This is a genomic window from Kitasatospora sp. NPDC088134, assembly GCF_044741705.1.
Taxonomy (GTDB): Bacteria; Actinomycetota; Actinomycetes; order Streptomycetales; family Streptomycetaceae; genus Kitasatospora.
Genome location: NZ_JBIUTD010000005.1, coordinates 1 through 223,716 on the forward strand (window position 1 = coordinate 1; position 223,716 = coordinate 223,716).

A 223,716-nucleotide genomic window follows, 5' to 3' on the forward strand; every position below is an offset into this window, starting at 1 on the left:
AGCGGACGAAGCCGCTCCCACTGACCATCAGTCAGATCACCCCTACTCCCCATAGCCGCATCAACGACTCAACTGATCGGCAGGACACGGCCTAGGACGTTTCGTTCGGATCATCGGAAGGAACGGGCCAGGGATTGTCCGGGCAGTGATGCGGCCGCGTCGTGCGCGGGTCGTCGGTCGAGGGATTGTCCGGAGGCTTCCGGGAGAAGCGCTGGCGGATCAATTCCAGGACTCCTCCGACGAGGACAACTGCGGCGAGCACCGCCCACAGGCCCTGCCCGACCGCGGCGGCCGGGAGGCCGAGGTGGAGCAGTCCGATCCCGGCGCCACCGGTCAACCCACGGTCACCAGCACAAGCGCGAGCAGCAGGTCCAGCACCCGGAGCACCATCCGGCCATCGTCCTGAAAGCCCCGCCCCCGCATCATGAGTACGAGTACTCACTGCCGCTCCCGTGAACACGACCGGCACGGCGGCAGCCGAGCAGCGCCCGTCCCGCCGATGCCCGTCCGCGGTACCCCGCTCCCGGAGCCTCGCGGACACCCCGGCCCCCGACCCGACCCGGTGGTCCGAAAGACCGGCCCCGGAAGGCTGATGAAGATCCTGCCCAGGCCGATCCCTGGAAAACCCCTCCCTCCGCTGACCTGCGCCTATAGCGTGATCGGCAACGACCGCGCGCCTTCCGCGCGACGATCCCACTCACCAGGAGCGACACCACCATGAGCAGCGTCACGGGCAAGTTCGAGATGGCCAGTAGCGATGCCTACTACGACGCCTACCTCAAGGCGATCGGTGTGGGCATGATCCAGCGCAACCTCGCGGTCAAGGCCAACCCGACCGAGGAGATCACCGAGGCCTACGGCCGCTACACCTTGAAGACCCTCACCGCACTGAAGAACACGGAGATCAACTTCGTTCTCGGGGAGGAGTTCGACGAGGAGACGTTCGACGGCCGCAAGGCCCGCAGCACGGTCACCCAGGACGGGGCGAAGCTCGTCCAGGTGCAGAAGTACGGCGACGTCGAGGCCACGATCGTGCGGACGTTCTCCGACACGAGCATGGAGGTCACCTACTCGGGCAAGGACGTGACCTCCGTCCGGACTTTCCGCCGTCTCTGAAAGGCCCGTGGTCGGGGATCTCCTGATTCACCGGGTCAAGGTCCGTGCCACGCCGAACACGGCCTACAGTTGACGGACGACTGCGCGCCCCGGGGCGATACGGCGGCGTTCGACGCCCGCCTCGACCGCCTCGGCGTCGTCGGCGTCGTCGGTGCTCACGTTGCGGGCCGTCAGGCGGTCTTGGAACTGCGTCTTGCCGATGGCGCCTCCACACTGCCCTCACTCACCCCCAGCGCACGCGGACCCTCGCGCGCTCACGCCCGGCCGACCCGGCCGAGCCCGCGACCTGGAAGATTCGTGGAGATCTTTGGCTCTGGTCCCGTCGTACGGGCGGCGGGGCCGGACTCCTGCCGGTGGTGAGGGGGCATGGGCCGGGGAGACGGTTGGGCCGGATGTGCGGGAGACCTGCCGGGAGTTGGTCCCGGTGGGGAGCGTGTTCGCGTTCCTGGCCGAGCACCAGGGTGAACTGTTCCCGGCGGCGACGTTCGCGGACCTGTACCCGTCGTCGCCCGGCTCGTCCAGCAAGGCAACCGCAGACTCAGCTGCCGCGGCACCCTCGAGAACGACACCTGGCACCTCGCCCCCACCACCTGACCAAGGGGGCCCACCCGGCCCGCCCCGACAATCCCTCTGCCAATCCCTCGGCAAGACCTTCATCGGCCCGCTAGCCGCCCTCGTACGGCCACACGTCGTCGGGGAACACCCGGGCGAACCAGTGCGGCTGGACGTCCCGCAGGCGCAGCGTGCGCCATTGCGTCGGGTCCTCGGGCAGCGGCACCCCGACCTCGACGTCGGGGCCGTACGCGAACAGCCGCTCCTGGCAGACCCCGCAGGGGGCGAGCACCCAGAATCCGCGCCCGTCGTCGGCGGCCGTCACGCAGACCGAGGCGACCACCCGCCGCCCCCGCTTGTACGCCTCGCAGATCGCACCGGTCTCGTGGCAGAGCCGCACCGCGTTGTTGGGCGGCTCGGGCGCGGTACTGGTGAGCACCGTCCCGTCGTCCAACCGCAGCGCGGCGGCCCCGGCCCAGTCCTGCCCGGGGAAGCGACGGCGGGTCAGTTCGATCGCGGCGTCCACGAGTTCCCGGTCAACGGCCATGCGGGGCACCCTACCGGCCCGGGAAACCGCTTGCCCACGAACGGGCCCGCCGTCCCCAATGCACGGATCACGGATCACGGATCACCGCACCGGCGAGCCGCTCGGCGCGGGCACCTGACGGTCCTTCACCTGCCACGGCCGGTGCCGTCAGCCCTGCCGGTTCCGGTCCTCGGTGCTGCGCAGGACGCAGAACTCGTTGCCCTCGGGGTCGGCGAGGACGGCCCAGCCGCTGCCGTCGGGGGCGCGGCGGTCGGCGACCAGGGTGGCGCCGAGGGCGAGCAGGCGGTCGACCTCCCGGTCGCGGGTGGTGTCGGGGCGCAGGCAGAGGTGCACCCGGTTCTTGACGGTCTTCGGTTCGGGCACCCGGTTGAAGTACAGCACCGGCCCGCCCGGCAGCTCGATCGCCGTCTCCGCCGCTCCGGGCCGGTCCGCCGGATCGGTCGGGGCCCCCGTCACCAGGCTCCAGAACCGGGCCAGTCCGTAGGGGTCCGCACAGTCGATCGCCACGTTCTGCACCATCGAGACCATGCGGACGATCCTCCCCCATCCCGGTCCGTCCGGCCGCCGCCGACCCGCCCGGCCCCGGTCAGAGCGCGATCGGGCGGTACCGGAGCGCCTCCTCGACGATCCGTTCGGCGGGGGCGTCGAGCAGGTGGGCGGGCGGGTGGAAGATCAGGTCGGCGGCCCGGGGGTGGGTGACGTTGGCCTGGAACAGGCGGAGGCAGTGGTCGGCCTCCGGGTCGCCGTCGAGTATCCGGCGGACGAGCTCGACCAGTTCCGCCCGCCGCTCCGTGCTCGGGATCGTGCCACCCGCCCCGGGCGTCTCCGGCCTCTCCGGCGTCTCCGGCCTCACCGTTCGTCGGCCGGTTCGCGGACCTCGGCGAGCGAGTCGGCCATCGCGGCCCGGGCCCGGGTGAACCAGTCGGCGAGGACGGCGACTTCGTCGGGGGTGTAGTCGGCGAACAGGGCGCCGAGCCGGGCGTAGAAGGGGCCGTAGACCCGGAGGATGCGGTCCTGGGCGTCGGGCGCCATGGTGACGCGGACCCGGCGGCGGTCGCCGGGGTCGGGCTCGCGGCGGGCGTAGCCGGCCTTCTCCAGGCGGTTGAGGACGCCGGTGACGGCGCCGGTGGTGAGTTGGGCGCGTTCGGCGAGGTCGCCGGCGGCGAGGGGCTGTCCCTGCTGGGCGGCCTCGATCACGAAGCCGAGGCAGGTCAGGTCGGTGACGTTGAGGCCGAGCCGGGCGGCGATGTCCTGCTGCCCGAACTGGGCGAGGGCGATCATCCGGTCCATCGCCTGCAGGGCCTGGTCGGCGGACGCCGGGGGGCGCGGCTTGCCCTTCACCCGAGATCTCCTTAGCATCTAAGTTACTTAGCTCGTGAGATAAGCCTTCTCGGCCGCCCCGAGCCCCTTCCCGTATCCGTATCCGCCCCATCACACCAAACGAGGACGCATGAGCGCACACGGCGATCACGACATGGGCCACACCGTGGCGGGCTGGACGGGCACCGCGCTCGGCCTGCTCTCCTCGCTCGTCGCGGGCGCGGGCCTGGTCCTGGCCTCCGCGCCCGTGCTGTGGACGGGGGTCGCGCTGGCCCCGGCGGCCGCCCTCACCACCTGGGTGCTGCACCTGTCCGGCCGGGGCAAGCCCACCGGCCCGCGCCCGCCGCACCTGCGGCACTGGCGCACCCGCGACCCGCACGCCCGCCACGGCCATCCGGACTGCCTGGGCTGCCGCCTCGCCGGGCGCCCCCGCCCGGCCCCGGCCGCCACCGGTACCACCACCCACCCCGCCGCCGGGTCCGTCCCCGTCCGGCTGGGATGATCATCGGCATCCGACCGTCCCGCGAAAGGACCGGCCCGTGCCGAACGCCCTGCCCGACCTCACCGACGTGCTGGCCGCCCACCCGTACCCGGGGCGCGGCGTCCTGCGCTGCCGCACCGCCGACGGGGCGTCACTCGCCGGGTACTTCCTGACCGGCCGCAGTCCGGCCTCCCGGGCCCGGGCCCTGCGGTCCACCCCGGACGGCGCGCTGACCGTGGTGCCGACCGATGTCCGGGCGCACGACGACCTGCGGCACTACCAGGCGGTACGGCGGGCCGCCGGCCTGGTGGTGTACGGCAACGGCGAGCAGGTGGCCGCGGTCGCCGACCGGCTGGCGGCGGGGCTCTCCCCCGCCGAGGCGCTCGACGGGCTGGACTACGAGCCCGACCCGCCGATCTTCACGCCCCGCCTGACGGTGGTCGCCGACCCGCGCGAGGACGGCCCGACCTGGTGCGGCGCGGCCCGCCACAGCGCCGCCGCCCGTTCCGGCACCGACCGCCTCCAGCTGCGCCTGCCCGCCCTGCTCCCGGGCGAGGGCGTGCTGCTGACCACCTATCAGGGGGCCCTCGCCGCCCCCGCCACCGGCGCCCCGTACCTGGAGGCCGCGACCCCGTACGCCGACGCCGCCCACCTCCTCGACGCCCTGTGGTCCGCCCTCCCGCCCGGCCTGCGCGTCGCCGCGGCCGTCTTCGCCCCGGCCGCCTTCCCGGAGGTCCTGCTCCGCCACGCCACCGACTGACGCCCGGCCGGTGGCGGCCGGCATCAGGGTCGGGCGTCAAGGTCGGGCGTCCGGAGTCAGGGGGCCGGAGTCAGGGGGCCGGGGCTCGGGGTCAGAGGGTGAATCGGGGTCAGAGGGTGAACATGCCGGTGTAGGGCTGGACGATGCGCTCCTGCCGTGCTCCGAAGTCGACCAGCACGGCGTCCTCGCTCTCGACCACGATGACCCGGCCGAGGCCGTAGGCGTCGTGGGTGACGCGGTCGCCGAGGGCGAAATGCTTGCGCGGTGCCACGGCCCGGGGCTTGAAGGGGCTGCTGGGGAGGTGTCGGGGGACTGCTTCAGATTTTTTCATCCTGCCCAGTATGCGCCGTCGGAGGGGGCCGTGGGGACTCCCCGGACGGCAAAATCCGGCGCGACCCGAAGTTCCGGGCGCGCCGGACCGGATTTTTCTCCTCCGGCTGCCGCCCGGGCCAACTTTCCCGCCGGGCAAGGGTGTTGCGCCGGGCTGCCGGCCGCAGCCGGACCGCCCGGGGGCCGCTCGGCGAAATCCGGGGCGAAATGTCCGCCCGCGGCGACTCCCGGGCTGCTACAGTCGATGGAAGTTGCAGTAGTGGTTCCCATGAACTTTGTGTGCGCCTGCTGATGTTTCGCGGGCGCATTTCTGTTTCCGGATCTTTTTCCGGGCGGGCGCTCATCGCCTGTGACTCGGCGCCCGCATCATGCGGGCACCGGACAGTCCACCTAGAAGGAGATCTCCAACATGGCCAACGGCACTGTGAAGTGGTTCAACGCGGAAAAGGGCTTCGGCTTCATCGAGCAGGAGGGTGGCGGCCCGGACGTGTTCGCCCACTACTCGAACATCAACGCCAGCGGTTTCCGCGAGCTGCTCGAGGGCCAGAAGGTCGAGTTCGACGTCACGCAGGGCCAGAAGGGCCCGCAGGCCGAGAACATTCGCCCGCTGTAATTCCACTGGCCGGCGCCAGCCGGACAGCGAGGGCCCGCACCGCGTGCACGATCACCCGGTGCGGGCCCTCGGCGTTCCGCCACCACGCCTTGCCCCGCGTGCCGCCCGCCCCGAGGAAGGCCCTCGCATGAACCGTTCCGGTCCCCCGCCGCACCGGCACCCCGCCGCCGAGCCCGCCGGGTCCTTCGAGCCCGCCGAGCCCTTCGAGCCCGCCGCGCCCGTCGAGTCCTTCGACGCCCTGGAGCTGCCGGCCGAGCTGCTGCGGGTCCTGGCCCGGCGGGGCGTCACCACGCCCTTCCCGATCCAGGCGGCCACCCTGCCGAGCTCGCTGGCCGGGCGCGACGTGCTGGGGCGGGGCCGGACCGGCTCGGGCAAGACGCTCGCGTTCGGCCTCGCCCTGCTGGCGCGCACCGCCGGGCGGCAGGCCGAGCCGCGGTCCCCGCTGGCCCTGGTCCTGGTCCCGACCCGGGAGCTGGCCCAGCAGGTCACCGAGGCGCTCACCCCCTACGCCCAGGCGCTGTCCCTCCGGCTGGCCACCGTGGTCGGCGGGGTGCCGGTCCGTCGGCAGGCCCAGACGCTGAACCGCGGGGCGGAGGTCGTGGTCGCCACCCCGGGCCGGCTCGCGGACCTGATCGAGCGCCGGCTCTGCCGACTGGACGCCGTCGGCGTCACCGTCCTCGACGAGGCCGACCGGATGGCCGACATGGGCTTCCTGCCCGCGGTCACCGCCTTCCTGGAGCAGGTCCCCGGCGGCGGCCAGACGCTGCTGTTCTCCGCGACCCTGGACCGGCACGTCGACCAGCTGGTGCGGCGCTTCCTGACCGACCCGGTCTCGCACGCGGTGGACCCGGCCGCGGCGGCGGTCGGCACCATGGAGCACCACGTCCTGCACGTGCAGAGCGCCGACAAGAGCGCCGCCATCGCCCACATCGCCTCCCGCGACGGCCGGGTGATCATGTTCACCGACACCAGGCGCGGCGCGGACCACCTGGTCGAGGCGCTGCTCTCGAAGGGCGTGAAGGCGGCGGCCCTGCACAGCGGCAAGTCCCAGCCGCAGCGCACCCGCACCCTGGAGCAGTTCCGCACCGGCCAGGTCGCCGCCCTGGTCGCGACGGACGTCGCCGCCCGCGGCATCCACGTCGACGGCCTCGACCTGGTCGTCAACCTGGAGCCGCCGGTCGACCACAAGGACTACCTGCACCGCGGCGGCCGCACCGCCCGGGCCGGCGAGTCCGGCACCGTGGTCACCCTGGTGCTGCCCAACCAGCGGCGCGGGACCACCCGCATGATGAGCGCGGCCGGCATCACCCCCATCACCACCAAGGTCCGCGCGGGCGACCCGGAACTCACCCGGATCACCGGCGCCCGGGTCCCCACCGGCGTCCCCGTCACGATCCCCGACCCCATCGTCGAACGCCCCCGCCGCGACCGGGCGACCGCCCGGACCCGCTACGCCCGCCCCGCCGCCGGAACCCGCAGCTCCACCCCCCGGCCGCCCCGCGGCTGACCGCCGACGCGGCACGCCGCCGGGGTCAGGGCCGCCAGGTAGTCGGCGTACAGCTGCCGCCGCTGCTCGGCCCACCGCTCCCGGCGGCCGCGCCGGGCCCGCGCGGTGTCCGCGACGAAAGTCGCCCCGAGGCCGATTCCCGCCCCCAGCAAGGTACTTGCGGCTGTCCCCCACTCCATGCCGTCGACTGTACGCCGCGCCGGACCGCCGAACCGCGGGAACGCCGGCGGCCGCCCGCGGGGGAACAGGTGCGGGCGGCCGGGGCGGGTGGTGACGGGGTGTCAGCTGTCGAAGCCGAGGCCCAGCTTGTCCATGGTCTTGAGCCAGAGGTTGCGGCGGCCGGCGTTGCGGTCGGCGCGGTCCAGCGACCACTTGGTGAGGCCGATGCCGGCCCAGCGGACGGGCTCGGGCGGGAACGGGAGGGGCTTGCGGCGGACCATGTCGAGCGCGGTGCGCTCGGTGGGCTTCCCGGCGAGCAGGTCGAGCATGACCTCCGCGCCGAAGCGGGTCGCGCCGACGCCGAGCCCGGTGTAGCCCGCGGCGAGCGCCACCTTGCCGTGGTAGGCGGTGTCGAAGAAGGCCGAGAACCGGGTGCAGGTGTCGATCGCGCCGCCCCAGGCGTGGGTGAAGCGCAGGCCGTCGAGCTGCGGGAAGGTCCGGAAGAAGTGCCGGGCCAGGGTCCGGTAGGTCTCCGGGCGCTGGTCGTACTCGGCGCGGACCTTGGCGCCGTAGTGGTAGATCGCGTCGTAGCCGCCCCACAGGATCCGGTTGTCGGCGGAGATCCGGTAGTAGTGGAACTGGTTGGCGCTGTCGCCGATGCCCTGCCGGCCCTGCCAGCCGACCGAGGCGAGCTGGGCGTCCGTCAGGGGCTCGGTCATCAGCGCGTAGTCGTAGACCGGCACCGTGTAGGGGCGGATGCGCTTGACCAGCGACGGGAAGACGTTGGTGCCGAGGGCGACCCGGCGGGCGGCGACCCGGCCGTAGGGGGTGCGGACGGCCATGCCGCCGCCGGTCTCGGCGAGGTCGAGGGCCGGGGTGTGCTCGTGGATCCGGACGCCGAGGTCCGCGCAGGCCCGCTTGAGGCCCCAGGCGAGCTTGGCGGGGTGGACCATGGCCACGCCGTCCTTGTCCCAGAGCGCGCCGAGGTAGGTCGGCGAGTCGACCTGGGCGCGCACCGCGTCGGCGTCCAGGAACTCGTAGTCGCCGTACTGGCGGGCGGTCTCGTAGAACTCGTGCAGCTCCTCGACCTGGTAGGGCTCGGTGGCGACGTCGAGTTCGCCGGTGCGCTCCCAGTCGCAGTCGATGCCGTACGTGGTGACGGCGTCCTCGATGGACTGCAGGTTGCGGGCGCCGAGCTGCTCCAGCGCGGCCATCTCGTCGGGCCAGCGCTCCAGGCCGTTGCCGAGGCCGTGGGTGAGGCTGGCGGCGCAGAAGCCGCCGTTGCGGCCGGAGGCGGCCCAGCCGATCTCCTTGGCCTCGATCAGGACGACGTCGCGGGAGGGGTCGCGCTCCTTGGCGATCAGCGCGGTCCACAGGCCGCTGTAGCCGCCGCCGACCACCAGCAGGTCGCAGCGGGTGTCCCCGACGAGGGCCGAGTCGGCGTCCGGACGGCCGGGGTCCTCCAGCCAGAACGGGGTGGGCCTGGCATCCCGCAGGGCGTGTACGGGGTCCATGTTCTCGGTTCCTTGCCTAGGGTTCGGCCCGGCCGCGAGGGGAGGGGCGGCCGGGCCGTTCGGTGCTTCAGCTGTCTGCGGTCACAGGTCCTCGGCCGCGTCCGGGCCGAGGTTGATGGTGTAGACCTTGCGGAGCGTCTCGTGGACCGTCCAGGTGGTCCGGTCGCCCTCGCGGAGCACGGCCAGGTCGCCGGGGCCGAGCTCCAGGACGGGGCCGTCCTCGAAGGCGACGGTGGCCCGGCCGCTGAGGACGACGAACATCTCGTCGGCCTCGGTGTCGGTGACCACCCCGGGGGTGATCTGCCAGATCCCGCAGATCTGGCGGCCGTCGGCGGACTCCCGGACCACCTTGCCGGTGACCTCGGGCGTGCCGGAGACGATCTGCCCGGGGTCGAGCGGCTCGGGCTCCAGTTCGGCGTCCGGGACGTGCAGGACGAAGCTGTCGATCATGCCTCGACGCTATCCGCCGCGGGGCCGTCGACGGCCCTGTCAGTGTGCGTCGAGTCCGGGTGTGCGCCTGACACCTCGTAGACGGTCCGCGTGTCGCCGGCACCGACGACGGCTGCCGTCCCGGGGCTGAGGCCGGCCTTGTCGGCGGCGGCGGAGGCGCGGGCGGCCTTGCGCAGCGAGAGCAGCGGGTAGAGCAGCAGCGAGCCGGCGACGATGTACAGGCAGTACCGGACGGACTTGGCGCCCTCCTCGTCGTACTGCGAGATCGCGGCCCAGACGCTGACGGCGGTCAGGCAGACGGTGATCAGGCCGATGCTCCACCAGCCGCCGGGGATCTTGTAGGGGCGCTCCAGTTCGGGTTCGCGGATGCGCAGCACGATGAGGGCGGCGACCTCCAGCAGGATGCCGATGTTGGTGAGGAAGACGTCGAAGATCACCAGGTCGGAGAAGCTGGAGAAGCAGAACAGCGCGTAGATGACCGAGGAGCCGATGATCGAGGCGATCGGCATCTTGTAGCGCTTGCTCTCCTTGGAGACCCACTTGGGCAGGTAGCCGTCGTGCGAGAGCGCGGAGGGCAGCCGGGAGTAGGAGGCGAGCAGCGCGGAGAACATCGCCACCGAGGCGAACAGGCCGCCGATGGTGACGACGTACTGCAGCCAGGTCCCGCCGAGTTCGGCGGCGATGTCGGGGAACGCGCCTTCCTTCCAGCTCTTCCACCCGGCGTCGCCGTCGGCGCCGACGGCGAGCGCGGCCAGCGAGGGCAGCAGGTAGCCGACGACGATCAGCAGGACGGCCCAGAGCAGCGCCCGGGGCAGGTGCTTCTTCGGGTTCTCCATCTCGCCGGCCACGGTGGAGACGGAGTCCCAGCCGGAGTAGTTCCACATCACGATGAACAGGCCGGAGCCGAAGGCGTCCCAGGTGGACTGGCCCTGTTCGGCGGTGAACGAGGAGACCGGGTTGGTGCCTTCGGTGATCAGCTGGTAGGCGCCGACGGCGGTGAGGACCACCATCGGGGTGAGGCAGATCAGTGCGAAGGCCACCGAGGAGTCGCCGACCCAGCCCGCGCCCATCATGTTCAGCAGGGTGAAGATCAGGATGACCCCGGCGCAGATCACCCAGTTCAGGTCGACCTGGATGTCCCGCCAGAGGTGGAACTCGAAGAACACGTGCTTGCCGGGGGCGACCGCCCCGATCAGGCTGGACAGGTACGAGGTGAACATGACCGGGTAGAGCGCCATGTCGACGAAGCTGCACACCCACTGGAGCAGGCCCTGCTGGAACGCCCAGAACCGGCCGAGGCCGCGCTTGACCCAGTGGTAGTAGCCGCCCTCGACGGGGATCGCGGTGCCGAGCTCGGCGCAGACCAGGGCGTGCGGGATGCTGTAGATCAGCGGGGCGATCAGGATGAGCAGCATGCCCATGCCCGGGCCGGACGTCGAGAACAGCGGTTCGATGCCGTAGGCGCCGCCGGAGACGCTGAAGAAGATCAGGGCGACCAGGGGGACCAGGCTCACGCGCTTGGGCGTTGCCCACCGGGTCTCCGGCGGGGTCATGGGGATGGCGGTCATTTTCACCTTGGCAATCGAATATCGGCGCGGATCTTGCGGGCACGAGTCTTGTCGCCCGTGTGACCTGGGACAATCTTCCAAGCTGTCAGACGTCTTGTTGCACCTCTGACAGAGTGGACCCGCCGGGTCCGTTCCGGGGCCGATCGCCCGTCCCGGACCAGAGCGAGGACGCGGAACGGGCGCGGCGAGGACACGAAACGGACGCGATGACCGGTCTGACGGGGTGTCAGGGGGTGCAGCCGCCGTCGGCGAGGACGTAGTACCCGGCCGAGGTCTCCTTCAGGGTGTGGGTGACGAACAGGTTCCACAGGCCCATGTTCTGGTTCGAGCCGTTGGCGTAGGCGTAGCCGCCGCTCTGGTGGGCCCGTCCGGCGGCGACCTGCTGGTAGTTGTTGTCGGTCCAGCAGGTGGCGGGGTACGTGCTGCCGCCGGTGGTGGTGGCGGTGACGGCGGCGGACGCGGCCCCGGTGGTGCCGGAGGCGTCGACGGCGGCGACGGTGTAGGCGTAGCCGGTGCCGGCGGTCAGGCCGGTGTCGGTGTACGCGGTGCCGGTGGCGCTGCCGGCCCGGGTGCCGTTCCGGTACACGGTGTAGGAGGCGGCGCCGGGCACGGCGTTCCAGGCGAGCGCGGCGGTGCTGTCGGTGGTGGCGGTGACGGCCAGTCCGGCGGGGGCGGGCAGGGTGCCGGGGGTGCCGCCGGTGCCGCCGTCGAGGCCCCAGAACAGGCCGGTCCAGTAGGAGGAGCAGAGGGTGTTGAGGAAGTAGGCGCCGGTCTGCCCGCAGTTCGCGGTGCCGCTGCCGGGGGCGACGGGCAGGCCGTGGCCCATGCCGGAGACGCTGTAGAGCTGGACGGCGGGACGGCCGGTGCTGTCGTTGTAGACGCTGAGGGTGGTGCCGCCGGGGAGCGACTGCGTCGCGGACGCGGTCTGGCCGATGCCCCAGACGTCGGTCCACTGGTCGCGCAGTTCGGTGGCGTTGACGGGGGCGACGGTGGTGTCGGCGGTGCCGTGCCAGATCGCCACCCGCGGCCAGGGGCCGGTCCGGCCGGGGTCGGCGGCGCGCACCTTGTCACCCCACTGGGCGGGCGTCAGGTTCCGGCTGCCGTTCTGGCAGCCGGCGGCGGCGGACTGGGTGGTGGCGCACTGGGCGGGCAGGCCGGAGGCGATCGAGCCGCCCGCGAACACGTCGGGGTAGTCGGCGAGCAGGTCGGCGGCCATCCCGGCGCCCGCCGACAGGCCGGTGACGTAGATCCGGGACGGGTCGGAGCCGTAGGCGGCGACGGCCTTGTCGACCATCTGCTTGACCGACAGCGCCTCGCCGCCGCCCCGGCTGTCCTTGCTGCTGTCGAACCAGGAGAAGCAGGACAGCGCGTTGTTGGCGGCGCCGGTCTGCGGGAGGACCAGGGCGAAGCCCCAGCGGTCGGCGAGCTGCGCCCAACCGGAGTTGTTGTAGTAGTCGGCGGCGGTCTGGGTGCAGCCGTGCAGCGCCACCACCAGCGGCTTGCCGGCCGGCAGCCCGGCGGGGACGTAGCTGTACATGGTGAGGTTGCCGGGGTTGCTGCCGAAGCCGGTGACCTGGACGAGGCCGGCGGCGGAGGCGGGCGGCGCCCCGGCGAGCAGCCCGGCCGCGAGCACGGCAGCGGCCAGGAACGCCTGCACCGCCCTCAGCGCCCTGGCCGCCTTCGTCGTCCTCCTGCTCTTCATGCGGTGTCCGGTCGGTCCCGCCGTGCTGCTGCCTGCGCGTCCTGACATGTGGGGGCTCCGCTCTCTGCGAGGTGCTTCCGGGCCGGCCGGGTGGGGGTGGCCGGGCACGGTTCGCGGTGAATCATCGGCGCGGGCCGGGCGGCGGCCCATGGGGCGGTGCACCACGGGCGGGCCGGGCGGCATGGCGGCGGCGGACATTGAGGCGCCGTCAGATCCTTGATCACCGGCCTGCCGCACCCTCGTGATCACCGGCCTGCCGCGCCTCCCGCACCGGGCCGGGCGCCGGGGGTAGCGTTCGACGGGTCATGCCGACCATCACCGACGAACCGGACCGGCCCGGCGCCCGCCCGTTCCTGACCTCCCTGGTGCGGTTCTCGCCGTTCCTGCTGATCGCCCTGTCGGCGGCGGCGGACGCCGAGACCCCGGCCGGGCAGCGCTACGACCGCTTCGTGGTGGCGGCGCCCGCGCTCGCCGCCGCGACCTGGGGCGCGCTCGGGACGCTGGTGATCGGCGCGCTGGCGGTGGTCGCGGAGATCCTGCTGGCGCTGCTGCGGGACGGCCGGATCGGCGCCTCGGGCACCTCGGTGATCGCGGCGACGGTGACGGTCAGCCTGGCCGCCGCGTACACCGCGGGCATGCGGGTGCGCCGCGAACGGGACCTGGCGCTGGTGCGCTCGGTGGCGCGGACGGCGCAGCAGGTGGTGCTGCGTCCGCTGCCGGACCGGATCGACGGCGTCGACCTGGCGCTGTACTACCGGGCGGCGGCCGCGCAGGCGCAGATCGGCGGCGACCTGTACGAGGCGGTGCGGACGCCGTACGGGGTGCGGATCATCCTGGGCGACGTGCAGGGCAAGGGGCTCCCGGCGGTGGAGACGGCGGCGGCGCTGCTGGGCTCGTTCCGGGAGGCCGCGTACGACGCGCCGGACCTGCCGAAGCTGGCGGGGCGGCTGGAGACCGGGTTGCGGCGCTACGCGGAGCGGGCGTCCTCGCCGGACGCGGCGGAACGGTTCGCCACCGCGGTGCTGCTGGAGATCCCGGTCGACCGGCCGGAGGCGCGGGTGCTGAACTGCGGGCACCCGCCGCCGCTGCTGGTCCGGGCGGACGGGGTGCGGCCGATCGAGCCAGCGGTGCCGCTGCCGCCGCTGAACCTGTCGGCGCTGGTGTCCTCCGACTACCACCCGCAGACGGTGCCGTTCGGGCCCGGCGACCGGGTGCTGCTCTACACCGACGGCGTCAGCGAGACCCGGGACGGGCGTGGCGAGTTCTACCCGCTGGCCGAGCGACTGGCCCGCTGGACGGCGGAGCCCTCCCCCGTGCTGCTCGACCGCCTCCGCCGCGATCTGCACCGCTACGCGGGCGGCCCGGCCGACGACGACGTGGCCGCGCTGGTCGCCGAACGGCACGTGCCCGCGGCGGGCTGACGACCCCTCGGACCGGTGGGACCGGTGCCCGGACTCCCCGCTCCGCCGACCGGACGGTAGCCTCTGGGCCGTGCCGATGTCGAAGGAGCCGCCGGTGTCCGAGGAACGTCCCCTGCCGTTGCGGATCGCCGTGTTCGGCGCGGGCAGCATCGGCTGCCGGCTGGGCGGGGCGCTGGCCGCGAACGCCGACGTGACGCTGGTCGGGCGGGCGGCCGCGATGGCCGAACTCGACCGGGAGGGCCTGACCGTGACCGGGCCGGGCGACCGGCGGCTGCACGCCCGGCCGCGCACCGCGGTGGACGCCTCGGCGGTGGCGGGCGCCGACTACGTACTGGTGACGGTGAAGTCGCCGGGCACGGCGGAGGCGGCCCGGCTGCTGGCCCCGCACCTGTCGCCGGGCGCGGTGGTGCTGAGCTTCCAGAACGGGCTGCACAACGCGGAGGTGCTGCGCGCGGGCCTGCCGGGGCACCGGGTGCTGGCCGGCATGGTGCCGTACAACGTGGTGCGCACCGGCCCGGCCTCGTTCCACCAGGGCACCGAGGGCCGGCTGATGCTCGAACGGGCGGACGCCGCGGCCCGGTTCGGGCGGGTGGCGCGGGCCGCGGGGGTGCCGGTGGAGGCGCGCGCGGACATGCCGCAGGTGCAGGCGGCGAAGCTGCTGCTGAACCTGAACAACGCCGTCAACGCGCTGTCCGGCCTGCCGCTGCGCGAGCAGCTCGGCAGCCGCCCGTACCGGCTGGTGCTGGCCCGCTGCCAGCGCGAGGCGCTGGCGGCGTTCCGGGCGGCGGGCCTGCTGCCGGCCCGGCTGGGGCCGGTGCCCGCGCCGTGGACACCGGCCGTGCTGGGGCTGCCGGACGGGGTGTTCCGCCGGGTCGCGGCGGCGAGCCTGCGGGTGGACGCGCAGGCCAGGTCCTCGATGTGGGAGGACCTGCGGCGCGGCCGCCCGACCGAGATCGACGAACTGCAGGGCGAGGTGGTGGCCCTGGCGGAGCGGCACGGCCTGCCGGCCCCGGCCAACCGCCGCCTGCACGCCCTGGTCCGGGCCGCCGAGGCGGCGCAGGAGCCGCCGCGCTGGTCGGGCCCGGACCTGCTGGCCGCCCTCGACCGGGAGGACTGAGGGCTCAGCCCCGGCCCGGGTCCGTGATGTCGCCGGTCCGGTTGTTCAGGTTGTCGACCTTGCCGACCAGGAGGGTGAGGCCGTGGGTGCTGCCGGAGATCTGGTTGTGGATGTTGGTGACCTCGACCCGGGTGCCGGGCCCGGGCCGCAGGGTCTCCAGCAGGTCGCGCAGCTCGACGGCGGCGTCGGGGTGCGTGGTGAGGACGGTCAGCAGCCGCTGCTCCCAGTCGCGTTCGACCCGGGCCCGCACCTCGGGCTGCTCCAACTCCTCGGCGTCCAGCAGCTCCGCGTAGTCGACCTCCAGCCGGGCCGCCTCGACCCGGCCCTCCCGCCCCCTGGTCAGCAGTCGGCCGACCCGGTCGCGGACCTGCGCCCACAGGTCGGTCGCCACGGCGCCCGCCATCGCGGTCGCGCCCGCCGCCGCCAGTTCGGCCAGTTCGGTACCCACCATCGCCGTTCCCCCTTCGTCCGTCACAGGTATCTTCCACCTTAGTGATCCGCGCGCCCGTCCGGGGGGCGGGTCCCCCGACCGGGCCGGTTTCCCGGCCCTCGCCCTCCGGGAGCTGACGGACCGCCATGACCTCGCACTGGAGCACCCACGCGGTCGACCTCGGGCCGGACACCGTCCGCAAGCGCTTCCGGCCGGGGGCCGACGGCGAGGCGGCCCGGGAGTGGCGGGCGCTGACCTTGCTGGACCGGTACGCGCCGGGGCTGGCGCCGCGCCCGCTGGCGCGTGCGGACGGCGAGCTGACGATGTCCCGGCTGCCGGGGGTGCCGCTGCGCGGCGGCGCGCTGCCGCCGGAGCGGCTGGACGCGCTGGCCGGGGCGGTGGACCGGCTGCTGCGGGCCGTCCCGCCGGAGGTCGCGGGCCGGCTGCCGGCCCGGCGCTGGGACGTGCCGCACACCGTGGCGGCGATCCGGGCCCGGGCCGGGGCCGCCCCGCCGCCCGCGGACCCGGAGCAGCGCCGCGCCCTCGCCGAGGGCCTGCGCTGGCTGGCGGTCGCCGAACCCGACCTGCGGGCCTACGGGTTGGCGACCCGGCCGGTGCTGGGACAGGCGGACGGCAACCTGGCGAACTTCCTCTGGGACGGGGCGGCCGTCCGGCTGGTCGACTTCGAGGACTCCGGGCGCAGCGACCGCCCGTACGAGCTGGCGGAGTTGCTGGAGCACGTGTCGGCGTGGGTCCACCCGGGGGCGGTGCTGGACGGGGCGGCGCTGGTGGCGCGGTTCGGGCTGTCGGCGGCGGAGTCGCGCCGCCTGCTGGTGTGCCGGCGGCTGTTCGCGCTGCTGTGGCTGGTGCTGCTGGGCGCGGGCCCGGCGGGGTTTCGGGGCAACCCGCCGGACACGGTGTCCCGGCAGGCGGCGCGGCTGCGGGCGCTGCTGGGCTGACGCCCGGTCAGTTCGCGGTGAGGTCCTTGCCGACGACACTGGTGGTGCGGCGCACCGTCATGCCGATCTTCAGGTAGAGGTCGAGCGCGCCGGTGCCGGAGTGCGTCCAGAGCGTGCCGTGGGTGAGTCCGGCGCGCCGGCAGGCGGCGAAGCTGTACCGGAGCAGGTGGCGGGCGATGCCGCGGTGGCGGAACTCGCGGTCGACGGCGAGGGTCTGCACGTAGCCGTCGGTGCGGCCGGGGCGTTCCAGCGCGAGCAGCAGGCCGGCCAGGCGGCCGTCGACGAAGGCGAGCGGGGAGCGCTCGGGGGCGAAGGTGGCGCGGTGCAGGTGGAAGGCCGCCCACTCCTCGAAGGGCTTGGGGCGCTCCTGCCAGTCCGCGAACGCCGCCTCGCCCAGCCGGTGGGCGGCCCGCTCGTCGGCCGGGTCGCCGGCCCGGATCGGGCGGACCGTCACCCCGTCGGGCGGGGGCGGGAGTTCCACGTCGTCGAGCGGGATCTCCAGCAGCCAGTTGGTGACCTTCGGCCGGTAGCCGTGGGCGTGCAGCAGCGCGGTGGCGGCCGGGTCGAGGTCCTCGACGGTCTGGGTGAGGGCGGTGTCGCCGCGTTCCCGGGCCCGCCGTTCGGTCCAGTCGAGCAGCGCGCTGCCCAGGCCCCGGCCCCGGTGGGCGGGGTGCACCTCGACGCCGGTGCGGCGGTCGGTCCAGGCCCAGGCGGCGAGCTCCCCGTCGGGGGCCCGGACCAGCAGCACGTCGGCGGCCGGGTCGAGGCCGTCCCGCTTCAGGACGATGTCGAGCGCGCCGGGGTCGACGGCCTCGGTGAGACCGAGCGCGGCCCGGCCGGCGGTGACCAGGTCGTGCAGCCGGGGCCGGTCGGCCGGCGGGTCGATCGGGTGTGCGGTGTAGCCGGCGGGCAGGTGCGGTGCGGCCATGCGGTGTTCCCCCTCGGTGGTGTCGACGGTGCTTCCGACGGCGGGCCGGGCAGCCGGTGGGGCGGCGCTCCCGACGAGGCGTCAGGCGGTGGATCAGGCGGTGGGTCGGGCGGCGACGGCGCGCAGCAGGGCGGGCAGGCGGCGCAGGTCGTCGAGCAGGACGGCGCCGGTGCCGGTGCCGGCGGCGGTCAGCGCGGCGCCGGTCGGGCCGCCGGTGTAGCCGTAGCAGCGCATGCCGGCGGCCAGGCCGGCCCGGAGGCCGTTCGGGCTGTCCTCGACCACGGCGCACGCCGCGGGGGCGTGGCCCGTCCGGGCGGCGGCGTGCAGGAAGACGTCGGGGAAGGGCTTGCCCCGGGCGACCTCGCTCGCGCTGAAGATCCGGCCCTCGAACAGCTCGTACAGGCCGGTCCGGCCGAGGGTGTGCCGCATCTTCTCGTGGCTGCCGCTGGAGGCGACGCAGTACGGCAGGTCGAGCCCGGCCAGTGCCTCCACGATGCCGTCGACGGGGGTGAGTTCGGTGTCCACCAGCTCCCGGTGCCGCTGCTCGAAGCGCCGCTCCCATTCGGCGGCGGCCTCGGCGCCGAGCCGGTCGCCGATCTGCTGCCAGATCACGGCGTGCGTCCGCCCGATGAACCGGGCCACCACCTCGTCGGTGGAGATCGGCCAGCCGAGCTGGGCGCCGATCTCCACCTGGAGCCGGACCGCGATCCGCTCGCTGTCCACCAGCACGCCGTCGCAGTCGAAGATCACCAGCTCCACGGGCGCGAGCAGCGGTTCGTCCACGGTCTCCTGAAGGTCTGTCACCGGGGCAGCATAGGCACGGACGGCCCCGCGATCACCCGGTTATTCCCCCGGGGCACGCTCTCCCTGGTGCAGGGGCCGCCTCCCCCGCGTCGGTACGGCTGCACGACCCGGACACCGGCCCGCTGCGCGCCCTGCCCGCCCCGCCGACGCCGCTACGGTCCGACGTAGCGCCACATGTCGCGCGGTTCGCCGCCGACCTGCTGGTGGGCGGGCCGCAGTTCGGCCCGGCGGTAGCCGGACCGTTCGGCGGTGCGCAGCGAGGCGGTGTTCCACGGCTCCACGTGCAACTCCAGCCGGGCGATGCCGAGTTCCTCCCGTGCCCAGCGGGTGACGGCGCGCAGCCCGATCCCGGCGGCGCCCCGGCCGCGGGCCGAGGGGGCCAGCCAGTAGCCGGTGGAGGCGTACCCGCGCAGCGCGAGGTCGGCGACCCACAGCCCGACGTGCCCGACCGGCCGCCCCTCGGGGTCGACCAGCACGAAGGGGTAGCCCGTCCCGATCTCCGTCCGCCGCCACTGCCGCTCCAGGAACACGGCGGCCGCCGCCTCCCCGTACGGCGCGGGCACCGTGGTGATCAGCGGGATGTACGGGTCCGCCGCGGCCTCCCGCAGCAGCTCGGTGTCCGCCTCCCGCCACCCGCGCAGCCGGTACCCGCGCTCGGCCGTCAACTCGGGCATCTCCCTGGGCAGTTCCATGCCGCCCATTCTCCCCCGGCCCGGTGGGCCGTCAGCCGGCCTCGGCCCCGAGGGCCCGGCGGAAGTCCGCCGGGGCGGGGGTGAACTCCCCGGTGGCGGCGTGCAGGGTCGCGCGGTCGATCAGGGGCGGTGGCGAGGGCCGCGGTCTCCTCCGCCAACCGGGCCGGCCCGTCGAGGTAGCGTCGCCTGACGTCGGGGGACCACTCCGCGCCCTCCGCCCCGACCGGCGGGCGCCGGGTCCCGCCCCGACACCGGGCGGCAGCGGCGCGAGGTCCCGGGCCACCCTTCCGTCCCGGCTGTGATTCACGTCACTACCGGCGGCTCGGTGCAGCACTCGGCCCCGTTGCGCCGTCACAGGGGCAGTGATCGGGACGGAACGAGGAGAGGAGGTCGGCAGGTGAGGTTTCGCAGGAGCGGTCCGGGCAACGGATTCACGGAGTTCGTCGCACAGCGGTCGGGAGCGTTGTTCCGCACCGCGTATGCGCTGACCGGTGACGTGCACGTGGCCGAGGATCTGGTGCAGGAGGCGCTGGAGCGGGCGTGCCGACACTGGCGGAAGGTCGCGGTGGCGGACTCGCCGGAGGCGTACGTGCGCAAAGTGCTGGTCAACCTGGCCAACGACCGCTGGCGGCGGCTGTCGCGCCTGGGCGAGCGCCCCGGGCTGTCGGGGGTGCCCGAGACGGCCGACCCCCGGGACCGGGTCGGGCAGGTGGATCTGCGCGCGGAACTGATCGAGGCACTGCTCGGGCTGCCGATGGGCATGCGCAGCGTGGTGGTCCTGTACTACCTGCACGATCTGGACGCCCGGCAGGTCGCCGACGTCCTGGACATCTCTTCGAGTGCGGTGAGGTCCCAGCTCGCCCGCGGCCTGGCCAAGCTGCGCGATTCCGTCTCGGGCGCCCAGGCGTCGCCCACCCCGTCGGCCGCTTTCGGAGGTACGAAGTGAGGAACACGCCGTCCGGACCCGCCCCGTTCGAGCCGGGCCTCGAAGCCGAGCTGCGTGCCGCGGTGGCCTCCTTCGCCGACGGGCCGACGGCGCCGGTCGTCGACGCGGCCGCGATCGAGCGAGTCGTCGGCCGCAGCCGCACCCGACGGACGGTCCTCGGCACCGCTGCGGTGTGCTGCGTGCTGGCGTGCGCCACGGCGGGGTTCTTCGCGCTGAAGCAGCCCAGCGCCTCCCCGTTCCTGCCCGCAGCGGGGAACGGGGCGTGCACCCCGCTCGCCACCGGCGCCCCCCGGAGCGGAGGCGCCAGTCCGACCCCGGCGCAGAAGCAGGAGCAGACCCCGGGAGCGGGCATCGCACTGCCGAACCTGGCCGGCATGCCGGTCGAACAGGCCGGAAGCCTGCTGCGCGGACTCGGACTGAACTGCACGATCATGCAGCACACGGACTGGAACGCCCCCGCCGGGCAGGTGATCAGCAGCGACCCCCGGGGCGGCGCACAATCGGTGGCACCGGGCTCGTCCGTCCTCCTGCTGGTCTCGACCGGCAAACCCGGCAAATCCTGAGCCACCGGGCCCTTCGGCCCGCGCACCGGCAGGACGGCACCCCGTCCTATCCGGGCAGGGGAGCCGCCCGGAGCGGGGGAACGGCTGCGGGAGAACGGCCGCGAGTGGCGGGCTCCGATGCCGTCAGCCGCACAGCTCGTACCGGACGCCGGTCGACCGGCGTCCGGTGGTGCTGACGCCCTGTAGAAAGCAGCGGGTAAAAGAACCCGCTCTCCCTCCCGGAGCGGGAAGGGAGGGCGGGTGGGGGCGTTGCCCCGAGGAGACCTGTCACCAGCAGCCGGGTACCGGCAGCGGCCGAAGACGGGCCGGGGCCCGATGCGTCATTTCGCCTGCCCGTAGATCGCGATCTTGCCTGTCCCCCATGATGGTGCTCATGTCCGGTGAGCCCTTGCACGTGTCCCTTGTTGAGCTGCGCAGGTCGTTCGACCTGCTGCTGAGCCATGTTGAAGCCGCCACGGGGGGTGATTTCGTCGCCCTGGACAAGGACTACTTCTGGTCTGTCCCGTCGAGCGAGCTGTACGACGTTGCGCAGGAGCCGAGCGACCTGACGATCGGGCAGCTCTCCGAGTCCTGGCAGCACCTGACGAATGTGGTCGCTGATCGAGATCGCGCTGTGGGACATCACCTGGTCTGGCTCGCTGACGTCCTGCGGGCGATCGGCCAGAGCCTTCCCCGGTAGGCGCCTCCCCGACCCCGGTCATGATCTTCACGGCCGCAGGGCCGATTGTCGTCGGTAGTGGGAGGCGCGGGCGCGGGCCTGGTGTCTGCGTCGCCGCTGTGACCGGTGAAATCGGTGTCCGAGGGCGTGAACCGGGCCGCCGGGCCGGACCGACAAGGTCGAGCTGGGCCCAGTCGTAGTACCGCTCGCCCTTCGCGCCCGCACCAGCCGACCGCCACTGCCAGGTGCGCTTCGGGATCCGCGCGACCAACGCCTTCGCCTGGAACCTGCCAGCACCCGTGACCACTTGGTGAGTGCTGGAGACCGCCGGCACATAGCCGATCGGGCGAGCTTCCAGCGCGGCCCGCAGGTGGGGGTTGTCACCATAGACGTCGCCGCCCGTCCTCGGGGTCGCGGCGGCGCTCCACCAGCCCTGGTCGGCACTGTCCAGCAGCCGTCCCACGGCGGCGGCCTGAGTGAGCGTGAAGTCCCCGATGCCGGTGGCCGCGCGGATGCGGCGGCGCAGCTTGCCGATCACCGAGCGCACCTGCTGGGAGGCGCGCAGCGCGGAGTCGGGCTCTTCGCTCATGGGGCCGGCGTAGGTATCCCCCGGTGGAATGTACAGTTTTACTGTAGATGTACAGCCGCGCCCGCCCCCGGGCCGTACCCGGCTCAGGCCCCCCGACCCGGCTCAGGTCAGCGGGAGGCCGTACTCCGCGAGCCACTTCCGCAGCTGCTCCCGTTCGGTGCGGACCAGCGAGCCGCCGGTGAAACGCGGGTCGTCGGTGAGCTCGGCGAGGCAGCCGGGCGGCGGAACGAACGTTTCTGCAGCCTCGGCGGAGTCGAACTCGGCTTCGGCGAGCACCAGTCCGCGCAGCGGGCCCTCGAAGGCGTCCACCCCGAGCGGGCCGACGCTCAGCCGGGTCTTCACCAGCTCGGGGCCGTCCAGCGTGGCCAGCAGCAGTTCGTACTCCTCGGGCGAGAGGTACAGGTTGGTGATCAGTCCCTGCACCGCGCCGGTGCTCGCGGCGGACGGTGCCGGGAGCTTCTGGGTCAGCTTGTACGCGCACTCGCCGGTGTCCAGCCGCTCCATCCGGCGCAGCCGCAGCCGGGTACCGGACACGTACCGGTCGGTGATCCGGCGGGCGAGGGTGACGGTGGCCGGCGACGGCGCCCCGGCCAGCAGGAACCGGCGCTCCCGTTCGACCCGCGCGTACTTCCCGGCGGCCGACCCGGGCCACCCGGGCCCGGCCGGAGCCGACTGCCCCGCGCCCTCCGCCGTCCGCTCCTCCGACGACCCGTCCACCGGCTGTTCCTCCGCCCGGACTTCCGTCCGGTTCTCCGCCCGGCTCTCCGGGCGATCCCCCGTGCACTCCCCCATGCGGTACTTCATTCCCCTCTGCGCTCCCCGTGCTCTCCCCGTGCCGCGCCCCTGCCGCCGAGGCGGCGGCCACCCGCGCGGGCTCCCCGTCGGCCGCCGGACCGGAACCCGGGAGCCCCCGCTCCCGCCGGGCCGGGCGACCGTCTTCCAGCCTAGACCGCGAACCGCCTCCGTACGGCCGACCCACCCGGATGCCCCCGCACGAGTGTCCTCGAACGGGCGTCTGGCCCAGGCCGCCCGAGCGGACGGCCCGCACGTTCCGCCGGATGCCACCGGACGGTCCGTGCGGGCCGGCTCGTCGCCACGGAGCGGGGGCTCAGCCGCCGAGTGACGGGAACAGGCTGAGGAAGGGCTCCGTGGTGACGGAGATGCCGCGGCCGAACGGGTCGTCGAAGTCCCAGATCAGGAACAGCAGGAACCCGATCAGCGCGGCGAAGGTACCGGCCAGGATCAGTTCGCGCGCCGTGCGACGGATCTGCAGGGCGAACACCATGCCCACCGTGATGACCGCGCCGATGATCAGGCCGAACCAGACCACGCCGGGCATGGTCGGGCCGACGTTTCCGCCCCGGGAGGTGCGGGCCTCGTCGGCGGTGGCGATCCGCTCCATCATCGCCTGGTAGGCCTGGGCCTGGTTGTCGTTCTCCGGGGCGTGGGTGGCGACGTCGGTGCGCAGCTTGCCGAGCAGGTCGTCGCCCTCGGGCGAGATCTCCCCGTCGGTGCGCATGTGCTGCCACTCGGTGTTCACCACGAAGCTGACGTAGGCGTCGACGTCCTTGTTCACCACCGCGCGGAAGTCGGCGGGGAACACCTCCGCACGGGCACTGACCTCGTGCAGGGCCTGGGCCTCGCGCTGTACGTCGTCCTGCGCGGACGCCCGGGACTCCCAGACGCCGGCGATCGCCAGGCCGAGCACGATGGCATAGACCACGCCGATCATCATGGTCATGTACTCGATGACGTCGGGCGTCTCCGAGGTGTCCTCGTCCTCATCGGCCCTGCGACTTCTCACCAGCACGACCACGACGACGACCAGGCAGGTGCCGGCCATCACGAGGGCGAGTGCCAGCCATTCGGGCATGACGGGTCCTCTCCTGAATTGTTCGAATCGTTCGACATGAAGAACGGGAAGAAGGTGGTGCTGCGGCGCGCGGCCGACGCTCCGTCAGGAGCCGCCGCGGCGGGCGCCACCGGTGCCACCGGTCTTGCCGCGCGGACGCAGCGCCGCGGCGGCGAGCACGGCCGGCACGGTGACCACGAGCATCGTGGTGGTGGTCGGTGTGGCCTTGTGCCGGGGCGCGGCCGCGGCCAGGGGCGGCGGCGGCAGGTGCACGGACGGCTTCGGCGTGGGCCGCACGGGCGCTGGGCTCGCGGGCGCGGGGCTCGCGGGCGGCGGCGAGGACGGCTCCGGGCTGGGCGCGGGCGGCAGCACTGGGGTGCGGACCGGCGGCAGCGCGGGCGCGGGCACGGGTTTCGGCGGCGCGGGCGGCGCCGGCGGGACGGGCGACGGCGGCCGGGGCGCGGGCGTCGGGGTGGGCTTCGGACTTGGCGTGGGCGTCGGCTTCGGCGTGGGGGTGGGCTTCGGCGTGGGGGTGGGCGTGGGTGTCGGCTTCGGGGTGGGCGTCGGCTTGGGGGGATGGCAGTGGTGCCCGCCCTGGTCGTCGCCGTCCTCGTCGTCACCGTCGCCGCCGTGACCGCCCTGGTTGCCCTGGTTGTTCTGATTGCCCTGGGCCCCCTGGCCCCCCGGGCCGCCGCCCCGCGGCCGGAGCGGGACGCTCACCCCGGCCCCGGCCTTCACCTCGACGTGCACGCCGCCGGCGGTGACCGAGGTGTGCACCTTGACGCAGATGTCGAGCCGGTGGTCGTCCCGGTCGTGGGCGACGGCCGCGGCCCGGACGGACGCGGCCTGGGCGGCGCCGGTCAGCACGGCGCAGACCACCGCAACCCCGGCCAGCGCGGCCGCGGCCCGGGCGCCGCGCCGGGCACCGGACCGGCCCGGTGCGGGGGCTGACGGGCCGTCGGATCTGGCGGGTGGTAAGGCCCGGGGGGCCGTCCCGGCACCGGCGGGCGGCCGGTCGTTGCGCTGCATGGGGCGTGGTCCAACCTTCCGATGGCTGTGGGCGACTGGCTGCGGGCGACCGGCCGGGACGGGCCGGTACGGAGTACGCGGAACACGGAGCGGTGAACGGGACAGCGGGGCGCGCACCGCTTCGAGTACGGCCGGGGCGGCCGGAGCGCAGTCGAGGGCGCGCCGGACGACCCGCCGCCTTTCCGCCCGGTGGGCAGAAACGGATCGGCATGATCAATCCGACGCACCCTCAACGTGGTGTGCCGCCTTTTGGTTACGGCCGGCGGCGGGCCGTCACTACACGCTGCGGAGCGGGACTCAGCGGTGCGCGATCTCCACGTTCTCCAGCACGCCGAGGGCGTCCGGCACCAGGATGGCCGCCGAGTAGTAGGCGGTCACCAGGTAGTTGATGACGGCCTTCTCGTCGATGCCCATGAAGCGGACCGACAGGCTGGGCTGGTACTCGTCCGGGATGCCGGTCTGGTGCAGGCCGATGACGCCCTGGTTGTCCTCACCGGTCCGGACCACCAGGATCGAGGTGGTGTTCTCCTTGGTGATCGGGATCTTGTTGCAGGGCAGGATCGGGACGCCGCGCCAGGCCGGGACCTTGTGGCCCTGCATGTCGACGGTGTCCGGGTAGATGCCGCGGGCGTTGAACTCCCGGCCGAGGGCGGCGATCGCCTTCGGGTGCGCCAGGAAGAACTCGGAGTCGCGGCGGCGGCTCAGCAGCTCGTCCAGGTCGTCGGGGGTGGCCGGGCCCGAGTGGGTCTGGATGCGCTGGTCGAAGGAGCAGTTCGAGAGCAGGCCGAAGTCGCGGTTGTTGATCAGCTCGTGCTCCTGACGCTCGCGGAGCGCCTCGACGGTGAGCTTCAGCTGCTGCTCGATCTGGTTCATCGGCTGGTTGTACAGGTCCGCGACCCGGGAGTGCACCCGGAGCACGGTCTGCGCGATGGACAGCTCGTACTCGCGCGGCTTGAGCTCGTAGTCGACGAAGGCGGTGGGCAGCAGGTGCTCGCCCTCGTGGCCGGCCGACAGCGCGATCTCGGCCTCGCCGAGCTCGTTCTGCCGCTGCAGCGGGAGGCTGGCGAAGTCCCGGATGTGGGCCTGCAGGCTCTCGGAGAGCGCCAGCACGGTCTCGAAGTCGGCCCGGCTCAGGGTGAGCAGGGTGCCGTTGGTCTTGGCGGTGGCGGTGTAGTCCCAGGTCGCGTCGGCGTCCAGCAGGGCGTTCTCGCCGAACCGGTCGCCGTCGCCGAGGACGCCGATCACCGCGTCGTCGCCGTACTTGCCGGTGGAGACCTGGTTGATCTTGCCGTGCGCGATCAGGTGGATCTTGTCGGACGGGGTGCCGCGCTCGACCAGCACCTCACCGGCCCGGAACTCCCGCTGCTGGCAGCGGTCGGCGAGGGTGGTCAGCACCTCCTCGTCCTCGAAGCCGCGCAGCAGGGCGAGTTCGCCGAGCTCCTGCGGGATGACCCGGACGTCGCCGCCGGTCTGGATGAACTCGATCCGGCCGTCGCCGACCGTGTAGGTAAGGCGCCGGTTGACCCGGTAGGTACCGCCGGAGGTCTGCACCCAGGGCAGCATCCGCAGCAGCCAGCGGGAGGTGATCTCCTGCATCTGGGGCGCGGACTTGGTCGTGGTGGCCAGGTTGCGGGCCGCGGCGGTGGTGAGGCTGGTCTGCTGGCGCTGCGCCTGCTGAGTCTCCGGGCTGCTGTCCACGGACATCGGGCCGGGCTCTCCTTTGTCTCGCACGGCACCTGACGAAGCGTCAGATCCGTGATCGTGATGGGGCGTTGGCAAAGAAAGCGGAATGTGCCGACGGGGGTCTGCCGTGCTGCTCGCGCCGCGTTCCCGACCGCCTCCGGAACACTAGATCGTTCCGGACCCCGCAGGGCCGTTGGAACGCGCGCTGCACCCAATCAGGTGAACCTTGCCCTCGGGAGGATTGGCGGCGCGATGAGCGCTTCAGCTGCCCCCGAACCGCATGCACCCACCCTGACCTGCGCGTTCGTCGATCCGCCGCCGGGAAAGGCCGAACGCCCCCGCAGGGCGGGGGCGTTCGGGGTGGCGCGGGCACACGGGGGGCGCACTCCGGCGGACGGCCGGGGCGGCGGGGACGGGCGGGGCGGCGGGGCCCTACAGGGGGACGGCCGGGGCGGCGGGGCCCTACAGCAGCGGGCCGGTGACGGGCAGCACCACCTGGCACGGGATCGGCCGCGGGTGCGCCGGGTCGAGCGCGTTGAGCACGTCGGTCAGCGCCACCGGGTCGTAGCCGATCTCCAGGTGGTCGGTGGCGTCCAGCGCGCACTGGTCCTGCACCAGCAGGTTCGTGACGTGCGGGCCGGGCGGCAGGAAGGAGTTGGTGTACGGGGTGACCACCTCGTCGTACTTGGTGGCGATCACGGTGTACTCCACGCCGGGGACGGTCGCGCCGCCCGCGTTCAGCGCGGTCAGGAACGGCGAGCCGATCTCCTGCTCCACGCAGGCCTGGCAGGGGCCGGCCAGGAAGTCGTTGGCGGGCTCCAGGATCCGCAGCTGGCGGCCGAGTTCGGTGATGCCGTCGAGGGTGGTGCCGTAGTTGCTCGGGGCCAGGCCGACCAGCTTGCCGACCTTGGCGGCGCCGCCCAGGTTCTTCAGGTAGTAGCGCGGCAGCATCCCGCCCTGCGAGTGGCCGACCAGGTCGGCCTCGGCCGCGCCGGTCGCACCGAGCACCCGGTCCACGAAGGCGGCCAGCGTGCGGGCGCCGTCGGCGATCGAGCCGGTCCCCTGGACCGGCGAACCGGCGGACGGGCCGCCGTAGTTGAAGGCGTAGACGCAGTAGCCCTGGTTGGCCAGCAGCGGGGCCGCGCCGCCCCAGTTGTCGTTCTGGTTCTCCAGGGTGCCGTGCACCAGCACCACCGGGTTCGGGTGGGCCGCGCTCGGGCGGCAGGACCAGTCGTTGGCCCCGGCCGGGCTGCCGCCGGGGAAGAAGAAGCCCTTGACGAAGCCGGCCGAGAAGTGGGTCTCCACCGGCCGGCTCCCGGTGGCGGCCGCGGGCTGCGCCCCGGCAGCCAGCACGCCCGTCGCGGCGAGGGCCGCGAGCACCGTTGCCCGTACGCTGTTTCTCCGCATTCCGCTCACCTTCCGTGGGGGTCCGTCGGTTCCCGGAATTCCCCGGGGCGGCGGTTCGGCTCGAAGCTAGGATCGGTCCGACGGGTCGTCAACACACCGCGTGCCGCCCGGCGGAAAATCCATCTGCGGGTGCCAGGAATTCCGTCCCCCCTCCGGCGGAACTGTCATCGGCGCGAGCGTTTCGGCCCGGAGCACCGGCCGCCCGGGGGCACAAGCTTGTGCCGAACCTATTGACCGGCGGGTAACCCCGCCGCATACTCCCGGTGGCCCGGGCTGCTTCCGCAGGCCCGGCGCATTCCGGACGATCGGATTATCGCTACCCGGAGGAGCGGAATTGGGAGGGCCCTGGGAAGGACTTCCACGTGATTTGCCGAGCGGGCTGAGAGCGGAGCAGCAATCCCTCGCGACCGAGATCATCCATGAGATCAGATCGGCCGTCCCGGAATTCTCCCGGCCGCTCTCCGGTCAATTCGGCACGGGTATCCAGCAGGGGGTGGAGACGGCGCTCGCCGAGTTCGTCGACCGGATCGCCGGGCTGCCCGCGCCCGGTCCGCGCCAGCTGCGGATCTACCGCTCGCTCGGCCGCGGCGAGCTCGCCGAGGGCCGCAGCCTGGACGCGCTCCAGGCGGCGTTCCGGCTCGGCGCCCGGATCGCCTGGCGCCGGTACGCCCGGGTGGCCCGCCGCCGCGGCCTCGGGCCGGAGCACCTGGTGGCGCTGGCCGAGGCGGTGTTCGCGCACATCGACGAGGTCGCGGCCGCCAGTGTCCAGGGCTACATGGACGCCCGCACCGACCGGGCGGGCGCGCTCGGCCGGGCCCGCCACCGCCTGCTGGACCTGCTCCTCGCGGGCGCCGACCCGGCCGACCTGGCCGCCGCCGCCCGGGCCGCGGACTGGCCCCTCCCCACCCTGGTGGCCGGCGTCTCCCTCGACCCCCGCTCCGCGACCGCCCCCCGCTCCGCGACCGCCCCCGGCACCGCCCCCGCCCCCGGCGCCGTCGCCGCCGCCGAGCGGACGCCCCCGCGTCCGACGCACCGTCAGCCCGTCGGCCCCGCCCTCGCCCTGTCGACGCCGCCCGCCCGGCTGCCGGACCACGCGCTGGCGGGGCTCGACGACCCGCGGCCGCACCTGTTGCTGCCCGACCCGGGGCCGCTGTCCGCCGACCCGCAGCTGGCGGCCGCGCTGCACGGGCGGGGCGCGGTGATCGGTCCGGCGGTGCCGCCCGCGCAGGCCGCGCAGTCGCTGCGCTGGGCCCGCCTGGTCCGGGCCTCGCTGCCGGAGGCCCCGCAGCGGCCGGTGGACTGCCGCGAGCGCCTCGGCGACCTGCTGCTGCTCACCGATCCGGCGCTGGTCCGGCTGATCGCCGAACGCCGGCTGGCCCCGCTGGCCCCGCTCACCCCCAAGCAGCGCGAACGCCTGGCCGGCACCCTGCTCGCCTGGCTGCAGACCGGCCGCGGCACCGCCCCCGAGGTCGCCGCCCGGCTCGGCATCCACCCCCAGACCGCCCGCCAGCGCCTGCACCGCGTCCACCAGCTCTTCGGCCCGGCCCTCGCCTCCCCGCACACCCGCTTCGAACTCGAAGTGGCCCTCCGCGCCGACGCCGCCGCCACCCACCTCCGCTGAGCCCGCGGCCGGGCGCCGAACCGGGTCAGGCCGTCGGGCGGGTGCCGCCGACCGGTACCGGGAGCGGGATCTCGAAGTGGACGGTGGCGACTCCGGGCCCGTGCTCGCCGGTGGGCCGGGCGTCGAAGACCTCGTCGGCGAGGGCGCGCCAGAACGGTTCGGCGCCGGGGATGTCGGTGTTGGTGTGCAGGTAGAGGCGGTCGTAGCCGCCGTCGGCGGCGGCGAACGCGCGGGCGAGGTCGACCATCCGGCGGGCCAGCCCGTGCCGGCGGTGCCCGGCCCGGACGTACACCCGCAGCAACTGCGCGGTCCGGCCGGACGGGTAGCGCTCGGCGAGGTGCCGGGGGTGCGGCGGGTGGGCCGGTCCGGTGGAGTTGAGGGCCGTGGTGCCGACCACCTCGCCCTCGTGGACGGCGACCACCAGGGCGTGCCGGGGGTGGTCGAGGTAGCAGCCCTGCAGGTCGATCACGTCGGCGTGCCAGCGGGGTACGAAGCCGTAGCCGAACTCGCGGTAGAAGGTGTCCAGGATCAGCGAGCGCGCGCCGGGCAGGTCGTCCGGTGTCGCGTGTCGTACCTGGTAGCGGCCGTGGTGACGGTTCATCAGCCCTCCGGGCGGACGTCGGGGTCGGGGCGGTCGGTCGCACCATACATGAAAACGGTTTCCATCTGACGCTTATTGAAAATGACAACGCTTGCAGATAAGTTCTCCCCGAACGGCCGCTCCAGGCCGCCCGGAGAGGGGATCACGTGGCGCATCTGCTGGTTATCGAGAGCTGGGTCGGCTCCATGAGCCGCCTGCTGCCGAGGGCGATCGAGGAAGGGGGCCACCGCTTCACCTTCCTGACCCGCGACCTGGACCACTACCTGCGCGCGGCGCCCCCGGACGGGCGGCATCCGCTGCTCGCGGCCGAGAACGTCCTCACCGCCGAGACCAACGACCCCGGGTCCCTGCTGCCCCGGGTCGAGCGCCTGCACTCCGTGCTCGGCTTCGACGGCGTGGTCTCCTCCTGCGACTACTACCTGCCGACCGTCGCCGCCCTGGCCGACCGCCTGGGCCTGCCGGGGCCGGACCCGGCCGCCGTGCGGGCGGCCTGCCGCAAGGACCTCACCCGCCGCCGCCTGGCGGAGGCCGGCGTCCCCGGTCCGCGCTTCGCGCTGTGCCGGGACGCCGGGGAGGCCGCCGACGCCGCGCGGGAGATCGGGTACCCGCTGGTGGTCAAGCCGGTCGACCTGTGCGCCGGGATGTACGTCCGGATGGTCGCCGACGAGCGCGAACTGGCTGCCGCGCAGCGGGAGCTGGCCGCCTTCCCGGTGAACGCCCGCGGCCAGCTCCGGGAGCCGGCCGTCCTGCTGGAGGAGCTGCTGACCGGGCCGGAGGTGAGCGTCGAGACCGTCACCCACGACGGCGGGACGCACGTGGTCGGCGTGACCGGCAAGACGATCGGCGGCACCCCGGCCTTCGTCGAGACCGGCCACCTCTTCCCCGCCGACCTCGGTCCGGCCCTCGCGGAGGCGGCCGCCGCGACCGCGGTCGCCGCCGTCCGGGCGCTCGGGCTCGACCAGGTCGTCGCCCACACCGAGCTCAAGCTGACGCCGGACGGCCCGCGGGTCGTCGAGGTCAACCCGCGCCCGGCGGGCAACCGGATCACCGAGCTGGTCCGCCGCGTCACCGGCGTGGACCTGGCGGCCGCGTGCGTGGACGTCGCCCTGGGGCGCCGGCCCGAGCTGACCCCGGGCGGGGCCGGTGCCGCCAGCGCCGCCATCGCCTTCCTGCTGCCCGACCGGGACGGCGTGCTCGCGGCCGTCGACGGCGCCGACGACGTTCGCGCCGAGCCCGCCGTGGTGGAGCTGGTGCTGGCCGAACCCGGCCGCGAGGTCCGACGGGCCGTCAGCAACAATGAGTACCTGGGCCACGTGATGACCGTCGACCCGGACGGCGACGGCGCGGGGCGGACCGCCGAGCGGCTCCTCGCCCGGCTGACGCCCCGTTACCGGGCGGATGCGGCGGTCCTCGCGTGAACGCCCTGAACGCCCTGAACTCCCCGACCTCTTCTCACGCCGTGGCCTCCCTGGACGCCATGGTCGAGCGGGCGCTGGCCGGCGGGTACGGCCCCGACCCTGCGCGGCGGCGGATCGCCGTCGCCTTCACCACCACCCAGGCGGTCCGGCACGACGGCAGGTCCTCCGGCTACCGCAACGAGGTGCTCAGCCTGCGCCTCGGCGAGGCCGTCGGCTCCTGCGCCGTCGAGCCGGGCACGCTGCCCGCCGCCGCGCTGGCCGACTGCGCGGGCGCCACCGTCGCCGAGCTCCTCGGGCACCCGCTCGCCCCGGTCCGGGTGGCGGCCCTGGACGCCCTGCTGATGACGGCCCGCCCGCACACCCCCGCCAACGGCGCCCGCCCGTACCCGCTGGCGGCCGGCGGTTCGCTCGCCAAGTCCCGGGCCCGGGCCCGCGCGGTGGTCGAACTGCTGCCGCTGGAGCACGTCCGGCGGGTGCTGGTGGTCGGCGTGGTCAACTCCCTGCTGGAGCGGCTGCGCGAGCGCGGCGTCGACCACCTGCCGTGCGACCTCAAGGGCGGCACCACCGAGTGGGGCGAACCCGTCCGCACCGACGCCGCCCCGCTGTTGGCCCGCTGCGACGCGCTGCTGGTCTCCGGCATGACGCTCGGCAACGGCACCTTCGCCGGTTTCCTGGAGCACGCCCGGGCGACCGGCAAGCCGCTGGTGGTGTTCGCCCAGACCGGCAGCGCCGTCCTGCCGCACTTCCTGGGGCACGGGGTGAGCGGGGTGTCCGCCGAGCCGTACCCGTTCTTCTGGCTGGACGGCGGCCCGGGCGTCATCCACCGCTACGGCGGTGCCCGGTGACCGTGCCCACCCTGGCGCACCCCGCCAACCCCGACCTGCTGCCGCTGCTCGGCCGCACTCCCCTGGCCCGCATCCGCACCCCGCTGCCCGCACCGCACCCGGGCTTCTGGGCCAAGCTGGAGTGCCTGGGCGCGGGCGGGATGAAGGCCCGCTCGGCGGTGGCGATGCTGCGCGGCGCCCACGCCCGCAGCGAACTGCGGCCCGGCGCGACGGTGGTGGAGTCCACCTCCGGCACCCTCGGCGTCGGTCTCGCCTTCGCCGGGCAGGCGCTGGGCCACCCCGTCGTCCTGGTGGGCGACGCCGAACTGGAGCCTTCCATGCGGCAGTTGCTGCGCTCGTACGGGGCGGAGCTGGAGATCGTCGACCGGCCCGCCGAGACCGGCGGCTGGCAGGCGGCCCGGCTGGCCAGGCTCCGCGAGGTGCTCGACCGGCTGCCCGGCGCGTACTGGCCGGACCAGTACAACAACCCCGACAACGCGGCCGGCTACCACGCGATGGCCCGGGAACTCATCGGCGAACTGCCCGAGTTGGACGTCCTGGTGTGCAGCGTCGGCACCGGCGGCCACAGCGCGGGCCTGGTCGAACCGCTGCGCCGCCGCTGGCCGCGGCTGCGGGTGATCGGCGTGGACTCGGTCGGCTCGGCGATCTTCGGCCAGCCCGCCCGCACCCGCCTGATGCGCGGGCTGGGCAGCAGCATCCATCCGCGCAACGTCGCCTACGACGCCTTCGACGAGGTGCACTGGGTCGGCCCGGCGGAGGCGGTCGACGCCTGCCGCCGGCTCGCCAGGAGCTGCTTCGTCAGCGGCGGTTGGAGCACCGGCGCGGTCGCCCTGGTCGCCGCCTGGGCGGCCCGCGCCCCGGGCGGCGCGGCCGTGGCCACCGTCTTCCCGGACGGGCCGCACCGCTACCTCGGCACCATCTACGACGACGCCTACTGCCGCGCCCACGGCCTCGACCCCGACCGGGCGCACACGGCCGCCGACCCGGCCGAGATACCGCACCCCGGGGCGGTCGAGGCCACCGGCTGGACCCGCTGCCGCACCGTGGCCGACCCGCTGGCGGTGCGGACGTGATCGTCGAGACCCGGACCGCACGGCTGCGCCTCACCGAGCCGCTGCGGATCTCCCGCTCGGTGATGGCGGCGCGCGACGCCGTCGTCCTCACCGTCCGGCACGGCGGGCTCAGCGGCTCGGGCGAGGCCGTCAGCAGCGAGCACCTCGGCCTGCCCGTCGAACTGATCCACCGTCAGTTCTTTTCCGTTCAACGGAAGTTGGAGTCGGCAGCGAACCCGGAGGACGCGTTCGACCGACTCCGGTCCGGTTCCTCCGACAGCCTTGTCCCCGGCCTGGCACCCGGTGTGGTGGCGGCCGTGGAGGCCGCCCTGCTCGACCTGGTCGGCAAGCGGGCCGGTCTTCCGGCGCACCAGTTGCTCGGTGCCCCGGCGGTGCCGGCCGCCACCACCGCCCGCACCATCGGCATCACGCCGCCGGCCGGGGCCGCCGCGCTGGCCGCCCGCCTGGCCGCGGCCGGGTTCACCGTGCTGAAGGTCAAGGCGGGCTCCGCCGACCCGGCCGAGGACCTGGCCCGGGTCGAGGCCGTCCGGATCGGCGCCCCCGGCGCCCGGCTGCTGCTCGACCCGAACGGGGCCTGGACGGTGGAGGCCGCGCGGACGCTGATACCCAGGTTCGCGGACCTCGGGGTCGAGGCGGTCGAGCAGCCGATCCCGCCCGGCACCCCCGACGCGCTGGCCGACCTCGCCCAGTCCTCCCCGCTGCCGGTGATCGCGGACGAGGACGCCGTCTCCTTCCGCGACGCGGTCCGGCTGGCCGGCCGGGTGCACGGGGTGAACGTCAAGCTGGCCAAGTGCGGCGGCCCGTCCGTCGCCCTGCGGATCTGCGCGGCGCTGCGCGGCACCGGCACGGACGTCATGCTCGGCTGCCTGACGGCCAGTTCGCTCGGCATCGCGCCCGCCGTCCACCTGGTCGACCGGGCCCGCTGGGTCGACCTCGACGGCCACCTGCTGCTCGCCCACGACCCCTGGCAGGGCATCGGCGGCGCGGACGGCACGGTCCGCCCGTCCGACCGGGCCGGACTCGGCGTCCACCGCGTGCCCGACCCGACGCCCGATCCGGGGACCGACCCGGCGACCGACCCGGCGACCGACGCGAGGCCCGGCGCGAGGCCCGACGCGGGGTCCAGGGCATGAGGACGCTGCGCGCCGTGCGGTCCTTCCCGCTCTCCGTCCAGCTGCTGCTGGTCAACCAACTGGGCGTCAACACCGGCTTCTACCTGCTGGTTCCGTACCTGGCCGGCCACCTCGGGCAGGACCTCGGCCTGTCGGCGGTGGCCGTCGGCGTGGTCCTCGGGGTGCGCAACCTCAGCCAGCAGGGCCTGTTCGTGATCGGCGGTTCGGCCGCCGACCGGCTCGGCGCGCGCGGCGTCATCATCGCCGGCTGCGCCCTGCGCACCGTCGGGTTCGCGCTGTTCGCGCTGGGCGACGGCCTCGCCGTGCTGATCGCCGCCTCGGTGCTCAGCGGGCTCGCCGGGGCGCTGTTCAACCCGGCCGTCCGGGCGTACCTCGCCCGGGAGGCGGCGGACCGCAGGGCGGAGGCGTTCGCCCTGTTCGGCGTCTTCGCCACCACCGGCGCGCTGCTCGGTCCGCTGCTCGGCGGCGCGCTGCTGCCGGTCGGCTTCCGGGCCACCGCGCTCGTGGCGGCCGGTGTCTTCGCGCTGCTGACGGCGGCCCAGGCGCTGGCGCTGCCCGCCCGTCCCGTGCCGCGGGTCCGCAGCGCGGTCCTCGGCGACTGGCGGGAGGTGGTGACGGACCGCCGGTTCGTGCTGTTCGCCCTCGCCCTGGTCGGCCCGTACGTGCTGGAGAGCCAGCTCTACCTGCTGCTGCCGGACGCGGCCCGCCGCGCGACCGGCCGGGACGGGGCGGCGAGCCTGCTGTTCCTCACCAGCACCCTCGCCAACCTGGCCCTGCAGCTGCGGATCACCCGCGGGCTGGCGGTGCGCGGCGACCCGGGCCGCTGGATCGCCGTCGGCGTGCTGGTGGCCGGGCTGGCGTTCCTGCCGCCGCTCGCCGTCGACGGCCTGCCCGGGCTCCTGCTCACGGCGCTGCTGCTGCAGGTCGGCCTGATGGTGTGCCAGCCATTCGTGCTGGAGCTGGTTCCCGCCTTCGGCCGGGCCGGACTGACCGGCACCTACTACGGCGTGTTCTACCTGGCCTCGGGCCTGGCCGCGGCCGTCGGCAACGCGGCGGTGGGCTGGGCGATGGGGGCCGGGGGCCGGACGCCGTGGCTGCTGTGCGGCGCGCTCGGCCTGCTGTCCGCGGGGGCCGTCGCACTGCTCCGGCGCTCCCGGCTGCTCCCCGGACCGGCCGCCCCCGAACCCGCCGCACCTGCTGCCCCTGCTGCCCCTGCTGCCCCTGCCACCCCTGCCCGCACCGAACCCAGAGAACCGAGTGGAACGCGATGAACGAGGCGACGAACGGCGGCAACCTGCTGACCGACACCCCCGAACTGTACGAACTGCGCTTCCCCGACCCCGACCGGCTGGCCGCCCGCTGGGCCGAGTCCGTGCTGCGCGCCCACGGCGCCGGGCCGCGCGTCCTCGACGTCGGCTGCGGCACCGGGCGGGACGCCGCCTGGCTGCACACCGCGGCCGGGCGCCGGGTGACCGGCATCGACAGCTCCGCGGCGATGGTCGCCCACGCCGCCGCGCGCCATCCCGGACCGGAGTACCTGCGCGCGGACATGCGGGACTTCGACCTCGGCCGCCGCTTCGACGCGGCGATCTGCCTGGACAGCGCCCTGCTGTACTGCCACACCAACGACGACCTGGACGCCTTCCTGGCCCGCTGCCGCCGCCACCTCGTCCCCGGCGGCCTGCTGGTCGCCGAGCTGCGCAACGGCGCGTACTTCCTCGGCCGCACCGACCTGCTGGACGCCCCGCGCACCGACACCGTCACCCGGGGCGGCGTCACCCACACCTCCCGCACCGTGCTGCGGATCGACCGCGGCGCCCAACTGCTGCGCCGGACCCGGACCTGGAGCGCCGACGACGGCTCGCCGCCGGTCGAGCAGCACTCCGCCTGGCGGCTGCTGTTCCCGCAGGAGCTGCGCCACTTCCTCGCCGCCCACGGCTTCGAGGTCCTCGCCCTGTACGACCGGCCCGGCCCGCGCACCGAGCCCGCCTGGTCGGAGGGCGACCCGCCGGCCGGAAGCGTCGACGCCGACCGCCTCCACCTGATCGCCCGACTCACCGAAACGAGCACCCCGTGAACCCGTTCCCGCGCCGGCGGTTCCTGCTGGCCACCGGCGGCACCGCCCTCGCCCTGACCGCCGCCGGCTGCTCCGGCGGCCGGACGGACCCGGCCCCGGGCTCCGCCGATGACGCCGCCCCGGTCCGGGGCGGCCGGCTGCGCGCCGTCTTCGCCGGCGGCGGCGCCAACGAGACCCTCGACCCGCACCTGGTCAACCTGTTCGTCGACGCGGCCCGCGCCAAGGCCCTGTTCGACAAGCTCGCCGACTTCGGCCCGGACCTGGCCGCCGTCCCCCGGCTGGCGGAGAGCTGGGAGCCCAACGCCGCCCTCGACACCTGGACGGTCCGGCTCCGCGCGGCCGCCTTCCACGACGGCCGTCCGGTCACCGCGGCGGACGTCCTGTTCAGCTACCGCCGGATCGCCGACCCCAAGCGGGCCTTCCGCGCCCGGGCCTCGCTGGAACCGATCGACCTGGCCGCCAGCCGCGCCGTGGACCCGGCCACCGTGGAGTTCCGGCTCAAGCGCCCGTACGCCGAGTTCCCGAACGTGCTGGCCGCGTTCGGCGCCTACGTCGTCCCCGACGGCACCGAGGAGTTCGCCGCGCCGGTCGGCTCCGGGCCGTTCCGCTTCGTCTCCTTCCGGCCCGGCCGCTCGCTGCTGCTGGCGCGGCACCCCGGCCACTGGGACGGCGCACCGCACCTGGACGAGCTGGAGTTCCTGGTCGCCGACGAGGAGTCGGCCCGGGTGAGCGCGCTGCTCGGCGGACAGGCCGAGTACGCCCACGAGTTGAGCCCTGCCACCGCCCGCGCCCACGAGGGTCGGGGAAGGATCGCGGTGGTCCGGCTCCGCCACAGCGCCATGCAGGGCTTCGTGATGAAGACCGACCGGCCGCCGTTCGACGACAGCCGGGTGCGCCGGGCGTTCTTCCTGATCGCCGACCGCCGGGAGCTGGTCGACGGGGCGCTCTCCGGCGCGGGCGAGATCGGCAACGACCTGTTCGGCAAGGGCTGCCAGTACTACCCGGCGGACCTGCCGCAGCGCACCCAGGACCTGGACCGGGCGCGGGCGCTGCTGCGCGAGGCGGGCGCCGAGAACCTCCGGGTCACCCTGAACACCTCCCCCGTCGCCGCCGGGTTCGTCGAGGCCGCCGGCATCTTCAAGGAGCAGGCCGCCAAGGCGGGTGTCACGGTCGAGGTCGAGGTCGGCAACAAGGACACCTACTGGAAGGACATCCTGGACGGCGGCACCTTCGCCTCCTACCGCTCCGGCGCGATGCCGATCGAGTCGCACCTCTCGCAGCGGCTGCTGACCGGGTCCACCACCAACGCGTCGCACTGGCGGCGGCCCGACTTCGACGAGCTGTACGCGCAGGCCCAGGCGACCCGCGACCCGGCCGCCCGCACCGCGCTGTACGGGCGGATGCAGCGCCGCCTGTACGACGAGGGCGGCTTCCTGGTCTGGGGTTTCGCCGACTGGATCGTCGCCACCGCGCCCCGGGTGCGCGGGGTGGCCCGGGACGCCCCGGCGAACACCCTGGACTGGGCCAGGTTCGACCGGCTGTGGCTGGCGTGAGCGCGCCGCTGCGGTCCTGGGCGGGCCGCCGACTGCTGCTGGGGGTGGGGCAGTTGGCGGCGGTGCCCGCGCTGGTCTTCGTCCTCACCGAGGCGCTGCCGGGCGACGCCGCGGACGCGCGCGCGGGCGACGACCCCGATCCGCGGCGGATCGCCGTGCTCCGGGCGGCCATGCACCTGGACCGGCCCGCCGGGCAGCGGTTCCTGGGCTGGTTCGGCGGTCTGCTGCGCGGCGACCTCGGGGTGTCCTCGGTCAGCGGCCGCCCGGTGGCGGCCCAGCTGGCCGACGGCCTCGCGCCGACGCTGCTGCTCGCCGGGCTCACCCTCACCCTCCTGGTACCGCTGTCGCTGCTGCTCGGCGTGCTGGCCGCCGGCCGGGAGGGCGGGCCGCTGGACCGGCTGATCGGCTCCGCCACCCTCGCGGTGCACGCGGTCCCGGAGTTCGCCCTCGGCGTGCTGCTGGTCGGCGTGTTCGCGCTGCGGCTCGGCTGGCTGCCGCCGACCGCCCTCGGCGGGGTGGGGCGGCAACCGGCTGTCCTGGTGCTGCCGGTCCTCGTGCTGGTGGCCCGCCCGGTCTGCTCGATCAGCCGACTGGTCCGGGCGGGCATGCTGGCGGCGCTGGCGGCGCCGTACGTGGCGCAGGCCCGCCGGTACGGGGTCTCCGAGCGGCGGATCCGCTGGGCGCACGCGCTGCCGAACGCGCTCGCCCCCGCCGCCCAGCAACTCGCCCGCACCTGCGACTGGTTGCTGTGCGGGGTGGTCGTGGTGGAGGCGCTGTTCGTGCTCCCGGGGCTGGGCACCGTCCTGCTGGACGCCGTCGCCGCCCGGGACGTGCCGGTGGTGCAGGGGCTGGCCGTGGTCTTCGGTGTCGCCACCGTCGGGCTGAACCTCGCCGCCGACCTCGCCACCCGCCGCCTGGCGCCGCGTGCGGAGGCCGCGGCGTGAGGGGGCGCTTCCTGCTGGGCGGCGTGCTGGTCGCCGTCCCGCTGCTGCTGGCGCTGGCCGGGCCGTGGTGGGCGGGTGCGGCCGGGCCGCGCGGGGTGTCGTTCCTGCCGGGCCAGGGCCACCTGCTGGGGACCGACTTCACCGGCCGGGACGTCTGGCGGCAGGTGCTGCTGGGCGGGCGCCCGGTGGTCCTGGTCGCACTGGCGGCGACCGCGCTGACCTATGCCGTCGCCCTGCCGCTCGGGCTGGCCGCCGCGCTGACCCGCCGGGGTTGGCTGGAGGAGCTGCTGATGCGGCCGCTGGACGTGCTGATCGCGGTGCCCTCGCTCGTCCTGGTGCTGATCTGCGCCACCGTGCTGTCGCCCGGCCCGGCCGGGCTGGGCGCGGTCGTGGCGCTGGCCGCCGTCCCGGACGCCGCCCGGGTGGTGCACGCGGGCGCCGTCGGGATCGCCGCCGGGCCGGCCGTCGAGGCGCTGCGGATGAGCGGCGAGTCCTGGGTCCGGATCGCCCTCGGCCACACCGTGCGCGCGATGCGCCGGACGCTGGCCGCCGACGCGGGCACCCGCCTGGTCGGTGCGCTGTACCTGGTCAGCACGGCCGCCTTCCTCGGGGTCGGCGTGCGGCCCGACGCGGCCGACTGGGCGGTGATGGTGGACCGCAACCGGCCCGGCCTGGACCTCCAGCCGCTGGCCGTCCTGGTGCCCGCCCTGCTGATCGCCGCCCTCGCCACGGGCACCAACCTGCTGCTGGACGCCGCCCTGCAACGGGGCGGGAGAGGAGGACCGCGATGAACCGCTCCCTGGTCGAGGTGGAGGACCTGCGGGTCGAGGTCGCGGGCCGCGCCCTGCTGGACGGGGTAGGCCTGCGCGTGCACCCGGGCCGGGTGACGGCCCTGCTGGGCGCCTCGGGCAGCGGGAAGACCACCACCGCCCGCGCGCTGCTCGGCGAGTACCCGGACGGGGCCCGCGTCACCGGCCGGGTGACGGTGCCCGCCGGGGCGGTCGGCTTCGTCCCGCAGCAGCCGGCCGCCGTACTGAACCCCGCCCGCCGGGTGGGCGCCCTGCTGCGCGACCTCGCCCGTCTGCGTGGCGGCGGCCTGCCCGAGGTGCGCCGGGCGCTGGCCCGCGCCCAGCTCGACGACCCGGACGAGGTCCTGCGCAGGTTCCCGCACCAGCTGTCGGGCGGCCAGCAGCAGCGCGTCGTACTGGCCCAGGCCCTGCTGCTCGGCGCCCGGGTGCTGGTCGCCGACGAGCCGACGACCGGTCAGGACGCGCTGACGAAGCGTCGCCTGGTGGCCGAGCTCGCCGCCCTGGTCCGGCAGGGCCTCGGCCTGCTGCTGCTCAGTCACGACCTGGAGGTGGTGCGGGAGTTGGCCGACGAGGTGGTGCTGCTGCGGGACGGCGGGGTGGTCGCGGCCGGACCGGCCGAACAGGTCCTGGCCGCGCTGGACGACGGCCCGCCCCGCGTCCCGGCCGCCGCGCCGCCGCGCCCGGTCCCCGCCCGGGTGCCCCCTGCCCTCCCCGTCCTCACCGTCCGGGCGCTGGATGCCGTCCACCCGGGCGGGGTCCGGGCGCTGCACGGGGTCGGCCTGGAGGTCGGGCCCGGGGAGTGCCTGGCCCTGCTGGGCCGCTCGGGCAGCGGGAAGACCACGCTGGGCCGCTGCGTCGCGGGCCTGCACGACCGCTACCGGGGTTCGGTCGCGCTCGACGGCCGGCCGCTGGCCCGCAGCCTCCGCGACCGCTCGCGGGACGAACTCGCCGCCGTGCAGTACGTGTTCCAGGACGCCCGGGCTTCCTTCGACGAGCACCGGCCGGTCCTCGACCAGGTCGCCCGCCCCGCCGTCCGCCTGCGCGGGGCCGGCCGCGCCGAGGCCGCGCACACCGCCCGGCGACTGCTGGCGGAGCTCGGCCTCCCCTCCTCCGCGGCCGCCCGCCGGCCCGCCGAGCTGTCCGGCGGGGAGCTCCAACGCGCCGCCCTGGCACGGGCGTTGGCGGCCTCGCCGCAGGTACTGGTGTGCGACGAGACCACCTCGGGCCTGGACGCGCGGACGCGCCACGAGGTCCTGGAGGTCCTCGTGGCGCTGCGCGAACGGGCCGGTCTGGCGCTGCTCCTGATCACCCACGACCTGGATGCGGCCCGTGCCCTGGCGGATCGTGCCGCGGTGCTGGACGGCGGCCGGGTCGTCGGGGCGGGGAGCGCCGCGCGGGTGCTCCGCCGGGGCGCGGTCGGCGCAGCAGGGTAGCGGCGTAGCAGGCCGCGGCGACCGCCATGACGGCGAAGCTGGGCGGGAGCCGGGGTGCGGCGACGCTGAGCGCGAGTCCGGCCCAGGTCTCCAGCACGGCGAGGGCGGCGGACAGCGCGAGCGCCCGGTGCGGCCGGTCGGTGAGCCGGGCCGCCGTTCCGGCGGGGGCGGCGAGCAGGCCGAGCAGCAGCAGCGAGCCGACGGCCTGGGTGGCCTCGGCGGCGCAGGCGCCGACCAGGGCGAGGAAGCCGAGTCCGAGCGCGCCGGTGGGCACGCCCCGGGCCGCGGCGACGGCTTCGTCCAGGGTGGCGAACAGCAGCGGGCGGGCGATCAGCAGCACGGCGGCGGCCACCGCGGCGGCGATCAGGACGGCCAGGGCGGTCTGCCGGGTGTTCAGCCCGTAGATCGATCCGAACAGCACGCCGACGCCGGTGTTGCCCCCGGTGCTCGGGCGGTGGGTGGTGGCGAGGGTGAGGAAGAAGGTGCCGAGGCCGAGGATCCAGGAGAACAGGGTGCCGATCACCACGTCGTCGGGCCTGCCGCGCCGCCCGAGCGCGCCCAGCAGCAGGGCGACCGCGACGGTGGCGGCGAACAGCCCGAGCCGCAGGTCGTAGCCGCCGGCCAGGGCGGCCATCGCGCCGGTGAAGGCGACGTGGCCGAGGGTGTCGCCGGTGAAGGTCTGGGCGCGCAGCACGAGGAAGTGGCCGACCAGTCCGGAGGCGAGGGCGATCGCCGTCCCGGCCAGCAGGGCGTGCTGGAAGAAGACCTGGTGGAACGCGGTGGTCATGCCGGTGCTCCGGGGGGCGGTGGGACGCGCACCCGTCCGAGGACGGCGCGGGCGAGGTGGGCGAGCAGGTAGCCGGCGAAGGCGAAGCTGGTCACGAAGAAGCCGAGCGGGTAGGGCCGGTAGTAGGCGGCGACCAGTCCGAGCCAGCAGGCGGCGAGGCCGATCGCCACGCCGAGCAGCAGTCCGAGGGCGGGCCGGGCGGTGAGCTGCCGGGCGGTGGCGGCGGGCATCACCAGCAGGGCGAAGACCAGCAGGCTGCCGGTGATCTGGCTCGCCTCGGCGGCCGCCGCCCCGAGCAGGAGCAGGAATCCGGCGCCCAGCAGCCGTACCGGCACGCCGCGGGCCGCCGCCACCTCGGGGTCGAGCGAGGCGAACAGCAGCGGCCGGCCGACGGCAGCGAGCACCGCCAGGACGGCGGTGCCGACGGCGGCGAGAACGGCGACCTGCCCGTCCGTGATGCCGAGGAAGGTGCCGAACAGCAGGGCCTGGGGGCCGCCGAGCAGTCCCTTGTACAGCGTCACGAACAGGAAGCCGCAGGCGAGGGCAAAAGCCTGCACGGTGCCGGTCGCGGCGGACTCCTCGGCGGCTGCGGACCCGGTGGCGCCGGAGCGGTCCCGGTCGCGCAGGACGGCGATCACCAGCGCGCCGGCCAGGCAGGCGCCGAGGTAGCCGGCGGCGGTGGAGACGCCGAGCAGGGTGGCGAGGGCGGCGCCGGGGAAGGCGACGACCGACAGGGTGTGGCCGGCGAAGGTCTGCCGGCGCAGCACCATGAACCAGCCGACCGCGCCCGCGACGACGGGGACGACGGTGCCGGCCCGGAACGCGTTGACCATGAACGGGTAGGACCACATCTCCCGGAGGTCGGCGAGCAGGTTCCAGGAGAAGACGGGCTGGGCGGTGTCGGCTAGCAGCACGGGTCACCGTTCCCGTCGTCCGCGGGCGCGCCGACCACGGGCGCGCCGACCACGACGGGGCGCCCGTCGGTGGTGGTCAGCACCTCGACGGGGGCGCCGTAGAGGCGGCTGAGGGTGGCGGAGGTGATCACCTCGGCGGGCGGCCCGGCGACGGCCCGGCCCGCGGCGAGGTACACCACCCGGTCGAGGTGGTGCAGGATCGGGTTGACGTCGTGGGCGACCATGACGACGGCGACGCCGTCGGTGCGGCAGATCCGGCCGAGCAGCGCGGCGACGGCGCCCTGGTTGGGCAGGTCGAGGCTGTCGAGCGGCTCGTCCAGCAGCAGCAGCCGGGGGCGGGTGGCCAGCGCCTGGGCGAGCAGCAGGCGTTGCTGCTCGCCGCCGGAGCACTGCCCGATCGGCCGGTGGGCGTAGGCGGTGGCGCCGACCTGTTCGATCACCTCCGCGACGCGTTCGCGCTCGGCGCGGCGGCGGGCCCGGCCCAGCCCGGGCAACGGGACGCCCCAGCGGTGCCCGTCCAGCCCGAGCCGGACGACGTCGAGGCCGCGGACCCGGACGCCGGGGTCGAAGCTGCGGCGCTGCGGCAGGTAGCCGATCTGCCGGCGGGGCGGGACGCGGATCTCGCCCGCGGTGGCGGGGACCGCGCCGAGCAGGGTCTTGACCAGGGTGGACTTGCCGACCCCGTTGGGGCCGAGGATCGCGGTGAACTCCCCGGCCCCGACGGTGAGATCGACGTCCGACCAGAGCGTGCGGCCGCCCACCCGGACGGCCGCGCCGCGCAGTTCCAGGACCGGAGCGGGGGCGGGCGCCGGCGGGGTCGCCGCGGGGTGCTCGGTCGGTGCGGTGCGCTCGGTCGGTGCGGTGCGCTCGGTCGCTGCGGGGTGCTCGGTCGGCGCGGGGTGCTCGATCACCGGAGTGGGCCCGATCGGTGCGGGGGTCACTTGCCGGTCGCCTGCTGCAACGCGGCGGCGATGCCCCGGAGTTCGGCGAGCTGCCAGTCCTGGAAGGCGGCGTCCGCCGGGTCGGGGGTCTCGGTGACGGTGGCGACCGGGATGCCCTGGGCCTTGGCGGCCTCGACCTGGGCCTTGATGTCCGGGGTGTCGTTCTGGCTGTTGTAGACGTAGATCTTGATCTGCTTGGACCTGATCTGCTCGTCGGCGCCCGCCTTGTCGGCGGCGGTCGGGTCGGTGCCCTCGCTGACCGCGTCGAGCAGGCCCTCGGGGGTGAGCAGCTTGAGGCCGAGTCCTTCGGCGAGCGGGGTGACGATCGACTCGGAGGCGCCGATCGGGGTCCCGGCGTAGCTGGCCTTGATCCGGGCGACCAGTTGGTCGTACGGGGCGAGGGCGGTGCCCAGGAAGGCTGCCTTCCGCTGCTCGAAGTAGGCGGCGTCGGCCGGGTCGAGCTGCTGGTAGTCGGCGGTGATCCGGTCGACCACCCGGTGGACGCTGTCCGGGGAGTACCACTGGTGCGGGTTGCCGCCCTCCTTGACGCCGACCAGGTCCCCGACCTTGAGCGCCGTGCGGCCGGGGGCCGGGTTGGCGGCTATCAGCTTGTCGGACCAGGCGTCGTAGCCGATCCCGTTGGTGATGACGTACTGGGCGCCGGCGACGGTGCGGCCGTCGGCGGCGGTCGGCTCGTAGTCGTGCGGGTCGGCGTCCGGGTTGCTGATGATGTTCGTCACCTTGGCGTGCTCGCCGCCGAGTTGGGTGGCGATCGAGCCCCAGAAGCTCTCCGCGGCGGCGACCCGGACGACCTTCCCGGAGCCGAGGCCGGGGCCGGCGGCGGCGCCGCTCGCCCCGGTGGACGGGGCCGTTGCGGCGGGCGAGGTGGAGCAGGCCGTCGCAGCGGCGAGCGCCGCCACGGCCATGGCGGCGAGTCTGACGATGCGTGCGGGCACGGTGGAGCGCATGACGAAGGAACTCCTCGCAGGTAGGGGGCTGCCCGATGGGCGACGCACCACACACTAGTTGGCAACGGTTTTCATATCCACCCAGCTCGGGAAAGACATGAAAACCATTGCCGACTCTTGACCGACCCCCGCCGCCGGTCCGGCGCGGCGGTCCGCCCCGGGAGCCCTCACCCCGGGCAACCCACCTATGCCGTAAGGCAATTGATGAACAAAGCCCGGTAAAGGCTTCCGACGGCGCCTTGGCTCCGCGACGACCTGTCAGTAACGTCGGGGCCGCGATCGACGGCAGGACCGTCCCGCCGGGAGCTTCCGCATGTCATGAGCGCGACACTCCCCCGCAGATCGCCGACTCCCGTACAGCGCAAGCACCTCCCGTACAGCGCGAGCACTTCCCGTACAGCGCGAGCACCTCCCGGTCCGCGGCCATCAGCCGGGACCGGCCGGCACACGCCGAGATCCGTCAGCACCGGCACGGCCCGCACCGGCGACGACCCCATGCCGGGAGCGGCCGTACCCCCACACCCCCGGAGGGTCGACCCTTGCGTTTCCACTCCTTCGACGGCGCCCGCCCGCCCAGGCACCGCAGACTCCTGGCGGCGCTCCCCGCCCTGGCCATGGCGGCAGCCGGCCTGCTCGCCGTCTCCGCGCCCACCGCCGGCGCGCACGGCGACGCGCACTCCACCGGCGTCACCACCAAGCGGCTGTGCGCGGCGCCCAGCCACCCGGGCGAGATGGCCTGCCTGGCGCTCGCCCGCACCGACGTCGTCCAGCAGCACAGCCTGGCCCCGAACCTCACCCCGTCGGGGTACGGCCCGAGCGACCTCGCCTCCGCGTACAGCCTGCCGAGCTCCGGCGGCTCCGGCGCCACCGTCGCCATCGTCGACGCCCAGGACGACCCCAACGCCGAGTCCGACCTGGCGGCCTACCGCTCCCAGTACGGCCTGCCGGCCTGCACCACGGCCAACGGCTGCTTCAAGAAGGTCGACCAGCGCGGCGGCGGCTCCTACCCGACCGCCGACAGCGGCTGGGCGGGCGAGATCTCGCTCGACGTCGACATGGTCAGCGCGGTCTGCCCGAACTGCCACATCCTGCTGGTCGAGGCCGACAGCGCGTCCATGGCCGACCTCGGCGCGGCCGTCAACGAGGCCGTCGCCCTGGGCGCCAAGTACGTCTCCAACAGCTACGGCGGCTCCGAGGACTCCACCGACACCGCCTCGGACAGCAGCTACTTCAACCACCCCGGCGTCGCCATCACCGTCTCCTCCGGCGACTCCGGCTACGGCGTGGAGTACCCCGCCGCCTCCCAGTACGTGACCGCCGTCGGCGGCACCACGCTCAACCGCGCCTCCACCGCCCGCGGCTGGACCGAGAAGGTCTGGGGCACCTCCTCCGGCGGCAACGGCGCCGGCTCCGGCTGCTCCGGGTACGACCCCAAGCCGAGCTGGCAGAAGGACACCGGCTGCGCCAAGCGCACCGTCGCGGACGTCTCCGCGGTCGCCGACCCGGCCACCGGCGTCGCCGTCTACCAGACCTACGGCGGCTCCGGCTGGAACGTCTACGGCGGCACCAGCGCCTCCGCCCCGATCATCGCCGCCGTCTACGCGCTGGCCGGCACCCCCGCCGCCGGCACCCTCCCGGCCTCCTACCCGTACGCCCGCACCGGCTCGCTGAACGACGTCACCTCCGGCGCCAACGGCAGCTGCTCACCGTCCTACCTGTGCGCCGCGGGCAGCGGCTACGACGGCCCGACCGGTCTCGGCACGCCCAACGGCACCGCGGCCTTCACCGGCGGCACCACCACCGGGAACACCGTGACGGTCAGCAACCCGGGCAACCAGTCCACCGCCCAGGGCTCCGCGGTCAGCCTGCAGATCCACGCCACCGACTCCGCCTCCGGCCAGACCCTCTCCTACTCCGCGAGCGGCCTGCCCGCCGGACTGTCCGTCAACTCCGCCACCGGCCTGATCACCGGCACCGCGACCGCCGCCGGCAGCTCCACCGCCACGGTGACCGCCACCGACACCACCGGTGCCGCCGGCTCCACCTCCTTCACCTGGACGGTGACCGGCACCGGCGGCGGCTGCACCGCGACCCAGCTGCTCGGCAACCCGGGCTTCGAGACCGGCAGCGCCGCCCCGTGGTCCGCCAGCTCCGGCGTGATCGACAACTCCAGTGGTGAGGCCGCCCACTCCGGCAGCTGGAAGTCCTGGCTGAACGGCTACGGCTCCGCGCACACCGACACCCTCTCCCAGACGGTGACCGTCCCGGCCGGCTGCCGCGCCACCCTCGGCTTCTACCTCCACGTCGACACCGCCGAGACCACCACTTCCACCGCCTACGACAAGCTCACCGTCAAGGCCGGCTCCACCACCCTCGCCACCTTCAGCAACCTCAACGCGGCCGCCGGCTACACGCTGCGCAGCTACGACCTCTCCTCCTTCGCCGGCCAGACCGTCACCCTGACCTTCACCGGCACCGAGGACTCCTCGCTCCAGACCAGCTTCGTCATCGACGACACCGCCCTCAACGTCTCCTGACCTCCCCCACCCACCCGGGGCCGCGGCGCCTGCGCCGCGGCCCTGTCCATTGCCGTCCGACGGCCGCCGGGGGCGGATTCGTTCGGCGACGCACGGCATATCATCCGACCGGCAGTATCGAAGCTGCGCGGGCGGGGAGGCCACCGGCATGACGCACACCCTGGAAGCACTCGACGGACTCGACGGACTCGACGGACTCGACGCGTTCTGCGAGCAGGCGCTCGCCGAGCACGGCTGCGCCTCCGTCAGCGTCGCGGTGGTGGACGACGAACGCACCGTCCTGGCCCGCGCGTACGGGCTGGCGGACGTCGCCGCAGGACGGGCCGCGACGCCGGGGACGGTGTACGGGCTGGCGTCGGCGACCAAGCCGTTCACGGCGCTCGCGGTCGGCCTGGCCGCCGACGCCGGGCTGCTGGACCTGGACGCGCCGCTGCCCGGGCGCTACCGCTTCGGCGCGCCGACGGCCCGTCAACTGGCCCGGCACCGGGGCGGGTTCCCGGCGTACTACGACTTCCACTACCCGGAGACCGCCGACGGGGCCCCGCCGGTGGACGTGACCCGGTACGCGGAGCAGGTCCGGGCGCCGGGCGGCGCGTTCGAGTACTCCAACCTGGGCTACCGCGAACTGGGCCTGCTGCTGGAGCGGGTGACGGGCCGTCCGGCGGCCGGGTACCTGCGCGAGCGGATCGCCGGGCCGCTCGGCCTGGACAGCTTCTCGCTCGGGCCGGCGCCCACCGGGGCCGGGCCGGTCGCCACCCGCTACACGGCGGACGGCCGGGCCTACCCGGTGTGCCGCACCAGCCACCCGGTGGCGGGCGCGGGGTGGGCGACGGCCGCCGACCTGGCCCGGTTCGCCCGGCACGGGGCGGGGCTGCTGGCGCCGGACACCGCCGCCGCGCTGTACGACGCGCCGCCGATCCCGGGGCGGCTCGGCTACGGCCTGGGCCGGGTGGTCCAGCGCACCGCGGACGGCGAGGTGATGGCCAGTCACGGCGGCGGCATGGGCGGGGTCGCCGCGATGCTGATCGACCTCCCCGCGCGGGGGCTGTCGGCGGCCGTGCTGGCCAACTCCACGAACAAGGCGGCCCGCGACGCCGTGGTCGGCCGGCTGATGGCGGCGCTGGCCCCCGGGTTCGACACCGCCGCGCACCTCGCCCCGGTGGACGACCCCGCCCTCCCGTTCGCCCTGGCCCCGGGCCGCTGGTCGGGCGCGGTCGCCACCGCCGAGGGGGACGTCCCGCTGCGGCTGGCGGTGCTCGCGGACGGCCGGGTCGAGGTCGCCCTCGCCGGCCACCCGCCGCTGACCGTCCCGGCCGCCGCCGGCGCGCACCGGGACGTCCGCCTCACCGCACCGCTGCAGCTCCCGACCGCCGACGCCCGGCCCAACAGCCCCGCCCTGGGCCTGGAACTGCGCGCCGAGGACGGCGTCCTGACCGGCCGCGCGGTGGCCTTCAAACCCGGCGACCGCACCGGCCTGCTCGGCCCCTACCTGGTCCACTCCTGCACGCTCCGCCCGGCCTGAACCGAACGCGGGCCGGGCTCGGCTGGGGTTCAGTCCTCGAAGGCGACCAGGCGTTCCAGGACCGGTAGCGCCGCGATCAGCAACTCCCGTTCCTGTGGGGTGAGTTCGTCAGTGCGGCGGGTCAGCAGCTCGGAGCGGCGCTGTCGGGTGTCGGCGAGCAGTTCGACGCCCTCCGGGGAGAGTTCGACCAGTGCGGAGCGGCGATCGTCCGGGTCGGGGACCCGGCTGACCAGCCGGGAGGCGACCAGTGGGGCGACGGTGCGGGTCATCGACGGGGCGGCGACCCGTTCCAGGGCGGCGAGTTCGCCGAGCCGGATCGGGCCGTGCTGCTCGATCCGGGCCAGCGCGGAGAGCTGCGCGAAGGTGAACTCCTGCCGGTCGGAGGCTTGCGCGAGCTGGCGGTGCAGCCGCGCGATCACCAGGCGCAGCCGCACCACCTCGGCCGGGTCGAGCCCGCCCCCGGCGCGGTCGGGCCCCTGCTGTTCCACTGTCACCCTCCCGCAACTCCGGGGGCGGCCGGGGCGTTCCCGTCCGCGGCGCCCTTCCCCTCGGCGTCCTTCTCCTCGGCGCCCGCACCGCCCGCACCGCCCGGTGCCGGTTTCCCGTCCCGGCCGCGCAGCAGCGAGGCCGCGGCGGCGACCAGCGACATCGCGATGGCGAGCGAGAAGACCACCATCAGGCCGTCGTGGAACGGGCCGGAGATCAGGTTCGGGAAGAACTCCCGGCCGGTGAGGGTCTGCGCGTCGGCGGCGGGCAGCGTGGAGAGCACGTGCGGGCCGAGCAGTTCGTGGATCGGGTTGTAGCCCAGGAAGGCCGCGAACAGCGTTCCGACGGGCGGGAGTTGGGCCACCGCGTGGGCGTCGGCCGGGGCGACGCCCTGCGCGGTGAGGCCGTCGCTGAGGGTCTGCGGGAGGGAGCCGGCCAGGCCGGCCACCATCAGCGAGAAGAAGACGCCGATCGAGAGCACCATGCCGGCGTTCTGGAAGGTGGCCCGCATCCCGGAGGCCGCACCGCGGTCGGCGGCGGGGACGCTGGACATCACCAGCGCGGTGTTGGGCGCGGCGAACAGGCCGCCGCCGAGGCCGTTGAGGAAGACCAGCAGGGCGAACCAGCCGTACCCGAAGTCGGTGGGCAGCACCAGCAGTCCGGCGAAGGAGGCGGCCATCACCACCAGGCCGCCGGCCGCGAACAGGCGGGCGCCGAACCGGTCGGAGAGGTGTCCGGCGATCGGGCCGGCCGCCAGGAAACCGACGGTGAGCGGGACCAGGTAGATGCCGGCCCACAGCGGGGTCCGCTCGTAGTCGTAGCCGTGCAGCGGCAGCCAGATGCCCTGGAGCCAGACGATCAGCATGAACTGCAGGCCGCCGCGGGCGATCGAGCCGAGCAGGGTGGCCAGGTTGCCGCCCGCGAACACCGGGTCGCGGAACAGGCGCAGCGGGAACATCGGTTCGGCGACCCGGCTCTCGATCACGCAGAACGCGAGCAGCACGGCGGTGCCGCCGATCAGACCGGCCAGCACCCAGGGGTTGGTCCAGCCCATGGTGCGGCCGCCGTAGGGCTGGATGCCGTAGGTGATGGCGGCGAGCAGCGCGGTGAGGCCGACGGCGAAGGTGACGTTCCCCCACCAGTCGATCCGCCCGGGGCGGCGGACGCCGGTCTCGTGCAGCGAGCGGTAGGCCCAGACGGTGCCGATGATCCCGATCGGGACGTTGACCCAGAAGATCGACCGCCAGTTCCACTCGGCGAGCAGGCCGCCCAGCACCAGCCCGACGAACGAACCCGCGATCGCGGCGACCATGTTGACGCCGAGGGCCATGCCGCGCTGCCGGGCCGGGAAGGCGTCGGTGATGATCGCGGCGGAGTTGGCCATCAGCATCGCGCCGCCGACGGCCTGCACCACCCGCCAGCCGATCAGCCAGAGCGCGCCGCCCCCGCCGTCCATCGGGTCGAGCGAGAGCACCACCGAGGTGATGGTGAAGATCAGGAACCCGGCGTTGTAGATCCGCACCCGGCCCCAGATGTCGCCGAGCCGGCCGAGCGTCACCACCAGGACGGCGGTGACCAGCATGTAGCCCATCAGCATCCACAGCAGGTAGCTGACGTTGCCGGGCCGCAGCGGGTCGAGGTGGATGCCGTTGAAGATCGCGGGCAGCGAGATCAGCACGATCGAGGAGTTGATCGTGGCGATCAGCATGCCGAGGGTGGTGTTCGACAGCGCGATCCACTTGTAGCGCGGGTGCTCCGCCCCGACCCACCGCTTCTTCGCACCCGCGTCCACGTCCGTCCGCGCCATCTCCCGCCCGCCCCTCGGAGTCGCCCGACACGATAGTTAGCCGATGTGAACTAAATTACCGCTCCCGGCCGCCCACCACCAGACCCGACCGCCGAGCCCTGGAGTCGTCGCCCATGGACACTGCGAGCCCGCCCCCGAGGCAGATCCGGGCCACCGGCCACACCGACGCGGTGCTGGCGGTGGCGGCGGCGGTGCTCGACGGACGGGAGACCGTCGTCACGGCGAGCGCCGACGGAACGCTCCGCCGCTGGGACGCGGCCACCGGCGCACCGCTCGGCGCACCTCTGACCGGCCACACCGGACCGGTCCACGCCGTCGCCCTGGGCACCCCGTCCGGCCGCCCGGCCGCCCTCTCCGGCGGCTACGACGCGCTGCGGCGCTGGGACTTGGCCACGGGCGAGCAGCTCGGCGAAGCGCTGGTCGACCCGGACCCGGCGGCCGCGACCATCACCCGGGCCACCCGCGCGCAGGACGGCGGATTGCTGGCCGTCACCAGCCCGGGGCACGACGCGGCGCGACCGATGCGGGTCTGGGACGCCGCCACCGGCACACCGATCGGTCGGTTCCCGTACGGCACGGGGAAGCTCGGCCTGGTCGACCGGACCGTGGCGGTGGCCCTGGCCCGGGTGGACGGCCGGACGGTGGTGGTCAGCAGCACCGACGACGCCAAGGTCCGGATCTGGGACGCCACGACCGGCAGGCAGCTCGGAAAACCGCTGGTCGAACGGTACTCGGTGCGCTCCCTCACCACCGCCGACCTCGACGGGCGCCCGCTCGCCCTGCTCGGCTCCGACCACCGGAGCGCGCGACTCCTCGACCTGGCCACCCGCGAACCGCTCGGCGAACCCCTGACCGGCCACTCCTCGCTTCTCTATCCATTTGCGTGTTGTTGCAAAGCCGTGTTGTACCGGAGCCGGTGTTGGTAGCGTGCCGGTACGGGGGGATGAAGAGGCCGGTGGGGAGCCCCTCGACGAGGGTGAGCGGTTGAGGTGGAGGGTCTACTTCCACGCTGCAGATGCCGTCCTGGCCGGTGCACACGATGACCCGGTCGTGTTGCAACACGCGGACGTGCTGGAGAGAGCGGCGGCGAGGCGCCGACGAGAGGGCCAGCCGTTCCTGCTGGATCCGCTCGGTGCACCCGACGTACGGGTGAACCGCTGGTTCGAGAGCGACGACCTGCGCGGGCTGGATCCCGGCACGTGGCGCAAGTACGCCTACGGCCTGGTGCTGTGGCTGAACTTCCTGTGGTCGTACGGCCTCCCGTGGGACGCGGCGGATCCCGACGCCCAGGACGCCTTCAAGGTGTGGCGGACCCAGGACAGCCGCAACCCGCGCACCGTCGCCCCTGGCACCTACGGCGACAACCTGGTGGCGATTCAGCAGTTCTACCTCTGGGCGTCGGCGGAGTACGGCGTCCCCAACCCGGTGCGAGTGCGTCGGGGCCGCGGCCGGCGGTGGGACGGTGCCCCCTCCGAGCGGCCGGTGACGGCGCCGAAGGCGAAGCGCGACCGCGACGTGAAGTGGTTCGACCCCGCCGGCTTCGAGCGGTATCGGGACGTCGGCCTGATGGGCTTCACCCTCGATGGCGATGAGGACTTGAGCTGGCGCGGACGAACGGGCCAGCGCAACGGGGCGTTCGCCGACGACCTCTACGGCACCGGGCTGCGGCTGGAGGAGTGCGCCTCGATCCTGCTTGTCGAGCTGCCGCCGGACGATCCGGGCAGGGGCTTCTACACGTGCCATCTCGCCGAGCAGTGCGCGAAGGGGAATCGCGCCCGCCGGTATTGGATGCCGCGACGGGCTCTGGTCGGGACGCTGAGCTACTGCGAGGGCGAGCGGGCGACCGCGGTTCGGCGGGCTCAGGCAGCGGGCCGCTACGAGCGACTGCCGGGGGCCCGGGTCCTGACCAGGGAGTTGTCCGGGCGCCGGGTGCGGTTGCGATCAGCCGACGGGACTGTGAGCGAGGTGTCGCTGGACTCGCTGACGCCGGCCGCCCGGCGGCTCATCCTGCGGGAGACCGCCGAGGGCCTGGAGCCTGCCGCGCTCTGGCTGAACGAAGACGGCCTGCCGCGGGCGGCGCACGGGTGGCAGCACACCTTCACCGAAGCCAACCAGCGGCTAGCGGACCTCGGCCTGGTGGGTTTCGCCGGCACGACCCACATGCTCCGCCACAGCTTCGCTCTGCGGTGGTATTCGGTGGGCCGACTCCTCTATGACCGCCAGGTCGCGCACCTGACCCCTGACGAACAGCGGGACTTCCGGCACGAGTTCGGCAGCACCTGGGACCTCGTCCAACTGTTGCTCGGACACCTGGACCAGCGCACGACGAAGGAGATCTACCTTGAACCCTTCCAGGCGCTCGAAGTGGAACTGCTGCTGATGCACGCGGAGAACAGCGGCATCCCGGACCTGATGGCGGCGGTCTTCGGCGGCGACCGGCGGGTGCTCGGCGATCCGCTGGCAGTGGCCCGGTGAGCCGCGGACGCCCGGCCCGGATGCCGGACAGCGGCTACGTCCCGCCGCAGCGGCTCATACTCGACGACGAGAAGTGCGTCGTCCGGTTCGTTTCGGAGCAGGACGGAGGCGGCCGTGACTACGACTTTTCGGCGTTCCCGCTGCCCCAGTCGATGCAGGAGGTCTTCGCCCGGGCCTTCGACGCGCACACCGGTCCGTCCGGGCAGGTCAAGGCCCTGGGAGCCGCTGACAACTGCTTTCGAACGCTCGGCTACTTCATCGACATCCTGGCCGTTGAACCGGAGCCTCCGGCCGCTCCGGCCGATCTGCGGCCGCGGCACCTGGACGCCTTCTCGCTGAGGATGGCGTCGCTCGCCAGTAGCGGCATGGCGGTCGGGATCCTGCGCTCGCTCCTGATGAACATCGAGGGGCTGCCGTCGCAGTTCGCTGCCAAGTGCGCCGAGTACGTGCCGCTGCGACGAGACGGGATGAAGTCGCGGGGGAGCTACAGCGCCGGCGAGGAGAAGGCGATCCTGGACGCGGCCCGGTCGGCGGTCCGGTCGGCGGCCAAGCGCATCCGGGAGAACCGTGAGCTGCTGGAGCGGTGGCGGGAGGGCAAGGTTTCCCAGGAGGAGGACCCGGTCGGCTTCGAGTACTGCTCGCTGCTGGACATGGTCGACACCACGGGCGAGCTGCCGCGGAACAAGTACCAGAACGGTCTGGCGAAGTGGGCGGTCCCGCACGGCACGGTGACGAGCCTGTCGACCGCGCTTCACCTGTCGAGGGCCGAGGCCTGCGCGTTCACCGTCCTCCTGGTCCGGCTGACCGGCGAGAACGGGTCGACCATCATCAAGGCGCCGGCCGCACACCACCGGCCGGACGGCGGAGCCGGCCCGGTCGCCAGCGCTCAGGTCGACCTGAGCAAGCCCCGCCGGGGCCGGCGGCGCTACATGACGGCGACCCTGAGCGATCTTCCGAGCTGGGCGGCGGCACCGAAGGACGAAGGCGAGCTGTCTGGACGGGACGAGCTCAACACGACCTTCGGCCTCTACATGCTGGCCTGGGAGCTTACGGCGGCCGCGCGGCGGATCACCGGCAGCAAGCGGCTTCTCGTTTACTGGGTTCCGAAGGCCGGCAGCGGGACCGGCGGCAGGGGCCGGGGTGTCGGCGTCAGCACCAGGAACGCGCCGGGCCGCGGGTTCCGCGAGGAACTCCCAGCCTCGGCCGTCGGGGAGTGGGGCAAGGATCTCAACCTGACGGCGGAGGAGCCCGACGAGGAGGGCAATCCGCTTCGGCTCATCGTGAGTGTCGGCCGGATGCGGGTCACTCACGGGGCCCGGGAGCAGAAGCCGGTCGCCCAGACCGAGCGGACCCTGGCCGATCTCTACCTGCGGCGCGACCAGTCGAGCCTGCGCGACTACCAGAAGCTGGTGGCTGGCGTGCTGGAGGAGGAGGTCATGAAGGCCAAGACCGCCGGGAGCATCCCCCGGATGAGTGAACCGGACCTGGCCGAGGCCGTGAGGAGTCCGGAGGCGGTGGCCAAACGGTTCGGCGTGACCACCGAGATGCTGCGACTGCTGGTGAGCCGGGACGCGGACACGGTGCTGGCCGGCTGCACGGACAACCTGAACAGCCCGCACAGCGAGGCGGGCCAGCCCTGCCGGGCCTCGTTCCTCAAGTGTCTGGACTGCGGTTGCGCGCGGGCGATGCCGCACCATCTGCCGGTCCAGGTGATCGCCCGCGACATGATCGGCGAGCGCCGGACGCAGATGACGGCCCTGCGATGGTCCGAGCAGTTCGCCTTCCCGTTCAACCAGCTGGAAGACCTACTGGGACAGGCGGGCCCGGCAGCGGTCGCGAGGGCCCTGGCGCAGGCCACGGACGCCGACCGTGAACTCGTCCGCCGGCTACTGGATCAGGAGTTGGATCAGCGATGACCACTGAGGAGCTCGCCCGGACGGCGGCGCAATCGGGAGTCCTGCCGGCTGCCGACACCCTGGTGCTGCTGAACAGAAAGCTCAGGCCGGGCACGGTCGAGGCCGAGATGTCGGTGTTCGCCGATGACCGGTGGGACCTGCGGCCTGCGATCTTCGAGGACCACCTCAACGCGGTGAGCTTGAACTTCCTCGCCGTCCCCGCGCAGTTCCGGGACGCCGCCAAGGCCTACATCTGGCTGGAGCTGAACTGCGACGAGGCCCCGCCGGTCCTCCGACGGGCCAGCGTCACCGGCAGGCTGGCCGTCTACACGATGGTTGCCCAGCTGCGGAACCTCCGTGGCCTGCTGGACTGGCTCGACACTCAGGGCTTCGATGCCATCTCCTCCGTCACCTCCAAGGACCTGGATGACTATCTGCAGGCGGTGATCGACTCCGAGCGCACCCATGGCCACCGGTCCGACCTGCTGCAGGCCGTCCGACGGCTGTGGTCGTTCCGCGAGTTCATGCCCGAGGACGGCCGCCTGCCGGCCCGGCCGCCCTGGGGCGGTCGGGACACCCGCGTCCTGCTGGGCGAGCCCCAGCGGGACCGTGAGAACCGCACCCCGCGGATCCAGGAAGCCACGATGTCGATGACTCTGCTCTGGGCGCTGAGGTTCGTGCAGGACTTCGCTGACGACATCCTGGAGGCGATGGAGGAGTTCCGCCCGCTGAGGGGCCTCCAGCCCGGCCGCTACAGTCCAGGCCTCGACCACCGCCGCGTCCGCATCCCCGGGCAGGCAGGGTCGACACCCGAGGTCACCGCCCTGATCGAGAACTTCCGTCGCACTGGACTCAAGCTGCCCGGCCGCAGGGACAAGGCCGGCCAGTGGGAGCCGGACTGGCCCTTCCTCTCCAAGCTGCTGGACATCGCCCCCGACGCCCTGAAGAAGAACCAGAAATACCGGCGGGCGTTCCTCGACTCGGGTATTGCGCTGGCGGACGGGGCCCACCTCGCCGCCCGGCCGAAAGCTCTGCTCGACGGCGAGCCGTGGATGGCCGGGTTCCGCTACGACGAGGTCAAGCGGCTGGCCGGGATGCTCAGCACTGCGTGCTTCATCCTGATCTGCTACCTGACCGGCATGCGTCCGGGGGAGGTGCTCAATCTGCGGCGCGGATGCTCCGGCCGGGACGCGGTGACCGGGCTTTGGCTGATCAACGGTCTCAAGTGGAAAGGGGCAACCGCCGAGGACGGGACCAAGATCCCCGAGGGCCAGGTCCGCGACGAGCCGTGGGGCGCCGTCGAGGTTGTCGCCTTGGCGGTCGGAGTCCTGGAGCGTCTGCACGACGGTGAGCTGCTGTTCCCCGCCTGGACGGTCCAGGACGGCCGCACCTCTCGTGAGGACGAGGCCAGGACCTTCGGGCCGATCAACGCAGACCTCAACCGGTTCGTCGCCTGGGTCAACTCCTACTGCGGGCAAAACGGCCGTGAGGACGTGATCCCCGTCGATCCGCAGAATCTGACCACACGGCGATTCAGGCGGACCCTGGCCTGGTTCATCTGCCGCCGCCCGCGCAGGCTCGTCGCCGCCGCGATTCAGTACGGGCATCTGCGGGTCCAGATCACCCAGGGATACTCCGGGACCTATGCCTCCGGTTTCCCCGACGATCTGGCGTTCGAGCGGTGGCTGGCCCGCCTGGACGAGCTGGACGAGGCGGACCGCAAGCTGAAGGCGGGCGAGCACGCCAGCGGTCCGGCGGCCGATGCGTTCCGCTCCCGGGTGGCCGGCGGGGTGCAGAAGTTCGCGGGACGGGTGATCCGGACCGGTCGGGAGGCCCGGCAGATCCTGGGCAACCCCGCGCTGCAGATCTATCCCGGCAAGGCGATGACCTGCGTGTTCTCCGCCGCGACCGCGCTCTGCGAACTGGAGCCCGGTCTCGACGACACCCGCTACACGCCTGACACCGACGACTGTCGGCCCGGCTGTCGCAACATCGCCCGCACGGAAGAGAACATCGCCGCAGTCCGCTCGGAGGCCGACCAGCTGCGAAGGATCGTCGCTGATGAGGCCAGCCCGCCCCTGCGTCTTGAGCGGGAACGTCGCCGCCTGGCCTACCTGGAGCGAATCGTCGCCGAGCACGAGAACGGACAGCAAGACCTCGGGGAGGACGCGTGACCATGTCGGAGAAGGAGCCTCCGCAGGATTTGTGCGTGAAGCTGCGGGCCGCCGCCGACCGGCTGATCGCCGGCACCCCACTGCACTCCTCGGGCAAGCTGACGATCCTTGACCTCGCGCAGGAAGCGCAGATCAAGCGCTGGGTGCTGACCCACAAATACCCGGCCACGCTCATGGCCAAGTATCAGGCCGAGTTCAAGGCCCTCCAGCAGAAGTCGGAGCCGGTGAAGGCGGCCGAGGACAAGCTGGCCAAGGTCACGGAGGAACTGGCCGAGACCCGGAAGGAGAACCGCAAGCTCCGTGACCTGGTGCTGACCTACGCGGTCATGATCGACCAACTGGCCGTCGAACGAGCTCAGGCCGTCAACGAACGCGACCAGGCGATCGCCGCCAGAGATGCCGCCCTGGCGAACGTCACCCCGATCACCCGGGCGCGTTCCCGCCGGGACGACGAGCGGTGACGGCCGAACCGGGTCAGGCCGCGACGCCGAGCTCACTGCGGATGCGGTGGACGAAGTCGCGCACGGCCGGCTTCCGGCGCCAGGGGCCGAGGGCGGCGTTGAACTCGCGGACGTAGTCCATGGCCCGGCTGGACTGGACGCGCGCGAGGATGTCGACGGCCTGGTTGCCGAGCGCGAGGCCCTGGTCGAGGTCGTCGGCCTGGAGATGGGCGGTTCCGACGATCGCCAGGCGCATCCCGACCGAGCGGGTGAACACCCCGGGCTGCATGGCGGCGGCCTGAGCGTTCCAGGCCAGGGCCTCCTTCGGCTTCTTCAGGTCGCGGAAGACCTCGGCGGCATCCGCCGAGAGCCGGGCGTGGTGATAGAAGTCGATCCAAGCCGGCTCGTCGGCGCGGTCGCGGGCCCGGTCGAGCAACATCTCGGAGGAAGCCAGCGCGGAGGCCGCCGCCTTCGCGTTGTCGTCGCGGGCATGGGCGCGGGCCTCGATGAGCTTGGTGAAGGCCAGCACCCGGGGGGCGGCCTGGCCGTTGGCGCGGGCGAAGGCGCCCTGGGTCATGTCGATGGCCTCGTTGGGGAAGCCCCGCAGGAGGGCCTGCATCGCCATGGTGGTGAGCACATAGCAGCCGAGCTGGACGTCGCCGCCGGCCCGGGCGAGGCGGAGGGCCTGGATGAAGTGGCGCTGGGCGACGTCGTGCTGGCCGACGTCGAAGGCGGTCCAGCCGGCCAGGCGGGACAGTTCGGCAGTCACCGAGAACAGCTCGCGCCCTACCTCGTCGGAGAACGTGCCGGACAGCAGTGGGGCGGCCCGGTGCTGGAGGCAGTCGGTGACGGAGTTCGCCTTCCAGTTGCCGCCGCCATACTTCGAGTCCCAGCGGCGGGCCTCGTCGGCAGCGTCGCGGAGCTCGTCCAGGTCGGCCCGGCCGACGCGGGCGCCGCCGCGGTGGTCGGCGCGGTCGTCGGCCGGGCTCACCAGCCACCGGGTCACCGGGGTCGTGAACGAGGCAACGGCGAAGCTGGATCCGGTGAGGAAGTCGCGGCGGTTCACGGAACTCCAGAACGAAGTGGCGACGCGCACGGCGTCGGCGGGCTCTCGCGGGAAATCCAACCCCACCGCGGCGTCCGGTGTCTCCGCATCCGCCATACCGATATCCGCCAACTGCACGGGGCGGCCGAGCCGTTCGCCGATCGCCTGGGCCAGCAGCTTGGGCACCGGCCAGTCGGGCACCATGCCCCGGCGGCACCAGTTCGCGACCGAGGTATGCGTATATGTGGTGGTCAGCCCGGCCTCTTTGGCCAGCTGGTTCACGCGCAGGGCCAGCGATTTGTGGCTGGCACCCTCGCACTTTTCGATCATCCGGGCCAGCGCGTCGTTCGGCGGCTTGGCCCGGCGGGTGGTCGACGCCACAGCGTCCCCCTCATCCGTTCCGCGCGGCTCTGCGCGGAAGTCGTACTCGACTGGGCACGAGAAGTCGTACGCCCGGCACCTGACGCCGGATCACCGAGGGTATTGCCTCCACCGCTCGCAGTGAACCGCTTTCGCGAGTTGTGAGCCCCCCTGCGAGCCCTGCCCCGACCGGCCGCCAGACGGTTGCCTGGTCTTCCGGGCCTCCGCCGGGACCTGGGGAAACATCCTCCCGGCGGAGGCCACCACCGATTTCACGCTCGGGGGTGACAACCAGATGTGCGGAATCGCAGGACTGGCCGGCGCCGACGCCGTCCGCCACCAGACCACCGTCGCCGCGATGGGGCTCGCTCAGCACCACCGCGGCCCGGACGGCACCCGGCACCTCACCTCGGCAGACGGCCGGGCGGTGCTGTCCATGAACACCCTGCTGATCGTCGACACCGCGGCCCAGCCCGGCCCCTACCTGGACCCGGCCAGCGGCATCGTCCTCACCTTCAACGGCGAGATCTACAACTACCGGCAGGTCGCCGCGGCCTGGGGCATCCAGCTGGAGCCCGGCGAGACCGACGCGCACCTGGTCCTGCGGGCCTGGGCCAAGCTCGGCCCCGGCTGCCTCGCCGGCCTGGACGGCATGTTCGCCCTGGCCGCCTACGACCCGCGCGAGGGCCGGCTGTTCCTCGCCCGGGACCGGCTCGGCGAGAAGCCCCTCTACTGGCGCCTGGACGGCGGCCGACTCGCGTTCGCCTCCGAGGTCACCACCCTGACCGGCTACGGCACCGCCCCGCTGGTCGTCCGTCCGGAGATGCTGAGCATCGAGACGCCGACCGGCGCCGACACCCCGTTCCAGGGCATCCAGCTGCTGCCGCCGGCCGGGCTGCTGGCCTTCGACGTCGCCACCGGCTCGCTGGTCCAGCGGACCTGGTGGCAGCTGGAGGGCCTGGAGCCCTGGCAGGGCGACTACCAGAGCGCGCTCGCCCGGTTCTCGACCCTGCTGGCCGACCGGATCCCGATGCGGGCTCCCGGCACGGACTTCGCGCTGCTGCTGTCGGGCGGGCTGGACTCCTCGGTGCTGGCCTACCTGATGCGGCCGCAGGTCTGCGTCACGGTCCGCTACCCGGGCCAGGACCGCCTGGACGAGTCGGCGACGGCGGCCGTCGTCGCCCGGGACATCGGCGCGGAGCTGGTGGTCATCGAGCCGACCGCCGCCGACTTCGCCCGCACGCTGCCGGAGATCATGCACGCGCTGGACTACCCGATGGGCAACGCGTCCACGTTCTCCGAGCACATGGCCTACCGGGCTGTCGCCGAGCGCGGCATCCGCGTCGTCGTCGGCGGGCTGGGGCCGGACGAGTTCCTGATGGGCTACGTCCGCCACGCGCTCGTCCTCTTCGGGCCGGAGGCGGTGCTGGGCGCCGGGCTGGAGGCCTACCGGCCGCTGGCCTCCAAACTCCTGACCGGGGACGGCGGCCTGCTGGAGCCGGCCGAGGCGATCGTCCGCCTGGTTCTGCGCGGGCAGGACCCGGACGGGCGGCTGCGGGAGCTGGTCGCCGACGCCCTGACGCGGGCCGACGGCGACCTGGCCCGCGGGCTGACGCTGGCGGACCTGGCCACGGCCTGGCGTCCGCTGGTGATGACCTCGGACAAGCTGGCCTCCGCCTTCGCGCTGGAGCGGCGCTCGCCGTTCCTGGCGCGGGACCTGGTCGAGTTCTCCTACCGGCTGCCGGTCGAGCACAAGATCGCCGACCCGGCCGCCGGGAAGCGGATCCTGCGGGACGCGGCGAAGGCCCTCGGCCTGCCCCCGGAGGTCTGGGGCAGCCGGGACAAGCCCGGCTTCGCGTCCCCGGTTCCGAGCTGGCTGTCCGGTCCGTTGGAGCCCTGGGCGACCGCGCAGATCTCCACCGCTCTCGACCAGGCGCCCGTCTCGCTGAGGCCGCTGCTGGCCGGCGGCCTGAAGCCGGGCGGACGGTTCGACCGCACCCGGATGCAGGCGCTGATGGCCGCGGCCTGGTTCTCCGACCACACGCTGGCCGCTGCGGCATGACGTGCCGTCGGCTCACTACGGTGAGCGCATGGACTCCCAGACTCTCCCCACCGAGCCGTCCGCCGCCGAGCCGCGCGGAGCGGTCGCGATCATCACAAACCGCCGCGGCGAGCTCCTCCTGCACCTGCGCGACGACCTCGACGGCGTGACCTGGCGCGGGCACTGGAGCCTCCTCGGAGGCGGTTGCGACCCGGGCGAGAGCCCGGCCGACGCGATCGTCCGCGAACTCGACGAGGAAGCCGGCCTCGCCGTCGACGGCGGCCTTGCGGAGCTCTTCGAGACCCCGGACGCCCATGGCTCGGGGCAGATCATCACCTTCTTCGCCGCCTCCTGGGACGGCGACGAGACCGCGCTGCCGCTGGCCGAGGGCGTCAAGCTCCAGTTCTTCGCCCCCGAGCACCTGCCCGTTCTGACCATCCCGCCGTTCATCCGCGACGGCATCCATCGCTACCTGGCCGCCCAGTCCGGCACCTGACGCCCCCGTCCTCAAGGGGGGTTGGGGCGCCTGGCCGGGCGGCAAACCCCGCCCCCTTGGAAGGACACCTTCGTGAAGCTCACCGTGATCGGCTGCGGCTACCTCGGCGCGACCCACGCCGCCACGATGGCCGAGCTCGGCCACCAGGTCCTCGGCGTGGACACCGACACCGACAAGGTCGACGCCCTGAACAAGGGCCAGGCCCCGTTTATCGAGCGCGGCCTGGACGACCTGCTCGCCAAGCACACCGCCACCGGACAGCTCCGCTTCACCGCCTCCTACGCGGAGGCCGCCGCCTTCGCCGACGTTCACTTCCTGGGCGTCGGCACCCCGCAGCAGGACGGCAGCGGCGCCTACGACCTCACCCACCTGCACACCGCCGTCCGCCAGCTGGCCCCGCGGCTCGGCGACGGCGCGCTGATCATCGGCAAGTCGACCGTCCCGGTCGGCACCGTCGCGAAGCTGCGGCAGACCCTGGACGAGCACGTCCGCAACGGGGCGAGCGCCCGACTGGCCTGGTCGCCGGAGTTCCTGCGCGAGTCGTTCGCCGTTCTGGACACCCTGGAGCCGGACCGGATCGTGCTCGGCATCGAGGACGGCGACACCAGCAGCGAGGCCGTCTTCCGGACCGTCTATGCCGACATCCTGGCCGGCGGCTCGCCGCTGATCGTCACCGACATCCCGACCGCCGAGCTGATCAAGGGAGCCGCGAACGCCTTCCTCGCCACCAAGATCTCCTTCATCAACGCGATGGCGGAGCTCTGCGAGCTGACCGGCGCCAACGTTCAGCAGATTGCTCTCGCCCTGGGCTATGACCACCGGATCGGCGCCAAGGGCATGCGGCCCGGGCTCGGGTTCGGCGGCGGTTGCCTGCCCAAGGACCTGGCCGGGTTCACCCACCGCGCCGAGGAGCTCGGCGCTGACACCGGCCTGCTCCGCCACGTCGCCGCGATCAACCGGCGCCGACGCGAGCACACCGTCGACCTCGCCCGCGAGGCGCTCGGCGGCACCCTGGTCGGCAAGCGGATCGCCGTCTGGGGCGCCGCCTTCAAGGCCCACACCGACGACATCCGCGACTCCCCGGCCCTCGCAGTCGCCGACGCCCTCCAGCGCGCCGGCGCAGAGGTCACCGTCCACGACCCCGCCGCGATGGAGAACTCCCGCAGGTCCTACCCCCAGCTCGACTACGCCGACGACCCCACCCAGGCCGTCACCGGCGCCGGGCTGCTGCTGCACCTGACCGACTGGCCCCAGTACTCCGACACCGACCCGGCCGACCTCGCCAGCCACATCGCCGTCCCCAAGGTCATCGACGCCCGCGGCACCCTCAACGCCAACCGGTGGCGCGCGGCCGGCTGGACCTTCCGCGCCCTCGGCCGCCCTTGAAACCGGTGAAGAGCAGGATGAACGCCAACACCGCCAGCCGTCGCCCGGGACGAAAAGGTCAGCCCAGCTGACATAAATGTCGCGATTCCTGACATTTCCTCCGGTCTATGTCCCCTCTGAGGGGACACCGCTGGGCTGACAGCGGCCAGGCGGATTTCGCCGTGGACGGCCAGTGACCGCTCCTCGCTGGCGGCCAGTTGCGGCGGCGTCCTCGGGGAGCGGTCACGTCCTGTAGTGGCGGGTCAGTTGCAGCAGTCGCAGCCGGGGCGGCATCCGCACGCGTCGGTGGTCTGGTCCGGTGTCGGGGCGGGGCCGGTCGTGGGTGCGCAGCAGCCCTTGCCCTGCCAGGCGTCGCGGCCTTCCTTGATGGCGATGGCGGCGATGACAAGGGCGGCGGTGGGGTCGGCCCAGGACCAGCCGAGGGTGGCGTTGAGGAGCAGGCCGGCGAGGAGGATGGCGGAGAGGTAGGTGCAGAGCAGGGTCTGCTTGGAGTCGGCGACGGCGCTGGCGGAGCCGAGTTCGCGGCCGGCCTTGCGCTGGGCGGCGGACAGGAGCGGCATCACGGCGAGGGACAGGGCAGCGAGGGCGATGCCGGGGATGGAGCGTTCGGCCTCGCCGGTGCCGGTCAGGGCCCGGATCGAGTCGGCGGTGATGTAGGTGGCGAGGGCGAAGAACGAGACGGTGATGATCCGCAGGGTGGTCTTCTCGCGGGCTGCGCGCGCGGCGTGGTCCCGGGCGGAGAACTGCCAGGCGACCGCGGCGGCGGAGGACACCTCGATGATCGAGTCGAGCCCGAAGCCGATGAGCGCGGTGGAGGAGGCGAGGGTGCCGGCGGTGAGGGCGACGATCGCCTCGGTCACGTTGTAGGTGATCGTGGCGGCCACCAGCAGCCGTATTCGCCGGGTGAGCGCGTCGCGGCGGGCCGGGGACGGGCCGAGCGAGATCGCCGCCATCAGCAGCAGCCCTTCTCGTCGGCGTCCACGCAGGCGCGGTCGGTCTCGACGGCGACGACGGCGGTGCGCAGGTCGTCCAGCGCGTGGCCGAGCCGTTGGTCCGCGAGCTCGTAACGGGTTCGGCGCCCGACGGGGACGGCGGCGACCAGGCCGCAGTCGCGCAGGCAGGCGAGATGGTTGGAGAGCCGGGTGCGGGAGATGCCCAGGGTTTCGGCGAGGTCGGAGGGGTGGGCCGGGGCCTCGCGCAGGGCGAGCAGAATGCGGCAGCGGATCGGGTCGGCGAGCGCGCGGCCGAACCGCGCGAGGACCTCGACCTCGGAAACGAGAGTCAGCACGAGCTCAACGATACAGAGAATCCTGAATTCAGGAAATCCTGTCTCTCGGGGTTGCGGGGGAGCTGACGGAGCCCCCTCCCGACTACTGCGCGTGATCGAAAGTGTGGCCACTTAACGCCCCGTCAAGTGGCCACGAGTGGGGATCTCAGCTGGCCACTAGGCCGTGTCTCATAATTGATCTTGTGGTGGGTCGTGGAGAGATAACGGATGCTGGGTGGGCTCGGATTGAGCCGTTGCTGCCGCAGCGGGATGGTGCCGGGCGTCCTTGGCGGGATCACCGGCAGGTGGTGAACGGGGTGCTGTGGCGGTTGCGCACGGGTGCCCCGTGGCGTGATCTGCCCGAGCGCTACGGCCCGTGGCAGACCGTCTACCGACGCTTCGCCCAATGGGAGAAGGACGGGACCTGGGCCGCGCTCCTGCGGGAGGTCCAGGTCCGCGACGACGCGGTGGGGGCCGTGGAGTGGACGGTCTCGATCGACTCCACGGCCGCGAGGGCTCACCAGCACGCGGCCGGGGCCCGCAAAAAGGGGACCGGCCCGAGGACGAATCGGATGATCCGGCAGCAGTTGCGCGCCGCGAGGCGCTCGGCAGGTCCCGGGGCGGCCTGACGACCAAGATCCACCTGGGAGTCGACGGCCGGGGCCTGCCGCTGTCGATCGTGCTGAGTACCGGCAACACGGCCGACTGCACGATGCTGCCCGCCGTCCTCGACGCGATCCGCGTTCCACGTGTCGGAGCCGGGCGGCCAAGGACCAGGCCCGACCGGGTCGTGGCCGACAAGGCGTACTCCTCCCGCAAGATCCGCAGCCTGCTGCGGCGCCGACGGATCAGGGCGACCATCCCCGAACGCCGGGACCAGATCGCCGGCCGAGCCCGCCGCGCAAGCCGCGGCGGGCGACCGCCGGCCTTCGACAAGACCGCCTACAAGGGGCGGAACGTCGTCGAACGCTGCTTCGCCAAGCTGAAGCAATTCCGGGCAGTGGCCACCAGATTCGACAAGCTGGCCAACCGCTACCGGGCCGGCGTCGTCCTCGCCTCGCTGATCCTGTGGCTGCGAGCCGAAGAGCAATGACCCACCACATGATCAATTACGAGACACGGCCTAACACTGGGCGCGGGGGTGGCCAGCACTGAGCTGGATGCCGAGGCGGCGAGACAAGCACTGGATCAGGTGAGTTTGGTCTGGAGTGCAAGACCTCGATCGAGGGTCACGCAGGCCTGCGAAGGTCCAAAATGCAACACGCGCAGACTGGCTAGAGAACCGAACCGGTCAGCGCCGTCGCCCTCGGCACCCTGTCCGGCCGCCCCGCCGCCGCCACCGGCAGCTGGGACGGCACCGTCCGCCTCTGGAACCCCCTGACGGCCCAACTGCTCGCCCCGCCCCTGCACTTCCCCGCCCAGGTCCACGCCGTCGCCCTCACCCCGACCGGCCACCTGGCCGTCGCCGCGGGCCCCGACCTGTTCCTCGTCCCCTCCCCCACGACGGAACCCGGCCCGCGAGCTTGACGTTTCCACCGCAGCCGAGCCCTGCCGGACCGGACGCAGGAGCCCGAGGTCCGGCCGGCTGCCGCGATCGGCCGACCCTGCCTCGTCGGCGAGACGCTGAAACCACGGGGCCCGTCGGGGCCGGAGCGGCCCACCGCCTCGCCGACGGCCTGGAGAACGGGCCTTCACCCGATCGTCCGGAACTCTCTCAGACCTCGCTGGCACGCATGATTGCGTTGACGAGGTCGCCGCCACTCTCCCTCAGGGCCCTGACCGCGGCCGCCCTCGACGCGCCGACCTGAGCCATCACCAGGTCGATGTCCTTCAGGTCGATCCCGGTCTCGTCGGCGTCCTCCTCCTCAACCGCCTCGAGCTCAGGGATGTCCTCGAAATCGTCTGGCACGCTGTCCTCCGAACGGCGAATGGGCGCCCCGGCAGCTCGGCGGCACGAAGCCGACCGGGCCCCGGGGCCTGTTGCCGCATTTGTACGTGGTCGCACCGGTGGAGTCCAACTCGGCTGCCCGGTCGGGTGATTGCCTCGCTCACCGGTTCGGGAACGCGCCGGATCACCCGGAACGCGTTCGACACCTCCCGGGCGCCCCGGGCCGGGCGGCGGGGTCAGCCGAGGACCAAGTGCTGTCGGCCGTCGATGAGTTCGCGTACCGCGTCCAGGTGTCCGGCGTGGGTGGCGGTTTCGGTGATGACGTGCAGGACCACCTCGCGGAGCGTGTCGTAGCGCCAGCCGCCGAAGAAGTCCGGCCACCAGGCGGGGGCGGCGTCGAGGTCGGCGGTGGCGAGGACGGCGTCGGCGAGGGCGCTCTCCCGGCGGTAGCGGTCGAGGATCTGAGCGGCCGTCAGGTCCGCCGGGAGCTGCCAGGCGTCCTCGGTGGCGGAGAGGATCTCCTCGATCGCGGCCGGTTCGCCCGCCGCGACCGCCCGGAACCAGAACTTCTCGTCGTCCAGGGCGAGATGGTGGACCAGCCCGAGGCAGCTCCACCCGGAGGGCAGGACCGGGCGGCGCAGCGCCTCCTCGTCCAGCCCGGTCAGGATCTCCAGGACGTGTGCGCGCTTGCCGCGCAGGACGCCGGTCAGCGTCGCCAGTTCGGTGTCGGCCATGCCGGGCACGCTACCGGCCCGGACCGACAATGCACCGGCGCCGCGAGGCGCCGGCGAGGGTCAGCGCGCGGAGAGCACCAGGCGGCGGGCGCTGTTGCGGTAGCCCGCGCGGGCGAAGGCGGCGGCCATCGGGGTGTTCGTCAGGTCGGTGTCGGCACGGATCCGCTCCGGCGCGGCCTCGGCGGCCAGGACGCGGGTGATCTCGGCGAGGATCTCGTCCGCGTACCCGCGGCCCCGGTGCTCGGGGAGCACCCCGAGGTAGCCGACCACGGGGGTGGCGTGGTTGCGCGAGGGGATGCCGAAGCCGACCGTCACCCCGTCGGGCGTCCGGGCGACCCGCCACCAGGAGCGCTTCCCGGGCATGGTGTCGCGGTAGAAAGCGAGGTCCTCGCGGGCCTGCGCCTCGGCGCCGTTCCGGGCGGCCCCCTTGCGGGAGGAGGCGTCGAGGGTGCCCGCCAGGACCCGGCGGAACAGGTCGACGAAGACCTCGTCGTCGGGCTCGGCCCGGAAGCGCAGCCGCCCGGACGGCTCGGGGAGCCCGTTCTGCGGCGTCCACTCGTAGCGCAGCCGCTCCAGGCTCGCCGGGAGCCCGGCCCGCCGGGCGGCCTCCCGCCGCCAGGCCACGGCCGCGACCAGCTCGGGGCGGTCGCGCCAGTCGCCGGGCAGGAAGAGGTGGTACTCGGGCGCGACGTCCGCACCGGCCTCGGCGTACGCCGTGTGCGCGGCACCGAGCAGGCCCGCAGCCAGCACGGTACGCGCCTCCCCCGACCCCGCCGACCCCTCCCCGAACCCCGCCGCCCCCTCCGCCCCGGACGCGAACAGCCCGTCGAGAGCGCGGGGCCGGGCCTCGCCCGGGGAGCCCCACCAGACGGCGAGCGCGAGCGGCGCGCCGCCGGGGGCGTCCTCGGCGAGCCACATCCGGTCGAAGCGGTACTGGCCGTCGGCGAGCCCGGCCCGGTACGCCTCGGCCGTCACCCCGCCCGTCGGGTCGGCGTCGAGGAGCGGGAGCAGCCGGTCGAGGTCGGACTCGACGGCGGGACGGAAGATCACGGTGCCTCCGGGACGGTGCCGCTGCGGGGGCCGCGCGGGCCCAGCGGAACGCGGCCGCCGTCCGACCGGGCGGTCGGCGGCCGTCAGCGTAGGACGCCCCGCCCGGGGGAACAACGCGTTTTCCCCGCCCCGCCCCGGCCCGCCCCGGCCCGCCCCGGCCCGACCGACGGACCGTCAGTACCGGACCACCCGGGTACCCCCGGCCGGAACGGTGACGCTGCCCGAGACGGCCGCGCCGGTGAGGAGTTCGGTGCCGGGGGCGGTGAGCGGCAGGACGGCGTCGCTGTCGGCGTGGTTGACGGCGAACAGGTAGCGCCGCCCGTCCGCGGCGGCCCGCTCGACCACCTCCAGGTCGCGCGGCAGCCGAGGGAGCGTCAATCCCGCGTCAGCAGCGGCGAGTTCGACGATCCGGGCCAGCCCGGCGGCGTCCAGGCGGGCCGAGACGTAGTAGGCGTGCCCGGCGCCGAGGGCGTGCCGGGTGACGGCGGGCTGCCCGGCGGCGGGGCCGTCGGCGTAGCGGTACAGGACCTCGGCGCCGTCCGGCACCACGAACTCGGTCCAGGCGTCGGCGTGCAGCACCGAGCCATCCCCGCCGGGCAGCACGGAGCCATCCCCGCCGGGCAGCGCGGAGCCACCCTCGGCGGCCAGCACGGGTCCGCCGCCGACGGCCTCCAGCGTGACGCCCCGCCCGGCCGGGAGCGGGGCGAACTCCTCGACGGTGAGGCCGAGGACGTCGCGGAGCGCGCCGGGGTGCGGGCCGGGGTGGACGGTGTCGTGCTCGTCGACGATGCCGGAGAAGCAGGAGACCACCAGGGTGCCGCCACCGGCGACGTACTGGTGCAGGTTGCGGCCGGCGGCCTCGGTGGTGAGGTAGAGGGCGGGGGCGACGACCAGCGGATAGCGGCCCAACTCTGCCTCGGGGTGGGCGAAGTCGACGGTGAGGTGGGCGTCCCAGGTGGCGGCGTACCAGGCGTCGGCGCGTTCGCGGGCGTCGAGGTCGACGCTGGGGCGCCACTCCAGGCGCTGGGCCCACCAGGACTCCCAGTCCCAGAGCAGGGCGGCGTCGGACCGCACCAGACTGTCCCGAATCTCCGCGAGCTTCCCCAATTCCGCTCCGAGGGCGACGACTTCGCGCCAGATCCGGCTGGCGGTCCCGGCGTGCGGGAGCATCGCGGAGTGGAACTTCTCGGCGCCGTACCGGGAGGCCCGCCACTGGAAGAACATCGCGCCCTCGGAGCCGCGGGCGACGTGCGCGAGGCTGTTGCGGGCGAGTTCGCCGGGGCGCTTGGCGAGGTTGCGGGGCTGCCAGTTGACGGCGCCGGTGGAGTGTTCGAGCAGCAGCCAGGGGCGGCCGCCGGCCACCGAGCGGGTGAGGTCGGCGGCCATCGCCAGGTTGATCTGGCTGCGCGGGTCCTCGGCCACCAGGTAGTGGTCGTTGGCGACCAGGTCGACCTCGCGGCCCCAGGCCCAGTAGTCCAGGGACTGGCACTGGCTGAGCGCGGTCATGAAGTTGGTGGTGACGGGGATGCCGGGGGCGAGCCGGTGCAGCAGGTCGCGTTCGCGCTTGAAGTTGGCGAGGATCGCGTCGTTGGTGAAGCGGGCGTGGTCGAGCTGCTGGGCGGGGTTGCCCGCGGTGGGGGTGAGCCGGGGCGGCTGGACGTCGTCCCAGCAGGTGTAGCGCTGGCCCCAGAACGCCGTCCCCCAGGCGGAGTTGAGTTCCTCCAGGGTGCCGTGGCGCTCGGCGAGCCAGCGCCGGAAGTGCGCGGCGGATTCCTCGCAGTAGCAGTCGCTGACGGGGACGCCGTACTCGTTGTGGACGTGCCAGAGCGCGACGGCGGGGTGGCTGCCGTAGCGGCGGGCGAGCTGCTCGGTGATGGCGGCGGCGGCCTGCTGGTAGGCGGGCGAGCTGTGGCAGATCGCGCCGCGCGAGCCGAAGGAGTACCGGTGGCCCTCGCGGGTGACGGGCAGCGCCTCGGGGTGGTCGCGGTAGAACCAGGCGGGCGGGACGACGGTGGGGGTGGCCAGGTCGGCCCGGATGCCGTGGGCGTGCAGCAGGTCGAGCAGCCGGTCCAGCCAGCCGAACTCGTAGACGCCGCGCTCGGGTTCGAGCAGCGCCCAGGAGAAGATCCCGACGCTGACCATGGTGACCCCGGCCTCGCCCATCAGCCGGACGTCCTCGGCCCAGACCTCCTCCGGCCACTGCTCGGGGTTGTAGTCGCCGCCGTAGGCGAGCGGGGCGAGTCCGAGCGGGCGGGGGTACCGGGGGTGATCCATGGGTGCTCCATCGAGAAGAACTGTGAACGTGCACACCCCGTTGACCACCGGGCCGCGCTGTGTCTCGCCCAGATAACCGTATGACTTCAGGGATTGACAAGTGTCTCCCAGGTTTCCGTACTGTGAACGTGCACAGCAGCCGGACCCGACCCGGGACCCCCCTCGCGTCGAGTCCGCCGCCGGTGCCGGCGGCCGCCGTGCGCCCCCTCGCCCGGCGGCCGTCCACGACTTCCCTCACCCCGCATCCCCGTGATCCTCGGGAGGATCTCCATGCACCGTCGCCTCGCCCTCGCCGCGGCCGCCGCCCTGTGCGGCACGCTCGCGCTGTCCGCGTGCTCGTCCGACGGCGGTTCCGGCGACGCCCCCGGGGCGGCGTCCGGTCCGGTGAAGCTGACCTTCTGGTCCTGGGCGCCGAACATGGACAAGGTCGCCGAGGTCTGGAACAAGGCCCACCCGGACGTCCAGGTCAGCGTGCTCAAGCAGGCCGGCGGCGACGACCTGGTGACCAAGACCATCACCGCCGCCAAGGCCGGCAACGCGCCGGACCTGGTCCAGGCCGAGTACCAGGCGCTGCCGACCCTGGTCTCCAACGACGTGCTCGCCGACATCGCCAAGCAGGCGGGCGGGGCCAAGTCGCAGTTCGCCGAGGGGGTGTGGAAGCAGGTCACGCTCGACTCGGACGCGGTCTACGCGATCCCCGAGGACACCGCGCCGCTGGCCTTCTACTACCGGCAGGACCTGTTCCAGCAGTACGGCCTGACCGTGCCGACCACCTGGGACGGGTTCGCGGCCACCGCCCGCGCGCTCAAGCAGAAGGCCCCGGAGAAGTCGCTCACCACCTTCTCCGCCGCCGACCCGGGCCTGTTCGCGGGCCTGGCCCAGCAGGCGGGCGCGAAGTGGTGGACCGCCGCGGGCGACAAGTGGAGCGTGGCGATCGACGACCCGGCGACGAAGAAGGTCGCGGACTTCTGGTCGGGCCTGGTCAAGGACGGCGCGGTCGACAACCAGCCGATGTACACCCCGGCCTGGAGCAAGGCGCTGAACGACGGCACCCAGATCGGCTGGGTGTCGGCGGTGTGGGCACCGGGCGTACTGACCAGCTCGGCCCCGGACACCAAGGGCAAGTGGGCGATGGCCCCGCTGCCGCAGTGGCAGGCCGGCGCGGCGGTGACGGGCAGCTGGGGCGGTTCGGCGACCGGCGTCACCACGGGCGCGGTGAAGTCGGGCCACGGGGAGGCGGCGACGAAGTTCGCCACCTGGCTGAACACCGACCCGGAGGCGCTGGCGGCGCTGGTGAAGGAAGTCAACGTCTACCCGGCGGCGACCTCGGCGCAGAGCGGCGGCCTGCTGTCGGCGGCGCCGGAGTTCTTCCCGAACCAGCCGGACTTCTACCCGAAGGCGGCGGAGATCGCCAAGGGCACCGCGGCGGCGGCCTGGGGCCCGAACGTGAACGTGGCCTACTCGACCTTCAAGGACGCGTTCGGCAAGGCGGCGCAGGAGAAGGGCGACTTCGCCGCGGCGCTGTCGGCGATGCAGCAGTCCACGGTGGCGGACCTGAAGAAGAACGGCTTCCAGGTCACCGGCTGACCCCGCCCCCTCCGCCCCCTGCGGTCCCGCCGTCCCCTGACGCACCGTCAAGCACCGTCAGGAACCGGGCCGCAGTTCCCCGGCCCGCCGCCCCGCCCGGCGGCGGGCCGGGTCCGCCCCCTCCCGATCCCTGCTCCCGATCGCCCTCCCGGTCCCGCAAGGACCTCCCCGATCCCGCAAGGAGCCGCCATGGCCTCCCCTCCCCCGCCCCGCCCGGTCCGGCGGCGCGGCACGCTCGCGCCGTACGGCTTCCTCGGCCCGGCGGCGCTGCTGTTCACGCTGTTCTTCGCGCTGCCGATCGGCTACGCGGTCTACCTGAGCCTGCGCTCCGTCAAGGTGAAGGGCCTGGGCCTGGGGTCGCACGCCCGGACCGAGGTCTGGGCGGGGCTGTCGAACTACACCTCGGCGCTGTCGGACTCCGAACTGCTCGCGGGCTCCGGCCGGGTGCTGCTGTACGGGGCGCTGCTGGTGCCGACGATGCTGGGGGCGGCGCTGTTCTTCGCGCTGCTGCTGGACGTGCCGCGGGTGCGGCTGCGGGCCTTCTCCCGGCTGGTGATCTTCCTGCCGTACGCGGTGCCGGGGATCGTCGCCTCCACGCTGTGGGGGTTCCTGTACCTGCCGGAGGTCAGCCCGGGCTACTACCTGCTGACGCAGGCGGGGATGAGCGGCCCGGACCTGCTGCACGGCGACGGGCTGTACCTGGCGATGGCGAACATCGCGGTCTGGGGCGGCACCGGCTTCAACATGATCGTCATCTACACCTCGCTGCGGGCGCTGCCGGGCGAGCTGTACGAGGCGGCCCGGCTGGACGGCTGCTCGGAGCTGCAGATCGCGCTCCGGATCAAGATCCCGATGGTGGCGCCCTCGCTGGTGCTGACCTTCTTCTTCTCGATGATCGCCACCCTGCAGGTGTTCGCCGAGCCGATGACCCTCAAACCGCTGACCAACTCGATGAGTTCGACCTGGTCGCCGCTGATGAAGGTGTACCGGGACGCCTTCGTGCAGGGCAACGTGTACTCGGCGGCGGCGACCTCGGTGGTGATCGCGGCGGCCACCCTGCTGCTCTCCTTCGGGTTCCTGAAGCTGGTCGACAAGCGCACCGACGGAGGCAGTTGAGATGAGCACCACCAGCACGCCCGCCCGCCCCCGCACCACCACCGCCTCGCGCCGGACGGGCTCGTCCCCGCGCCGGACGGCCTGGACGCCGACCCTGCTCCTGCTGCTGGGCGCGGTGTACTGCCTGGTGCCGGTGGTGTGGGTGCTGACGGCGGCGACCAAGAGCCGCGACGAGCTGTTCACCACCTTCACCTACGCACCGGGCACCGGCTTCTGGAGCAACCTGTCCGAGCTGTCCTCCTACCGGGGCGGCGTGTACTGGCAGTGGATGGCGAACTCGGCGCTGTACGCGGGCGCGGGCGCGCTGCTCTCGGCGGCGGTGTCCGGCGCGACGGGCTACGCGCTGGCCAAGTACCGCTTCCGGGGCCGCTCGACGGTGTTCAACGTGCTGCTGGCGGGCGTGCTGATGCCGCCGATCACGCTGGCCGTCCCGCAGTACCTGCTGATGGCGAAGGCCGGCCTGGCGGACAGCTACTGGTCGGTGCTGCTGCCGAGCGTGCTGTCGCCGTACGGGATCTACCTGGCGCGGATCTACGCGGAGGCGGCGATCCCGGACGAGGTGGTGGAGGCGGCCCGGGTGGACGGGGCGCGCGAGTGGCGGCTGTTCCGGAGCGTGGCGCTGCCGATGATGGTGCCGGGGCTGGTGACGGTGTTCCTGTTCCAGTTCGTGGCGATCTGGAACAACTTCCTGCTGCCGTACATCATGCTCGGCGACGACCACCGGTTCCCGGTGACGGTGGGCCTGTACTCGCTGCTCCAGCAGGGCGCGAACCAGCCGGCCCTGTACACCCTGGTGATCACCGGCGCGCTGCTGTCGATCCTGCCGCTGATCGCGCTGTTCCTGGGGCTGCAGCGGTACTGGCGGGTCGACCTGCTCTCCGGCGCGGTGAAGTCCTGACGGGCCGCCGGCCGGGCCGCCCCGCCAGTACAGTGACCCCGACACCTCGAACCGCAAGGACCCGCATCCCGATGACCGAACCAGCGCCCCGCGGCCGGGCGGCCGGACGGCCGAAGCGCCCGCCGACCATCCACGACGTCGCCGCGGTGGCGGGCGTCTCGCGCGGGACGGTCTCCCGGGTGCTGCAGGGCGGGCACAACGTCAGCCCGGCCTCGCAGCGGGCGGTGGAGGCGGCGATCGCCGAGCTGGGCTACGTGGTGAACCGGGCGGCCCGCAGCCTGGTGACGCAGCGCTCCGGCTCGGTGGCGTTCCTGCTGACGGAGCCGCAGGAGCGGTTCTTCGAGGACCCCAACTTCACGACGCTGCTGCGGGGTTGCACGGCGGCGCTGGCCGAGCACGACATCCCGCTGCTGCTGATGACGGCGGGCGACGACGCGGAGCGCCGCCGGGTGACGCGCTACCTGGCGGCGGGCCACGTGGACGGCGTGCTGCTGGTCTCCTCGCACCGGGGCAACCCGATGATCGAGCACCTGCGGGAGGCGGACATCCCGATGGTGTGCTGCGGCCGCCCGCTGGGCCAGCGCGGCCGGGTGCCGTACGTGGCGGCGGACGACCGGGAGGGCGCGAAGGACCTGGTGCGCCACCTGCTGGGGTCGGGCCGCACCCGGGTCGCCACCATCGCGGGCCCGCAGGACACCCCGGGCGGGGTGGAGCGGCTGGCCGGCTACCGCGAGGTGCTGGCCGAGTACGGCCTGCCGGTGGACGGGGCGCTGGTCGCGCAGGGCGACTACAGCCGGGCCGGCGGGGAGGCCGCGATGCGCGAACTCCTGCTCCGCGCACCGGACTTGGACGCCGTCTTCGTGGCCTCCGACCTGATGGCGGACGGCGCGCTGTCGGCGCTGGAGCACGCGGGCCGCTCGGTGCCGGGGGACGTCGCGGTCGGTGGTTTCGACGACTCGCCGGTGGCGGCGAGCGCCCGGCCGCCGCTGACCACGATAAGGCAGCCCTGGGACCGGATCTCCGCCGAGATGGTCCGCCTGCTGCTGGACCGGATCGCCGGCCACGAGGCGCCGACGGTGATCCTGCCGACCGAACTGGTGGTCCGCGCCTCGACCTGACCCGCCCTCCCCCCGGCCCCGGTGACGCACCGTCAGGAGGGGCGCGGCCCGCGGTGGGCGGCGTCTGCGGGGGAACCGTCCCGGGCGGCGGGCGGGGGGTTCCCTCCTGCGGTGACCAGGCCCGTCTCGTAGGCGATGACGACCAGTTGGGCCCGGTCGTGGGCGTGCAGCTTGGCCAGCAGCCGCCGGACGTGCGTCTTGACGGTCGCGGTGCTCAGCCCCAGGTGCTCGGCGATCACCGGATTGGGCAGTCCCCGGGCCACCAGGCGGAGCACTTCCCGTTCGCGCGGGGTCACGCCCGTCAGCTCCCGGGCGAGTCGCGGGCGCGGCTCGTGGCGTCCGGCGAACTCGTGGATCAGCCGGCGGGTGACCGCGGGCGCGAGCAGGGCGTCGCCGGCGGCGACCACCCGCAGGGCCGTCAACAGGTCGGCGGGGAGGACGTCCTTCAGGAGGAATCCGCTGGCCCCGCCGCGGAGCGCCGCGTACACGTACTCGTCCAGGTCGAACGTGGTGAGGACCAGCACCCGGGTGCCGACGGCGGCCGGGTCCGCACAGATCCGCCGGGTGGCCTCCAGGCCGTCCGTGCCCGGCATCCGAATGTCCATCAGCACGACGTCGGGCCGCAGCCGCCGGGCGAGTTCGACGGCCTGCTCGCCGCTGACGGCCTCGCCCGCGACGGCGAGGTCCGGCGCGCTCTCGATCAGCAGCCGGAAGCCCGTCCGCAGCAGCGCCTGGTCGTCGGCGACGAGGACCCGCACCGGTCGGTTCACCGGACCGCCTCCGGTCCGCAGGGCAGCCGCGCGTGCACCCGGAACCCGCCCGTCGCCAGCGGCCCGGCGGTGAGGGTCCCGCCGCACATGGCCGCCCGCTCCCGCATCCCGACGAGCCCGTGCCCGCCGCCGGGGCGCCGGGGCGGGAACCGGGGCAGGAACCGGGACGGCCCGTCGTCGACGACCTCGATCTCGACCGTCCCGGGACCGGTCCGGGACAGGGTGACTCGGCAGTCCGCCGACCCCGCGTGCCGGACGACGTTGGTGAGGGCTTCCTGGACGATCCGGTAGACCGCCAGCTCCACCCCCGGGGGGAGTGGCGGGCCCGGGTCGACGGACAGCTCCACGCGCGGGCCCGCGCCGTCCGCGAGCGCGGGCAGGTCCGCCAGACCGGGTGCGGACCCCGGCTCGGCCCTGTCCCCGTCCCCGTCCCCCGGTGATCGCAGCACGCCGAGCATGCGGCGCATTTCGGTGAGCGCCGTCCGGCCCGCCGCCCCGACCAGGGCGAGGGTCGGCTCGGCCTCCTGCGGCCGGGTGGCGGCCACCGCCCGGGCCACCTCGGCCCGGACCGCGATGACGGTCAGGTGGTGGGCCACCACGTCGTGGAGCTCGCGGGCGATCCGCAGGCGCTCGTCCGTCACGGCCTGCCGGGCGGCGAGTTCCGCGGCCGACCGCTGCTCCCGCAGCGCGGTGCCCACCAGCCAGGGCAGGGCCGTCATCAAGGACGCGAAGACGACGGCGCCCGCGGCCCCGGCGGCCGGAGCCGGTTCCGGGGCGAGGGCCGTGGCCGCCGCAATGGCGCCCAGCGCGCAGCCGAGCGCCGTCGCGGACCGGCGCCGCGGTTCGCGCGCCGCCACCGTGTACAGGACGACCGCGACCGGGACCCAGGACTCCTCCCACCCGGTGAACGCCGTGGCGAGGACCGCTCCGGCCAGCACCGTGCCCAGCACCGGGACGGGCCGTCGGCGCCGCACCGCGACCGGCAGCCAGACCGCCGCCGCCACCGCTCCCGCGCCCCAGCCGCCGCCGCGCGCCTGGCTCGCGCCGAACGCCAGGGCGAGGAGCACGGCCGCGCCCGTGTCCACGCCGTGCCACTGCCCGTCCCCCAGCCGTCCGGCCACCAGCGGCCGTGACTCCCCGTCACCCATGCCGGCCACGCTACCGAGGCGGGGGCCCGGGGCCCGTCAGCCCGGAGGACGTCATCCCGGGGGCCGAGTCATCCGCGCGGCCGATGGCCGTCGTACCCTCCTGGGCTGACCCCGGGTTCCTTCCCGGGGGCGAAGCCGCCGGGCCGCCCGGACGGAACAGTGGAACGCATGAAACGGAGAACACTGCTGTCCTCGGGCGCCGCACTGGCTGCCGCCCTCACCCTCCCCACCACCACCGCCGCCGCCGCCGCCGCGCAGGCGGAGCAGGAGGAACCCGTGCGGTTCCAGCTGCCCGCCCCGAACGGGCCGTACCCGGTGGGCACGGTCGCGCTGCACCTGGTCGACACCGCGCGGCCGGACCCCTGGGTGCCTTCCCGCCCCTGCCGCGAGCTGATGATCAGCGTCTGGTACCCCGCCCGCGGGGGCGTGGCCCGCCCCGTCGCGCCCTGGATGCCTCCGGCGGCGGCCGACCGGTACCTGAGCCTGCTCGGCCTGCCTCCCGGCCGGGTGCGGCTGGGCGACACCCACGGCCGCGAGGGCGCCCCCGTCGGCGGGCCCCCTGGCCCGCTGCCCGTCGTGCTCTACTCGCCCGGCGCCGACGCGTCCCGGTCGTTCGGCACCGGCGTCGCGGAGGACCTGGCCGGCCACGGCTTCGTGGTGGTCACCGTCGACCACACCTACGACGCGGCGGTGGTCGCCTTCCCCGGCGGACGCGTCGAGACCAATCCGGCGGGCGGCATGGACGACTACGGCAAGGCGCTCGCGGTCCGCACCGCCGACGTCCGCTTCGTGCTGGACCGGCTCGCCGTCCTCCGCGCGGGCGGCCGGCCCGGCGTCGGCCGCACCCCGCTGCCGGTCGGCCTGCGCGGGGCGCTCGACCTGGGGCGGGTCGGGATGCTCGGCCACTCCCTGGGCGGCGCCGCCACCGCCGCGACGATGCTCGCCGACGGGCGGATCACGGCGGGGGCGAGCCTGGACGGGGGCGCGGCGGGCCCGGTGGTGGCGGCCGGGCTCGACCGTCCCTTCCTGGTCGTGGACACCCTCGGCAAGGGCGGCATGGCGAGCACCCCCGCCCTGCGCACGTTCTGGTCGCACCTGCGCGGCTGGCGCCTGCACCTGACCGTCCGGGGAGCCGCGCACCAGTCGTTCGGCGACGACGCGCTGATCCTGCCGTTGCTCGCCCCGCTCCTGGGCATGTCGCCGACCGACCTGGCGGACGAGGTCGGAACGATTCCCGCGCAGCGGGCGCAGGCGTTCCAACGCGCCTACCCGCGCGCCTTCTTCGACCTGCACCTGCGCGGTCGGGGGCGGCTGCTCGACGGCCCCTCCCCCGACTTCCCCGAGGTCGACTACGCCCGGTGAGGAGGTCCCGGTCGGGAAGGTCCCGGTCGGGGAGGTCCCGGTCGGGGAGGTCCGGCCGGGGAGTTCCCGGCGAGAGCACCTGCGGTCGGCCTCTCCTGTCCTGTCGTACCCCCGCACTAGGCTGGTCGGGTGCCAATGATCATGGATCGTGACGGGGTGGCGGAGCAGCTGGAGCCGTTTCGGCGGGAGCTGACGGCGTACTGCTACCGGATGCTGGGTTCCGCCTTCGAGGCGGAGGACGCGGTGCAGGAGACGCTGGTCCGCGCCTGGTCGAAGTTCGACGGGTTCGAGGGCCGTTCCGCGCTGCGGACGTGGCTGTACCGGATCGCCACCAACGTGTGCCTGGACATGGCGCCGGCGGCGCAGCGGCGGGCCCGGCCGATGGACCTGACCTCGCCGTGCCCGGCCGCGGCGCCGGACCTGGCGCAGTTGGCGGAGAACGTCTGGGTGGGTCCGGTGCCGGACGAGCGGGTGCTGTCGGGCGATCCGGCGGAGGTCGCGGTGGGCCGGGAGTCGATCCGGCTGGCGTTCGTCTCGGCGCTGCAGAAGCTGCCGGCCCGGCAGCGGGCGGTGCTGATCCTGCGCGAGGTGCTGGCCTGGTCGGCGGCGGAGACGGCGGAGCTGCTGGAGACCTCGGTGCCGTCGGTGAACTCGGCGCTGCAGCGGGCCCGGGCGACGCTGGGCGACCGGCCGGCGGCGGGCGAGACCTTCAAACCGCTGGACGAGACGCAGCGCGCGCTGCTGGCCCGCTACGTGCAGGCGTTCGAGGCGTTCGACATCGAGGGCCTGAAGCGGCTGCTGCACGAGGACGCGGTGCTGAACATGCCGCCGTACCAGATGTGGGTGCAGGGCGTGGTGGAGCTCGGCGAGTGGTGGCAGGGCGCGGGCTGCGGCTGCGCGGGCTCCCGGCTGATACCGGTGCGGGCGAACGGCGAGCCGGCCTTCGCCCAGTACCGCCCGGCCGAGGACGGCGCGGGCTGGACGCCGTGGGGCCTGACCACCTTGGAGATCGTCGACGGCCGGATCGCCACCATGACCAACCACATGGACGTGGAGCGCCTGTTCCCGCTCTGGAACCTCCCGATGCGCCTGACCGAGGACCCGCGCGCCTGACGCCCCGTCGGCACCGCCGGCGCCGGTGCGGGAATGTGTTTGACGCCGGGTCGGCCCGCTGTCAGAGTGCTCCCGCCACGAGATCGAACGTATTCGAAACAATGGGGGGATCACATGTCAGCGACCACGAGCCGACGGCTGGCCGCCGTGCTCGGCGCCGCTACCGTCGTCCTGATCGGCACCGGTGTGCCGACGGCCTCGGCTGCGGGCGGCCGGTCGGCGGTGACGGAGCCCCGGGCCGTGCCGAGCCCGGGTTCGCTCGCGGGGGGTCCGACCGACGCCTGCGACGACAGCACCGCGCCCGGCTGGATCACCAGGACCACCGCGCCCGTGCTCACCGCGCGCACCACCGCGCCCGGCGCCCGCTTCAAGGTGTGGAACGGGTCGGGCGCCAAGGTCTTCGACCAGCAGGTGCCGGCGGCCGCGGACGGCACCGTCGAGGCCCGGCCCACGGGGCTGGCCGAGGGCGCCGGGTACTCCTGGCAGGTCTGGCCGGACTACGGCCCGGGGGGCGGAAATCCCACCACCGCCTGCCACTTCGGGATCGACACCGCGCTTCCGCAGTTCGCCGTCGCGTCCGCCGACTTCCCGCTGTCCGGCACCGGGGGCACGCCGCAGAAGTACGCGGGCCAGACCGGCACGTTCACCGTCGCGGGCACCGACGCGGGCTCGGGCGTGGCCTGCTACGAGTACGCGCTGAGCTCCACGCCGGGCTTCGGCGCGCCCTGCGCGAGCGCGGGCACCGTGGCGGCCGGTCCGGACGGCAGCGCGGCGTTCCCGCTGCAGCCGACCCAGTGGGGCACCAACGTCCTCACCGTGCGGGCCGTCGACAAGGCGGGCAACACCACCCCGCCGTCGACCTTCACCTTCTACGTGCCCTCGAACCCGAACCCGCCGGCCGCCCCGGGCGACGTGAACGGCGACGGCGTGCCGGACATCCTGCTGCCCGACGCGGCCGGCAACCTGCAGATCATCAGCGCGGACGCCTCCAGCACCGTACCGACCTCGACGGTCGCCGCCTGGCGTGCGCCGAACCGCACCAGTTGGACGGGCCTGCAACTGGTGCACCGCGGCTGGGACGGGTCGCACGCGCCCGTGGACGACCTGCTGGCCCATGAGCCCGGCGACCCGAGCCTCTCCCTCTACCGCAACTCCGACCTGGGCGGCTTCGCCCGCGGATCGATCTGGGTCCAGCGGGACACCAACCCGTTCGACCCGGACAACCCGGACGGCCCGCCGCCGGCGCCGCCGGAGGGCTTCAATCCCAGCTGGTCGAAGGCCACCCAACTGGTGGCGCTGGGCGCGCTCGGGGCGGACCAGCGGACCTCGGTCGTCACGGTCGAGGACAACCACCTCTGGCTCCTCACCGGCCCCAGTTACGGGTACAACTACGCAAAGTTCGTGCGGCTCTCCGACGCGGACGCCTGGGGCGGCTACGACCTGGTCGCCCCGGGCCGGGCAGCCGACGGCTCGCTCGCGCTCTGGGCCCGCGAGCGGGCCACCGGCACGCTGCGGTCGTACGCGATCCCGAAGCAGGCCGACGGCACGTACGACTTCTCTGCGCTGGCCGACCCGGCGACGGGCACGGTGATCGGCACCTTCCCGGTCGCCGAGTACCCGACGCTCGGCAGTTCCGGCGACGGCAACGGTGACGGGCGGCCCGACCTGTACGCGGTCACCGCCGACCGGCACCTGCTGACCTTCGACGGCACCGCCGCCCCGAAGGATCTCGGCGTCCTGCGCTGATCCCGACCGGCGGGCAGGCGCTCAGCCCACCCGCCGGTCCTCCGCGTCCTCCTCCACGGGCAGCGCCCCGGCGAGGCCGGTGAGGTCGAGCAGCAGCCGCAGCCGGGGCCCGGCGCCGCGCAGCACCACCTGGTGGCCCGCCCGCCGGGCGAGCACCGCCAGCCTGCCGAGCAGGTGAAGGTCCCCGGGGGCGGGCTGCCGCACGTCCGCCACCAGCAGGGCGACCCGGACGGGGGCGGCGTGCCCGGCCAGCAGGTCGGCGAGCCGCTGCTCGGCTCGGGGGCGGTCGTGCGGCGCGAACTCCAGGGTCTCCATGCCCGTTCTGACCGGCGGCCGCCCCGGGATTCATCGCTCCGGCCCGGGTCCGGCCGAAAATCCCCCGCCGGGAGCGACGGGGCAGGCGGGGCAGGGGCCGCCGGCCCGATCGACGGAGCCGCCGCCCCGCCCGGTCGGCCCCGCCCCGCCGCCCCCGGTCGGCCCCGCCCGGTCAGCCCTGTCCGGTGCCGGCGCCCGCCTGCGCCTGCGCGGGCAGGCGGGGCGTGGCGGCGGGGAGGTTGGCGCCCTCGATGTCGACGTCGGGGGTGAGGCGGTCCAGCCAGCGGGGCAGCGCCCAGGCGCGGCGGCCGAGCAGCGCCATCGCGGCGGGGACCAGGGTGAGCCGGACCACGAAGGCGTCGACGAAGACGCCGAAGGCGAGGGCGAAGCCGATCGACTTGATGATCGGGTCGTGGTTGAACACGAAGCCGCCGAACACCGCGACCATGATCAGCGCGGCGGCGGTGACCACCCGTCCGCTGCGGGCCAGGCCGTGGGTGACGGCCCCGGCGGCGTCGCCGGTGTGCTGGAAGTGCTCGCGCATCCGGCTGACCAGGAACACCTCGTAGTCCATGGCGAGGCCGAACAGCACGCCGATCAGCAGGACGGGCAGGAAGCAGGTGACGGGCCCGGCGGAGGGCACGTCCAGCAGGCCGTTGAGGTGGCCGTCCTGGAACACCCAGACGGTGGCGCCGAGCGAGGCGCCGATCGACAGCAGGAACCCGAGCACGGCCTTGAGCGGCACCAGCACGGAGCGGAACGCGATGGTCAGCAGGATCAGCGCGAGCACCACGATCAGGCCGACGAACAGCGGCAGCGCATCGGCCAGCTTCGCCGAGACGTCGATCGCGGCGGCGGTGGCCCCGGCGATGTAGAGGGTGCCGCCCTCGGCGGCGACGGTGCCCTTGTGGGCGCGCAGCCGGTTGACGAGGTCGGTGGTGGCCCGGTCGTCGGGGCCGGTCTTCGGGACGACGGAGAGGGCGTACAGGGTGGAGTCGGCGTTGGCGACGGGGCGGCCGACGGCGACGACGCCGGGGTCGGCGGAGATGGCGGCGTGCAGTTCGGTGAGCGCGCCCTCACGGTTCGCGGCGGGCATCGAGCCGGTGTCGAGGACGGCGAGCAGGGTGGCGTTGAAGCCGGGCCCGAAGCCCTCGCTGAGCAGGTCGTAGCTCTTGTGCTGGGTGCTGGCGACGGGCTGCGAGGCGTTGCCCGGCAGGCCGAGGCGCAGGTCGCGGGCGGGCAGCGCGACGGCGAGCAGCGCGACCACGCCGGTGAGCAGCACCAGCAGCGGGCGGCGGGTGACGCCCCGGGCCCAGCGCGCCGACCAGGTCTCCCCCTTCGGACCCGTGGTGGCCTTCGCGGCCTTCGGGGCCTTGGGAGCCTTGGGAGCCTTGGGGCGCAGCCGTTCGCCGGCCAGGCCGAGCAGGGCGGGGACGAGCGTGACGGCGATCAGGACGGCGATCAGCACGGTCGCGGCGGCGGCCAGGCCCATCACGGTGAGGAAGGGGATGCCGGTGACGGCGAGCGCGGCGAGCGCGATCACCACGGTGGCGCCGGCGAAGACGACGGCGCTACCGGCGGTGGCGGTGGCCCGGGCGGCGGACTCCTCGACCTCGGTGCCGGGTTCGGCGAGCTGTTCGCGGTGCCGGGCGATGATGAACAGGGCGTAGTCGATGCCGACGGCGAGGCCGATCATCAGCGCGAGGACGGTCGCGGTGCCGGTCATGTCGACCACGTTGGCGACAAGTCGGGCGCCGAGCACGCCGATGCCGACGCCGACGAAGGCGGTGAGCAGCGGGAGTCCGGCGGCGACCAGCGAGCCGAGGGCGACGGCGAGCACGACGAACGCGACGACCACGCCGATGATCTCGGCGGGTCCGCCGACCTCGACGGGGGGCGCCATCACGGTGCCGCCGTACTCGACCTGGAGTCCGGCCGCGCGCAGCGGCGCGGTGGAGTCGGTCAGGGCGTCCTTGGCGCTCTGCGGCACCTCGTGCGCGGGCTGCTGGAACTGGACGTCGGCGAAGGCGATCCGCAGGTCGGGCGAGACGGTCCGCGCGGTGTAGGGGTCGGCGACGTGCACGACGCCGGGGACCTTGGCGGCGTTCTTCAGGCCCTCCTCGACGGCGGCCTTGGCGGCGGGGGCGTCCAGGGTGCTGCCGGGCGGCGCGGCGACCACGATCCGGGCGGTGCCGCCGGCGGATTCGGGGAGTTCGCGCTCCAGCAGCTTCTGGGCCTGCCGGGACTCGATGCCGGGGACGGAGAACTCGTTGCTGACCGGACCGGCCAGGGTGGTGCCGAGGACGCCGATGGTGGCGAGCAGCAGCACCCACAGTCCGATGACGAGGCCGCGGCGGCGGACCGCCCAGCGTCCCCAGGCGTACAGGACCGACGCCATCACGTCTCCCTCGTGTTCGACGAGCCAGTAGGTTTTTACAACCTAAGGTAACTTTGCAGTCGACTGCAAAATTACCGCTGCTGGTAGCATGCCGCCATGGCAGAGGGCGCGAGAGCACGCGGCAAGGCCCGGCGCCGGGAGGCGATCCTGCGGGCCGCCTACGAGCTGTTCGCCGAGCGGGGGTTCGACACCACGACGATCGCCGAGGTCGCGGACCGCGCGGAGGTCTCGCCGCGCACCGTCACGCTGTACTTCCCGACCAAGCTCGACCTGGCGACCTCGCACCTGTCCGAGTTCACCGAGCGGCTGAGCCACGCCCTGGAGACCCGCGCCCCCGGGGTGACGGCCTTCCAGGCGCTGGAGGCCTGGCTGCGCGAGGACCTCGCCGTCCACGACGGCACGGACGAGCTGGACCGGCTCCGGGAACGGATGCTGGACCGCAATCCGCAGCTGCGCGCCCTCGCCAGCAGCGGCCTCGCCGAGGCGATCCAGGAGGGCGCCCGGATCTTCGCCGCCGAACGCGGCGCCGCCCCGGACGCCTTCGTGCCCCGGATGGTCGCCGCCGCGACCGCCGCCGCCCTCGGCGAGCTGTACGCCCGCCCCACCGAGGCCAACCTGGAGGCCGCGATGGACTTCCTGTTCGGCGGGATCACCGCCCTCCCGGGGGACGACCGCCCCTGACGGCGCGTCGCCCCGACGGCCCGGCGGCCCGGCGGCCCGGCGGCCCGACGGATCAGGAGAAGGTGCCGCCGCGGGTCAGGAGAAGGTACCGCCGTCGACGGACAGCACGCCGCCGGTGAGGAACGCGGCGGCGGGCGTGGCGAGGAAGACCACGGCGGCGGCGATCTCCTCGGGACGGCCGTAGCGGCCGAGCGCATTGGCGGCGCGCTGCGCGTCGGCGTGCGGGCCGTCCTGCGGGTTCATCTCGGTGTGCACCGAACCGGGCTGGACCACGTTGACGGTGATGCCGCGCCCCGCCAGCTCCTGCGCGGCGCTGCGGCTGTAGGCGGTGACGGCGGCCTTGGTGGCGGAGTAGTCGGCGAGGCCGGGCAGTCCGGGGCGGGCGGCCAGGTTGGAGCCGATGGTGACGATCCGTCCGCCGTCGGCGAGCCGGGTGGCGGCGGCCCGGATCGCGGCGGTCACCCCGGTCACGTTGACGGCGAGCTGGCGGCCCAGCGCCGCCGCGTCGGCCGGCTCGTCGACCCGGCCGGCGGCCAGCACGCCCGCGTTGTTGACCAGCACGTCCAGTCGGCCGAAGTCCGCGGCGACCGCGGCGACGAGTGCGGCGACCTGCTCGGCGTCCCCCTGGTCGGCCCGGTAGGCGGCGGCCCGGCGGCCCAGTGCCTCGATCCGCCGGACCACCTCCTCGGCGCGCTCCGCCGAACTGCTGTGGCTGATCGCCACGTCGGCCCCGGCGGCGGCCAGGGCGAGCGCGGTGGCCGCGCCGATGCCCCGGGAGCCCCCGGTGACCAGGGCGGTGCGGCCGGCCAGCACGTCGGGCGCGAAGGTCCGGGCGGCGGTGGTGTCGGCGACAGCGGTGAGCGTCATGACGGTTTCCCCTCCGAGTTCTGTACCGTGCGGTACACAAGCGGGACGCTACCATATCGATCGGTACAGAACTCGGAACGGCCGGAACCGCGCACCGCGAGGCGCGCCGCGAACCGGCGGAAGGGCAGGGCGAAGTGACGGGGCGTCCGCGCACGTTCGACCTCGACGAGCGGCTGGAGTGCGCGATGCGCGTCTTCTGGCGGCACGGCTACGAGGGCACCGCGCTCTCCGACCTGACGGCCGCGATGGGCATCAACCGGCCCAGCCTGTACGCCGCGTACGGCAACAAGGAGGCGCTGTTCGGGCTCTGCCTGGACCACTACCACCGCGGCCCGGCCCGGCACGTGCACGAGGCGCTGGCCGCGCCCACCGCCCGGGCGGTCGCCGAGCAGTTGCTGCGCGGCACCGTCGAGGTGGTCACCCGCCCCGAGGGCCCGGGCTGCCTGCTGGTGCACGGCGCGCTCGCCACCGGCCCCGGCTCGGCCGCCGTCCGGGCCGACGCCACCGCCCGGCGCGCCAGGTCCCGGGCCCGGCTGCGCCAACGGCTGGAGCGGGCCGCCGACACCGGCGACCTCCCGCCCGGCACCGACCCGGCCGCGCTCGCCGACTACCTCAGCACCCTCACCTACGGCCTGGCCGTGCAGGCCGCCGACGGCACCCCCGCCCCGCACCTGCTGCGCACCGCCGAGTACGCGCTGCGCGTCTGGCCCACCTGACCGCGCCCCGCCCCCGGCGCCCCTCGCCGCGTCCCCCGGAAACGCCGGACCGCCCGGCCGCCGCAGGGTGTGCGGCGATCGGGCGGTCCGGTCCGTACGGGGTCCGTCGACGTTCCGTCGGGCGGTCTTCGGCGTTCCGTCAGGCGGCCTTCGGCTCCGCGGCCGAGGAGGGGCGCAGCGGCGGGGCGCCGGCCGCCTTCGGCTTGCGGAAGAAGAAGAACAGCGTCGGCACCAGGTAGAGCAGCCAGACCCCGACCTGGAGCACCGTCGGGTCGGGCTGGAAGTTGAACACGCCCTTCAGCAGCGTCCCGTACCAGCTGTCGACCGGAATGGTGCTGGAGATGTCGAACGCCTTGTCGTGCAGGCCGGGCAGCCAGTCGGCCTCCTGGAGGTCGTGCACGCCGTAGGCGAGGACGCCGGCGGCGACCACGACCAGCATGCCGCCGGTCCAGGTGAAGAACTTCGCCAGGTTGATCTTCAGCGCGCCGCGGTAGAACAGCCAGCCCAGCACGGCCGAGGTGAGCAGGCCGAGGATCGCGCCGACCAGCGGGTTCCAGCCGTCGCCGGTGGCCTGCACGGCCGTCCAGATGAACAGCGCGGTCTCCAGTCCCTCCCGGCCGACCGCCAGGAAGGAGGTCACCACCAGGGCGACGGTGCCCATCGCCAGCGCGGCGTCCAGCTTGCCCTGGAGTTCGGACTTCAGGTGGCGGGCGGTGCGCCGCATCCAGAAGACCATCCAGGTGACCAGGCCGACCGCGATGATCGACAGGCTGCCGCCGAGCGCCTCCTGGGCCTCGAAGGACAGCTGGTCGGAGCCGAACTGGAGCACCGCGCCGAACGCCATCGACAGCGCGACGGCGCTGCCGACGCCGGCCCAGACCGGGCCGAGGCGGTCCCGGCGGCCGGTCTTGACCAGGTAGGCGATCAGGATGCAGACCACCAGGCTTGCTTCGAGGCCCTCGCGCAGGCCGATCAGGTAGTTGGCGAACACGGCGGTTCTCCTCCTTCGGGACTTCAGAAGAGTGTGGGGGGCGGGGGGTCAGCCGAAGAGGGTCTGGCCCCACCACTCGCCGGGCTTGCGGACACCGGGCGGGCAGGCGAAGTGGGCGGAACCGACGTGCGTGATGTACTCGTTCAGCTTGTCGTTGGCGGCGAGCCTGGTCTGCAGCGGGACGAACGCCTTGCGGGTGTCGCGCTGGTAGGCCAGGAAGAACAGGCCGGCGTCGAGGCGGCCGAGGCCGTCCGAGCCGTCGGTGAAGGAGTAGCCGCGGCGCAGGATCATCAGCCCGTTGTTGCTGTCGGGGTGCGCGAGGCGGACGTGCGAGTCCTTCGGCATCGCCGACAGGTCGGGGGTGTCGCGCTCCTTCTGCTTGCCGTAGGGGGCGCCCTCGACCTTGGTGCGGCCGAAGACGTCCTCCTGCTCCTTGAGCGAGGTGCGGTCCCAGGTCTCGATGGTCATCCGGATCCGGCGGGCCACCAGGTAGGAGCCGCCGGTCATCCAGTCGGCGCCGTCGCCGGGCGCCGCCCAGACGTGCTGGGCCAGCGCGTCGGCGTCGGTGCCCGCGATGTTGTGGGTGCCGTCCTTGAAGCCCATCAGGTTGCGCGGGGTCTGGCTGTCCGGCGTGGTCGAGGAGGTCTTGCCGAAACCGAGCTGCGACCAGCGGACGTTGACCACGCCCATGCCGATCCGGGCCAGGTTGCGGATCGCGTGCACCGCGACCTGCGGGTCGTCGGCGCAGGCCTGCACGCACAGGTCGCCGCCGCTGCGGCCGGCCTCCAGCCGGTCGCCCTTGAACTTCGGCAGCTCGACCAGCGCCTCCGGCCGCTTCGCCTTCAGGCCGAACCGGTCGGTGCCGTCCTTCTCGAACAGCGTCGGCCCGAACCCGATGGTCAGCGTCAGCCGGGAGGCCGGGAGGCCCAGCGCCTCGCCGGTGTCGTCCGGCGGCGACTCGGGCAGGACGCCGACGGCGCCGCCGCCGACCTCGCGGCCGCCGGTCATCGCGGCGGCGGCCTTCGTCCACTCCTTGAGCATCTTCACCAGCGCGTCGCGGTCCGTGGTGATCACGTCGAACGCGGCGAAGTGCAGCCGGTCCTGGACCGGCGTCGAGATCCCGGCCTGGTGCTCCCCGTAGAACGGGACGTCCGCCGGCTGCGGCGCGGCGGCGCTGTCCTCGCTCGACATGGTCGCGGCGGCGACCGTGCCCACCGCCGCGGCGCCGAGCGCGACGCCCGCGCCCGCCCAGCCTATGACGGCCCGTCGGCTGAGCCCGGCGCGCCGCGCCTCCCCGGCGGGGGCCGCCTGCTGCTCGTTCTCGGCGTCCATCTCTGGCGTTCCCTCTCGGACGTGTCCTGCACTGGTTGCGGGTCCTCGCACGGTTGCTCGGTCCCTGACGCGGGCTTAGCTTACGCTGCCCTAACTCCGGCCCCACTGGACCGTGACTTGCTGGGTCTACCCGCTCGGCGTTACTTGGTGACGACGGCGGCGGCGAGCTTGGAGAGGGGTTCGCCGAGGGAGTTGACGGCGTCGGAGAAGGTCTTGCGGCGGTCGTCGGGGACCTGGTCGTAGGGGGTGTAGGTGCCGTCGGGGTGGCGGTACTGGGCGAGGAGGGCGGTGATCTTCTCGAATTCGGTGTCGAGGGTGCGGGTGAGGGCGGGGTCGTGGTCGGCGGCGACGGGCTTGAGGAGTTCGTAGGCCTGGCGGGCGCCCTCGACGTTGGCGGCGAAGTCGGACAGGTCGGTGTGGCTGTAGCGGTCCTCCTCGCCGGTGATCTTGTTCTTGGCGACCTCGTCGAGGAGTTCCTTGGCGCCGTTGGCCATGCCGGTGGGGGTGATCTCGGCGGCAGGGATGCGCTTCTGCCAGTCCTTGAGGTCGGTGACGAGCTGGGCGGCGAGGGCCTTCTCCTCGTCGCCGGCCTTGTTGTCGGCCCACAGGGCCTTCTCCAGGCGGTGCCAGCCGGTCCACTGCTGGCCGTCCTCGAGGGCGTCCTCGCGGGTGTCGGTCTTCGGGTCGATGTCGCCGAAGCTCTCCGCCACCGGTTCGGTGCGCTCCCAGCCGACGCGGGAGGGGGCGAACAGGGCCTTGGCCTTGTCCAGGTCGCCGGCGGTGAGGGCGGCGGCGAACTGCTCGACGACGGGGATCGTGGCGTCGGCCTGCTCCTGGGCGTAGGCGCGGTAGTCGGCGACCGCGCGGGTCAGGCGCTCGTCGGTGGGGGCGGCGGCGGTGGTGGCGGCGGTGACGGTGATCTTCTGGCGGATGCCGTCGCCGGTCATGCCGGGCTTGCAGGCCACCTCGTAGGCGCCGGCCTTGATCTCGGCGTTGACGGTGGCCTTGGTGCCGGGGCCGATGTTCTCCCGCTCGGTGACGATCCGGTCGCCCTCGGCGTAGACGTAGACCTCGGTGGTCTTGCCGCCCTTGTTGGCGACCTCGAACTCCACGTGCCCCGCCGGGAAGGACGTCCGCGACAGCTCGCACTTGTCGTCGGTGGCGGTCACCCGCACCGGCCCGCCCGCCGCGTCCGCCGAACCCTTCCCCGCGTCCTTCTTCGAACAGCCCACCAGCCCCGCCCCCGCCACGGCGAGGACCAGGAACGCGGCAGCGACGGAACGACGACGGGCAGACATGCTCACTCCAGGGGCGAGGGTGCGAAGGATTCCGACCGGCCGCCGGGGCAACCCCGAGGCCGCGCAGTAAGCTAAGGCATACCTTAGATCCCCCGCCAGACCCCGACGACACCCTCATTCGGCCACCCATCACCCCCCATCCCTCCCTCCCGCCCAACCAGCCCCTCCCCCAAGCCAGTTGGCCCCGCCCCCAGCACCCCGCCCCACCCCGCATGTGACCGGGACCACGCCTGACCTGGCACTCCGTCAAGCCCGGGCAAAATCCCCGCCCCCGCGGCCCACCCGCCGCGCCCGCCCTGCGGAACGCGGGCGCCGGAACCTTAAAACCCCCGGGTCGCGGGCCCGGGCCGGTTCGAGTCCGGCAGTTCGAGCGGGCGAAGCGGGCCCCGGAGCAGCGGGCGGTGTGGCTGCGGAACATCACCGACGTGGAGTTGGTCGAGTTGGCGTCAGGGCGGTGGGGCAGTCCCGAGCAGGACATCGTGGACGAGGTGGGCCGGCGTCTCCAGGTGATCGCCGAGAGGCCGAGCCCGGCCCTCGCTGCGATGGAGGCGACCGGGCTCGTCGGCCTGGGTGCCGAGGAGCAATCGGCGGGCGGATCGGCCGAGACGGCAGGGGGCGGGGCGTGACGGTCTGCGCGGAGGAGCGGGAGGCTCGCGTGCTGGCCGCTCTGGAGGAGGATCGGCAGACTGCACACAGTGATCGCCCTTCGGCGGAAGACTGTGGGGCGGTCCCGCCGACCGCCCCCGAGCGCCGGGGCGCTGCGGTGCCCTGCCGATCTACCCCCCATCGGCAGGGCACCGCCATGCCGGGGTGCGTGGTGAACCTGCGCCCCTACACGCGGCCGAACCGCCGCCCGTACCCGCAGCCGGCGCGGGCCCGCCACCAGATCCAGCGGGCCGTCCGGGTGCGCCCCTGGCCGATGTGCGGGCACTCGGTGCTGGAGCACGCGGTCGAGAATGGGCGCCGGGCGTGTTCCCGGGGCGAGGGCGTGCGGATCTCCTGCCGGGCGTGCGCAGAGGTCTGGGCCCGCCTCTCGCCCCTTCAAGGTCTCGCGCTGTCCCCGGGGCTGGCAGCGCTTGCGGAGGTCTGCCGGAGGCTGTCGCCCGGGAACTCCTTCGTGCTGTCCTGACTGGTGCTGGGCCGGCGGGTGCCCGTCCGCCGGCTCAGAGGGTGATGGGCCGGAACATCGAGACGTAGCGGGGCGAACCGGGGTGCTGGATGATCCCCATCTTCGTGTACCCCCACTCCTCGTAGAGGGCCCGCACCCGGGGGTGGTCCTCCTCGACCAGGAGGTGCACCCGCTCCTCGGGGCGGTGCGACAGCAGCTCCTCGTGCAGGGTGTGGGCCATGCCGGTCTTCCTGACCTCGGGGAGAACCATGATCTCGCAGAACGCGAACGTCTTGCCGTCCGTCTCCGTGAGGTCGACACCGGGCTCCGTCTCGATCAGGCCGCCCCACTGGTAGTCGGCAGTGCGGCCGAACCCGTAGGCGTAGCCGATCGGCCGACCGCCGACCTCCCCGAGCGTGCAGCCCCAGCGGGGAGCGGCGGCCTGGCGGTGGAGACGGCCGGTGAACGCCTCCATGGTGAAGAACTCGTCCCCGGCCTTCTCCTCGGCGTAGATCCGGTCATAGAGGTCGAGTAGCACCGGCTCGATCTCGGGCAGATCCTCGGCGGTGCAGTAGGTGACGGTGAGGGTCGGTTGGGGGCCCACGGTGCTGCTCCTGTCCCTATGTTGCGGCGGTGACGGTGTCATAGCGTTCCACGAAGGAAGCTCCCTCGGGAAGATCCATCCCGGACAGCTTGTTCCGGACCGCGCCGAGGTGGACCGCCCAGCGGGGGGAGTTGACGGTCGGGTAGAGGTCGAGCGCTTCACCGGCCATGCTGATGCCCCGCTCGACCTGGCCGTCGGCGATGTAGCACTGCGCGAGGTGCACGGACGTGGCGAACTGGTTCCTCCTGAACCCGGGCGGGCGCAGCACCATCGCCTGCTCCTCCTGCTGGGCCGCCCTGTCGGGCTGACGCAGACTCATGTACGCCAGCGCCGAGGCCGACAGGACCTCACCGGCGCCAACGAAGGCGAGCCACGGGTCGGCCGGCTCGCCGCCGACGCGGTCGAGGACGGCCTCGGCCTTCGCCAGCGCGTTGCCGGTCTGGGCCTTCTGCCCGGACGCGGCGTAGCCGAGGGCGAGGCGGCCGTGCAGGAGGGCGGTCAGCCGGTGGTCGCGGCTGTTGCGGGTCGCGTCGAGCGCCAGGCGCGCGATGGTGACGGTCTCGGTCGCCCGGCCGAGGGCCCAGGACTGGCGGGACATGTACGCCCAGATGCGGGCCTGGAGCTGCCGGTCCCCGGCGAGGAGGCCGGCGCGCAGGCCGCTGTCGAAGTTCTTCGATGCACGCTCCTGGTCTCCGGAGTCGAAGGCGAACCATCCGGCGCTGGCGTGGAGTTCGCCGATCACCCGGTACAACGCTTTCTCGACGTTCGGCCCGTAGAGGCACCGGGCCATCGCGCTCTCGATCTGCCGGACGAACTCTTCCGCGATGTCGGCCAGTTGGTCGCCGCCGTAGAGGTCGTCCACGGCGTGCAACTTGGTGATGGTCACGCGGATGCGCTCGACGTCGCTTGCTCCTATCCGGCCGCCACTCGGTAGCGGGGCGAATGCGAAGCTGATCAGGTTGCCGGTCGCGGCGAGCATGAAGGAGCGGCGGCGCACGTGGTCCTCCTCCTGGTCGGGGGTCTCCACAAGCAGCGTAGAGGGCGGCTGGAACGCCGCAAGATCACGCAGTCTTTTACCCGAAAGGGTGAAGCCCAGTGCGTCGCCGGAGAGCTGGAAGACGTCCATCATGCTGACGAGGGACTGTACTTGCGGCTGCTTGGTCTCCCCGGACAGCCAGCGGCGGATCTGCCGGCCGGTGGCGTTCCCCGGTCTCTCGAACCGCTTCTCCTCGGCGGCGTTGACCTCCTTCGCCAGGTCCTCCGCGGACAGCTTGGCGCTCTCCATCAGCGCTCTGAGCACGTCGTTCGGACGGGCCTCTGCCATGGGCGCTCCTCAGGCCAGGAAGGCGACCCCCTCGCCAACCTTGTGCCGTCTCCTGCTCGGAAATGTCCTAGGGGCGTGAGGACAGCGCCACCAGAATGTCCTATCCCCGGTTGCGTGATCACCAGTTCACTGAATGTCAGCAGCCGGTGAGCAGCACGAGGAACACCGCAGACCGGCCGCTCCGTACTCCCGCAACGGCGCGGTGGTACGGGCCTGCGCCCCGCCCGGGACGTCACGGTCCCGGGGGCGTTTCCACACTGACGCCGCCTCGGCGGCCCACCAGGAGGGACAGACCCATGAGCAACAACAACTACGGCAGCGGGAACAACGACCACAACACCGGCAGCGGCGAGGGCGGCAACAACGACCACGCCGACGGTTCGACCGGCGGCGACGAGTAGTCAGCCCCCTACGCAGCAGGGCCCCGGATGCGCCCCTTCGTCAAGCGCCCGGGGCCCTGCCCCCTCGCGGAAGAGTCAGCGCCCCTGTCCGCCGCACGTACACCGACGTGACTGGCACTCAGACCAGGCCGGCACCCGCACGAGCTTCACCGCGGGCCCCGGATTCCCAGCGGCGCACACGCTCCCTACCGAGCTGCCGTGCCCGGCCCCGCCCCCCGACGGGTCCGGCACGGCGACCAACTGTGTCGTCCACACAGGAGCCTCCCCATGCGCACCGCCCTCGTGTACCTCTGCACAAGCGACACCCTCAGCCTGGCCCTCCTCAAGCCGTGGTGCGCCCAGCGCGCCACGGCCGAGAACATCCCGGTGTCCGAGACCATCGTCGACACCGACGAACTCCTCCCGGCGGCCGAGCGCGCCGGCCGGCAGCGCGTGATGGCGCTCGCGGCCAGCGGCGACATCGTGATGGTCGTGACACTCGACCGCACGATGCTCGCCATCGGCCGCAAGGGCTGGGACGACCTGGCGGCCGATGTCGCCGAGCACGGCGCGGTTCTGATCACCCATCGGACGCCCGTACCGTCGATCCCGCCCACGGACTGGGCGCAGTTGCTCCCGGCCGCCCCCGCCTCTCCCCCGGTGGTGGAGCTGGTCGACGCCGGGGGGCAGCGGTGAGCGGGCAAAGGGGCCAGCGTTCCGGTCGGGTCTACCGCCTGGCGATCGACGCGACAGCTCCCGCCCTGGAGATACGCCTCGGCGTGGTCGGTCCGGTGCGGGAGCAGCTGGACAAGGTGCTCACGGACTGGGGCATCGGGAGTGCCGACCGCGGCGACATGATGTGGATCGCGCACGAGCTGGTGGCGAACGCGCTCCGGCACAGCCCGCCCGGCCGCCACCAGGTGAGCATGTTCCTGTTCCCCGAGGGGCACCGCCGGGTGGTGGCTGTCCACGACGGCAGCAGGGCGATGCCCTACCTCCCGGCGGACGCGGTCGACAACAGCAACGCCGAGTCCGGCCGCGGCATGCTGCTGGTCGCAGGGCTCGCCGAGCGGTGGCAGGCCGACCTCACGCCGCACGGGAAGAAGGTGTGGGCGGTGCTGGCCCTCAAACAGCCTGTGCCGCTGGTGCAACTGGCGTCGATCACGCCGCAGGCCGTACGGCGCGCGGAGGTCATCGCGGCAGCCGTCAGCACGTCCCGCTTACGGGTGGTCCGGCCTCGCCGGGCGGTCGCGTAGGCACCACAGACTCCCGGGGACTCGTGCACCCCGGGTGTCCGCCGGTCACGCCCGGCGGACGAATCGGCGCGCTCGTCAGCGCGCCGGGCCTCCTGTCCTCATGGGTCGGGCATGGGAGGCCGCCACGGAGGCCCCGCAGGCAGTCACGCGTCTCCCGCCGGCGGGGCCTCCCTCCAACTGCTCCCGGTCCGACCGACAGCGCGAGGCTGGGGAGTCCCGCCCCGTTTCCCGGAGGACGTTGTGCAGCACCATTCCAACGAGCCGGTCCGGCTCGACGCGGCGGCCGTCGCTACGGCGCTGGACCGTGTGGACCAGCTCATGGCCGGTGCCCAGGCCGGCGGGCCGCCGCCCGAGGACGGGTTGGTGGAGCTGCTGGACGAGCTGATCGGGCACTTGGCCCTGCTGGTCGTGGAGGTGGACTCCGCCTACGGCGCCCTGCCGGAACGCTCGGCGGCGCGGGGCCCGGTCGAAGCTGCGCTCCGCGGTGCCCGCAGCCTGCTGGGCAGCCCGCCGTCGGGCCTGTTCACGAGCGTCGTTCTCTTCGGGACGTACTGCCGGGTGCTGGCCACCCTGCGGTGGTTGCACCCCCTCTTCGACGAGGTCCGCCTGCCCGGCGTGCCGTACGGCGGAATCCGGCTCAGCAGCGGCCCGCCTGGTCGCCACCGGCACGCCCGGATGCGGGCACCGTAGGGGCGGCGGCCGAGGACAGGCCGGTGAGCGCCGCAGGGCCGGGCGCCCGGGAGGCCCGCCGCTGGCTGGAGGCGGAGCTGGGGCGGCTCGGCTACGACAGCAAGCGGCCCATGTACACCGAGGACGGCCGGCACTTCCGGCCGGTGCTCGGCACGCCGGGCTGGTGCTCGGTCGGCTGGGCGCCGACGGAGGCGTGGCCGCCGGGTGCGCTCGCCTGCTGGAGCATCGGCTGGCACCCCGCTGCCGAGTTCGCCCGCGACGGCCGCAAGACCGTCACGAAGGGCGCGGGGCGGCACTGGGAGGAGTGCAAGGTGCTCGCGGCGCTGCGGAGCCTGGGGCTCCAGGCGGCGGTGACCGGCCCGCCCCGGAGCCCGGAGCGCTTCGACTCGCTGGCCCTGCTGGCCTGGGAGCCGGCGCCCGGTGCCGTCGCGGACTGGCCGCCGGCCGACGCCTGGAGCGGGGTGCCGCCGAGCACTGGCGGACCGGCGTCGGCCAGCTCCTCGGTGACCTCGCCGCGATCGGCCGGTACCGGTTCCGGACCGCGTGGGAGCACCCCGCCGCGTACCACGGCGCCGCCGGCGTCATCGTCTGGCGCGGCCCGCGCCCGTTCCTGCCCAGCTGATCTCCGCCGTCCCCGGGTCCTGCGCTTCCGGGGACGGTGGCACCACCGCGCCGGCCCGTCCGGCCGGACACCCCTTCTCGAAGCGGAGGTTCAACGTGATCGCACCGCCCGTGTTCCCCACGTTCCAAGGCGCGTACGCCGCTGTGCTGCGGCACGTCACCGCGCACCACGAGCACGTCAACACCGCTCGGGGCAACGACAGCCACGAGATCATCGGGGCGAGCTTCCGGCTCTCCGACCCGCGCCAGCGGGCCCTGTACCTGGAGGCCCGGCCAGTCAACCCCGTGTACCACTACGCGGAGGCGCTCTGGTACGTGGGCGGCCTGCGGAACCTGGACCTGATCGGCCACTACGCGAACCGTCGCCGGGCGGACTCGCGCGACGGGACCACGATCGAGGGCTCCTCGTACGGCGCCCGGATCTTCGCACCCCAGCCGGACGGCGGCCCGTCCGCGTTCGACCGCGCGTTGGAGCTGCTGCGGGCCGAGAAGGACAGCAAGCGGGCCTACATGCCCATCTTCGAGGCCCGGGACCTGGACGAGATCGGCCACCCCGACCTCCCGTGCCTGGTCGGACTCCACTTGCTGGCCCGCGACGGTCACCTGCACATGGTCACCTACATGCGCGCGAACGACGCCAACCGCGGCATGGTGTGCGACGTCTACTCCTTCACCCTGATCCAGGAGTTCGCCGCCGTCCTGCTCGGCCTGCGCCTGGGCAGCTACACCCACCACGTCGGGTCGATGCACGTCGGCGTCCGGGACCTGGAGCGCGCGGGCAGGGTGGTGGAGGAGACGGACGCGGCCGGCGCCACGGCCGCACCGCTGTTCCCGGCCCCGGTGATGCCCTTCGGCACCACGTGGCAGCACATCCGGACCGTGCTGGTGCACGAGGAGCTGCTGCGCACCAACCAGGTCCAGTACACCCCGGACGATGTCGCCGGCCTGAACCTGCCGCCGTACTGGCAGCGGGTGCTGCTGCTGTTCGAGGCGCACCGGCAGCTCGTCAACTGCCCGGCGGATCCGGTCGACCGGCAGGTCCTCGACGCGCTGGAGCCCGGGGCGCGCTGGCAGTTCGAGCGCCGCTGGCCCACCCGCGTCACCGCCGGGGCGGTCGCGTGAGCGGGGACCCGCGGCGCGAGGTGGACTGGTCGCGCTGGAGCGTGGTCCTCCTCAAGCCGGACTGCCTGCGCCGGGGCCTGGCCGACCAGGTGCTGGCCCGGCTGGAGCCGACGGTGCGGATCGTGCACCGGCGCCTGGTCGTCGTCGCCGACTGGCAGATCCACGTCCACTACTGGGACCTGCTGGTCAACCGGCGCCGATTCGAGGTGGACGTGCCCGGCTGCCTGCGCGCGACGTACGTCGGCCGGCAGGTGGAGGTTGCGCTCGCCCACGGCGCCCCGGGCACACCCGAGCGGCTGCGCGGCCTGCTCGGGCACTTTGACCCGACCCAGGCGGAGCCGGGGACGATCCGCGCCGACTTCGGCACCGACAGCCTCACCGCCGCCCGCGCCGACCGGCGCCTGGTGGAGAACCTGATCCACACCTCCGACCACAGCCGTGCCGCGCGCCGGGACTTCGGGACGTGGTTCGGCACTGACCAGCACCAGCTGCTCGACCTCCAGGAGGAACAACGCCGATGACGACCGCTGCCCCCAGGCGCCGACGCCTGCTGCCGCTGCTCACGATGGAGCAGATCGCCTCGCTCAAGCCCGAGCTCGCCAACGTCATCGAGTACCGGAAGTCCGGGCTGTCGGTGAACCACATCGTGGGCTGCCCGCTGGACTGCAGCTACTGCGTGCGGCACCTGTTCGACAACTTCGAGCTCAAGACCCCGCGGCGGCTGATGAGCGACGAGGACGCGGTGAAGCTGCTGACCGAGCACGAGCACTTCCGGCCGCACCGGACGCCGATCCAGATCTTCAACCGGGCGACCGACCCGATGCTGCCCGTCGTCAAGCCGCACACGTTCAACACCCTGCGGCTGCTGGACGAGCAGGGCCTGACCAACCACGTCCTGATCATCACCCGGTGGCGGGTCGACCCCGAGGACTGCGCGGTCCTGAACTCCTTCCGGAACATCCGGTTGACGGTGCTGGTCACGCACTCCGGCATCGACCACCCGGGCATCGAGCCGGTGGACTCGGCCATCGCCGCGGCCAGCCTCAAGACGCTCCACGAGCACGCCGAGCGGTACCGCACGGTGCTGTACTGGCGGCCGATCGTGCCGGGCCTCAACGACAGCGACGAGCACATCGCGCGGGCCCTGGAGCTGTCGAAGCATGCCCATACGACGGTGTTCACCGGGCTGTTCTTCCGCCAGGAGATCGCCCAGTACTACGCCGACCACGGCCTGCCGCTGCCGTACGACGACATCGCCCGCCGCAAGATCATGCCGGAGCAGTCCGAGCAGCGAATCCTCGACGCCTTCCGCCGGCCCGACGACCAGCGCGAACCGTACGGGCCGCTGTTCCGGAAGACGAGCTGCGGCGTCGCCTACGCCCACAAGGTGGCCGACTACAACGGCCACTACGGCATCAAGGAGCTGTGCGACATCTGCCCGGTCGCGCAACTCGGCCTGTGCCGCGACGCCTGGAAGGCCCCGAGCCTGGAGGAGGCCACCGAAGCCGCCCGTGCTCTCGGAGCGACCGGCGACGTTGAGATCACGGACCGCGCCATCATCGTCGAGGGCCTGAACGAGCCGCCGCGCTACTACCTCCAGCACGGCTTCGGCTACCAGGTCCACGACCGTGACAAGCCGCACCGCCCCCGCCGCCACGGCCGAGCCGAGATCGGCTGGGACGGCTCGAAGTAGAGGAGATCGCGATGGACTTCGGCACCTGGCCCCCCGTCTTCGTCGTGGACGTCGAAGGCAACGGCGGGCAGCCCCCGGAGCTGGTAGAGGTCGCCGCGATTCCCGTTGTCGGCGGGAGTCCGGTGCCGTCGTCCGTCCGCTCCACCCTGCTGCGCCCGCCGACCCCGATCACGCCGTTCGCCCGGCGGGTGCACGGCATCCGCAACCAGGACGTCGAGCAGGCCCCGACCTGGGAGCAGGTGGGCCCGCAGATCCACGCCTCCTTGGAGGGCGTGTGGATCTGCGCGCACAACGCGCACGTGGACTACGGCGTCCTACTGCGGCACATGCCCGACTGGAAACCGGCCGGGGTGCTGGACACCCTGCGGCTGGCCCGCGCCACCTACCCGAAGGCCGGCGGGTACAGCCTCGACGCGCTGGTCGAGACAGCCGGCATCGACCTGGCGTCGATTCCCGGCCGGCGCCACCGGGCGGCCTTAGACGCCCACGCCACCGCGCTGCTGCTGATCGCCCTCGCCGGGCACTACGGCACCTGGGACGCGCTGCTCGAAGCCGCCGTCCCGCCCGGGATGCCCGGCGCCCCCCTTCCGCCCGTCCCCGAATCCGAGGAACAGACACTGTGGTGAACCCGCTCCGCATCTACATCGCCGGCACGCACTCGACCGGCAAGACCACCCTGGCCAAGCGCATCGAGATGGAGCTGCGCGCCCACGGCGTCGTCGTCGCCCGCACCGGCGGCTTCGCCAAGCGGGCCGCCGAGCTCGGCTTCCCGAAGATGACCAGGCACACCGCCGACTCGACCGCCTGGATCATCAACGCCACCGCCAACGCCGCCCTGGAAGCCGAACGCACCGCGGACGTCGTGATCGTGGACCGGACCCCCTTCGACGCGCTCGCGTACTACCTGGCCGCCGTCCAGCACCGCGGCGAGCGCCCCGACCCCGAGGCGCTGTCCCGCCTGACCACCCTGGCGCAGCTGGCCAGCCCCCGGCGGCATGTGTTCCTCGGCACCCAGCTCGACCCGGCACTGCCGTTGGCCGAGCACCCGGGCAAGGACCCCGACTGGACCGACGCCGCGTTCCGCACGGCCGTGGACGAGCAGCTGCACCGCTCCCTCGCCGCCTACGCCATCCCGTACATCCCGGTACCCAGCAACTGGCACGCCGGCGCCGTCGACTTGGCGCTCAGCGCGATCACCGCTTCCCTGGAGACGGCCGCGTGAACAGGATCGCCATCGCGGGCAAGGAGGTGCCCCGGCTGGGCCTGGGCACCATGCGGCTGACCGGCCCCGGCACCTGGGGCCAGCCGGCCGACCCGGCCGGCGCCGTCGCGCTGCTGCGCACCGCCGTCCACGACCTCGGCGTCCTGCACATCGACACCGCCGACGCCTACGGCCCGCACACCGTCGAGGAGTTGATCCGCCGCGCGCTGCACCCCTACCCCGAGCCGCTGCTGCTGGCGACGAAGGTCGGGATGGTGCGGCCCGCGCCGAACATCTGGCGCCCGCTGGGCCGCCCCGAGTACCTGCGGGCCGCTGTGGAGGCGTCCCTGCGCCGGCTGGGGGCCGAGCAGCTCGACCTGTGCTACCTGCACCGCGTCGACCCCGCGGTGCCGCTGGCCGACCAGCTCGGCGAGCTGGCGGCGCTCCGGCAGGAGGGGAAGATCGGCGAGATCGGCCTGTCGAAGGTGACGCCCGATCAGGTGCGCGAGGCCGACGGGCTGCTCCCGGTCGCCGCGGTTCAGAACGTCCTCAACGTCACGGAGCCGGACGACCCGACGCTGGCCTACTGCATGGTCAACGGCATCCCGTACGTGCCCTACCGGCCGCTGAACGCCGGGAAGCTGCCCGACCCGGCGGCGGCGCTGCGGTGGCTGCTGGACCTCAGCCCCATGGTGGCGCCGATCCCCGGCACCGCGAACCCCATCCACCTGCGCGCGCTGTTCGCGCCCGAGTCCTGAGCGGCGGGGCGATGGCGGAGACCTGGATTCCCCGCGAGGAGTTCGTCGAGACGCTGCCCCGCGCCCTGCACGGGTGCGGTGTGCTGCTGTTCGACCCGGACGGGAAGCTGCTGCTCCTGCACAACTCCTACAGTGCGGGCCGAACCGCGAAGGGCTGGCCGCAGCGCTGGTGGGCGCCGGGCGGCCTGCTCGACGCTGGGGAGATCCCCGAGCAGGCGGCGCGGCGGGAGGTCGCGGAGGAGACCGGCCTCGACCTGGAAGGCGTCCTGCGCCCGGTCGGCGTGGACTTCCTGCCGCCGGCCGAGGGCTGGCCGCCCGTCTCGACGTACTTCTTCTCGACTTGGCCCCTCACTCGGGAGCAGGCCGATTCGGTCGTCCTGTCCGAGGCGCACGACCAGCACAGGTTCCTGGAACTCGCCGACTGGGAGCGGGAGGTGTCGGCCACGATGTACGCGCGCCTGACCGCGCTGGTCCTCGCCGTCGAGACCGGGCGCCAGGTCGTCCTGCACTGCGGGAGGCCGATGTGAGCTGGGAGCAGCACGGCCGCGAGACGCGACTGAAGGCACCCGGCCTCGCCGTCCACCTCGACCAGGTCGTCCGGCCGGACGGGCGGCCGGGCGAGGTGTGGGTCACCGAGCAGCCGGACGGCGCGCTGATCGTCCCGGTGGACGACCAGGGGCGGGTCGGCATGGTCCGTTCCGTCACGTACGTCCACGGCGAGATCGTCACCCCGCCGGGAGGCCATGTCGAGCCCGGCGAGAGCCCCGAGGAAGCCGGGCGGCGCGAGCTCCGCGAAGAGGCCGGGCTGACCGCCCGGGAGTGGACGGCGCTGGGCAGCGTCGTCCTGGGCACCCGGAACACGGCGAGCCTGCACTTCTTCCTGGCGCGCGGTCTGACCCTCGGTGAGCAGCGGCTGACCGACTCGGAGTTCGGGATGGTCTTGGAGTGGTGGGAGATGTCCGACGCGGTGAAGGCCGCGTACGGCGGCCGACTGGCTTTGTCCGGATCGTCGCTCGGCATCCTCCTGGCCGCCCATCACCTGGCCTCTGCGTAGGGGGACTGCCCGTGTGCACGGTGTTCGTCAGCGTCGACCCCGGCTCGGCGGTGCCGGTCCTGGTGCTCGCCGTTCGGGACGAGTACACCGATCGGGGGTGGCTGCCGCCCGGCCGCCACTGGCCGGACCGGCCTGGCGTCGTCGGCGGCCTCGACCTGGACGCGGGCGGGACCTGGCTGGCGGTCGCGCCCGGTGCCGGGCGCGAGGCGGTGGCGGCCTGCCTGCTCAACGGCTTCGGGCACACCGCGGACCCTCAGCGGCGGCTCTCCCGGGGCGGGCTGCCGCTGATCGCGGTGAGCGGCCAGCCGGTCGACCAGGTGGAGCGCTACGACCCGTTCCACCTGGTCGTCGCCCGCCCCTCCGGGGTGCGGGTGGTCAGCTGGGACGGCAGCAGCGTGGAGGAGTCCGAGCTGCCTGCCGGCCTGAGCGCCATCCTCAACGACGGGCCGGAGGGCCGGAGGAGCAGCGCCGCCTGCCCGCCGGGCATCCTCGCCACGATGAACGCCCGGCTGGCCCGCTTCCGGGCGCGGCTGCAAGCCGCCGCCCGGCCTGAGCCGGCATCCGGCCCGCCGGAGGTCGCCTGGGGCCCGTGGCTGCCGATCGCGCGCGGAGACGGGCTTCCCCCGGACGATCCGGCGGCGCTGATACGCCTGCTGACGCCACCGGGCGGGCGGGTCTGGGGCTCCGTGTCGCTGTCGCTGATCGCCCTCTCGCGCGAGGGCATCCGCTACGACTTCGGCGCCGTCTCCGAGCACGGCCCTTCGCCCCGGGTCGGCCTGGAGACGGTGCTCGACCGAACCGTGTTGAGCACCAGCAGAGAGCGAACCCCCATGGACAAGGAACCGTCGGCCGAGTCGCTGGCCGAGATGGGCGCGCAGATGGAGGCGTGGCTGGTCGCTCGCGGGCACAGCCCCAGCATCCCCGCGTCGACCGCCGACGCACCGAAGTGGCAGCGGGACATGCTGACGGTGCTGTCGGCGGCGGAGGCGGCGGGGGTGCTCAGGAAGTGCCCGCACCTGACCCCCGAGCCGCAGCCGGCTGCGGTGATGGCGGAGGCCCCCGACCTCCTCCTGTGCCTGCCCTGCTACTCGGAGGTCCTCCCGAGGCGGGTTTGTCCGGACTGCCGGAAGCCGTCGGGGTCGGCTTCCCTGGAGGGCGGTGTCGAGGACGTGAGGCGGGGTCCGCTGCTGATCTACTCCCGGATGCGGTGCGCCCAGTGCGCGTGGTTGAAGTCGCCGACCGGCCCGGAGGGGACCTTCGGTGCCTGAGCGCCCCCGCCGCAGTGTCCGGTGCCGATGCCGCTGGCAGGGGAGTTGATGTTCGGTCAGGCTGGCGACTTCCCGCCGCAGGCCATCTCTTTCGGGTGATGTTTGCGGCGGACGGCAATCCGATCGGGCAGAGTGTCAACGGGCAACACAGACCGCCCGTGTCCATGCTCCGCAGGCTGGATGTGGGGTGGATGAGAGGGTTCGGCAGCATGCTGCCGGGCCCTCTACCTGTTTCCGCCCGGGCCTTCCCGGCCTGCGCCGACAGGGGCGGATTTGGCCATCTTCTCGGCACGGTGGCCGGATCGCTCCGGGCTCCCGGCGCCCCTCCCCGAAGTGACCCTCACCCTGCGTGACCTGCCCGTGCTCCCGAGCGTGCTCCCACGGGAGCGCGGGGGCGGTTATATCCGGGGAGATCCGGGCCGGAACGGGGAGATGCGGGCGCGTTTTCGCGGGTCGGCAGATCGTCGCAGGTCAGTGGAGGTTCCCCCGGCGGTTCGAGTCCGGCTCCGGGGCGGCCCACTCGCGCGGCGTGCGGCCCTCCGGCTTCGACCCGCGCCGGCGGCATGCTTGCGGTCGGTCCGCCGGCCGTTTCGGCGGCGGACCGACCAACCCGAAAACGACCGGACCGGCAGGGTGCCGGCCCGGTCGGACTCCCGGTTGACTCCCGGTCAGGGGAGGTTGCGGGCCATCACGATGCGCTGGACCTGGTTGGTGCCCTCGTAGATCTGGGTGATCTTCGCGTCCCGCATCATCCGCTCCACCGGGTAGTCCCGCGTGTACCCGTACCCGCCCAGCAGCTGCACCGCGTCCACCGTGATCTCCATCGCCGCGTCCGAAGCAAAGCACTTGGCCGCCGCGCCGAAGAAGGTCAGGTCGCCGTCGCCGCGCTGCGACTTGGCAGCCGCGGCGTAGGTGAGCTGGCGGGCCGCCTCCAGCTTCATCGCCATGTCGGCGAGCATGAACTGCACGCCCTGGAAGTCGGCGATCGCCTTCCCGAACTGCCGGCGCTCCCTCACGTAGCCCTTGGCGTAGTCCAGCGCGCCCTGGGCGATGCCCAGCGCCTGGGCGGCGATGGTCACCCGGGTGTGGTCCAGGGTGCGCATGGCGGTGGCGAAGCCGGTGCCCTCCGCGCCGATCATCCGCTCCGCCGGGATGCGCACGTTGTCGAAGTACACCTCCCGGGTCGGCGAGCCCTTGATGCCGAGCTTCTTCTCCGGCGCGCCGAAGGAGACGCCCTCGTCGCCCTTCTCCACCACGAACGCCGAGATGCCCTTGGAGCGCTTGTCCGGGTCGGTCACCGCCATCACCGTGTAGTACTCCGAGACGCCCGCGTTGGTGATCCACCGCTTCACACCGTTGAGGACCCAGAAGTCGCCGTCGCGCACCGCCCGGGTCCGCATCCCCGCCGCGTCCGAACCCGCCTCCGGCTCCGACAGGCAGTACGAGAACATGCCCTCCCCGCGCGCCAGCGCCCCCAGGTACTTCGCCTTCAACTCCTCCGAACCCGACAGCTGCACCGGCAGCGAACCCAGCTTGTTCACCGCCGGGATCAGCGACGACGACGCGCACACCCGCGCCACCTCCTCGATCACCAGCACCGTCGCCAGCGCGTCCGCCCCCGCACCCCCGTACTCCTCCGGCACGTGCACCGCATGCAGGTCGTTCGCCAGCAGCGCGTCCAGCGCCTCCTGCGGGAAACGCCCCTCCTCGTCGACCGCCGCCGCGAACGGGGCGATCTTCGCCTCCGCCAACGAACGCACCGACTCCCGGAGCATCTCGTGCTCCTCGCCGATCCGATACAGGTCGAAGTCCTGGGTCATGGCAGTCTCCTCGGTGTGGCACTCAGTACCCCCGATTATGCACACTGAGTACCGCCGATCACAGCCTCGACGCCCCGGTCGGTGCTACCGTCCGGGGTATGAGCGAGGTGCATGGGCAGGAACGGGCCGCCGGGAGCGAGAAGGGGCGGCCGACGATGCGGGACGCCCTGGTGGAGGCGGCGTTCCGGCTGTTCTCGGAGCGGGGCTTCGAGCAGACCACGGTGGACGACATCGTCTCGCTCGCGGGGGTCGGCCGGCGGTCGTTCTTCCGGTACTTCCCGTCCAAGGAGGCCGTGGTCTTCCCGGACCACGACGGCTGCCTGGCCGACATGACGGCGTTCCTGGCCGAGGCCGACCCGGCCGGCGACCCGGTGGAGCAGGTCTGCGACGCGGCCCGCCTGGTGCTGCGGATGTACGCGGCGAACCCGGCCTTCTCGGTGGGGCGCTACCGGCTGACGAAGCAGGTCCCGAACCTGCGCATCCACGAACTGTCGGTGGTCTGGCGCTACGAGCGCACCCTGGCCGGCCACCTGCGCTCGCGCTACGCGGCCCGCGCCGACGGCGGGCTGCGCGCGGACGTGATCGCGGCCGCGGTGGTCGCCGCGCACAACTACGCGCTGCGGTCCTGGCTGCGCTCCGGCGGCGAGGGCGACGTGGGCGCGGCGGTGGACGAGGCGCTGCAGCTGGTGGTGGACACCTGGGGCAACGGCGCCGCGGGCAGCGGGTCCGGCTCGGCGGACGAGGAGGTCGTGGTGATGGTGGCCCGGCGCGGCACGCCGATGTGGCGGGTGGTGCAGGGCGTCGAGGCGGCCCTGGAGGGCTGATCCCGGACCGGCGCCCCGGGCCCGGAATCTGACGGACCGTCGGCGAACTGGCGGCGGACCCTCGGCGGACCGTCGACAATCGGACGAACCGACTGGCACTCGGTACCTTTACAGAAGGCACTGAGTGCCATACCTTCCTTCTGGCAGACGCCCCGACCGCACGCCCTCGTACCGGGCGGCGGTACGGCGGCCCACCCCGGCTCAGGGAGGAGACGGCCATGACCCTCACGCTCGCACCGGCCGCACCGACGACGACCACCCCGCCGACCCCGTTCGCGCCGACCCCGCCCACCGCGGCGGCGCCCGGCGAGTCGGAGCTCGGCTACCTGCGCTGCCACTGGTGCCACTCGGCCAGCGCCACCACCTGCCTGCTCTGCCCGGTGTGCGGCTCGGCCGACCTGGAGCCGGCCGCCGCCTCCGGCCGGGGCACGGTGCAGCGCCTGCTCCGCCCGACCCGCCGCGGACCGCACCTGAACCGCCCGTACCTGATCGTGCTGGACGAGGGCTTCACCGTGCAGGCGGCGGTGCTCGGCGGCCTGCCGGGCGCGGTGCCGATCGGCGCGCAGGTGCAGCTGGTCACCAGCGAGGAGGGCGGCCGGGTGCTGACCTTCCGCCTCGCCCCCCGGATCTGACCCCGCCCTCCCCTACCCCGGCCCGACGCCCCGGGTCCGACACACCGGATCTGGCACACCGGATCTGACGCACCGTCGGGCGGCGCTCGACCACGCGTTCGACCCCTGCCCCTCCGCTGGCACCGAGTGCCGGTGGAGGGGCCTCTCCTTTCCCGGAAATCCCCCTGGTGCGCACACTTCCCACACCGGGTGCAGTGGGGGTGACGGCGTGGCGCGAACCCGTGCACGGAGCGCTGTCGCGCGGGTAGGGTCGGTGACGTTTGTCGTTCCGGGGGAGGTAGTCCACGTGCTCGATCTGAGCCCTCGTCAGTCGGCGGCCGGGTGGCGGCCGTCGTCCGGTCCGGCGCCGGGGCGGGAGTGGCGCAACGGCCTGGCCGCCAATCCGGCGGCGCCCGCCGAGGTGCTGTGCCGGCTGCTGGAGGTCGGCGCGGAGCCGGGCTGGCTGGCGCGGCGGCCGGGGCTGCCGTGCCGGGCGTTCGAGGCGGCGCTGGCGCACGGCGACTGGCGGGTGCGGGCGGCGCTGGCGGAGCGGTCCGGCCTGCCGGTGCGGGTGCTGTCGGCGCTGGCCGGCGACCGGGAGCGCCGGGTCCGCCGGGCCGCGGCCTCGGCGGCGCACCGGGTGGCCCTGCCGGTGGCGGTGCTGTCCGCGCTGGCGGGCGACCGCGATCCGGAGACCCGGCGCCGGGTGCCGGCCTGCGCGGGGCTGCCGGCGGAACTGCTGGTGCGCCTGGCGCAGGACGGTTCGGCGCTGGTCCGGGCGGCGGCGGTGCGGGCGGGGAGCTGGGCCGAGCTGCCGCCGCGGGTGCGGGCGGCGCTGCGGGCGGACCGCGATCCGGCGGTGCGCTCGGCGGTGCAGCGGGCGCTGCGGGTGGAGCGCCCGCTGCCGGTGACGCTGGCGGGGTACATCGCGGAGAGCGACCCGGTGCGGCGGGAGCGGACGGCGGCGGGGGCGGCGCTGGAGCGGCGGCTCGGCCAGTGGCTGCTGCTGGACGACGAGCCGCGCATCCGGTGCGCGGTGGCGGCCAATCCGGAGCTGCCGACCGACCTGGCGATGGCGCTGGCGGGCGATCCGCACGAGGACGTCCGGCTGGCGGTGTCGCTGCGGGGCGACCTGACGGAGGATCAGCGCTCCACGGTGCACTACCGGTTGCCGGACGGGCCGCCGCCGGAGCTGCCGTGGGTGGCGGAGCGGGCGGGCGATCCGGCGGAGCTGCTGCGGCTGGCCCGGTCCTCGCACCCGTGGATACGGCGGGCGGTGGCGCTGTCCGAGCGGCTGCCGGCCGAGGCGGTGGTGCTGCTGGCGGCGGACGGCGAGCCGTCGGTGCGGCTGGCGCTGGCGGAGCACTGTGCGGACGCGCCGGGCGAGCTGCTGCGCTCGGTGTACCTGGAGCTGCTGGGTCCGGCCTCGCTGCTGGACCGGCCGGGGTTCGGGGCGCCGGGGCTGGCCGACTTGGCGGACCGTCCGGAGCCGGCCCTGCGGCTGGCGGCGCTGCGGGACCCGGAGGCGCCGCCGGAGGTGCTGGCGGCGCTGGCCCGGGACGCGGACCCGGTGGTGGCGCGGGCCGCGGCGGGCGATCCGCGGCTGCCGCTGGAGGTGCTGCTGGACCTGCTGGAGCGGGGCGCGCACCCGGTCGAGGCGGCGGCGAACCCGGCGCTGCCGGTGGCGTTCATGCACCGGCTGCTGGACCTGGCGGCCGACGCCTGACCGCTGCCGGACCCCGGAGGGGTACTGGAATACCCCCTGATCGGTGAATGTTCAACCACCTGTCGGGCCGCTACGGCCCGGCGGGACCCGGACCACGGGAAGGAACGGACATGACCACCGACCTCGGCCTGACGAGCGGCACCACCGCCGAGCGCTGGGACCGCGCCCAGCTGTTCTTCGACTCCAAGGCGTACGCGGACGCCGCGCGCATCCTGGTCGGGGTGGTCGAGGAGTCCCCCGAGCAGGTCGGCCCGCGGCTGCTGCTGGCCCGCGCCTACTACCACTCCGCCCAGCTGCGCCGCGCCGAGGAGCAGCTGCGCGAGGTGATCGAGCGGGACCCGGTGGAGCACTACGCCCACCTGGTGCTCGGCCGCACCCTGGAGCGGCAGGGCCGGAGCGCGGAGGCCGCGCCGTACCTGCGGCTGGCGGCCGCCTTCGACGGCGAGTTCCCCGCGGTCTGACGCGGCCCCGCACGGCGGAACGCCCCTGCCCCCGACCGGAGTTCAGGTCGGGGGCAGGGGCGTTTCCGGTCGGCTCACTTGGGGAGCTTGAGGTTCCACATCGTCAGGTCGGCCTCCAGCTCGCCGTAGCTGCCGTCGTCGGGGTGCAGGGCGGTGACGTTCACCAGCGTGATCGGCGAGCGGCCGTCCACGACGCACACCCGGTCGCCGACCACGACCTCGACCTCCTGGCGGACCTGAGTGGTCAGCAGGTTGCGGCAGTCCTCGGCGGTGGGGGCGCCGCCGCCGGTCCAGGTGGCCACCTGGCCCTTGATCTTCATGCCGCCCTGGATGCGCTGCGCGCTGGGCCAGATGTCGCCGAGGGTGTCCTTGTCGCGCACCCGCGGCGGGGCCGTCGACAGGTCGATGCCCGTCAGGCCGAAGCGCACCTTCCCGCTCCAGCTCACCCCTGCGGCGGCCGGCGGCGGGGCGGCGGCGGAACCCGGTTGGGTACCGGCCGACCCGCTCCCGGTGGAGGCCGTGACGACGTTCTGCGGGACGGGGGCCGGTCCCGCCGAGGGGCCCGAACCGCCGCCCCCGGAGAAGGCGGCGATCGCGCTCGCCACGCCGGCCGCGGCGCTGACCACGGCGGCGATCACGCCCCAGGTCTTGGCCGCCGAGGACCTCGGTTCCGGCCCGCCGGGCTGCGGGTGGCCCGGGTACGGCTGACCGGGGTACGGGTACTGGGGCTGCCCGTGCTGCGGCTGCGGGTGGCCGGGGTACGACCCGGGCTGCTGCTGCGGCGGCTGATCCTGCATCAAGTCCCCCGACCTGTGACGGAACTGGCTTGCTCGTGCCGAGAACGGCTGCCGGAACCTTAGCGGATCCGCCGACCTGCGCGCTCCTCCCGCCGGGCGCTGCCTTTGCCGTCCCCGCACGGTCCTTGGCAGGCTGGAGGGAGCGCCGTCGACGGAACGGAGGTGCCCGCGATGCGGACCCTGGAGGAGCAGATCGAGGTGACCGCCCCGGTGGGGGCGGCCTGGGCGCACCTGCACCGGGTGGCGGAGTACCCGCGTTTCGTCGGCGGAGTGGTGCGGGCGGACGCCCGGGGGCGGCACCACGCGCACCTGGACGTGGAGTTCGACGGCGGGCGGCACGCGGTGGACGCCGAGTTGACGGACCGCGGCCGGGGCCGGGTGATGAGCTGGGCGACCCGCACGGGGCCGCCGCTGCGCGGCACCTTCGCGCTGTACCCGCTGGACGCCGGGCACACCCGGGTGCAGGTCCGGGTCGAGTACGACCCGGAGGAGTTGACGGCGGCGCTGGGCGGGCCGCGCGGGTTCGCGCAGAGCCGGGCCGTCGAGGAGGCCGTCCGCACCGACCTGGCGCTGTTCAAACGCCTCTGCGAGGAGTGACCGCGGCTTCCCTCGTCAGGCTCCGAAGGGCAGCTCGGCCCAGATCACCTTGCCGCTGTCGGGGTAGCGGGTGCCCCAGCGCTCGGCGAGCTGGGCGACCAGGAACAGGCCGCGTCCGCCTTCGTCGGTGTCGGCGGCGTGGCGCAGGTGCGGCGAGGTGGCGGAGCCGTCCCAGACCTCGCAGATCAGCGCGCGGTCGCGGAGCAGCCGGACCCGGATCGGGGCGGCGGCGTACCGGATGGCGTTGGTGATCAGCTCGCTGAGCACGAGTTCGGCGGCGAAGGCCTGCTCGCCGAGGCCCCAGTCGTCGAGGCGGCGGGTGACGGCGGACCGGATGCGGGCGACGGCGGCGGGGTCGGCGGGGACGTCCCAGTCGGCGACGTGGTCGGCGGGCAGCGCGCGGGTGCGGGCGACCAGCAGCGCGATGTCGTCGGCGGGGGTGTCGGGCAGCAGGGCGTCGAGCAGGTCCTCGCAGGTCTGCCGGGGGCTGCGGCCGGGGCGGGCCAGGGCGGCGCGCAGCAGTTTCAGGCCGTGGTCGGGGGCGTGGCTGCGGGACTCCACCAGCCCGTCCGTGTACAGCACCAGGCTGCTGCCCTCGGCGAGCTCCAACTCGCAGCTCTCGTAGGGGAGTCCGGTGATGCCGAGGGGCGGCCCGGCGGGCAGTTCGGGGATCTCGACCCGGCCGTCGGGGTGGACCACGGCGGGCGGCGGGTGGCCGGCCCGGGCCAGGGTGCAGCGGCGGGCGACCGGGTCGTAGACGGCGTACAGGCAGGTGGCGCCGGTGATCGGGCGCTCGGGGTGGTCGGGCCCGGGGTGCTCCTGGTCGAGGCGGTTGACCAGGGCGTCGAGGTGGCCGAGGAGTTCGTCGGGGGCGAGGTCGAGGGAGGCGAAGGTGTGCACGGCGGTGCGCAGCCGGCCCATGGTGGCGGCGGCGTGCACGCCGTGGCCGACCACGTCGCCGACCACCAGCGCGACCCGGGCGCCGGAGAGCGGGATCACGTCGAACCAGTCGCCGCCGACGCCGGCCTGCGCGGGCAGGTAGCGGGAGGCGACCTCCAGGGCCTGCTGCTGGGGCAGTCCGGCGGGCAGCAGGCTGTGCTGGAGCGCGACCGCCATGGTGTGCTCGCGGGTGTAGCGGCGGGCGTTGTCGACCAGGACGGCGGCCCGGGCGGTCAGCTCCTCGGCGAGGGTGCGGTCCTCCTCGTCGAAGGCCGGGCGGGGGCGGGCCCGCCAGAAGGTGGCGACGCCGAGGCGGGTGTCGCCGACGGCGAGCGGCACCGCGATCAGGGTGTGCACCTGCTGCTCGCGCATCGCGTCGACGGTGCCCGGGCTGATGTCGTCCCAGGCGGCGAGCGCGGCCGTCAGGTCGGGTTCGGCGACCGAGCGGCCGTCGGCCACGGCGCGGGCCCGCGGGGTACCCGGGACCAGCGGCACGGCCGAGCCGGGCGCCAGCAGCGGCGACCACTCGCCGACCCCGGCGAGCGCGGCGCGGCGCAGCGGACGGTCCGGGCCCGGGTGCGGGTCACCGCCGTCGAGGACGCCCTCGTGCAGGTCGACGCTGGCGAAGTCGGCGAAGGCCGGGACGAGGGCGGCGGCGAGTTCCTGGCAGGTGCGGGTGATGTCGAGGGTGCTGCCGATCGAGCCGCCGGCCCGGTAGAGCAGTTCGAGCCGCCGCCGGGCGGTGTCCGGGACGGTGAGCGGGGCGCTGTCGCGGAGCGTGGCGAGCCGGCACGGCGGGCCGCCGGACCGGTCGGTGCGGCGCAGGTCGACCGCGAGGGTGCGGCCGCCGGCCCGCACGGGGACGTCGGTGGCCTCCTCCGGCCCGGCGTGCAGCAGGGTGGTGAGGGCGGGCGGCAGGCCGAGGGCGTCGAGCGGACTCCCCTCGCAGCCGGCGGGCAGCTCCAGCAGGCGGCGGGCCTCGTCGTTGGCGTACAGCAGGCGTTGGGCGTCGAGCAGCAGCACGCCCTCGCGGACCAGGGCGGGTTCGGGGGCGCAGGGGCGCGACCCCTCGGGGGGACGGCCCTCCTGGGGACGGTCCTCCGGGTGCCGGGGCTGCGCGCCCTCCTGATCGCCGGGCCGCGTATCCGGTTGCTCACGGGGCCGTTCACGGGGCGGCGGGCGGTCGGGGCCTCCGGTGGTGGGCGTCATCCGCGCCGTCCGGCCGGGGAGGGGGGCGTCGGCCCGGGACGCGGGCCCATGGGCAGTCGGCCTGCGGAGGTCCGGTCCGCGCCGCTGCGTCCACCGAGTGCTGCCCGAAACCGGGTCATACCCCCATTCCTACACTCCCCGGTCGGGCCGGGCCAATGGCCGCGCCCGGATTTCCGCTGCCGATGCGCTGCTTTTCATCCGCCTTTATTCGACTGACAATCCGTCAGGGGGTTGCCATGCTGTGCCGCATGGACATGGACGACGCGGAGAAGTGGGTCCCGCTGTTCGACTGGCCGAACGAGCCGGGCCGTCCCCGGCCGCACGAGCAGCTGGGCGCTTGACTGCGCGCCCACGGCATCGACTGGCGGGCGATCGACGAGCGGGACGTGCGGATCGACCACTACTGCGGCATCGGCCCGGACGGCCACTGGTGGGGCCGGCTGCGCCTGTGCGTGGACGCGAGCGCGCTGCGGCGCCTGGGCCTGCACCCCGAGCAGCCCTCGGCGGTTCCGGCCGATCCGCCACCGCCCGCGTGGTGGGGCCGCTGGTGAGCGCCGCCCGCCGGGGCGGCGGGTGGGTGCGGCGCTCCGGGGCAGCCGGTGGGTGCGGCGCTCCGCCTGACCCGCCCGGTGCTTGATCCGCTCGGTGCCCCCTCCCTCCGCTCAAGCTGTGCACGTTCACAGGATCTTGGCTCGAATGCCTTGCCAAGGCTCCCACCCATGCGGTTTTCTATGCGGAACACGTCGGATCTGGGTGTGTGTACGTTCCCATTCGGGCCAGGTCGCTGCCCGACCCCGACCGACGGGCTCCCCCACCCGGCCCGGCGGGCGACCGGTCCTCCCCACCGCGTCCCGCCCGCCCCCATCGCCAAGGACGACGATGCACCAGGCACTCAAGCGCGCGCTCGTCAGCGCCGCCGCCGCGATCCCGCTCGCCACCACCGCCGTCGCCGGCCTGCCCGGGACCGCCCACGCGGCCGCCGCGCTCGGCAACGGCGGCTTCGAGGCGGGCGGCACCGGGACCGCCACGCCCGCCGGCTGGTCCACCTACTCGGCGGCGGGCAGCAACGGCGCCTCCTTCACCGAGGCGGGCGGGCACGGCGGGTCCTACCGGCTCACCCACTACGCGGCCGCCGCGTACAAGGTGGAGACCTACCAGTACCTGTCCGGGCTGGCCGACGGCCGCTACACGCTGACCGCCTGGGTCCGCTCCGGCGGCGGCCAGAACTCGGCCTACCTGGCCCTGCGCAACTGCGGCTCCGCCGAGCAGCGCACCGACCTGCCCGTCACCCCGAACGGGGCCTGGGTCCGGCTGGTCACCTCGGTCCAGGTGACCGGCGGCCAGTGCACGATCAGCATCAACTCCGATGCCAACGCCGGGAACTGGATCAACGTCGACGACGTCTCCTTCGCCCCCGGCTCGACCGGGGTGCCCGTCCGGGGCGTGGACGTCTCCACCCTGAAGAAGAGCGAGGACAAGGGCGGCGTCTACAAGTACGCCGACGGCAGCACCGGCGACGCGCTGAGCATCCTGCACGCCGACGGCGCGAACTACGCGCGCCTGAAGGTGTGGGTGAACCCCGCCGACGGCTACAACACCAAGGCCCGGGTACTGGCCATGGCCAAGCGCGCGAAAGCCCTCGGGATGGGGTTGCTGATCGACTTCCACTACTCCGACACCTGGGCCGATCCCGGCGCGCAGACCGTGCCCTCGGCCTGGTCCGGCTACAGCCTCGACCAGCTCGAGTCGGCGGTGTACGACCACACGTACGACGTCCTGAACACGCTGAAGGCGCAGGGCACCACCGCCGACATCGTGCAGATCGGCAACGAGATCAACGGCGGCGTGCTGTGGCCGCAGGGCTCCACCTCGAACTGGTCGAACCTGGCGGCCCTGCTCTCCCGGGGCGCCGAGGCCGCCAAGGCGGTGAGCGGGTCGACCAAGGTCGCGCTGCACCTCGCCAAGGGCGGCGACGACGCCGGGGCCCGGACCTTCTTCGACAACGCGGTGTCGCGCGGGGTGCCGTTCGACCTGATCGGGCTCTCCTACTACGGCTACTGGCACGGCCCGCTCAGCGACCTGCAGACCACCCTGGACGACCTGGCCGCCCGCTACGGCAAGCAGGTGTTCGTCGCCGAGACCGCCTACGCCTTCACCCTCGCCAACAACGACGCGCTGGAGAACAACCTCGCCACCGCCTCCCAACTGCAGGCCGGCTACCCCGCCACCCAGGCCGGGCAGGCGGCCAACCTGCGCGACGTGCTGAACGTCGTTGAGGCCGTCCCGAACGGCCGGGGCCTGGGCGTCTTCTACTGGGAGCCGACCTGGACCGCCGTCCCCGGCAACGGCTGGAACCCGGCCGATCCCGCCTCCGGCGACGCCTGGGAGAACCAGGCCCTGTTCGACTACGGCAACCGGCCGACCGCCGCGATGAGCTGGCTGCGCCACCGCTGAAACGGCCTCCGGCCGCTGTCCGCAGAGGTGGGCGCACGGCGCCCGGGCGAGGGTTTCGACGCCTCGCCCGGGTGCGGCCGGAAAGCGATTTCCCGTTGGTCCGGCGGACCTGACGGCGGGTTGCCGGAAAGCGTTTTCCGGTTGACTTGTCCGACCTGGCGCCATGGCGTCGGAAAGCGTTTTCCGGTTGGTTCGGCAGGCCGGGCGATGCGGTGCCGGAAAACGCTTTCCCGTTGGCCCTAGGGGGTTCGAGGGGGTCTGACGGGATCCGACGGAGCTGCCGGGGTCCGACGGGGCTGATGCCACGTCAGCGTGTCGGGAACAGGCCGGTGTTGAAGCCGAGCTTCGGGGTGGCGTTGGCCGCCAGGGAGTGGGCCTGCTCGGGCCACCAGCCGCCGGCGGGCGGGTCGACGGTGCCGTACTCGGGGTCGGCCGGGCCGGCGGTGCCGCGGGTGCAGCTGCCGTCGGACTCGCCGGGCACCTTGATCCACAGGAAGGCGTCCAGCAGCGGCTGGTGGGTGTCGGCGGTGGGCCGGGTGCCCAGGCCGCGGGCGGGCGGGTTGCACCAGGTCTGCGGGTCGCCGGTGTACTTGCCGGGCTCCGGCGTCCACGGGCCCTGCCCGTTGCGGCTGCTGTCGATCACGAAGTGCGTCAGCTTCGCGTCGGCGGGCACCCGGCTCGCGTACCAGGCGTCGGCGTCGGCGGCCGGCCAGTACTGGTTGGCGCAGGAGTCGGCGGTGGCGCCCGGGGTGTTCTGCAGGTACCAGACGCACTTCGACACCAGCGTGCCGTAGCGGATCAGCGCGGCGTCGGTCCGGTAGTTCGACACGTTCAGGAAGAAGCCCTGGGCGCGGCCCACGCCGGCGTCGATCAGCAACTGGGCCTGGGTGCCGGCGTTCTGCCAGCCGCTGTGCCCGGCGTCCAGGTAGACGACGGCCCGGCGCTGCTGCTGGAGCCGGTCGACGGCGGCGGAGATCTCGGCGAGGCGGTCCTGCTGCTGGGCGGGGGTGCCGCCGCAGAACGCGGGCGACAGCGCGAGGCCGTCGGGCTCCAGGATCACCACCGTCCGGCGGTCGCCGATGCCGCGGGCCAGGGCGTCGATCCAGGCCGCGTACTCGGTGCTGTTGGAGGCGCCGCCCGCCGAGTACTGCGAGCAGTCCCGGCCCGGCACGTTGTACGCCACCGTCACCGGCACCTGCCCGGTCCGCGCGGCCTTCGCCTGCAGCGCCGCCATCGCGTCGGTGGTCTCCTGCGGCGTCGCCGTGCCGTTGAACCACTGCGCGACCGGCCAGGAGGCCAGTTGCGCCATCGACACGGCCCCGGGCAGGTCGTGGGCCTTCAGGTCGGTCAGGGCCTGCTGGGCGGCCTTGCTCCCGGGGTCGACGTAGAACCGGGTGTCCGGCGCGAGGGTCCGCGCGGCGGGCGCCGCGGCCCGGGCGGGGACGGCGGCCAGGCCGAGACCGGAGGCGAGCAGGACGGCGAGCGAGAGCGCGGCTCGCACGGGGTGGGGTGGGCGCATGGCAGGTCTCTCCCGGCAGGGATCGGCGATCGGACGGAGCCGCCATGCACCCACCCCCGCCGACGCCCCGTCAAGGCCGCGCCCCGGCCGCCCGTCCCCACCCGCCCGCTCCGCTGAAACTTTCACCCGCCCTTCACCCGCCGCCGGGCGGCGTGCCTGCGGGCCCGCCGCCGTCCTGGCCGCCCCGACCACTCTCCTCGCCGCCCCGACCCCTCTCCTCGCCGCTCCGGCCGCCGGCCTCGCTGCGCCGTGGCCTCGGGAGGTTCGGCGGGCTACCGCTTGCGGCGGGCGTAGCGGCCCGGGGTGGTACCGAGGATGCGGCGGAAGTGGCGGGTCAGGTGGGACTGGTCGTGGAAGCCGAGGGTGGTGGCGACGGTGGCGGCGGGGTGGCCGTCGAGCAGGAGGCGGCGGGCCCGGTCGACGCGGCGGGCGGTGAGGTACTGGTGCGGGGGCAGGCCGAACGCGGCGCTGAAGGCGCGGACCAGGTGCGCGGGGTGGGCGTGCAGCAGTACGGCCGCCTGGTCGAGGGTGGTCCGTTCGGTGAGGCGGGCGTCGAGCAGGTCCCGCAGCCGGTGGGCGAGCGCGGGCCCGGCGGGCTCCACCGGCTCGGTGGGTGCGGGGGTGCGCGGGCGCAGCAGTCCGCGCAGGCGTTCGCCGATCAGGGCGAGCCGGCTCTCGGCCTCCAGTTCCTCGCCCACCGTGCCGAGGGCGGTGTGCAGTTGGCCGACCCGGTGGCGCAGCAGCGGGTCGGCGAGGTCCGGTCCGTCGACGGCGGCGCCGATCAACTCCTCGCCGATCCGGTCGGGTTCGAGGTAGAGGACGCGTTTGCGGAAGCCGCCGTCGGTGGCCGGTGAGCCGTTGTGCGGGACGTGCGGCGGCAGCAGGCTGACGGTGTCGTGCGGGGTGCCGCGGCGGTGGCGGTCGAGGTCGTAGCGGACGGCGCCGGCGTCGACGATCAGCAGGGTCCAGGAGTCGTGGACGTGCATGGGGTAGCGGTGTTCGGTGAAGTGCGCGTGGAACACCTCGACCACGCCGGGGACGTGCGGGCGCCAGGCCGTGACCTCCTGCCGGGGCGCCGCTGTCATGCAAAGAACGTACAAGACCGGGCGGCGGCCAGGGCGGCACGCTCACTCCATGGACACTCCTTCCGCCCCCGGCGCTCCCGCCACCCGCTTCGACACCAAGATCGCCGTCCTGCTGCGGGACGACCTCGCGCCCTGGCAGCGGCTGAACGTGACCGCGTTCCTGGTGAGCGGACTGGGTACCGCCGTACCGGAGTTGATCGGCGAGCCGTATGCGGACGCGGACGGCAGCGGCTATCTGCCGATGTTCCGTCAGCCGGTGCTGGTCCTGGAGGGCGGCCGGGAGTTGCTGGCCTCGGCGCACGGGAAAGCGGTTTCCCGCGGCCTTCCGCTGGCGGTGTTCACGGCGGAGCTGTTCGGCACCGGCAACGACCGCGACAACCGGGCGGCGGTCCGCGCCGTTCCGACGTCCGCGCTCGACCTGGTGGGCCTCGCCCTGCAGGGGCCGCGCAACGCGGTGGACAAGGTGCTCAAGGGCGCCCGGCTGCATCCCTGAGCAACTGGCTTGCTTCAGTCATCAGTTGTGGCCGTCGCCCGTTCGCCGCGCGACGATCGGGATCACTCGGGCGAAGGAGGCGAGGCTCTTGCCCTCCTCGCCGAGCAGCACCCGGTGGGCGTTGTTGAACGGGAAGGCGGTCACGCCCAGGACGCGGACGGCGGGGCCGCCGGAGTCCTCGCCCCCGTCGGTCCACTCGCCGCCGAAGGCCCGCACCAGCACCTCGCCGGTGTAGGCGCCGGCCAGCCGCCACCACAGGTCGAACCGCTTCTCGTTCAGCGGCTGGTCCGCGATCAACTCGGCGCACACCGCGTCGAGTTCGACCAGACTGTCGACGCTCCAGTCGAGCCGCCGCCCGTGGTTGTCGGCCACCAGCGCCACGCACTGCTCGGCGATGAACGCCAACGTCACGGGCTGGTCCCGCTCCTGCTCCTCTTCCCGCCCCGGCTCCGGGGACTGCTCTTCCATGCCCGGAATACTGCCTCGCGGGCCCCGGACCCGGCCACGGATTATCGACCTGGCCGGGTCGGGCCGGGCCGTCCCCGGGATCAGGCCCGGAGCGAGGCCAGGGTGACGACGGTGATGTCGGAGGGGGCGCCGACCCGGACGGGTGGGCCCCAGGCACCGGCGCCGCGGGTGACGTAGAGCTGGGTGTCGCCGTAGCGTTCGAGGCCGGCGACGGTGGGGTTGGCCAGTTCGGCGAGGTAGTTGCCGGGCCAGAGCTGGCCGCCGTGGGTGTGGCCGGAGAGTTGCAGGTCGACGCCGTGCCGGACGCTGTCGTGGATGGTGACGGGCTGGTGGGCCATCAGGACGGCGGCCCGGCTCCGGTCGCGGTCGTCGAGCGCCCGGCCGTAGTCGGGGCCCTAACCCTGCGCGGTGCCGGCGAGGTCGTTGACCCCCGCGAGGTCGAACCAGGGCAGTTCGACCCGGGCGTTCTCCAGCGGATGCAGGCCGAGCTCGCGGACGAACTCCACCCAGGGCGCGGCACCGGAGAAGTATTCGTGGTTGCCGGTGACGAAGTACGCCCCGTCCTTGGCCCGCAGGTCGGCCAACGGGCGGGCGGCGGGGCCGAGTTCGGGGACGGTGCCGTCGACGAGGTCGCCGACCACGGTGATCAGGTCCGGCTGGACGGCGTTGATGGTGTCGACGATCCGCCAGGTGTGCGCCTTGCCGAGGATCGGTCCGAGGTGGATGTCGCTGACCACCGCGATCCGGTAGCCGTGCGCGGCGCGCGGCAGCTTGGCCAGCGGGACGGTCACCTGCTTGACCCGGGGCCCGCGCAGCACCCCGTACGCACCGTTGCCGACCACGCCGACCGCGACCCCCGCCGCGGCCCCCGCCACCACCCGGGAGACGAACAGCCGCCGGGACGGCACCGGGGGCGCCCCCTCCTCCCCCGTCGCGCTCTCCTTCACGGGCTCCTTCGTGGTCTCAGCGGTCTCGGCGGGCTGCTCGGCGGGCTGCTCGGCGGGCTGCTCGGCGGGCTGCTGCGCAGGCTCGGCGGGCTCGGTGCGCTGCTCCGTGGGTTCGGCGCCGGCGGCGGGCCGGGTGCGGGCGAGGCGGTGCAGCAGGGGGCGGACGGCCTCACCGGCCAGCAGGGCGAGCAGGAGGTAGAGGAGGACGGCCAGCCAGAGGTAGCCGGGCCAGGCGAACCAGCGTTCCACGGCGAGCGGGAAGGCGCGGCCGCCGACCAGGGCGAGCAGCGAGAGGACGGGGAGCAGGACGATCAGCACGGTGCCGGTCCGCCGGTACGCGCCGCCGGGCGCGGACACGTCCCGGACCGTCCGCCGCCACACGTACCAGTGCGCCAGCCCGAGCAGGCCGAGTGCCGCCACCACCGCCACCGCCACCACCGCGATCTTCATCGGGCCAGTATCGGGGCGGCCGGGACGGGTGGGACGCCCGGGGTCGTACCGCGTCGTACCGCGTCGTACCGCGTCGCACCGGGTCGCCCGGTGCGGATGGCGCTCCTGGCGCAGATGGCGTGGAGAGCGTGGAGAGCGCGAGTGGGGGCGGACACGGACGGCGAGTGGTCGATCGGGTGCGGACGGTGCCGGTGCGCGAACGGTTCCGCCCCGGGGGCTGTGAGGCCGCCCACACCACCCCTGGGCACTACGACCCCCGATAGTCGAGGCGTGGCGGGCTCCCGGCGGGGGCGGCCGTCCGGTCTGTCGCGGGCGCCGACCGGAGTGGGGCTTCCGCAGGTCAGGGGCGTGGCCGACGGGAGCGGACGGGCGGGCCATCCGGCCTGGTGCCGCGGCCCGGGCGGCCCGGTCCGCCGCCGTTCCGCACCCCTTCATCTCCTACGGGGAGTAGTTCCGGTGCTGATTGATCGACAGTTTCGGGTCTGCCAAGAATGACCCCCATCCACCGGCCGGATCGCCTTCCCGCAGGTCCGTCCTCCCGTTTCCGCTTTCTTCCGTCCCTCCGGCCGTCCGGCCCGCGCGAGATGAGGTCGCCGTGCAGCACCGCAGGACCCATCGCAGGACCTTGAGCCTCCCGGAGAAGCTCCGCCGCCACCGGCACGCGGTGGTGACGGGTGTCGCCACCCTCGCGGTGGCCGGTACCGCCACGCTGGCGATCGCCCTGCCGCAGGACTCGACGCCCGTCGCCGCGAACACGGTCTCGGCCGACGCCCCGCAGCTGTCGGCGGACGCGCTCGCCGCCTCCGTCGCCTCCGAGTCCGCCCGGGCCGAGGCCGAGGCGCAGGCCGCGGCGAGTGCCAGTGCGGCCGGCGCGGCGAGTGCCAGCGCCAGTGCCAGTGCCAGTGCCGCCAGTGCAAGCGCGGCGAGTGCGAGTGCGGCCAGTGCGAGTGCGGAGGCCGAGGCCAAGGCGAAGGCCGACGAGGAGGCGAAGGCCGCCGCTTCGGCGTCCGCCGCCGCGTCCGCGTCCGCGTCGGCCCGGGCGAAGGCGGAGGCCGCGTCCCGTGCGCAGCAGCGCCAGGCGCTGCCGAGCGCCACGCCGTTCGCGTCCGCGTCGTCGCCCGCCCCCGCCAAGTCCTCGGTGGCCGGCGGGACGCCGCAGCAGATCGCGGCGCAGCTCGTTCCGGCGGGCCAGTTGTCGTGCTTCTCGAACATCGTGGAGCGCGAGTCGAGTTGGAACGTGCACGCGACCAACGCGTCCTCGGGGGCGTACGGGCTGATGCAGGCGCTGCCGGGTTCGAAGATGGCCTCGGCGGGTGCGGACTGGCGGGACAACCCGGCGACCCAGATCACGTGGGGCCTGCAGTACATGAACGAGACGTACGGCAGCCCGTGCGCGGCGTGGTCGTTCTGGCAGTCGCACAACTGGTACTGAGCGCGGGGCGGGGGCGGATGGCGGGCACCGACTCTCCCCCGCTCGCCCACCGTACGTACATCTGACGATACGTCAGTAAGTCGCGGCGTTCCGCCCTCTATCCGGACATTTCATCGCACAGTCTTGTCCGTTCGGTGAAGATTCCGCGAACGTCCCGCACGCGATGTCCGGATTAATCACTTTCGAGCGGCTTCCGACCTTTGCCTCAGGCTGTCCCCGCCCATAGCCTCCCGCCCATGGCCCCACCACTGATCACCGTCGTACTGCCCGCGCACGACGAGCAGGGACAGCTCAAGGACTGTCTGGACTCACTGCTCGGGCAGTCCTTCCGGGAGTTCGAGATCATCGTGGTGCAGACCCCCTCCCCGCACTGCTCGGAGCGGCTGGTCGAGGCGTACGAGCTGCGCGACGCCCGGGTCCGGGTGCTGCGGCTGGAGGAGGAGACCGGGATCGGGCGGGCCCGGATGGCGGGCGCCGCGCACGCGCGCGGGCAGTACCTGCTGTTCCTGGACGCCGACCACCTGGTGGCGGAGGACGCGTTCGAGGCGATGGCGGCGCGGCTGGCCGAGACCGGCGAGCTGGACGTGCTGCTGTTCGGCCACAACCGGGAGCACCGGGGCAAGCTCTGGCCGGGCGGCGCGGCCGAGCTGCTCGCCGCGGCCGGGCCGGCGGTCTTCGCCGCGGCGGACCGTCCCGAACTGTTCGGCGCCCCGCCGCTGGTGTGGGACCGGCTGCTGCGGGCCGGCACCGTCCCGGCGTTCCCGGACGGCTTCTACGAGGAGGTCTCGGCCGTGCACCGGACCCTGCTGGCGGCCGGGCGGGCGGCGGTGCTGGAGCGCGAGTGCGTCACCATCCGCCGCCGCCACACCCTGCACCCGGCGGGCAGCCCGGGCGCCAGCCACTTCGACCTGCTCGACCGCTACGAGAGCACCTTCGAGCTGCTGGACGCGCAGCCCGCCGAGGCCGAGCAGGTCACCGCCGCGGTGCGCCCGCACCTGTTCACCCGGATGGTCCGGCACTACCTGTTCGTGCTGGACCTGCCCGGCTGCCTGACCCGCACCGAACGCCCGCAGTTCTTCCAGCGCGCCGCCGAGCACTACCGGCGCTTCCTGCCGACCGGCTACCGGAAGCCCGAGGGCCGCGAAGGCATCAAGTTCTCGCTGCTGGCCTCGAACTCGTACGCCACCTTCGAGGTCGCCAAGTTCTCCCGGTTGGCGGGCCTGGGTCGCTGAGCCCCGCGCAGGCTGGCGCACCGAGCGACACGCCGGCGTACCACGGTGTACCAACGGTCCTGACGGGGCAAGGGAAGTGTGGGGGAACGGCGGGGCCTGACCACCTGTCAGAAGTACGCGGACGGTAGAGTCCCTCCCCGCGCCGACACTTCCCCGCGCCAGCTCCGTGCACCACCGGACCGGAAGGCGAACTCCGCGATGTCCTCCCCTGCTTCGGCCTCCGCCGCGTCCCCGGGCGCACCCGCCGCACCCGTCATCGGTGACCCCGCGCCCGTACCCGTTGCCCCCGTACCCGTTGCCCCCGTACCCGGGCTCGGCGCACCCGGCGACGTTCCGGACCCGGCGGGCTCCCCGGCCTCCGACGCGGTGCTCTCGCTCGACGGCCCGATCCCGCCCGTGACCGCGACGGCGAGTCCGCTGCCGCCGCAGCAGCAGCTGTCCGGCTGGGCGGTGCTGCTGCTGGGCGCGGTGCTGCTGGCCGAGGCGTTCGTCTGCGTGGCGGTGCTGGTCAGCGTCTGGACGCCGCTCACGACGTTGACCGCCGAGCGCGCCCCGACCGGTGACCCGGCGGTGTGGACGGTGCTCGGCCTCGGGCCCTGGCACCTGACCTCCAACACCGCGATGCTGCTGGCCGTGCTCGCCGCCAGCGGCCTCGGCAGCTTCGTGCACGCCGCCACCTCGTTCGCCACCTACGCGGGCAACCGCCAGCTGCTGCCGAGCTGGCTGCCCTGGTACCTGCTGCGCACTGCGATCGGCGCCGCGCTGGCCCTGCTGATCTACTTCCTGCTGCGCGGCGGCCTGTTCGCCAACGGCACCGACGGCACCGCGACCAACCCGTACGGCTTCGCCGGGATCGCCGGTCTCTGCGGCCTCTTCTCCAAGCAGGCCACCGACAAGCTCCGCGAGGTCTTCGACACCATCCTGACCACCCGGGACGGCGCGGGTGACGACGAGCGCGAAGACAAGATCCAGCCCACCGCCCCGACCTCCCCGCCCGGAACCAACGGAACCAGCGGAACCGCCGGGAGCACCGGGAGCACCGGGCCCGCTGCTCCCGCCGCCCCCGGCGCTCCGGCGGCCCAGGCCGCTCCGGTCATCCCCGTCCAGGCGTCCGCCGCCCCCGACGCGGGCTGAGCCGGCGCCCGGCGACACCCCGGGGCGCGCCGGTCGAGCCCCGGTTCGCGGGGGTGGCTGGGATGATCGGGGCATGTCCGAGGACCTCGCCCGTGCCCTGGCCGCCGCCGTCCGGGGGGAAGTGCGTTTCGACACCGCCGAGCGGGCCGTGTACGGGCAGGACGCGTCGAACTACCGGCAGGTGCCGCGCGGGGTGGTGAAGCCGGCCGACCGGGCGGACGTGCGGGCGGCGCTGACGGTGTGTCGGGAGTACGGCGTGCCGGTGGTGGCGCGCGGGGCGGGGACGAGCATCGGCGGGCAGGCGATCGGGCCCGGGGTGGTGGTGCTGGACTTCCGGCGGCACCTGGGGCGGGTGCTGGAGGTGGATCCGGAGGCCCGCACGGCGCGGGTCGAGCCGGGTACGGTGCTGGACGAACTCCAGCGCGCGGCAAGGCCGTTCGGGCTGCGCTTCGGGCCCGACCCGTCCACCCACAGCCGGTGCACGCTCGGCGGGATGATCGGCAACGACGCGTGCGGCTCGCACTCGCTGGCCTGGGGCCGCACCTCGGACAACCTGCACAGCCTGGACCTGCTGCTCTCCGACGGTACCGAGACCACCGTCACCGGCCCGCTGACGCCCGCCGAGCGGGCCGCGCTGGCCGCCGCGCCCGGCCGACCGGGCCGCCTGCACCGGGAGTTGCAGGCGCTGGCGGCCGACAACCTGGCGCTGCTGCGGCGGGCGATGCCGGTGCTGCCCCGGCGCGGCTCGGGCTATCCGCTGGACGCGCTGCTGCCGGAGCGCGGCCACGACCTGGTCCGGGCGGTGACCGGCACCGAGGGGACGTGCGCGCTGCTGCTCGGCGCGACCGTCCGGCTGGTGCCCGAACCGGCGGCCCGGGCGCTGCTGGTGGCCGGGTACCCGGACGAGACGGCGGCCGCCGACGCGGTGCCCGGGCTGCTCCCGTTCGGGCCACTGACCTGCGAGGGCATGGCGGCGGACCTGGTCGCGGCGCTGCTCGCCGGCGGCCCGCGCCCGCCGGTGCTGGACCGGCTGCCGGACGGCGCGTGCTGGCTGTTCCTGGAGACCGGCGGCGCGACGCCCGCCGAGGCCGCCGACCGGGCACGTCAACTGGCCGACGCGGTACGGCGCGAGCGCACCGCCGCCGTCGCCGTGGTCACCGACCCGGGCGAGCAGCGGGCGCTGTGGGCGATCCGCGAGGCGGGCGCGGGCATCGTCACCCGGCTGCCGCCGACGGCGGACGGGCGGCCCGGCGGGGCGGCCTGGCCGGGCTGGGAGGACTCCGCCGTTCCGGTGGAGCAACTGGGTTCGTACCTGCGGGAGTTGCGGTCGCTGCTTGGGCGGCACGGGCTGCGCGGGGTGCCGTACGGGCATTTCGGCGAGGGGTGCGTTCATCTGCGCCTGGACTTCCCGCTGCGCGAACGGCCGGAGGCGTTCCGGGAGTTCATGCTGGAGGCGGCGGATCTGGCGGTGGCGCACGGGGGTTCGCTCTCCGGTGAGCACGGCGACGGGCAGGCCCGGGCCGAGCTGCTGCCCCGGATGTTCCCGCCGGAGCTGATCGGGCTGTTCGCCCGGTTCAAGCGGATCTGGGACCCGGCGGGCCTGCTCAGCCCCGGCCTACTGGTGGAGCCGCGCCGGATCGACGCCGATCTCCGGTTCGCGGGGCGGGAGTTGCCGCTCGCGCTGGCCTATCCGGAGGACGGCGGGAGCCTGCTGGGCGCGGTGCACCGCTGCGTGGGCGTCGGCAAGTGCGTGGACGACGCGGGCGGGGTGATGTGTCCGAGCTACCTGGTGACCGAGGAGGAGCGGCACTCCACCCGGGGGCGGGCCCGGCTGCTCGGCGAGATGCTGCGCGGCGACCTGGTGACCGGCGGCTGGCGCTCCCCGGAGGTCCGGGAGGCGCTGGACCTGTGCCTGGGCTGCAAGGGGTGTGCGAGCGACTGCCCGGTGCACGTGGACATGGCCACCTACCGGTCCGAATTCCTTTACCACCACTACCGGTTCAGGCCGCGCCCGGCCGCCCACCTGTCGCTGGGCCGGCTGCCTTCCTGGCTGCGGCTGGCCCACCTGGCGCCGCGCGCCGCGAACGCGGTGCTGCGCAACCGGCCCGCGGCGGCCGTACTGAAGCGGCTGGGCGGGATCGACCCGCGGCGCGCCCTGCCGGCCCTGCCCGGGCAGCGCTTCACCGCCTGGTTCCGGGCCCACCGGGCCGCGCATCCGGCCGATCCGGCGACGCCCGCGGTGCTGCTCTGGCCGGACTCGATGTCCGACCTGCTCGACCCGGCCCCGGCCCGGGCCGCCGTGCTGGTACTGGAGCGGCTGGGCTTCCGGGTGGTGTTGCCGGACGGCCCGGTCTGCTGCGGGCTCACCCTGATCGCCAGCGGCCAACTCGGCGCGGCCCGCCGGGTGGTGGGCCGGTCGCTGCGCCGGCTGCCGCCGGACCTGCCGGTGGTGGGCCTGGAGCCGTCCTGCACGGCCACCCTGCGGGCGGACTGGCCGCGCCTGCTGCCCGGCGTCGAACTCCCGTCCCGGGTGCGGACCTTCGCCGAGTTCCTGGACGAACGGGAGGTCGTGCTGCCGGAGTTGACCGGCGAGGCGCTGACCCAGGTGCACTGCCACCAGCACGCCGTCCTCGGCACTGCCGCCGACCGCCGCCTGACCGCGCGGCTCGGCCTGGCCGAGCGCCCGCTGGACGCGGGCTGCTGCGGCCTGGCCGGGGCCTTCGGGTTCGAACGCGGGCACTACGACCTGTCGGTGGCGATCGCCGAACGCGCCCTGCTCCCGGCGGTCCGCGCCGCCGCCCCGGAGACCGTGCTGCTCGCCGACGGCCTGAGCTGCCGCACCCAGATCGCCGAACTGGCGCCGGGCGCCCGGCCCTTGCACTTGGCCGAGCTGCTGCTGCGGGCCTTCGAGCAGTCGGCGGAGCGACCGGAGCAGTAAACGGAGCAGCAACCGGAGCAGCAACCGGGCGGGAAGATCCGACGGGGAGATCCGACGGGGCGTCATTCGCCGGGGTAGCGGACCCCGGTCCGTTCGCGCACCGCGTCCAGGGTGCGCATCACGGCGAGCGTCGAGTCGTGCGGCACCAGCGGCGATTCGGTCTCGCCCGCGCGCAGGCAGCGCATCACCTCGGCGGCCTCCAGGCCGTAGCCGTGGCCGATCCTGGCCGGGCCGTGGAAGGTCTCGGGTTCGGTGCCCGGGCGGTGCAGGGTGAAGCCGGCGGGGTGGAAGAAGTCGCGGTCGATCTCGATCCGGCCGGCGCTGCCCTGGATCGAGGCGCGCTGGCCGCACTGGGCGTCGAGCGAGCAGGACAGCAGCGCGGTGGCGCCGCCGGGGTGGCCGAGCAGCATCGAGGTGCGGGCGTCCACGCCGAGGCCGCTGAGGCGGGCCTGCGCCTGCACCGAGTCCGGTTCGCCGAGCAGGAGTTGGGCGAAGGCGACCGGGTAGACGCCGAGGTCGAGCAGGGCTCCGCCGCCGACCGCCGGGTCCCACAGCCGGTGGCCCGGCACCTCCGCCTCGACGAATCCGAACTCGGCCTGCACGGTACGGACTTCACCGATCGCGCCGTCGGCGACCAGTTCGGTGATCCGCCGCACGGTGGGGTCGAGGTAGGTCCACATCGCCTCCATCAGGAAGGTCTCGCGCTTGCGGGCCAGCGACACCAACTCGGCGGCCTGGCCGTGGTTGAGGGTGAACGGCTTCTCGCAGAGCACCGCCTTTCCGGCCTCCAGCAGCAGCTTCGTCCCGGCGTGGTGCGCGGAGTGCGGGGTGGCGACGTACACCACGTCGACCTCGGGGTCGGCGGCCAGGTCCGCCAGGCTGCCGTGGGCGTGCGGGATGCCGTGCCGGTCGGCGAAGGCCCGCGCGGAGTCGGTGCGGCGGGAGGCGACGGCGAAGACCTCGGCCCCGGGGACCGCCACCAGGTCCTCGACGAAGGAGGTGGCGATGCCGCCGGTGGCGAGAATGCCCCAGCGGATCGGTCGGTCGGTGATCGGCTGCACGGTGGTCCTCCGGTCCGGCGGCTGGTGTGGACCACTCCACCCTATCCACCGCCCCACCTGCGGGAACAGCCCCGCCGCCGGGCACCCTCCGTTCCTTTGCGCGCACGCCACCTTCCGCAGCGGATTACCGAGCGGTAGCCTCACGCTCCGTCCGCCACTGCCCCGGGAGTCGCCGCCGTGTCCGAACGTCCCGCCCCTGCCACCGGTCCCGTCGCCGATCCGGCCGACGCCCACCGCCGGACCCGCCTCGCGCTCGCCGACGCCGTCGACCGGGTCGTCCAACTCCTTTCCGCCGCGTCGGACTTGGGCCGCCGCTCGGCCCTGCCGGCCTGGACGGCGGGCGAGGTCGCCGTCCACCTGTCGGCGGTGTTCCTGGCGTACTGCTCGACCGTGCCCGGCCAGCAGGAGATGGCCGCCGTGGACTGGTCGACCGTCCTCCCCGGCACCGCGGGCGGCGACTCCGGCGGGACCGTGGCCACGGCCTCCGAACTGCGGCCCACCGAGGTCGGGTTCGGCGTCTGGATGGCGGAGGTCAACGCCCGGGCGCTGACCCTGGTCGGCGAGCAGGTCGACGGCCGGCCGGGGGCGTTCCTGGCCGAGCACGGCGCGCGCTTCCTGCGCACCACGGCGGCGCTCGACCCGGAGACCCCGCTCCCCACGCCCTGGTACGGGCCGGAGCCCCGGCTGACGGTGGCCACCGCGACCGGGCTGCTGCTCAGCGAGTGCCTGCTGCACGGCCTGGACATCGCCCGCGCCGTCGGCCTGCCCTGGCCGATCGACCCGGACCACGCCCGGCTGGTGCTCGGCCAGGCCATGCCCACGATGATGCCCCGCGCCCTCGACCAGGACCGCTCCCGCGGCGTCGAGGTGTCCTACGACCTCGCGGTGCGCGGCGGCCCGCGTCTCCAACTCCTGATCCGCGACCAGAAGTTGACGGTGACCGCCGGCGCACCGGCGCGCACCCCGGACTGCCGGATCTCGGCCGACCCGGTGGCCTTCCTGCTGGTCGCCTTCCACCGTGACCCGCAGTGGAGGGCCATCCTCCGCGGCCGACTCCTCGCGGGCGGCCGCCGCCCCTGGCTGGCCACCCGCCTGACCTGGCTCATACCGGCCCCGTAGGCCCGCCGTGTCCCGCCACCCACTGCTGCCGGGAGCGCTCACCCGGTCGGGGGACACGGCTCGTCCTGGCGGCCGATCCCGCCCGGCGAAGGCCGGTGCGAGGGTCGGGGCATGACTGCTGACGGACAGGTGCGGGGGCGGGCGCGGTGGTGGGCGCGGGGGCGGGCGCGATGGTGGGCGCGATGGTGGGAACGGAGGCAGGCGCGGGGGTGGGCGCGATGGTGGGAACGGCCGTACCGGGCAAGTCGGGTGGCGGTGCTGTGGGCGGTGGTCTACGGCACTTTCGGCCTGGTGTGCGCGGGGAGCGGGACGCCGGTGTTCCAGGGCGGTGAGCTGCCCGGGGGCGCCGCGCTCGACTGGGTCGTCGTGGCGGTGGGCGCGCTGGCCGGCCCGGCCTGCGCGGCGGTGGCCCGCCACGGGCCGCGGCCGGCGCCGCAGTCCCTGCGGGTGCTGCTGTGGGCGCTCTGCGGGGTGACGGTGGTCGCCGCGTTCGGTCTGCTGATGGACGTGATCACGCTGCTGACCGGCGAAGGGGTGGACAGTCCGCCGGCCACCGCGAACCGTTCGCTGGCCGCCGTCGGCGCGCTCCTGCTGGCGGCGACCGCCCGGTCCGACCGCCGCCCGACCACCGCAGGTCTCGCCCCGCCCGCGCCCTCCGCCGCCCCGCTGCGGGTCCAACTCGCCGCCGTCGGCGGCTCCGTGGCCTTCCTCCCGTACGTCGTGATGAAACTGGTCTGGGCGTTCGGCGGCACCTTCGCCGGGATCAGCGGCGAGGAGAACATCGCGGTCTCGGTGCGCAACGGCGCCTCGGGGATCTGGCTCACCCTGGAGTCCTGGGGCCTGGACGTCACCGTCCTGCTGGCCGCGCTCGGCGTCTTCCTGCTGTGGGGTCTGGTCCGTCCGTGGGGGCAGGTCCTCCCGCGCTGGACCCTCCTCCTGAGCGCCCGCCGGGTTCCGCGCTGGCTCCCGCTGGCTCCGGCCCTGATCGGCTCCGCCAGCCTCACCCTGTACGGAGTGTTCGGGCTGGGCTACTGCGTCCTGGCCGCGACCGGGGTGGTGACGATGCGGCAGGGCGACGCCCACTCCCCGGGGGACGCGCTGCTGATGGCCTGGGTCGGGATGACCGCGTTCGCCGGGTACGGTCTCGCGCTCACCGTCGCCGCCCGCTCGTACTGGCTCCGGAGCCGTCCGGTCCCCGGGCCGTTGTAGCGGTCCGAAGGCAACGGGTCGGGGCAACCCGCCGACACGTGTCGGGAGCGACCGTACCCGCGGTTGACGGTCCCGGGTCGTAGGCTCGCTGCGACCGCTTGGAGACCGCGAGCACTGGCCGAAGGTGGACCGCATGAGCAAAGTCCGCGTGCACAACTTCCACATCTCCCTGGACGGCTACAGCGCGGGCGAGACGATCACCCTCGACGCGCCCGTCGGCGGCGCCGAGCGGCTGTTCGGGTACTTCGACGGGCGGTTCATCCACGGTGTGGACGGCGTGGACGCGCCGATCACCCTCGATCGCGCGCTCACCAGCACCTGGGGCCAGGGGATCGGGGCCGAGATCATGGGCCGGGGCAAGTTCGGTCCGCAGACCGGCGAGTGGACCGACAACGACTGGCGGGGCTGGTGGGGCGAGGAGCCCCCCTTCCGCACGCCCGTGGTGGTCCTCACCCATCACCGGCGCGACCCGATCTCCTTCGACAACGGCACGAGCTTCCACTTCCTCGACGCCACGCCCGAGGAAGCCCTCGCCCGCGCCCGGGAACTCGCCGGCGGCGGGGACATCCGCATCGGCGGCGGCCCCTCCACGGTCCGGCAGTTCCTGGCGGCCGACCTCGTCGACTTCATGCACCTGGTCACCGTGCCCGTCACCCTGGGCACCGGGGTGTCGATGTGGGACGGGCTCGCCGAACTCCAGGACCGCTTCACCGTCGAGTCGGCGACCTCGGCGAGCGGCCTCACCCACCACTTCTGGAACCGGACCAGCGCCGGCTAGGTCATTTCTTTCCGATCATCTGATCGTTGGTCTGGTTGTGCCGTTGACTGACGCGCAGTGAGCGCGGACAGAGCCGTTGTTGCCGGACCGGACGCCGAAGCGGGGTGGGCGGTGGCGTGATCACCGGCAGGTGATCGACGCGATCGCGTGGAAGTTCCAGACCGGCTCACAGTGGGTGCACCTACCCGCCGAGTACGGTTCCTGGCAGGGCGTCTGCACCCGACTGAGGAACTGGGCGATCGACGGCACTTGGCAGCGGATCTTCACCGCGCTGCTCACCCGGGCCGATGCCGAGGGCGACCTGGGCTGGGCCGTCTCGGTCGACTCCACGATCGTCCGAGCCCACCAGAACGCGGCCGGGGCCCGTCAAAAGGGGCCCGGCCGGCGAGCCCGGACACCACGCCATCGGGCGTTCCCGCGGCGGGCTGACGACGAAGATCCGTCTCGCAGCGGACGGCCGCTGCCTCCCGCCGTGCTTCCACCTCACGCCCGGCCAGGCCGGCGACGCACCCGTGTTCGAACACGTCATGGCCGCCCTGCGCGTACCCAGGGCAATCGGCAGACCGCGTACCCGGCCCGTCGTGGTCCTGGCCGATCGGGCCTACTCGTCCCGAGCGATCCGAGAGCACCTGCAAAGGCGCGGGATCCGGGCGGTCGTCCCTCAGCCTGCCGACCAGATTGCCAACCGTGAGCGCAAGGGCAGCACCAGCGGCCGTCCGCCGTCCTTCGACCGCCGGGCCTACAAGCAGCGCAACACCGTCGAGCGCTGCATCAACCGCCTCAAGAACTGGCGCGGCCTGGCCACTCGATACGAGAAGACCGCCACCGTCTTCCGGGCGGGACTCCACATCGCGGGCATCTTCGTCCGGTCCGCCCGCCGATCCGAGAGGGCCACCTGACGAGCATCAGTTCCACGGGTCCCTGTAGGGATCTTCACCCAGCAGCTTCGCTGCGGCCACACAGAGGTCTTCGCCAAAGAGTTGGTTGCTGCCCCATTCGGATCCCCAAAGGTCGGTAGAGGCCTGGGCAACAGCCCGCCAGGAGTAGTCCTCATCGCACCGCCACGTGCGGATCTGAGCAGCCATCTCCGGCGTGATCGTCGCCGGGTCAATAGTGTGGTGCGTCACCCGGCGATCCTATGGACGTTGAGGAGAAGGTCGCCACCGGTTTACGCCTTCGCCTGCCCGTCCGAAAGAGACGGCCCAGTGGCTGGGCTCGGATCCTTGGCCGGGTAATTGATCATCCGGCTGTCGCAGGGCAGGCTGCCTCCAGGTTGTGACCGTGGAGGTGGTCGTGGGGCGTCGTCCAGGAGTGTTCGTCCGGCCGGTGAGTATGGAGGAAGGACGCCAGTTGCAGCGGATCAGCCGGACCGCGAAGGATCCGGTGAGGCTTCGGCGGGCGATCGTCGTGATGATGTCCGCGCAAGGCCAGTCGGTGCCGGACATCACCTCACTCATGCAGGTCAGTGCCGACTACCTGCGGGATATCATCCACGCTTTCAACGAGCGGGGGCTCGACGCGCTGGACCCAAAATGGAACGGGGGACGCCCGAGAGCTAATCAGTGACCAGGTGCACGAGCACATCTGCCTGATCGCCCGAACGTCCCCCGCAGACTGGAAGATCGCCGCGTTCTCGACCTGGAGCCTGACCAAGCTGGCCGAGCACCTGGTCAGGCACGCCGTCGTCCCGGCGGTCAGCCGCGAGACCCTGTGCCGGATCCTGTACGAGGGCAAGGTCTCCTGGCAGGCCACCACGACCTGGAAGTCCTCGGACGATCCGGACTTCATCGCCAAGATGCACCGGGTCCTGGCGCTCTACGACACCCCGCCCGGCGACGGCCGAGTGGTGGGCGTGGACGAGTTCGGGCCGTTGGACCTGATGCCCCGAAAGGGCAGGGCATGCCGTCAGCGCCGCTCACCGCGAAGACTGCGGGCGACCTACAGCCGCTACGACGGCGTGACGCACATGCTCGCCGCCCTGGACCTGGCGACAGGCAAGATGTACTACCGCATCCGTCCCCGCAAACGCTGGCGCGAGTTCCTGGCCCTGCTCAAGGCCCTGCGTGCCCGCTGGCCCGGGGAGAAGCTCCATGTCGTGCTGGACAACTTCTCCCCGCACAAGCATCCGAACGCCCGCGCCTGGGCCGCGGACAACCAGGTCGAGCTGGTCTTCCTGCCGACCTACGGATCGTGGCTGAACCGGATCGAGTCGGAGTTCGCCGCCCTGCGCTGCTTCGCCCCCAACGGCACCGACCACCGCAGCCACGCCGAGCAGAACGCCGCCATCAACTTCTACCTACGCTGGCGCAACAGCCGCGCGGAGTCGAAGTCCAACTTCACCCCCGACTCGACGATCCACAGCTGGGCCGAGTACCCGACCCTGGCCGCCTGACGCGCGACGCCGACCCGCTACAGCTCCACAAGCTGTTCAGCAGCGGCGGGACCCGACGCGGATCCGTACCGCAAGACCACATTCGCCGGGCGGAACGGCAGGTCACGCAGGACAGGTTCCATAACGGCGAAGAGCGCATCGGCATCCGGACCGTAGGCGAAGAGCACCACCTCACCGCCCCCGAACTCATTACCGTCGAACTCACCGACACCGGCTCGTTCAATCGCCTCGATCAAGAGGTTCTGAGCCGCGCGGACAGCCGCCCGATCGCCCGGCTCGCCGAAGCCGTCGCCAGTCAGTCGATACCGCGCAATGACCGCGTGCTCGACGCTTCCCTCCGCACCGCCATCAGCCGCATGAGTCATGCAGGAACGATCTCACCCCGTGCTGACATCAGTGGATTCCCCGTCCAAGGATCCGAACCGAGCCGCTAGGTCTCCCGTGTCTCCCGGAGGACGGCGACCAGGGCGGCGTCGTCGGGGAGGCGGCCGCCGACGTAGTGGAGCAGGTCGTGGCGCAGGCCGTCGAGGAGGGCGGTGGGCGTGGTGGGCAGGGGGAGGCGGGCGGCGCGGTCGGACAGGGGGTAGAAGGTGCCGGTGCGGTCCCGGGCCTCGGTGACGCCGTCGGTGTGCAGGAGCAGGGTGGTGCCGGGCGGGAAGGCGAACTCCTCGGTGCGGCGTTCGACGGGGCCGAGCGCGCTCATGCCGAGCGGCGGGGCGGCGCGGCGCAGCGGGAGGGTGCGGGTGCCGTCGGGGCCGAGGAGCAGCGGGGGCGGGTGTCCGCAGTCGGTGATCCGCAGGACCGGCAGGCGGTCGGGGAGGTCGAGGACGAGGGCGGTGACGAAGTTCTCGTGGACGTCCTGCCCGGTGTCGGCGGCGAGTTCGGCGAGGTGGCGGCAGTAGGACGCTTCGAGGACGTGGGCGAGTTCGGCGGGGTCCTCGTGGTGGTGGGCGAGTTCGCGGAAGGCGCCGAGCAGGGCGGCGGCGTCGCCGACGGCGTCGAGTCCCTTGCCGCGGACGTCGCCGATCAGCAGGCGGGTGGCTCCGGCGGTGCGGACGACGGCGTAGAGGTCGCCGCCGACCTTGGCCTCGTCGGCGGCGGCGAGGTAGCAGGCGGCGAGGCGCAGCGGTCCGGCCCGGTCGGGGAGCGGGCGGATCAGGACGCGCTGGACGGTGTCGGAGACGGCGCGGACCTGGTCGAGTTCGCGGCCGTGGCGTTCGCGGACCCGGCAGTAGGCGACGAGCGCGCCGGTGAGCAGGGCGAGGGCGGCGAGTTGGGCCTCGTGGTTGGAGGTGAACAGGCCGCCGTGCAGGACGGCGATGACCAACTGGGCCAGCACGGCGAGGGCGCCGATCAGCGCGGTGGTGCGGCTGCCGGCGAAGGACGGGGTGAGGGCGGGGGCGATCACCAGCAGCGGGCCGAGGTGGATGTCCGGGGAGATGGAGATGTCGACGGCGGAGATCAGCACGATCAGGGCGAGCGGCACGAGCACCATGAGGTGCCCGGTGCGCCACTCACCGCGCAGTCCCGCCAGACTCCGCCGCACTCCCACCTGACCACCATGCACCGTACGGGCGGTGGAGCACGACCGGGGCACGCTGTGCGCACGGACTATGGCGTTGCGTCACCGCCGCCGCCTACCATCGCGCCATGGCCACCACCCTCACGCCCGCCGAGGCGGACAAGATCCTCGCCGACCACTTCGCCCCCTGGGTCCAGGACCTGGGGCTGACGGTGGTGGAGACCGGCGAGCGCCACGCGGTGCTCCGACTGCCCTGGTCGGACCGGCTGGCCCGGGACGGGGGCGGGCTGTCGGGCCAGGCGATGATGGCCGCGGCGGACACCGCGACGGTGATCGCGGTCTCGGCGGCACTGGGCGGTTTCGCGCCGATGACGACCGTCCAGCTGTCCACCACCTTCCAGCGCCCGGCCCGGGACACCGACCTGCTGGTCACCGCCCGGCTGACCAAGCTGGGCCGCCGGATGGCCTTCGCCGAGATCGTGCTGGCCACCCCGCAGGCCCCGGACGACCCGGTCGCCCACGCCACCACGGTGTACGCCTTCCCCGGCTGATCCCCGCGCCCCGCCCCCGCCCCCGCCTCCGGCGGGAAAGCGCTTCCCCGTTGCCTCCCGGGGTGCCCCGCGCCCAGCGGGAAACCGCTTTCAGTGCCTGCTCAGGCCGCCCCACGCCCAACGGGAAACCGCTTTCCGCCTCCGCCCCAACCCCGCTACCGTCCGGTCTCGGCGGTGAACAGGACGGCGGCGGACAGGACGGAGGAGCACCGGTGGCGCGGGTGCTGGTGGTGGGTGACGTGCACGGCGAGTTCCTGCTGCTCGCGGAGCGGGCGGCGGCGGTGCGGGCGGCGTACGGCCCGTTGGACGCGGTCCTCGCGGTGGGCGACGTGGAGGCCAACCGGGACGAGGCGGACGCGGCGGGGGTGTACAGCCCGGCGAAGTACCGCAAGGTCGGTGACTTCCCGTTCGTGGCGGCCGGTGAACTGCCGCTGGGCGCGCCGCTGTTCTTCATCGGCGGCAATCACGAGCCGTGGCCCGCGCTGGACGCGGCGGGCCCCGGGGAGTGGGCGCCGGGGGTGCGGTTCCTCGGCCGGGCGGGGGTCGCCGAGGTGGCGGGCCTGCGGGTGGCGTTCCTCTCGGGCATCCACTCGGCGCGGGTGACGGACGCGGCGCGGCCGGTGCGGGAGTCGAACCGCGACCGCAACTACTACACGGCGGCCGAGCTGGGCCGACTGCTGGCGGAGGGCCCGCGCGTCCCCGGCGGGGTGGACGTGCTGCTGACCCACGACTGGCCGGCGGGGCTGCTGCCGGCCGCCTCGCCGGACGAGCGTCCGGTGGGCCGACCTGAACTGCGCACCCTGGTCGAGCGCCTGAAACCCCGTCACCACTTCTGCGGCCACATGCACCGCCCGCTGGACGCCCGGATCGGCCCGACCACCGTCACCTGCCTGTCGATCCTGCGCGAAACGCGCAGCGGCGGCCGCGCCAACAGCGGCGACGCGCTGGCCCTGCTGGAGCGCTCCCCCGACGGCGCCCTGCAGCTGACCCGCCCCGCCCTGTGACGCCGACTCCGTGACGCCGACTCCGTGACCCCCGCCCAGGGACGCCCGTCGTGCACCGGCCGCGCGCGCAACGTCCGCTCGCGCGCCGGGTGTTCGCCCGTGCACACCCCTACCCCTCGGGGCGTACCGGGCAGTAGCCTCCCCTGGCCGATCCCACGCCGTCCGGAGGCCACCACCCATGCGCCCGAGCCACCCGTCCAGCCCGTCCTACCGCTCCTCCCGCGCGTCCCGTCCGGTGCCGCTGCGTCGCACGTTGCTCTCCGCCGCGCTGACCGCCGTCGCGCTGCTCGGCGCGGCCACCGTGCCCGCCGCCGCGGCGAGCGAGAACCAGGGGCAGGGCCGGGGGCAGGGCGGGGCGCACCGCACCGCGTACTACCTGGCGTTGGGCGATTCGCTGGCGGCGGGCTACCAGTCCACGCCGGGCGGCGGGCACGTGGTGGGGCGGGGCTACGCGCAGGACCTGGCGGGGACGCTGGGTGCGCGGGCGGAGGCGGAGGGCCGCCCGTTCGAGTTCACCGATCTGGGGTGCCCGGGCGAGACCACCGGCAGCATGGCGGACGGCGGCTGCCCGTACCCGCACAGCTTCTCGGGATCGCAACTGGCGGCGGCGGTGGCCTGGTTGAAGGCGCACCGGAACGACGAGACGCTGGTGACGATCGACATCGGCGCCAATGACGTGCAGCGCTGCGCGGCGGGCGGTTCGCTGGACCTGCCGTGCGCGCTCAAGGGCATCGACCAGGTCAGGACCGGCCTGGACCGCATCCTCGGCGAGCTGCGGGCGGCGGCGGGACCGCGCACCCGGATCGTCGGCATGAACCTGTACGACCCGTTCCTGGCGGTCTGGACGACCGGCGAGCAGGGGCGGGCGACGGCCACCGCGTCGGTGCCGCTGGCGGGTGCGCTGAACGCCGTGATCGGCGCGGTGGACGCCCGCCACCGGGTGCCGACCGCGGACGTGGCGGGCGCGTTCTCGACGTACTCGTTCCTCCCGTCGGTACCGCTGGACGGGCAGCAGGTGCCGCTGAACGTGGCCCGGATCCTGCAGTGGACCAACATGGCGCGCGGCGACATCCACGCCAACGACGCGGGCTACCGGGTGATCGCGGACGCCTTCCTCGCCGAGCTGCCCCGGCAGTACCCGCGCTGACGGACCCGCACTGACAGGCCCACGCTGACGGACCCGCGCTGACGGATCCGCCCGCCGCGAAGCCCCCGCCGTACCCGGTTCAGGGAGCGGCGGGGGCGGTGACGGCGGTGACGAACTCGGCGAGGCGGTCCTGCGGGAGTCGGCGGGCGATGTCGGCCTCGCTGATCATCCCGACCAGTTCGTGCTCCGGGTGGTTGATCACGGGGAGCCGGCGCACCCGGTGCTGCTCCATGATCCGCAGGACCAGGTCGGTCTCCTCGTCCTCCTCGATCACCATCGGGCGCCCGACGGCGAGTTCGAGGCAGCGCACGATGGCCGGGTCGCGGCCCTCGGCGACGCACTTGAGGACGATGTCGCGGTCGGTCAGGATGCCGAGCAGCTTCTGCCGCTCGTCGCAGATCGGCAGCGCGCCGACGTCGCGCTCCCGCATGATGCGGGCCGCGTCGGCGAGGGTCTGCTCGCCGGTGACGCACTCCGCTCCGGGGTGCATGATCTCTTTCGCGGTGGTCATGGCCGGACCTCCCGAGGTCGCTGTGTCCGTTTCCTGTGTCCGTTGCCGCCTGTTTCCATGCTCGCCCCGGGCCCGACCGGGTCGCCACCGGGCACCGCCGCCGCACCGCCACCGTGCGGGCGGGCGGGCAAGCAGGCGTCCAGGGCGGGCGTTCCGGGCGGAGGTCGTCGGCAAACCGTTACCGGCGCGAGCTGGCACCGGCCGGGGCGGGCCGGGTGTCCTGGGAGCAGGAGAGTCGAACCGGGGGGGTTGCCTGATGAGGGCTCGCACGTTCTTGTCCGTCCTGTTCCTCGTCGCGGTGGTGGGAGCGGCCACCGGCTCCTCCCCCGTCGGTGCGGCGCCCACGGCCGAAGCCGCGTCGATGAAGCGCGCCGCCGAGGTGGCCCGGGCCTGGCCGGGGTCGGCCAAGGAGCGGTCCTGGCTGGCCGAGTACTGGCCGTGGAGCCTCCCGGAGCAGTGGCTGCCGTCGGGCGGGTTCCACGACGACGCCGACCGGCAGGCGTTCGAGGACGGCCGGCTCACGCTGCGTGCCGCGCCGCCCGAGGCCCCGGGCAGTGGGGAGGTCCGTTGGTCGAGCGGGGCGAGCCTGACGCTGCCCCTGATCCCGGCGTCGCGGATCGCCGCGCACCTGACCGCGGGCGGGCCCTGCCCGAACTGCTCCGCTCCGCTCGTCATCGACGCGATCCGCCCCGGTACCCGGCAGGTCCTCACCAGCCGGTGGCAAGCGACCGTCCCGACCTGGGAGTTCACCGTCGAGGGCTACTCCGAGCCGTTCGTCTACCCGGCGGTGGCCGCGAACGTGGCCGGGCCGGGGCACCCGCCGGTCCCCGAGGTGGACATCCCCGGGCTGGCCACGGTCCACCGCTGGACGGCCACGTCGGCGGACGGGTCGACCGTCAGCGTGCACGTCGCCCACGGTGCCTGCGACCGGGTGCTCCCGGGCCGGGTCTACGAAACGGACCGGGTGGTGGTGCTGATCGGCAGGACGACCGTGCAGTCGGGCAGCTGCATCGACGTGCTGGTGGACGCGCCCGCCGACTACCGGCTCTCGCGCTCGCTCGGCAACCGCCCGCTGCTGGACGCCGCCACCGGTTACGCGATCACCGTCGATCCGCTGTCGGCCGGTTGACGGCGAGAACCGGCCTGCGCCACCGCCGGTGCACCACCGCCACCGCCACCAGCCCCGGCCCCGTCGACGGTCGGCCGGTTCCGCGTCAGGTCGCGTGCGGCGGTGCGGGGGTCCGGTCCGTCTCCGTTCCGGCGAGGCCGGGTTCGGACCCGACGGCAGGAGGGGCGGCGGGATACTGCGGCAGTTCCAACTGCTCGACGCCCGGGTCGGGTTCCGGCACGGCCGCTGCCGTCCCGGGGCCCGGCGGCGGGGTTCCGCCCACCGCCTCCGCGAGCCGGGCCGTGCCCGCCTCCCGGACGGCCTGTGCGGTGGCGCGTTCGGTGGAACTCTCCAGGAAGCGCAGCAGTTCAACCGGGAAGGGCAGCACCAGGGTGGAGTTCTTCTCGGCGGCGACCTCCACCACGGTCTGCAGCAACCGCAGTTGGAGCGCGGCGGGGGTCTGCGCCATCACCTTCGCGGCCTCCGAGAGCCGGGCGGAGGCCTGGAACTCGCCGTCGGCGGTGATGATCCGGGCCCGCCGCTCCCGGTCGGCCTCGGCCTGCCGGGCCATCGAGCGCTTCATCGACTCGGGCAGCGCGACGTCCTTGATCTCGACCCGGTCGATCTGGATGCCCCAGCCCAACGCCGGGCTGTCCAGCATCAGTTCGAGCCCCTGGTTGATCGGCTCCCGGTTGGCGAGCAGGTCGTCCAGCTCGCTCTTGCCGATGATCGACCGCAGCGAGGTCTGGGCGACCTGGGAGATCGCGAAGCCGTAGTCCTGCACGTTGACGATGGCCTTCACCGGGTCGACGACCTTGAAGTACACCACCGCGTCGACCCGGACGGTCACGTTGTCCCGGGTGATGCCCTCCTGGGCGGGCACCGGCATGGTGACGATCTGCACGTTCACCCGGCGCATCCGGTCGGCCACCGGGACGATCCGGGCCAGGCCGGGGCCGCGCACCCCGTCCAGCACCCGGCCGAACCGGAACACCACGCCGAGTTCGTACTGCTGGACCGTGCGCACGCTCAGCCCGATGTAGACCACCAGCAGCGCAATCACCGCGTCGACCACGACCATCGCCGTCACCTCGCCCCGAGCAGGCGGGCGCCGAGCCGGTGCCGGAGCGGTCCGGAACGATCCGGGCCGGCACCGCGGGCCCGTACCTCCACGCTACTCCGCCCGCCCCGCCCCGCGGCGCTCCCCGGGCCGCCGGGTGCTGCGCCGTAGGATCGGCGGCATGCGACCGCCCGCGCCGCCCGCGCCGCCCGAACCGCCCGCGCCGCCCGAACCGCCGGCGCCGCCCGAACCGCCGGCGCCGTCCGGACCGTCCGGATCGCCCGCGCCGCCCGAAGGGCCCGAATCGCCGCTCCGGCAGCTCGAACAGGTGCACGGCCTGGCGGAGCTGGACGCGCGGGTGGTGGACTGCCGGGCCTGTCCGCGGCTGGTCGAGTGGCGGGAGGAGACCTCCCGGGTCAAGCGCCGGGCGTTCCAGGACCAGGAGTACTGGGGGCGGCCGATCCCCGGGTTCGGGCCGGCCGACGCGAGCCTGCTGCTGGTCGGGCTGGCCCCGGCCGCGCACGGCGGCAACCGGACCGGGCGGATCTTCACCGGCGACCCGTCCGGCGACCTGCTGTACGCCTCGCTGCACCGCCTCGGGCTGGCGAACCGCCCGCACTCGGTGTGGCGCGGCGACGGGCTGGAGCTGGCCGGCGTCCGGATCACCGACCCGGTGCGCTGCGCCCCGCCGGAGAACCGGCCGACCAACGCGGAGCGCGACACCTGCCGTCCGTGGATCGTCCGCGAGTTGGCGTACCTGCGGCCGACGGTGCGCGCGGTGGTCGCCCTCGGCGGTTTCGCCTGGCAGTCGGTGCTGCCGGTACTGGCCGCCTCGGGGTGGCAAGTGCCGCGCCCGAAGCCGAAGTTCGGGCACGGGGCGCACGCCGTCCTGCCGGCTGCGGACGGCGGCGCACCGCTGCACCTGTTCGGCTGCTTCCACGTCAGCCCGCGCAACACCTACACCGGCCGCCTCACTCCCGCCATGGTCGACGAGCTGCTGCGCACCGCCGCCCTCGCGGCCGGCCTGGAGCCGACCGCGCCGTAGCGATCGCGCCGTAGCGACCGGGTCGTTCGGTCCGGCCGGTGGTCGAGCAGGGTGTCGACCACCTGTCGGCGGCCCGCAGCGCGGTGGGCGGTTCGGGGAGCGGACGGGGCGTCAGGTCTTCGATCGTGGGCACCCGCACGATGCTAACGGCGCCGGTTCCGCAGGGTGGGGGCGGTGTGGCGGCGTTCAGGCGCGGCGGAGGCGTTGCGGGCGGCGGGCGGCCTGTTCCCAGGCGGCGGGGAGGAGTTCGCGGGCGAAGGCGAGTTCGGCGGTCTGGCGGCCGTAGAGGGCGCCGTAGCCGAAGCCGCCGTCGGAGAGGGTGCGGACGGTGTCGCGGGCGACGACGGCGTCCTGGTGGCGGCCGAGGACGTCCTGGAGGGCGCGCATCCGGTGGGTGAAGCCGCGGGCGGGGCGGCCGACGCTCTCGCCGGCGTAGCGGGCGCGTTTGGCGGCCTTGCGGGCATCGTGCAGGGCGTGTTCGCGGGCGGGGCCGTCGGGGGCCCGGCGGGCGGCGGCGAGGCGTTCGGCGGTGCGGCGGTGTTCGCGGCGCAGGGTGCGGGTGAGTTCGGGGGCGGCGGGGCGGGCGGCGCGGGCGTTGAGGGGCGGGTCGGCGGCGAGGGCGGTGAGTTCGGCGAGCAGGCGGCGGAAGCGTTCGCTGTCGAGGGCGGCGAGCACCTGCGGGCGGGCCTCGCGGGTCTCGCGTTCGCTCCAGGTGGCGAGTTCGGCGAGGACCCGGGCCCGGTCGGCGCCGTCGGGCAGTTCGCGGGCCTGGGCGAGCAGGCGGGCGCCGAGCACTTCGGCGTCCCGGGCCCGGCCGAGGGCGCGACCGAGCCACTGGAGTTCGTCCTCGGTGCGGGTGCGGTCGCCGCGCAGGTGGCGCCGGTGGGTGCGCAGGGCGCTGCGCAGGCGGCGGGCGGCGACCCGCATCCGGTGGACGGCGTCGGGCCGGTCGGCGCGGACGTCGGGTTCGAGGGCGGCGAGCCGGGCGGTCTGGGTGCGCAGGCGCGCGGTGAGGACGTCACCCGCAGTGCCGTCGATCCGGTGTCCCATCGGCTGTCACGTCCTTCCGTCCCTCCAGGGTAGGTCGGTCCCGTCCTTTTCCGGCGCCGCGCCGCGCCGTCCGCTTCCCGCGGTCGGGCGGTACCGCGCCGCGCCGTCCGCGCTCCGGGGCCGCCGGGCGGCCCGTTTCGCCGCAATGGCGCTGCCCGGGACAGCGCGACCGGGTGACGGGGGGCGTGGTGCGGATACGGATCAAGTCGTGTGCCGCACCGCCCGATTGGCCGGGGGCCGGGCGGGGTCGGTGGCATTCGGGGGAATGTGCGGTCGCACGGGAATGGCCGTGCCCGCCAGCGGTTACCGTCCGGTCGATTCCTTCGGCGGTCCGGGCCCGGCCCGGCTGCCGGGAAGTGTCCCGCGGTCGGGCCGCCACGGTGCCGGCCGGTTCTCCGATGTGAGGAAGTCCCTTGTTCTCTGCCCGTCGCCTGGCCTCGCTCGCCGTCCCCGCGCTCGCCGCCGGTCTGCTGCTGGCTCCGGCCGCGCACGCCGCCGCCCCGCGCATCGCGCCGTCGTCCTGTTCGCACTCCTGCCACAGCCACGCCATCGGCCGGGTGGCGCACGCCGTCACCACGATCGGCTCCCCGGTGGTGGCGGACGTGCTCGCCGCCGACGGCCTCCCCGGCGGGGCCGTGCTGAACGTGTACGACGTCGACCACGGGACCGTCGTGGTGAACCCGGACTCGACGATCCGCTACACCCCGGCCCCCGGCTTCGTCGGCAAGGACTGCCTGTACTACACGGCCCGTACGCCCGGCGGCGTCATGTTCGAGCAGAAGCTGAAGATCGAGGTGCTGGCCGACAGCAGCAGCGTGACCTCGACCCTCCCGGCCGCCACCACCCCCGGCACCCCCGTGACCGTGTCCGCCCTGGTCGGCCGTGCGCCCGGCACCGTGCTGACCGCGGTGGACACCCCCGCGCACGGCACCGCGGTCGAGGGCCCCGGCTCGACCGTCGTCTACACCCCCGAGGCGGGCTTCTCCGGCACCGACACCTTCCTGATCACGGTGCAGACCCCGGACGGCGGCTACGACGTCATCCAGGTCACCGTCCAGGTCGCCTGCCCCTGACCCGCGGCGCACGGCAGCGCCCGGGCCCGGCTCCCACCCCAGGGGGCCGGGCCCGGGCGCTGCGGCGCCGACGGCCCGTCAGGAGTCCTCCCCGGCGGGGCGGCCGAGCGGGAGCAGGTACTGGATCGGCTGGTCGAGGTCGTCCAGGGCGAGCAGCTCGTGGGCGAGGTCGTCGTGCAGGCCGCCGAGCGGGATGGTGCCCAGGCCGTAGGCGGGGGCGGTGAGCAGCAGGTTCTGGGCGAGGTGGCCGGCCTCCAGCAGGCCCAGGCGCAGGGCGCGCAGCCCGTAGCGGTGGCGCAGCCGGGGCAGGTCGAGGTGGACGGCGAGGACGGCGGGGGCGGCGTCGATGCCGACGGCATCGGGGTCGGTGAGCGGGCGGGACAGGTAGGAGGAGAGCGCCTTCAGGTCGTCGAGCGCGGGGGCGGGGCCGATCCGGCGCAGCGTGCGGGTCTCGGGCAGGCAGTGGTAGGTGCCGGCGGGCAGGCCGTCGACGGCGAGGGCGAGCAGGCGCAGGTGGACGCTGTGCAGGGCGCCGCCGCTGGGGTAGGGGCGGTGGCCGGTGCCGGTCGGTGCGCAGGCGTGCCAGAGCAGGCCGCCGAGGGTGCCGGCGGCGAGCGGTCCGGTGAGGGCGCCGCGGGTGGAGCGGCGGGCGTGCAGGGCCTCGGCGAGGGTGACGGGCGGGAGCGGGTCGGCGGGCAGCGGGAGGTCGTCGGGGCGGGGCAACCGGGCGGGGGCGGGCGGGAGTTGCCGCAGTTCGGTGTCCTGGCTGCGGCCGATCTGGAACTTGCTGCGCTCCAGGTACTGGAGGTCGGCGGCGTGCGGGTCGTCGTCGGGGAAGAAGGTGAACGGCGGTTCGGTCTCCAGCAGGGTGCGGCCGGCCAGTCGGCAGACGGCGCGTTCCTCGTCCGGGCCGACGCCCAGGCGGTTGAACAGCATGTGGAGTTGGGACGCCCAGACCCAGCCGAGCCGTTCGGCGCCGGCCTCCGGGTCGGCGGCGCGCATCCGGGCGGCGGCCTCGGAGACCCGGACCGACCAGTCCTGCAGCCAGGGCGCGGCGGTGCCCGCGTCGAGCGCGCCGCGCAGCGCTTCGGCGCGCCGGGCCAGGGTCGAACGCTGCTGCGCGTACACCGAGTTGACGTTGCCGTGGACGGCGGCGCCGGGCAGTGGCCGGTACTCGGTGACCCAGCGCCAGGAGGCGGCGTGCCGGCGCAGCCAGCGGGCGGCGGGCAGGGGGGCGAGGCCGAGTCCGTGGGCCGTGGCGTGCGCGAGGTCGAGGGCGACGGTGAGGCGGTCGCCGCCGGAGCGCAGGGCGTCCAGGGCGTGCAGCACGGTGCGGGTGGAGCGGGTGAAGACCTCTTCCGCGATCGGCAACAGTCGTGCGCCGCCGTACCGTTCGGTCTCCGGTTGGTAGGGAACGGCGGTGACGGCACCGGCCCCCGTCGGCAGGGCGGCCAACTCCGCAGCCAGTGAGCCTGGTTCGGCCGCCCCTTCGCGGAACCGGATGCGCAGGTGCGGGCCACCCTCGCCGTAGCGGATGAAGAACCATTCGCTGTAGGTGATCTGATGGTCCATCAGCGGGGCGAGGTCCTCCACCAGGAAGGCGTCGGTGGCGGCGGTGGGCAGCGGCAGGGCGAGGTGCAGGCTGTGCCAGTGGGTGGCGGTGGCGGCTCGCGGGTGGTCGGTGGTCATCATGGCGGCCTTCCCGGGGCGGTCAGGGGAACGGGTGCGGGTGGAGCGGGAGTTGGGCGTGCCGCAGCGGTGCGGGAGTGCGGCCGAGGCGGTGCGGGACGTCGAGCAGGCGGGGCAGGCCGCGGGTGCGGCGGTTGGCGTGGCCGAAGGTCATCGGCAGGGTGCCGGGCACGATCACCTTGGCGGCGTGCAGGCCGAGCCGGTCGCGGACGCCGGGCTCGTCCTGCCGCACGGCGATCACTTCGAGGCCCTGCCGGGCGAGCCGGTCGACGGTGTCGTCCAGCAGTCGTCCGAGGTCGGTGACGGGCTCCGGGGCGTCGGGCCAGCGCTGCTGCCAGGGGACCGGCGGCGGGCCCTGGAACAGGAACTCCAGCCGGTCGACGGCCTCGGGGAGCGCGTTGACGCCGACGTGGTCGTCCAGCGAGACGACCAGGTCGGGCCGCTCCAGCAGGGTGCGCAGTCGGGCGGGGTCGCGCGGGCCGCCCTGCGCGGCGTCCCGGTGCGGAGCCTCCTGCACGTTGGTGACCACCTCGGCGACGGCGGAGCGGATCGCGGCCCGCGGGTCGTGGTGGGCCCCGGCGGCGAGGAACGCCCTGGGCGCGTCGGGGTGTTGGCCGGTGTAGCGGCAGACCGCGATCACGGCGGGAACGCCCAGGTCGGCGGTGGCGTCGAGCAGGGTCAGCCGGTAGCCGAGCAGCCGGGCCCGGTCGGCGAGCGCGGCGACCTCCGGATCGTCCTCGGGCACGGCCACGGCGGGCAGCGGCGTCGCCGGGTACCAGGCCATCAGGAAGGCGTCCCGCTCCGCCACTTCGAACAGCCCGTACAGCACCGCCTCCTCCGGACTGTTCCCGAGCCCGCACCCGTTCGAGGACTCGTACACCACCCGGGTCGTCCGTCCCGGCACGTCCCAGTACGCGACGTGTTCCGGCACGGCGACGGCCCGGCGGTGCGTCAGCGACCAGCCGTGCACCCAGTCCAGTTCCAGCTCGGGCGCGTACGGGACGGTGGCGACCCCGGGCTGCCCCGCCGGAGTCTCGTCGGGCAGCCCGAGCCGGACGGGGTCCAGCACGGCCGTCGCCCCCAGGGTCCGCGCGAGCGCGCGGTACGAACCGTGCAGCGCGGTCCGCCGGCCGAACGGCCGCATCCCCGTCAGCCGCTCGACCGCCTCGAACAGGGCGACCCGTTCACTGCCCCGGTAGTCGACGGCCCGCCCGTAACCGCCGTCGTCGAGCAGCCGCCCGTCGGTCACCCACGCGGTGGTCAGCGCGAACGCCGAGTCCTCGGTGCGGAACAACCGCCGTACGGGGCCGAAGCGTTCGTCGAACAGCTCGTCGCGCATCCGGTCGCCGCCGGTCCGGTCGTTCGGCCCGCGCAGCACCGCCGGGTCCGGCAGCGGGCGGGCCGCTCCCCCGACCTCGATGCCGGAGTCGGCGATGTCCTCGGGCAGCGGGGCGCACACCGGGCACCCCCCGACGGGGCGGACCCGGTGCGTCGACCAGCGCGCCCGGTCGCCGTCGACCAGGTGGACGGTCGCCCCGTCCTCCCGGTCCTCCTGCACCAGGCCGGTGGCGAGCGCCGTCACCGCGGCAGAGAACGCGGGCGTTCCCGTCCCGCCGAGCACCAACGCCCCGCTCGGCCAGGGCACCCGGCCACCGGCGGTTGCCAACCGCTGCCGCTCCGCACACACCAGGCATCCGACCGCGCCGGACCCGAGCACCGGCCCCACGACGGTCGACGCCCCGTCCTCCCGCACCGGCACCCACCGCACGGCCCGCCCGACCGCGGCCCGGCTCAAGCGCTCGGCCGACTCCAGCGTCCACGCCGGCAGCCGCACGATCGCCGCCCCCTCGAACGAGGCCAACGCCTGCTCGACGTCCAGCACCGGCAACGGCTCACCGCTCATTGCGCACCTCCGCCCCGGACCGCCCGAACTCCCCGTGCCCGACACCGCGACCGCCGAGCCCTGCGGCCGGCCGACAGCCCACTGTCCGTTCGCCGACGACCTGCGGACTCACCGCGCACCTCCCGGTACCAATACCGTGAACCCGCAGCCCGCCAGCGCGGCTGCCACGGGGCTGCCCGGCGCCGCCTCCGGTTCCGTCCACGGGTCGGCCGGCTTCCGCAGGGCAGCCTGCAACTCGCCTTCCCGCTGCGCCAGTTCGACCAGCCAGCGGTCGGTGTGACCGGCGTCGGCCCAGGCAGCGGGGCGCAGCCCGGTGGCCGCGAGGGGGGCGAGGGCTCCGCTGGGCGCGGTGCGGTGGGCGGGGGCCGGGCCGTGTGCCTCGGCGGTGCGGCGGGCCAGGGCGGTGAGTGCGGCGAAGGCGAGGGCGTCGGCGGGGGTGGCCTCGATCGCGCGGGCGCCCTCCGCCTCGGCCCACCAGACGTCCGTGCCGACAAATCGACTGAGCGTCAGTTCGGGTGCCCGGCCCAGGCTCCGGGTCAGCGCGCTGAGCCAGTACGCGGTCTGCGGGTGGTCGAGGTGCTCGGCGCGCGGCGGCCCGGCCGGTTCCCGGAGCGCGGTGCGGGCGGACCTCCGCAGCGCCCTGCCGTACGCGTGCGCCGGGTCGGCGCCGACCACCGCCTCGACGGCCGTCCCCTCGGCGGCGAGCTCCAGTTCGGCGGCGCGGCAGGCGGCTGCCAGCCGGGCCAGATCGGTGCGCGGAGCCCCCGCGAGCAGCGTCCCGCCGGGGGTCGCGCAGGACACCAGGGCGACCGGAAGCTGCGGCAGCCCACCCGCCGAGGGGGCGTCCAGCACCCCGAGCCACTCGTCGCCGAGCGCGGCCACCCGGTGCAGCGCCTGCCCGAGATCGGCGGGCGCCGCCCCGGGCTTCCCGGGCCCGGCCACCCACGGGTGGTACCCGGCGCCCGGCGGCCGCTCCCGCGCGATCAACACGGCCGGACGCCCGGCGGGCAATCGCGGATCGTCCACCGCCTCCCCGGGATCGGGCAGGCCCGCGACCGCACACACCAACCGCTGCGCCGCAGCCGCCCCGAGCAACCCGGCCAACACCGACCCGCCCGCACCTGACGCCTCTTCGCCTCCGTCCACCCGCAACCGCGCGGCGAGCGCCACCGCCCCGCTCGCCATCGACTCTCCAGCACCGGAAGCCCGCTCGCTCTCTCTACCCCTCCGCAGCCGTGCGGTGAGCGCCGTCGCCTGCTCCCGCACCCGTTCCGGGTCGGTGAGCGCGGCGACGTATCCCCCGCCGGGGCGGGTGCCCGCAACAACAGCAGTAGTCCCCTCCCCGACAGCGGCGATCACCAGGCCCGGCGGCAGGGTGGGGTCGGTGGCCGTCCGGGCGGGGGCGGTGCCTGCGGCGGTGAGCGCTTCGGCGCAGGCGCGGGTCAGCGGATCGGTGGGGTCGGCCGTGGTGAGGACGGGGCGGGCGGCGGCGAGGGCCCGGGTGACGGCGAGCGGGTCGGCAGCCACCGCACCGGCCCAGAGCGGGAGTTGAGTGCCCTCGGGGTGGTCGACCAGCAGATCGTGCTCACGCAGCCGGGCCGCCACGGTCGCCAACGCCGCCTCCACCGCCGGCTCCGGGTCGGCCGCGACCGGCGGGGTCTCCCCGAGCCGCTCCGCCAGGAGCTGCCACAGCCGGGGCAGGGCGCGGCTGCCCTCGATGGTGACGGCCGCGCCGCGGCCGCGCAGGTGCAGGCCGTCGCGGAGCGGGGTGACGGCGACCCCGGGGCGCAGCCGGGGCCGGGAGGGGCTGCCGTCCCCAACGGCGTTCACCGGGCACGCTCCACGGCTTCGGTGACCTCGGCGACGCGGTCCTGCCAGCGGTGGCCGGTGAGGTCGGGGACGGTGCGGACCACCAGGTGCGCGGCCAGGTAGCGTTCGAGCGGGCGGACGTCGCAGATCGCCAGCAGGCGGTAGAGACCGTTGGTGGCGGCGCGGTGGATCAGGTAGTCGGGGCGGGTCCACATCGTGCCGTCGGGGTCGGAGCGGTGCAGTCGCCGGTGGAACTCGCTGTAGTGGAGCCGCCGTTCGGGGTCCCAGCGGTTCGCGGTGGCGGGGTCGCCGAGCGCGGCGGCGCGGTCGCGGTACTCGGCGCGGCTGCCGCCGAGGTCGGCCCCGGCGGCGTGCCGGGCCCCGGCGAGCCGCCAGGCCGTCCGGGACCAGGCGGCCCAGTCCCGTTCGAAGCCGCGGGCGCCGCCGCTGGTGATCCGTTCGACCAGGGCGGTGACGGTCGCGCCGGACCGGTCCCAGGTGCGGTCGAAGGCGGCGCGCAGGCGGCCGTCGGGGTCCTCGTGCAGGAGGAAGTCCTCCAGGTGCGAGAGGTAGGAGTAGTGGGCGCCGATCAGGCCGTCGGGGTGGGCGGTGGCGTGCGCGGCGAACGCGGCGGCGGCGAGCTGGACGCGGGCGGCCTCGGTGTCGCCACGTCGGCCCAGGTACTCGGCGCCGGAGCCGAGCGCGGGCAGGCCGCGTTGCAGCAACTCGTCGCGCAGCGCGGTGGCTTCGACGCCGAGCAGGGCGTGCAGCGCGGCCGTGGCGGCGGGGTCGGCGGGGGTGGTGCGCACCGTGTTGTCGGGGGTGAGCGGGCCGTAGGGCGGGGCGAGCAGTTCGGCGCGGCCGGCCGTCTCCGCCTCGGCGAGCAGCTGCTGCTCGCTGCGGTCGTCGGTCGACGGGTGCGCGGTGACCCAGCGGCGCAGCCGCACCGCGGCGTGCGCGGCGGCGGCCGCGGCGGCGTCGGCCGGGCCGGCGAGGCGCAGTCGCAGGTGCGGCCCGAACCGCCAGTGCCGTTCCACCTGGGCGGTGAGCCCGTCGGCGGTGGCGGCCCGGGCCAGCGGCAGCACGGCCTCGCGCAGCGCCCGCGCCTTGACCGGCTGGTAGTACGTCAGCACCACGTCGTGCGCGCCGCTCATCGCCCGCTCCCTGTCCCCGCCACCATGGTCAACTCCTTTGTCTTTTCGGCCTGTTGTTCCTGCCCGTCGGCTGCTCTGCCGCCCCGGGCCGGACGGTGGCTCTCCAGCACGTACTCGACGGTGTGCGTGTCCTCGGGGTCGCCGCCGATCGCGGGCAGCGCTTCCTCCAGGACGGCGCCGTGCGGGTGGCGGGAGAGCCAGCGGTCGAGGTGCAGCAGGTGCAGCGGATTGCCGAGGTCGACGGGTTGCGGCTTGGCGGCCCGCAGGTGGGCGGCGAACGCCTCGGCGGGCGGGCGGTCGGGCTCGGCGGGCTCGGGCACGGGGTGCAGGAAGACCTGTTCGGGCAGCCCGAGCCGGGCCCGCCAGCGGGCGACGGCCGCCGCCGGGACGCCGGACGCCCTTTCCCCGTCGGCCAGTTCGGTGCGCAGTTCGGCCAGCACGGCGGGCGGCAGGTGCCAGCGGCGGCGGGCCAGCACGACGTGCCGGTGGCGCAGCCGGGGGGTGCGGTGCACGGTGCCGCCGGGGGCGGGCAGGGCGGTGCGGGGCAGCCAGGAGCGGAGGTCGACCACGCCGTTCGGGTGGTCGTTGAGCAGTGGTCCGAGCCGCTGCGGGAGCATGATCGGGGCCAGGAAGCCGAGGTAGAGCACGTCCAGGTGTTCGCCGGACGACCTTACCCGGAGGCGGAGTTGGTCGCTGGCGGGGTCGTGGACCAGGTCGAGGTCGGCCTCGGCGAGGGCGGTGCGGTGGCGGTCCGGTCCGATCTCCTCGGGCAGCAGCAGCGGGTGCAGGTTGGCGTTGAACCCGCCGACCGGCCGCAGTTGCGCCGCCCGGGCCCCGGGGCCCAGCCCGGCCCGGATCTGCCGGGCCACCGCACCGGCCCGACCGTCGGCCGCGCTCCCGCCCGCGTCCCCACCCGCGTCCAGGAAGCGGCTGGTGAACCGCCCCCAACCGCCGTAGATGTGGTTGACGCACAGCAGGTCCTCGGACGTGTCCCGTTGGACGAACCAGGAGTAGCCGAGCGGGCGGGCGGCGGTCCAGTCGGGGAGCCGGTCCGCGAGGGCGCGCACCGCTCCGGCGGGCAGCACCAGTTCGCCGTCCGTCTCCTCGATCGCGGTGAACTCGGCCCGCAGCACGGCGAGTTCTTCCGGTATCCGGCGTTCGGACCAGGCGTCGGCGGCGTCCGCGCCGAATTCCCAGGGGGCGGTGCAGATGCCGCCGACGCCGTACCGGGCGACGAAGCGGTCGCGGGCCGCCCGCCGCATCAGGTGGCCGTGATCGAACAGTTCGGCGAGCGCGCCGAGTTCGGCCAGCGCGGCGCGGTCGGCGGCGGACCCGACCGGGCCGACCGGGGCGGGGGCGTGGACGTCCTCGCCGAGCACCGTGAGCGGCGCGGCGCCGGCGGGGACGGGTCGACCGGCCTCGGCCAGCACCTGCCGCCACTGCTCGGCGAGTTCGGCCAGCGCGGCGGGCCGGCGGGCGGCGGGCGCGTCCCGGAAGTCCTCGGTCGCGGCGTCGATCAGGCGGATGCGGCGCACCAACTCGGCGTCCTGCGGCCACTGTTCGAGCCAGTCGGCGAGGGCGGCGAGCGGTGCGGGGTGCTGCGGGTCGACGGGTTCGACGGGGACCAGCAGGTCGGCGTCGATCAGCTGGTCCAGGAAGCGGCCGACGGCCCGGTCCCCGGCGGGCCGGCCGAGCGCCCCGGCCAGCCGGGCGGCCAGCCGCTCCGGATCTTCCGGAGTCTCCACCATCCCTTCCACCAGGGCGAGTTCGGGACGGGCGGCGAGTTCGATCCGCTCCTCCCGGGCCACCAGGTAGCGGCCGCCCGCGAACACCGTCCGGGTCCGGGCGTACCCCACCCGTCCGCCGCCCGCACCCTCGGCGTCCCGACCGGTGTCTCGATCGGCGTCTCGATCGGTGTCCCGACCGGCGGCGCTGGCCATCCGGTGCGGGAGCGAGCGCCTGCGCCGGGGCAGGTCGAGCAGGGCCACCACCAGGGCGCCGACCAGGGTCCGGTTCTCCCGCACCACGTTCCGCAGATCCTGACCCAACTCTCCTTCCTCATCCACCGGTTCACCGCTCGACCAGCCGACCGAGGTGAACCAGGACAGCGGGCTGGTCTTGCAGGTCGCCCGCAGGACGTGGCGCAGCACGGCGGCCTCGCCCTTGGGACGGCGGGCCGCCGAGCCGCCGTCGGCGGCGGCGGTGACGGCGCGCAGCAGGTCGGCGCTGGTGGTGGCGACGGCCCGGGCGAAGGCCGGTTCGCGGCAGAGCGCGGCCAGCACCGTCCGTTCGGCGGCCAGCGCGGGCGGGACTTCGGCGGCCAGCGCGAGCAGCAACTCCTGGCGCCGGGCGGCGACTCGGAGCCAGCGGGCGAGCCGGGGCAGCCGTTCGGGCAGGTCGCCGAGCCGGTCGACGGGCAGCGGGCGGGGCGGGCGCCCGTTGTGCAGGTCGCGGCGGAGCGGGAGCACCACCCGGCGGTGGAACTCCTCGCCGTGGCCGGACCGGCTGGCGTACAGGTCGTCGGCGAGCAGCGGCCGAAGCTGCTCCAATTCGGCTTCCAGGGAGCAGAGTTCGGTGAGCGCCGTGCGGACGGCGGCACTCTGCGCGGACTGGGCGGGCCGGGCGACGACGGTGGAGCGGACGAGCGCGTAGGGCGCGAGGACGGCCGGCGCGGCGGGCCGGGGCCGGAACCGGCGGTGCGGGGCCGGAACCGGCGGTGCGGGCGGGCGGGGCTGGACACGGCGGGCGAACACCTCCGTCGGTCGGAGCGGTCGATGGGACGTGACCGCGAGGGGCGGGCGGGGAGGAACGGCGCACGGGAGCCCGACGCCATCAGCGGCTGCGGACGCGCCGGGTTCCCGTGCCGTGCGGGCCGATCAGGTCAATCAGGTCAATCAGGTCGATCAAGGCCAGGTCTAGTAAGGCTGGGTCGGCGGGTGCGGGACGGCGCAGGACGAGGACCCGCAGGAGGTGGAGCTGGGGGCGCCGGACGCGCCGCCCTCGGGCAGGGCGACCGTGTCCCGCAGGGCGGTGACGGTCAGTTCGCCGAGATCGAGGTCGAGACCGAGGTCGTCGAGCGCGAGATCGGTCCCGGTGAGGTGGTCGGCCATCGGGCCTCCGTTCGGTCGGGGCCGGCCCGACCCGGGCGAGCGGGTCGGGCCGGCGTTCGAAGGTCGAGCAGTGCGCGAGCACCGAGCAACGCCCGGGCCCGGTCCGGCAGTTGCCCCCGGACCGGACCCGAACGGGTCAGAGCTCCTGCGGCTGGGCGCAGGAGGACGAGCCCTGGCAGGAACAGGACCCCCAGGACGCGCCGTTCTCGGGCAGCGCAACGGTGTCGCGCAGAGCGGTGACGGTGAGCTCGCTCAGGTCGAGGCCCTGCAGGTCGAGGGCGGACTCGAGCTCCGTGGAACGGGACAGCTCGGACATGGCTACTCCTCTGATGGGGTGGTGGACGTGCCGGGATGACTGCGGCGTGCGTGCCCGCAGGTGGTGCGGCCGTGCCGGTGACCGGGCCCCCCTTGGTCGCGGTCCGGGATTTCGACTCCCCGGGCTTCGCGCCGACCCGTTGCCGAGTCTAGGAAGGAACCCCCGCCAGGAGGACAGGGCCTCGACGGCTTGGCCGATTGCCCACCACCCCCGCCCGCACCCCCGCTCCCCCCTTCCCGCAGGCCGTGCCCACCCTCCCCCGGCCGCCACCGCCCCGCCGGCGCCCCGGCACGCCCTCGCAACGACCGAAAACCGATCCCCGCCCGCGAATATCCAACTAGCCAATCTGACAAGGAAGTTGACGTATCGTCAGGGTAGCGCCCGGCCGCCGTCGGAGATCAACCGGACCCCTGTCCGAACTCCTGACGAAGAGCGACGAAATCCTGTCGCCCGGCACACGGCGGCCTGCCCTCCGCCGCCAAGGCCGATCCCGGACCCGACTCCGGACGGCGCGGGACCACCGGTACGACGGCCCACGGCGACACCCGGGCACGCCCCGGCCGACCAACCCGACCGACCAACCCGCCCGCCCGGCCCGCTTGGCTCGCCCGCCCGGCGATCGTCACCGGCCGCGCAGCCGTACTACGCTCCCCGGATGCCCGCACCCACCGACCGGTCCTGGCCCGTCGCCACCGAGATCAGCACTGCCGCGCTCCGCCTCGAACCCCTCCGGGCCGAGCACGCGGCGGAGGCCCACCCTCTGTTCGCCGACCCGCAGTTGCACGCCTTCACCGGCGGCACGCCCCGGACCCCGGCGGAACTCGCCGACGCCTACCGCCGCCAGGCCCTCGGCCACTCCCCGGACGGCTCCCAGGGCTGGCTCAACTGGCTGCTCCGCCGCACCTCGGACGGCGTCCTGGTCGGCACCGTCCAGGCCACCCTCGAACGCCCCCGCCCCCACCCGGCCGGTCCGACCGCCGAACTCGCCTGGGTGGTGGGCACCGCCCACCAGGGCCACGGCCACGCCAAGGAGGCCGCCCTCGCCATGGCCGACTGGCTGCGCACCCAGGGCGTCACCGACCTGGTCGCCCACATCCACCCCGACCACCACACCTCGGCCGCCGTGGCCCGCGCCCTCGGCCTGACCCCGACCGACACCCTGGTCGACGGCGAGATCCGCTGGCACTCGGCCCCGTAGCTCCCCGCGCCCCCCAGCCCGACAACTCGCCGTATCGGCGCCCCGACCACCGCCAACGAGCCCGGCCGACAGGCGGCGCGCCACTGGGGGCCGCCGGGCCCTCCCGCCTGCGTGACCGGCCTCCGCCACAGCCCTGGACAGACGGGAAGACCGCCATCGGCACGGGACGACCCTCAGACGAAGGACGTGTGCAGGTACCTGAGGGTCGCCGTCGCCACCAGCCAGGCCGCGGCGGCGAGGCCCAGGGTCAGAGGGAAGGGCCACTGGACCAGCGCGAGGAGCACCGTGCCCATGGCGGTCACCAGGGTCGTTCCCATCAGCAGGAGCGGGGCGCTGCGCGGGAACGGCGGGTTCCGGCCGGGCAGTCCGTAGGACGTCACGACCGTGCCCAGGGCGATCAGCAGTGTCGCTCCTGCCAGGCCGAGCCAGCCCTGCCGGGAGAGCGTCGGGACGCCCACCTCGTGCCCGTCGACGGCGATCCGGACCACCAGGCCCTTCCAGACCTTCAGGTCGACGGCGCTGCCGGACTCCACGTGCTGGTGCAGGAACTCGTCGACCTCGTACTCCTCGGTCGGGCCCGTCCCGCGCGCGACGCGCAGGTAGTAACCGGTGCCGTCCTCGATCGAGTCGGAGACCCGTTTCGCGGTGACCCGGCCGCTCTCCGCAAGCAGGCAGTCGGCGTCCGGCCCGGGCGCCGGGGTGCCGCAGAGCGGGGCGCTGCGGTAGGCGGCCCGCTCCTCGAAAGCGCCGACGAACAGCAGGAAACCGAGCAGGACCGGTGGCAGGCCCGCGAGGACGAACGCGACGCGCGCGCCACGGGAGTCCCACCAGGGTCGCGTCCGCCCGCCCGGAGTTCCCGCCCGCCGGTCCATCCGCTCCCCCTGCCCGCCTCGCCGTGTCCGTGTGCGATGCACCCGTGATGTTCCGGGCCGCACGCCGGATGATGCCAGGAACGCCCGCCGTGGGCGAGGGAGTTCACCGCACCCCCGGCCCGAAGGATCGTGACGCTCCAGCTGCCTCGTCCTCGGCCGTGACCTGAACGGACGCGCGGCGGTTGACGGTGGGTGAGCTCTTCTTCCTACGCCCGGGTGCTCGGCATCGGGCTGAACGCCCTGATCCCGACCGGCAACGCGGCCGCCCCGGCCGTCGAGTCCCCGGCGGCGGCCGTTCCCGCGCCCGCCGTTCCCGGACCCGCCGTCTCCGCCGCCGCGGGCCGCCGCGCCGCCGACCGGCTCCTGCAACTGCGCACCGTCGAGCTCCCGGTGCCGGTGGCCGCCGCGGCGGCGGAACTCCTCGCCCTGCTGCTCGACCACCCCGACCCCGTCACCCGGGAGACCGCCCGCACCGTCCAGGGCCGGCTGCGGATGGCCGCCCGGGTGGCCGGCACCGCGCTGTGAGGCCCCGGCCCGCTCGGCCCCGGCCCGCTCAACCCCGGCCCGCTCAACCCCGGCCGCGTTCCGCCGACCGCACGTCCTCCACCGTCAGGTCGCACGCGTACCAACTGCCGGACTTCCCGCCGATCTCGGCCGGATCGGCGGGGCCGTCGAGGACGAAGCCCGCCTTGGCCAGCACCCGCCGGGAGCCCGCGTTCTCCTCGGCGACGGCCGCCCGCAACGTGGTCAGCCCGTACCGGGTCGCCGCCAGGCGGCACAGTTCGCGGACGGTCGCGGTGGCCAGGCCGCGCCCGGTGGCGTGCCGGGCGACCCGGTAGCCGAGGGACGCCGTGCCGTCGACCAGGTCCATCAGGTTGAACCGGCCGAGCACCGAGCCGTCCTCGGCGAGGAGCAGGTGGAAGGCGCAGACCCCGGCCTCCTGCTCGTCCAGGAGCGCCCGGTACCGGTCGGCGAAGCGGGCGAAGAACTCGTCGCCCCGGTCGGGGACCGCGGCCGCGAAGTAGGCGCGGTTGGCCCGCTCGAAGGCCAGCACGGCGGGCGCGTGCTCGGCCCGCAGCAGGACCAACTCGGCCCCGCCCCAGGGAGGTTCGCTCCCCCCGCCCGTGCCGCTCAGCACACCAGGCTCGCGGTGGCCTCGTCGCCCGGGACGAGGCCGAGCGGCTTGCGGACGGCGTTCTTGACGGGGAGCAGGAAGGCGCCGCCCCGGGGGATCAGCGAGGTGGTGAAGGCGGTCCCCCCGATCACCGCCCGGACCGGGACGACGCCCCAGCCGTAGCTGGTCCGGGCGGCGTGCTCGCGGATGTCGTCCGCCTGCTCGGCGGGCACCGGCAGGAAGTAGTAGGGCGAGGGACCCCGCCACTCGATCAGCCGGGCGGTGAAGGTGAGTTCCATGACCGCCCATCATCCCCCACCCGCCATCCCCACCCGCCCGACCGTGCCCCGGGAGGCCCGGGCACCGCCCCGGACCGGCCGCTCGGAACCGCCGCCGGAAATTCGTTGTACACCGTAGAAGCATTCCTCTACGGTGTACAACGAACGAGCGGCCGACCGGCCGGTCGCGCTGCCCTCCCCTCCCCTGCCCGAGGAGTCCGCCTTGTCGCAACCCGTCGTTCCACCGAGCGCCGCCCACCCCCGCCGCTGGGTGATCCTGGCGGTGGTGTGCCTGGCCACCCTGGTCGTGCTGCTCGACAACACCGTGCTGAACGTGGCCGTCCCCTCGCTGACGGAGGATCTGGGCGCGGGCACGGCCGACGTCCAGTGGATGATCAACGCGTACGCCCTGGTCCAGTCGGGCCTGCTGCTGACGGCCGGGAGCCTGGCCGACCGGTACGGGCGCAAGCGCGCCCTGATGGTGGGTCTGGCGCTGTTCGGGCTGGGGTCGGCGACGGCGGCGTTCGCCCAGTCCTCGGGGCAGCTGATCGCCGCCCGGGCCGGGATGGGCGTCGGCGGCGCGCTGCTGATGACGACCACGCTGGCCGTGGTGATGCAGGTGTTCCAGGGGCCGGAGGTGCCGAAGGCGATCGGGATCTGGGGGGCCGTCAGCTCGCTGGGCTTCGCGGGCGGTCCGCTGCTCGGCGGGGTGCTGCTGGCGCACTTCTGGTGGGGCTCGATCTTCCTGGTCAACGTCCCGGTGGCGCTGCTCGGCCTGTTCGCGGTGGCCCGGCTGCTCCCGGAGACGAAGGACCCGGCGGGTCGGCGGCCGGACGTGCCGGGTGCGGTGCTGTCCACGGTCGGCATGGTCGGCGTGGTGTTCGCCATCATCTCGGGCCCGGCGGGCGGTTGGGGCTCCGGCCGGGTCCTGGTGGCGGGGGCGGTGGGCCTGGCGGCGCTGGCCGCCTTCGTGGCCTGGGAGCTGCGCACCCCGACCCCGATGCTGGACATGGCCTTCTTCCGCAACCGGCGGTTCAACGGCGCGGTCGCGGGCGGCATCCTGGTCGCCTTCGGCATGGCGGGTTCGCTCTTCCTGCTCACGCAGTACCTGCAACTGGTGCTCGGCTACGACCCGCTGGAGGCCGGTCTGCGGATGTCGCCGCTGGCCCTGGTGATCGTGGTGCTGAACCTGACGGGCGTCGGTGCCCGGCTGCTGCCGAAGCTCGGCTTCGCGGGGGCGGTCGCGGTCGGCATGACGCTGCTGGCGGGCGGCCTGGCGGTGATCGCCGAGTGGGGCTCGGGCGGGTACGGCGGGCTGCTGGCCGGCCTACTGCTGATGGGCGCGGGCATCGCGGTGGCGAACCCGGCGATGGCCTCGGCCGTGATGGGCGCGATCCCGCCGGAGCGGGCGGGCGCGGGCGCGGGCGTGCAGGGCACCGTCACCGAGTTCGGCGGCGGCCTGGGCGTGGCGGTGCTGGGCGCGGTGCTCGGTTCCCGCTTCGCCGCCGGCCTGCCCGCCGGAGTGCCGGCCGAGGCCGCGAAGTCCCTGCCGGAGGCCCTGGCCGCAGCCCCGGCGGGGGCGGCCGAAGCGGTCCGGAGTGCCTTCGCCCACGGCCTGACGGCCAGTCAGCTGATCGGCGCGGCGGCCGTCCTGCTCGGCGGCCTGGTCTCGGCGGCCCTCCTCCACCGCGCCGACCGACCTACCGCCACCGCCGCCACCGCCGCCACCGCCGGTTCCGACAGCACCACCGCCGCCGCCACTGACGCCCCCACGGATGCCGCACCCGACGAGCAGCCGGACGGCCGGACGGCGGAACCGGCCGCCACCTCCTGAGGAACCGTCCGACCGATCGCCCGGGCCCGCGCACACCGCGCGGGCCCGACGCCGTACGGTGGTGCCGAAACACCGCCCCCACCCCAGCCCACCCTGCCCCTCCCCACCCCACCCTGCCCCTCCCCCGACCGAAGGACGGAACAACGTGCCCGCCGAGCGCGCCTCGCAGATCAAGAAGAGCGTGTGGCTCGCCCCGCCTCCCACCCGGGGCCGCCGCTCCCCCCGGGCGGCGCGGGACGGCGCGGTCGGCGGCGCGGGCGCCCTGGACCGGGAGGTGGTGGTCGCGGCGGCGGTGCAACTGCTGGACGAGCAGGGCGAGGCGAAGTTCTCGATGCGGGCGCTGGCGGCCCGGCTCGACGTGACACCGATGTCGCTGTACTGGTACGTCAGCGACAAGGACGACCTGCTGGAGCTGGCGCTGGACGTGGTGGCGGGCGAGATGGTGCTGCCCGAGGCGGGCGACGGCACGTCCTGGCAGGAGGGACTGCGGGCGCTGGCGGTGGCGTGGCGGGCGGCGATGCTGGCGCACCCGTGGGCGGTCCGGGTCTACGCGAACTACCTGAACATCGGCCCGAACTCGGTGCGTTTCTCGGCCCGGGCGGTGGAGGTGGCGCACTCCTCGCCGCTGACGCCGCAGGACGCGATGGCGGCGCTGTCCGCGGTCTTCCAGTACGCCTACGGGTTCACCGTCACCGAGGTGAACTGGGAGGAGAAGGCCGCGGCCGCGGGCACCACGGTGGAGGGGCTGACGGCGGAGATCACCGAGGCGGTGCTGGAGATCCCGGAGATCGCCGACTCGGGCGCCCTGGTGGAGCGCCCGCAGGAGTCCGACCTGGCCCGCCGCGAACGGGAGTTCCACCGCGCCCTGGACTGGCTGCTGGCCGGCATGACGGCCGCCCCGGCGCCGTGAACACCGTGAACACCGTGAGCGTCAGGTGCGCCACGAGCGTCACGCACGCCGGGGGCGCCATCAGCGTCACGCGCGCCGGGGGCGTCACCCGCGCCGGGGGCGGCCGAGGGTCAGGTGAACTCCTGCTGGCACCGCTCCAGCCAGTCGAGTTCGGCCTTCAGGTGCAGCACCTCGCCCTCGATCAGCAGCCGCGAGACGCCGTGGCCGGCGGAGCCGTCGGCGCTGGCGTGCAGCCCGCGGAGCACGGCCAGGCAGTGCGAGCGCTGCAGGTCGATCAGGGCGCGCGGCTCGGCCAGCCGGGTGTGCGGGCCGAGCACGAGTTTGAGGAAGAAGTCCTCCCGGACCTTGCCGCCCTCGGACGGGCGGGCGAACCAGGCGGCCAGTTCGCGGCGGCCGGCCTCGGTCAGCGCGAAGACCCGCTTCGCGGGCCGCCCGTCCTGGGCGACCTGCTGGCCCTCGATCAGGCCGGACTTCTCCAGCCGGCCGAGCGTGACGTAGAGCTGTCCGTCGTTGGTCCGGGGGTAGCCGGGGCCGAACGCGGACTCCAGGGCGCGCCGGAGCTGGTAGCCGTGCGCGGGGCCGGTGGCGAGCAGAGCGAGCAGCGGTAGCCGCACTCTGGGGTGCCTCCCTTCGGGGGTGGTGGGGGGAGCGCGCCGTGCGGCCGAGCGTCGTCGGTCGTACGCCGGGCGGCGCTCCTGGGCGTGGGTCTACCCCGGTGCGCTCCCGCTTATTCGCCCGGATTCGTCCCACCTGGTGGCACCCTGAGCCCCAGGAGGTGACATCTCCATCGGCAGGCTCCTGGACACACAGTTTGGCCTATACCTAACATCTAGGTATCCCCGAGGAACTGACGGTATGTCAGGCGGGGCCCGTGCCTGTCAGCGCGACCTCCCTCGCGCGCTCCCGTGAAGGTGACGCATGATCACGTCCGTCGTCCCCGGCGATCCGCCGCGCCCCTCCACCGCCCTCCCGACCGAGCACCTGCTCCCGGCGGAAGGGGCGGCCCCGCCCGCGGCCGACGCCCTCTGGTGGCGCGACGCGGTGATCTACCAGGTGTACGTGCGCAGCTTCCAGGATTCGAACGGCGACGGGATCGGCGACCTGCCGGGCGTCCGGGCCCGCCTGCCGTACTTGAAGCGGCTCGGCGTGGACGGGGTGTGGCTGAACCCGTTCTACCCGTCGCCGCAGCACGACCACGGCTACGACGTGGCGGACTACAAGGGCGTCGACCCGATGTTCGGCACCCTGGAGGACTTCGACCTGCTGGTCGAGGACTGCCGCACGCTGGGGCTGCGCCTGGTGCTGGACACCGTGCCCAACCACTGCTCGGCCGAGCACCCGTGGTTCCTGGAGGCGCTGGCCGCCGCCCCGGGGTCCGTCTCCCGGGCCCGGTTCCACTTCGCGGACGGCCGGGGCGAGGACGGCGAACTGCCGCCCAACAACTGGCGGGCGATGTTCGGCGGCCCGGCCTGGTCCCGGGTCACCGAGCCGGACGGCACGCCCGGCCAGTGGTACCTGCACATGTTCACCCCGGAGCAGCCGGACCTGAACTGGCGCAACCCGGAGGTGCCCGCCGAGTTCGAGAAGGTGCTGCGGTTCTGGCTGGACCGGGGCGTGGACGGTTTCCGGATCGACGTCGCGGCGGGCCTGTACAAGCACCCCGAACTGCCGGACTCCCCCGACCCGGAGGCCGACGAGCGGACCCGCGACTCGGTCAACCCGCTGGCCTGGAACCAGCCGGAGGTGCACGAGATCTGGCGGTCCTGGCGGGCGATCTGCGAGGAGTACACGGTGCGCGACGGGCGGCAGCGGCTGCTGGTCGGCGAGGCGTCCGTGCCGACGCCGGCCGAGCAGGCCAAGTACGTGCGCGCGGACGAGCTGCACCAGGCGTTCTTCTTCCACCTGCTGCACGCACCGTGGGACGCCGGGCACTTCCACCAGGTGATCGACGCGGCGGTGCGCGACATCACCGCGACCGGGTCCACCGTCACCTGGGTGCTGAACAACCATGACCAGGTCCGCACCACGACCCGCTTCGGCAGCCCCGAACGGGCCCGCGCCGCCGCGCTGTTGATGCTGTCTCTGCCGGGCGCGGCCTACCTGTACCAGGGCGAGGAGCTGGGCCTGCCGGAGGTCGACGACCTGCCGGACGAGGTGATCACCGACCCGATTTTCCACCGCACCGGCAGCCGCAAGGGCATCCGGGACGGCTGCCGGGTCCCGCTGCCGTGGGCCGGCGACCGGGCCCCGTACGGCTTCGGTCCGGAGGGTTCGGCCCCGACCTGGCTGCCGCAGCCCGCCTCCTTCGCCCGGCACACGGCGGAGCGGGCGCTGGCCGACCAGACCTCGCCGTACCACCTGTACCGCGAGGCGCTGCACCTGCGCCGCCTGCTCCCCCAGCTCGGCGAGGGCACCCTGCGCTGGCTGGAGACCCCGCCGAACGTGCTCGCCTTCACCCGTGGCGACGGCCTCCTGGTCGCCACCAACTTCGGCACCGTCCCCGCCCCGGCCCCCGTCACCGGCACCCCCCTCCTCGCCTCCGGCCCCTGCCCGCCCGACACCCTCCCCCCGGCCACCACGGCCTGGTGGATCCAGCCCCGCCGCTGACCCGCCGTCAGCACCGTCGACAGCCCTCCCCCGGTCCCGTTCCGGGGGAGGGCTGCGGCGTGTCGTCAGTCCTCGTCCGGGCCGATCCGATCGCCGTGCTCGTCGTAGTACTCGCCGTCGTCGCCCTGCACCCGCGCGCCGAGCTGCTGCGCGACCGCGTGCATCCGGGCCCGGAAGCGGCGGCTCGGGTGTTTGACGGAGGCCTTCCCGCCCCGCCACCACATGCCTTCCCGGTAGCCCCGGTCCGGGTCGAACAGTTCGGCCCACCACTCGACCTGCTCGCCCTCGCCGTACGCGACCAGCTCCAGCACCGGGTCGGCGGCCACCGCGGCCCGCCACTCGTCGAACCCGATCTCCGGCCCCTCCGGGTCGAACCAGTACCGGCGCCGGGTGAGGTGGATGTCGTAGCCCATGCCCGGAGGGTAGGTCCCGCGGCCGACACCCGGCCGGTCAACGGGCCGAGTGCGAGGCGAGCCGGGTGCGAGGCGTTCCGGCGGCTACCGGGCCGGGCGGGAGAGCAGGTGGTCGAGGGCTTCGGCGAGGTGGCGGGTCGGGTCCGGGGGCGGGGTCTCGGTGCAGAGGGCAACGATCGCGTCGGGGCGGACCAGGAGGGCACCGGCGGCGGGGAGCCAGGGGGCGCGGACCTGGTGGGCGGGGAGGCCGAGGGCGGTGGCGGCGGGGAGCCAGGGGGTGCCGGCCGGGCCGGTGAGCAGGGTCCAGCGGGAGGCGACCAGGTCGAGGGTGGAGGTGCCGTCGACCCGGGCGTGCGGGACGCGGGAGCCGGGGGTGCCGTCCAGGACCGCCGCCAGGTCCACCGTGGAGGGGAGTTGCGGGCGCGGGTCGAGGACGGCGGCCGAGTCGTAGCGCTGCCCGAGGTGCACGACGGGCGGTGCCCACGCGCCGGCGGCCGCCCGTGCCGCGTCGGCCGCCGGCCCGCGCCCCCAGTGCAGGCTCGGGTCGGCGAACCGGAGCATCGCCTGGTGGACGGTCGCCGCGGCGACCGGTTCGCGTTCCCGCGCGTAGCTGTCGAGCAGCCCGGGGCCCGCCTCGCCCCGGTGCACGGCGGCGAGTTTCCAGGCCAGGTTGTGGGCGTCGGCGAGGCCGGTGTTGAGGCCGAACGCGCCGATCGGCGCCACGGTGTGCGCGGCGTCGCCGACCAGGTGGACCCGGCCGGCGGTGAAGCGCTCGGCGAGCGCGCTGCGCGGCCGCCACGGCAGCACGCTGCGCACCTCGACGTCCAGCTCCGGGTCGCCGACCGCCGTCCGGACCAGGGCGGCGCAGCGCTCCGCGGTGAAGTCCTCGGGGCGCTCGCCGCGCGCGGTGTCGCAGGCGACGTGGAAGACCCAGTCCAGGGCGCCGTCGATGGTCACCAGCAGGCCGGGCGCCTCGGGGACGGTGAGGGTGCAGGTGGCGAAGGCGGCGCCGCGCAGGTGGGGGCGGAGGTCGGCGCGGAACAGGATGTTGACCTTCGTCCCGCCGAGGTCGCCCGGGCCGGTGGTGCCGATGCCGAGCGCCGTCCGGACGGTGCTGTGCGCACCGTCGGCGGCCACCAGGTGGGCGCAGCGCAGCAGTTGGCGCCCGCGCGGGCCCGCCAGTTCGACGTCGATCCCGTCGGCGTCCTGGGCGATGCCGGTCAGGCGGGTGGACCAGCGCAGGTCGGCGCCGCGGCGGGCCAGGTCGGCGGCGACCACGGCGTCCAGGCGGTCCTGGGCGCAGACGCCGCGCAGCCGGAACGGGGCGGGATCGTCGGCGTCGGCGGGCGGGACGGGCATCGGGACGGCGGTGACGTCGCCCGCGCCGAGTTCCCGGACGGTGCGGGCCACCGCCTTGCCCGTGCCGCCCCGGAGGTCGACGGCGGTGGCGTCGACGGCGGCGTCCAGGCCGAGTTCGCGCAGGATCTCGACGCTGCGGGCACCGATACCGGTGGCCCGCGGGTGGACCGAGGGGCCGGGGCGGCGCTCGACCAGCACCGGGGGCAGCCCGTGGTGCGCGAGCAGCGCGGCGGCGAGCAGCCCGACACTGCCCCCGCCGACCACCAGCACCGGCACCTCCTCGGCCCCCGCCCGCGCCCACGACGCCCCTCCCATCGCCCCCGCCCTCGCTTCCGTCCCTGCCCCCGCCTTTGCCCCCGTCTCCATTCCTGCCTTCGCGTCTGCCGCCGCCCCGGGCGCCTCCGGCTCCGCCCCTGCCCTTACCCCCGGCTCCGCCTTCGTGCCCGCCCCCGGCCCGGTCGGCGAGCCTTCTGGATACACTGTTTCCGTCATGGCTACAGCGTATCCAGAAGCTAGGATGGCGGGCAACGAGGAAAGGAACCGCCCCCATGACCGACCCCACTCCGCCCCTGGTGTGGAGCAGGCCGCGCCCCGAACCGGCCCGGCGGGCGCCGGGGGTGGACCAGTACGTGGCCGCCGCGCTGGCCGTCGCCGACGCGGAGGGGCTGGCCGCGGTATCGATGCGCCGGGTCGCGGGCGACCTCGGTTCGGGGACGGCCACCCTCTACCGCTACCTCACCAACCGCGACGAACTGCTCGACCTGATGGTCGACGCCGCGCAGGGCGAGCACCCGCTCCCCGAGCCCGGCGAGGACTGGCGCGCCAACCTGGCCGCGGTCGCCCACACGCTGCGCGCGACCCTGCTGGCCCACCCGTGGCTGCTGGAGGGCGAACTGACGGGCCGTCCCTCGCTCGGCCCGCACTCGCTGCGCCGCTCCGAATCGGCGCTGCGCGCGGCCGTCACGCTGACGCCCGACCTCACCGCGGCCTCGCGGGCGCTCGGCGTGGTGCGCGCGTACGTGCTCGGCTCGGTGGCGGCCCAGCAGGGCGCCCGGAGCGCCGAGCGCCGCACCGGCCTGACCGAGGAGCAGTGGCAGCACAGCGTCGGCCCGTACATCCGGCAGGTCCTCGCGGCGGGCGAGCACCCGCTGATCGCCCGCCGGATCGCCGAGACCGAGGAGCCGGACCCGGAGGCCGAGTTCGCCTTCGGCCTGGAGTGCGTCCTGGACGGCCTCGCCGCCCGCACCACCCGCTGAACCGCCGACCCGCACGCACCACCCGCCGGCCCGCCGACCCGCACGTACTCGCCCACCAGGGCCCGGCCCGCAGGGCTCAGCGCAGCAGTGCTCAGCGCAGCAGCGCCCGCAACGCCTGCCGGAAGACGATCCGCCCGACCCACGCGGTCGGACGGTCGAACAGCGCGGGCAGCGGGCCGAACCGCAGGTCCTCGCGCCAGCGCACCGCGGACCCGGAGCCGTCGCGCAGCGGCCGGACCTCGATCTCGGCCCAACCCGTCACCGCCCGGCCGCGCTTGACGAGCCGGCAGCGGCCGGGGCCGCCGTCCCGCGGCGGCTCCCACAGCACGACGTCCATCACGTCGTCGAACCCGAACCGGCCGACGCCCGTCCGGGCCACCAGGCGCCGCCCGTCCCCGGTCACGTCGAGCCGGGTGAACGGCACCGAGGCGCCGTGCCGGGGCCAGTCGGTGACCCGCCGCCACGTCTCCTCGACACCCAGCGGGACTGCCTGCACGATCCGGAACTCGGTCACCCGCCGATGCTACCCACCGCTACCCACCGGCCGGGGTCGGCGGTACGGTGTGCCGTCGCGTCGCACGGGGGAAAGTCCGAGGTCCAGTCATGTCCGGGAAGTCACCGACCGGGAAGTCACCGACCGGAAAGCCACGGAGCAAAAAGCCACAGAGCGGGGGCGCACCGGCCGCCGAGCCGCGCACCGCCAAGCCGGACCGGACCAAGTACGGCCCCACCCCGAAGCGCAACGAGCGGCGCCCGGGCCCGGAGCGCCGTCCGGCCGTCCTCGCCGCCGCCCTGCTCAGCGCCCTGTTCGCGCTGGCCGGCGTCGCCCTGGGCGCGGCCCTGACGGTGGCCGGGGCGACGGCGTCGGCGGAGATCCGCGACCGGCACCACCAGCCCGTGCTGCGGATGACCGTCACCGACTGCCGCAGCACCGGCGAGTACCGGAACCTGACCCGCCACTGCCGGGGCACCGACCCCGCCGGCCGCCCACTGACCTACAACGGCGCGCCGGAGACCTACCGGACGGGCACCGTCGCGGACGTCCACTGCGACCCGGACGGCTCCTGCACCACCCTCGGCGTCGGCCGACACGCCGTCACCGCCCTGATCACCACCGGCGGCCCCCTCCTCGCCGGCGCCTGCCTCTGCGGCCTGGTCGTCGTCCTCACCCGCACCTTCGCCCCGACCCGCCTCCCCGCCCTCCGCCACCCCACCCTGCTCCGCCGCCTGACCCTCACCGCCGCCGCGACCCTCGCCCTCACCCTCACCGCCGACCTGCTCCACCAACTCACCTGACGCCCCGTCCCGGTCCCTCCCGACCCGCAGCGGGGCCTCCGGCCTTCGGATCCGGCCCGACTTCCGATCCGGTAGGGCTTCTCCGTGACGTGGATGTGGCGGCTCGGCATCCCGGCATCGCGGTGCTCCGCGGCGGCTCCTCCTGCACACCGCCGCCGTCGGCCGCAGTCACATGATCAGCGGCTCGGCCAGGAGGACGACCCGGTCGGACTCGACGTCGAAGGCGAGTACCGGATGGCCGTAGTCGGTCTCCGGATCCATCAGGACCGGCTTGCCCAGGCATCGCCCGATCTCCCGGAGGAAGCCGCAGAACACATCGAGTCGCTCCTGGCCCTGCAACTCCCGCAGGTCGACGTCGAAGTCGATGACCTCGTGGTCGAAGAAACGGAAGATCGCCAGCATCTCGGCATCCGGCCAGACCCGCAGGTTCGGGCACTCGGCGCCCGCCGGGCGGGACAGCACGCTCTCCGCCCGGGGCATCGGCAGCACCGTCTCGCCCTCGGAGAATTGGTGCTTCCAGCCCCTCGCCTCGACGAGATCGAGGACTGCCTGCCAGTCCTCCACCGAGCAATCCGGGACACGCACATCCGGCAACGACCCCATCAGGTCCGGGTCGAAGAAGCACCTCACGTCATCCCACAGAAGATCAGCCACACCGTCATACTGCCCGTCCCACCGACTCGGCGCGGCCCTGTTTTCCTTGGCCGAGAGGGCTGGGACAGCACCGCCACCGGCCCGCTCCACCGACTCACCCGACAACCCGTCGCCGGACAGTGGCCCGGCCCCTGGTTCCGCACCTGGCAGGCCCCGACCGGCCGACCCGGGGAAGCCCCGCCCCACGTCTCCCGCCGGACCGGGAGCAACTTGTCCGCCGCAGCGGTGCCGGAGGGGGAACGGGGACTCGTCATGAGCAGGCGTCAGCAGCGCGGAGACCGGCGGCGCTTCCACGCCGAGACGGCGCGGGCGAAGCTCCGGCTGCGACCGCGGAGCGTGCCGACCCCGGCGGGGCCGGGGCAGGGTGTCCCGACCGTGGTGGTGGCGCTCTTCGCGCTCGCGGGTCTCGTCGTGCTGCTGGTCGGCCTCTTCCGGGCCTTCGAGCCGGCCGACGCCGCCGGGCGCCCGGCCCTGCGGATGGCGATCGAGGACTGCCGCACCGTCCACCACCGGGGCTCCTCCGAGACCGTCTGCCAGGGGCACGGCGACCCGGGCGGCGCCGGGGTCACCACCGGCACCTGGGCCCTGGACGGCCTCGCGTACCGGCCCGCGTCGAAACGCCGACCGTCCGCTGCGCCCGGGACGGCACGTGCACCGTCGGCCTCGCCGCGGCGCCTCCGAGGTGCTCGGCACGGCCTCCATCGGTCTCCTGATGCTCGGCACCGGCCTGGCCCCCGTCGCCCGGCCCCTGACGGCCCGTCACCGGCCGGAGCGGGCCGAGTTCTTCGAGCGCCGCTCCGTCCGCCGGGCCCTGCTCGCGCTCCGTGCCGTCGTCGGCCCGGGCCTGGTCGTCTCCTGCTTCCTCCCGTGGCCCCGGCGGGTCGCCCTTCCCGCCCCGCCGGGGGCGGCCGATAGTGGGAGGGTGCGCCTCCCCGATGCCGCCCCGGGCCGCCGGGCCGTCCTGCTGGCCGGGCTCGGCTGCGCCCTGACGGCCTGCTCGTCCACCACCACCGCCCCGCCGAACGCCCCGACCAGCCCGAGCAGCAGGTCCGCGCCCATGTCCACCCCCAGCCCGAGCAGCACGTCCGCGCCCATGTCCACCCCCGCCCCGAGCCCCGGCGGCAGCGCGTCGCCCTTCCCCTCCCCCGCCGCCTGGCAACCCGGTCCTGGCGAGTTGCAGCCGGACGTGAAGCTGCGGGCGGTGCAGGTGGTGGCGGCGGTCGGCGGGTGGCCGGCGGGTGGGCAGGGGGTGGCGGCGGCCCGGGCCCGGGTGGCGGCGCTGGGGCTGGACCCGGGGCTGGCCGAGCAGGGCGGTGCGCTGCTCGCGGACGCGCCGCGGGCCGCGCTGGAGGTGGTGTACGCGCAGTACGGCGGGCTGCTGGCGGATTCGGCGAGCGTGCTGGTGGTGTGCCGGCAGTGGCTGGCGGGCGCGGACGGCGCGGTGGTCTCGGCGGGCAGCACGGTCGACGTCCGGCTCTCCCGGTCCGCGCCCCGGTGGACCGTCACCGCCCTGCACCCGGCCGACCCGGGCGCGGCGGCGGCCGCGCTGCCGGACCCGGCGACCCGGGTGCTGGCCTCGGCCCGGATCGTACTGCCCCCGGCGGGGGCGGCGGACGTCCGCTCGGGGCAGGTCCACGCGTCGGTGCTGACGGCGATGCTGGCGCTGGCGGGGACGTACGCCTTCGAGCCGAGCGTGCTGCGCTCGGGTCATCCGCTGCTGGTGTTCGGCACCGACCGGCCCAGCGACCACCCGCAGGGGCGGGCCTTCGACACCTGGCGGATCGACGGGCACCCGGTGGTGGACCCGGCGACCCCGGCGGAGCTGGTGCGCTCCTTCATGCGGGACGCGGCGGCGGCCGGTTCGTACAACGTGGGCGGCCCGTACCTGCTCCCCGGCGGGGGGACGGCCAATCAGTTCTTCAGCGACGACACCCACCACGACCACGTCCACGCGGGTTTCCGCACCTGACCGTCCCGCTGACGCTCCGTCGGCTTCCGGAGGACGGAGCGCCGGCGGGCGGCTCAGCAGGTGATGCTGCCCCTGCGCAGGGCGTGGCCGCCGGTGTTGCCGTCGTCGGACCAGTAGACGGGCTTGCTGCCGCCCGTGCACTCGCCCGCGCCGGCCAGGGTGAAGCCCTCGTTGTTGAGGTTCGGCATGCCGGTCGGGCGGTTGTGGACGGCAGCGAGCGCGAACGCGCCGGAGGCGTTCACCTTGAAGGTGCGCAGCTGGCCGGAGCAGGTGTCGTCGCAGACCACCCAGAGCCGGTTCGCCTGCGGCTCCCAGGACAGTTCCATCACCCCGGCCATGCCGCTCGCCACGGTGGCGACCTTGGTGAAGCCGCCGGCCTCCAGCAGGACGTAGCCGTGGACGGCGCCGGTGCCCTCGACGCCGACGAAGAACACGCCGCCGGTGTGCGCGGCGTAGCGGCTCGGGTCGTAGGCGGCGCCGGTGGCGACGTCCTTGAAGCCCGCGCCGGTCAGGTAGCCGTCGGGCACCCAGGTGATGCCCTCCAGGCCGAGGTTGGCGCCGGTGGACGGGAGGTCGGGGGTGAGGTTCCACTCCCGGGTGGCGGTCAGCGTGCCGCCGCTGCCGGAGACGTCGTAGCGCAGCACGGAGAGCCGGCTGGTGCCGGAGGAGTCGGCGTTGCGCTCGCTGGAGACGTAGACGCCGCCGGCCGAGCCCGCGCCGGTCAGGGTGACGCCTTCGTCGTCGGGGGTGCCGCTGCCGCCGGGGAAGCGCAGCGCCTTTCCGGCGCCCCAGCCGTTGGCGGTGTCGGGCTTCCAGCCGCCGGAGCCGTTCGGGACGAGCCGCCACAGCTTGCCGGAGTTCTGCGCGCCCCAGAGCACGCCGCCCTCCTGGTACAGGCCGGACAGGTCCTCGCCGAACACGTCGGCGGCGTCGGCGGTGGTCACGGTGGAGCTGCCGGGCCAGGCGACGGGGACGGTCGGACCGCCGCTGCCGGAGCAGTTGTTGGCCTTGCCGAGGGTGAGCGCGGTGGCCCTGCCCCAGGTGCCGGTGCCGTCGGGGCAGCGCGACCAGGACGGGTCGGAGTGCGAGGTCCAGCTGTAGGAGTCGACCAGGGTGGTGCCGTCGGCCAGGTAGAGCCGGGCGCTGTCGGCGGAGCCGAGGCCGAAGCTGCCGTGCACGTCGAAGGCCCGGTGGCCGCCGGGGGCGAGCGTGGTGCCGGAGGCGATCTTGTACTTGTTGCTGTTGTCGTTGTCCTTGAGGACCCATCCGGACAGGTCGACCGTCGCGGTGCCCTTGTTGTAGAGCTCGATCGAGTCGTTCACCGACCCGGTGGTGACCACCTCGTTGATCCGGATGCCGTCGGCCGGCGCGGCGGCGGCGGGAGGCGCGGTCAGGGCTCCCAGGGCGGCGGCCGGCAGGGCGACGGTGGCCAGCAGCAGGGAGAGTCGACGGCGCCACCTGGGGGTGCGCGGTGCGGTCACGGGTTCCGTCCCTCGGGTCGTGGGTGTGCGGAGCGGTGCGGACCAACGTTCCGGCCCCGCCCCGACGAGGCCGCACCAGGGCCTGTTGCCCCCGTGAACGCCCGGCGAATCCCCGCGCCCCGAAACGGAGTTGCCCGCGTTCTCGGGAACAACCGCCCGGCCGTCCGCGTTCCAGGGCGGGAGGCAGCTGGGATGAGTACCCGTCAGAACGATAGCGGCGCGCCCGAGCCGGCGGCGCCGTGGAACGAGATCGCCCCCGGGCTGTGGCTGGGCGGCCTGCACCGGACGGACGCCGCGGGGCGGCGCCTGCCCGTCGTGGTGGACGCGGAGTTCGACCTGGTGGTCAGCCTGTGCCCGGCGGCCGGCCACGGCCCCGCCCCGGGCCGGCCGCACCGGGTGGTGGCGCTGCCGGACGGGCCGCTGGACGCCTGGCAGTTGACGGCCGTGCAGTCGCTGTCCCGGACGGTCGCGGAGGCGGTCGTCTCGGGCCAGAGCGTGCTGGTGCGCGGTCGCACCGGCCACAACCGCTCGGGGCTGGTCGCCGCGCAGGCCCTGGTCGAGCTGGGGTCGGCGCCGGACGAGGCGGTCCGGCTGGTCCGCGAACGCCGCTCGCCCCGGGCGCTGGGCGACGACCTGCTGGTGCAGTACCTGGTCACCGGCCTGGAGACCGCGCGACTGCTGGCCGCGCTGTCCCCGCCACCGCTGTCCTGACCCTTCGTCAACCACGGCGCCGCAGGACGAGGAGCACACCCGCGCCGCGCGCCCGCCGCCCCCGATCCCACCACGCCACACGACCCGTCCACCGTACGACCGTCCCCCGTGCCACAGACGGAACGCTCCCGTCCGACGGCCCTCCGTTCGGCGCGGCCGATCCCCGCCCGGTGCCTTATCGCAGGGTTACCTGGGCCTTATTCCTGCGCCCCGCCCGGGCCGGTCGCCGGGCACGCGTTCCGGCCGGTGCGGCGTAGGCGGGCGGGTACCGGGGCGGTAGCGGGTGCGGATGCGGGAGGGCCGATTCCCCTGGTACGCCGGGGCGGGCGGGGGTGGCGAGGGGGCTGACGGATCGCCAGGTCGCCCGGGCGGCAAGGGTGGTGGGGAGTGGCCGGATCCCGCCATCGGGCGGCGGCCCCCACTTGGCCGACTCTTGTCAATTGGTATAGGCCAATCGTAGCCTTCGTTCCGCTCGCGGCGTGCCGGGTCCACGCCGCGCGGCCCCGGGGTCGCTCCCCGTGGCGCGGGCAGACGTGCCGCTTTCCCCCACAGCCGGCCCGGCCTTCCCCTAGGAGAACCATGTCCTGGTCCCGTCGCCTGCTCACCGCCTCCGCGGTGGGCGCGGGCGCCCTGGCCGTCACGGCCCTCACCGCCACCACGGCGGACGCCCACGGTGCGATGTTCGGTCCCGCCAGCCGCGTCGCGGCCTGTTACGCGGAGGGCCCCGAGACCCCGAAGTCCCAGGTGTGCAAGGACCTGGTGGCCGACAGCGGCACCCAGCCGCTGTACGACTGGAACGAGGTCAACCTCGCGAGCGCCAACGGGCAGAGCCAGCAGATCATCCCGGACGGGCACCTCTGCTCGGCCAACCGCGACAAGTACCGGGCCCTGGACTGGGCCCGCACCGACTGGCCGGCCACCACGGTGACGGCCGGCGCGAAGACCTTCAACTTCCGCGTCACGGCGCCGCACCAGGGCACCATGAAGCTGTACCTGACCAACGGCGGCTACAACCCCACCAAGCCGCTGAAGTGGTCCGACCTGGACCTGGCCAACCCGATCGCCACCTACGCCACCGCCCGCACCTCGGACAACGGCTACTACAACGTCGGCGTGACGCTGCCGCAGCGCACCGGCCGCCAGCTGGTCTACATGGTGTGGCAGCGCTCGGACAGCCCGGAGGCGTTCTACGGCTGCTCGGACGTCGACTTCGGCGGCTCCCCGGCGGCCGCGGCCGCGCCGTTCGCGGCGACGAACCCGTCCGGCCCGTCCGAGACGCAGATCGACGCGGGCGCGGCCCGCTCGACCGTCGCGCACCACGGCCACGGCGGCGACACCGCCCTGAACAGCACGAACGCCGCGAACACCGTCGCCACCGCCGACGCCGCGGACACCGCGACCGGCCCGGGGAGCGGCGACGCCCTGCTCGTGCTGGCGGGCGCGGGGCTGCTCTCGGCCACCGCCTCGGGCGTGTTCCTGACCCGCCGGATGCGCGCGGCCGCCGTCGCCGCCTGACGCCGACGGCCCATGGACGCCCGACCCCGGGGCCGGGGTCGGGCGGGCGGCGCGGCCCCTTCCCCCACGTCTTCGGGGGCCGCGCCCTCCGTCGTCCCACCCGTTCGCCCCACCCGTTGCCGCCGCCCGCGCCTCCCGCTCCACTCGCACCTCCCGCTCCACTCGCACCCGCCGATGCGTCAACTCCTGGCAAAACCGGCAGACTTCGGATTGACGGCCCGAATTGGTCTGGACCATCTTGGGTGCGCTCCCCGCACCCGAGCACGGCCCTCCCCATCCCCCACACCTCCAAGGAGGACCCGCCGATGAGGCGCGTCACCCTCTCGCTCGCCGCGGCCGCGGCGCTGATCGCCACCCCGCTGGGCACCTCCGCCGCCGGTGCCGCCGATGTCGCCGGTGCGGCCGGTGCCGCCGGGGTCTCCGGGCTGGTCGCCGACTACGCGGTCACCCAGAGCTGGTCGACCGGGTTCCAGGCGACCTACACCGTCACCAACCACACCAACGCCACCGTGAACAGCTGGTCGCTCTCCTTCGACCTGCCGACCGGCGAGAGCGTCTCCAGCCTGTGGAACGGCGTGCTGACCTCCACCGCCACCCCGACCGGCACCCACTACACGGTGACCTCGCCGAGCTGGGCCTCGCCGCTCGCCCCGGGTGCGGCCGCCCCGGCGGTCGGCTTCGGCGTCAGCACCGGCGCGGTGCAGACCGCGCCCGCCAACTGCACGATCAACAACCAGCCGTGCGCGGGCGCGCCCGCCGACACGGCGGCGCCGTCGGTGCCCGCGGGCCTGCGCTCCACCGGCACCGGGCCGGGCAGCGTCACGCTCGGCTGGGGCGCGTCCACCGACAACACGGCGGTGGCCGGCTACCACGTCCGCGAGGGCTCGACGGTGGTGGCGACCACCACCGGCACCGCGGCCACCGTCCGCGGCCTGCTCGCGGGCAGCAGCCACACCTTCACCGTCAGCGCCTTCGACGCGGCGGGCAACGAGTCCGCGAACTCCGCGGCCGTGACCGCCGTCGCGGGCGCCGGCACCGCCGCCGGGACCGCCGCGCCGTACGTGGACCTGGGCGCCTACCCGACGCCGAGCCTGCCCGCACTGGCCGCGGCCAGTGGGCTCAAGGAGTTCTCGCTGGCGTTCCTCATCAACGGCACCCAGCCGTGCACCGCCAGCTGGTTCGGCGCCTACGACCCGGCCACCGGCTGGGACAAGGCCGACATGGACGCGATCCGGGACGCCGGCGGCGACGTCCGCCCGTCCTTCGGCGGCGCCAACGGCACCGAACTCGCCCAGTCCTGCACCACGGTGGCCGCGCTGGCCGCGCAGTACCAGAAGGTGGTGGACGTCTACGCCCTCGACCGGGTCGACTTCGACATCGAGGGCACCGCCGTCACCGACCGCGCCTCGGTGGACCGGCGCTCCGCCGCGCTCGCCCAGGTGCAGGCCGCGCAGCGGGCCAAGGGCCGCGACCTGAAGGTCAGCCTGACCCTGCCGGTGCTGCCGAGCGGCCTGACCGCCGACGGGGTCTACATCCTGCAGTCGGCCAAGAACGCCGGCCTGGCCGTCGACCTGGTCAACGTGATGGCGATGGACTTCGGCGACTGGGCCGCGCCGAGCCCGGCCGGGAAGATGGGCGCGTACGCGATCCAGTCCGCGCAGTCCACCCAGGCGCAGATCCGCTCGGTGTGGACCGGCCTGACGGACGCCCAGGCGTACGCGATGGTCGGCGTCACCCCGATGCTCGGCCAGAACGACACCGCCTCCGAGGTGTTCGGCCTCTCCGACGCCCAGCAGCTGCTCGCCTTCGCCCAGCAGAACCACCTCGGCGAGCTGGCCTTCTGGGAGATGACCCGGGACGCCAACGCCTGCACCGGCTCGCTGCCCAAGTGCACCAACGTCCCGCAGACGCCGTACCAGTTCTCGAAGATCTTCGCGGCGTACAGGGGCTGACCGGCCCGCTCGCGCGGCAGGGCCGTCCCGCGGCTGCGGGACGGCCCTGCTCGTCTCCTCCTCGGTGACGGTGCGTCACACCGCCTGGTGCGTCACACCGCCTGGTGCTCGCCCGCCTCCGCCTTGCGCGGGCCGGGGGCGGCGGGGGCGGCCTCGGCCTCCTCGCCCTCGCCGCCCTCCCCGCCCTCGCCGTGCTCGGGGCGGCCGTGCATCGGCAGCAGGAAGATCGCGGCGAACACCACGACCAGCAGGCCGAGTTCGGTCCACAGCGTGATCTGCTCGGCACTGGCGAAGTCCGCCGTCTTGAGGCGCTCGAAGAACACCGTGCCCAGGATGGCGCTGCCCAGGGCGGCGCCGAGCTGCTGGATCGACGTCAGGGTGCCGGAGGCGGAGCCCGTCTCGTGCGCCTCGACCGAGGCCAGCACCGTGCCGAAGAACGGGGCCATCACCAGGCCCATGCCCAGGCCGGTGACGGCGAGCGCGGGCGTGGTCTGCCAGGGCGTCACCGCGGCGCCCTCGGCGTGCAGGGTGTACATCAGGGCGCCGACGCCGGCCAGCATCACCAGCAGGCCCGCGTGCATCACCTTGCGGCCGAACTTCTGCAGCGCCTGCGAGGCGACGAAGGCCACCACCATGCCGACCGAGGCCGGGATGCCCGCCAGGCCGGACTTCAGCGCGCTGTAGTGCAGGCCGAGCTGGGTGTAGAGGCTGAACGTCAGCCAGAAGCCGGTCATCGCGGTGAAGAAGATCAGGCCGAGCACCATGCCGCCGCTGAAGCCGCGCTTGGCGAACAGGCTGGGCTCGACCAGCGGGTCCGCCCCGGCGGCCTTGCGGCGGGCCTCGTACCAGCCGAACACGCCGAACACCGCGACGCCGACCGCCAGCAGCGCGAACGCCCACAGCGGCCAGTCGTGCTCGCGGCCCTGCACCAGCGGGTAGATCACGGTGGCGGCGCCGAGCGCCGCCAGCAGCGCGCCGACCAGGTCGAGCCGGACCGTCCGCCCGTCGGCCCGCGCGGGCAGGAACACCCGGCCGCCGATCAGCGCGAACAGGCCGAGCGGGATGTTGATCAGGAAGATCATCCGCCAGCCGGTGCCGCCGAAGTCGGCGTCGACCAGCCAGCCGGCCAGGATCGGGCCGCCGACCGTGGACAGACCCATCACCGGGCCGAACATGCCGAACGCCGCGCCCTGCTCCTTCGGCGAGAAGATCTCCTTCATGATGCCGAGGCCCTGCGGCAGCATCACCGCGCCGAGCAGGCCCTGGGCCACCCGGGCGGCGATCAGCTGCCAGGGCTCCTGGGCCAAGCCGCAGGCCAGCGAGCCGAGCGTGAACCCGGCCGCGCCGATCATGAACATCCGGCGGCGGCCGAAGATGTCGCCGAGCCGGCCGCCGGTGATCAGGCCGATCGCCATCGCCAGCGTGTAGGCCGCGCCGAGCCACTGGATGGTGGACTCGCCGCCGCCGATGTCGGCCCGGATCGCGGGCGCGGCGATGTTGGTGACCAGCGAGTCGAGCAGGTCCATCACCTCGGCGGCGAGGATGACGAACAGCGCGACCCAGCGCCAACGGTAGGGCTCGGCCGCGCCTGCGGACGGCGGCGCCGAGGTGGTGACCGCGTCGGTCATCGCAACTCCTGAGTGTGCCGGGGCGCGGTGGACGGGGGCCGCGCGGTGAACGGTGTTTGGTGGGACGAACACTGTTCTACGAGTCGATCGGCGTTCCCGTCAAATGGTTTTGCCCGGCCCTTCCCCCGGCTTTCCCCCGACCCCCACCCCGAGCCGCCTTCCGGGGAACCCCCGAGCCGACCCCGAGACACCCGCTCCGACCAGCGCTCCAGCCGTTCTCCGGCCCGATCGCTTCGTACCCGCGTCGAACGCCGTTCGTCGGGAGTACGATGTTCGACGGTCGAACGTTCAGCGAAAGCAGGTGGCCCGCATGCCCGCGCAGATGCCCGCGATTCCGTGGCACAAGCCCCGCAAGGCGGACCCGCGGCAGCCGCTCAGCCGCTCGCTGATCATCGAGACCGCCCTCCGCGTCCTCGACGCCGAGGGGCTGGCCGGGGTGACGATGCGTCGGGTGGCGCAGGAGCTCGGCACCGGCCCGGCCTCACTCTACGCGCACGTCTCCAACAAGGAGGAGCTCTTCGAACTCCTGCTGGAGCGGGTCGTCTCCGAGATCCGGCTGCCGCTGCGCCCCGAGCCCGAGCGCTGGAAGGAGCAGATCACCGAGATCTGCTTCGAGGCGCAGCGCGTGCTCACCTCGCACCGGGACGTCTCGCTGGTCTCGCTGGGCAGCATCCCGCTCGGCGAGAGCCAGTTGACCCTCACCGAGTTCCTGCTCGACCTGCTGCTCCGGGTCGGCCTGCCGCCGCAGGTCACCGCCTGGGCGCTGGACGGCCTGGGCCAGCTGATCGACACCGACGCCTACGAGTCCTCGGTCTACGCGGAGCGGATCGCCCGCGGCACCGACATCCACGAGTACTTCGGGCAGCTGCACTCCTTCCTGGAGGCGCTGCCGACCGACCGCTTCCCGGTCCTGCAGGGCATGGCCGACACCATGGTGTCGGGCGACGGGGACGAGCGGTACGCCTTCAAGGTCGAGGTGTTCCTGCGCGGCCTGGAGTCCTACCTCCCGGCCGAGCCGCCGACCCGCGGCCGCGAACGGGGCCGCGAGCGGGGGCGGGAGCGCGGCCGCAGGCGGTCGGACTGACCCGCCCCCGCAGGCACGTCCACGCGTCCACGCGTTCCGACGGTTCGTCGACCACCCGACCCGGCCCACCCTTGAGCCTCCCTTGACCTGCGCTTTGTGTGCTCCGGTGCAGCCCCGCCGCGGCTCCACCGGCAAGGGTTGACGGGGCACCGGCACAGGTCTATACCAGTGGGCAGTCACGTCAACCTCGGCTTGGTACCCGACCGTTGACCCGGGCGCGCACCCCCACTCTTTCCCCGCGCGCGTCCGGGCCGCCGTCCTCGCCGCCTCCTGGAGAGGTTCCCGATGGAACGCGCACTTCCCCCACACTCCCCCGCCGCCGACCGCCCGGCCGACGCCCCGCCGGCCCGGCCGCGCCGCGCCCTCGCGGTGGCCCTGTCCGTCTTCGGCCTGCTGGCCGGCGGCGTGGCCGCCGTCACCGCCTCCGGCCCGGCCAGCGCCGCCACCGCCGCGACCGGGCTCGGCAACAACTGGTACGCCTCGGCGCCGTACCTGATGCCGGAGGACAACAGCCCGCCGGACGCCGCCGCCGTGATGGACGCCACCGGCCAGAAGGCCTTCCAGCTGGCGTTCGTCCTGGCCCAGGGCAGCAGTTGCAGCCCGGCCTGGGGCGGCACCTCCTCGATCGACACCGACACCGCGATGCCGGCCGTGATCCAGACGATCCGCAACAAGGGCGGCGACGTCTCGGTCTCGGTGGGCGGCTACGGCGGCACCAAGCTCGGCCAGACCTGCGGCACCCCGGAGGCGACCGCCGCCGCCTACCAGAAGGTGGTCACCAAGTACGGCCTCAAGGCGATCGACTTCGACCTGGAGGAGCCCGAGTACGAGAACACCGCCGCGATCCACAACGAGATCGGCGCGGCCCGCATCCTGCAGCAGAACAACCCGGGCCTGTACGTCTCGATCACCACGGCGGGCACCAACGCGGGCACCGGCTGGTTCGGCACCCAGATGCTGCTGGAGGCGAAGTCGGCGGGCTTCACCCCCGACAACTACTCGATCATGCCGTTCGACGGAGGCTTCAACGGGGCGGCGGCGCAGACCGACGCGCTGGTGAAGTTCAACCAGATCCTGCAGAGCACCTTCGGCTGGACCGAGGCCAACGCCTACGCGCACGAGGGCGTCTCGCTGATGAACGGCCGGACCGACGCCGCCGAGTACTTCCGGCAGGCCGACTTCCAGACCGTGCTGGACTTCGCCACCGCGCACAAGCTGGCCCGCTACACCTACTGGTCGGTCAACCGGGACCGCCAGTGCCCCGGCACGGTCGACCCGGGTCTGTCCGGCTCCTGCTCCAGCGTGGCGCAGAACGACTGGGACTTCACCAAGTACACGGTGAAGTTCGCCGGGGCCACCCCGCCCACCTCGCCCTCCCCGTCGCCGAGCACGAGCACCGGCACCAGCAGCTCGCCGAGCCCGTCGGGCGGCACCTGCTCGGCCGCCCCGAGCTGGAGCGCCACCACCACCTACGCGACCGCCGGCACCAAGGTCAACTGGAAGGGCCACTACTGGACCAACAAGTGGTGGACCGTCAACGAGGACCCGACGCTCAGCGGCCAGTGGGGCGTCTGGGCCGACAACGGACCCTGCTGACCCCTCCCCGTCCCCCGCAGCGCCGAACGACGGACGCGGCGCCGAACGACGGACGGGCCGTCCCGGTCCCGGAGCGAAGAGCTCCGGCCCGGGACGGCCCGTCCTCCTGTGCCACGGCCCGACGGTGCGTCAGTTCACCGTCTGGCTGAGGTACTCGTCCGCGATCGCGCGGGTGCTCGGCAGGTCGGCGAGCGGTTCGCCGACCACCCGGGCGGCGAGTTCGGTGGCCAGCGCGATGACGTCCTCGCGGAGCGCGGCCTCGGCCAGCACCGTGTCGGCGGCCAGCTGCACGTGCGCCTCGTCCACCAGCCGCTCGCGCTGCTGCTGGCCCTCGGCGCGGAGGGCGGTGATCAGGGCCGCGCCCTCCTCGGCGGCGGCCTGCCGGATCGCCGCCGCCTCGTGCCGGGCGGCGGCGAGTTCGGCCCGGAACTCGTCCCGGACGCGTTCCGCCTCGGCCCGGGCGGCCTCGGCCCGGGCCATGCCGCCGTCGGTGCGGTCGTGCCGTTCGGTCAGCGTGCGTTCGATGCGCGGCAGCAGCACCTTGCCGAGCACGCCGAAGAGGAGGAAGAAGACGATCAGCCCGAGGATCAGCTCGGGTACGTTCGGCTCGAGAGGTCCCATACTCGGTATGCTATCCGATCACACGATCGGATCGTCATCCGGAGTACCCGTCAGCTTCCCGTCCTGGCAACGGAGTTCACCCCCGCCGACCGCCGGATCAGTCGCCCGTCACCCCGTCGACCAGCTCGCGCAGCAGGTCCGCGTGGCCGTTGTGGCGGGCGTACTCGGTGGTGACGTGCAGGTACGTCATCCGCAGCGACATCTCCTCGCGGTGCTCGGCCAGCAGCGCGTCCAGCGGGGCGCCCGCCACCGCCTCGTCCGCCAGGCGCTGCTCCTCCAGCAGGCGCAGGTACTCCTGCTCGGCCCGGGCGGGCTCCAGCAGGTCGAAGTCGGCGTCCTTGTGGCCCACCACGAAGTGCAGCGGCTCGACCGGCTCGGCGGCGAACCTGATCCGGAACCAGGTCCGCTCGACCTTCGCCAGGTGGCGCATCAGGCCGAGCAGCGAGAGCGAGCTGGTGGGCAGCGGGCGCAGCGCGAGCTGCTCCCCCGTCAGGCCCGCGCACTTGTGCAGGAAGGTGGCCCGGTGCCAGGCGAGGTACTCGGGCAGCAGCTGGGCCTCGGGAGCGGTGAGGGAGCCCTCGGGGCGGTCGGTGGCGGGGACGGTCCATGTCATGCGCCCGATCATGCCGAACGGACGGTCGGGCGCACCAGGGGATTTCGCCGCCCGCCCCGAGCGCCCGCCCCGGCCGCCCCCGCCCGCACCGACCGCCCGCACCGACCGCGCGCATCGGCCTCCCGCCCCCGCCCGCACCGACCGCGCCCGCCCGCACCGACCACGTGCCCCGGCCGCAGGCCCCGTCCCGGGGGTGGCGCCGTGCGCCGTCCGGGAGTTGGTAGCATCCCGGTGAGCCGTGACTGGCGCGCTGGGATGGAAGTCACCATCGGGGAGCGGCTCCGCGCGGGTGCCGTCTGCCCGCCTGCTGTCGCCGTGCGCCTGGGCCGTCCGAATCGTCCGTCCTGTACGAGGAGACCGCCTTGGCCGAGTCCCAGTCCCTGCCCGCCACCGTGCCCGCTTCCCTCCCCGACGCCGCGCACACCTTCGCCGGGCCCGCCGCCGACACCGCCTTCCGCAGCGCCCTGGACGCGGTGCGCGCCGTCGAGCCGCGGGTCGCGGCCGCGATCGGCGCCGAGCTGGAGGACCAGCGCGCCTCGCTGAAGCTGATCGCCAGTGAGAACTACGCCTCGCCGGCCGTGCTGCTGGCGATGGGCAACTGGCTGAGCGACAAGTACGCGGAGGGCACCCCGGGGCGCCGCTTCTACGCGGGCTGCCGCAACGTCGACGCGGTGGAGGAGCTGGCCGCCGAGCACGCCCGCGAGCTGTTCGGCGCGGAGCACGCGTACGTGCAGCCGCACTCCGGGATCGACGCCAACCTGGTCGCCTTCTGGGCGGTGCTCTCGCAGCGGGTGGAGAGCCCGGCGCTGGGGCGGGCCGGCGTGCACAACGTCAACGACCTGAGCGAGCAGGACTGGGCGGAGCTCCGCCGCGAGCTGGGCAACCAGCGGATGCTCGGCATGTCGCTGGACTCCGGCGGCCACCTCACCCACGGCTTCCGGCCGAACATCTCGGGCAAGATGTTCGAGCAGCGCAGCTACGGCACCGACCCGGCGACCGGGCTGCTCGACTACGACGAGGTGCGCCGGATCGCCCTCGACTTCAAGCCGCTGATCCTGGTCGCCGGGTACTCGGCGTACCCGCGCCCGGTGAACTTCCGGCTGATGCGGGAGATCGCGGACGAGGTCGGCGCGACCCTGATGGTCGACATGGCGCACTTCGCGGGCCTGGTCGCGGGCAAGGTGCTGACCGGGGACTTCGACCCGGTCGCGCACGCGCAGATCGTCACCACCACCACCCACAAGTCGCTGCGCGGCCCGCGCGGCGGCATGGTGCTGTGCACCTCGGAGCTGGCCGAGCACGTCGACCGAGGCTGCCCGCTGGTGCTGGGCGGCCCGCTCTCGCACGTGATGGCCGCGAAGGCGGTGGCCTTCGCGGAGGCCCGCCGCCCCGAGTTCCGGGTGTACGCCCGCCAGGTCGTCGACAACGCGCAGGCGCTGGCCGAGGGGCTGCTGCGGCGCGGGGCCCGGCTGGTGACCGGCGGCACCGACAACCACCTGGTGCTCGCCGACGTCTCCTCCTACGGCCTGACCGGTCGTCAGGCGGAGGCCGCGCTGCTGGACTCCGGCATCGTCACCAACCGCAACGCCGTCCCGCAGGACCCGAACGGCGCCTGGTACACCTCGGGCGTCCGGCTGGGCACGCCCGCGCTGACCACCCGCGGCCTGACCACCGCCGACTTCGACGAGGTCGCCGAGCTGGTCCACACCGTCCTGGCCGGCACCGCTCCCACCGGCTCCTCCAAGGCGCAGTACACCCTCGACCCCGCGCTCCGCGACGCCGTCGCCAAGCGCGCCGTCGACCTGCTCGCCCCCTACCCGCTCTACCCGGGCGTCCCCGCCCTCGGCTGATTCCCGCCGACCCGCCACCGCCACCGGCCCCGGTCTCCGCGATCCGGGCCGGGGGCGGTCGGGCCCGTGCTAGCCTCCCGTTCGTTGTTCCGAACTGCCGTACACAAACGGGGGGTTGACGGTGCCGGAGGCGAGCGGGCGGATAGTGCGGTGGGTGGTCGGCCTGGCCCTGCTGCTGACCGTCGCGGGGGCGGGCGCCTGGGTGGGGCACTGGGCGACGGCCGAGGGGCCGCCGTTCGGCGACTCCCGCGCCTGCGCGGGCACCGACCTCCCACTGGACCGCGCCCTCGCCGAGACCTCCCTGCCCTTCCCCGCCAAGGCGGAGGACCTCCACTACCTGGTCCGCCGCAACCCCGACACCGGGCGCCTCCAGGTGGCCATCTCCTTCCGCAGCGACCGCGCCACGATGACGGACTACCTGATCCAGCGCGGACTGACCGCCGCCGCTGTCGCCGACCTGGCGGACGGGCCGTACGTGCACAGCGCCGCGCTGGAGTACCCGGGGTTGTGCGGCGACCTCGAAAAACCCCCGACGGTCGACGTCCCGTTCCCCACCGTCTACTCGGCCTCGGCGAGCGTGTCCGTGGAGACGGAGGGCAGGTCGATCCGCGAGCACACCCCCGTCCTGCTGACCATCTCCTGACCTGCCCGGACCTGCTCGCCGTGGGCGCCGCCTAGGATGACCCGCATGATCGTGGACGAACCGGCAGCGCCGGCGAACGGACCCGTTTCCGGGGTGCGCAACCTGCGGGACGCGGGCGGGATCGGGGCGCTGCCGACCGGCGTGCTCTACCGCTCGGCCGCGCTGGACGGGTTGCCCCCCGCCGGGCTGCGGGCCCTGCACTCCCTGGGCGTCCGCACGGTGCTGGACCTGCGCAGCGCGCCGGAACTCGCGGCCCGGCCGGACGCGCTGGGCACCGGCGCCCCGTTCTCCGGCCCGCTCGGCGCGGGCAGCGGAATCCGGCACCTGCACGTCCCGGTGTTCGCCGAGCAGCGCTGGCCGACCGAACAGGCCGAGCTGTACCCGCTGATGGCCGAGCTGGCGGGCCGCCCGGCTGCCGCCGCCGTCCGGCTGCTGGGCTCGGCCGACGGCGGTGCGGTGCTGGTGCACTGCGCCTCCGGCAAGGACCGCACCGGCGTGGTGATCGCCCTGCTGCAGACCCTGCTCGGCGCGGACGAGCAGGAGGTACTGGCCGACTTCCTGCGCTCCAACACCGCACTCGGCCTGACCCCGGAACCGGCCCCGACCTCGAACCTGGCCCCGGCCCCGACCCCGGGCAGCGCCGTCGGCCCGCGCACCGGCGGCGGGGGCGGGGGCGGGGGCGGCCACGCCACCCGGCCGGTGGCCGCCGGGCACCTGCGGCGCGCCCTGCTCTCCGTCCGCGCCCAGCACGGCACGGTCGACGCGCACCTGCGCGCCCACGGCGCGCGGCCCGCCGAACTCGCCGCGCTGCGCGCCCGGTTCGGGCCGGGGCCGACCGCGCCCTGACCAACCGGCGGACGCCCCGGCGGCGCGGCGCCCCGGGCGGCTACTCTCCGGGCCGGTCGCCGATCGGCGCCCCCTCCCCCGCTGCTCTGGAGCAACGCGCATGTTCAAGGTCCACGAATACTTCGACGGCACGGTCAAGTCGATCGCCTTCACCTCCGCCGAGGGCCCGGCGACGGTCGGCGTGATGGCCCCGGGCGAGTACGAGTTCGGCACCGGCGCCCCGGAGAGCATGCACGTGATCAGCGGCGCCCTGACGGTGCAGCTGCCCGGCTCGGACGCCTGGGAGACCTTCGGCGCGGGCACCCGGTTCGACGTCCCCGGCGACAGCCGCTTCCGGCTGAAGGTCGAGACCGACACCGCGTACCTCTGCGACTACCGCTGACCGGCCTCGCCCGGGCCCGCCCTGACGGATCGTCACCACCGGCCGGCCCCGGGCGTCACACCCCGACGGCCGGGGCGGCTGGGGCCGGCCCGGGTATCGGCTCGGCCGTCGGGGCCACCGCCTCCGGAGCGGCCTCCGGAACCGCCTGCGCGGGCAAGCGGCGGACGGCAGGCAGCGCCAGCAGGGCGAGCGCGACCGGGACGGCGAGGGCCGTCATCCCGAACAGGGTGGGCCGCAGACCGAGGGCGTCGGAGAGCGGGCCGGCCAGCATGACGCCCACGGGCATCAGCGCCACCGCGACCAGGTTGTCGTAGGAGCTGACCCGGGAGAGCACCCGCTCCGGTATGTGCACCTGCAGCGAGGTCTCCCACAGCACGTAGCAGAGGGCGACGCCGACGCCCGTGACGGCCTCCAGCGCGGCGATCACCGCGACCGGCGCGCCCGATCCGATGATCAGCGCCTGGCAGGAGGCCACCGCCAGTGCCCCGGCCGCCACCGCCATCGGCCGGGCCGGTCTCAGCCGGTAGGCGCACACGTCGCCGACGATCGAACCGACGCCGAACGCGGCCGTCACCAGCGCCCAGGCCCCGGCGCCGCCCCACTGGCGGTCGGCCAGCACCGGGCCCAGCACGAACACCGAGGGCAGCACCACCATGTGGTAGGCCGCCATCGCCAGCATGCCCGACCAGACCCACGTCCGGCCGCTGACCTCCCGCCAGCCGACCCGCAGTTCGGCCAGGAACCCCGGCCGCTCCTCCGCCCCTGCCGCGCCGCTGCCGGCCACCGGGCCGAGCCGGGCCAGCACCAGCGCGCTGGCCGCGAAGCTCACCGCGTCCACCGCCAGGGCCCCGCCGGGGCCGACGGTGGCCACCAGCACGGCCGCCAGCCCCGGCCCCAGCACCAGGCCGGCCGACTGCACGAAGCCGCGCAGCGCGTTCGCCTCCCGCAACCGGTCGACGGGCACCAGCAGGGGCAGCAGGCCCATCGAGGCGGGCAGGAAGAAGGCTTCGGCGAGGCCGTACACGGCCGTCAGCGCCGCCATCGTCCAGACCCCGGCGTGGCCGGTGAGCAGCAGCACGGCGAGGACGGCCTGCACGACGCACCGCACGACGTCCGAGGCCAGCATGATCCACTGGCGGGGCAGCCGGTCCGCCCAGACACCGCCGACCAGGGTGAACACCAACAGGGGTATCAGCCCGGCGGAGACCACCAGCCCGACGTCCGCGGCCGAGCCGCCGATCGACACCACCGCGAACGGCAGCGCGACGAACGTCACCCGGTCGCCCAGCGCCGACAGCGACTGCCCGACGAACAGCCGGGCGAACTGCCGCTCGGCCCGGAGCACCTCCGGCACCAGCCCCGCCATGGACAACCTCCGTACACCACCGGTCACATCGAGCACCGCGATGCTAGAAGCTCCACCAACCCTTTGTCGCGCGATTTATCCGCAACGCCGCCAATGCCCGTTTCCCGGGCCCTCGACGGCCGACCGCCTTTCCCCGCAGACCGCCTGACGCACCGTCGGCGGACCGCCCCGGGACGCCGTCGGCGCACTCCCGTTACACCGTCACAGTCCGGGAACGGACGGCATCCTTCCCCTGTCGCGGGGCATTCGACGACTGTCACAGTGAGCCGGTCGCGGGCCGCGAGGGCCTGGCGGGAACGGGGTCGAACCGATGAGAACACGTCTGGCCGGAGTACTGCTCGCCCTGGCCCTGGCCGGCGGCACCACCGCCCTCACCACCGGCCCGGCCGCAGCCGCACCGCGCCCCACCGCGGTCACGGTCACGACCGCCGCCGGCCCCGTGCAGCAGGCCCCGGCGGCGGGCACCCAGGCCCGGGACACCGCCGGGCAGCGCGAGCAGACCCCGGTCCACCTCGCCAAGAGCAAGGACAAGAAAAAGAAGAAGAAGTCCAAGGGCGGCCTGATCGGCCTGATCGTGCTGCTGCTCGTGGTCGCCGCAGTGATCGCCCTGGTGATCTGGCTGGTCCGCCGCAACAACCGCCGCCCCTGACCACCGGGCACCACCGGGCACCACCGGGCACCACCGCGCCGGTCAGCCCTGGAAGACCTGCCCGGCGGGCGGCAGGGCGGTTTCGACCTTCTGGTCGAAGCCGGTGAAGGTGAGGACCATCTGCCCCGGCCCGCTGTCCGCCGACAGCACCCGGGGGCTGCCCTCGGTGGCGATGGCGTACGTCACCGGCGTGCCGTCCTCGTCGGTCATCGTCACGAGGACGGCCGCGACCCCGCCGACCTGCCGGGTGCCCGCCTTGGCGAGGTTCCGACCGACGGTGCCGTCGGTGTTCAGGCCGACCTGCTTCTGGACGGCCATGCCGAGGTCGCAGAAGGAGACGAAGCTCTTGGGGTTGTTGTAGTTGTCCGCCGGGAGCCGGATCCACTTGCCGGCCGCCGCGGCGGGGGCGATCTCCGGGGCCGCCTTCACCAGGTCCGCGTCGGGCTTCAACCACGCCTCCGCGTTGGTCCGGAGGATCTCCGCCGAACCCTTGCCCTCGTTGCGGTAACCACCCCTGCAGCCCCGGACGCTGTCCCCGGCGAAGGTGCCGGTGAGCGCTCCCTCGGGGTGTCCGGGCATGGAGACCGTGTACGTCGTGCTCATCAACTGCTCGCCGGCGGCCCGCGTCCGGGCCACGATCTCCTCCACCGGCAGGCTCTGCAGGGCGACCGCGGCGGACGCCGGGGCCGAGGCCGCCGGAGCGGACGCCCCCTTCGCCGGCTCCGGGTCCGACCCGCAGGCCGCCAGGCCCGACAGCCCGGTCCCGGCCAGCGCGATCACGGCCAGCGGTCTCACCACGCGCACGACAACCCCCACAGTTCGTATGACCATCGAGTCCGCGAGTCTGCCAGCGCGTCGAGGACATCCGCCGCACCAGCTCCGCCCCCATTACCTCTGCTTTACCGAAGCCGCACCCCTCCCACGTGGTGGGATGACCGTCGTGTTCAGCCTCACCGTGTCCCGGGGGCTCACCGTCGCCGAGACGACCGCCGCCCTCGCGGACCTGCTGCCGCCCGGCGCGCACCTCGTGGTGCAGCCGCCGGGCGCCGACGTCCCGGCGGACCCGGGGAGCCTGTGGGCGACCCTGGAGCCCACCGCGGACCCGGCCTGGCCGCTCGGCCTCGTGGTCCACACCCACGCCTGCGACCTGGGCCCGCACCCCGACCTGCGCCTCGCCGAACACCTCGCCCGACGCCTCGCCGTGGACGTCCTGTGCGGCACCGACCCGGCCTTCACCGACGTCGACCCCCAGGACCCCTCCTACTCGCTGGCCCTGGTCGACGGCCGCTGGCACCTCGCCGACACCACCGGCGCCCGCCTCTGGGACGACGGCACCGACGGCACCGACGCCCCCGTCGAACTCCTCCGCCCGGCCCCGGTCGACACCGCCTGAGCCACCCCGCCCGTCAGAACCGGCCGGTGTCCAGCTCCAGGTCGAACGGCGCGGGCAGCCGCACGCCCCGTCCGAACGGATGCGGCCCGTCCACCTCCTCGTACCCCAGCCGCCCCGGCCCGGAGAAGACGGTGCACTCCCGCAACTGCCGGTCCACCAGGAGGTAGACCGGTGCCCCGTACTGTCCGTACCGCCGCCGCTTGACCGTCCGGTCCGGCTCCCCGTTCGACGGCGAGGTGACCTCGACCACCAACAGGGTCTGCTCCGGCAGCAGCGCCCCCTCGGTCTTCACCGCCAACTCGGCCGGGACCACCGCCAGATCGGGAATGAACCAGTTCTCACTGCCGGGCAGGTCGAGGTTCCCCGAACCGGGGACCAGCCCCAACTCCTCCAGCCGCGGCGCGATCTGCCGACGCACCACTTCGGCGGCGCTCTCGTGCGCCCAGGACCGCGCCACGGGGGCGATGACTCCCTCGACGACCTCCGCGCGGTCCCCCGCGACGTGCTGGACCGCGTACTTCAGGGCCCGCTCCGGATCAGTGACGCCGTAGTCCCGAGGGACGTGGGCTGCCGTACTCATGGCGCACCTCCGCTGCTCTTCGCCCGCCCGATTCTCCTCCCCCGGGCACCGCTCCCGACCGCGCCGTCCGGGAAGTTCACCGTTTCGAGCGGGAGCAGATCCGCACCCCAACAACTGAACGCGTTCAAATGTATGCCACACTGTCGCCCACGAACCGTAGGAACGGCCAGGGGGGCAGCGATGGGGAACGGCAGCAGCGGGTGGCGCGGAGCACCCTGGCGGGGGCTGGTGGTCGCGTGGCTGATGGCGGCTCTGGCGGGGACGTACAGCGGGTCGTCGGCGTACTTGCTGCTGCTCGGCCCCCTCCCGGCACTCCCGCTGGGGTTCCTGCTCGGCCGGTGGCGCTCCGGGGTGGCCCTGGGGCTGGCGGCCGGGGCCGGGGTCGGGGCGATTCCCCTGGCCGTCGCCGTGACGGGCGACCTCCACGAGGCCGGGGTGATCGACGCACTGCTCACGCTCTCCGGCCTGGCGGCGATGGGTGCCGTGCTGTACACGCTGCCCCTGCTGATCGGCGGCGGCGCGGGCCTGTGGTGTGCCGACGGAGCGTCAACAGGTCGTTCACGGACCGGCCGGGGCGGGGCGTGACGGTTGCGTGATGTCAGCGCGACGCGCTTGTGATTGACGCGTTCGAGTGAATAGGGTTCCTTCCAGCCCGCACCGTCGGGCCCCGCGCGCGGACACGCCGAGCCCTGTCCACCGTGCTGCCGGGTCGACCACCACAACCCTTGGACAGGGGTGGGGGAACCAGGTTTGTTGCCGTCCCCGCGGCTCGGGGTGAAGTCGTCCGCACCGGTTCCGTCCGGGGCGCGGCGGCCGGACCTCCCTCCCGGTCCGAACCCGACAGCTCACCTCGCAGGCGTACGGAGAGGATCTCGCATGCTCTTCACGGGTTCGGGGCGCCACCGCCGGCAGGGCCAGGCGGAGAAGGCGGCCGAGCGCGCGCTCGCCGCGGCCGGCGTGGCCGGTCTCGGCATCGCCATGCCACTGCTCGCCGCCACCGGCGCGCACGCCGCGCCGAGCGCGGTCTGGGACCGGGTCGCCGACTGCGAGAGCGGCGGCAACTGGGGTTCCGACCAGGGCAACGGCCTGTACGGCGGTCTCCAGATCAACGCCCAGCGCTGGGCCGACTACGGCGGCACCTCGTACGCGGCGCTGCCGAACGCGGCCAGCCGCAGCCAGCAGATCGCCGTCGCCGAGCGCATCCTCGCCACCGAGGGCCCGTCGGCCTGGTCCTCCTGCGCCGACGGCGCGGGCCTGGACGTGGCCTCCGCGCCGGGTGTCGTGGACGACAACGACTCGGCGGACGAGACGGGTTCGCTGCGCGGGGCCCGGGGCGCCGCCGCCGTCGACACGGCCGCGGACGGCACCCGGCCGGGCCAGGCGGGCGCGCCGGTCTTCTCCGGCCTGCCGGGGTACGACCCGGTGTACCAGGTGTACTGGTACGAGAAGAACGGCGGCTGGTTCTGGACCAGTCACCAGAGCCTGTACGAGCGCTACCTGCAGCTGACGCACCCTCAGCCGGTCGCGCCCACCGCCACGCCGTCGCCGACCGCCCCGGCCGCGCCGACCACCCCGACCACGCCGGTCTCCCCCACCGTCCCGGCCGACCCGAGCACCCCGGTCCTGCCGAGCCTCCCCGGCCTCCCGGTGGCGCCGACCGACCCGACCGCCACGCCGAGCCCGACGACGCCCGGCACGCCCGGCACCACGCCCGGAACCGGCAACGACGGCTCCCAGGGCGGCCAGGGGAACAACGGAAACCACGGGAGCAACGGGAACGGCGGCACCCCGCTCATCCCCGGCACCACTCCGACCACCCCGGCCGCGCCGTCCGACGCCGTGTCCGACGCCCCGTCACCGACCGCGGGCAGCACCGCCCCGGCCGCCGCACCCACCACCACCCCGGCGGCCGCAGCCCCGGCCCAGGCGGCCGCCGCCCCGCCGAGCGCCACCCCCGCCCCCGCCGCGCCGTACACGGTGGGCCCGGGCGACACCCTGATCGGGATCGCCAAGAGCCAGCAGGTGGACGGCGGTTGGTCCGAGCTCTACAAGACCAACCAGCAGGTGGTGGGCGAGAACCCGGACCTGATCCGGCCCGGCCAGGTGCTGAACCTGGGCTGACGCCCTCGCGGACCGACCGCCGTCACCCGGGAACACCAGGAACACCGGGAACACCGGGAACACCGGGGACGGCGGCCAGTCCGGTGCAGTTCCGAAGGCCGTCCCGCCGTTGCAGGGCGGCCTTCGCCGCGTCCCCGGTCTGCGGGACGGGCACGCCCCGGCCGTCGATGTGCGCGGGGGTGAAGGTCTCGCCGGTGACCTTGCCCTCGCCGGTGATGGTGAGGGTGGCGACACCGGTCTCGTCGGAGGCGGTGTAGTCGGAGGTGCCGTACCAGAGGAAGTTGCCGTAGCCGTACGCCACGTAGGTGTTCCCGAGCATGCCGGAGCCGAGCATGGTGTGCGCGTGGGTGCCGACCACGGCGGTCGCCCCGGCGGCGGCGGCCTTCTTGGCGATCCTGGTCTGGGCGGCGGTCGGGCAGGCCTTGCCCTCGTCGCCCCAGTGCAGGTAGACGAGGACCACGGGGGCCTGGGCCTTGGCGGCGGTGACGGCGCGGACCAGCGCGGCCTCGTCCAGGGCGGAGGCGATGCCGGGCTTGCGGTCGCCGGCCCGCCACTTCTGGTTGGTCAGGTCCTCGATCTGACTGGCTGCCAGCACGGCGACCTTCACGCCGCGCACCGTGGTGACGTACGGCGCGTACGCCTCCTTGGCGTCCTTGCCGATGCCGATCACGGCGAGCGGGGCGGCGGCCTTCGCGGCGAGGGTGTCGGCGAGGCCGTCGGGGCCGTAGTCGACGGCGTGGTTGTTGGCCTGCGAGACCACGTCGACGCCGGCGTCCTTGAGCGCGGTCAGCGCCTCGGGGCCGGTGCGGAAGGTGTACAGCTTGGGTTCGGGCTTCCCCCGGGCGGTGATCGCGCTCTCCAGGTTGAGCACCGCGAGGTCGGCGGCGGACAGCGTCGCGGCGATCGGGCCGAGCGCGGTCTCGGCGGCGGGCGCGGCGAGCCGGGCGGCCGAGCGGCCCTCGAAGTGCACGTCCCCGGCGAACGCGACGGTGATGCTGCCGTCCGGCACCCGCACCGGCGGCGCCGCCGTCCCGGCCCGGCCCGCGGCCCCGGACGGGCTCGCGGCGGCGGTCGTGGACGCACCAGCGGGCCCCGGCCCGGCCGCGTCCCGGGCGGGGCCCGCCGACCCGGTGCAGCCGGTGGCGGCGGCAGCGAGCAGCAGGGCGGTGACGGCGGTGCCGACGGGTGCGCGACGCACGGTGATCCCCCGGTGGTTCGGTGACGCAGCACTCTATCCCCGCCACCGAACGGCCCCGTCACCGGACGGCACCGTCGCCGAACGGCCCCGCGACCGGGTCGACGCGCCCCGCCCGGTACGTCGTTGCCGGATCCGGGGGCCCGCCGCCCCTACGCTCTCCTTCGGCGGGGCGCGGACCGGGCGGCCGCGCAGGGACCGTTCCGGCGGAGGGTGCGGGTGGTGCGGTGAACGGCGGCGACAGGGGTGCACGGACGGAGCCCGTGGCCGGCCCGGCGGCGGCCGAGGAGGTGATGGGCTTCGCCCTGGCGCTGGGGCAGCGGCTCTTCGAGGCCGGGGCGGAGACCAGTGCGGTGGACGCCGCGCTCTCCGCGGTGGCCGTCGCCTACGGCCTGGACGACGGCCTGGAGACGGACATCACGGCGCGGACGATCACCCTCCACCACTGCCCGGCGGCGGGCCTGCCGTTGACCATGACCCGGGTCACCCGGACCGACGAGAGCCGGTCCCTGGACGGGCTGAACGCGCTGTACCGGCTGGTGCTGCGGGTGCGCTCGGGGCGGCTGCCACTGGCCCGGGCCGAGGCGCTCCTGGCGGAGTCGGAGCGGCGCTCGCGGCGGCCGTGGCTGGCCACCGCGCTGGGCGGGGCGACCCTGGCGGCGTCCATCGCGCTGCAGGCCGGGGGCAAGGCGGACGCGGTGCTGACGGCGTTCGTGCTGCAGTTGCTGTCCGGGCGGCTGGGGTGGCTGCTGGGCCGGGCGGGGTTGCAGGCCTGTTACCTGACGGCCGCCCAGGGCGCGCTGGCCGTGCTGGCGTGCGCGCTGCTGCTGCAGACGGGGGTGCTGACGGGGCGCGAGGCGGTGGCGGCGGCCGCGGCGGTGCTGGTGCTGCTGCTGCCGATCCTGTCGGTGGTGTCGCTGGCCGAGGACGCGGTGAACGGGTACACGCTGATGGCGGCGAGCCGGATGATCACGGTGGCCGCCCTGTTCGCGGGGCTGCTGGGCGGTGTCGCGCTGGCCGGGCTGGCGGTGCGGAACTGGGCCGACGGCGCCCAGTACGTGCACTTCGTGGCGCTGACCCCGCCGGTGGTGCTGCTGGCCTCCGCCGTCGGGGCGGCGGGCAACGCGGCGTTCAACGGGGGCGGACCGCGGCTGCTGGTGCCCGCCGTCGCGGCCGGGCTGGTCGCCGGGGCGGCGAACCTGGTCCTGCACAACGGCTTCGCGGTCCCGGCCGCGCCGACCGCGTTCTGCGCCTCGGCGGTCCTCGCCCTGGTGGCGACGCTGGCCGCCCGGCGCCTGCACCTCACCCCCACGGTGATGATCCTCTGCGGGATCACCGGCGCCCTGCTGCCCGGCCCGGCGGTCTTCCAGTCGCTCGCCGCGGCGGCCGCCCGCACGGGCGGCGCGGGCGCGGGCTTCGCCGGGGCGCTGCTGACCACCGCCGCCCTCGGCTTCGGCACCGTCCTCGGCACCACCCTCGGCCTGCGCGTCGCCCGCGTCCGCCGGGCGACGCGGGCGACCTGACCGGGTGCGGGGGCTACGCGGCGGGGGTGGGGTAGTCGTCGTAGAAGCCCCGGCCGGTCTTGACGCCGAGGTGGCCGGCGTCGACGTAGCTCCGGAGCAGTTCGCGCGGCCCCTCGGGGAGGTGCGGGTTCTCGGCGGCGTAGTGGTTCTCGATGTCGAGCACCACGTCGAGGCCGACCTGGTCCATCATCCGGAACGGGCCGGCCTTCAGGCCCATGTTGATCTGCCACATCCGGTCGACGTCCTGCGGGGTGGAGACGCCTTCGGCGACCACGGCCAGCGCCTCGCGCTTGATGGCGGCCCAGATGCGGTTGAAGATGAAGCCGGTCGACTCCTTGTGGGCCACGAACGGGAAGACGCCGTACTTGGGCAGTTCCTCCTGGAGGAAGGCCAGCACCGCCGGGTCGGTCTTCCCGTCGGACATCAGGTCGACGGCGTTCTGCTGCGGCGGCATGTAGAAGTGCATGTTGACGACGCGTTCGACGTGGGTGACGCCGTCGACGAACTGGCTGGTCGGGTACGAGGAGGAGTTGCTGGCCAGGATCGCGTCGGGCTCGGCCTGCCGGTCGAGGTCGGCGAAGACGCGCTTCTTGAGGTCGAGGTGCTCCGGCACGGCCTCCACGACCAGCCAGGCGCCCGCCACGGCGTCAGCCTGGTCGTCGTGGGCCGCGGCGGTGCCGGGCCGGCCGCCCTCGACGGTGGCGGCGACCTCGGCGATGTGCTCGGCGACGTAGGCGACGGCCTCTTCGGCGACGGCGCGGTTGGGGTCGAAGATCCGGACCTCGCCGCCGCGGGTGGCGAACATCAGGGCGATCCGGCGGCCGAGGGTGCCCGCGCCGATCACGGTGACGGGGCGGGACTCGATGCGGGTGGGGAGGGTGAAGGCCATGGCGGTGCGCTTCCTTCCGGAGGTGCGGGGCGGGGACGGGCGGGTGGTCGACGGGCGGGTGGTCAGGGCAGCAGGCACAGGCCGGTCAGCGGGACGCCGAGCGCGACGACCTCGCGCGGGGCCCGGCCGTCCGCGGGGCCGCCGGGGAGCGGGACCTCGCGGATGTGCCCGCCGAGGTCGGCGACGTAGGCGAGGCCGGCGGCGCTGTCGACGGCGAGGCCGATCGCCTCGGTGAAGCCGGCGGCCAGGATCTGCGGGGGCGTGCCGGACTCGCCGGGGCCGGGCAGTGGCGCCCGGTTGAGCGTGTTGCCGTCGGGGGCCGCGCCGCGGTCGGTCCAGTAGAGGGTGTCGCCGTCGAGGTGCAGGTCGATCGGTTCGGGCAGGTGGTCCCAGAGCACCTCGATGTCGGTGCGGTGCTCGGCGCTCTGCCCGGCGGGGATCTCCAGGCCGGCCCGCAGGATGCGGCCCCGGCCGCCCTTGGCGGGGCCCTTCTGCGTCCAGTAGAGGTGGCCGCGGGCCGGGTCGACGGCGATGCCGACGCACTCGCCCATGATCCCCTCCGCGGCGGGCGTGACCACCAGGTCGGTCAGGCCGCTGCCGTCGGTGCGGACCCGGCTGATCCGGTGGCCCTCGCGGTCGCACCAGTACAGGGTGCCCGCGCCGTCGGTGGTGAGCTGCTTGCCGGTGGTCATCGCCCCGGGCGGGAGGAGGTCGCGCTGCGGGCCTCCGGGGGTCCAGACGTGGACGCCGCCGTTGCGCCGGGAGAAGTCGTAGCCCTGCTCGCCCGGTGTGCGGGGGTCGATGTCGGGCTCTCCCATCGTGGTCCAGTACACGGCACCGCCGGCGGCGACCACGCCGTCGGGGGCGGGCCCGGCGTCCTCGACCAGGGTGCGGACCCGGCCGTCGGCGGGGTCGATCTCCAGTACCCGGCCCGGGGAGACCTGCAGGGCCAGCAGGCGCTTCGGCGCGGGCGCGGGGGTCACTTCCGGCCGCCTTCCGCGGCGCCGGCCAGGGGCTCGGGCCAGTCCAGCGGGGCGAGGGCGCCCCGGGTGCGCCGGTCGCGCAGCTCGGCCAGGCTCCGGTAGGCCTCCTCGCCGGTGCCGTAGGCCGCCTCGACCGCGTCGAGGACGGCGCCGAGCCCGGCCGGGTCGGGGCTGCCGATCTCGAAGGTGAGCTGGGAGCCGACGTGCTCCACCAGGTGGCGCATGCCGGCCGGGCCGCCGCCGAGGGCGCCGCTCTGGAACGGGCCGATCGTGGCCCAGCGCAGCCCGAGCGAGGCGCGGACCAGGTCGTCGAGGTCGGTGACGTCGACGACGCCCTGCTGGACCAGGTACGTCGCCTGGTCGTTGAAGACCTTCTGCAGCCGGTTGCCGACGAAGCCGGGGATCTCCTTCTTCAGGCGGATCGGCAGCTTGCCGAGCTCCCGGTAGACCTCGGTCGCGCGCTGCACCGTGGCGGCCGAGGTCTGCGGGCCGGGCACCACCTCCACCAGCGGCATCAGCTCCGGCGGGTTGAACGGGTGCCCGATCACGATCCGGTCCGCCGCCGGGTTGCCCCGCGCGATCACCGAGGGCAGCAGCGAGGACGAGGAGGAGGCCAGCACCACGCCGTCGGCCGTGTGCGCGGCCAGCGTGGCGAACATCTGCTCCTTGATGTCGGTGCGCTCGGGTCCGGCCTCCTGGACGAAGTCCGCGCCGGTCGCGGCGGCGGCCAGGTCGTGGGTCGCCGTCACCTCCAGGCCGGCCAGGTCGCGGGCCACCACCTCGGCCAGGTCCGGCCGCGGGTCGCTGACCCGGACCTCCCAGCCGGCGGCACCGAACAGCCGCGCCCAGGACACGCCGATCACACCGGCACCGACGATCGTCACGACCGCCATGGAGATCACCTCGAGAAGAGTCGGAAGGGCAGAAGGGCCCGGGCCCGTCGCCGGAACGGTTTCCAGCTCAGCGGCCGTGCGACGGGGCGACAAGCCGACAGGACCGAACGGGGGCCGGGTCGACGGCCGCGCTCCACGGGCCGTGCACGATCCAGTCCACACCCGACCGGCAGGTCTGTCCAATATATGGTGGTGCCATGAGGGATAGGGCAGAGGATATGGCGCTGTCGCGGCGGCTGCTGGAGCAGTTCCTCACCGTGGCCCGGGAGGGGCACTTCGGGCGGGCCGCCGAACTGCTCGGCATGAGCCAGCCGCCGCTCAGCCAGTCGATCCAGCGCCTGGAGCGGATGCTCGGCGTGCGCCTGCTGGACCGCGGTCCCGGCGGGGCCCGGCCGACCGCCGCCGGGCGGGTGTTCGCCGCCGACGCGCAACGGCTGCTCGACCTGCAGGGCGCCGCGGTCGCCCGGGTGCGCCGGGTCGCCGACGGCGTCGAGGGGGACGTCCTGGTCGGCTACGTCAGCCTGCTCAGCCACCTCTACCTCCCGGCGGTGCTGCGCGCCGCGGCCGAGGAACTGCCGGGCCTGCGCATCCACCTCAAGCACGGCTCCTCGTCGGCGGTGGCCGAGCAGGTGCGGACCGGCGCGCTCGACCTCGGCTTCCTGCGCGACCCGGCCCGGCTCTCCGCCGACCTGGTCAGCACCGTCGTGGCCACCGAGCGGATCGGGGCGGCCGTCCCCCTCGGCCACCGCCTGGCCGGCGCCGACGGGGTCGAGCTGGCCCGGCTGCGCGACGAGGACTTCGCCCTGCCCGACCCCACCGCCCTGCCGGTCCTCGCCGAACAGGTCCACCTCGCCTGCCACCGGGCCGGTTTCACCCCCCGGGGCGCCGTGCTGGCCGACGACCTCAGCGGCCTGCTCAGCCACGTCGCCGCCGGACGGTGCGTCAGCCTGCTGCCCGTGGGCGCCCGGGGGCTCACGGACGAGGCGGTCCTGCTCCCGCTGCGGGACGCCGCCGACGGCCTGGAGACCACCGTCCGGGCCGTGCACCGCGCCGACGCCGACCCGGCGGTGACCCGCCTGCTCCGGGTGATCGCCGGGCTGCGCCCCGGGGGCGGGTGAGGCCCGCGGGCGCGGGGGCGCCGGACCTCCGGCGGCGCGGGCCGCCGACCCGATATTTGCGCCGCATACACCCCTCGCCCAATGCAGACACACATTCCCTGTCGAGGAAGAAGGCGGTCCGATGACCGGCGAGCTGTTCGCGCCCCTGCACCTGGCGTCCGGGGCGGTCCTGCCCAACCGGACGGCGAAGGCCGCGAAGGAGGAGAACCTGGCCGGGCCCGGCCAGCTGCCGGACGGCTGGCTGGCTGGTCGAGCTGTACCGGCGCTGGGCCGCGGGCGGCACCGGGCTGCTGATCACCGGCAACGTGATGGTGCACGCGCAGGCGCCGACCGGCCCGGCCGGCGTCGTCCTGGACGAGACCTCGCCCCTGGAGCCGTTCGCGGCCTGGGCGCAAGCCGCCAAGTCCGGCGGCGGGGCGGTCTGGATGCAGATCAACCACCCGGGCCGCCAGGTCGCCGCCGACCTGTCCGGCGTCGCCCGGGGCCGTCCGACGTCGGCGTCGCCCTGGGGCAGCACAGCGGCCGCTTCGGCCACCCGAGCGCCATGACGACCGATCAGATCGCCGCCACCGTACGGCGCTTCGCCGTCACGGCGGCCCGCGCCGAGCAGGCCGGGTTCGACGGGGTGGAGATCCACGCCGCGCACGGCTACCTGCTGTCGCAGTTCCTCTCGCCGCTGGTCAACCGGCGCACCGATGCCTGGGGCGGCCCGCTGGAGAACCGGACCCGGATGCTGCTGGACACCGTCCGGGCGGCCGTCGCGCCGTCCTTCACCGTCGCCGTCGAGCTCAACTCGGCGGACTTCCAGCGCGGCGGCTTCGACGCCCCGGACGCCCGCCGGGTGATCGACCGGCCGGCCCCGCTCGGCGTCGACCTGGTCGAACTCTCCGGCGGCAGCCACGAGAGCCCGGCGATGACCGGCCGGGCCGCCGACGGCCGCACCCGGGCCCGCGAGGCGTACTTCCTGGAGCCGGCCCGGGAGCTGGTCGCCACCAGCCCGCTGCCGCTGATGCGCACCGGCGGCGTCACCCGGCGGGCCACCGCCGAGCAGGTGCCGGCCGAGGGGATCGCGCCGGTCGGCATGGGCACCGCGCTCGCGGTCACCCCCGACCTGCCCGGGCGCCGGCGGGACGGCGGCGAGGCGGAGCGCCGGATGCGGCCGGTGGGGTGGAAGGACAAGCCGCCGGCCTCCGCCGCGAGCATGGCCCAGGTCCGCCACCAGCTGCGCCGGCTGTCCCGGGGCGGCGCGCCCCGTCCGGGCGTCCACCCGGCCGCCGCCCTGCTCGCCGAACAGCCGCATCAGCGCCGGGCGCTGCGCCGCTACCGCGCCCGGCTCGCCGCCCGCGCCTCCTGAGCAGCCGCCCCGTCGGCCGTGGCAGGATGCCGTGGAACGGGGCACCGAGGAGGGGGCGGGGATGGCGGATTCGGACGTGGTCAGGTTCGCGGACCGGGAGCGGAGCGTCACGGTCGAGCTGGACCGGGTGGGGAAGGACGGCTGGCACGAGGGCGAGCTGGTGATCGACACCGGGTTCGTCCGGGCCCGCCTGCCGGTGCACTTCACCGATGCCGACCTGGCGGACCTGGCCGGCTGGCTCGAACGGCGCGCCGCCGCCGAGGAGGACGGCGCCCCGCCGGACGCGCGGGCCGCCGACTGGCCCGAGGCGGGCCGCAGCGCCTACCTCCGGCTGTACGGCGCCGACCCGTTCGTGGTGGAGGTCCGCGACCCGGTGCAGAGCGGGGTCACCGTGACCGTGCCGATGAACCCGCGCGACGGCTGGGCCGCGCGCGCCGCCGCCCGGCTGGAGCGCCTGCGCGCCACCCTCCCCGGGGCCCGCTGAGCACTCCGGCGGACCCTAGGCGATCACGCCTGCGGCGCGCAGCAGCCAGCGGTTGGTGCGGCCGACCAGCCCGGCCCGGTCCAGGACCGAGACCACCTTCTGGGCCATCTCGATCTTGGTGGAGCGCCAGTGCGGGTTGGCCCGGGCGACGGCCTTGCCGACCTTGGGGTCGACGCCGACCGCGCCGTACAGGCGGGGGTGGATCAGCGCGGTGGTGGCGTAGTAGACGATCAGTCCGATGAACAGCTGCTCGTACCGGCGGCGGACCGGGCCGAGGTGCTTGCGGACCAGCTCCTCGCGGGCGTAGCTGATGTGCCGGGCCTCCTCGATCACGTGGATGCGGGAGACCTGCCGGGTGAGCGGCTGGAGGGTCTCGTCGTTCATCACCTCGCGCTGGAAGGCGTCCAGGATCTCCTCGACGTACATGGTGCCGCCGAAGGTCTGGCTGTGCGTGGAGATGGCCTTGAACAGCCGGCCGAGGTTGTGCGCGACGAAGCCGGCGCCGTACGCGGGCACGCCCATCTTGGCGATCATCCGGGCGAACATGATCGAGTGCCGGCACTCGTCGGCGATCTCGGTCAGCGCGTACTGGACGTGGTTGCTGGTGGGGTCCCGGTCGAAGGCGTGCCGCAGCAGCATCTGCATCAGGATCTCCTCGAACCAGATGCCGACGCTGGCGATCGAGGCCACCTCGTGCTTGGAGAGCTCGATCCGCTCGGCCTCGGTCATCCGGTCCCACAGCTCGGTCCCGTACAGCGACAGGTGCCGGGGCGGGCAGTAGTAGGCGCCGGGGACGGGGTCGGCGTCCCAGTCGACGTCCTTGAGCGGGTTGAACGAGAGCTTCGCGGAGGAGGCGAGCAGGCGTTCGGCGGTGCGCTCCCGGGCAGGAGCGGTGCGCTCGCGTTCGGGCGCGGCGGGGGTGGCGGGCTGGGGCGACATGCCGGCTCTCCTTCGCTGTGGGGGCGGCGGTCCGAGGGTGGAGTGGTGGCACTGCCGTGAAGGTAGAAGTTATTAGACTTTCCGTCAATACACCGCGCACAACCCCGCCCCGCCCGAGCGCCCCACGGGCCGTCAGCCGGCCCGGCCCGCCGGGTCCGCCGGGGGTACCGGGTCCGCCGGGGACGGCCAGGCGGTGAGCCGGCGGGGGCTGCGGAAGCGGAGCCGTTCGCCGGTCACGGGGTCGGTGAACTCCAGGGAGCGGGCCAGGAGTTGGAGGGGGTGGCGGTAGTCCTCGGCGGGCGGTTCGGGGAGGACGGCGGGGTAGAGCGGGTCGCCGAGGATCGGCAGGCCCAGGGCGTTCATGTGCACCCGCAGCTGGTGGGTGCGGCCGGTGCGCGGGCGCAGCCGGTAGCGGGCGAGCTCGCCGCGCACCTCGGCGAGCTCGATCCGGCTCTCCGCGTTCGGTTCCCCCGGCACCTCGTGGGCGTCCATCCGGCCGCGCTCCTTGACGATCCGGCTGCGCACCGTGACCGGCAGTTCGACGGCCGGGTCGAAGCGGGCGACCGCCTCGTACTCCTTGACGGGCTCGCGCCGTTCGAACAGGCCCTGGTAGGCGCCGCGCAGCGCCGGTTCGGCGACGAACAGCACCACGCCCGCGGTGAGCCGGTCCAGCCGGTGCGCGGGGCTGAGCCGGGGCAGGCCGAGGTCGCGGCGCAGCCGGGCCAGCGCGGTCTCGACGGCGTGGCTGCCGCGCGGGGTGGTGGCCAGGAAGTGCGGCTTGTCGGCGACCACGATCCGCTCGTCGCGGTGCAGCACCTCGACCGGGAACGGGACGGCGGGCTCGGGCGGCCCGGGGTCGCGGTGGAACCAGAGGTGGCCGCCGGGCCGGTAGGGCGTGTCGGCGGTGACCGGTCCGTCGAGCGCGGCGAAGGCGCCCTCCGCGAGCATCTCGGCCACCCGTCCGGGCCCGGCGGCCGCGCCGTAGCGCTCCTCCAGGTAGGCCCGGACGGTTTCCCAGGGCCCGTCCGGGGGCAGCCGCACGTGCACGGGGTCGATCCCGTCGCGCTGGGGCAGCGGTCCGACCGGCGCGGGTTTCCTACGTGCCACGGGGCGCCGCCTGCGGGCCGGTGCGGAGGGTGTCCATCCCGGCACCCTAACGGCCGGTCACCCGTCTGGGCGTCGGCGGTCACCCGTGCGAGGATGGCAGGGCTGTACCCGCCCCCGGAACGGCAGGTGGCCAGATGGACACCGACAAGCAGGGCTTGACCTCCCGGACCCGCACCGCTCCCCCGCTCACGGTGGTGCGGGCGCCGGTCCCGGACGGGCTGCTCTCGATCCCGGTGGCGACCGCGCTGGTCGCCGCGGACGGGCGGATCCTGCACTGGAGTCCGGACGCGGAGGCCCTGCTCGGCCACCCGGTGGCGACGACGGTGGGGGCCCGGGCGGCGGACATCCTGGTCGGCCCGGAGCGCCGGCCGGTGGTGCTGGAGCTGTTCGCCCGCATCCTGGCGGGGCACCCGTGGTCGGGCGTGTTCCCGGTCCGGCACCGGGACGGGCACCTGGTGCCGCTGGAGTTCCGGACGTACCCGGTGCTGGGGCAGGACGGCCTCCCGATGGTGCTGGCGGTGGCCTCGGACGTGGGCGAGGTGCGACGGCTCGCCGCGGACCTGGCGCTGCTGGACGGGTTCTTCACCCAGTCGCCGGTCGGCATGGGCGTGTTCGACACCCAGCTGCGGTTCGTCCGGCTGAACGCGGCGATGGCCCGGATCAACGGGCTGCCGGTGGAGCAGCACCTGGGGCGGCGGCTGTCGGAGGTGCTGCCGGGGATCGACAGCCGGACGGCCGAGGCGGCGATGCGGCGCATCCTGGCCGACGGGCGGCCGATGGTGGACGTCCGGGCGCACGGCCGGACCGCGGCCGACCCGGAGCGCGAGCACGCCTGGTCGGTGTCGAGCTTCCGACTGGAGCAGCCGGACGGCACGGTGCTGGGGGTGAGCACCACGATCGTCGACATCACCGACCGTTTCGAGGCGGAGAGCGCGGCCGCGGCGGCCCAGCAGCGGCTGGCGCTGCTGAACGAGGCGTCGACCCGGATCGGCACCACGCTGGACCTGGCGACCACCGCCCGGGAGCTGGCCGAGACGGCCGCGCCGCGGCTGGCGGACACCGTGGTGGTGGAGGTGCTGGAGAGCCTGGTGCAGGGCGAGCCGTCCGAGCGGCCGGGCCGGGCGGACCGCTCCGCGGTGCTGCGCCGGCTGGCCTTCCACACCGTGCCGGGCAGCGGGATGACGCCGGTCGCGCCGGTGGGCACGGTGCAGCGGCTGCACCCGAGCACCCCGTACGCGTGGGCGCTGGCGCACGGCCGGCCGGTGCTGGTGCCGCGCACCGACGACCCGGGGATGAACTGGTTCGCCGACGACCCGCTGCGCGGCGGGGCGATCCGCTCCCAGGGGGTGCGGTCGCTGATGGTGGTGCCGCTGATCGCCCGGGGCGCGGCGATCGGCACCGCGACGTTCTTCCGCTCTCGGACCGAGGCGCCCTACGACGGGGCGGACCTGGCGCTGGCCACCGAGCTCGCGGCCCGGGCGGCGGTGTCGATCGACAACGCGCTGCTCTACACCCGGGAGCGGGACGCCGCGGAGCAGCGGCAGCGGGCCCTGGAGGCGGCGGAGGCCGCGCAGCAGCGGCTGGCGCTGCTGAACGAGGCGTCGACCCGGATCGGCACCACGCTGGACCTGGTGCTGACGGCGCGGGAGCTGGTGGACGTGGTGATCCCCCGGTTCGCGGACTTCGTGACGGTGGACATCCGGGAGGCGGTGCTGTCGGGCGAGGACCCGGAGCCGGTGCCGGAGTCGGGATCGGTGCTGCTGCGGGCGGTCGCGGTGGGCGAGCGGGACGGCGGCGACCGGTTGGTGGGGGCGGCGGACGCGGTGGGGGCGGCGACCCGGTCGGCGAAGCTGTACGCGCAGGCGATGCGGACGGGGCGGTCGATCCTGGTGCCGCACGTGGACGAGGCGGCGCTGAGCCGGATCGTGGCGACCCCGGACCGGATCGCGCCGAGCCTGGAGGCGGGCGTGCACTCGTACCTGATGGTGCCGCTGCTGGCGCGCGGTCAGGTGCTGGGCGGGGTGGAGTTCGTGCGGGTGGCGAACCCGGAGCCGTTCACGGCGGCGGACCTGGCGCTGGGCGAGGAGCTGGCGGCCCGGGCGGCGGTGTGCATCGACAACGCCCGGCTGTACCGGCGGGAGCGGGAGACGGCGCTGACCCTGCAGCGCAGCCTGCTGCCGCAGGACGTGCACGGCACGCCGGGGCTGGAGATCGCGCACCGGTACCTGCCGTCCAGCGTCGGCGACGAGGTGGGCGGCGACTGGTTCGACGTGGTGCCGCTGACCGGCGGCCGGGTGGCGCTCATCGTCGGCGACGTGATGGGGCACGGCATCCGGGCGGCGGCGACGATGGGTCAGCTGCGGACGGTGGCGCGGACGCTGGTGACGCTGGACCTGGACCCGGCGCGGGTGCTGCGGCGGCTGGACGAGGCGACGGCGCAGCTCGGCGAGGGCCAGTTCGCCACCTGCGTGTGCGCGGTGTTCGACCCGGTGGACGAGGAGTGCATCCTGGCCTCGGCCGGGCACCTGCCGCCGGTGGTGTCGGAGCGGGACGGGCAGGCGCACCTGGTGGAGCCGCCGCCGGGGGCGCCGCTGGGCGTCGGCGGGGTGCCGTTCGAGTCGATCCGGTTCCCGCTGCGCGCGGACGGGCTGCTGGTGCTGTACACGGACGGGCTGGTGGAGCGGCGCGGCCAGGACCTGGACGAGGGGCTGGAGCTGCTGCGGGCGACGGTGACGCACCGTCAGGAGACGCTGGAGCACGGCTGCGACGCGGTGCTGGAGGCGCTGGGGGCGAAGCTGGGGCAGGACGACGTCGCGGTGATCATGGCGCACGCGGGGCCGGTCGGCACCGACCGGCTGGCAACGCTGCCGCTGTCGGGCGACCCGGCGCTGCTGCGGCACGCCCGGGACTTCACCCGGCGGACGCTGGCGGGCTGGGGGCTGGAGTCGCTGGTCGAGCCGGTGGTGCTGCTGACCGGCGAGATCCTGGCGAACGCGCTGCTGCACGCCGGGTCGCCGTTGCAGCTGCGGGTGTTCCGGGGCCCGCTGCTGACGGTGGAGGTGTCGGACGCGGACAGCCGGGAGCCGCGGCTGCGACCGGCCGGGGCGCAGGACGAGGGCGGGCGCGGGATGCTGCTGGTCAACGAGCTGGCGCACCGCTGGGGCAGCCGGGCGACCCGGGACGGCAAGGTGGTCTGGTTCGAGATGGAGCTGTCGGCCCGCTCCGCGCACTGACGGGGCGTCCATGCCCTTCCGGCGGGGCGGCGGCGGTCTTCCGCGGGGCACCGGCGGTCTTCTGGGGCCCGTCAACGGGCCGGTCGGCCGGTGTACGGCATCCGGCGGTACCGCGCTCACCCGTCGCGGCGGTGCGGTTGCCCCGGGCGGGTGACGGGGCGGGGCGCCGCGCGCGGCGCGGACCCGTGCTCGCCGATGATCGGTCGCGTCCAGGCACCAACCATGGAGGACTCGATGCGTTCCAGCATTGCCAAGCTCACCACCGCCACCTTCCTCACCGGGCTCGCCCTGTTCGGCGCGGCGGGCACGGCGTCCGCGCACTCGCACTGCCACCCGCACGGGGCGCTGGCGGTCGGCGGCGACGCGACCGCGCACGGCGGCGACGCGGCGGCGGTCGGCGGCGACGCCTGGGCCGAGCGCGGCAACGCGCTGGCGGTCGGCGGCAACGCGGGCGCGCTGAACGGCAGCGCCGGTGCGGTCGGCGGCGACGCCTGGGCCGAGAACGGCTTCGCGGGCGCGGTCGGCGGCGACGCCGAGGCGCTGTGCGGCGGCGCGGCGCTGGCGGTCGGCGGCGACGCGCTGGCCGAGGGCGGCGACGCCCTCGCGGTGGGCGGGGACGCGTCCTCCTCGATGTGACGCCCCGGGCCGTCCCGGTGACGGCCCGTCGGCCGGGCGGTGTCCCTCGCGGACCCGCCCGGCCGCTGCGTTGTCAGGAGGCCGACCCCTGCGCCGTCAGGAGAGCGGTGTCACGTAGGCGCCGGAGATGCCGCCGTCCACCAGGAAGGTGTTGGCGGTCATGAAGGAGGAGTCGTCGCTGGCCAGGAAGGCGACGGCGGCGGCGATCTCCTCGGGTTCGGCGAACCGGCCGAGCGGGATGTGCACCAGGCGGCGGGCGGCCCGCTCCGGGTCCTTGGCGAACAGCTCCTGCAGCAGCGGGGTGTTGACCGGGCCCGGGCACAGCGCGTTGACCCGGATGCCCTCGCGGGCGAACTCCACGCCGAGTTCGCGGCTCATCGCCAGCACGCCGCCCTTGGAGGCGCTGTAGGAGATCTGCGAGGTGGCGGCGCCCATCACCGCGACGAAGGACGCCGTGTTGATGATCGAGCCCTTGCCCTGCCGGCGCATGTGGCCGATGGCGTACTTGCAGCACAGGTACACCGAGGTCAGGTTGACCTCCTGGACCCGCTTCCACGCGTCCAGGCCGGTGACCAGGATCGAGTCGTCGTCGGGCGGCGAGATGCCGGCGTTGTTGAAGGCCACGTCGAGGCTGCCGTACTGCTCGACGGCGGTGTCGAACAGGGTGCGGACCTGCTCCTCGTCGGTGACGTCGGTGCGCACGAACAGGCCGCCGACCTCGTTGGCGGCCTTGGCGCCGCTCTCGTCGTCGATGTCGGCGCACACCACCTTCGCCCCCTCGGCGGCGAACCGGCGCACCGTGGCCAGGCCGATGCCGCTGCCCGCGCCGGTGACGACCGCCACCCGGCCGTCGAGTCGCTTGCTCATGTCGCTCATTCCTCCGTGGCGATGAAGACGTTCTTGGTCTCGGTGAAGGCGTGCAGGGCGTCCGGTCCGAGCTCGCGGCCCAGGCCGGACTGCTTGTATCCGCCGAACGGCGTCCAGTAGCGCACCGAGGAGTGCGAGTTGACGGACAGGTTGCCCGCCTCGACGGCCCGGGCGACGCGCAGCGCGCGGCCGACGTCGCGGGTCCAGATCGACCCGGACAGGCCGTACTCGGTGGCGTTGGCGATCCGCACCGCGTCGCTCTCGCCGCGGAACGGGACGACGGCGACGACCGGGCCGAACACCTCCTCGGTGCAGGCCCGGTGGTCGGGGGCGATCGGGGCGAGCACCGTCGGCGGGTACCAGAACCCGGGCCCGTCGGGGGCGCTGCCGCGGAACGCCACCTCGGTGTCGCCGTCCACGTAGGACGCCACCCGGGCCCGGTGCGCGGCCGAGATCAGCGGCCCCATCTCGGTCTTCTCGTCGCGCGGGTCGCCGACCCGGACGGCCTTCACCGCGCCCTCCAGCCGCTGCAGGAACTCCTCGTACACGCTCGCCTCGACCAGGATGCGGGAGCGGGCGCAGCAGTCCTGCCCGGCGTTGTCGAAGACCGCGTACGGGGCGGTGGCGGCGGCCTTCTCCAGGTCGGCGTCGGCGAACACGATGTTGGCGCTCTTGCCGCCGAGTTCCAGCGTGACGGGCTTGACCTGCTCGGCGCATCCGGCCAGCACGGACTTGCCGACGGCGGTGGAGCCGGTGAAGACCACCTTGCGGACGTCCGGGTGGGTGACGAAGCGCTGCCCGACCACCGGGCCGCGGCCGGGCAGCACCTGCAGCACGCCCTCGGGCAGGCCGGCGCGCAGGGCGAGTTCGGCCAGCCGCAGCGCGGTCAGCGGGGTGAGTTCGGCCGGTTTGACGATCACGGTGTTGCCGGCCGCCAGGGCGGGGGCCAGCGCCCAGGCGGCGATCGGCAGCGGGAAGTTCCACGGCACGATCACGCCGACCACGCCGAGCGGTTCGTGGAAGGTCACGTCGAGGCCGCCGGCCACCGGGATCTGCCGGCCGAACAGCCGCTCCGGCGCGCCCGCGTAGTACTCGATGACGTCGCGGGCGTTGCCGGCCTCCCAGCGGGCGTTGCCGATGGTGTGCCCGGCGTTGGCGACCTCCAGCGCGGCCAACTGCTCGCGTTCGGCGTCCACTTCGGCGGCGAACCGGCGCAGCAGCCGGGCCCGGTCGCCCGGGCTGACGGTCCGCCAGGTCTCGAACGCCGCCTTGGCGCGGGCGATCGCGGCGTCGGTGGCGCCCGGTCCAGCCAGTTCGACGGTGGCGATCACCTCCTCGGTGGCGGGGTCGACCACCCGGTACGGCTCGGACTCCTCGGTCACCTGCTCCTCCTCGTTCTCGTGCGTCCGTCGCGCCCGCCGCGCCCGCCGCTCACAGGCGCTCGAAGCCGCGGCGGCGCTCCCAGTCGGTCACCGCGGCGTCGTAGGCGGCTAGTTCGACCCGGCCGGCGTGCGCGTAGTGGCGCACCACGTCCTTGCCGAAGGCCACCGTGGCGGCCTCGCTGCGGTCGAAGCGCTCGACGGCGTCGCGGAGCGTTGCGGGCACCCGGGGCGCGTCGGAGGCGTAGGCGTTGCCGGTGAACTCGGGCTCCAGCGGCAGCTGGTGCTCGATGCCGTGCAGGCCGGCGGCGATCAGCGCGGCCACCGCCAGGTACGGGTTGACGTCGCCGCCCGGGACCCGGTTCTCGAACCGCAGCGCCGGGCCGTGGCCGACCACCCGCAGCGCGCAGGTGCGGTTGTCGCGGCCCCAGGCGATCGCGGTGGGCGCGAAGCTGCCCGGCACGTAGCGCTTGTAGGAGTTGACGGTGGGCGCGAGCAGCAGCGCGAACTCGTCGAGGCAAGCGAGCTGTCCGGCCAGGAAGTGCTCCATCGTCCGGGAGAAGCCGTGCGCGCCGTCGTCGTTGCTGCTGTCGTTGCTACCGGCCCCGGGGAACACCGGGCGGCCCTGCTCGTCGCGCAGGCTCAGGTGCACGTGGCAGGAGTTGCCCTCGCGCTGGTCGTACTTGGCCATGAAGGTGAGGCTCACGCCCTCCTGGGCGGCGATCTCCTTCGCGCCGGTCTTGTAGACGGCGTGGTCGTCGCAGGTGGTCAGGGCGTCGGCGTAGCGGAACGCGATCTCGTGCTGGCCGAGGTTGCACTCGCCCTTCGCGGACTCCACCGTCAGCCCGGCGCCCGCCATGCCGGTGCGCAGGCGGCGCAGCAGCGGCTCGATCCGGGCGGTTCCGAGGATCGAGTAGTCCACGTTGTACTGGTTGACGGGCGTCAGGCCCTGGTACTGCTTCTCCCAGGCCTGCTCGTAGCTGTCCCGGAACACCATGAACTCCAGCTCGGTGCCCACGTACGCGTACCAGCCGTAGCCGGCCAGCCGCTCCAGCTGGCGGCGCAGCACCTGGCGGGGCGAGACCGCGACCGGGGTGCCGTCGTGGTGCGCGAGGTCGCACTGCACCATCGCGGTCGCCGGGTGCCAGGGCACCATCCGCAGGGTCGACAGGTCCGGGGCGAAGACCAGGTCGCCGTAGCCGCTCTCCCAGGAGGAGACGGCGTACCCGTCGACGGTGTTCATCTCGACGTCCACGGCGAGCAGGTAGCCGCAGCCCTCGGCGCCGCCGGTCAGCACCTCGTGCAGGAAGTGCTCGGCGGCCAGCCGCTTGCCCTGCAGTCTGCCCTGCATGTCGGTGACGGCGAGGACCACGGTCTCCACCGCCCCCTCGGCCACCAGCTCCCGCAGCCGCTCCACCGTGAGCCGTGCCTCGCCCATCCGACCTCCAGCGCCACCGTCACCGTCAGAGCCGACCGTCACAGCGACGATGATCCCGCCCCGGCCCTCCGCGCACCAGTGGCCGCGCGGGCGTCCTCGATTTCCGGCTGTTCGTCAGAAGATCTTTTCCGCCTGGCAGTTGAGTGATCATCATCTCTCCTTCCCGCTGTTTCCGCTGCTCCGGCGGGGTGACGGGCGCGGTGGTGAGCGGGGCGGCGGACGGGGCGGGGCGGCGAAAACCCGTTGCCCTCACCGGCCGGACCTGTTTCGGTGGCGCCTGCCCGTTCACCCCACGCATCCCGGAGTCCGCCCACCGTGACCTTCCGCCTGACTGCCCTCGCCGACCCCGCCAACGGCGCCCACACGCACCGCCTCGCCTGGCTGGCGTCCGACCCCGGGGGCACGCCGCTCGGCAGCGCCTTCCTCCGGCTGTTCAGCTCGGCCGAGCAGTCCCACCTGGCCGAACTCTCCCTGGACGTCCACCCGGCGGAGCGCCGCCGCGGCGTCGGCACGGCCCTGCTCACCGCGGTGCGCGAGGCGGCCCGCGCGGACGGCCGCCGCGTCCTGCTGGCCCCCGCCACCGAGGGCTCCCCCGGCGACGCCTTCCTCACCTCGCACGGCTTCACCCGCGCGCTGGTCCTGGAGTTCACCCGCCTCGACCTGGCCGAGGCCCCGCTCCCCGAGGCGCCCGTCCACCCCGACTACCGGCTGATCTCCTGGACGGGCAGCTGCCCGAGCGAGCGGCTGGCCGACTTCACGCACTCCCGCACCGCGATGGACGACATGCCGATGGGCGACACCGACTTCGGCCTGCTGGTCTGGGACGAGGCCCGGGTGCTGGCCGCCGCGAAGGCGGTCGCCGACCGGGGCGAACTCCTGCTCACCGTCGCCGCGGTGGAGACCGCGACCGACCGGATCGTCGGCTTCACCGAACTCGTCCTGCCCGCCGACCGCACCGGCGACGCCCAGCACTACGGCACCGGCATCCTTCCCGCCCACCGCCACCGCGGCCTCGCCCGCGCCATCAAGGCCGAGACCGTCCGGTGGACCCGCGCCGAACACCCCGGCATCACCGGCCTGCTCGCCGACACCGCCGACAACAACACCGCGATGATCGCCGCCAACCACGCCCTCGGCTACCGCCCCACCCACCGCTCCGTCGAGTTCCGCCTCGACCTCTGAGCCGGCGCCGACCGAACCCACGGCGGGTGTCGGTGCGTCGGCGTGCCCCGGGTTGTCGGTGCCCTGCCCGCCCGGGCGGCCGGGCCCCGGGGCGGTCACCAGGCCAGCGGGCCCGTCGCGTCGAAGTAGCCGCCGGTCGGGCCGTCCGGTCCGATCTGTGCCATCCGGACGATCGCCTCGGCGCCCTGCTCGACCGTCTGCGCGCCCTCGTGCCCGTTCAGGTCGGTCGCCGTGTAACCGGGCTCCACCGCGTTGATCCGCATCCCCGGGAACGCCTTGGCGTACTGGACAGTGAGCATGTTGACCGCGGTCTTGGAGGTCGGGTAGGCCGCCCCCGGGTAGCCCTTGCCGGCCGCGCTCAGCGAGGCGAGGCCGCTGCTGACGTTGACCACGACCGGAGCGGCCGAGCGCTCCAGCAGCGGCAGGAAGGCATGCGTCACCCGGACCAGGCCGAACACGTTGGTCTCGAACACCTCCCGGATGACGTCGGCGGTCAGCTCGGCGGCGCCGACCACGGCGCCCTCCGGTGAACGCACCTCGATCCCGGCGTTGTTGACCAGGACGTCGAGGCCGCCGCCGACCTCGACCGCGGCCGCCGCGGCGGCCACCGACGCGTCGTCGGTGACGTCGAGCTGCACGAACCGGGCGCCGAGCTCGGCGGCGGCCTGCTCGCCCCGCTCGGTACTGCGGGCCCCCAGGTAGACGGTGTGGCCCGCGGCGATCAGGCGGCGGGCGGTCTCACGGCCGAGGCCCTTGTTGGCCCCGGTGATCAGAATCGTCGTCATGGACTCACCCTCTCCCCGGGAGGAGACGGTCGACCACTGGTTTTCACCGGGCGGCCCGCGGCACCCGCCCGGGTACCGACCACGAGCGCCGGGAGCGCGAAGTACGTTCCACGGCAGGGCAGTTCGGCCCACCGGGACGGCAGTCCACCGCGACGGCAGTCCACCGGGACGGTCAGACCTGCTCGCCCTCCCGCGCCGTCACCGGAACCGGGGCGGGGCGCCCGGAAGCGGCCGACCGCCACACCGCCGCGCCACCCACCAGGAGGGTGCCGACGGCGAAGGCCAGCAGGAGCGGCAGGTCGACCGTACCGAGGCGGGCCAGCCCCTCGGCCGCCCAGTGGGCCAGCGACCAGCAGGTGGCGGCAAGTCCCAGCAGCAGGGCGGATATGCGGACGGCGCCCCCGATCGGGGCGTTCGGTTCGATCCGGCGGCCGGTGCGCAGCAGCAGGCGGTCGACCGGGCGCAGCGCGGCGAGCAGTGCCGCGAGGAGCAGGGCGAGCACCAGGACCCAGGCCGGGCGCCAGGCCCACCAGGCGAGGGAGCCGACCTCGGGTTCGGGGGCCAGATCGGTGAGGTAGAAGGCGCCGCCGGCGGCCAGCACGGGCACCATGTGCCACAGGTAGAGCGACATGCCGGCCCGGCCGAGCGGTTCGATCAGCCGGGTGCCGGGCGTGCCGCGCCCGGTGCGCAGCAGGCGTTCGGCGTGCGGGGCGAGCAGCAGGCACAGGCCGCACTGGGCGAGCAGCCAGGCCAGCATCGCGGCGGACGGCGGGTCGGTGTTGGAGATCTCCTCGCCGCTGACCAGCACCAGGCTGACCGGGAACGGTCCGAACCCGACCAGGGCGGCGTACCCGACCGCACCGCCGACCGCGAGGGCCGCGCCGAACCGAGGGCGGGCCGCCGTCCCGCCGTCCCGCCAGGCGAAGCCGAGCTGGTAGGCCACGGCCCACACCAGGAGGTAGTTCAGCAGGCCGGCCCGGTCCGCCCAGTCGGCGTCGGCGGCCAGGACGGCGAGGTCGAGGGCGAGGGCGGCCGCGGCCAGGGCGGCGACGGAGCCGAGGCCCCAGCGGCGGTGCAGCGCGTACAGCCAGGGGGTGAGCGCGCTGATCGTCAGGTAGACCGGCAGGAACCAGAACTGCATGGCCAGGGCCCAGCCGATCATTCCCAGCAGCGCCGGGTCGGCGCCCAGCGCGGCGGCGACGGCCAGACCGCCCAGGGCCGCCACCAGGTAGGCGGCGGTCGGCAGCAGCAGGCGGATCGCCCGGCCGCGCACCCAGCCTGCCGCCGTGCCGCCCTCGACGAGGGTGCGGCGCCAGGAACCGGCCGCGGCGTAGCCCCCGGCCAGGAAGAACACCGGCATGATCTGGAAGCCCAGGGTCAGCCACTGCGTCCACGGCACGGTGACCATCAGCTCCGGTGCCCGCAGCGTGCCGTCGGGCTCCCGCACCAGGGCGGTGATCAGCCAGTGCCCGAGCACCACCAGCACGATCGCCGCCGCCCGCAACAGGTCCACGTACCTGTTGCGCACCGTTCCGCCGTCCGTCCGCGTCCCCTCGTCCCCCATGCCGGTCATCATGGCTGCCCCCGGCTCACGATCGCGTCGCTCGGCGCGTTGCGGTTCGGACACAACCCTCCGCCGCCCGCCGCCCGTTCGGCACTCCGCTCCGCCCCGACGGCGCCCGTCCCGCGTCGCTGCGGCATCGACCCGGCGGCGGGCCGGTGTCGGCCCGGTATCGACCCGGTTTCCGGGGCTCGCCGCCCTCCGCCCACCGCCGCCGCCGGTGGCCGGACCGGACCGTCCTGGGGTCAAACCCTGGTCAAGGTGGCGTGACCGGGGCGGTGGAGGGCCTATCCTGATCCCGGCAAGACCAGACACCTCGTTCGGTGAGGCGTCTTCACGGACACAGGCCACTGATCCCACCCGTCGAGAGACGCTCCGGATCAGGACAGGTCTCCCCGGCTCAAGGGGTGATCCCAAGTGGCTTCCCCGCCGGTGCGGGGACACGCCGTGGAGTGCCAAAGCTCTGACGAGTAGGGGTGTGCCGGGCCGTCGTGCGGTCCGGTCGCCTGCCGTGCGGCCACGGGCGGAGCCCGTCGGCCAGGACCGGGAGGAGGCGAGATGGACAGCAGTAGTCCGGGGCACAGTCGGCCCCTGCCCGTGGCGTCCTCGCCGATGCTCTTCGGTTCGATGTCCTTCGGTTCGAGGCAACTCCTCCCTTCCTGACACCACGTCCGACACCGTCCGGCCGAGTGCCGCCGGTTGTCCGTCGTGTCGGCCGCCCCTGCTGCGGCCGACTCGTCGAACAACCGACCGCAGCCGAGCCGTTCCCCCGTCGGGTCGGTCCCCCGGTGCCCGCGCGCACCCGGGCCGACGCCCTGTCAGGTTCCCTTCCTCCCGTGCCCTGCACGGCAGTTGCTCCCCCGGTCCCTGATCGGGTGTGCCCTGCCGAGCCGGCGCGCGGTCGGCAGCGCACCGTGCCGCCGTCTGCGTGCCGCCGCCTGCGCCGAGGTGGGACCGGAGCTGCCCCGGACCTCCTGCCGGCCCCGTCCCGTCGGGGCCAGAGGGGGTGTTCCTCATGGCCACCAACACACTGTTCGGTTCCACCACGGCCCGGCTCCGTGACCGCCGGGTCAGCCTCGACCACCGGGCGACCGCCAGCCGGGCGGTGCGCTCCTCGCTGGTCTCCCTCGCCGGGTTGATCGGCGCGCCCGTCACCAACCAGGCGGGGGCCGAGGTCGGCCGGCTCGCCGACGTGGTCGCCCGCCTGTACGGCCCGGACCCGTACCCGCCGGTGACCGGGCTGATCCTGCGGATCGGCCGCCGCTGGGCCTTCCTGCCCGCCGACGCGGTCGGGCGCCTGTGCGCCGGGCTGGTCGAGCTGCGGGCCTCCCGGGTCGACCTGCGGGACTTCCAGCGCCGCCCCGGCGAGGTGCTGCTGGCCCGGGACGTGCTGGACCACCAGCTCGTCGACGTGGACGGCGTGCAGGTCACCCGGGCCGCCGACCTGTACCTCGCCCCGCTGGTCGGCCGGACCGTACTGGTCGGGGTGGACGTCTCGCTGCCCACCCTGCTGCGCCGACTGGGGCCGCGCCGCTGGCAGGCCCGGCCCACCCCGGAGCGGGTGCTGGACTGGCAGTCCGTCGCCCCGTTCGGCGAGCAGGCCACCGAGGGCCCGGCCGAGGTCAGGCTGCGGGCCTCCCGCTCGGCCCTGCACCGGCTGCGGCCCGCCGACCTGGCCGACATCCTGGAGGACCTCGGCCGCAGCGAACGCCAGCAGCTGCTGGGGTGGTTGGAGCCGGAGCAGGCCGCGGACGCACTGGAGGAGATGGAGCCCGCCGAGCTGGAGAACCTGCTGCGCGAGGCCCGGCCGGAGCACGCCGCGCGGCTGGTCGACGAGATGGAACCCGACGAGGCCGCCGACGCACTGCGCGACCTGCAGCCCCGCGAGCGGGAGACCCTGCTGGCCCGGATGCCGGACGCGGAGGCCGCCGAGCTGCGCGGCCTGCTCGCACACCGCGAGGGCACCGCCGGTGGTGCCATGACGACCCGGCTGGTGACCGCCCGGCTGGAGCAGACCGTCGGAGAGGTCCGCGCCGAGCTGGCCGCGCAGTCCGAGCACCGCACCGAGATCGACGCCGTCGTGGTGCTCGACACCGCCGGACGGCTGCTCGCCGACGTGCCGCTGTTCGACCTCGCGGTGGCCGAGGACGCCACGCCGCTCACCGATCTGGTGGCCTGGCTGGCCCAGTTCGGCGAGCCCTTGACGCTCTCCCCCGACACCCGGCTCGCCCGGGCCGCCGACCGGCTGGTGGCGGCCCGCAAGTCCTCCCTCCTGGTCGTCGACGAGGACGGCCGGCCGCTGGGCCGCATCCTCGCCGACGACATCCTCGACGCCCTGCTGCCCGAGCGCGGGCGCCTGCACTTCCGGAGGTTCCTCCAGTGAGCACCGTCCGCACCGACTCCACCGGCCTCGGCCCGACCGACCCCACCGCTGCCGCTGCTGGTGCCACTGCCGCCGGAGGGACCGCTGTTCCGGGGGTCCGACCCGCCGTCAGTCCGCTTTCCACGGAACCGGGTTCCGTCCCCGGCCCGAAGGTTCGGGGCGGCCGAGGTGGTACGGGCGGCCGCCGCAGGTGGCGCCGGATCGCGGCGATCGCCATGGTCGCCGGGCCGGGCCTGGTCGCGGCCAACGCCGGCAACGACGCCGCCGGGATCGCCACCTACGCCTCGGCGGGCTCCCAGTTCACCTACGGCACGCTGTTCTTCATGGTGCTGGTGACCATCGCGCTGGTGATGGTCCAGGAGATGGCCGTCCGGCTGGGCGCGCACACCGGCAAGGGCCTCGGGGCACTGATCCGCGAGCAGTTCAGCCTGCGCCTGACCGCTCTCGCGGTCGGCTGCCTGCTGCTGGCCAACACCGGCCTGGTGGTCAGCGAGTTCGCCGGGATCGGCGCCGCGTTCGAGCTGCTGGGCGTTCCGAAGTGGGCGGTGATCCCGCCGGCCGCCGTCCTGCTGTGGGCGCTGGTGCTGTTCGGCTCCTATCGGTGGGCGGAGCGGATCTTCCTGGTGATGTCGTTGGCCTTCTTCTCCTACCCGATCGCCATGATCCTCGGCCGTCCGCACTGGGGCGAGGTCGGCCGGAACCTCGCCGTACCGCACATGCAGCCCTCGAGCGACTTCATCCTGCTGGCCGTCGCCCTGATCGGAACGACCGTCAGCCCCTACATGCAGTTCTACGCCGCCGCCGGGGTGGTGGACCGGGGCGCGAAGCCCGAGGACTACAAGCTGATCCGGGCGGACGCGGTGCTCGGCGCGGTGTTCGCCTGCGTGATCAGTCTGACCATCATCATCGCCACCGCCTCCGCGATCGGCGGCAGCGGCCCGCTGGAGTCCGCCGCCGAGGCCGCCCGTGCGCTGGAGCCCGTCGCCGGGCAGGGCGCGGAACTGCTGTTCGCCTTCGGCCTGCTCGGCGCCTCGGCGCTGGCCGGCGCCGTGGTGCCGCTGTCGGCGAGCTACGCGATCGGCGAGGCCGCGGGGGTGGAGCGCTCGGTGTCCCGCCGGTTCCGGGACGCCCCGCTGTTCCTCGGTGTCTTCACTGCGCAGATCGCCCTGGGCGCGATCGTGGCTCTCACTCCCGTCGACGTCATCCAACTGCTGATCGGCACCCAGGTGCTGCAGGGGCTGATCAGCCCGATCGTGCTGGTCTACCTGCTGGTGCTCACCAACCGGCGCTCGCTGCTCGGCGCGGCCGCGAACAGCCCGCGCTACCGGATCGCCGCGACCGCAGTGGTCGTCGGGGTGGCCCTGATGTCCACGATCCTGCTGGTGCAGACCCTCCTCGGCTGGTTCGGCCTGGCCTGACCACCACCGCCGAAGCAGGCTCCGGCCGCACCGGTTCGGGTGCCGATCCCGGTCCCGAAGGCGCTGCCGGTACCGGCGCTGCTGCCCGAGGCGCTCGCGCCACGCCCGCAGCTCCGCCCGCCAGTTCTTCGTCCCCACTCGCACGCGTTCCCTCCTTCCGCCGGGGCGCCGACCCGTGTCGGCGCCCCGGTCTCCGCTTCCTGGTCCGGCTCCTGGTCCGGTCTCCGACCTACGCCCTGCTCGACCTACGCCCTGTTCCGGGGCCTGGTCACGGCCGTTCTCCGGGCCGTGGCCAGGCCCTGCTCCCGTCCCCGGTCCACTCGTCGATCCGCCCGCTGGCCCGGGCACTCGCCCGCTCGCTAATCCGGTTGTCCGTCGGCAGCCGCCCTGACAGGCTGCCTGCTATGTCTGCTCACGAACCGCCGACCACCCTTGCCGCGTTCTTCACCGATGGCCGTCTGACGTCGATCCCGCGCAAGCCGGCCCGCCGTGCCGCCCTGCTGGAGCACTTGGCGCAGTCCCTGTTCGACCCCGATCGCGCGTACACCGAGCGGGAGGTCAACGAGGCACTGCTGACCGTCCATTCGGACACCTCCATGCTGCGTCGTTACCTGGTCGAGGCCCTGCTGCTGTCCCGTACCCGGGACGGGGCCAGCTACCGCCGCGCCACCGCTGCCGCCGCCGGTGACGGGGCGGACGCTCAGCCGCCCGCCGCGTAGCGCCAGAACTCGCGCATCGGCCGGGGCGGTTTCGGACTCGTCATCTCCACCTGGGTGAGCAGCACCGTCAACAGTCCACCGGCCGGGACGAAGTGCGCCGCCGTACCGGTGCCGCCCACCCAGCCGTAGCGGCCCGGCACGTTCCACGGCTCCCGGCGGGCGACGTCCACCGACCCTCCGTAACCCCAGCCCTGGCCCTCCAGGAACAGTTCGCTGTCGGTACGTTGTCGGTCCGTCAGGTGATCGGTCGTCATCAGCGTCACCGACTCCGCGGAGAGCACCCGCCGCCCGTCCTCGGCTCGGCCGCCGGCCCGCAACATCCGCAGGAAGGCCGCGACGTCTCCCACTGTCGACAGCAGACCGCCTGCTCCTGACGGGAACGCGGGCGGGGTGGCCCACTGGCCGTCCGGCGGGTCGATCACCGTCCGCGTGCCGTCCGGCCCGGGCTGGTGGAGCGGGCCGAGCCGACCGGCCTGGCCCGGCCGGGGGCTGAACCCGGTGTCGGCCATGCCGAGCGGCGCGAAGAGCCGTTCCGCGAACAGCTCTTCGAGCGCCTGCCCGGTGGCCCGGGCCGCCAGTACGCCCTGGATGTCGGAGCAGGCGTTGTAGAGCCAGGCCTGCCCGGGCTGGTGCAGCATCGGGATGCGGCCCAGCGCGGCGACCCATTCGTCCGGTGGGGGCACCTGCTGGGGTCGGGGTGGCCCCTGTTTGAGCTCGGCGAACAGCGGGGCCAGCGCGGGCAGTGAGAAATCCGCCGGGAACCCGTAGCCGGCCCGGGACTCGAGGACGTCCCGCACCGTGACGGGGCGGTCGGCCGGGACGGTGTCCGTCACCGGCGCCTGCGGTGTGCGCACCACTCGCAGGGCGGCGAGTTCGGGCAGCCAGCGCGCGATCGGGTCGTCGAGGCCGAGCAGTCCGTCGTCGACGAGCTGCAGCACCAGGGCGGCCGTCATCGGTTTGCCGACCGAGGCGATCCGGACCAGGGACTCCGGCCCCAGCTCGCCCGCGGCGGCCGTCTCGACCTCCGCGCCACGGGCGATCAGCGCCACCGCCCCGGGCACCGCGCCCTCCGCCACCCACTGCTCCAGCAGTGCCTGCAGCCCGTCGGTTCCGCGCAGTTCACGCATCGTCTTCCCCTTCCGTCACCGGTGCACCCTCCGTGCCTTCCGCACGTGCTGCACCTGCTGTCTCCTGTCTCTCGGAGTGTGCCCGCTCTTCCGGCCTTATCCCGTGACGATCGGCTACCTCTGCCGCACCGATCGGTTGACGCCCCATCAGTCGATCGGTTGACACCCCCATCAACCCATCGGACAAATCGCTGTCGAGCGCTACATCAGCGGATTTTTCCGGGTGTTTTGCTCATAACGACGGGTAGGGTGACGCCACAACACCGAACGACCACCACCACACAGCCTGGGTGCCCCGGACCAAGAAGCTCATCGAGGCCCTGAGCTCCGGGAGCACCATGTTCCCGCTCCACCGCCCCGCTGCTCCCGCCGCTGAGCACTCGGGCGCTTGAGCGCCGCCGCCGATCGTGGAGCGTGGGCAGCAGGACTGCGGGTTTCCTGTCGCCCCGGTTTCACGGCGTGCCGGAAACCAACGCCTTCGAACTGCCGCCGGGGGCACTGACCATCGCCCCCGAGGCACTGTGCCCCGAAGCACCCGAGACCCCGCCCGGGGAAGCCGGCGCCGAGCCGGCCCCCGGGGAGGCCGGGGAGCCGGACGGGCCCACCGAACCAGAGGAGAACTTCCCACCGGACGGCGCCGAGGAGGACGCGCCGGACGGCGTACCCGTCCCGGTCCGCCCGGAGGAGGGGCCGGAGGACGGCCCCGAGGAGGAACCGGAGGACGGGGCCGAAGCGGAGCCCGAGCTCGAACCCGCCGCGCTCGGCGAGGCCGATCCGTCCGTACCGCCCGATCCGCCCACCGGCCGCCCGAACTGATGCCCCGTCGACTGGTCGACCAGCACGATCTGGGTGACCGGCGCAGGGGCGGGCTGCACCGTCACCACCCCGTCCGCATGGAAGGAGGACCAGGCCGTTCCCGAATACGTCCCGCCGGTACCGCTCGGCGGCAGCAGCGGATTGCCGCAGGCGCAGCGCACCCTGGGCACTCCGTGGTTGTCGACCAACACGGCCGTCCCCGACTGCAGCACGGCCTGGTAGGGGGTCGCCTGCCCGTTGGCGAAGCCGTGATTGGTGACCCGGGTGTCCTGGCGGAGCAGCACCGGGGTCAGGCCGTGCAGATAGGAGTCGATCTGGGAGCTGTCGATGCCCTCGACACCGGCCCAGGCACGGGCCTTGTCACTGTTACTGGTCAGGTAGGAGGAGAGTTTGGGTACGTCACAGCTGGCCACTTCCCGGGTGCCCCCGTACAGGCCGGGTTCGCCCCCGCTCACGGTGCCGCCGCTCGCGGCAGCACTGGACGCGGTCGCACCGCCGGAGCCGGGAGCGGCGGCGGAAGGGCTGATGGTCGCTGCCGCGTTGGCGACGGAGCCGGTGAACGGTTCCTGGCCGACGGCCGCGACCGGCTGGAGGGCGACGTTCTTGGTGTCCTTGTCGCCCGCCCCGCCGGTGAGCACCACTCCGAGGGCGATGCCGAGCCCGGCCACCACCGCTGCCGTTCCGAGCACCGCACCCTTGCGCCACCAAGGTTTCCCGCCGTCCCCGGCGCCACCGCCCGCCGCCGTTACCCGTCCCCCGGACGAGGGCGGTCCTCCGGGGCTCCCCGGAGCGCCCGCACCGCCGCCGGCCGACGGCGCCCCGAATCCCGACCCGCTCCCGGAAGTGCCCGGAGCCTGTGCTCCACCCGCCGACAACGGCCCGGACGGCGGCCCCGAAGGCCCTACTCCGCTCGCACTGGCTGCCGACGCCCCACCCATCGCCCCGCCGACACTCGGCACCTGGCCACTTGACGAGTCGTCACTCTCCGTCCCCCACCCGCTCCCCTGCGCATCGACGGCCGCCGTTCCAGCCGCCGTCGGCGGCCCACCCAGGCCGGGCTTCACCACCCCGGGCCCGACCACCTCGGTCGGCGGACCGCTCGAATCAGGGTGCGAGTCGGGCTTCACCACCCCGGGCCCGACCACCTCGGTCGGTGGGCCGCCCGCATCGGGCTTCACCACGTCCGGCCCCACCAGCTCCGTCGGCCGGTGTTCGGGCGGCGGGGCAGCGGGGCTCTCGTCGTCCGGTTCTTCGGGTTGCCGAGGTGTCGGCTGCTCAGCCACGGGTCTGCCTCCCGGTCGGACTCCCCCGAGACCACTCTGCGCGTCTCCCATTGTCCGCCCGGGCTCCCGTGCCCGCCGCTTCAGCACCCGTTCCGGCGCCTGTTCCAGTGCTGCTCCCGACGCCCGGGCTGCCGTCTGCTCCACCGCCCGAGCCGGAGCCTGCGGCTGCGGCTGCGGACTCGGCCGGGCCTGCGGCAACTCGCCGTCGGCGGCGGCCTGTCGGAAGCTGGAGGGGGCCGATCGGGACCGGTCGGCCGGCTGCCGGGGGGCCGTGTTGGAAGGGCCGGTGAGCCGCGTGCCTGGTGCTGTCGCTCCGTCGAATCCGCCCGTGCGTCCCCGCGTGCACCCACCGGGCGGGTCGGGGGTCGAGTGGGGGGCTGCCGTGGTGTCCGCGCTCTCGGCGGCGGTGGGGGCGGTCCTGGCGATGGCCGCCGTCGCGGCGCTGGGCCTGTGGCTGGCAGGGGCGGCGGACCTGCCGGGCGACGGCTTCGGGGCAGTCCTGGCGGCGACGTTGCTGATGGCGCTGGGAGTGCCGGTCCGGTTGGACGGCAGCGCGGCGTTCGTGGCCACGGCGCAGGGCGGGATCACGGCGGTGCCGCTGTCGGTCACGCTGGTGGGGGCGCTGGTGGCGGCGTACCTGTTCCTGCGTCCGATGCGTCGGCACGCGGTGGTGTCGGGCGGTTCGCTGCTGGCCCGGATCCTGGCGCTGGCGGGGTGCTGGACGGTGCTGGTGCTGCTGCTCTCCACGGTGGCGCGGCACAGTTTCACGGTGTCGACGGGCGATCAGCTGGTGGACACCCTGGGTGGCGCGTTCGGGGCGGCGCCGGTGGTGGGTTTCGAGGTCGCTCCCGGGCCGGCGGTGGGGTTCGGGCTGCTGTGGCTGGCCGTGGTGGTGCTGCTGGCGCTGGCGGCCTCGCGGCGGGCCCCGTTGCCGACGGCGCTGGTCCGCTGGCACGGCACGTTGCGGCCGACGGTGCACGCGGTGCTGTCGTTGCTGCTGGTGTACGTGCTGCTGGGGCTGGTGGGCGGGCTGGTCGCGCTGGTGGTCGGCAGTGAGCCGCGGCAGACGCTGGCGGTGCTGTGCCTGGGGCTGCCGAACGTGGCCTGGCTGGGGTTCGGGGTGGGCCTGGGCACCTCCTGGCACGGCCACGTCACGGACAGTCTGGGGCTGCCGTTCCCACAGCCGCTGGCGGCGGTGCTGCGCTCGGGCGAGGACGTGACGCTGAACCTCGGCGCGCTGGCGGAGCGGAACGGTTGGGCCTGGCTCCTGCTGCCGCTGGCGGCGCTACTGGTGTTGGCGGCGGGAGTGGCGGCGTCGGTGCGGTCGCGTCCGGCGGTGCCGCTCTGGCTGTCGGCGGTGCGGTTCGGGGTGGTGCTGGGGTTGGCGATGCTGGCGATCGGGACGCTGACCCGGGTCTCGGCGGTGTTCGGCCTGTCCCTGCTGGGCCTGGGCGGTGACGGGTCGGCCGTCCTGGAGCCGGATCTGCTGACGTCGATACCGATCGCGGCGGCCTGGGGCGCGCTGGCGGGCCTGTTCGGCGGCCTGCTCGCACCGCACCTGCCCGGCCCGGCCGGACGCGCCCGAAGAGACGCTCCCCGCACCCCGGCACCGCCGCCCCCGTCGTGACCGGGCCGGACACGTGACAGGGCCGGACAAAGGCCGGGCAAGGCCCGACAAGGTGGGACAAGGCGGCCGGTTGCCCGTCGGACGGGGGAGGAACGCAGGACGGTCCCGCCCGGGCCGTGGCCCGGGCGGGACCTGACGAGGGGTCAGCCCTCGATGCGGTGCTGGGTCCAGAAGGAGGTGAGGTCGACAGTCGTCGCGGCCTGCGCGGCGGCCTTGAACTCGGCGGTGGTGGAGATGCCGTACCAGTGGGCGGAGGCGTAGTCGTGCAGCAGGTTGGTCATCGCGGTGTCACCGATGGTGCGACGCAGGTCGTGCAGGGCGCACTTGCCGTAGCCGTAGATGACGGTGGAGTAGCGGGAGGAGTTGGCGTCCCAGTAGGCCATCGAGTTGGTGATCTTCTCGGCCGAGGAGGCCCAGGAGGTGCTGTTCCAGCAGTTGGTGCCGGTCTTGCCCTGGGCGAGGTCGGTGGCGTAGTCGGTGAACGCCTCGTCCAGCCAGGGGGCGTTGTACTCGTCGTCGCCGACGATGCCGTACCACCACTGGTGGGCGATCTCGTGGGTGAGCGCGGTGGTGGAGACCAGGTCGAGGACGAAGCCGGGGTACTCCATGCCGCCGAACCAGAAGTTGTTGTCGATCACGGCGTCGAGCTCGCCGTAGGGGTAGGCGCCGAAGCGTCCGGCGTGTGCGTCGACGGCGGACTTGGCGGTGCTCAGCATGGACTGCGCGTCACTGGAGCTGATGCCGCTGACCGAGTAGACGTTGACGACGGTGCCGGCCGCCGAGGTGCCGGATATCTTGGCGAACGGTCCGGCGCCCCAGGCGAACTCCCGGACGTTCTTGGCGGTGGCGGTGGTGACGGTCCGTCCGCCGGTGCCGGGGGTGTCCACCGAGGTGCCGGTGGCGGGCACCAGCAGGTTGCTCGGGTGGTCCAGGGTCACCGTGTAGTCGGAGGCAAGCGTGTAGAAGGACTCACCGTTGTTGGTGTAGGGGTCCAGGTGCCAGCCGGCCGCGTCGCGGACGGCGAGCACGGGCAGCGCGTTGCCGATGAAGTTGTAGGCGCCGTCGTGGCCGAACCGGTCCGCGCCGGAGGGGACGGCGATGGAGAGGTCGAAGCCGACGCTGCCGCTCTGGCCCTGCGCGAGGGGCGCGGGCAGGGTGACCTTGAGCGCGGTGCAGCTGACGCTGAGCGCCCCGGCGGTGCCGCCGGTCAGGTTGCTGACCGTGACGGGGGTGGTCGGGCAGGTGCCGTGGGCGTTGTCCCAGAGCCGCAGGTAGACCTCGGTCAGCGGGGTCGCCGAGGGATTGCTGAAGCCGATGCTCTGGTGGCCGGTCCAGGTGCTGCCGCTGCTGTCGCTGGACAGGTTGACGGTGTACCCGGTGGGCGCGGGGGTCCGGGTGGCGTCGGTGGTGGGCGGGGTGGTGCCGCCGGAGACGTCGAGCGCCAGGTCGTCGAGAACGAAGCTGGTCTGCAGGCTGGAGTCCTCGACGCCGGTGAAGGCGAGGGTGACGGTCTGTCCGGCGAAGGCGGAGACGTCGAAGGTCTTCTTCACGTACCCGGTGGCCGCGTTCAGGTTGGAGTACGTGGCGAGGGTGGTGCCGCCGATCTTCGCGGTCAGCTTGTCGTACGCCGTGCTCCTGGTGGTCTCGGTGGTGTCGATGTGCAGCCAGAAGCTCAGGCTGGCGGTGCTGCAGCCGGCCGGCAGAGTGAGGGTCTGCGACAGGGTGTCGGTGTGCGTCGTACCGTAGCCGTCCAGCCGGGCGTAGTACGTTCCGCCGTGCGCGCTCTGCCCGCCGCCACTGGTGATCACGCCGCTGGACGAGGTCCATGGCGAGGTCCCGGACTCGAATCCGCCGTTGGCGACCACCTGCGCCGGGGTGCAGGCGGCGGCTGCGGCCTGCGCGGCGGGTGCGGTCGCGAGGCCGGCCGCCACGAGCACGGTAGTGCCCAAGGCGGCGGCGGCACGGGTGGCGAGGACGCGGAGTCTGTTGCTCATCGGTGCTCCTCTCGGTCGCCGGAGTCTGTGGGGGCTCCGGCCGAGGGGCAGACTGCCAGCAAACACTCAGCATTGATAGGTGCATGCCACTGATCGTTACGGGGCTCCCCCGTCCCGACACATCACTGAAACACCGTCACGCCACGAATGCCCCGACCCCACCGACGCCCACGGTCAGGAGCGCCGCCGCCCGGGCTCGTACACCGGCCACGCCCACTCCGGCGGCAGCGGCGGCTCCGGCCGCCGGTCCCCGGCCACCGGCCGCGCCCCGTCCCGGACCGCCCCGCCCCGGGCCACCGAGGCCCGGGCCGCCGGGGCCCGCCCCGTCGAGGGCTCAGGAGGCGCGGCCGTCGCGGCCGCCCGCAGCGCCGCCGTGAACTCCAGGCAGCTCCCGTGGCGCTCCTGGGGCCGCTTCGCCATCGCCCGCTCCAGCACCGCGCCCACCCCGGGCTGCAGGTCGGCGCGCTGCTGGAGTACCGACGGCGGCGGGTCGTTGAGGTGGGCCCAGAGCAGCGCGAGGTCGTCGTCGCGGCGGTAGGGCGGCCCGCCGGTGAGCATCTCGAAGACCACGCAGCCCAGGCTGTAGACGTCGCACCGCCCGTCCACCGGCTTGCCGGAGATCTGCTCGGGGGCGACGTAGTCGAGCGTGCCGACGAACTGGCCGACCGAGGTCAGCCCGGTCAGTGAGAGCGACTTCTTGGTGAGGCCGAAGTCGGTCAGGTAGGCGTGCTCGGGGTGGTCGGGGTCGGTGCCCTCGGCGATCAGCACGTTGCCGGGCTTGACGTCGCGGTGGACCAGGTCATGGGCGTGCGCGGTGTCCAGGGCGGAGGCCACCTGCACGGTGATCCGCACCGTCTGGGCGATCGTCAGCCGGCCTTGCCGGTCGAGCAGCCCGCGCAGGTCGCGGCCGCGCACGTACCGCATCGCCAGGTAGAGCACCCCCTCGGCCTCGCCCGCGTCGTAGACCGGGACGATGTTGGGGTGGTCGAGCGAGGCCGCGATCCGGGACTCCCGGACGA

Annotated in this window: 206 protein-coding genes, 2 pseudogenes and 2 riboswitches (1 of these 210 only partly in view); of the genes and pseudogenes, 113 read left to right on the forward strand and 95 right to left on the reverse strand. The window is 74.3% G+C overall.

Annotation, left to right across the window (positions count from 1 at the left end; all coding sequences use genetic code 11):
• Positions 1–717 precede the first annotated feature (717 nt).
• Positions 718–1,116 carry a lipocalin/fatty-acid binding family protein gene (locus ACIOHG_RS09985; protein WP_400947680.1) on the forward strand — a complete coding sequence of 133 codons (399 nt, stop codon included), beginning with the start codon at positions 718–720 and terminating at the stop codon, positions 1,114–1,116.
• Between the two features lie 664 nt (positions 1,117–1,780).
• On the opposite strand, the gene ACIOHG_RS09990 is transcribed toward ACIOHG_RS09985, so the two are convergent.
• The 4 genes from ACIOHG_RS09990 to ACIOHG_RS10005 all read right to left on the reverse strand — a co-directional run bounded on the left by ACIOHG_RS09990 (position 1,781) and on the right by ACIOHG_RS10005 (position 3,556).
• Positions 1,781–2,215: a cytidine deaminase gene (locus ACIOHG_RS09990; RefSeq protein ID WP_400947682.1), complete on the reverse strand. Its 435-nt coding sequence runs from the start codon at positions 2,213–2,215 to the stop codon at positions 1,781–1,783.
• 147 nt (positions 2,216–2,362) lie between these two features.
• The gene (locus ACIOHG_RS09995) at positions 2,363–2,743 is read right to left on the reverse strand and encodes a VOC family protein (RefSeq protein WP_400947685.1); all 381 of its coding nucleotides are present in this window, start codon (positions 2,741–2,743) and stop codon (positions 2,363–2,365) included.
• 58 nt (positions 2,744–2,801) lie between these two features.
• Complete coding sequence (locus ACIOHG_RS10000; protein ID WP_400947688.1) at positions 2,802–3,068, reverse strand: e9imm peptide; 267 nt, start codon at positions 3,066–3,068, stop codon at positions 2,802–2,804.
• The gene (locus tag ACIOHG_RS10005; protein ID WP_400947690.1) at positions 3,065–3,556 is read right to left on the reverse strand and encodes a MarR family transcriptional regulator; all 492 of its coding nucleotides are present in this window, start codon (positions 3,554–3,556) and stop codon (positions 3,065–3,067) included. The genes ACIOHG_RS10000 and ACIOHG_RS10005 overlap by 4 nt, the downstream gene beginning before the upstream one ends.
• Positions 3,557–3,665: 109 nt before the next feature.
• Here ACIOHG_RS10005 and ACIOHG_RS10010 point away from each other — a divergent pair, with 109 nt between their 5' ends.
• Both ACIOHG_RS10010 and ACIOHG_RS10015 read left to right on the forward strand, forming a co-directional pair.
• On the forward strand, positions 3,666–4,037 hold the full coding sequence (locus tag ACIOHG_RS10010; RefSeq protein WP_400947692.1) for an HGxxPAAW family protein: 372 nt from the start codon (positions 3,666–3,668) through the stop codon (positions 4,035–4,037).
• A gap of 37 nt (positions 4,038–4,074) precedes the next feature.
• On the forward strand, positions 4,075–4,776 hold the full coding sequence (locus ACIOHG_RS10015; RefSeq protein ID WP_400947695.1) for an IMP cyclohydrolase: 702 nt from the start codon (positions 4,075–4,077) through the stop codon (positions 4,774–4,776).
• Between the two features lie 109 nt (positions 4,777–4,885).
• Here ACIOHG_RS10015 and ACIOHG_RS10020 read toward each other — a convergent pair whose 3' ends face one another.
• Positions 4,886–5,047: a hypothetical protein gene (locus tag ACIOHG_RS10020; protein ID WP_400947697.1), complete on the reverse strand. Its 162-nt coding sequence runs from the start codon at positions 5,045–5,047 to the stop codon at positions 4,886–4,888.
• A gap of 468 nt (positions 5,048–5,515) precedes the next feature.
• Here ACIOHG_RS10020 and ACIOHG_RS10025 point away from each other — a divergent pair, with 468 nt between their 5' ends.
• Complete coding sequence (locus tag ACIOHG_RS10025) at positions 5,516–5,719, forward strand: cold-shock protein (RefSeq protein WP_030916923.1); 204 nt, start codon at positions 5,516–5,518, stop codon at positions 5,717–5,719.
• Positions 5,720–5,846: 127 nt separating this feature from the next.
• Positions 5,847–7,226, forward strand: coding sequence for a DEAD/DEAH box helicase (locus ACIOHG_RS10030; protein WP_400947699.1), 1,380 nt, complete (start codon positions 5,847–5,849; stop codon positions 7,224–7,226).
• Positions 7,227–7,507: 281 nt separating this feature from the next.
• Here ACIOHG_RS10030 and ACIOHG_RS10035 read toward each other — a convergent pair whose 3' ends face one another.
• The 4 genes from ACIOHG_RS10035 to ACIOHG_RS10050 form a co-directional block, all read right to left on the reverse strand.
• Entirely contained in the window at positions 7,508–8,899 is a 1,392-nt protein-coding gene (locus tag ACIOHG_RS10035; protein WP_400947701.1) for an NAD(P)/FAD-dependent oxidoreductase, read from the reverse strand.
• A gap of 81 nt (positions 8,900–8,980) precedes the next feature.
• Positions 8,981–9,349: a cupin domain-containing protein gene (locus ACIOHG_RS10040; RefSeq protein ID WP_400947704.1), complete on the reverse strand. Its 369-nt coding sequence runs from the start codon at positions 9,347–9,349 to the stop codon at positions 8,981–8,983.
• Positions 9,346–10,863 carry an APC family permease gene (locus ACIOHG_RS10045; protein ID WP_400947706.1) on the reverse strand — a complete coding sequence of 506 codons (1,518 nt, stop codon included), beginning with the start codon at positions 10,861–10,863 and terminating at the stop codon, positions 9,346–9,348. The genes ACIOHG_RS10040 and ACIOHG_RS10045 overlap by 4 nt, the downstream gene beginning before the upstream one ends.
• A 280-nt stretch (positions 10,864–11,143) precedes the next feature.
• Complete coding sequence (locus ACIOHG_RS10050; RefSeq protein WP_400947708.1) at positions 11,144–12,619, reverse strand: PHB depolymerase family esterase; 1,476 nt, start codon at positions 12,617–12,619, stop codon at positions 11,144–11,146.
• A gap of 305 nt (positions 12,620–12,924) precedes the next feature.
• On the opposite strand from ACIOHG_RS10050, the gene ACIOHG_RS10055 reads away from it, so the two are divergent.
• Positions 12,925–14,040 (forward strand): PP2C family protein-serine/threonine phosphatase, encoded by a 1,116-nt coding sequence (locus ACIOHG_RS10055; protein ID WP_400947710.1) that lies wholly within the window; start codon positions 12,925–12,927, stop codon positions 14,038–14,040.
• Between the two features lie 94 nt (positions 14,041–14,134).
• On the forward strand, positions 14,135–15,157 hold the full coding sequence (locus ACIOHG_RS10060) for a 2-dehydropantoate 2-reductase (RefSeq protein WP_400947713.1): 1,023 nt from the start codon (positions 14,135–14,137) through the stop codon (positions 15,155–15,157).
• 4 nt (positions 15,158–15,161) lie between these two features.
• Here ACIOHG_RS10060 and ACIOHG_RS10065 read toward each other — a convergent pair whose 3' ends face one another.
• A complete protein-coding gene (locus tag ACIOHG_RS10065) occupies positions 15,162–15,608 on the reverse strand; it encodes a hypothetical protein (protein ID WP_400947715.1) in 447 nt (148 codons plus the stop codon).
• 125 nt (positions 15,609–15,733) lie between these two features.
• On the opposite strand from ACIOHG_RS10065, the gene ACIOHG_RS10070 reads away from it, so the two are divergent.
• Positions 15,734–16,546, forward strand: coding sequence for a phosphotransferase family protein (locus ACIOHG_RS10070; protein ID WP_400947718.1), 813 nt, complete (start codon positions 15,734–15,736; stop codon positions 16,544–16,546).
• Between the two features lie 7 nt (positions 16,547–16,553).
• Here the strand turns inward: ACIOHG_RS10070 and ACIOHG_RS10075 are convergent, their stop codons facing one another.
• The 3 genes from ACIOHG_RS10075 to ACIOHG_RS10085 all read right to left on the reverse strand — a co-directional run bounded on the left by ACIOHG_RS10075 (position 16,554) and on the right by ACIOHG_RS10085 (position 18,970).
• Positions 16,554–17,474 (reverse strand): GNAT family N-acetyltransferase, encoded by a 921-nt coding sequence (locus tag ACIOHG_RS10075; protein ID WP_400947721.1) that lies wholly within the window; start codon positions 17,472–17,474, stop codon positions 16,554–16,556.
• A gap of 93 nt (positions 17,475–17,567) precedes the next feature.
• Positions 17,568–18,278 (reverse strand): HAD family hydrolase, encoded by a 711-nt coding sequence (locus ACIOHG_RS10080; protein WP_400947723.1) that lies wholly within the window; start codon positions 18,276–18,278, stop codon positions 17,568–17,570.
• Between the two features lie 152 nt (positions 18,279–18,430).
• Positions 18,431–18,970 carry a GNAT family N-acetyltransferase gene (locus ACIOHG_RS10085; RefSeq protein WP_400947726.1) on the reverse strand — a complete coding sequence of 180 codons (540 nt, stop codon included), beginning with the start codon at positions 18,968–18,970 and terminating at the stop codon, positions 18,431–18,433.
• A 397-nt stretch (positions 18,971–19,367) separates the two neighbouring features.
• Here ACIOHG_RS10085 and ACIOHG_RS10090 point away from each other — a divergent pair, with 397 nt between their 5' ends.
• The 3 genes from ACIOHG_RS10090 to ACIOHG_RS10100 all read left to right on the forward strand — a co-directional run bounded on the left by ACIOHG_RS10090 (position 19,368) and on the right by ACIOHG_RS10100 (position 21,158).
• Positions 19,368–19,916, forward strand: coding sequence for a SigE family RNA polymerase sigma factor (locus ACIOHG_RS10090; protein WP_400947728.1), 549 nt, complete (start codon positions 19,368–19,370; stop codon positions 19,914–19,916).
• Positions 19,913–20,479 (forward strand): PASTA domain-containing protein, encoded by a 567-nt coding sequence (locus tag ACIOHG_RS10095; protein ID WP_400947730.1) that lies wholly within the window; start codon positions 19,913–19,915, stop codon positions 20,477–20,479. The genes ACIOHG_RS10090 and ACIOHG_RS10095 overlap by 4 nt, the downstream gene beginning before the upstream one ends.
• Before the next feature lie 373 nt (positions 20,480–20,852).
• Entirely contained in the window at positions 20,853–21,158 is a 306-nt protein-coding gene (locus ACIOHG_RS10100) for a hypothetical protein (protein ID WP_400947732.1), read from the forward strand.
• 670 nt (positions 21,159–21,828) lie between these two features.
• On the opposite strand, the gene ACIOHG_RS10105 is transcribed toward ACIOHG_RS10100, so the two are convergent.
• The 5 genes from ACIOHG_RS10105 to ACIOHG_RS10125 all read right to left on the reverse strand — a co-directional run bounded on the left by ACIOHG_RS10105 (position 21,829) and on the right by ACIOHG_RS10125 (position 27,697).
• Positions 21,829–22,443: a hypothetical protein gene (locus ACIOHG_RS10105; RefSeq protein ID WP_400947734.1), complete on the reverse strand. Its 615-nt coding sequence runs from the start codon at positions 22,441–22,443 to the stop codon at positions 21,829–21,831.
• Positions 22,444–22,834: 391 nt separating this feature from the next.
• Positions 22,835–23,599 (reverse strand): hypothetical protein, encoded by a 765-nt coding sequence (locus ACIOHG_RS10110; protein ID WP_400947736.1) that lies wholly within the window; start codon positions 23,597–23,599, stop codon positions 22,835–22,837.
• A gap of 84 nt (positions 23,600–23,683) precedes the next feature.
• The gene (locus ACIOHG_RS10115) at positions 23,684–24,445 is read right to left on the reverse strand and encodes a hypothetical protein (protein WP_400947738.1); all 762 of its coding nucleotides are present in this window, start codon (positions 24,443–24,445) and stop codon (positions 23,684–23,686) included.
• A 459-nt stretch (positions 24,446–24,904) separates the two neighbouring features.
• On the reverse strand, positions 24,905–26,311 hold the full coding sequence (locus tag ACIOHG_RS10120) for a family 2B encapsulin nanocompartment shell protein (RefSeq protein WP_400947740.1): 1,407 nt from the start codon (positions 26,309–26,311) through the stop codon (positions 24,905–24,907).
• A 441-nt stretch (positions 26,312–26,752) separates the two neighbouring features.
• Positions 26,753–27,697, reverse strand: a complete 945-nt coding sequence (locus ACIOHG_RS10125) for an esterase/lipase family protein (RefSeq protein WP_400947742.1) — start codon at positions 27,695–27,697, stop codon at positions 26,753–26,755.
• A gap of 493 nt (positions 27,698–28,190) precedes the next feature.
• Between ACIOHG_RS10125 and ACIOHG_RS10130 the strand changes: the two genes are divergently transcribed.
• Positions 28,191–29,318 (forward strand): helix-turn-helix domain-containing protein, encoded by a 1,128-nt coding sequence (locus ACIOHG_RS10130; protein WP_400947744.1) that lies wholly within the window; start codon positions 28,191–28,193, stop codon positions 29,316–29,318.
• 25 nt (positions 29,319–29,343) lie between these two features.
• Here the strand turns inward: ACIOHG_RS10130 and ACIOHG_RS10135 are convergent, their stop codons facing one another.
• Entirely contained in the window at positions 29,344–29,919 is a 576-nt protein-coding gene (locus tag ACIOHG_RS10135) for a GNAT family N-acetyltransferase (RefSeq protein ID WP_400947747.1), read from the reverse strand.
• The gene (locus ACIOHG_RS10140) at positions 29,919–30,074 is read right to left on the reverse strand and encodes a hypothetical protein (protein ID WP_400947750.1); all 156 of its coding nucleotides are present in this window, start codon (positions 30,072–30,074) and stop codon (positions 29,919–29,921) included. The genes ACIOHG_RS10135 and ACIOHG_RS10140 overlap by 1 nt, the downstream gene beginning before the upstream one ends.
• Here ACIOHG_RS10140 and ACIOHG_RS10145 point away from each other — a divergent pair.
• Genes ACIOHG_RS10145 through ACIOHG_RS10190 form a run of 10 tightly spaced genes read left to right on the forward strand, consistent with a single transcriptional unit; the run spans position 30,066 to position 41,204 of the window.
• The gene (locus ACIOHG_RS10145) at positions 30,066–31,337 is read left to right on the forward strand and encodes an ATP-grasp domain-containing protein (RefSeq protein ID WP_400947752.1); all 1,272 of its coding nucleotides are present in this window, start codon (positions 30,066–30,068) and stop codon (positions 31,335–31,337) included. The genes ACIOHG_RS10140 and ACIOHG_RS10145 overlap by 9 nt on opposite strands.
• A gap of 59 nt (positions 31,338–31,396) precedes the next feature.
• On the forward strand, positions 31,397–32,182 hold the full coding sequence (locus ACIOHG_RS10150) for a Rossmann-like domain-containing protein (RefSeq protein ID WP_400948483.1): 786 nt from the start codon (positions 31,397–31,399) through the stop codon (positions 32,180–32,182).
• The gene (locus tag ACIOHG_RS10155) at positions 32,179–33,255 is read left to right on the forward strand and encodes a pyridoxal-phosphate dependent enzyme (protein WP_400947754.1); all 1,077 of its coding nucleotides are present in this window, start codon (positions 32,179–32,181) and stop codon (positions 33,253–33,255) included. Before ACIOHG_RS10150 ends, ACIOHG_RS10155 begins: the two co-directional genes overlap by 4 nt.
• Complete coding sequence (locus ACIOHG_RS10160) at positions 33,252–34,388, forward strand: enolase C-terminal domain-like protein (protein ID WP_400947756.1); 1,137 nt, start codon at positions 33,252–33,254, stop codon at positions 34,386–34,388. Before ACIOHG_RS10155 ends, ACIOHG_RS10160 begins: the two co-directional genes overlap by 4 nt.
• Entirely contained in the window at positions 34,385–35,659 is a 1,275-nt protein-coding gene (locus ACIOHG_RS10165; RefSeq protein WP_400947758.1) for an MFS transporter, read from the forward strand. Before ACIOHG_RS10160 ends, ACIOHG_RS10165 begins: the two co-directional genes overlap by 4 nt.
• Positions 35,656–36,465 carry a class I SAM-dependent methyltransferase gene (locus ACIOHG_RS10170; RefSeq protein WP_400947761.1) on the forward strand — a complete coding sequence of 270 codons (810 nt, stop codon included), beginning with the start codon at positions 35,656–35,658 and terminating at the stop codon, positions 36,463–36,465. Before ACIOHG_RS10165 ends, ACIOHG_RS10170 begins: the two co-directional genes overlap by 4 nt.
• Positions 36,462–38,018, forward strand: coding sequence for an ABC transporter substrate-binding protein (locus tag ACIOHG_RS10175; protein ID WP_400947764.1), 1,557 nt, complete (start codon positions 36,462–36,464; stop codon positions 38,016–38,018). The genes ACIOHG_RS10170 and ACIOHG_RS10175 overlap by 4 nt, the downstream gene beginning before the upstream one ends.
• Complete coding sequence (locus ACIOHG_RS10180) at positions 38,006–38,962, forward strand: ABC transporter permease (protein ID WP_400947766.1); 957 nt, start codon at positions 38,006–38,008, stop codon at positions 38,960–38,962. Before ACIOHG_RS10175 ends, ACIOHG_RS10180 begins: the two co-directional genes overlap by 13 nt.
• Complete coding sequence (locus ACIOHG_RS10185) at positions 38,959–39,753, forward strand: ABC transporter permease (RefSeq protein ID WP_400947768.1); 795 nt, start codon at positions 38,959–38,961, stop codon at positions 39,751–39,753. The genes ACIOHG_RS10180 and ACIOHG_RS10185 overlap by 4 nt, the downstream gene beginning before the upstream one ends.
• Complete coding sequence (locus ACIOHG_RS10190) at positions 39,750–41,204, forward strand: ABC transporter ATP-binding protein (protein WP_400947771.1); 1,455 nt, start codon at positions 39,750–39,752, stop codon at positions 41,202–41,204. Before ACIOHG_RS10185 ends, ACIOHG_RS10190 begins: the two co-directional genes overlap by 4 nt.
• 55 nt (positions 41,205–41,259) lie before the next feature.
• On the opposite strand, the pseudogene ACIOHG_RS10195 reads toward ACIOHG_RS10190, so the two are convergent.
• The 4 genes and pseudogenes from ACIOHG_RS10195 to ACIOHG_RS10210 all read right to left on the reverse strand — a co-directional run.
• Positions 41,260–41,991, reverse strand: a pseudogene (locus ACIOHG_RS10195) (metal ABC transporter permease); the annotation flags it as partial.
• On the reverse strand, positions 41,988–42,905 hold the full coding sequence (locus ACIOHG_RS10200; protein WP_400947773.1) for a metal ABC transporter permease: 918 nt from the start codon (positions 42,903–42,905) through the stop codon (positions 41,988–41,990). The gene ACIOHG_RS10200 and the pseudogene ACIOHG_RS10195, both read right to left, overlap by 4 nt.
• On the reverse strand, positions 42,896–43,693 hold the full coding sequence (locus ACIOHG_RS10205; protein ID WP_400948486.1) for a metal ABC transporter ATP-binding protein: 798 nt from the start codon (positions 43,691–43,693) through the stop codon (positions 42,896–42,898). The genes ACIOHG_RS10200 and ACIOHG_RS10205 overlap by 10 nt, the downstream gene beginning before the upstream one ends.
• Positions 43,694–43,842: 149 nt before the next feature.
• Positions 43,843–44,814: a metal ABC transporter solute-binding protein, Zn/Mn family gene (locus ACIOHG_RS10210; protein WP_400947775.1), complete on the reverse strand. Its 972-nt coding sequence runs from the start codon at positions 44,812–44,814 to the stop codon at positions 43,843–43,845.
• Between the two features lie 614 nt (positions 44,815–45,428).
• Between ACIOHG_RS10210 and ACIOHG_RS10215 the strand changes: the two genes are divergently transcribed.
• Together ACIOHG_RS10215 and ACIOHG_RS10220 are read left to right on the forward strand one after the other, a co-directional pair.
• Positions 45,429–47,351 (forward strand): putative Ig domain-containing protein, encoded by a 1,923-nt coding sequence (locus ACIOHG_RS10215; protein WP_400948488.1) that lies wholly within the window; start codon positions 45,429–45,431, stop codon positions 47,349–47,351.
• Positions 47,352–47,499: 148 nt separating this feature from the next.
• Positions 47,500–48,873: a serine hydrolase domain-containing protein gene (locus ACIOHG_RS10220; protein WP_400947777.1), complete on the forward strand. Its 1,374-nt coding sequence runs from the start codon at positions 47,500–47,502 to the stop codon at positions 48,871–48,873.
• A 29-nt stretch (positions 48,874–48,902) separates the two neighbouring features.
• Here the strand turns inward: ACIOHG_RS10220 and ACIOHG_RS10225 are convergent, their stop codons facing one another.
• Together ACIOHG_RS10225 and ACIOHG_RS10230 are read right to left on the reverse strand one after the other, a co-directional pair.
• Complete coding sequence (locus ACIOHG_RS10225; protein ID WP_400947779.1) at positions 48,903–49,361, reverse strand: MarR family winged helix-turn-helix transcriptional regulator; 459 nt, start codon at positions 49,359–49,361, stop codon at positions 48,903–48,905.
• 2 nt (positions 49,362–49,363) lie between these two features.
• The gene (locus ACIOHG_RS10230; RefSeq protein ID WP_400947782.1) at positions 49,364–51,166 is read right to left on the reverse strand and encodes an MFS transporter; all 1,803 of its coding nucleotides are present in this window, start codon (positions 51,164–51,166) and stop codon (positions 49,364–49,366) included.
• A gap of 113 nt (positions 51,167–51,279) precedes the next feature.
• Between ACIOHG_RS10230 and ACIOHG_RS10235 the strand changes: the two genes are divergently transcribed.
• The 5 genes from ACIOHG_RS10235 (at position 51,280) to ACIOHG_RS10255 (ending at position 58,171) form a co-directional block, all read left to right on the forward strand.
• On the forward strand, positions 51,280–52,092 hold the full coding sequence (locus ACIOHG_RS10235; protein ID WP_400947784.1) for a WD40 repeat domain-containing protein: 813 nt from the start codon (positions 51,280–51,282) through the stop codon (positions 52,090–52,092).
• A gap of 124 nt (positions 52,093–52,216) precedes the next feature.
• Positions 52,217–53,641 carry a hypothetical protein gene (locus ACIOHG_RS10240; protein ID WP_400947786.1) on the forward strand — a complete coding sequence of 475 codons (1,425 nt, stop codon included), beginning with the start codon at positions 52,217–52,219 and terminating at the stop codon, positions 53,639–53,641.
• A gap of 20 nt (positions 53,642–53,661) precedes the next feature.
• On the forward strand, positions 53,662–55,557 hold the full coding sequence (locus ACIOHG_RS10245; RefSeq protein ID WP_400947788.1) for a hypothetical protein: 1,896 nt from the start codon (positions 53,662–53,664) through the stop codon (positions 55,555–55,557).
• Positions 55,554–57,710, forward strand: a complete 2,157-nt coding sequence (locus ACIOHG_RS10250) for a hypothetical protein (protein ID WP_400947790.1) — start codon at positions 55,554–55,556, stop codon at positions 57,708–57,710. The genes ACIOHG_RS10245 and ACIOHG_RS10250 overlap by 4 nt, the downstream gene beginning before the upstream one ends.
• A gap of 2 nt (positions 57,711–57,712) precedes the next feature.
• Complete coding sequence (locus ACIOHG_RS10255) at positions 57,713–58,171, forward strand: hypothetical protein (RefSeq protein WP_400947792.1); 459 nt, start codon at positions 57,713–57,715, stop codon at positions 58,169–58,171.
• A gap of 13 nt (positions 58,172–58,184) precedes the next feature.
• Here the strand turns inward: ACIOHG_RS10255 and ACIOHG_RS10260 are convergent, their stop codons facing one another.
• On the reverse strand, positions 58,185–59,576 hold the full coding sequence (locus ACIOHG_RS10260; RefSeq protein ID WP_400947794.1) for a sporulation protein: 1,392 nt from the start codon (positions 59,574–59,576) through the stop codon (positions 58,185–58,187).
• A 274-nt stretch (positions 59,577–59,850) separates the two neighbouring features.
• Between ACIOHG_RS10260 and ACIOHG_RS10265 the strand changes: the two genes are divergently transcribed.
• The 3 genes from ACIOHG_RS10265 (at position 59,851) to ACIOHG_RS10275 (ending at position 63,478) form a co-directional block, all read left to right on the forward strand.
• Positions 59,851–61,617: an asparagine synthetase B family protein gene (locus ACIOHG_RS10265; RefSeq protein ID WP_400947796.1), complete on the forward strand. Its 1,767-nt coding sequence runs from the start codon at positions 59,851–59,853 to the stop codon at positions 61,615–61,617.
• A gap of 28 nt (positions 61,618–61,645) precedes the next feature.
• Positions 61,646–62,092: an NUDIX domain-containing protein gene (locus tag ACIOHG_RS10270; RefSeq protein ID WP_400947798.1), complete on the forward strand. Its 447-nt coding sequence runs from the start codon at positions 61,646–61,648 to the stop codon at positions 62,090–62,092.
• 72 nt (positions 62,093–62,164) lie between these two features.
• Positions 62,165–63,478 (forward strand): UDP-glucose dehydrogenase family protein, encoded by a 1,314-nt coding sequence (locus ACIOHG_RS10275; RefSeq protein WP_400947801.1) that lies wholly within the window; start codon positions 62,165–62,167, stop codon positions 63,476–63,478.
• A 242-nt stretch (positions 63,479–63,720) separates the two neighbouring features.
• Here ACIOHG_RS10275 and ACIOHG_RS10280 read toward each other — a convergent pair whose 3' ends face one another.
• The gene (locus ACIOHG_RS10280; protein WP_400947804.1) at positions 63,721–64,431 is read right to left on the reverse strand and encodes a cation transporter; all 711 of its coding nucleotides are present in this window, start codon (positions 64,429–64,431) and stop codon (positions 63,721–63,723) included.
• The gene (locus tag ACIOHG_RS10285; protein ID WP_400947806.1) at positions 64,431–64,766 is read right to left on the reverse strand and encodes an ArsR/SmtB family transcription factor; all 336 of its coding nucleotides are present in this window, start codon (positions 64,764–64,766) and stop codon (positions 64,431–64,433) included. Before ACIOHG_RS10285 ends, ACIOHG_RS10280 begins: the two co-directional genes overlap by 1 nt.
• 185 nt (positions 64,767–64,951) lie before the next feature.
• Between ACIOHG_RS10285 and ACIOHG_RS10290 the strand changes: the two genes are divergently transcribed.
• Together ACIOHG_RS10290 and ACIOHG_RS10295 are read left to right on the forward strand one after the other, a co-directional pair.
• A protein-coding gene (locus ACIOHG_RS10290) for an IS5 family transposase (RefSeq protein WP_400948491.1) occupies positions 64,952–65,838 on the forward strand; the annotation gives its coding sequence in 2 pieces (ribosomal slippage) (positions 64,952–65,300 and positions 65,300–65,838; 888 coding nt in all).
• Between the two features lie 221 nt (positions 65,839–66,059).
• Positions 66,060–66,272 carry a hypothetical protein gene (locus ACIOHG_RS10295; RefSeq protein ID WP_400948493.1) on the forward strand — a complete coding sequence of 71 codons (213 nt, stop codon included), beginning with the start codon at positions 66,060–66,062 and terminating at the stop codon, positions 66,270–66,272.
• A gap of 187 nt (positions 66,273–66,459) precedes the next feature.
• Here ACIOHG_RS10295 and ACIOHG_RS10300 read toward each other — a convergent pair whose 3' ends face one another.
• From ACIOHG_RS10300 to ACIOHG_RS10315, 4 genes are all read right to left on the reverse strand, one after another.
• A complete protein-coding gene (locus tag ACIOHG_RS10300; RefSeq protein WP_400947808.1) occupies positions 66,460–66,654 on the reverse strand; it encodes a hypothetical protein in 195 nt (64 codons plus the stop codon).
• A gap of 215 nt (positions 66,655–66,869) precedes the next feature.
• Positions 66,870–67,367, reverse strand: a complete 498-nt coding sequence (locus tag ACIOHG_RS10305) for a DinB family protein (protein ID WP_400947811.1) — start codon at positions 67,365–67,367, stop codon at positions 66,870–66,872.
• Positions 67,368–67,427: 60 nt separating this feature from the next.
• Positions 67,428–68,417: a GNAT family N-acetyltransferase gene (locus ACIOHG_RS10310; protein WP_400947813.1), complete on the reverse strand. Its 990-nt coding sequence runs from the start codon at positions 68,415–68,417 to the stop codon at positions 67,428–67,430.
• Between the two features lie 174 nt (positions 68,418–68,591).
• On the reverse strand, positions 68,592–70,691 hold the full coding sequence (locus ACIOHG_RS10315) for a beta-galactosidase (RefSeq protein WP_400947816.1): 2,100 nt from the start codon (positions 70,689–70,691) through the stop codon (positions 68,592–68,594).
• A 270-nt stretch (positions 70,692–70,961) separates the two neighbouring features.
• Here ACIOHG_RS10315 and ACIOHG_RS10320 point away from each other — a divergent pair, with 270 nt between their 5' ends.
• From ACIOHG_RS10320 to ACIOHG_RS10335, 4 genes are all read left to right on the forward strand, one after another.
• The gene (locus ACIOHG_RS10320; protein WP_400947819.1) at positions 70,962–72,278 is read left to right on the forward strand and encodes an ABC transporter substrate-binding protein; all 1,317 of its coding nucleotides are present in this window, start codon (positions 70,962–70,964) and stop codon (positions 72,276–72,278) included.
• 189 nt (positions 72,279–72,467) lie between these two features.
• The gene (locus tag ACIOHG_RS10325; protein WP_400947822.1) at positions 72,468–73,394 is read left to right on the forward strand and encodes a carbohydrate ABC transporter permease; all 927 of its coding nucleotides are present in this window, start codon (positions 72,468–72,470) and stop codon (positions 73,392–73,394) included.
• Between the two features lies 1 nt (position 73,395).
• Complete coding sequence (locus ACIOHG_RS10330; RefSeq protein ID WP_400947824.1) at positions 73,396–74,292, forward strand: carbohydrate ABC transporter permease; 897 nt, start codon at positions 73,396–73,398, stop codon at positions 74,290–74,292.
• 71 nt (positions 74,293–74,363) lie between these two features.
• Entirely contained in the window at positions 74,364–75,410 is a 1,047-nt protein-coding gene (locus ACIOHG_RS10335) for a LacI family DNA-binding transcriptional regulator (protein WP_400947826.1), read from the forward strand.
• 32 nt (positions 75,411–75,442) lie between these two features.
• Here ACIOHG_RS10335 and ACIOHG_RS10340 read toward each other — a convergent pair whose 3' ends face one another.
• Both ACIOHG_RS10340 and ACIOHG_RS10345 read right to left on the reverse strand, forming a co-directional pair.
• Entirely contained in the window at positions 75,443–76,180 is a 738-nt protein-coding gene (locus tag ACIOHG_RS10340) for a response regulator (protein WP_400947828.1), read from the reverse strand.
• The gene (locus tag ACIOHG_RS10345) at positions 76,177–77,328 is read right to left on the reverse strand and encodes a sensor histidine kinase (protein ID WP_400947830.1); all 1,152 of its coding nucleotides are present in this window, start codon (positions 77,326–77,328) and stop codon (positions 76,177–76,179) included. Before ACIOHG_RS10345 ends, ACIOHG_RS10340 begins: the two co-directional genes overlap by 4 nt.
• 168 nt (positions 77,329–77,496) lie before the next feature.
• Between ACIOHG_RS10345 and ACIOHG_RS10350 the strand changes: the two genes are divergently transcribed.
• From ACIOHG_RS10350 to ACIOHG_RS10360, 3 genes are all read left to right on the forward strand, one after another.
• Positions 77,497–78,690, forward strand: a complete 1,194-nt coding sequence (locus ACIOHG_RS10350; RefSeq protein WP_400947832.1) for an alpha/beta hydrolase family protein — start codon at positions 77,497–77,499, stop codon at positions 78,688–78,690.
• A gap of 135 nt (positions 78,691–78,825) precedes the next feature.
• A complete protein-coding gene (locus ACIOHG_RS10355) occupies positions 78,826–79,803 on the forward strand; it encodes a sigma-70 family RNA polymerase sigma factor (RefSeq protein WP_400948495.1) in 978 nt (325 codons plus the stop codon).
• A gap of 114 nt (positions 79,804–79,917) precedes the next feature.
• Positions 79,918–81,549, forward strand: a complete 1,632-nt coding sequence (locus tag ACIOHG_RS10360; RefSeq protein WP_400947834.1) for a hypothetical protein — start codon at positions 79,918–79,920, stop codon at positions 81,547–81,549.
• 21 nt (positions 81,550–81,570) lie between these two features.
• On the opposite strand, the gene ACIOHG_RS10365 is transcribed toward ACIOHG_RS10360, so the two are convergent.
• Together ACIOHG_RS10365 and ACIOHG_RS10370 are read right to left on the reverse strand one after the other, a co-directional pair.
• Complete coding sequence (locus tag ACIOHG_RS10365) at positions 81,571–81,864, reverse strand: hypothetical protein (RefSeq protein ID WP_400947836.1); 294 nt, start codon at positions 81,862–81,864, stop codon at positions 81,571–81,573.
• A gap of 172 nt (positions 81,865–82,036) precedes the next feature.
• The gene (locus ACIOHG_RS10370; protein WP_400947838.1) at positions 82,037–84,262 is read right to left on the reverse strand and encodes an MMPL family transporter; all 2,226 of its coding nucleotides are present in this window, start codon (positions 84,260–84,262) and stop codon (positions 82,037–82,039) included.
• A gap of 96 nt (positions 84,263–84,358) precedes the next feature.
• On the opposite strand from ACIOHG_RS10370, the gene ACIOHG_RS10375 reads away from it, so the two are divergent.
• Complete coding sequence (locus ACIOHG_RS10375) at positions 84,359–84,943, forward strand: TetR/AcrR family transcriptional regulator (protein WP_400947840.1); 585 nt, start codon at positions 84,359–84,361, stop codon at positions 84,941–84,943.
• Positions 84,944–85,018: 75 nt separating this feature from the next.
• Here ACIOHG_RS10375 and ACIOHG_RS10380 read toward each other — a convergent pair whose 3' ends face one another.
• Positions 85,019–85,810 (reverse strand): SDR family NAD(P)-dependent oxidoreductase, encoded by a 792-nt coding sequence (locus tag ACIOHG_RS10380; RefSeq protein WP_400947842.1) that lies wholly within the window; start codon positions 85,808–85,810, stop codon positions 85,019–85,021.
• Between the two features lie 134 nt (positions 85,811–85,944).
• On the opposite strand from ACIOHG_RS10380, the gene ACIOHG_RS10385 reads away from it, so the two are divergent.
• On the forward strand, positions 85,945–86,526 hold the full coding sequence (locus ACIOHG_RS10385) for a TetR/AcrR family transcriptional regulator (protein ID WP_400947844.1): 582 nt from the start codon (positions 85,945–85,947) through the stop codon (positions 86,524–86,526).
• A gap of 139 nt (positions 86,527–86,665) precedes the next feature.
• Here ACIOHG_RS10385 and efeU read toward each other — a convergent pair whose 3' ends face one another.
• The 3 genes from efeU to efeO all read right to left on the reverse strand — a co-directional run bounded on the left by efeU (position 86,666) and on the right by efeO (position 90,147).
• Entirely contained in the window at positions 86,666–87,517 is an 852-nt protein-coding gene (efeU, locus tag ACIOHG_RS10390; RefSeq protein ID WP_400947847.1) for an iron uptake transporter permease EfeU, read from the reverse strand.
• Positions 87,518–87,565: 48 nt separating this feature from the next.
• On the reverse strand, positions 87,566–88,849 hold the full coding sequence (efeB, locus tag ACIOHG_RS10395; RefSeq protein WP_400947850.1) for an iron uptake transporter deferrochelatase/peroxidase subunit: 1,284 nt from the start codon (positions 88,847–88,849) through the stop codon (positions 87,566–87,568).
• 140 nt (positions 88,850–88,989) lie between these two features.
• Complete coding sequence (gene efeO / locus ACIOHG_RS10400; protein WP_400947853.1) at positions 88,990–90,147, reverse strand: iron uptake system protein EfeO; 1,158 nt, start codon at positions 90,145–90,147, stop codon at positions 88,990–88,992.
• A gap of 425 nt (positions 90,148–90,572) precedes the next feature.
• Between efeO and ACIOHG_RS10405 the strand changes: the two genes are divergently transcribed.
• Complete coding sequence (locus ACIOHG_RS10405; RefSeq protein ID WP_400947856.1) at positions 90,573–90,773, forward strand: hypothetical protein; 201 nt, start codon at positions 90,573–90,575, stop codon at positions 90,771–90,773.
• A 537-nt stretch (positions 90,774–91,310) separates the two neighbouring features.
• Here the strand turns inward: ACIOHG_RS10405 and ACIOHG_RS10410 are convergent.
• Positions 91,311–91,859 (reverse strand): GNAT family N-acetyltransferase, encoded by a 549-nt coding sequence (locus ACIOHG_RS10410; protein WP_400947858.1) that lies wholly within the window; start codon positions 91,857–91,859, stop codon positions 91,311–91,313.
• Between the two features lie 16 nt (positions 91,860–91,875).
• The gene (locus ACIOHG_RS10415; RefSeq protein WP_400947860.1) at positions 91,876–93,183 is read right to left on the reverse strand and encodes a hypothetical protein; all 1,308 of its coding nucleotides are present in this window, start codon (positions 93,181–93,183) and stop codon (positions 91,876–91,878) included.
• Positions 93,184–93,851: 668 nt separating this feature from the next.
• Between ACIOHG_RS10415 and ACIOHG_RS10420 the strand changes: the two genes are divergently transcribed.
• The 3 genes from ACIOHG_RS10420 to ACIOHG_RS10430 all read left to right on the forward strand — a co-directional run bounded on the left by ACIOHG_RS10420 (position 93,852) and on the right by ACIOHG_RS10430 (position 95,509).
• Positions 93,852–94,259 (forward strand): hypothetical protein, encoded by a 408-nt coding sequence (locus ACIOHG_RS10420; RefSeq protein ID WP_400947863.1) that lies wholly within the window; start codon positions 93,852–93,854, stop codon positions 94,257–94,259.
• Complete coding sequence (locus ACIOHG_RS10425) at positions 94,256–94,819, forward strand: ATP-binding protein (RefSeq protein WP_400947866.1); 564 nt, start codon at positions 94,256–94,258, stop codon at positions 94,817–94,819. Before ACIOHG_RS10420 ends, ACIOHG_RS10425 begins: the two co-directional genes overlap by 4 nt.
• Positions 94,820–95,059: 240 nt before the next feature.
• Positions 95,060–95,509: a DUF6415 family natural product biosynthesis protein gene (locus ACIOHG_RS10430; protein WP_400947869.1), complete on the forward strand. Its 450-nt coding sequence runs from the start codon at positions 95,060–95,062 to the stop codon at positions 95,507–95,509.
• 91 nt (positions 95,510–95,600) lie between these two features.
• On the opposite strand, the gene ACIOHG_RS10435 is transcribed toward ACIOHG_RS10430, so the two are convergent.
• A complete protein-coding gene (locus tag ACIOHG_RS10435; RefSeq protein ID WP_400947872.1) occupies positions 95,601–95,735 on the reverse strand; it encodes a hypothetical protein in 135 nt (44 codons plus the stop codon).
• 491 nt (positions 95,736–96,226) lie between these two features.
• Here ACIOHG_RS10435 and ACIOHG_RS10440 point away from each other — a divergent pair, with 491 nt between their 5' ends.
• From ACIOHG_RS10440 to ACIOHG_RS10480, 9 genes are read left to right on the forward strand one after another with little or no spacing between them, the layout of a single operon-like run.
• Entirely contained in the window at positions 96,227–97,252 is a 1,026-nt protein-coding gene (locus ACIOHG_RS10440; RefSeq protein WP_400947874.1) for a thymidylate synthase, read from the forward strand.
• Positions 97,249–97,773 carry a nucleoside-diphosphate kinase gene (locus ACIOHG_RS10445; protein ID WP_400947877.1) on the forward strand — a complete coding sequence of 175 codons (525 nt, stop codon included), beginning with the start codon at positions 97,249–97,251 and terminating at the stop codon, positions 97,771–97,773. Before ACIOHG_RS10440 ends, ACIOHG_RS10445 begins: the two co-directional genes overlap by 4 nt.
• A complete protein-coding gene (locus ACIOHG_RS10450; protein WP_400947880.1) occupies positions 97,770–98,945 on the forward strand; it encodes a radical SAM protein in 1,176 nt (391 codons plus the stop codon). The genes ACIOHG_RS10445 and ACIOHG_RS10450 overlap by 4 nt, the downstream gene beginning before the upstream one ends.
• 11 nt (positions 98,946–98,956) lie before the next feature.
• A complete protein-coding gene (locus tag ACIOHG_RS10455) occupies positions 98,957–99,571 on the forward strand; it encodes an exonuclease domain-containing protein (RefSeq protein ID WP_400947882.1) in 615 nt (204 codons plus the stop codon).
• On the forward strand, positions 99,565–100,167 hold the full coding sequence (locus ACIOHG_RS10460) for an AAA family ATPase (protein ID WP_400947885.1): 603 nt from the start codon (positions 99,565–99,567) through the stop codon (positions 100,165–100,167). Before ACIOHG_RS10455 ends, ACIOHG_RS10460 begins: the two co-directional genes overlap by 7 nt.
• Positions 100,164–100,904: an aldo/keto reductase gene (locus ACIOHG_RS10465; RefSeq protein WP_400947888.1), complete on the forward strand. Its 741-nt coding sequence runs from the start codon at positions 100,164–100,166 to the stop codon at positions 100,902–100,904. Before ACIOHG_RS10460 ends, ACIOHG_RS10465 begins: the two co-directional genes overlap by 4 nt.
• 11 nt (positions 100,905–100,915) lie before the next feature.
• Positions 100,916–101,431, forward strand: a complete 516-nt coding sequence (locus tag ACIOHG_RS10470) for an NUDIX domain-containing protein (RefSeq protein WP_400947890.1) — start codon at positions 100,916–100,918, stop codon at positions 101,429–101,431.
• Positions 101,428–101,958: an NUDIX domain-containing protein gene (locus ACIOHG_RS10475; protein ID WP_400947892.1), complete on the forward strand. Its 531-nt coding sequence runs from the start codon at positions 101,428–101,430 to the stop codon at positions 101,956–101,958. The genes ACIOHG_RS10470 and ACIOHG_RS10475 overlap by 4 nt, the downstream gene beginning before the upstream one ends.
• Before the next feature lie 11 nt (positions 101,959–101,969).
• Positions 101,970–103,226 carry an NRDE family protein gene (locus tag ACIOHG_RS10480; protein WP_400947895.1) on the forward strand — a complete coding sequence of 419 codons (1,257 nt, stop codon included), beginning with the start codon at positions 101,970–101,972 and terminating at the stop codon, positions 103,224–103,226.
• A gap of 668 nt (positions 103,227–103,894) precedes the next feature.
• On the opposite strand, the gene ACIOHG_RS10485 is transcribed toward ACIOHG_RS10480, so the two are convergent.
• Entirely contained in the window at positions 103,895–105,046 is a 1,152-nt protein-coding gene (locus ACIOHG_RS10485; protein WP_400947897.1) for an acyl-CoA dehydrogenase family protein, read from the reverse strand.
• A gap of 98 nt (positions 105,047–105,144) precedes the next feature.
• Here ACIOHG_RS10485 and ACIOHG_RS10490 point away from each other — a divergent pair, with 98 nt between their 5' ends.
• From ACIOHG_RS10490 to ACIOHG_RS10505, 4 genes are all read left to right on the forward strand, one after another.
• Complete coding sequence (locus ACIOHG_RS10490; protein WP_400947899.1) at positions 105,145–105,870, forward strand: TetR family transcriptional regulator; 726 nt, start codon at positions 105,145–105,147, stop codon at positions 105,868–105,870.
• Positions 105,871–106,088: 218 nt separating this feature from the next.
• Positions 106,089–106,502 carry a Zn-ribbon domain-containing OB-fold protein gene (locus tag ACIOHG_RS10495; RefSeq protein ID WP_400947901.1) on the forward strand — a complete coding sequence of 138 codons (414 nt, stop codon included), beginning with the start codon at positions 106,089–106,091 and terminating at the stop codon, positions 106,500–106,502.
• A 286-nt stretch (positions 106,503–106,788) separates the two neighbouring features.
• On the forward strand, positions 106,789–108,207 hold the full coding sequence (locus ACIOHG_RS10500) for a hypothetical protein (protein WP_400947903.1): 1,419 nt from the start codon (positions 106,789–106,791) through the stop codon (positions 108,205–108,207).
• A 110-nt stretch (positions 108,208–108,317) separates the two neighbouring features.
• On the forward strand, positions 108,318–108,668 hold the full coding sequence (locus ACIOHG_RS10505) for a tetratricopeptide repeat protein (protein ID WP_400947906.1): 351 nt from the start codon (positions 108,318–108,320) through the stop codon (positions 108,666–108,668).
• 74 nt (positions 108,669–108,742) lie between these two features.
• On the opposite strand, the gene ACIOHG_RS10510 is transcribed toward ACIOHG_RS10505, so the two are convergent.
• Positions 108,743–109,465, reverse strand: coding sequence for a hypothetical protein (locus ACIOHG_RS10510; protein ID WP_400947908.1), 723 nt, complete (start codon positions 109,463–109,465; stop codon positions 108,743–108,745).
• 171 nt (positions 109,466–109,636) lie between these two features.
• Here ACIOHG_RS10510 and ACIOHG_RS10515 point away from each other — a divergent pair, with 171 nt between their 5' ends.
• Complete coding sequence (locus ACIOHG_RS10515) at positions 109,637–110,062, forward strand: SRPBCC family protein (RefSeq protein ID WP_400947910.1); 426 nt, start codon at positions 109,637–109,639, stop codon at positions 110,060–110,062.
• A 15-nt stretch (positions 110,063–110,077) separates the two neighbouring features.
• Here ACIOHG_RS10515 and ACIOHG_RS10520 read toward each other — a convergent pair whose 3' ends face one another.
• Positions 110,078–112,210, reverse strand: coding sequence for a SpoIIE family protein phosphatase (locus ACIOHG_RS10520; protein ID WP_400947913.1), 2,133 nt, complete (start codon positions 112,208–112,210; stop codon positions 110,078–110,080).
• 386 nt (positions 112,211–112,596) lie between these two features.
• Here ACIOHG_RS10520 and ACIOHG_RS10525 point away from each other — a divergent pair, with 386 nt between their 5' ends.
• Positions 112,597–112,761 (forward strand): hypothetical protein, encoded by a 165-nt coding sequence (locus ACIOHG_RS10525; RefSeq protein ID WP_400947915.1) that lies wholly within the window; start codon positions 112,597–112,599, stop codon positions 112,759–112,761.
• Between the two features lie 328 nt (positions 112,762–113,089).
• Entirely contained in the window at positions 113,090–114,664 is a 1,575-nt protein-coding gene (locus ACIOHG_RS10530) for an arabinogalactan endo-beta-1,4-galactanase (RefSeq protein ID WP_400947917.1), read from the forward strand.
• 307 nt (positions 114,665–114,971) lie between these two features.
• Here ACIOHG_RS10530 and ACIOHG_RS10535 read toward each other — a convergent pair whose 3' ends face one another.
• Positions 114,972–116,183 (reverse strand): glycoside hydrolase family 6 protein, encoded by a 1,212-nt coding sequence (locus ACIOHG_RS10535; protein ID WP_400947920.1) that lies wholly within the window; start codon positions 116,181–116,183, stop codon positions 114,972–114,974.
• Between the two features lie 272 nt (positions 116,184–116,455).
• Entirely contained in the window at positions 116,456–117,268 is an 813-nt protein-coding gene (locus ACIOHG_RS10540) for an AraC family transcriptional regulator (RefSeq protein WP_400947922.1), read from the reverse strand.
• Between the two features lie 49 nt (positions 117,269–117,317).
• On the opposite strand from ACIOHG_RS10540, the gene ACIOHG_RS10545 reads away from it, so the two are divergent.
• Positions 117,318–117,761, forward strand: coding sequence for a DUF2000 family protein (locus ACIOHG_RS10545; protein ID WP_400947925.1), 444 nt, complete (start codon positions 117,318–117,320; stop codon positions 117,759–117,761).
• Positions 117,762–117,782: 21 nt separating this feature from the next.
• Here ACIOHG_RS10545 and ACIOHG_RS10550 read toward each other — a convergent pair whose 3' ends face one another.
• Together ACIOHG_RS10550 and ACIOHG_RS10555 are read right to left on the reverse strand one after the other, a co-directional pair.
• Positions 117,783–118,229, reverse strand: a complete 447-nt coding sequence (locus ACIOHG_RS10550) for a hypothetical protein (RefSeq protein ID WP_400947928.1) — start codon at positions 118,227–118,229, stop codon at positions 117,783–117,785.
• A gap of 80 nt (positions 118,230–118,309) precedes the next feature.
• Positions 118,310–119,626 (reverse strand): annotated as a pseudogene (locus ACIOHG_RS10555) (metallophosphoesterase).
• Positions 119,627–120,251: 625 nt separating this feature from the next.
• Between ACIOHG_RS10555 and ACIOHG_RS10560 the strand changes: the two are divergent.
• The 4 genes from ACIOHG_RS10560 to ACIOHG_RS10575 all read left to right on the forward strand — a co-directional run bounded on the left by ACIOHG_RS10560 (position 120,252) and on the right by ACIOHG_RS10575 (position 126,362).
• Complete coding sequence (locus ACIOHG_RS10560) at positions 120,252–121,058, forward strand: lytic transglycosylase domain-containing protein (protein WP_400947931.1); 807 nt, start codon at positions 120,252–120,254, stop codon at positions 121,056–121,058.
• 236 nt (positions 121,059–121,294) lie between these two features.
• Positions 121,295–122,290 carry a glycosyltransferase family 2 protein gene (locus ACIOHG_RS10565; protein WP_400947933.1) on the forward strand — a complete coding sequence of 332 codons (996 nt, stop codon included), beginning with the start codon at positions 121,295–121,297 and terminating at the stop codon, positions 122,288–122,290.
• Positions 122,291–122,686: 396 nt separating this feature from the next.
• Positions 122,687–123,424, forward strand: coding sequence for a hypothetical protein (locus tag ACIOHG_RS10570; protein WP_400947936.1), 738 nt, complete (start codon positions 122,687–122,689; stop codon positions 123,422–123,424).
• A gap of 73 nt (positions 123,425–123,497) precedes the next feature.
• Complete coding sequence (locus ACIOHG_RS10575; protein ID WP_400947939.1) at positions 123,498–126,362, forward strand: FAD-binding and (Fe-S)-binding domain-containing protein; 2,865 nt, start codon at positions 123,498–123,500, stop codon at positions 126,360–126,362.
• 62 nt (positions 126,363–126,424) lie between these two features.
• Here the strand turns inward: ACIOHG_RS10575 and ACIOHG_RS10580 are convergent, their stop codons facing one another.
• A complete protein-coding gene (locus ACIOHG_RS10580; RefSeq protein ID WP_400947941.1) occupies positions 126,425–127,423 on the reverse strand; it encodes a Gfo/Idh/MocA family protein in 999 nt (332 codons plus the stop codon).
• 177 nt (positions 127,424–127,600) lie between these two features.
• Between ACIOHG_RS10580 and ACIOHG_RS10585 the strand changes: the two genes are divergently transcribed.
• The 4 genes from ACIOHG_RS10585 to ACIOHG_RS10600 all read left to right on the forward strand — a co-directional run bounded on the left by ACIOHG_RS10585 (position 127,601) and on the right by ACIOHG_RS10600 (position 131,428).
• Positions 127,601–128,542, forward strand: a complete 942-nt coding sequence (locus tag ACIOHG_RS10585; protein WP_400947944.1) for a maleylpyruvate isomerase N-terminal domain-containing protein — start codon at positions 127,601–127,603, stop codon at positions 128,540–128,542.
• A 249-nt stretch (positions 128,543–128,791) separates the two neighbouring features.
• Positions 128,792–129,751 carry a hypothetical protein gene (locus ACIOHG_RS10590; RefSeq protein WP_400947947.1) on the forward strand — a complete coding sequence of 320 codons (960 nt, stop codon included), beginning with the start codon at positions 128,792–128,794 and terminating at the stop codon, positions 129,749–129,751.
• 133 nt (positions 129,752–129,884) lie between these two features.
• Positions 129,885–130,529, forward strand: a complete 645-nt coding sequence (locus tag ACIOHG_RS10595; RefSeq protein ID WP_400947950.1) for a dihydrofolate reductase family protein — start codon at positions 129,885–129,887, stop codon at positions 130,527–130,529.
• Between the two features lie 76 nt (positions 130,530–130,605).
• A protein-coding gene (locus ACIOHG_RS10600) for an IS5 family transposase (protein ID WP_400947952.1) occupies positions 130,606–131,428 on the forward strand; the annotation gives its coding sequence in 2 pieces (ribosomal slippage) (positions 130,606–130,896 and positions 130,898–131,428; 822 coding nt in all).
• A 6-nt stretch (positions 131,429–131,434) separates the two neighbouring features.
• On the opposite strand, the gene ACIOHG_RS10605 is transcribed toward ACIOHG_RS10600, so the two are convergent.
• Positions 131,435–131,656 (reverse strand): hypothetical protein, encoded by a 222-nt coding sequence (locus tag ACIOHG_RS10605; RefSeq protein ID WP_400947955.1) that lies wholly within the window; start codon positions 131,654–131,656, stop codon positions 131,435–131,437.
• 154 nt (positions 131,657–131,810) lie between these two features.
• On the opposite strand from ACIOHG_RS10605, the gene ACIOHG_RS10610 reads away from it, so the two are divergent.
• Positions 131,811–132,095, forward strand: coding sequence for a transposase (locus ACIOHG_RS10610; RefSeq protein ID WP_400947956.1), 285 nt, complete (start codon positions 131,811–131,813; stop codon positions 132,093–132,095).
• A gap of 4 nt (positions 132,096–132,099) precedes the next feature.
• On the forward strand, positions 132,100–132,921 hold the full coding sequence (locus ACIOHG_RS10615; RefSeq protein WP_400947958.1) for an IS630 family transposase: 822 nt from the start codon (positions 132,100–132,102) through the stop codon (positions 132,919–132,921).
• A gap of 17 nt (positions 132,922–132,938) precedes the next feature.
• Here the strand turns inward: ACIOHG_RS10615 and ACIOHG_RS10620 are convergent, their stop codons facing one another.
• Positions 132,939–133,286, reverse strand: coding sequence for a hypothetical protein (locus ACIOHG_RS10620; RefSeq protein ID WP_400947960.1), 348 nt, complete (start codon positions 133,284–133,286; stop codon positions 132,939–132,941).
• 65 nt (positions 133,287–133,351) lie between these two features.
• Positions 133,352–134,416 carry a PP2C family protein-serine/threonine phosphatase gene (locus ACIOHG_RS10625; protein WP_400947963.1) on the reverse strand — a complete coding sequence of 355 codons (1,065 nt, stop codon included), beginning with the start codon at positions 134,414–134,416 and terminating at the stop codon, positions 133,352–133,354.
• Positions 134,417–134,571: 155 nt separating this feature from the next.
• On the opposite strand from ACIOHG_RS10625, the gene ACIOHG_RS10630 reads away from it, so the two are divergent.
• From ACIOHG_RS10630 to ACIOHG_RS10640, 3 genes are all read left to right on the forward strand, one after another.
• A complete protein-coding gene (locus ACIOHG_RS10630; RefSeq protein ID WP_400947965.1) occupies positions 134,572–134,994 on the forward strand; it encodes a PaaI family thioesterase in 423 nt (140 codons plus the stop codon).
• A 212-nt stretch (positions 134,995–135,206) separates the two neighbouring features.
• On the forward strand, positions 135,207–135,998 hold the full coding sequence (locus ACIOHG_RS10635) for a metallophosphoesterase (RefSeq protein WP_400947967.1): 792 nt from the start codon (positions 135,207–135,209) through the stop codon (positions 135,996–135,998).
• A gap of 178 nt (positions 135,999–136,176) precedes the next feature.
• A complete protein-coding gene (locus ACIOHG_RS10640; protein ID WP_400947969.1) occupies positions 136,177–137,145 on the forward strand; it encodes an SGNH/GDSL hydrolase family protein in 969 nt (322 codons plus the stop codon).
• Positions 137,146–137,224: 79 nt separating this feature from the next.
• On the opposite strand, the gene ACIOHG_RS10645 is transcribed toward ACIOHG_RS10640, so the two are convergent.
• The gene (locus ACIOHG_RS10645) at positions 137,225–137,656 is read right to left on the reverse strand and encodes a CBS domain-containing protein (protein WP_400947972.1); all 432 of its coding nucleotides are present in this window, start codon (positions 137,654–137,656) and stop codon (positions 137,225–137,227) included.
• A 256-nt stretch (positions 137,657–137,912) separates the two neighbouring features.
• Here ACIOHG_RS10645 and ACIOHG_RS10650 point away from each other — a divergent pair, with 256 nt between their 5' ends.
• The gene (locus ACIOHG_RS10650; protein WP_400947974.1) at positions 137,913–138,785 is read left to right on the forward strand and encodes a hypothetical protein; all 873 of its coding nucleotides are present in this window, start codon (positions 137,913–137,915) and stop codon (positions 138,783–138,785) included.
• A gap of 85 nt (positions 138,786–138,870) precedes the next feature.
• Here the strand turns inward: ACIOHG_RS10650 and ACIOHG_RS10655 are convergent, their stop codons facing one another.
• Positions 138,871–139,845, reverse strand: a complete 975-nt coding sequence (locus ACIOHG_RS10655; RefSeq protein WP_400947976.1) for an SPFH domain-containing protein — start codon at positions 139,843–139,845, stop codon at positions 138,871–138,873.
• Positions 139,846–140,005: 160 nt separating this feature from the next.
• On the opposite strand from ACIOHG_RS10655, the gene ACIOHG_RS10660 reads away from it, so the two are divergent.
• Positions 140,006–140,869: a uracil-DNA glycosylase gene (locus ACIOHG_RS10660; protein WP_400947978.1), complete on the forward strand. Its 864-nt coding sequence runs from the start codon at positions 140,006–140,008 to the stop codon at positions 140,867–140,869.
• Between the two features lie 186 nt (positions 140,870–141,055).
• On the opposite strand, the gene ACIOHG_RS10665 is transcribed toward ACIOHG_RS10660, so the two are convergent.
• A complete protein-coding gene (locus ACIOHG_RS10665; protein WP_400947980.1) occupies positions 141,056–141,919 on the reverse strand; it encodes a CHAD domain-containing protein in 864 nt (287 codons plus the stop codon).
• A gap of 413 nt (positions 141,920–142,332) precedes the next feature.
• Here ACIOHG_RS10665 and ACIOHG_RS10670 point away from each other — a divergent pair, with 413 nt between their 5' ends.
• Entirely contained in the window at positions 142,333–142,992 is a 660-nt protein-coding gene (locus ACIOHG_RS10670; RefSeq protein ID WP_400947982.1) for an Ig-like domain-containing protein, read from the forward strand.
• A 78-nt stretch (positions 142,993–143,070) separates the two neighbouring features.
• On the opposite strand, the gene ACIOHG_RS10675 is transcribed toward ACIOHG_RS10670, so the two are convergent.
• The 7 genes from ACIOHG_RS10675 to ACIOHG_RS10705 form a co-directional block, all read right to left on the reverse strand.
• Positions 143,071–144,684, reverse strand: coding sequence for a thiopeptide-type bacteriocin biosynthesis protein (locus ACIOHG_RS10675; RefSeq protein WP_400947984.1), 1,614 nt, complete (start codon positions 144,682–144,684; stop codon positions 143,071–143,073).
• Positions 144,685–144,703: 19 nt separating this feature from the next.
• Positions 144,704–146,584 (reverse strand): TOMM precursor leader peptide-binding protein, encoded by a 1,881-nt coding sequence (locus ACIOHG_RS10680; protein ID WP_400947987.1) that lies wholly within the window; start codon positions 146,582–146,584, stop codon positions 144,704–144,706.
• A gap of 108 nt (positions 146,585–146,692) precedes the next feature.
• Entirely contained in the window at positions 146,693–148,414 is a 1,722-nt protein-coding gene (locus ACIOHG_RS10685) for a hypothetical protein (protein ID WP_400947989.1), read from the reverse strand.
• Complete coding sequence (locus ACIOHG_RS10690) at positions 148,411–149,547, reverse strand: hypothetical protein (protein WP_400947991.1); 1,137 nt, start codon at positions 149,545–149,547, stop codon at positions 148,411–148,413. The genes ACIOHG_RS10685 and ACIOHG_RS10690 overlap by 4 nt, the downstream gene beginning before the upstream one ends.
• Complete coding sequence (locus tag ACIOHG_RS10695; RefSeq protein ID WP_400947993.1) at positions 149,544–152,300, reverse strand: lantibiotic dehydratase; 2,757 nt, start codon at positions 152,298–152,300, stop codon at positions 149,544–149,546. The genes ACIOHG_RS10690 and ACIOHG_RS10695 overlap by 4 nt, the downstream gene beginning before the upstream one ends.
• A 162-nt stretch (positions 152,301–152,462) precedes the next feature.
• Positions 152,463–152,657: a thiazolylpeptide-type bacteriocin gene (locus ACIOHG_RS10700; RefSeq protein ID WP_400947995.1), complete on the reverse strand. Its 195-nt coding sequence runs from the start codon at positions 152,655–152,657 to the stop codon at positions 152,463–152,465.
• Positions 152,658–152,793: 136 nt separating this feature from the next.
• Positions 152,794–152,973, reverse strand: a complete 180-nt coding sequence (locus ACIOHG_RS10705) for a thiazolylpeptide-type bacteriocin (RefSeq protein WP_400947997.1) — start codon at positions 152,971–152,973, stop codon at positions 152,794–152,796.
• A gap of 655 nt (positions 152,974–153,628) precedes the next feature.
• Here ACIOHG_RS10705 and ACIOHG_RS10710 point away from each other — a divergent pair.
• Positions 153,629–154,171 carry a GNAT family N-acetyltransferase gene (locus ACIOHG_RS10710; RefSeq protein WP_400948000.1) on the forward strand — a complete coding sequence of 181 codons (543 nt, stop codon included), beginning with the start codon at positions 153,629–153,631 and terminating at the stop codon, positions 154,169–154,171.
• Positions 154,172–154,344: 173 nt separating this feature from the next.
• Here ACIOHG_RS10710 and ACIOHG_RS10715 read toward each other — a convergent pair whose 3' ends face one another.
• Positions 154,345–155,043: a hypothetical protein gene (locus ACIOHG_RS10715; RefSeq protein ID WP_400948003.1), complete on the reverse strand. Its 699-nt coding sequence runs from the start codon at positions 155,041–155,043 to the stop codon at positions 154,345–154,347.
• A 192-nt stretch (positions 155,044–155,235) separates the two neighbouring features.
• Between ACIOHG_RS10715 and ACIOHG_RS10720 the strand changes: the two genes are divergently transcribed.
• Positions 155,236–155,568, forward strand: a complete 333-nt coding sequence (locus tag ACIOHG_RS10720) for a hypothetical protein (RefSeq protein ID WP_400948005.1) — start codon at positions 155,236–155,238, stop codon at positions 155,566–155,568.
• Positions 155,569–155,611: 43 nt separating this feature from the next.
• Here ACIOHG_RS10720 and ACIOHG_RS10725 read toward each other — a convergent pair whose 3' ends face one another.
• Both ACIOHG_RS10725 and ACIOHG_RS10730 read right to left on the reverse strand, forming a co-directional pair.
• Complete coding sequence (locus ACIOHG_RS10725) at positions 155,612–156,130, reverse strand: GNAT family N-acetyltransferase (protein ID WP_400948007.1); 519 nt, start codon at positions 156,128–156,130, stop codon at positions 155,612–155,614.
• 44 nt (positions 156,131–156,174) lie between these two features.
• Positions 156,175–156,456 (reverse strand): DUF1905 domain-containing protein, encoded by a 282-nt coding sequence (locus tag ACIOHG_RS10730; protein WP_400948010.1) that lies wholly within the window; start codon positions 156,454–156,456, stop codon positions 156,175–156,177.
• Between the two features lie 202 nt (positions 156,457–156,658).
• Between ACIOHG_RS10730 and ACIOHG_RS10735 the strand changes: the two genes are divergently transcribed.
• Complete coding sequence (locus ACIOHG_RS10735; protein WP_400948012.1) at positions 156,659–158,269, forward strand: MFS transporter; 1,611 nt, start codon at positions 156,659–156,661, stop codon at positions 158,267–158,269.
• 145 nt (positions 158,270–158,414) lie between these two features.
• Positions 158,415–159,179, forward strand: coding sequence for a TetR/AcrR family transcriptional regulator (locus tag ACIOHG_RS10740; protein WP_400948014.1), 765 nt, complete (start codon positions 158,415–158,417; stop codon positions 159,177–159,179).
• A 110-nt stretch (positions 159,180–159,289) separates the two neighbouring features.
• Here ACIOHG_RS10740 and ACIOHG_RS10745 read toward each other — a convergent pair whose 3' ends face one another.
• Positions 159,290–159,793: a PadR family transcriptional regulator gene (locus ACIOHG_RS10745; RefSeq protein ID WP_400948016.1), complete on the reverse strand. Its 504-nt coding sequence runs from the start codon at positions 159,791–159,793 to the stop codon at positions 159,290–159,292.
• A gap of 304 nt (positions 159,794–160,097) precedes the next feature.
• Between ACIOHG_RS10745 and ACIOHG_RS10750 the strand changes: the two genes are divergently transcribed.
• The gene (locus tag ACIOHG_RS10750; protein WP_400948019.1) at positions 160,098–161,786 is read left to right on the forward strand and encodes a glycoside hydrolase family 13 protein; all 1,689 of its coding nucleotides are present in this window, start codon (positions 160,098–160,100) and stop codon (positions 161,784–161,786) included.
• Between the two features lie 65 nt (positions 161,787–161,851).
• On the opposite strand, the gene ACIOHG_RS10755 is transcribed toward ACIOHG_RS10750, so the two are convergent.
• Positions 161,852–162,199, reverse strand: coding sequence for a hypothetical protein (locus ACIOHG_RS10755; protein WP_400948021.1), 348 nt, complete (start codon positions 162,197–162,199; stop codon positions 161,852–161,854).
• A gap of 84 nt (positions 162,200–162,283) precedes the next feature.
• A complete protein-coding gene (locus ACIOHG_RS10760) occupies positions 162,284–163,873 on the reverse strand; it encodes an FAD-dependent monooxygenase (RefSeq protein WP_400948024.1) in 1,590 nt (529 codons plus the stop codon).
• 233 nt (positions 163,874–164,106) lie between these two features.
• Between ACIOHG_RS10760 and ACIOHG_RS10765 the strand changes: the two genes are divergently transcribed.
• A complete protein-coding gene (locus ACIOHG_RS10765; protein ID WP_400948027.1) occupies positions 164,107–164,814 on the forward strand; it encodes a TetR/AcrR family transcriptional regulator in 708 nt (235 codons plus the stop codon).
• 91 nt (positions 164,815–164,905) lie between these two features.
• Here ACIOHG_RS10765 and ACIOHG_RS10770 read toward each other — a convergent pair whose 3' ends face one another.
• Positions 164,906–165,328: an SRPBCC family protein gene (locus tag ACIOHG_RS10770; RefSeq protein WP_400948029.1), complete on the reverse strand. Its 423-nt coding sequence runs from the start codon at positions 165,326–165,328 to the stop codon at positions 164,906–164,908.
• 89 nt (positions 165,329–165,417) lie between these two features.
• Here ACIOHG_RS10770 and ACIOHG_RS10775 point away from each other — a divergent pair, with 89 nt between their 5' ends.
• Complete coding sequence (locus tag ACIOHG_RS10775) at positions 165,418–166,110, forward strand: hypothetical protein (RefSeq protein WP_400948031.1); 693 nt, start codon at positions 165,418–165,420, stop codon at positions 166,108–166,110.
• Positions 166,111–166,278: 168 nt separating this feature from the next.
• On the opposite strand, the gene ACIOHG_RS10780 is transcribed toward ACIOHG_RS10775, so the two are convergent.
• Positions 166,279–166,764, reverse strand: coding sequence for a hypothetical protein (locus tag ACIOHG_RS10780; protein ID WP_400948034.1), 486 nt, complete (start codon positions 166,762–166,764; stop codon positions 166,279–166,281).
• Positions 166,765–167,686: 922 nt separating this feature from the next.
• Between ACIOHG_RS10780 and ACIOHG_RS10785 the strand changes: the two genes are divergently transcribed.
• Entirely contained in the window at positions 167,687–168,733 is a 1,047-nt protein-coding gene (locus tag ACIOHG_RS10785) for a hypothetical protein (protein WP_400948036.1), read from the forward strand.
• Between the two features lie 53 nt (positions 168,734–168,786).
• Here the strand turns inward: ACIOHG_RS10785 and ACIOHG_RS10790 are convergent, their stop codons facing one another.
• Entirely contained in the window at positions 168,787–170,214 is a 1,428-nt protein-coding gene (locus ACIOHG_RS10790; RefSeq protein WP_400948038.1) for a lamin tail domain-containing protein, read from the reverse strand.
• A 192-nt stretch (positions 170,215–170,406) separates the two neighbouring features.
• Here ACIOHG_RS10790 and ACIOHG_RS10795 point away from each other — a divergent pair, with 192 nt between their 5' ends.
• The 3 genes from ACIOHG_RS10795 (at position 170,407) to ACIOHG_RS10805 (ending at position 174,392) form a co-directional block, all read left to right on the forward strand.
• Positions 170,407–170,925: a protein phosphatase gene (locus ACIOHG_RS10795; protein ID WP_400948040.1), complete on the forward strand. Its 519-nt coding sequence runs from the start codon at positions 170,407–170,409 to the stop codon at positions 170,923–170,925.
• A gap of 579 nt (positions 170,926–171,504) precedes the next feature.
• Entirely contained in the window at positions 171,505–172,440 is a 936-nt protein-coding gene (locus ACIOHG_RS10800; protein ID WP_400948042.1) for a lytic polysaccharide monooxygenase, read from the forward strand.
• 305 nt (positions 172,441–172,745) lie between these two features.
• Complete coding sequence (locus tag ACIOHG_RS10805) at positions 172,746–174,392, forward strand: cellulose binding domain-containing protein (RefSeq protein WP_400948045.1); 1,647 nt, start codon at positions 172,746–172,748, stop codon at positions 174,390–174,392.
• Positions 174,393–174,484: 92 nt separating this feature from the next.
• On the opposite strand, the gene ACIOHG_RS10810 is transcribed toward ACIOHG_RS10805, so the two are convergent.
• Positions 174,485–176,020: an MFS transporter gene (locus ACIOHG_RS10810; protein ID WP_400948048.1), complete on the reverse strand. Its 1,536-nt coding sequence runs from the start codon at positions 176,018–176,020 to the stop codon at positions 174,485–174,487.
• A 310-nt stretch (positions 176,021–176,330) separates the two neighbouring features.
• On the opposite strand from ACIOHG_RS10810, the gene ACIOHG_RS10815 reads away from it, so the two are divergent.
• Positions 176,331–177,104, forward strand: a complete 774-nt coding sequence (locus ACIOHG_RS10815) for a TetR/AcrR family transcriptional regulator C-terminal domain-containing protein (protein ID WP_400948050.1) — start codon at positions 176,331–176,333, stop codon at positions 177,102–177,104.
• 285 nt (positions 177,105–177,389) lie between these two features.
• The gene (locus ACIOHG_RS10820; RefSeq protein ID WP_400948053.1) at positions 177,390–178,700 is read left to right on the forward strand and encodes a chitinase; all 1,311 of its coding nucleotides are present in this window, start codon (positions 177,390–177,392) and stop codon (positions 178,698–178,700) included.
• A 129-nt stretch (positions 178,701–178,829) separates the two neighbouring features.
• Here the strand turns inward: ACIOHG_RS10820 and ACIOHG_RS10825 are convergent, their stop codons facing one another.
• Together ACIOHG_RS10825 and ACIOHG_RS10830 are read right to left on the reverse strand one after the other, a co-directional pair.
• Complete coding sequence (locus ACIOHG_RS10825; RefSeq protein ID WP_400948054.1) at positions 178,830–179,321, reverse strand: hypothetical protein; 492 nt, start codon at positions 179,319–179,321, stop codon at positions 178,830–178,832.
• 97 nt (positions 179,322–179,418) lie between these two features.
• Entirely contained in the window at positions 179,419–179,934 is a 516-nt protein-coding gene (locus ACIOHG_RS10830; RefSeq protein ID WP_400948057.1) for a DinB family protein, read from the reverse strand.
• 392 nt (positions 179,935–180,326) lie between these two features.
• Here ACIOHG_RS10830 and ACIOHG_RS10835 point away from each other — a divergent pair, with 392 nt between their 5' ends.
• The 4 genes from ACIOHG_RS10835 (at position 180,327) to ACIOHG_RS10850 (ending at position 183,655) form a co-directional block, all read left to right on the forward strand.
• Positions 180,327–181,784: a glycine hydroxymethyltransferase gene (locus tag ACIOHG_RS10835; RefSeq protein WP_400948496.1), complete on the forward strand. Its 1,458-nt coding sequence runs from the start codon at positions 180,327–180,329 to the stop codon at positions 181,782–181,784.
• A gap of 115 nt (positions 181,785–181,899) precedes the next feature.
• On the forward strand, positions 181,900–182,427 hold the full coding sequence (locus ACIOHG_RS10840) for a hypothetical protein (protein WP_400948060.1): 528 nt from the start codon (positions 181,900–181,902) through the stop codon (positions 182,425–182,427).
• 45 nt (positions 182,428–182,472) lie between these two features.
• Entirely contained in the window at positions 182,473–183,273 is an 801-nt protein-coding gene (locus ACIOHG_RS10845) for a tyrosine-protein phosphatase (protein WP_400948062.1), read from the forward strand.
• Positions 183,274–183,373: 100 nt separating this feature from the next.
• Complete coding sequence (locus ACIOHG_RS10850; RefSeq protein WP_400948064.1) at positions 183,374–183,655, forward strand: pyrimidine/purine nucleoside phosphorylase; 282 nt, start codon at positions 183,374–183,376, stop codon at positions 183,653–183,655.
• A 55-nt stretch (positions 183,656–183,710) separates the two neighbouring features.
• On the opposite strand, the gene ACIOHG_RS10855 is transcribed toward ACIOHG_RS10850, so the two are convergent.
• Positions 183,711–185,021 carry an MFS transporter gene (locus ACIOHG_RS10855; RefSeq protein WP_400948067.1) on the reverse strand — a complete coding sequence of 437 codons (1,311 nt, stop codon included), beginning with the start codon at positions 185,019–185,021 and terminating at the stop codon, positions 183,711–183,713.
• A gap of 310 nt (positions 185,022–185,331) precedes the next feature.
• Between ACIOHG_RS10855 and ACIOHG_RS10860 the strand changes: the two genes are divergently transcribed.
• On the forward strand, positions 185,332–185,670 hold the full coding sequence (locus ACIOHG_RS10860) for a hypothetical protein (protein ID WP_400948070.1): 339 nt from the start codon (positions 185,332–185,334) through the stop codon (positions 185,668–185,670).
• A 42-nt stretch (positions 185,671–185,712) separates the two neighbouring features.
• Here ACIOHG_RS10860 and ACIOHG_RS10865 read toward each other — a convergent pair whose 3' ends face one another.
• The gene (locus tag ACIOHG_RS10865; protein ID WP_400948072.1) at positions 185,713–186,474 is read right to left on the reverse strand and encodes a hypothetical protein; all 762 of its coding nucleotides are present in this window, start codon (positions 186,472–186,474) and stop codon (positions 185,713–185,715) included.
• Between the two features lie 127 nt (positions 186,475–186,601).
• Between ACIOHG_RS10865 and ACIOHG_RS10870 the strand changes: the two genes are divergently transcribed.
• Complete coding sequence (locus ACIOHG_RS10870) at positions 186,602–187,063, forward strand: hypothetical protein (protein WP_400948075.1); 462 nt, start codon at positions 186,602–186,604, stop codon at positions 187,061–187,063.
• Positions 187,064–187,076: 13 nt separating this feature from the next.
• On the opposite strand, the gene ACIOHG_RS10875 is transcribed toward ACIOHG_RS10870, so the two are convergent.
• The gene (locus ACIOHG_RS10875) at positions 187,077–187,643 is read right to left on the reverse strand and encodes a Uma2 family endonuclease (protein WP_400948077.1); all 567 of its coding nucleotides are present in this window, start codon (positions 187,641–187,643) and stop codon (positions 187,077–187,079) included.
• Between the two features lie 180 nt (positions 187,644–187,823).
• Here ACIOHG_RS10875 and ACIOHG_RS10880 point away from each other — a divergent pair, with 180 nt between their 5' ends.
• On the forward strand, positions 187,824–188,228 hold the full coding sequence (locus ACIOHG_RS10880) for a hypothetical protein (RefSeq protein ID WP_400948080.1): 405 nt from the start codon (positions 187,824–187,826) through the stop codon (positions 188,226–188,228).
• Positions 188,229–188,347: 119 nt separating this feature from the next.
• Positions 188,348–188,516, forward strand: a riboswitch (cyclic di-AMP (ydaO/yuaA leader).
• Between the two features lie 3 nt (positions 188,517–188,519).
• Positions 188,520–189,764, forward strand: a complete 1,245-nt coding sequence (locus ACIOHG_RS10885) for a transglycosylase family protein (protein WP_400948083.1) — start codon at positions 188,520–188,522, stop codon at positions 189,762–189,764.
• A 22-nt stretch (positions 189,765–189,786) separates the two neighbouring features.
• Here the strand turns inward: ACIOHG_RS10885 and ACIOHG_RS10890 are convergent, their stop codons facing one another.
• A complete protein-coding gene (locus tag ACIOHG_RS10890; RefSeq protein ID WP_400948086.1) occupies positions 189,787–190,962 on the reverse strand; it encodes a CapA family protein in 1,176 nt (391 codons plus the stop codon).
• 260 nt (positions 190,963–191,222) lie between these two features.
• Here ACIOHG_RS10890 and ACIOHG_RS10895 point away from each other — a divergent pair, with 260 nt between their 5' ends.
• Positions 191,223–192,482, forward strand: coding sequence for a threonine/serine exporter family protein (locus ACIOHG_RS10895; RefSeq protein ID WP_400948089.1), 1,260 nt, complete (start codon positions 191,223–191,225; stop codon positions 192,480–192,482).
• Positions 192,483–192,495: 13 nt separating this feature from the next.
• On the opposite strand, the gene ACIOHG_RS10900 is transcribed toward ACIOHG_RS10895, so the two are convergent.
• The 3 genes from ACIOHG_RS10900 to ACIOHG_RS10910 form a co-directional block, all read right to left on the reverse strand.
• Positions 192,496–193,371 carry a 3-hydroxyacyl-CoA dehydrogenase family protein gene (locus tag ACIOHG_RS10900; protein ID WP_400948091.1) on the reverse strand — a complete coding sequence of 292 codons (876 nt, stop codon included), beginning with the start codon at positions 193,369–193,371 and terminating at the stop codon, positions 192,496–192,498.
• A gap of 62 nt (positions 193,372–193,433) precedes the next feature.
• On the reverse strand, positions 193,434–194,354 hold the full coding sequence (locus tag ACIOHG_RS10905; protein ID WP_400948094.1) for a hypothetical protein: 921 nt from the start codon (positions 194,352–194,354) through the stop codon (positions 193,434–193,436).
• Positions 194,351–195,247 carry a 3-hydroxyacyl-CoA dehydrogenase NAD-binding domain-containing protein gene (locus ACIOHG_RS10910; RefSeq protein WP_400948097.1) on the reverse strand — a complete coding sequence of 299 codons (897 nt, stop codon included), beginning with the start codon at positions 195,245–195,247 and terminating at the stop codon, positions 194,351–194,353. The genes ACIOHG_RS10905 and ACIOHG_RS10910 overlap by 4 nt, the downstream gene beginning before the upstream one ends.
• 218 nt (positions 195,248–195,465) lie before the next feature.
• On the opposite strand from ACIOHG_RS10910, the gene ACIOHG_RS10915 reads away from it, so the two are divergent.
• The 4 genes from ACIOHG_RS10915 to ACIOHG_RS10930 all read left to right on the forward strand — a co-directional run bounded on the left by ACIOHG_RS10915 (position 195,466) and on the right by ACIOHG_RS10930 (position 198,203).
• Positions 195,466–196,365, forward strand: a complete 900-nt coding sequence (locus ACIOHG_RS10915; protein WP_400948099.1) for a LysR family transcriptional regulator — start codon at positions 195,466–195,468, stop codon at positions 196,363–196,365.
• 308 nt (positions 196,366–196,673) lie between these two features.
• The gene (locus tag ACIOHG_RS10920; protein WP_400948514.1) at positions 196,674–196,913 is read left to right on the forward strand and encodes a hypothetical protein; all 240 of its coding nucleotides are present in this window, start codon (positions 196,674–196,676) and stop codon (positions 196,911–196,913) included.
• Positions 196,871–197,719 (forward strand): 2,4-dienoyl-CoA reductase, encoded by an 849-nt coding sequence (locus tag ACIOHG_RS10925; RefSeq protein WP_400948499.1) that lies wholly within the window; start codon positions 196,871–196,873, stop codon positions 197,717–197,719. The genes ACIOHG_RS10920 and ACIOHG_RS10925 overlap by 43 nt, the downstream gene beginning before the upstream one ends.
• 61 nt (positions 197,720–197,780) lie before the next feature.
• Positions 197,781–198,203 carry a DUF5959 family protein gene (locus ACIOHG_RS10930; protein ID WP_400948102.1) on the forward strand — a complete coding sequence of 141 codons (423 nt, stop codon included), beginning with the start codon at positions 197,781–197,783 and terminating at the stop codon, positions 198,201–198,203.
• A 15-nt stretch (positions 198,204–198,218) separates the two neighbouring features.
• Here the strand turns inward: ACIOHG_RS10930 and ACIOHG_RS10935 are convergent, their stop codons facing one another.
• Together ACIOHG_RS10935 and ACIOHG_RS10940 are read right to left on the reverse strand one after the other, a co-directional pair.
• A complete protein-coding gene (locus ACIOHG_RS10935; RefSeq protein ID WP_400948105.1) occupies positions 198,219–199,142 on the reverse strand; it encodes a diiron oxygenase in 924 nt (307 codons plus the stop codon).
• 132 nt (positions 199,143–199,274) lie between these two features.
• A complete protein-coding gene (locus ACIOHG_RS10940) occupies positions 199,275–200,249 on the reverse strand; it encodes a pseudouridine synthase (protein WP_400948107.1) in 975 nt (324 codons plus the stop codon).
• 134 nt (positions 200,250–200,383) lie between these two features.
• Between ACIOHG_RS10940 and ACIOHG_RS10945 the strand changes: the two genes are divergently transcribed.
• Together ACIOHG_RS10945 and ACIOHG_RS10950 are read left to right on the forward strand one after the other, a co-directional pair.
• Positions 200,384–203,482: a SpoIIE family protein phosphatase gene (locus ACIOHG_RS10945; protein WP_400948110.1), complete on the forward strand. Its 3,099-nt coding sequence runs from the start codon at positions 200,384–200,386 to the stop codon at positions 203,480–203,482.
• Positions 203,483–203,716: 234 nt separating this feature from the next.
• Positions 203,717–204,118: a hypothetical protein gene (locus ACIOHG_RS10950; protein WP_400948113.1), complete on the forward strand. Its 402-nt coding sequence runs from the start codon at positions 203,717–203,719 to the stop codon at positions 204,116–204,118.
• A 96-nt stretch (positions 204,119–204,214) separates the two neighbouring features.
• Here the strand turns inward: ACIOHG_RS10950 and ACIOHG_RS10955 are convergent, their stop codons facing one another.
• From ACIOHG_RS10955 to ACIOHG_RS10965, 3 genes are read right to left on the reverse strand one after another with little or no spacing between them, the layout of a single operon-like run.
• Positions 204,215–204,994 carry a 3-oxoacyl-ACP reductase gene (locus ACIOHG_RS10955; protein ID WP_400948116.1) on the reverse strand — a complete coding sequence of 260 codons (780 nt, stop codon included), beginning with the start codon at positions 204,992–204,994 and terminating at the stop codon, positions 204,215–204,217.
• Positions 204,991–206,367 (reverse strand): aldehyde dehydrogenase family protein, encoded by a 1,377-nt coding sequence (locus ACIOHG_RS10960; protein ID WP_400948119.1) that lies wholly within the window; start codon positions 206,365–206,367, stop codon positions 204,991–204,993. The genes ACIOHG_RS10955 and ACIOHG_RS10960 overlap by 4 nt, the downstream gene beginning before the upstream one ends.
• Before the next feature lie 49 nt (positions 206,368–206,416).
• Positions 206,417–207,802 (reverse strand): glutamine synthetase family protein, encoded by a 1,386-nt coding sequence (locus tag ACIOHG_RS10965; RefSeq protein ID WP_400948122.1) that lies wholly within the window; start codon positions 207,800–207,802, stop codon positions 206,417–206,419.
• Between the two features lie 315 nt (positions 207,803–208,117).
• Between ACIOHG_RS10965 and ACIOHG_RS10970 the strand changes: the two genes are divergently transcribed.
• Entirely contained in the window at positions 208,118–208,984 is an 867-nt protein-coding gene (locus tag ACIOHG_RS10970; protein WP_400948125.1) for a GNAT family N-acetyltransferase, read from the forward strand.
• A 95-nt stretch (positions 208,985–209,079) separates the two neighbouring features.
• Here ACIOHG_RS10970 and ACIOHG_RS10975 read toward each other — a convergent pair whose 3' ends face one another.
• Positions 209,080–209,769 (reverse strand): SDR family NAD(P)-dependent oxidoreductase, encoded by a 690-nt coding sequence (locus ACIOHG_RS10975; RefSeq protein WP_400948127.1) that lies wholly within the window; start codon positions 209,767–209,769, stop codon positions 209,080–209,082.
• Between the two features lie 172 nt (positions 209,770–209,941).
• Positions 209,942–211,333 (reverse strand): acyltransferase, encoded by a 1,392-nt coding sequence (locus ACIOHG_RS10980; protein ID WP_400948130.1) that lies wholly within the window; start codon positions 211,331–211,333, stop codon positions 209,942–209,944.
• Between the two features lie 305 nt (positions 211,334–211,638).
• Positions 211,639–211,813: riboswitch (M-box (ykoK) riboswitch) on the forward strand.
• Between the two features lie 532 nt (positions 211,814–212,345).
• On the opposite strand from ACIOHG_RS10980, the gene ACIOHG_RS10985 reads away from it, so the two are divergent.
• The 3 genes from ACIOHG_RS10985 to ACIOHG_RS10995 all read left to right on the forward strand — a co-directional run bounded on the left by ACIOHG_RS10985 (position 212,346) and on the right by ACIOHG_RS10995 (position 215,850).
• Entirely contained in the window at positions 212,346–213,713 is a 1,368-nt protein-coding gene (locus ACIOHG_RS10985; protein WP_400948132.1) for a magnesium transporter MgtE N-terminal domain-containing protein, read from the forward strand.
• A gap of 215 nt (positions 213,714–213,928) precedes the next feature.
• Entirely contained in the window at positions 213,929–215,131 is a 1,203-nt protein-coding gene (locus tag ACIOHG_RS10990) for an NRAMP family divalent metal transporter (protein ID WP_400948135.1), read from the forward strand.
• 404 nt (positions 215,132–215,535) lie between these two features.
• Positions 215,536–215,850: a DUF2087 domain-containing protein gene (locus ACIOHG_RS10995; protein WP_400948137.1), complete on the forward strand. Its 315-nt coding sequence runs from the start codon at positions 215,536–215,538 to the stop codon at positions 215,848–215,850.
• Here ACIOHG_RS10995 and ACIOHG_RS11000 read toward each other — a convergent pair.
• Both ACIOHG_RS11000 and ACIOHG_RS11005 read right to left on the reverse strand, forming a co-directional pair.
• Entirely contained in the window at positions 215,832–216,977 is a 1,146-nt protein-coding gene (locus tag ACIOHG_RS11000) for a serine hydrolase domain-containing protein (protein WP_400948139.1), read from the reverse strand. The genes ACIOHG_RS10995 and ACIOHG_RS11000 overlap by 19 nt on opposite strands.
• Before the next feature lie 452 nt (positions 216,978–217,429).
• Positions 217,430–218,482 carry a DUF6777 domain-containing protein gene (locus ACIOHG_RS11005; protein ID WP_400948142.1) on the reverse strand — a complete coding sequence of 351 codons (1,053 nt, stop codon included), beginning with the start codon at positions 218,480–218,482 and terminating at the stop codon, positions 217,430–217,432.
• On the opposite strand from ACIOHG_RS11005, the gene ACIOHG_RS11010 reads away from it, so the two are divergent.
• Positions 218,445–220,703, forward strand: coding sequence for a streptophobe family protein (locus ACIOHG_RS11010; RefSeq protein WP_400948144.1), 2,259 nt, complete (start codon positions 218,445–218,447; stop codon positions 220,701–220,703). The two genes, ACIOHG_RS11005 and ACIOHG_RS11010, sit on opposite strands and share 38 nt — an antisense overlap.
• A gap of 143 nt (positions 220,704–220,846) precedes the next feature.
• Here ACIOHG_RS11010 and ACIOHG_RS11015 read toward each other — a convergent pair whose 3' ends face one another.
• Together ACIOHG_RS11015 and ACIOHG_RS11020 are read right to left on the reverse strand one after the other, a co-directional pair.
• Positions 220,847–222,697 carry a M1 family aminopeptidase gene (locus ACIOHG_RS11015; RefSeq protein ID WP_400948147.1) on the reverse strand — a complete coding sequence of 617 codons (1,851 nt, stop codon included), beginning with the start codon at positions 222,695–222,697 and terminating at the stop codon, positions 220,847–220,849.
• 174 nt (positions 222,698–222,871) lie between these two features.
• Positions 222,872–223,716 carry the 3' portion of a serine/threonine-protein kinase gene (locus ACIOHG_RS11020; protein WP_400948149.1) on the reverse strand. Its footprint extends 241 nt past the window's final position, so only the last 845 of its 1,086 coding nucleotides appear in the window; its start codon lies beyond the right edge, outside the window; its stop codon occupies positions 222,872–222,874.

What these genes read in the sequence shown, in the direction of transcription:
- ACIOHG_RS09985 (WP_400947680.1), top strand. Translation starts at nt 718, where the DNA reads ATGAGCAGCGTCACGGGCAAGTTCGAGATGGCCAGTAGCGATGCCTAC.
- ACIOHG_RS09990 (WP_400947682.1), bottom strand. Translation starts at nt 2,215, where the DNA reads ATGGCCGTTGACCGGGAACTCGTGGACGCCGCGATCGAACTGACCCGC.
- ACIOHG_RS09995 (WP_400947685.1), bottom strand. Translation starts at nt 2,743, where the DNA reads ATGGTCTCGATGGTGCAGAACGTGGCGATCGACTGTGCGGACCCCTAC.
- ACIOHG_RS10010 (WP_400947692.1), top strand. Translation starts at nt 3,666, where the DNA reads ATGAGCGCACACGGCGATCACGACATGGGCCACACCGTGGCGGGCTGG.
- ACIOHG_RS10025 (WP_030916923.1), top strand. Translation starts at nt 5,516, where the DNA reads ATGGCCAACGGCACTGTGAAGTGGTTCAACGCGGAAAAGGGCTTCGGC.
- ACIOHG_RS10030 (WP_400947699.1), top strand. Translation starts at nt 5,847, where the DNA reads ATGAACCGTTCCGGTCCCCCGCCGCACCGGCACCCCGCCGCCGAGCCC.
- ACIOHG_RS10035 (WP_400947701.1), bottom strand. Translation starts at nt 8,899, where the DNA reads ATGGACCCCGTACACGCCCTGCGGGATGCCAGGCCCACCCCGTTCTGG.
- ACIOHG_RS10040 (WP_400947704.1), bottom strand. Translation starts at nt 9,349, where the DNA reads ATGATCGACAGCTTCGTCCTGCACGTCCCGGACGCCGAACTGGAGCCC.
- ACIOHG_RS10050 (WP_400947708.1), bottom strand. Translation starts at nt 12,619, where the DNA reads ATGAAGAGCAGGAGGACGACGAAGGCGGCCAGGGCGCTGAGGGCGGTG.
- ACIOHG_RS10055 (WP_400947710.1), top strand. Translation starts at nt 12,925, where the DNA reads ATGCCGACCATCACCGACGAACCGGACCGGCCCGGCGCCCGCCCGTTC.
- ACIOHG_RS10065 (WP_400947715.1), bottom strand. Translation starts at nt 15,608, where the DNA reads ATGGTGGGTACCGAACTGGCCGAACTGGCGGCGGCGGGCGCGACCGCG.
- ACIOHG_RS10070 (WP_400947718.1), top strand. Translation starts at nt 15,734, where the DNA reads ATGACCTCGCACTGGAGCACCCACGCGGTCGACCTCGGGCCGGACACC.
- ACIOHG_RS10075 (WP_400947721.1), bottom strand. Translation starts at nt 17,474, where the DNA reads ATGGCCGCACCGCACCTGCCCGCCGGCTACACCGCACACCCGATCGAC.
- ACIOHG_RS10085 (WP_400947726.1), bottom strand. Translation starts at nt 18,970, where the DNA reads ATGGAACTGCCCAGGGAGATGCCCGAGTTGACGGCCGAGCGCGGGTAC.
- ACIOHG_RS10100 (WP_400947732.1), top strand. Translation starts at nt 20,853, where the DNA reads ATGTCCGGTGAGCCCTTGCACGTGTCCCTTGTTGAGCTGCGCAGGTCG.
- ACIOHG_RS10110 (WP_400947736.1), bottom strand. Translation starts at nt 23,599, where the DNA reads ATGCCCGAATGGCTGGCACTCGCCCTCGTGATGGCCGGCACCTGCCTG.
- ACIOHG_RS10120 (WP_400947740.1), bottom strand. Translation starts at nt 26,311, where the DNA reads ATGTCCGTGGACAGCAGCCCGGAGACTCAGCAGGCGCAGCGCCAGCAG.
- ACIOHG_RS10125 (WP_400947742.1), bottom strand. Translation starts at nt 27,697, where the DNA reads ATGCGGAGAAACAGCGTACGGGCAACGGTGCTCGCGGCCCTCGCCGCG.
- ACIOHG_RS10135 (WP_400947747.1), bottom strand. Translation starts at nt 29,919, where the DNA reads ATGAACCGTCACCACGGCCGCTACCAGGTACGACACGCGACACCGGAC.
- ACIOHG_RS10140 (WP_400947750.1), bottom strand. Translation starts at nt 30,074, where the DNA reads ATGCGCCACGTGATCCCCTCTCCGGGCGGCCTGGAGCGGCCGTTCGGG.
- ACIOHG_RS10150 (WP_400948483.1), top strand. Translation starts at nt 31,397, where the DNA reads ATGGTCGAGCGGGCGCTGGCCGGCGGGTACGGCCCCGACCCTGCGCGG.
- ACIOHG_RS10165 (WP_400947758.1), top strand. Translation starts at nt 34,385, where the DNA reads ATGAGGACGCTGCGCGCCGTGCGGTCCTTCCCGCTCTCCGTCCAGCTG.
- ACIOHG_RS10170 (WP_400947761.1), top strand. Translation starts at nt 35,656, where the DNA reads ATGAACGAGGCGACGAACGGCGGCAACCTGCTGACCGACACCCCCGAA.
- ACIOHG_RS10190 (WP_400947771.1), top strand. Translation starts at nt 39,750, where the DNA reads ATGAACCGCTCCCTGGTCGAGGTGGAGGACCTGCGGGTCGAGGTCGCG.
- ACIOHG_RS10210 (WP_400947775.1), bottom strand. Translation starts at nt 44,814, where the DNA reads ATGCGCTCCACCGTGCCCGCACGCATCGTCAGACTCGCCGCCATGGCC.
- ACIOHG_RS10215 (WP_400948488.1), top strand. Translation starts at nt 45,429, where the DNA reads ATGGCGGCAGCCGGCCTGCTCGCCGTCTCCGCGCCCACCGCCGGCGCG.
- ACIOHG_RS10220 (WP_400947777.1), top strand. Translation starts at nt 47,500, where the DNA reads ATGACGCACACCCTGGAAGCACTCGACGGACTCGACGGACTCGACGGA.
- ACIOHG_RS10230 (WP_400947782.1), bottom strand. Translation starts at nt 51,166, where the DNA reads ATGGCGCGGACGGACGTGGACGCGGGTGCGAAGAAGCGGTGGGTCGGG.
- ACIOHG_RS10235 (WP_400947784.1), top strand. Translation starts at nt 51,280, where the DNA reads ATGGACACTGCGAGCCCGCCCCCGAGGCAGATCCGGGCCACCGGCCAC.
- ACIOHG_RS10245 (WP_400947788.1), top strand. Translation starts at nt 53,662, where the DNA reads ATGCCGGACAGCGGCTACGTCCCGCCGCAGCGGCTCATACTCGACGAC.
- ACIOHG_RS10250 (WP_400947790.1), top strand. Translation starts at nt 55,554, where the DNA reads ATGACCACTGAGGAGCTCGCCCGGACGGCGGCGCAATCGGGAGTCCTG.
- ACIOHG_RS10255 (WP_400947792.1), top strand. Translation starts at nt 57,713, where the DNA reads ATGTCGGAGAAGGAGCCTCCGCAGGATTTGTGCGTGAAGCTGCGGGCC.
- ACIOHG_RS10265 (WP_400947796.1), top strand. Translation starts at nt 59,851, where the DNA reads ATGTGCGGAATCGCAGGACTGGCCGGCGCCGACGCCGTCCGCCACCAG.
- ACIOHG_RS10270 (WP_400947798.1), top strand. Translation starts at nt 61,646, where the DNA reads ATGGACTCCCAGACTCTCCCCACCGAGCCGTCCGCCGCCGAGCCGCGC.
- ACIOHG_RS10280 (WP_400947804.1), bottom strand. Translation starts at nt 64,431, where the DNA reads ATGGCGGCGATCTCGCTCGGCCCGTCCCCGGCCCGCCGCGACGCGCTC.
- ACIOHG_RS10305 (WP_400947811.1), bottom strand. Translation starts at nt 67,367, where the DNA reads ATGGCCGACACCGAACTGGCGACGCTGACCGGCGTCCTGCGCGGCAAG.
- ACIOHG_RS10315 (WP_400947816.1), bottom strand. Translation starts at nt 70,691, where the DNA reads ATGGATCACCCCCGGTACCCCCGCCCGCTCGGACTCGCCCCGCTCGCC.
- ACIOHG_RS10320 (WP_400947819.1), top strand. Translation starts at nt 70,962, where the DNA reads ATGCACCGTCGCCTCGCCCTCGCCGCGGCCGCCGCCCTGTGCGGCACG.
- ACIOHG_RS10325 (WP_400947822.1), top strand. Translation starts at nt 72,468, where the DNA reads ATGGCCTCCCCTCCCCCGCCCCGCCCGGTCCGGCGGCGCGGCACGCTC.
- ACIOHG_RS10330 (WP_400947824.1), top strand. Translation starts at nt 73,396, where the DNA reads ATGAGCACCACCAGCACGCCCGCCCGCCCCCGCACCACCACCGCCTCG.
- ACIOHG_RS10335 (WP_400947826.1), top strand. Translation starts at nt 74,364, where the DNA reads ATGACCGAACCAGCGCCCCGCGGCCGGGCGGCCGGACGGCCGAAGCGC.
- ACIOHG_RS10345 (WP_400947830.1), bottom strand. Translation starts at nt 77,328, where the DNA reads ATGGGTGACGGGGAGTCACGGCCGCTGGTGGCCGGACGGCTGGGGGAC.
- ACIOHG_RS10350 (WP_400947832.1), top strand. Translation starts at nt 77,497, where the DNA reads ATGAAACGGAGAACACTGCTGTCCTCGGGCGCCGCACTGGCTGCCGCC.
- ACIOHG_RS10355 (WP_400948495.1), top strand. Translation starts at nt 78,826, where the DNA reads ATGATCATGGATCGTGACGGGGTGGCGGAGCAGCTGGAGCCGTTTCGG.
- ACIOHG_RS10360 (WP_400947834.1), top strand. Translation starts at nt 79,918, where the DNA reads ATGTCAGCGACCACGAGCCGACGGCTGGCCGCCGTGCTCGGCGCCGCT.
- ACIOHG_RS10365 (WP_400947836.1), bottom strand. Translation starts at nt 81,864, where the DNA reads ATGGAGACCCTGGAGTTCGCGCCGCACGACCGCCCCCGAGCCGAGCAG.
- ACIOHG_RS10370 (WP_400947838.1), bottom strand. Translation starts at nt 84,262, where the DNA reads ATGGCGTCGGTCCTGTACGCCTGGGGACGCTGGGCGGTCCGCCGCCGC.
- ACIOHG_RS10375 (WP_400947840.1), top strand. Translation starts at nt 84,359, where the DNA reads ATGGCAGAGGGCGCGAGAGCACGCGGCAAGGCCCGGCGCCGGGAGGCG.
- ACIOHG_RS10380 (WP_400947842.1), bottom strand. Translation starts at nt 85,810, where the DNA reads ATGACGCTCACCGCTGTCGCCGACACCACCGCCGCCCGGACCTTCGCG.
- efeB (WP_400947850.1), bottom strand. Translation starts at nt 88,849, where the DNA reads ATGGACGCCGAGAACGAGCAGCAGGCGGCCCCCGCCGGGGAGGCGCGG.
- efeO (WP_400947853.1), bottom strand. Translation starts at nt 90,147, where the DNA reads ATGTCTGCCCGTCGTCGTTCCGTCGCTGCCGCGTTCCTGGTCCTCGCC.
- ACIOHG_RS10415 (WP_400947860.1), bottom strand. Translation starts at nt 93,183, where the DNA reads ATGGCAGAGGCCCGTCCGAACGACGTGCTCAGAGCGCTGATGGAGAGC.
- ACIOHG_RS10420 (WP_400947863.1), top strand. Translation starts at nt 93,852, where the DNA reads ATGCGCACCGCCCTCGTGTACCTCTGCACAAGCGACACCCTCAGCCTG.
- ACIOHG_RS10435 (WP_400947872.1), bottom strand. Translation starts at nt 95,735, where the DNA reads ATGCTCCAGCAGGCGAGCGCACCCGGCGGCCACGCCTCCGTCGGCGCC.
- ACIOHG_RS10450 (WP_400947880.1), top strand. Translation starts at nt 97,770, where the DNA reads ATGACGACCGCTGCCCCCAGGCGCCGACGCCTGCTGCCGCTGCTCACG.
- ACIOHG_RS10455 (WP_400947882.1), top strand. Translation starts at nt 98,957, where the DNA reads ATGGACTTCGGCACCTGGCCCCCCGTCTTCGTCGTGGACGTCGAAGGC.
- ACIOHG_RS10470 (WP_400947890.1), top strand. Translation starts at nt 100,916, where the DNA reads ATGGCGGAGACCTGGATTCCCCGCGAGGAGTTCGTCGAGACGCTGCCC.
- ACIOHG_RS10485 (WP_400947897.1), bottom strand. Translation starts at nt 105,046, where the DNA reads ATGACCCAGGACTTCGACCTGTATCGGATCGGCGAGGAGCACGAGATG.
- ACIOHG_RS10490 (WP_400947899.1), top strand. Translation starts at nt 105,145, where the DNA reads ATGAGCGAGGTGCATGGGCAGGAACGGGCCGCCGGGAGCGAGAAGGGG.
- ACIOHG_RS10495 (WP_400947901.1), top strand. Translation starts at nt 106,089, where the DNA reads ATGACCCTCACGCTCGCACCGGCCGCACCGACGACGACCACCCCGCCG.
- ACIOHG_RS10505 (WP_400947906.1), top strand. Translation starts at nt 108,318, where the DNA reads ATGACCACCGACCTCGGCCTGACGAGCGGCACCACCGCCGAGCGCTGG.
- ACIOHG_RS10510 (WP_400947908.1), bottom strand. Translation starts at nt 109,465, where the DNA reads ATGCAGGATCAGCCGCCGCAGCAGCAGCCCGGGTCGTACCCCGGCCAC.
- ACIOHG_RS10515 (WP_400947910.1), top strand. Translation starts at nt 109,637, where the DNA reads ATGCGGACCCTGGAGGAGCAGATCGAGGTGACCGCCCCGGTGGGGGCG.
- ACIOHG_RS10520 (WP_400947913.1), bottom strand. Translation starts at nt 112,210, where the DNA reads ATGACGCCCACCACCGGAGGCCCCGACCGCCCGCCGCCCCGTGAACGG.
- ACIOHG_RS10530 (WP_400947917.1), top strand. Translation starts at nt 113,090, where the DNA reads ATGCACCAGGCACTCAAGCGCGCGCTCGTCAGCGCCGCCGCCGCGATC.
- ACIOHG_RS10535 (WP_400947920.1), bottom strand. Translation starts at nt 116,183, where the DNA reads ATGCGCCCACCCCACCCCGTGCGAGCCGCGCTCTCGCTCGCCGTCCTG.
- ACIOHG_RS10540 (WP_400947922.1), bottom strand. Translation starts at nt 117,268, where the DNA reads ATGACAGCGGCGCCCCGGCAGGAGGTCACGGCCTGGCGCCCGCACGTC.
- ACIOHG_RS10545 (WP_400947925.1), top strand. Translation starts at nt 117,318, where the DNA reads ATGGACACTCCTTCCGCCCCCGGCGCTCCCGCCACCCGCTTCGACACC.
- ACIOHG_RS10550 (WP_400947928.1), bottom strand. Translation starts at nt 118,229, where the DNA reads ATGGAAGAGCAGTCCCCGGAGCCGGGGCGGGAAGAGGAGCAGGAGCGG.
- ACIOHG_RS10565 (WP_400947933.1), top strand. Translation starts at nt 121,295, where the DNA reads ATGGCCCCACCACTGATCACCGTCGTACTGCCCGCGCACGACGAGCAG.
- ACIOHG_RS10575 (WP_400947939.1), top strand. Translation starts at nt 123,498, where the DNA reads ATGTCCGAGGACCTCGCCCGTGCCCTGGCCGCCGCCGTCCGGGGGGAA.
- ACIOHG_RS10595 (WP_400947950.1), top strand. Translation starts at nt 129,885, where the DNA reads ATGAGCAAAGTCCGCGTGCACAACTTCCACATCTCCCTGGACGGCTAC.
- ACIOHG_RS10620 (WP_400947960.1), bottom strand. Translation starts at nt 133,286, where the DNA reads ATGACTCATGCGGCTGATGGCGGTGCGGAGGGAAGCGTCGAGCACGCG.
- ACIOHG_RS10625 (WP_400947963.1), bottom strand. Translation starts at nt 134,416, where the DNA reads ATGGTGCTCGTGCCGCTCGCCCTGATCGTGCTGATCTCCGCCGTCGAC.
- ACIOHG_RS10630 (WP_400947965.1), top strand. Translation starts at nt 134,572, where the DNA reads ATGGCCACCACCCTCACGCCCGCCGAGGCGGACAAGATCCTCGCCGAC.
- ACIOHG_RS10640 (WP_400947969.1), top strand. Translation starts at nt 136,177, where the DNA reads ATGCGCCCGAGCCACCCGTCCAGCCCGTCCTACCGCTCCTCCCGCGCG.
- ACIOHG_RS10645 (WP_400947972.1), bottom strand. Translation starts at nt 137,656, where the DNA reads ATGACCACCGCGAAAGAGATCATGCACCCCGGAGCGGAGTGCGTCACC.
- ACIOHG_RS10650 (WP_400947974.1), top strand. Translation starts at nt 137,913, where the DNA reads ATGAGGGCTCGCACGTTCTTGTCCGTCCTGTTCCTCGTCGCGGTGGTG.
- ACIOHG_RS10655 (WP_400947976.1), bottom strand. Translation starts at nt 139,845, where the DNA reads ATGGTCGTGGTCGACGCGGTGATTGCGCTGCTGGTGGTCTACATCGGG.
- ACIOHG_RS10660 (WP_400947978.1), top strand. Translation starts at nt 140,006, where the DNA reads ATGCGACCGCCCGCGCCGCCCGCGCCGCCCGAACCGCCCGCGCCGCCC.
- ACIOHG_RS10665 (WP_400947980.1), bottom strand. Translation starts at nt 141,919, where the DNA reads ATGGGACACCGGATCGACGGCACTGCGGGTGACGTCCTCACCGCGCGC.
- ACIOHG_RS10675 (WP_400947984.1), bottom strand. Translation starts at nt 144,684, where the DNA reads ATGATGACCACCGACCACCCGCGAGCCGCCACCGCCACCCACTGGCAC.
- ACIOHG_RS10680 (WP_400947987.1), bottom strand. Translation starts at nt 146,584, where the DNA reads ATGAGCGGTGAGCCGTTGCCGGTGCTGGACGTCGAGCAGGCGTTGGCC.
- ACIOHG_RS10690 (WP_400947991.1), bottom strand. Translation starts at nt 149,547, where the DNA reads ATGAGCGGCGCGCACGACGTGGTGCTGACGTACTACCAGCCGGTCAAG.
- ACIOHG_RS10700 (WP_400947995.1), bottom strand. Translation starts at nt 152,657, where the DNA reads ATGGCCGACCACCTCACCGGGACCGATCTCGCGCTCGACGACCTCGGT.
- ACIOHG_RS10705 (WP_400947997.1), bottom strand. Translation starts at nt 152,973, where the DNA reads ATGTCCGAGCTGTCCCGTTCCACGGAGCTCGAGTCCGCCCTCGACCTG.
- ACIOHG_RS10710 (WP_400948000.1), top strand. Translation starts at nt 153,629, where the DNA reads ATGCCCGCACCCACCGACCGGTCCTGGCCCGTCGCCACCGAGATCAGC.
- ACIOHG_RS10715 (WP_400948003.1), bottom strand. Translation starts at nt 155,043, where the DNA reads ATGGACCGGCGGGCGGGAACTCCGGGCGGGCGGACGCGACCCTGGTGG.
- ACIOHG_RS10730 (WP_400948010.1), bottom strand. Translation starts at nt 156,456, where the DNA reads ATGGAACTCACCTTCACCGCCCGGCTGATCGAGTGGCGGGGTCCCTCG.
- ACIOHG_RS10750 (WP_400948019.1), top strand. Translation starts at nt 160,098, where the DNA reads ATGATCACGTCCGTCGTCCCCGGCGATCCGCCGCGCCCCTCCACCGCC.
- ACIOHG_RS10755 (WP_400948021.1), bottom strand. Translation starts at nt 162,199, where the DNA reads ATGGGCTACGACATCCACCTCACCCGGCGCCGGTACTGGTTCGACCCG.
- ACIOHG_RS10760 (WP_400948024.1), bottom strand. Translation starts at nt 163,873, where the DNA reads ATGGGAGGGGCGTCGTGGGCGCGGGCGGGGGCCGAGGAGGTGCCGGTG.
- ACIOHG_RS10765 (WP_400948027.1), top strand. Translation starts at nt 164,107, where the DNA reads ATGACCGACCCCACTCCGCCCCTGGTGTGGAGCAGGCCGCGCCCCGAA.
- ACIOHG_RS10775 (WP_400948031.1), top strand. Translation starts at nt 165,418, where the DNA reads ATGTCCGGGAAGTCACCGACCGGGAAGTCACCGACCGGAAAGCCACGG.
- ACIOHG_RS10795 (WP_400948040.1), top strand. Translation starts at nt 170,407, where the DNA reads ATGAGTACCCGTCAGAACGATAGCGGCGCGCCCGAGCCGGCGGCGCCG.
- ACIOHG_RS10800 (WP_400948042.1), top strand. Translation starts at nt 171,505, where the DNA reads ATGTCCTGGTCCCGTCGCCTGCTCACCGCCTCCGCGGTGGGCGCGGGC.
- ACIOHG_RS10805 (WP_400948045.1), top strand. Translation starts at nt 172,746, where the DNA reads ATGAGGCGCGTCACCCTCTCGCTCGCCGCGGCCGCGGCGCTGATCGCC.
- ACIOHG_RS10810 (WP_400948048.1), bottom strand. Translation starts at nt 176,020, where the DNA reads ATGACCGACGCGGTCACCACCTCGGCGCCGCCGTCCGCAGGCGCGGCC.
- ACIOHG_RS10815 (WP_400948050.1), top strand. Translation starts at nt 176,331, where the DNA reads ATGCCCGCGCAGATGCCCGCGATTCCGTGGCACAAGCCCCGCAAGGCG.
- ACIOHG_RS10820 (WP_400948053.1), top strand. Translation starts at nt 177,390, where the DNA reads ATGGAACGCGCACTTCCCCCACACTCCCCCGCCGCCGACCGCCCGGCC.
- ACIOHG_RS10825 (WP_400948054.1), bottom strand. Translation starts at nt 179,321, where the DNA reads ATGGGACCTCTCGAGCCGAACGTACCCGAGCTGATCCTCGGGCTGATC.
- ACIOHG_RS10830 (WP_400948057.1), bottom strand. Translation starts at nt 179,934, where the DNA reads ATGACATGGACCGTCCCCGCCACCGACCGCCCCGAGGGCTCCCTCACC.
- ACIOHG_RS10845 (WP_400948062.1), top strand. Translation starts at nt 182,473, where the DNA reads ATGATCGTGGACGAACCGGCAGCGCCGGCGAACGGACCCGTTTCCGGG.
- ACIOHG_RS10850 (WP_400948064.1), top strand. Translation starts at nt 183,374, where the DNA reads ATGTTCAAGGTCCACGAATACTTCGACGGCACGGTCAAGTCGATCGCC.
- ACIOHG_RS10855 (WP_400948067.1), bottom strand. Translation starts at nt 185,021, where the DNA reads ATGGCGGGGCTGGTGCCGGAGGTGCTCCGGGCCGAGCGGCAGTTCGCC.
- ACIOHG_RS10860 (WP_400948070.1), top strand. Translation starts at nt 185,332, where the DNA reads ATGAGAACACGTCTGGCCGGAGTACTGCTCGCCCTGGCCCTGGCCGGC.
- ACIOHG_RS10870 (WP_400948075.1), top strand. Translation starts at nt 186,602, where the DNA reads ATGACCGTCGTGTTCAGCCTCACCGTGTCCCGGGGGCTCACCGTCGCC.
- ACIOHG_RS10875 (WP_400948077.1), bottom strand. Translation starts at nt 187,643, where the DNA reads ATGAGTACGGCAGCCCACGTCCCTCGGGACTACGGCGTCACTGATCCG.
- ACIOHG_RS10880 (WP_400948080.1), top strand. Translation starts at nt 187,824, where the DNA reads ATGGGGAACGGCAGCAGCGGGTGGCGCGGAGCACCCTGGCGGGGGCTG.
- ACIOHG_RS10885 (WP_400948083.1), top strand. Translation starts at nt 188,520, where the DNA reads ATGCTCTTCACGGGTTCGGGGCGCCACCGCCGGCAGGGCCAGGCGGAG.
- ACIOHG_RS10900 (WP_400948091.1), bottom strand. Translation starts at nt 193,371, where the DNA reads ATGGCCTTCACCCTCCCCACCCGCATCGAGTCCCGCCCCGTCACCGTG.
- ACIOHG_RS10910 (WP_400948097.1), bottom strand. Translation starts at nt 195,247, where the DNA reads ATGGCGGTCGTGACGATCGTCGGTGCCGGTGTGATCGGCGTGTCCTGG.
- ACIOHG_RS10915 (WP_400948099.1), top strand. Translation starts at nt 195,466, where the DNA reads ATGGCGCTGTCGCGGCGGCTGCTGGAGCAGTTCCTCACCGTGGCCCGG.
- ACIOHG_RS10920 (WP_400948514.1), top strand. Translation starts at nt 196,674, where the DNA reads ATGGTGCACGCGCAGGCGCCGACCGGCCCGGCCGGCGTCGTCCTGGAC.
- ACIOHG_RS10930 (WP_400948102.1), top strand. Translation starts at nt 197,781, where the DNA reads ATGGCGGATTCGGACGTGGTCAGGTTCGCGGACCGGGAGCGGAGCGTC.
- ACIOHG_RS10935 (WP_400948105.1), bottom strand. Translation starts at nt 199,142, where the DNA reads ATGTCGCCCCAGCCCGCCACCCCCGCCGCGCCCGAACGCGAGCGCACC.
- ACIOHG_RS10945 (WP_400948110.1), top strand. Translation starts at nt 200,384, where the DNA reads ATGGACACCGACAAGCAGGGCTTGACCTCCCGGACCCGCACCGCTCCC.
- ACIOHG_RS10950 (WP_400948113.1), top strand. Translation starts at nt 203,717, where the DNA reads ATGCGTTCCAGCATTGCCAAGCTCACCACCGCCACCTTCCTCACCGGG.
- ACIOHG_RS10955 (WP_400948116.1), bottom strand. Translation starts at nt 204,994, where the DNA reads ATGAGCGACATGAGCAAGCGACTCGACGGCCGGGTGGCGGTCGTCACC.
- ACIOHG_RS10965 (WP_400948122.1), bottom strand. Translation starts at nt 207,802, where the DNA reads ATGGGCGAGGCACGGCTCACGGTGGAGCGGCTGCGGGAGCTGGTGGCC.
- ACIOHG_RS10975 (WP_400948127.1), bottom strand. Translation starts at nt 209,769, where the DNA reads ATGACGACGATTCTGATCACCGGGGCCAACAAGGGCCTCGGCCGTGAG.
- ACIOHG_RS10980 (WP_400948130.1), bottom strand. Translation starts at nt 211,333, where the DNA reads ATGGGGGACGAGGGGACGCGGACGGACGGCGGAACGGTGCGCAACAGG.
- ACIOHG_RS10985 (WP_400948132.1), top strand. Translation starts at nt 212,346, where the DNA reads ATGGCCACCAACACACTGTTCGGTTCCACCACGGCCCGGCTCCGTGAC.
- ACIOHG_RS10990 (WP_400948135.1), top strand. Translation starts at nt 213,929, where the DNA reads ATGGTCGCCGGGCCGGGCCTGGTCGCGGCCAACGCCGGCAACGACGCC.
- ACIOHG_RS10995 (WP_400948137.1), top strand. Translation starts at nt 215,536, where the DNA reads ATGTCTGCTCACGAACCGCCGACCACCCTTGCCGCGTTCTTCACCGAT.
- ACIOHG_RS11000 (WP_400948139.1), bottom strand. Translation starts at nt 216,977, where the DNA reads ATGCGTGAACTGCGCGGAACCGACGGGCTGCAGGCACTGCTGGAGCAG.
- ACIOHG_RS11010 (WP_400948144.1), top strand. Translation starts at nt 218,445, where the DNA reads ATGCCGAGCCCGGCCACCACCGCTGCCGTTCCGAGCACCGCACCCTTG.
- ACIOHG_RS11015 (WP_400948147.1), bottom strand. Translation starts at nt 222,697, where the DNA reads ATGAGCAACAGACTCCGCGTCCTCGCCACCCGTGCCGCCGCCGCCTTG.